Origin of the sequence: Providencia stuartii (assembly GCF_029277985.1) — a bacterium.
GTDB lineage: Bacteria > Pseudomonadota > Gammaproteobacteria > Enterobacterales > Enterobacteriaceae > Providencia > Providencia zhejiangensis.
Map to the genome: position 1 here is coordinate 288,357 of NZ_CP119546.1, position 230,686 is coordinate 519,042.

189 protein-coding genes, 2 tRNA genes, 3 rRNA genes, 1 pseudogene and 1 riboswitch (2 of these 196 only partly in view) are annotated in these 230,686 nt (G+C 41.8%); of the genes and pseudogenes, 120 read left to right on the forward strand and 75 right to left on the reverse strand.

Annotated elements, in window-relative coordinates; genetic code table 11:
- Window positions 1-665, forward strand: the 3' portion of a protein-coding gene (gltS, locus tag P2E05_RS01235) for a sodium/glutamate symporter (protein ID WP_154622474.1). Its footprint begins 550 nt before the window's first position; the window shows 665 of its 1,215 coding nt (coding positions 551-1,215); the start codon falls outside the window, past its left edge; it ends in the stop codon at window positions 663-665.
- A gap of 91 nt (window positions 666-756) precedes the next feature.
- On the opposite strand, the gene P2E05_RS01240 is transcribed toward gltS, so the two are convergent.
- From P2E05_RS01240 to gmk, 6 genes are all read right to left on the reverse strand, one after another.
- The gene (locus P2E05_RS01240; RefSeq protein ID WP_154622475.1) at window positions 757-1,305 is read right to left on the reverse strand and encodes an NADPH-dependent FMN reductase; all 549 of its coding nucleotides are present in this window, start codon (window positions 1,303-1,305) and stop codon (window positions 757-759) included.
- Between the two features lie 75 nt (window positions 1,306-1,380).
- Window positions 1,381-3,462 carry an ATP-dependent DNA helicase RecG gene (gene recG / locus P2E05_RS01245; protein ID WP_276122980.1) on the reverse strand — a complete coding sequence of 694 codons (2,082 nt, stop codon included), beginning with the start codon at window positions 3,460-3,462 and terminating at the stop codon, window positions 1,381-1,383.
- Between the two features lie 10 nt (window positions 3,463-3,472).
- Window positions 3,473-4,186 (reverse strand): tRNA (guanosine(18)-2'-O)-methyltransferase TrmH, encoded by a 714-nt coding sequence (gene trmH / locus P2E05_RS01250; protein ID WP_154622477.1) that lies wholly within the window; start codon window positions 4,184-4,186, stop codon window positions 3,473-3,475.
- A 2-nt stretch (window positions 4,187-4,188) separates the two neighbouring features.
- Complete coding sequence (gene spoT, locus P2E05_RS01255; RefSeq protein WP_154622478.1) at window positions 4,189-6,312, reverse strand: bifunctional GTP diphosphokinase/guanosine-3',5'-bis pyrophosphate 3'-pyrophosphohydrolase; 2,124 nt, start codon at window positions 6,310-6,312, stop codon at window positions 4,189-4,191.
- A gap of 19 nt (window positions 6,313-6,331) precedes the next feature.
- Entirely contained in the window at window positions 6,332-6,607 is a 276-nt protein-coding gene (rpoZ, locus tag P2E05_RS01260; RefSeq protein ID WP_004262665.1) for a DNA-directed RNA polymerase subunit omega, read from the reverse strand.
- Between the two features lie 57 nt (window positions 6,608-6,664).
- Complete coding sequence (gmk, locus tag P2E05_RS01265; RefSeq protein ID WP_154622479.1) at window positions 6,665-7,288, reverse strand: guanylate kinase; 624 nt, start codon at window positions 7,286-7,288, stop codon at window positions 6,665-6,667.
- A 407-nt stretch (window positions 7,289-7,695) separates the two neighbouring features.
- On the opposite strand from gmk, the gene P2E05_RS21575 reads away from it, so the two are divergent.
- On the forward strand, window positions 7,696-7,881 hold the full coding sequence (locus P2E05_RS21575) for a hypothetical protein (protein WP_247046730.1): 186 nt from the start codon (window positions 7,696-7,698) through the stop codon (window positions 7,879-7,881).
- A 75-nt stretch (window positions 7,882-7,956) separates the two neighbouring features.
- Here the strand turns inward: P2E05_RS21575 and P2E05_RS01275 are convergent, their stop codons facing one another.
- Complete coding sequence (locus P2E05_RS01275; protein ID WP_154622481.1) at window positions 7,957-8,571, reverse strand: trimeric intracellular cation channel family protein; 615 nt, start codon at window positions 8,569-8,571, stop codon at window positions 7,957-7,959.
- 126 nt (window positions 8,572-8,697) lie between these two features.
- Between P2E05_RS01275 and P2E05_RS01280 the strand changes: the two genes are divergently transcribed.
- Window positions 8,698-10,026, forward strand: a complete 1,329-nt coding sequence (locus P2E05_RS01280) for a DUF3748 domain-containing protein (RefSeq protein ID WP_208852755.1) — start codon at window positions 8,698-8,700, stop codon at window positions 10,024-10,026.
- Between the two features lie 238 nt (window positions 10,027-10,264).
- Here P2E05_RS01280 and P2E05_RS01285 read toward each other — a convergent pair whose 3' ends face one another.
- The gene (locus P2E05_RS01285) at window positions 10,265-10,543 is read right to left on the reverse strand and encodes a YceK/YidQ family lipoprotein (RefSeq protein WP_336433063.1); all 279 of its coding nucleotides are present in this window, start codon (window positions 10,541-10,543) and stop codon (window positions 10,265-10,267) included.
- A 428-nt stretch (window positions 10,544-10,971) separates the two neighbouring features.
- Here P2E05_RS01285 and P2E05_RS01290 point away from each other — a divergent pair, with 428 nt between their 5' ends.
- The gene (locus tag P2E05_RS01290) at window positions 10,972-12,630 is read left to right on the forward strand and encodes a putative transporter (RefSeq protein WP_163860540.1); all 1,659 of its coding nucleotides are present in this window, start codon (window positions 10,972-10,974) and stop codon (window positions 12,628-12,630) included.
- A gap of 224 nt (window positions 12,631-12,854) precedes the next feature.
- Here P2E05_RS01290 and P2E05_RS01295 read toward each other — a convergent pair whose 3' ends face one another.
- Together P2E05_RS01295 and P2E05_RS01300 are read right to left on the reverse strand one after the other, a co-directional pair.
- Window positions 12,855-14,111 carry a valine--pyruvate transaminase gene (locus P2E05_RS01295; protein WP_154622815.1) on the reverse strand — a complete coding sequence of 419 codons (1,257 nt, stop codon included), beginning with the start codon at window positions 14,109-14,111 and terminating at the stop codon, window positions 12,855-12,857.
- A 205-nt stretch (window positions 14,112-14,316) separates the two neighbouring features.
- Entirely contained in the window at window positions 14,317-14,880 is a 564-nt protein-coding gene (locus tag P2E05_RS01300) for a DNA-3-methyladenine glycosylase I (protein WP_154624360.1), read from the reverse strand.
- Between the two features lie 204 nt (window positions 14,881-15,084).
- Here P2E05_RS01300 and glyQ point away from each other — a divergent pair, with 204 nt between their 5' ends.
- The 11 genes from glyQ (at window position 15,085) to P2E05_RS01355 (ending at window position 29,294) form a co-directional block, all read left to right on the forward strand.
- Window positions 15,085-15,993 (forward strand): glycine--tRNA ligase subunit alpha, encoded by a 909-nt coding sequence (gene glyQ / locus P2E05_RS01305; RefSeq protein WP_154624361.1) that lies wholly within the window; start codon window positions 15,085-15,087, stop codon window positions 15,991-15,993.
- A 9-nt stretch (window positions 15,994-16,002) separates the two neighbouring features.
- The gene (glyS, locus tag P2E05_RS01310; protein ID WP_272657830.1) at window positions 16,003-18,072 is read left to right on the forward strand and encodes a glycine--tRNA ligase subunit beta; all 2,070 of its coding nucleotides are present in this window, start codon (window positions 16,003-16,005) and stop codon (window positions 18,070-18,072) included.
- A gap of 212 nt (window positions 18,073-18,284) precedes the next feature.
- Window positions 18,285-18,361, forward strand: a tRNA-Pro gene (locus P2E05_RS01315).
- A 293-nt stretch (window positions 18,362-18,654) separates the two neighbouring features.
- Entirely contained in the window at window positions 18,655-20,280 is a 1,626-nt protein-coding gene (locus tag P2E05_RS01320) for a ShlB/FhaC/HecB family hemolysin secretion/activation protein (protein WP_272657831.1), read from the forward strand.
- 534 nt (window positions 20,281-20,814) lie between these two features.
- Complete coding sequence (gene dppA / locus P2E05_RS01325) at window positions 20,815-22,425, forward strand: dipeptide ABC transporter periplasmic-binding protein DppA (RefSeq protein ID WP_154624364.1); 1,611 nt, start codon at window positions 20,815-20,817, stop codon at window positions 22,423-22,425.
- A gap of 177 nt (window positions 22,426-22,602) precedes the next feature.
- The gene (gene dppB, locus P2E05_RS01330; RefSeq protein WP_154624365.1) at window positions 22,603-23,622 is read left to right on the forward strand and encodes a dipeptide ABC transporter permease DppB; all 1,020 of its coding nucleotides are present in this window, start codon (window positions 22,603-22,605) and stop codon (window positions 23,620-23,622) included.
- 11 nt (window positions 23,623-23,633) lie between these two features.
- Entirely contained in the window at window positions 23,634-24,536 is a 903-nt protein-coding gene (gene dppC, locus P2E05_RS01335) for a dipeptide ABC transporter permease DppC (protein ID WP_154624366.1), read from the forward strand.
- Between the two features lie 12 nt (window positions 24,537-24,548).
- On the forward strand, window positions 24,549-25,529 hold the full coding sequence (dppD, locus tag P2E05_RS01340) for a dipeptide ABC transporter ATP-binding protein (RefSeq protein WP_154624367.1): 981 nt from the start codon (window positions 24,549-24,551) through the stop codon (window positions 25,527-25,529).
- A complete protein-coding gene (gene dppF, locus P2E05_RS01345; RefSeq protein WP_154624368.1) occupies window positions 25,526-26,530 on the forward strand; it encodes a dipeptide ABC transporter ATP-binding subunit DppF in 1,005 nt (334 codons plus the stop codon). The genes dppD and dppF overlap by 4 nt, the downstream gene beginning before the upstream one ends.
- 403 nt (window positions 26,531-26,933) lie before the next feature.
- On the forward strand, window positions 26,934-27,629 hold the full coding sequence (locus P2E05_RS01350) for a HAMP domain-containing protein (RefSeq protein ID WP_154624369.1): 696 nt from the start codon (window positions 26,934-26,936) through the stop codon (window positions 27,627-27,629).
- Window positions 27,630-27,797: 168 nt separating this feature from the next.
- Window positions 27,798-29,294, forward strand: a complete 1,497-nt coding sequence (locus P2E05_RS01355) for a M16 family metallopeptidase (RefSeq protein ID WP_154624370.1) — start codon at window positions 27,798-27,800, stop codon at window positions 29,292-29,294.
- A gap of 56 nt (window positions 29,295-29,350) precedes the next feature.
- On the opposite strand, the gene P2E05_RS01360 is transcribed toward P2E05_RS01355, so the two are convergent.
- Both P2E05_RS01360 and P2E05_RS01365 read right to left on the reverse strand, forming a co-directional pair.
- Window positions 29,351-30,355, reverse strand: a complete 1,005-nt coding sequence (locus P2E05_RS01360; protein ID WP_163860542.1) for a serine hydrolase domain-containing protein — start codon at window positions 30,353-30,355, stop codon at window positions 29,351-29,353.
- Window positions 30,356-30,463: 108 nt separating this feature from the next.
- Window positions 30,464-31,336, reverse strand: coding sequence for a LysR family transcriptional regulator (locus tag P2E05_RS01365; RefSeq protein WP_269723438.1), 873 nt, complete (start codon window positions 31,334-31,336; stop codon window positions 30,464-30,466).
- Window positions 31,337-31,421: 85 nt separating this feature from the next.
- On the opposite strand from P2E05_RS01365, the gene P2E05_RS01370 reads away from it, so the two are divergent.
- Entirely contained in the window at window positions 31,422-32,483 is a 1,062-nt protein-coding gene (locus tag P2E05_RS01370; protein ID WP_276122981.1) for an NAD(P)H-dependent flavin oxidoreductase, read from the forward strand.
- 60 nt (window positions 32,484-32,543) lie between these two features.
- Here the strand turns inward: P2E05_RS01370 and yhjD are convergent, their stop codons facing one another.
- A complete protein-coding gene (gene yhjD, locus P2E05_RS01375; RefSeq protein WP_154624374.1) occupies window positions 32,544-33,539 on the reverse strand; it encodes an inner membrane protein YhjD in 996 nt (331 codons plus the stop codon).
- Between the two features lie 177 nt (window positions 33,540-33,716).
- The gene (locus tag P2E05_RS01380) at window positions 33,717-34,118 is read right to left on the reverse strand and encodes a DUF1090 domain-containing protein (protein ID WP_196713878.1); all 402 of its coding nucleotides are present in this window, start codon (window positions 34,116-34,118) and stop codon (window positions 33,717-33,719) included.
- 234 nt (window positions 34,119-34,352) lie between these two features.
- Between P2E05_RS01380 and P2E05_RS01385 the strand changes: the two genes are divergently transcribed.
- Both P2E05_RS01385 and gorA read left to right on the forward strand, forming a co-directional pair.
- Window positions 34,353-35,195: a 23S rRNA (adenine(2030)-N(6))-methyltransferase RlmJ gene (locus tag P2E05_RS01385; RefSeq protein ID WP_154624376.1), complete on the forward strand. Its 843-nt coding sequence runs from the start codon at window positions 34,353-34,355 to the stop codon at window positions 35,193-35,195.
- 259 nt (window positions 35,196-35,454) lie between these two features.
- Window positions 35,455-36,807 carry a glutathione-disulfide reductase gene (gorA, locus tag P2E05_RS01390; protein ID WP_154624377.1) on the forward strand — a complete coding sequence of 451 codons (1,353 nt, stop codon included), beginning with the start codon at window positions 35,455-35,457 and terminating at the stop codon, window positions 36,805-36,807.
- 117 nt (window positions 36,808-36,924) lie between these two features.
- On the opposite strand, the gene mobB is transcribed toward gorA, so the two are convergent.
- Window positions 36,925-37,446 (reverse strand): molybdopterin-guanine dinucleotide biosynthesis protein MobB, encoded by a 522-nt coding sequence (mobB, locus tag P2E05_RS01395; RefSeq protein ID WP_163860543.1) that lies wholly within the window; start codon window positions 37,444-37,446, stop codon window positions 36,925-36,927.
- A complete protein-coding gene (gene mobA, locus P2E05_RS01400) occupies window positions 37,443-38,036 on the reverse strand; it encodes a molybdenum cofactor guanylyltransferase MobA (protein ID WP_163860544.1) in 594 nt (197 codons plus the stop codon). The genes mobB and mobA overlap by 4 nt, the downstream gene beginning before the upstream one ends.
- Before the next feature lie 215 nt (window positions 38,037-38,251).
- Between mobA and P2E05_RS01405 the strand changes: the two genes are divergently transcribed.
- From P2E05_RS01405 to polA, 4 genes are all read left to right on the forward strand, one after another.
- The gene (locus P2E05_RS01405) at window positions 38,252-38,521 is read left to right on the forward strand and encodes a YihD family protein (protein ID WP_154624380.1); all 270 of its coding nucleotides are present in this window, start codon (window positions 38,252-38,254) and stop codon (window positions 38,519-38,521) included.
- Between the two features lie 6 nt (window positions 38,522-38,527).
- Window positions 38,528-39,523 carry a serine/threonine protein kinase gene (locus tag P2E05_RS01410; protein ID WP_249999695.1) on the forward strand — a complete coding sequence of 332 codons (996 nt, stop codon included), beginning with the start codon at window positions 38,528-38,530 and terminating at the stop codon, window positions 39,521-39,523.
- Window positions 39,524-39,556: 33 nt separating this feature from the next.
- Entirely contained in the window at window positions 39,557-40,180 is a 624-nt protein-coding gene (gene dsbA, locus P2E05_RS01415; protein ID WP_154624382.1) for a thiol:disulfide interchange protein DsbA, read from the forward strand.
- Window positions 40,181-40,568: 388 nt separating this feature from the next.
- The gene (polA, locus tag P2E05_RS01420; protein ID WP_276122982.1) at window positions 40,569-43,358 is read left to right on the forward strand and encodes a DNA polymerase I; all 2,790 of its coding nucleotides are present in this window, start codon (window positions 40,569-40,571) and stop codon (window positions 43,356-43,358) included.
- Window positions 43,359-43,575: 217 nt separating this feature from the next.
- Here polA and P2E05_RS01425 read toward each other — a convergent pair whose 3' ends face one another.
- Complete coding sequence (locus P2E05_RS01425) at window positions 43,576-43,761, reverse strand: hypothetical protein (RefSeq protein WP_230085810.1); 186 nt, start codon at window positions 43,759-43,761, stop codon at window positions 43,576-43,578.
- Between the two features lie 99 nt (window positions 43,762-43,860).
- Complete coding sequence (gene tolC, locus P2E05_RS01430; protein ID WP_272657833.1) at window positions 43,861-45,213, reverse strand: outer membrane channel protein TolC; 1,353 nt, start codon at window positions 45,211-45,213, stop codon at window positions 43,861-43,863.
- Between the two features lie 320 nt (window positions 45,214-45,533).
- Between tolC and P2E05_RS01435 the strand changes: the two genes are divergently transcribed.
- Window positions 45,534-46,316, forward strand: coding sequence for an SDR family oxidoreductase (locus tag P2E05_RS01435; RefSeq protein WP_249999698.1), 783 nt, complete (start codon window positions 45,534-45,536; stop codon window positions 46,314-46,316).
- Window positions 46,317-46,848: 532 nt separating this feature from the next.
- On the opposite strand, the gene yihA is transcribed toward P2E05_RS01435, so the two are convergent.
- A complete protein-coding gene (gene yihA / locus P2E05_RS01440) occupies window positions 46,849-47,460 on the reverse strand; it encodes a ribosome biogenesis GTP-binding protein YihA/YsxC (RefSeq protein ID WP_154622086.1) in 612 nt (203 codons plus the stop codon).
- Window positions 47,461-47,838: 378 nt separating this feature from the next.
- On the opposite strand from yihA, the gene ppiA reads away from it, so the two are divergent.
- The 12 genes from ppiA (at window position 47,839) to P2E05_RS01500 (ending at window position 59,140) form a co-directional block, all read left to right on the forward strand.
- On the forward strand, window positions 47,839-48,411 hold the full coding sequence (gene ppiA, locus P2E05_RS01445; RefSeq protein ID WP_154622085.1) for a peptidylprolyl isomerase A: 573 nt from the start codon (window positions 47,839-47,841) through the stop codon (window positions 48,409-48,411).
- Between the two features lie 510 nt (window positions 48,412-48,921).
- A complete protein-coding gene (agaR, locus tag P2E05_RS01450) occupies window positions 48,922-49,695 on the forward strand; it encodes a transcriptional repressor AgaR (protein ID WP_154622084.1) in 774 nt (257 codons plus the stop codon).
- Between the two features lie 70 nt (window positions 49,696-49,765).
- Window positions 49,766-51,061 carry a D-tagatose-bisphosphate aldolase, class II, non-catalytic subunit gene (locus tag P2E05_RS01455; protein ID WP_154622083.1) on the forward strand — a complete coding sequence of 432 codons (1,296 nt, stop codon included), beginning with the start codon at window positions 49,766-49,768 and terminating at the stop codon, window positions 51,059-51,061.
- Window positions 51,058-52,212 (forward strand): SIS domain-containing protein, encoded by a 1,155-nt coding sequence (locus P2E05_RS01460; RefSeq protein ID WP_196713871.1) that lies wholly within the window; start codon window positions 51,058-51,060, stop codon window positions 52,210-52,212. Before P2E05_RS01455 ends, P2E05_RS01460 begins: the two co-directional genes overlap by 4 nt.
- A 14-nt stretch (window positions 52,213-52,226) precedes the next feature.
- Entirely contained in the window at window positions 52,227-52,709 is a 483-nt protein-coding gene (agaV, locus tag P2E05_RS01465; RefSeq protein ID WP_154622081.1) for a PTS N-acetylgalactosamine transporter subunit IIB, read from the forward strand.
- A 10-nt stretch (window positions 52,710-52,719) separates the two neighbouring features.
- Entirely contained in the window at window positions 52,720-53,502 is a 783-nt protein-coding gene (gene agaW, locus P2E05_RS01470) for a PTS N-acetylgalactosamine transporter subunit IIC (RefSeq protein WP_154622080.1), read from the forward strand.
- Entirely contained in the window at window positions 53,492-54,385 is an 894-nt protein-coding gene (locus tag P2E05_RS01475) for a PTS system mannose/fructose/sorbose family transporter subunit IID (RefSeq protein ID WP_154622088.1), read from the forward strand. The genes agaW and P2E05_RS01475 overlap by 11 nt, the downstream gene beginning before the upstream one ends.
- Window positions 54,386-54,396: 11 nt before the next feature.
- Window positions 54,397-54,831: a PTS galactosamine/N-acetylgalactosamine transporter subunit IIA gene (agaF, locus tag P2E05_RS01480; protein WP_154622079.1), complete on the forward strand. Its 435-nt coding sequence runs from the start codon at window positions 54,397-54,399 to the stop codon at window positions 54,829-54,831.
- Window positions 54,832-54,840: 9 nt separating this feature from the next.
- The gene (locus tag P2E05_RS01485) at window positions 54,841-55,695 is read left to right on the forward strand and encodes a tagatose bisphosphate family class II aldolase (protein ID WP_154622078.1); all 855 of its coding nucleotides are present in this window, start codon (window positions 54,841-54,843) and stop codon (window positions 55,693-55,695) included.
- Between the two features lie 44 nt (window positions 55,696-55,739).
- Window positions 55,740-56,888: an N-acetylglucosamine-6-phosphate deacetylase gene (nagA, locus tag P2E05_RS01490; protein ID WP_163860552.1), complete on the forward strand. Its 1,149-nt coding sequence runs from the start codon at window positions 55,740-55,742 to the stop codon at window positions 56,886-56,888.
- Window positions 56,889-57,213: 325 nt separating this feature from the next.
- Window positions 57,214-57,789 carry an aminodeoxychorismate synthase component II gene (locus tag P2E05_RS01495; RefSeq protein WP_154622466.1) on the forward strand — a complete coding sequence of 192 codons (576 nt, stop codon included), beginning with the start codon at window positions 57,214-57,216 and terminating at the stop codon, window positions 57,787-57,789.
- Between the two features lie 130 nt (window positions 57,790-57,919).
- Complete coding sequence (locus tag P2E05_RS01500) at window positions 57,920-59,140, forward strand: aspartate aminotransferase family protein (protein ID WP_154622467.1); 1,221 nt, start codon at window positions 57,920-57,922, stop codon at window positions 59,138-59,140.
- Window positions 59,141-59,206: 66 nt separating this feature from the next.
- Here P2E05_RS01500 and P2E05_RS01505 read toward each other — a convergent pair whose 3' ends face one another.
- Window positions 59,207-60,301: a hypothetical protein gene (locus P2E05_RS01505; RefSeq protein ID WP_272657834.1), complete on the reverse strand. Its 1,095-nt coding sequence runs from the start codon at window positions 60,299-60,301 to the stop codon at window positions 59,207-59,209.
- Between the two features lie 182 nt (window positions 60,302-60,483).
- Complete coding sequence (gene crp, locus P2E05_RS01510) at window positions 60,484-61,116, reverse strand: cAMP-activated global transcriptional regulator CRP (protein WP_004923862.1); 633 nt, start codon at window positions 61,114-61,116, stop codon at window positions 60,484-60,486.
- Window positions 61,117-61,422: 306 nt separating this feature from the next.
- On the opposite strand from crp, the gene P2E05_RS01515 reads away from it, so the two are divergent.
- Window positions 61,423-61,827, forward strand: a complete 405-nt coding sequence (locus P2E05_RS01515) for an OsmC family protein (RefSeq protein WP_154635684.1) — start codon at window positions 61,423-61,425, stop codon at window positions 61,825-61,827.
- A gap of 71 nt (window positions 61,828-61,898) precedes the next feature.
- Here the strand turns inward: P2E05_RS01515 and P2E05_RS01520 are convergent, their stop codons facing one another.
- Genes P2E05_RS01520 through P2E05_RS01530 form a run of 3 tightly spaced genes read right to left on the reverse strand, consistent with a single transcriptional unit; the run spans window position 61,899 to window position 64,023 of the window.
- Window positions 61,899-62,765 carry a phosphoribulokinase gene (locus P2E05_RS01520; RefSeq protein WP_269724005.1) on the reverse strand — a complete coding sequence of 289 codons (867 nt, stop codon included), beginning with the start codon at window positions 62,763-62,765 and terminating at the stop codon, window positions 61,899-61,901.
- A 59-nt stretch (window positions 62,766-62,824) separates the two neighbouring features.
- Window positions 62,825-63,043: a YheU family protein gene (locus tag P2E05_RS01525; RefSeq protein WP_154623249.1), complete on the reverse strand. Its 219-nt coding sequence runs from the start codon at window positions 63,041-63,043 to the stop codon at window positions 62,825-62,827.
- A gap of 5 nt (window positions 63,044-63,048) precedes the next feature.
- Complete coding sequence (locus P2E05_RS01530) at window positions 63,049-64,023, reverse strand: hydrolase (RefSeq protein ID WP_163860553.1); 975 nt, start codon at window positions 64,021-64,023, stop codon at window positions 63,049-63,051.
- Window positions 64,024-64,118: 95 nt separating this feature from the next.
- Between P2E05_RS01530 and P2E05_RS01535 the strand changes: the two genes are divergently transcribed.
- The gene (locus P2E05_RS01535) at window positions 64,119-64,724 is read left to right on the forward strand and encodes a LysE family translocator (protein WP_154623251.1); all 606 of its coding nucleotides are present in this window, start codon (window positions 64,119-64,121) and stop codon (window positions 64,722-64,724) included.
- 69 nt (window positions 64,725-64,793) lie between these two features.
- On the opposite strand, the gene murP is transcribed toward P2E05_RS01535, so the two are convergent.
- Window positions 64,794-66,266, reverse strand: coding sequence for a PTS N-acetylmuramic acid transporter subunit IIBC (murP, locus tag P2E05_RS01540; protein ID WP_163860554.1), 1,473 nt, complete (start codon window positions 66,264-66,266; stop codon window positions 64,794-64,796).
- 27 nt (window positions 66,267-66,293) lie between these two features.
- Window positions 66,294-67,205, reverse strand: a complete 912-nt coding sequence (gene murQ / locus P2E05_RS01545; protein ID WP_272657835.1) for an N-acetylmuramic acid 6-phosphate etherase — start codon at window positions 67,203-67,205, stop codon at window positions 66,294-66,296.
- 236 nt (window positions 67,206-67,441) lie between these two features.
- Between murQ and P2E05_RS01550 the strand changes: the two genes are divergently transcribed.
- Together P2E05_RS01550 and adiA are read left to right on the forward strand one after the other, a co-directional pair.
- Window positions 67,442-68,302, forward strand: coding sequence for a MurR/RpiR family transcriptional regulator (locus tag P2E05_RS01550; protein WP_154623254.1), 861 nt, complete (start codon window positions 67,442-67,444; stop codon window positions 68,300-68,302).
- Between the two features lie 118 nt (window positions 68,303-68,420).
- The gene (adiA, locus tag P2E05_RS01555) at window positions 68,421-70,697 is read left to right on the forward strand and encodes an arginine decarboxylase (RefSeq protein WP_163860555.1); all 2,277 of its coding nucleotides are present in this window, start codon (window positions 68,421-68,423) and stop codon (window positions 70,695-70,697) included.
- 128 nt (window positions 70,698-70,825) lie between these two features.
- Here adiA and P2E05_RS01560 read toward each other — a convergent pair whose 3' ends face one another.
- A complete protein-coding gene (locus P2E05_RS01560) occupies window positions 70,826-72,763 on the reverse strand; it encodes an ABC transporter ATP-binding protein (protein ID WP_163860556.1) in 1,938 nt (645 codons plus the stop codon).
- A 300-nt stretch (window positions 72,764-73,063) separates the two neighbouring features.
- On the opposite strand from P2E05_RS01560, the gene kefG reads away from it, so the two are divergent.
- From kefG to slyD, 4 genes are all read left to right on the forward strand, one after another.
- A complete protein-coding gene (kefG, locus tag P2E05_RS01565) occupies window positions 73,064-73,618 on the forward strand; it encodes a glutathione-regulated potassium-efflux system ancillary protein KefG (protein ID WP_154623257.1) in 555 nt (184 codons plus the stop codon).
- Window positions 73,618-75,423, forward strand: coding sequence for a glutathione-regulated potassium-efflux system protein KefB (kefB, locus tag P2E05_RS01570; protein ID WP_154623258.1), 1,806 nt, complete (start codon window positions 73,618-73,620; stop codon window positions 75,421-75,423). Before kefG ends, kefB begins: the two co-directional genes overlap by 1 nt.
- A gap of 11 nt (window positions 75,424-75,434) precedes the next feature.
- Window positions 75,435-75,638 (forward strand): YheV family putative zinc ribbon protein, encoded by a 204-nt coding sequence (locus P2E05_RS01575; protein WP_154623259.1) that lies wholly within the window; start codon window positions 75,435-75,437, stop codon window positions 75,636-75,638.
- 87 nt (window positions 75,639-75,725) lie between these two features.
- Complete coding sequence (slyD, locus tag P2E05_RS01580) at window positions 75,726-76,334, forward strand: peptidylprolyl isomerase (RefSeq protein ID WP_154623260.1); 609 nt, start codon at window positions 75,726-75,728, stop codon at window positions 76,332-76,334.
- A 65-nt stretch (window positions 76,335-76,399) separates the two neighbouring features.
- Here slyD and P2E05_RS01585 read toward each other — a convergent pair whose 3' ends face one another.
- Window positions 76,400-76,621 carry a SlyX family protein gene (locus P2E05_RS01585; protein ID WP_154623261.1) on the reverse strand — a complete coding sequence of 74 codons (222 nt, stop codon included), beginning with the start codon at window positions 76,619-76,621 and terminating at the stop codon, window positions 76,400-76,402.
- A gap of 209 nt (window positions 76,622-76,830) precedes the next feature.
- Between P2E05_RS01585 and fkpA the strand changes: the two genes are divergently transcribed.
- From fkpA to rpoC, 17 genes are all read left to right on the forward strand, one after another.
- On the forward strand, window positions 76,831-77,583 hold the full coding sequence (gene fkpA / locus P2E05_RS01590; RefSeq protein WP_154623262.1) for an FKBP-type peptidyl-prolyl cis-trans isomerase: 753 nt from the start codon (window positions 76,831-76,833) through the stop codon (window positions 77,581-77,583).
- Between the two features lie 533 nt (window positions 77,584-78,116).
- Window positions 78,117-78,821, forward strand: coding sequence for a helix-turn-helix transcriptional regulator (locus P2E05_RS01595; protein WP_154624187.1), 705 nt, complete (start codon window positions 78,117-78,119; stop codon window positions 78,819-78,821).
- Entirely contained in the window at window positions 78,818-79,219 is a 402-nt protein-coding gene (tusD, locus tag P2E05_RS01600; protein WP_154624188.1) for a sulfurtransferase complex subunit TusD, read from the forward strand. Before P2E05_RS01595 ends, tusD begins: the two co-directional genes overlap by 4 nt.
- Before the next feature lie 111 nt (window positions 79,220-79,330).
- Complete coding sequence (gene tusC, locus P2E05_RS01605; protein WP_154624189.1) at window positions 79,331-79,690, forward strand: sulfurtransferase complex subunit TusC; 360 nt, start codon at window positions 79,331-79,333, stop codon at window positions 79,688-79,690.
- 20 nt (window positions 79,691-79,710) lie between these two features.
- Window positions 79,711-79,998 carry a sulfurtransferase complex subunit TusB gene (tusB, locus tag P2E05_RS01610; protein ID WP_154624190.1) on the forward strand — a complete coding sequence of 96 codons (288 nt, stop codon included), beginning with the start codon at window positions 79,711-79,713 and terminating at the stop codon, window positions 79,996-79,998.
- 137 nt (window positions 79,999-80,135) lie between these two features.
- Window positions 80,136-80,510, forward strand: a complete 375-nt coding sequence (gene rpsL, locus P2E05_RS01615) for a 30S ribosomal protein S12 (RefSeq protein ID WP_163860560.1) — start codon at window positions 80,136-80,138, stop codon at window positions 80,508-80,510.
- A gap of 98 nt (window positions 80,511-80,608) precedes the next feature.
- Complete coding sequence (gene rpsG, locus P2E05_RS01620) at window positions 80,609-81,079, forward strand: 30S ribosomal protein S7 (RefSeq protein ID WP_004262486.1); 471 nt, start codon at window positions 80,609-80,611, stop codon at window positions 81,077-81,079.
- An 83-nt stretch (window positions 81,080-81,162) separates the two neighbouring features.
- Entirely contained in the window at window positions 81,163-83,289 is a 2,127-nt protein-coding gene (gene fusA, locus P2E05_RS01625) for an elongation factor G (protein WP_154624192.1), read from the forward strand.
- A 77-nt stretch (window positions 83,290-83,366) separates the two neighbouring features.
- Window positions 83,367-84,551 (forward strand): elongation factor Tu, encoded by a 1,185-nt coding sequence (gene tuf / locus P2E05_RS01630; protein WP_154624778.1) that lies wholly within the window; start codon window positions 83,367-83,369, stop codon window positions 84,549-84,551.
- Window positions 84,552-85,173: 622 nt separating this feature from the next.
- The gene (secE, locus tag P2E05_RS01635; protein WP_154624921.1) at window positions 85,174-85,560 is read left to right on the forward strand and encodes a preprotein translocase subunit SecE; all 387 of its coding nucleotides are present in this window, start codon (window positions 85,174-85,176) and stop codon (window positions 85,558-85,560) included.
- Window positions 85,561-86,106, forward strand: a complete 546-nt coding sequence (gene nusG, locus P2E05_RS01640; protein ID WP_154624920.1) for a transcription termination/antitermination protein NusG — start codon at window positions 85,561-85,563, stop codon at window positions 86,104-86,106.
- 161 nt (window positions 86,107-86,267) lie between these two features.
- Window positions 86,268-86,696, forward strand: a complete 429-nt coding sequence (rplK, locus tag P2E05_RS01645) for a 50S ribosomal protein L11 (RefSeq protein ID WP_154624919.1) — start codon at window positions 86,268-86,270, stop codon at window positions 86,694-86,696.
- Window positions 86,697-86,699: 3 nt separating this feature from the next.
- On the forward strand, window positions 86,700-87,401 hold the full coding sequence (gene rplA, locus P2E05_RS01650; RefSeq protein WP_154624918.1) for a 50S ribosomal protein L1: 702 nt from the start codon (window positions 86,700-86,702) through the stop codon (window positions 87,399-87,401).
- A 304-nt stretch (window positions 87,402-87,705) separates the two neighbouring features.
- Window positions 87,706-88,203 carry a 50S ribosomal protein L10 gene (rplJ, locus tag P2E05_RS01655; RefSeq protein WP_004924776.1) on the forward strand — a complete coding sequence of 166 codons (498 nt, stop codon included), beginning with the start codon at window positions 87,706-87,708 and terminating at the stop codon, window positions 88,201-88,203.
- A gap of 60 nt (window positions 88,204-88,263) precedes the next feature.
- Window positions 88,264-88,632 (forward strand): 50S ribosomal protein L7/L12, encoded by a 369-nt coding sequence (gene rplL / locus P2E05_RS01660; RefSeq protein ID WP_004924778.1) that lies wholly within the window; start codon window positions 88,264-88,266, stop codon window positions 88,630-88,632.
- Between the two features lie 348 nt (window positions 88,633-88,980).
- Complete coding sequence (gene rpoB, locus P2E05_RS01665; RefSeq protein WP_154624917.1) at window positions 88,981-93,009, forward strand: DNA-directed RNA polymerase subunit beta; 4,029 nt, start codon at window positions 88,981-88,983, stop codon at window positions 93,007-93,009.
- 114 nt (window positions 93,010-93,123) lie between these two features.
- The gene (rpoC, locus tag P2E05_RS01670) at window positions 93,124-97,344 is read left to right on the forward strand and encodes a DNA-directed RNA polymerase subunit beta' (RefSeq protein ID WP_163860562.1); all 4,221 of its coding nucleotides are present in this window, start codon (window positions 93,124-93,126) and stop codon (window positions 97,342-97,344) included.
- A 280-nt stretch (window positions 97,345-97,624) separates the two neighbouring features.
- Here rpoC and dcuC (P2E05_RS01675) read toward each other — a convergent pair whose 3' ends face one another.
- Together dcuC (P2E05_RS01675) and pepT are read right to left on the reverse strand one after the other, a co-directional pair.
- On the reverse strand, window positions 97,625-98,998 hold the full coding sequence (dcuC, locus tag P2E05_RS01675; RefSeq protein WP_154624916.1) for a C4-dicarboxylate transporter DcuC: 1,374 nt from the start codon (window positions 98,996-98,998) through the stop codon (window positions 97,625-97,627).
- Window positions 98,995-100,248, reverse strand: coding sequence for a peptidase T (pepT, locus tag P2E05_RS01680; protein ID WP_272658081.1), 1,254 nt, complete (start codon window positions 100,246-100,248; stop codon window positions 98,995-98,997). The genes dcuC (P2E05_RS01675) and pepT overlap by 4 nt, the downstream gene beginning before the upstream one ends.
- A 782-nt stretch (window positions 100,249-101,030) precedes the next feature.
- Here pepT and P2E05_RS01685 point away from each other — a divergent pair.
- A complete protein-coding gene (locus tag P2E05_RS01685; RefSeq protein WP_247047220.1) occupies window positions 101,031-102,344 on the forward strand; it encodes a uracil/xanthine transporter in 1,314 nt (437 codons plus the stop codon).
- Between the two features lie 53 nt (window positions 102,345-102,397).
- Here P2E05_RS01685 and P2E05_RS01690 read toward each other — a convergent pair whose 3' ends face one another.
- The 13 genes from P2E05_RS01690 to P2E05_RS01750 all read right to left on the reverse strand — a co-directional run bounded on the left by P2E05_RS01690 (window position 102,398) and on the right by P2E05_RS01750 (window position 114,485).
- On the reverse strand, window positions 102,398-103,048 hold the full coding sequence (locus P2E05_RS01690; protein ID WP_247047219.1) for a hypothetical protein: 651 nt from the start codon (window positions 103,046-103,048) through the stop codon (window positions 102,398-102,400).
- A 108-nt stretch (window positions 103,049-103,156) separates the two neighbouring features.
- Complete coding sequence (gene thiH, locus P2E05_RS01695; RefSeq protein ID WP_196714217.1) at window positions 103,157-104,278, reverse strand: 2-iminoacetate synthase ThiH; 1,122 nt, start codon at window positions 104,276-104,278, stop codon at window positions 103,157-103,159.
- Window positions 104,275-105,045, reverse strand: coding sequence for a thiazole synthase (locus tag P2E05_RS01700; protein ID WP_154624788.1), 771 nt, complete (start codon window positions 105,043-105,045; stop codon window positions 104,275-104,277). The genes thiH and P2E05_RS01700 overlap by 4 nt, the downstream gene beginning before the upstream one ends.
- A gap of 2 nt (window positions 105,046-105,047) precedes the next feature.
- On the reverse strand, window positions 105,048-105,248 hold the full coding sequence (thiS, locus tag P2E05_RS01705; RefSeq protein ID WP_196714216.1) for a sulfur carrier protein ThiS: 201 nt from the start codon (window positions 105,246-105,248) through the stop codon (window positions 105,048-105,050).
- Window positions 105,236-105,994: a HesA/MoeB/ThiF family protein gene (locus P2E05_RS01710; protein WP_163860564.1), complete on the reverse strand. Its 759-nt coding sequence runs from the start codon at window positions 105,992-105,994 to the stop codon at window positions 105,236-105,238. Before P2E05_RS01710 ends, thiS begins: the two co-directional genes overlap by 13 nt.
- A 62-nt stretch (window positions 105,995-106,056) precedes the next feature.
- Window positions 106,057-106,695, reverse strand: a complete 639-nt coding sequence (gene thiE, locus P2E05_RS01715) for a thiamine phosphate synthase (protein WP_276122983.1) — start codon at window positions 106,693-106,695, stop codon at window positions 106,057-106,059.
- Window positions 106,679-108,628, reverse strand: coding sequence for a phosphomethylpyrimidine synthase ThiC (gene thiC / locus P2E05_RS01720; RefSeq protein ID WP_247047217.1), 1,950 nt, complete (start codon window positions 108,626-108,628; stop codon window positions 106,679-106,681). The genes thiE and thiC overlap by 17 nt, the downstream gene beginning before the upstream one ends.
- Before the next feature lie 200 nt (window positions 108,629-108,828).
- Window positions 108,829-108,940: riboswitch (TPP riboswitch) on the reverse strand.
- Window positions 108,941-109,178: 238 nt separating this feature from the next.
- Window positions 109,179-109,841, reverse strand: a complete 663-nt coding sequence (locus P2E05_RS01725) for an HAD family hydrolase (RefSeq protein WP_154624793.1) — start codon at window positions 109,839-109,841, stop codon at window positions 109,179-109,181.
- Between the two features lie 21 nt (window positions 109,842-109,862).
- A complete protein-coding gene (locus P2E05_RS01730; protein WP_276122984.1) occupies window positions 109,863-110,879 on the reverse strand; it encodes an ABC transporter ATP-binding protein in 1,017 nt (338 codons plus the stop codon).
- Window positions 110,879-111,697: an ABC transporter permease gene (locus tag P2E05_RS01735; RefSeq protein WP_154624795.1), complete on the reverse strand. Its 819-nt coding sequence runs from the start codon at window positions 111,695-111,697 to the stop codon at window positions 110,879-110,881. The genes P2E05_RS01730 and P2E05_RS01735 overlap by 1 nt, the downstream gene beginning before the upstream one ends.
- A complete protein-coding gene (locus tag P2E05_RS01740) occupies window positions 111,684-112,589 on the reverse strand; it encodes an ABC transporter permease (protein WP_163860567.1) in 906 nt (301 codons plus the stop codon). The genes P2E05_RS01735 and P2E05_RS01740 overlap by 14 nt, the downstream gene beginning before the upstream one ends.
- Window positions 112,589-113,407, reverse strand: a complete 819-nt coding sequence (locus P2E05_RS01745) for an alkaline phosphatase family protein (RefSeq protein ID WP_272658086.1) — start codon at window positions 113,405-113,407, stop codon at window positions 112,589-112,591. The genes P2E05_RS01740 and P2E05_RS01745 overlap by 1 nt, the downstream gene beginning before the upstream one ends.
- A gap of 25 nt (window positions 113,408-113,432) precedes the next feature.
- Complete coding sequence (locus tag P2E05_RS01750; protein WP_154624798.1) at window positions 113,433-114,485, reverse strand: ABC transporter substrate-binding protein; 1,053 nt, start codon at window positions 114,483-114,485, stop codon at window positions 113,433-113,435.
- A 354-nt stretch (window positions 114,486-114,839) separates the two neighbouring features.
- Between P2E05_RS01750 and nudC the strand changes: the two genes are divergently transcribed.
- The 6 genes from nudC (at window position 114,840) to P2E05_RS01780 (ending at window position 119,521) form a co-directional block, all read left to right on the forward strand.
- Window positions 114,840-115,619: an NAD(+) diphosphatase gene (nudC, locus tag P2E05_RS01755; RefSeq protein ID WP_154624799.1), complete on the forward strand. Its 780-nt coding sequence runs from the start codon at window positions 114,840-114,842 to the stop codon at window positions 115,617-115,619.
- A gap of 222 nt (window positions 115,620-115,841) precedes the next feature.
- The gene (hemE, locus tag P2E05_RS01760; RefSeq protein WP_154624800.1) at window positions 115,842-116,906 is read left to right on the forward strand and encodes a uroporphyrinogen decarboxylase; all 1,065 of its coding nucleotides are present in this window, start codon (window positions 115,842-115,844) and stop codon (window positions 116,904-116,906) included.
- 95 nt (window positions 116,907-117,001) lie between these two features.
- The gene (gene nfi / locus P2E05_RS01765; protein ID WP_196714209.1) at window positions 117,002-117,673 is read left to right on the forward strand and encodes a deoxyribonuclease V; all 672 of its coding nucleotides are present in this window, start codon (window positions 117,002-117,004) and stop codon (window positions 117,671-117,673) included.
- Between the two features lie 74 nt (window positions 117,674-117,747).
- On the forward strand, window positions 117,748-118,335 hold the full coding sequence (locus tag P2E05_RS01770; protein ID WP_154624802.1) for a YjaG family protein: 588 nt from the start codon (window positions 117,748-117,750) through the stop codon (window positions 118,333-118,335).
- 200 nt (window positions 118,336-118,535) lie between these two features.
- A complete protein-coding gene (locus P2E05_RS01775) occupies window positions 118,536-118,808 on the forward strand; it encodes an HU family DNA-binding protein (protein WP_004924821.1) in 273 nt (90 codons plus the stop codon).
- 89 nt (window positions 118,809-118,897) lie between these two features.
- Window positions 118,898-119,521 (forward strand): DUF1481 domain-containing protein, encoded by a 624-nt coding sequence (locus P2E05_RS01780; protein WP_154624803.1) that lies wholly within the window; start codon window positions 118,898-118,900, stop codon window positions 119,519-119,521.
- A gap of 232 nt (window positions 119,522-119,753) precedes the next feature.
- On the opposite strand, the gene purD is transcribed toward P2E05_RS01780, so the two are convergent.
- Both purD and purH read right to left on the reverse strand, forming a co-directional pair.
- A complete protein-coding gene (gene purD, locus P2E05_RS01785) occupies window positions 119,754-121,037 on the reverse strand; it encodes a phosphoribosylamine--glycine ligase (RefSeq protein WP_163860569.1) in 1,284 nt (427 codons plus the stop codon).
- Window positions 121,038-121,056: 19 nt separating this feature from the next.
- On the reverse strand, window positions 121,057-122,646 hold the full coding sequence (gene purH / locus P2E05_RS01790) for a bifunctional phosphoribosylaminoimidazolecarboxamide formyltransferase/IMP cyclohydrolase (RefSeq protein ID WP_154624805.1): 1,590 nt from the start codon (window positions 122,644-122,646) through the stop codon (window positions 121,057-121,059).
- 809 nt (window positions 122,647-123,455) lie between these two features.
- Between purH and P2E05_RS01795 the strand changes: the two genes are divergently transcribed.
- The 8 genes from P2E05_RS01795 (at window position 123,456) to aceK (ending at window position 135,948) form a co-directional block, all read left to right on the forward strand.
- Window positions 123,456-124,995: ribosomal RNA gene (locus tag P2E05_RS01795) — 16S ribosomal RNA — on the forward strand.
- A gap of 134 nt (window positions 124,996-125,129) precedes the next feature.
- A tRNA-Glu gene (locus tag P2E05_RS01800) sits at window positions 125,130-125,205 on the forward strand.
- Window positions 125,206-125,556: 351 nt separating this feature from the next.
- Window positions 125,557-128,462: ribosomal RNA gene (locus P2E05_RS01805) — 23S ribosomal RNA — on the forward strand.
- A gap of 119 nt (window positions 128,463-128,581) precedes the next feature.
- Window positions 128,582-128,697 (forward strand): 5S ribosomal RNA (gene rrf / locus P2E05_RS01810).
- Together the 16S, 23S and 5S rRNA genes with 1 tRNA gene alongside form the textbook arrangement of a ribosomal RNA operon.
- A gap of 1,140 nt (window positions 128,698-129,837) precedes the next feature.
- Window positions 129,838-130,767 carry a homoserine O-acetyltransferase MetA gene (metA, locus tag P2E05_RS01815; protein ID WP_154623199.1) on the forward strand — a complete coding sequence of 310 codons (930 nt, stop codon included), beginning with the start codon at window positions 129,838-129,840 and terminating at the stop codon, window positions 130,765-130,767.
- A 365-nt stretch (window positions 130,768-131,132) separates the two neighbouring features.
- Complete coding sequence (aceB, locus tag P2E05_RS01820) at window positions 131,133-132,731, forward strand: malate synthase A (protein ID WP_154623067.1); 1,599 nt, start codon at window positions 131,133-131,135, stop codon at window positions 132,729-132,731.
- Window positions 132,732-132,784: 53 nt separating this feature from the next.
- On the forward strand, window positions 132,785-134,092 hold the full coding sequence (gene aceA, locus P2E05_RS01825) for an isocitrate lyase (protein WP_154623066.1): 1,308 nt from the start codon (window positions 132,785-132,787) through the stop codon (window positions 134,090-134,092).
- Between the two features lie 104 nt (window positions 134,093-134,196).
- Window positions 134,197-135,948 carry a bifunctional isocitrate dehydrogenase kinase/phosphatase gene (gene aceK, locus P2E05_RS01830; RefSeq protein WP_196713959.1) on the forward strand — a complete coding sequence of 584 codons (1,752 nt, stop codon included), beginning with the start codon at window positions 134,197-134,199 and terminating at the stop codon, window positions 135,946-135,948.
- A 50-nt stretch (window positions 135,949-135,998) separates the two neighbouring features.
- On the opposite strand, the gene P2E05_RS01835 is transcribed toward aceK, so the two are convergent.
- Together P2E05_RS01835 and edd are read right to left on the reverse strand one after the other, a co-directional pair.
- Complete coding sequence (locus P2E05_RS01835; RefSeq protein ID WP_154623064.1) at window positions 135,999-136,643, reverse strand: bifunctional 4-hydroxy-2-oxoglutarate aldolase/2-dehydro-3-deoxy-phosphogluconate aldolase; 645 nt, start codon at window positions 136,641-136,643, stop codon at window positions 135,999-136,001.
- Window positions 136,644-136,669: 26 nt separating this feature from the next.
- Window positions 136,670-138,511: a phosphogluconate dehydratase gene (gene edd, locus P2E05_RS01840; protein ID WP_163860571.1), complete on the reverse strand. Its 1,842-nt coding sequence runs from the start codon at window positions 138,509-138,511 to the stop codon at window positions 136,670-136,672.
- Between the two features lie 300 nt (window positions 138,512-138,811).
- On the opposite strand from edd, the gene P2E05_RS01845 reads away from it, so the two are divergent.
- The 3 genes from P2E05_RS01845 (at window position 138,812) to P2E05_RS01855 (ending at window position 142,038) form a co-directional block, all read left to right on the forward strand.
- A complete protein-coding gene (locus P2E05_RS01845) occupies window positions 138,812-139,549 on the forward strand; it encodes an N-acetylmuramoyl-L-alanine amidase-like domain-containing protein (RefSeq protein WP_276122985.1) in 738 nt (245 codons plus the stop codon).
- 527 nt (window positions 139,550-140,076) lie between these two features.
- Window positions 140,077-140,352, forward strand: a complete 276-nt coding sequence (locus P2E05_RS01850) for a helix-turn-helix domain-containing protein (protein ID WP_196713961.1) — start codon at window positions 140,077-140,079, stop codon at window positions 140,350-140,352.
- A gap of 801 nt (window positions 140,353-141,153) precedes the next feature.
- The gene (locus tag P2E05_RS01855; protein WP_247047175.1) at window positions 141,154-142,038 is read left to right on the forward strand and encodes an N-acetylmuramoyl-L-alanine amidase; all 885 of its coding nucleotides are present in this window, start codon (window positions 141,154-141,156) and stop codon (window positions 142,036-142,038) included.
- Here the strand turns inward: P2E05_RS01855 and iclR are convergent, their stop codons facing one another.
- Window positions 142,039-142,869 carry a glyoxylate bypass operon transcriptional repressor IclR gene (gene iclR, locus P2E05_RS01860; protein ID WP_004925895.1) on the reverse strand — a complete coding sequence of 277 codons (831 nt, stop codon included), beginning with the start codon at window positions 142,867-142,869 and terminating at the stop codon, window positions 142,039-142,041. It abuts the gene before it with no gap.
- Between the two features lie 275 nt (window positions 142,870-143,144).
- Between iclR and metH the strand changes: the two genes are divergently transcribed.
- The 3 genes from metH to P2E05_RS01875 all read left to right on the forward strand — a co-directional run bounded on the left by metH (window position 143,145) and on the right by P2E05_RS01875 (window position 149,014).
- Window positions 143,145-146,762 (forward strand): methionine synthase, encoded by a 3,618-nt coding sequence (gene metH, locus P2E05_RS01865; protein WP_231131852.1) that lies wholly within the window; start codon window positions 143,145-143,147, stop codon window positions 146,760-146,762.
- Between the two features lie 54 nt (window positions 146,763-146,816).
- Window positions 146,817-147,404, forward strand: coding sequence for a hypothetical protein (locus P2E05_RS01870; RefSeq protein WP_154623882.1), 588 nt, complete (start codon window positions 146,817-146,819; stop codon window positions 147,402-147,404).
- Between the two features lie 113 nt (window positions 147,405-147,517).
- Window positions 147,518-149,014, forward strand: coding sequence for an SEL1-like repeat protein (locus P2E05_RS01875; RefSeq protein ID WP_230085860.1), 1,497 nt, complete (start codon window positions 147,518-147,520; stop codon window positions 149,012-149,014).
- A gap of 58 nt (window positions 149,015-149,072) precedes the next feature.
- Here the strand turns inward: P2E05_RS01875 and lysC are convergent, their stop codons facing one another.
- Window positions 149,073-150,449, reverse strand: a complete 1,377-nt coding sequence (lysC, locus tag P2E05_RS01880) for a lysine-sensitive aspartokinase 3 (protein WP_154623879.1) — start codon at window positions 150,447-150,449, stop codon at window positions 149,073-149,075.
- A 265-nt stretch (window positions 150,450-150,714) separates the two neighbouring features.
- Between lysC and pgi the strand changes: the two genes are divergently transcribed.
- From pgi to ubiA, 3 genes are all read left to right on the forward strand, one after another.
- On the forward strand, window positions 150,715-152,361 hold the full coding sequence (pgi, locus tag P2E05_RS01885; RefSeq protein ID WP_154623878.1) for a glucose-6-phosphate isomerase: 1,647 nt from the start codon (window positions 150,715-150,717) through the stop codon (window positions 152,359-152,361).
- 258 nt (window positions 152,362-152,619) lie between these two features.
- Complete coding sequence (gene ubiC / locus P2E05_RS01890; RefSeq protein WP_154623877.1) at window positions 152,620-153,126, forward strand: chorismate lyase; 507 nt, start codon at window positions 152,620-152,622, stop codon at window positions 153,124-153,126.
- Between the two features lie 32 nt (window positions 153,127-153,158).
- Window positions 153,159-154,013 carry a 4-hydroxybenzoate octaprenyltransferase gene (ubiA, locus tag P2E05_RS01895; RefSeq protein WP_167520930.1) on the forward strand — a complete coding sequence of 285 codons (855 nt, stop codon included), beginning with the start codon at window positions 153,159-153,161 and terminating at the stop codon, window positions 154,011-154,013.
- A gap of 80 nt (window positions 154,014-154,093) precedes the next feature.
- Here the strand turns inward: ubiA and P2E05_RS01900 are convergent, their stop codons facing one another.
- The 4 genes from P2E05_RS01900 to plsB all read right to left on the reverse strand — a co-directional run bounded on the left by P2E05_RS01900 (window position 154,094) and on the right by plsB (window position 161,381).
- Window positions 154,094-155,173 carry a hypothetical protein gene (locus P2E05_RS01900; RefSeq protein ID WP_154623875.1) on the reverse strand — a complete coding sequence of 360 codons (1,080 nt, stop codon included), beginning with the start codon at window positions 155,171-155,173 and terminating at the stop codon, window positions 154,094-154,096.
- Window positions 155,174-155,253: 80 nt separating this feature from the next.
- A complete protein-coding gene (locus tag P2E05_RS01905; protein WP_154623874.1) occupies window positions 155,254-156,021 on the reverse strand; it encodes a ZirU family protein in 768 nt (255 codons plus the stop codon).
- 41 nt (window positions 156,022-156,062) lie between these two features.
- Window positions 156,063-158,159 (reverse strand): inverse autotransporter beta domain-containing protein, encoded by a 2,097-nt coding sequence (locus P2E05_RS01910; RefSeq protein ID WP_276122986.1) that lies wholly within the window; start codon window positions 158,157-158,159, stop codon window positions 156,063-156,065.
- 753 nt (window positions 158,160-158,912) lie between these two features.
- Entirely contained in the window at window positions 158,913-161,381 is a 2,469-nt protein-coding gene (gene plsB, locus P2E05_RS01915) for a glycerol-3-phosphate 1-O-acyltransferase PlsB (protein ID WP_154623872.1), read from the reverse strand.
- A gap of 114 nt (window positions 161,382-161,495) precedes the next feature.
- On the opposite strand from plsB, the gene P2E05_RS01920 reads away from it, so the two are divergent.
- Together P2E05_RS01920 and lexA are read left to right on the forward strand one after the other, a co-directional pair.
- The gene (locus P2E05_RS01920; RefSeq protein WP_154623871.1) at window positions 161,496-161,870 is read left to right on the forward strand and encodes a diacylglycerol kinase; all 375 of its coding nucleotides are present in this window, start codon (window positions 161,496-161,498) and stop codon (window positions 161,868-161,870) included.
- 136 nt (window positions 161,871-162,006) lie between these two features.
- Complete coding sequence (gene lexA, locus P2E05_RS01925; protein WP_154623870.1) at window positions 162,007-162,630, forward strand: transcriptional repressor LexA; 624 nt, start codon at window positions 162,007-162,009, stop codon at window positions 162,628-162,630.
- Window positions 162,631-162,820: 190 nt separating this feature from the next.
- Here lexA and zur read toward each other — a convergent pair whose 3' ends face one another.
- Window positions 162,821-163,336 (reverse strand): zinc uptake transcriptional repressor Zur, encoded by a 516-nt coding sequence (gene zur / locus P2E05_RS01930; RefSeq protein ID WP_154623869.1) that lies wholly within the window; start codon window positions 163,334-163,336, stop codon window positions 162,821-162,823.
- 1,081 nt (window positions 163,337-164,417) lie between these two features.
- Here zur and P2E05_RS01935 point away from each other — a divergent pair.
- From P2E05_RS01935 to P2E05_RS02010, 16 genes are all read left to right on the forward strand, one after another.
- A complete protein-coding gene (locus P2E05_RS01935; RefSeq protein ID WP_154623775.1) occupies window positions 164,418-164,999 on the forward strand; it encodes a fimbrial protein in 582 nt (193 codons plus the stop codon).
- An 83-nt stretch (window positions 165,000-165,082) separates the two neighbouring features.
- On the forward strand, window positions 165,083-167,575 hold the full coding sequence (locus tag P2E05_RS01940; protein WP_269723417.1) for a fimbria/pilus outer membrane usher protein: 2,493 nt from the start codon (window positions 165,083-165,085) through the stop codon (window positions 167,573-167,575).
- A 33-nt stretch (window positions 167,576-167,608) separates the two neighbouring features.
- Window positions 167,609-168,346 (forward strand): fimbria/pilus periplasmic chaperone, encoded by a 738-nt coding sequence (locus P2E05_RS01945; RefSeq protein ID WP_154623777.1) that lies wholly within the window; start codon window positions 167,609-167,611, stop codon window positions 168,344-168,346.
- Window positions 168,347-168,355: 9 nt separating this feature from the next.
- Window positions 168,356-168,850: a fimbrial protein gene (locus P2E05_RS01950; RefSeq protein WP_230085856.1), complete on the forward strand. Its 495-nt coding sequence runs from the start codon at window positions 168,356-168,358 to the stop codon at window positions 168,848-168,850.
- 11 nt (window positions 168,851-168,861) lie between these two features.
- Entirely contained in the window at window positions 168,862-169,356 is a 495-nt protein-coding gene (locus tag P2E05_RS01955) for a fimbrial protein (RefSeq protein ID WP_154623778.1), read from the forward strand.
- The gene (locus tag P2E05_RS01960) at window positions 169,356-169,889 is read left to right on the forward strand and encodes a fimbrial protein (RefSeq protein WP_163860580.1); all 534 of its coding nucleotides are present in this window, start codon (window positions 169,356-169,358) and stop codon (window positions 169,887-169,889) included. Before P2E05_RS01955 ends, P2E05_RS01960 begins: the two co-directional genes overlap by 1 nt.
- A 71-nt stretch (window positions 169,890-169,960) precedes the next feature.
- Entirely contained in the window at window positions 169,961-170,821 is an 861-nt protein-coding gene (locus P2E05_RS01965) for a hypothetical protein (protein ID WP_272687532.1), read from the forward strand.
- Between the two features lie 1,973 nt (window positions 170,822-172,794).
- Complete coding sequence (locus P2E05_RS01970; RefSeq protein ID WP_269723413.1) at window positions 172,795-173,352, forward strand: fimbrial protein; 558 nt, start codon at window positions 172,795-172,797, stop codon at window positions 173,350-173,352.
- Between the two features lie 82 nt (window positions 173,353-173,434).
- Window positions 173,435-174,199 carry a fimbrial biogenesis chaperone gene (locus P2E05_RS01975; protein WP_154623082.1) on the forward strand — a complete coding sequence of 255 codons (765 nt, stop codon included), beginning with the start codon at window positions 173,435-173,437 and terminating at the stop codon, window positions 174,197-174,199.
- Entirely contained in the window at window positions 174,183-174,758 is a 576-nt protein-coding gene (locus tag P2E05_RS01980) for a hypothetical protein (RefSeq protein ID WP_269723412.1), read from the forward strand. Before P2E05_RS01975 ends, P2E05_RS01980 begins: the two co-directional genes overlap by 17 nt.
- 15 nt (window positions 174,759-174,773) lie before the next feature.
- A complete protein-coding gene (locus P2E05_RS01985) occupies window positions 174,774-175,343 on the forward strand; it encodes a fimbrial protein (protein WP_276122987.1) in 570 nt (189 codons plus the stop codon).
- A gap of 11 nt (window positions 175,344-175,354) precedes the next feature.
- Window positions 175,355-176,038, forward strand: coding sequence for a fimbrial biogenesis chaperone (locus P2E05_RS01990; protein ID WP_272687537.1), 684 nt, complete (start codon window positions 175,355-175,357; stop codon window positions 176,036-176,038).
- 90 nt (window positions 176,039-176,128) lie between these two features.
- Window positions 176,129-178,675, forward strand: coding sequence for a fimbria/pilus outer membrane usher protein (locus P2E05_RS01995; protein WP_276122988.1), 2,547 nt, complete (start codon window positions 176,129-176,131; stop codon window positions 178,673-178,675).
- A gap of 81 nt (window positions 178,676-178,756) precedes the next feature.
- Window positions 178,757-180,076 (forward strand): hypothetical protein, encoded by a 1,320-nt coding sequence (locus P2E05_RS02000; RefSeq protein ID WP_276122989.1) that lies wholly within the window; start codon window positions 178,757-178,759, stop codon window positions 180,074-180,076.
- A gap of 53 nt (window positions 180,077-180,129) precedes the next feature.
- On the forward strand, window positions 180,130-180,882 hold the full coding sequence (locus P2E05_RS02005; RefSeq protein ID WP_276122990.1) for a fimbrial biogenesis chaperone: 753 nt from the start codon (window positions 180,130-180,132) through the stop codon (window positions 180,880-180,882).
- 139 nt (window positions 180,883-181,021) lie between these two features.
- Window positions 181,022-182,032 (forward strand): isoaspartyl peptidase/L-asparaginase family protein, encoded by a 1,011-nt coding sequence (locus P2E05_RS02010; RefSeq protein WP_269724003.1) that lies wholly within the window; start codon window positions 181,022-181,024, stop codon window positions 182,030-182,032.
- A gap of 83 nt (window positions 182,033-182,115) precedes the next feature.
- Here the strand turns inward: P2E05_RS02010 and P2E05_RS02015 are convergent, their stop codons facing one another.
- The 8 genes from P2E05_RS02015 to P2E05_RS02050 all read right to left on the reverse strand — a co-directional run bounded on the left by P2E05_RS02015 (window position 182,116) and on the right by P2E05_RS02050 (window position 190,659).
- Window positions 182,116-182,595 (reverse strand): FidL-like protein, encoded by a 480-nt coding sequence (locus P2E05_RS02015; protein ID WP_154635631.1) that lies wholly within the window; start codon window positions 182,593-182,595, stop codon window positions 182,116-182,118.
- Window positions 182,596-183,576: a winged helix-turn-helix domain-containing protein gene (locus P2E05_RS02020; RefSeq protein ID WP_154621983.1), complete on the reverse strand. Its 981-nt coding sequence runs from the start codon at window positions 183,574-183,576 to the stop codon at window positions 182,596-182,598.
- Between the two features lie 477 nt (window positions 183,577-184,053).
- Window positions 184,054-186,060 carry a TonB-dependent receptor plug domain-containing protein gene (locus P2E05_RS02025; protein WP_163860591.1) on the reverse strand — a complete coding sequence of 669 codons (2,007 nt, stop codon included), beginning with the start codon at window positions 186,058-186,060 and terminating at the stop codon, window positions 184,054-184,056.
- Window positions 186,061-186,185: 125 nt separating this feature from the next.
- The gene (modD, locus tag P2E05_RS02030) at window positions 186,186-187,031 is read right to left on the reverse strand and encodes a ModD protein (RefSeq protein WP_154621795.1); all 846 of its coding nucleotides are present in this window, start codon (window positions 187,029-187,031) and stop codon (window positions 186,186-186,188) included.
- Entirely contained in the window at window positions 187,028-187,846 is an 819-nt protein-coding gene (locus P2E05_RS02035) for a class I SAM-dependent methyltransferase (RefSeq protein ID WP_276122991.1), read from the reverse strand. Before P2E05_RS02035 ends, modD begins: the two co-directional genes overlap by 4 nt.
- A 10-nt stretch (window positions 187,847-187,856) precedes the next feature.
- Window positions 187,857-188,624: an ABC transporter ATP-binding protein gene (locus P2E05_RS02040; protein ID WP_251464950.1), complete on the reverse strand. Its 768-nt coding sequence runs from the start codon at window positions 188,622-188,624 to the stop codon at window positions 187,857-187,859.
- A complete protein-coding gene (locus P2E05_RS02045) occupies window positions 188,621-189,625 on the reverse strand; it encodes a FecCD family ABC transporter permease (protein WP_269723405.1) in 1,005 nt (334 codons plus the stop codon). The genes P2E05_RS02040 and P2E05_RS02045 overlap by 4 nt, the downstream gene beginning before the upstream one ends.
- Window positions 189,622-190,659 (reverse strand): ABC transporter substrate-binding protein, encoded by a 1,038-nt coding sequence (locus tag P2E05_RS02050; RefSeq protein ID WP_196713976.1) that lies wholly within the window; start codon window positions 190,657-190,659, stop codon window positions 189,622-189,624. Before P2E05_RS02050 ends, P2E05_RS02045 begins: the two co-directional genes overlap by 4 nt.
- A gap of 203 nt (window positions 190,660-190,862) precedes the next feature.
- Here P2E05_RS02050 and gntR point away from each other — a divergent pair, with 203 nt between their 5' ends.
- The 3 genes from gntR (at window position 190,863) to gntU (ending at window position 193,949) form a co-directional block, all read left to right on the forward strand.
- On the forward strand, window positions 190,863-191,858 hold the full coding sequence (gene gntR, locus P2E05_RS02055; protein WP_276122992.1) for a gluconate operon transcriptional repressor GntR: 996 nt from the start codon (window positions 190,863-190,865) through the stop codon (window positions 191,856-191,858).
- 193 nt (window positions 191,859-192,051) lie between these two features.
- Window positions 192,052-192,594, forward strand: coding sequence for a gluconokinase (gene gntK / locus P2E05_RS02060; protein ID WP_154621801.1), 543 nt, complete (start codon window positions 192,052-192,054; stop codon window positions 192,592-192,594).
- Window positions 192,591-193,949, forward strand: coding sequence for a gluconate transporter (gene gntU / locus P2E05_RS02065; protein WP_154621802.1), 1,359 nt, complete (start codon window positions 192,591-192,593; stop codon window positions 193,947-193,949). The genes gntK and gntU overlap by 4 nt, the downstream gene beginning before the upstream one ends.
- Before the next feature lie 399 nt (window positions 193,950-194,348).
- Here gntU and P2E05_RS02070 read toward each other — a convergent pair whose 3' ends face one another.
- The 8 genes and pseudogenes from P2E05_RS02070 to P2E05_RS02105 form a co-directional block, all read right to left on the reverse strand.
- A complete protein-coding gene (locus P2E05_RS02070; RefSeq protein ID WP_272677650.1) occupies window positions 194,349-195,581 on the reverse strand; it encodes an SGNH/GDSL hydrolase family protein in 1,233 nt (410 codons plus the stop codon).
- Window positions 195,532-196,719: a DUF459 domain-containing protein gene (locus P2E05_RS02075; RefSeq protein WP_163860597.1), complete on the reverse strand. Its 1,188-nt coding sequence runs from the start codon at window positions 196,717-196,719 to the stop codon at window positions 195,532-195,534. The genes P2E05_RS02070 and P2E05_RS02075 overlap by 50 nt, the downstream gene beginning before the upstream one ends.
- Window positions 196,706-198,124: an MBOAT family O-acyltransferase gene (locus tag P2E05_RS02080; protein ID WP_154621805.1), complete on the reverse strand. Its 1,419-nt coding sequence runs from the start codon at window positions 198,122-198,124 to the stop codon at window positions 196,706-196,708. Before P2E05_RS02080 ends, P2E05_RS02075 begins: the two co-directional genes overlap by 14 nt.
- Window positions 198,125-198,381: 257 nt before the next feature.
- Window positions 198,382-199,188: a protein bax gene (locus P2E05_RS02085; protein ID WP_154621806.1), complete on the reverse strand. Its 807-nt coding sequence runs from the start codon at window positions 199,186-199,188 to the stop codon at window positions 198,382-198,384.
- 473 nt (window positions 199,189-199,661) lie between these two features.
- Window positions 199,662-200,807: a DUF4056 domain-containing protein gene (locus tag P2E05_RS02090; RefSeq protein ID WP_163860598.1), complete on the reverse strand. Its 1,146-nt coding sequence runs from the start codon at window positions 200,805-200,807 to the stop codon at window positions 199,662-199,664.
- A complete protein-coding gene (locus P2E05_RS02095; protein WP_154621808.1) occupies window positions 200,807-201,952 on the reverse strand; it encodes a BamA/TamA family outer membrane protein in 1,146 nt (381 codons plus the stop codon). The genes P2E05_RS02090 and P2E05_RS02095 overlap by 1 nt, the downstream gene beginning before the upstream one ends.
- Window positions 201,952-202,952, reverse strand: a pseudogene (locus P2E05_RS02100) (hypothetical protein). Before P2E05_RS02100 ends, P2E05_RS02095 begins: the two are co-directional and overlap by 1 nt.
- A 201-nt stretch (window positions 202,953-203,153) precedes the next feature.
- Window positions 203,154-203,336: a hypothetical protein gene (locus P2E05_RS02105; protein WP_154621810.1), complete on the reverse strand. Its 183-nt coding sequence runs from the start codon at window positions 203,334-203,336 to the stop codon at window positions 203,154-203,156.
- A 236-nt stretch (window positions 203,337-203,572) separates the two neighbouring features.
- Here P2E05_RS02105 and P2E05_RS02110 point away from each other — a divergent pair, with 236 nt between their 5' ends.
- From P2E05_RS02110 to arnT, 7 genes are all read left to right on the forward strand, one after another.
- Window positions 203,573-205,033: a DUF4026 domain-containing protein gene (locus tag P2E05_RS02110; protein ID WP_154621811.1), complete on the forward strand. Its 1,461-nt coding sequence runs from the start codon at window positions 203,573-203,575 to the stop codon at window positions 205,031-205,033.
- An 83-nt stretch (window positions 205,034-205,116) separates the two neighbouring features.
- Window positions 205,117-205,572 (forward strand): regulatory protein RecX, encoded by a 456-nt coding sequence (locus P2E05_RS02115; RefSeq protein WP_154621812.1) that lies wholly within the window; start codon window positions 205,117-205,119, stop codon window positions 205,570-205,572.
- Between the two features lie 177 nt (window positions 205,573-205,749).
- On the forward strand, window positions 205,750-207,141 hold the full coding sequence (locus tag P2E05_RS02120) for a carbohydrate porin (protein WP_154621813.1): 1,392 nt from the start codon (window positions 205,750-205,752) through the stop codon (window positions 207,139-207,141).
- A 230-nt stretch (window positions 207,142-207,371) separates the two neighbouring features.
- A complete protein-coding gene (dcuC, locus tag P2E05_RS02125) occupies window positions 207,372-208,730 on the forward strand; it encodes an anaerobic C4-dicarboxylate transporter DcuC (RefSeq protein WP_154622210.1) in 1,359 nt (452 codons plus the stop codon).
- Window positions 208,731-209,028: 298 nt separating this feature from the next.
- Window positions 209,029-210,267 (forward strand): aromatic amino acid transport family protein, encoded by a 1,239-nt coding sequence (locus P2E05_RS02130; protein ID WP_154622211.1) that lies wholly within the window; start codon window positions 209,029-209,031, stop codon window positions 210,265-210,267.
- A gap of 281 nt (window positions 210,268-210,548) precedes the next feature.
- Window positions 210,549-211,823 carry a bifunctional O-acetylhomoserine aminocarboxypropyltransferase/cysteine synthase gene (locus P2E05_RS02135; protein WP_154622212.1) on the forward strand — a complete coding sequence of 425 codons (1,275 nt, stop codon included), beginning with the start codon at window positions 210,549-210,551 and terminating at the stop codon, window positions 211,821-211,823.
- Window positions 211,824-212,305: 482 nt separating this feature from the next.
- Window positions 212,306-213,967 carry a lipid IV(A) 4-amino-4-deoxy-L-arabinosyltransferase gene (gene arnT / locus P2E05_RS02140; protein WP_154622213.1) on the forward strand — a complete coding sequence of 554 codons (1,662 nt, stop codon included), beginning with the start codon at window positions 212,306-212,308 and terminating at the stop codon, window positions 213,965-213,967.
- Between the two features lie 45 nt (window positions 213,968-214,012).
- Here arnT and P2E05_RS21580 read toward each other — a convergent pair whose 3' ends face one another.
- From P2E05_RS21580 to P2E05_RS02160, 4 genes are read right to left on the reverse strand one after another with little or no spacing between them, the layout of a single operon-like run.
- Entirely contained in the window at window positions 214,013-214,189 is a 177-nt protein-coding gene (locus P2E05_RS21580) for a hypothetical protein (protein ID WP_167520908.1), read from the reverse strand.
- Window positions 214,186-217,290: a MexW/MexI family multidrug efflux RND transporter permease subunit gene (locus tag P2E05_RS02150; protein ID WP_276145367.1), complete on the reverse strand. Its 3,105-nt coding sequence runs from the start codon at window positions 217,288-217,290 to the stop codon at window positions 214,186-214,188. The genes P2E05_RS21580 and P2E05_RS02150 overlap by 4 nt, the downstream gene beginning before the upstream one ends.
- A gap of 10 nt (window positions 217,291-217,300) precedes the next feature.
- Window positions 217,301-218,410: an efflux RND transporter periplasmic adaptor subunit gene (locus P2E05_RS02155; protein WP_276122994.1), complete on the reverse strand. Its 1,110-nt coding sequence runs from the start codon at window positions 218,408-218,410 to the stop codon at window positions 217,301-217,303.
- A gap of 12 nt (window positions 218,411-218,422) precedes the next feature.
- Entirely contained in the window at window positions 218,423-218,851 is a 429-nt protein-coding gene (locus P2E05_RS02160) for a DoxX family protein (protein ID WP_154622216.1), read from the reverse strand.
- 159 nt (window positions 218,852-219,010) lie between these two features.
- On the opposite strand from P2E05_RS02160, the gene soxR reads away from it, so the two are divergent.
- The gene (gene soxR, locus P2E05_RS02165) at window positions 219,011-219,508 is read left to right on the forward strand and encodes a redox-sensitive transcriptional activator SoxR (RefSeq protein WP_154622217.1); all 498 of its coding nucleotides are present in this window, start codon (window positions 219,011-219,013) and stop codon (window positions 219,506-219,508) included.
- 286 nt (window positions 219,509-219,794) lie between these two features.
- Here soxR and P2E05_RS02170 read toward each other — a convergent pair whose 3' ends face one another.
- The gene (locus P2E05_RS02170; protein WP_154622218.1) at window positions 219,795-220,790 is read right to left on the reverse strand and encodes an Ig-like domain-containing protein; all 996 of its coding nucleotides are present in this window, start codon (window positions 220,788-220,790) and stop codon (window positions 219,795-219,797) included.
- Between the two features lie 1,230 nt (window positions 220,791-222,020).
- Between P2E05_RS02170 and P2E05_RS02175 the strand changes: the two genes are divergently transcribed.
- From P2E05_RS02175 to P2E05_RS02205, 7 genes are all read left to right on the forward strand, one after another.
- Entirely contained in the window at window positions 222,021-222,812 is a 792-nt protein-coding gene (locus tag P2E05_RS02175) for an inositol monophosphatase family protein (RefSeq protein ID WP_163860604.1), read from the forward strand.
- Window positions 222,813-222,855: 43 nt separating this feature from the next.
- A complete protein-coding gene (gene uhpC / locus P2E05_RS02180; RefSeq protein ID WP_154622336.1) occupies window positions 222,856-224,163 on the forward strand; it encodes an MFS transporter family glucose-6-phosphate receptor UhpC in 1,308 nt (435 codons plus the stop codon).
- A gap of 681 nt (window positions 224,164-224,844) precedes the next feature.
- Window positions 224,845-226,491: a Na+/H+ antiporter gene (locus P2E05_RS02185; RefSeq protein WP_272578430.1), complete on the forward strand. Its 1,647-nt coding sequence runs from the start codon at window positions 224,845-224,847 to the stop codon at window positions 226,489-226,491.
- Window positions 226,492-227,397: 906 nt separating this feature from the next.
- Window positions 227,398-227,667, forward strand: coding sequence for a helix-turn-helix domain-containing protein (locus P2E05_RS02190; RefSeq protein WP_154623372.1), 270 nt, complete (start codon window positions 227,398-227,400; stop codon window positions 227,665-227,667).
- 206 nt (window positions 227,668-227,873) lie between these two features.
- Entirely contained in the window at window positions 227,874-228,425 is a 552-nt protein-coding gene (locus P2E05_RS02195; protein WP_272687546.1) for a fimbrial protein, read from the forward strand.
- A 59-nt stretch (window positions 228,426-228,484) separates the two neighbouring features.
- The gene (locus P2E05_RS02200; RefSeq protein ID WP_247047624.1) at window positions 228,485-229,075 is read left to right on the forward strand and encodes a fimbrial protein; all 591 of its coding nucleotides are present in this window, start codon (window positions 228,485-228,487) and stop codon (window positions 229,073-229,075) included.
- A 59-nt stretch (window positions 229,076-229,134) separates the two neighbouring features.
- A protein-coding gene (locus P2E05_RS02205; RefSeq protein ID WP_276122995.1) for a fimbria/pilus outer membrane usher protein crosses the window boundary here: on the forward strand, window positions 229,135-230,686 show its 5' portion. The gene runs 995 nt beyond the window's last position; the window shows 1,552 of its 2,547 coding nt (coding positions 1-1,552); it begins with the start codon at window positions 229,135-229,137; its stop codon lies beyond the right edge, outside the window.

A 230,686-nucleotide genomic window follows, 5' to 3' on the forward strand; every position in this document is an offset into this window, starting at 1 on the left:
TCCGCAATATTCCTACGCCAGGTACTGGGGATGATGATAAAGATGTCCCTACTGCTTTTGAAAAACCGCAATCAGGCCGTATGATTACTTCGATGGTACTGATCGAAACGATTGCTATGATCGCGATCTGTTTAATGGCAGGTAGCTATATTGCAGAGTTATTAGCGGGCACAGCGTTTGCTCTACCTAAATTCGTTTGTGTGCTATTTGTGGGCGTTATTTTAAGCAACAGCTTATCTATTGCGGGTTTTTATCGTGTATTCGACCGTGCGGTTTCTGTTGTCGGTAACGTGAGCCTTTCCCTATTCCTTGCGATGGCACTGATGAGCCTGAAACTTTGGGAACTGGCATCTCTAGCAATCCCAATGTTAGTGATCTTGGCTGTTCAAGCTTGTGTGATGGCAGGCTATGCCATTTTCGTGACCTTCCGTGTGATGGGTAAGAACTATGACGCAGCGATATTGGCGGCAGGTCACTGTGGTTTTGGTCTAGGTGCAACACCGACAGCAATCGCTAACATGCAGGCAGTAACGGATAGATTTGGTCCATCTCATCTTGCATTCTTAGTTGTTCCAATGGTTGGTGCATTCTTTATTGATATCGTCAATGCGATTGTGATCAAACTGTATTTAATGTTACCGGTATTTCCTTCAATAACGGGATAACAGATAAAAATAGATAAAGGTAAATAGCAGGTATTGCCGTGAATTTATTCACGGCAATTTTCGTTTATAGGGCACATAATAAATAATGAAATTAGCGCGATGTGTGTAACAGGCTCATCTGATGTAGCGCTGAAACAAGCTCATTTTCATAATGGTCAAGTGTTTCAGGGTAAGAGGTATCACTGTTGGAAGGTGAGAAATTAACCTCAGATAGCTTAATTTCTAAATGAGATTCTGTGGTACGCATATGAATACCTTGCAAAACTTGTTGCAACTGCTCCGCAGCTCTTCCACCACCTCGATTGGCATAACTGACCATTAAGGCAGGTTTGTTGTTCCACTCTTTATACAAATGGTCTATCGCATTTTTTAGTGCGGCTGGATAGCCCCAGTTATATTGTGGAAAAACGAAAATATAAGCATCGGCTTCAGCGATTTTTTTGCTCCAAGCAATGGTATGTGCTTGGGTATATATTCCTTCGGCGGGGAGATAGGGCTCATCATCCATTGGTAAATGCCAATCTCTGAGATCAAGGATTTCAGTTGGATAATTTTTCGCAGCGACATCCTTGACCCAGTGCGCTATCTGAGGTCCTATTCGTGCTTGTCGAACACTACCAATTAAGATTTGTATCTTCATGTTCCACTATCCCTTGTTGTTATGGCTTTTAATTTTTACAAAACGTATTAAGGTCTTTATAGTGCTACGATTGCATTAAGCTTGGCTGTATTGCTCGCGTTCAGGTAGCCACCTTTCAATAATCAATTTGGCATTTTCAGGATAGTTCTGCTGAATATGGCGCGCGATACGTTGTACTTCAGGCAACATATGCTGATCTCGCAGTAAATCAGCGACCTTAAATTCAGCATTGCCGGTTTGGCGTGTTCCTAATAATTCCCCCGGCCCCCTGATTTCCAAATCTTTTTGAGCAATGACGAAACCATCGTTACTGTCGCGTAATACTTGTAAACGTTGTTTGGCGACATGGGTTAACGGTGTTTTATAAAGCAGTACACAGTGAGAGGCGATAGCACCTCGACCTACTCGGCCTCGTAATTGGTGCAATTGAGCTAGCCCTAGTCGTTCTGGATTATCAATAATCATTAAACTTGCATTAGGAACATCAACACCCACTTCGATAACGGTAGTTGCAACCAGTAGCTGAATCTCATTATTTTTAAATGCCGTCATCACACTCTGTTTTTCGGCGGGTTTCATTCTTCCATGCACGAGAGCTACTTTTAATTCGGGCAATGCTAATGATAACTCTTCGCTCGTCGCTTGTGCTGCTTGCGCTTCTAAAACATCAGAATCATCAATTAAAGTGCAGACCCAATAGGCTTGGCGGCCCTCATCAATACAGGCTTGCCTGACACGTTCAATAATATCTTTACGCCGAGTATCGGGAATGGCCACTGTCGTAACAGGTGTTCGCCCAGGAGGCAGCTCATCAATGATAGAGGTATCCATATCAGCATAAGCGGTCATTGCCAAAGTTCTGGGGATCGGTGTGGCAGTCATAATTAATTGGTGGGGGTGAAACCCTTGTTGTTCACCTTTTTCACGTAAAGCGAGGCGTTGATGCACACCAAACCGATGTTGCTCATCAATGATAACCAAACCAAGAGTTTTAAAGGAGACATGCTCTTGAAACAGGGCGTGAGTCCCAATGACCATGCTCACCTCACCATTTGCAATGGCATCTTGCTGCTGCTGGCGCGCTTTACCTTTTTGCTTGCCAGCAAGCCAACCCACATTGATCCCGAGAGGTTCAAACCATAATTTAAAATTATTAGCATGTTGCTCAGCCAAAATCTCGGTTGGTGCCATCAAAGCCACTTGTTGACCATTTTCAATCGCAGATAAAGCCGCTAATGCGGCAACGAGTGTTTTTCCTGAGCCAACATCCCCTTGAATTAAACGCATCATCGGTGCATCTTTGACAAGGTCTTGTTCTATTTCGGTAACCACGCGATTTTGAGCGTTGGTTGGGGAAAAAGGTAACTGGGCTAAAAATTGTTTTTTGAGTTTGCCGTCCAGTGTCATAGGCTGAGCATAAAGGCGTTGATTGCCTGCACGGATCGCCAACATACTTAAATGATGTGCTAAAAGCTCTTCGAGTATTAAACGTTTTTGAGCGGGATGCTGACCTTTTTCTAGCTCACTTAAGGCAACGTTAGGTGGTGGAGTATGTAATAAGCGAATTGCCTCAGGAAGGCTGATTAAACCACGGCTAAGTTCTTCAGGTAATAGTTCTTTGATCTGCCCGTTATCTAATAGCGCTAACGCTTGCTCAATTAATTTCCTCAGTGTTGCCTGCCTTACCCCTTCTGTTGTGGGATAAACGGGGGTGAGGTTCTCTTGGAGAGAAATATTGGTCGTATCTTGAGAGACTTTATATTCAGGGTGAATGATTTCTGGACCAGTATTGCCACGACGCACCTCGCCATAAGCAATAACATGGCGACCTTCTGCAAGGCTATTTTTCATTGCTGCCGAAAAATTGAAAAATCGTAGAGTTAAGTTGCCTGTTCCGTCGGTGATAAGACTAGTCATCATGCGCTTACGGCCAAAGACGACCTTAGTTTGTAATACTTCCCCTAAAATAGTTGCGGTTGTACCTGGCAATAGGTCACGAATTTGGTAAAGACGCGTGTGATCTTCATAACGAAGAGGGAGGTGTAATAATAAATCTTGAACAGTATTTAGCCCTATCTTACTTAGTTTTTCAGATTGGCTAGCCCCAACGCCATGTAGCGTGGTCAATGAAATCGTATCAAGTAGGCCACTGTTCATTGTTTCTCCCTTAACCTAGCTGCTGTTTTTTCATTTTTTCACTTAGCTGCATTTGTGCCCACCAAGACGCATCGGCTTCTATCTCTCCTCGTTCATTGATATAAGGCCGTGGTAAGCCTTTACGCTTGGCAACCTCTGCAAGAACGGGATAGCCGCCATCAAATAGCCACTCTTGCTGCTCTTGCTCTGAAAGTTGGCTTATTTCGCGGGAATACATACCAGCAAGTTGCCTTTGGCGCTGTGCTTCATAGAGAATCAGTGCCGAGGCGACAGAGACATTCAGGGATTGAACCATACCAACCATTGGAATAATAATGTGTTGATCGGCTAATTTCAGTGCTGTTGAAGAGATCCCTTTTTTTTCTTGCCCCATCATAATACAGGTCGGGCGAGTATAATCAATTTCACGGAAATCGACGGCTTGTTCAGATAAGTTCGTTACAAGAACTTGCATGTTCTGTGATTTTATCTGTGAAATAGCCTCTTCAGTGGATTGATGTGAAATGACTTTGACCCAGCTATTGCTTCCTGCGGCAGAAGAAACGGAAAGTTTAACTTTTTGGTCTGGCCAAATAGCATGAATTTGATGGATGCCAACGGCATCTGCGCTGCGTACGATGGCAGATACGTTATGGGGTTTATGAATTTCTTCGAGGCAAATGGTGAGGTCTGGCTGCCGCATCGCCATCATTTGGCAAATGCGGCGATAGCGGCGTTCATTCATAGTTAATTACGGTTCCGGCTAACTCGTAATACATCAGGCATGATCCGAATTTTGCGCATAACATTTGCTAACTGAACCCGGTTTTTGGTTGTTAGGCGGATAAAGGCACAATAAACACGGCCATCTTTTTCTTCGGTATTCATACTCTGAATGCTTGAGTTAGCATCATTGATAGCAGCTGTTAAATTAGCAAGCGCCCCTTGATGGTTAATCATATCGACTTTGATTTCGGCGATGAAATCAGTATCGGTATCATTATCCCATTCTACAGCCATAAATTTATCGGGCTCTTTCTGGTAGCCACGAATGTTTCGACAAGATTCGTGGTGTATCACGAGTCCTTTACCTGGACTGATATGAGCGATAATAGGGTCGCCAGGGATAGGGCGACAGCATTTCGCAAAGGTGATGAGAACACCATCTGCCCCTTTTATGGACAGCTTATTGCGTGTTGTGATGACGGGCTCATCCTCTTCCTCTGGGGAAACTTGTGGATTGCTTTGTAAATTACGCGCAACCACAACACTCATTGCATTTCCTAAACCTATTTCGGCCAGTAAGTCGTCGATAGAGTTGAGCTTCATGCGGGCTAATTCAAGATCAATATTGGCTTGGGGGACATCCGTTAATTTATGACCTGCGCCAAGAGCGTGGTTTAATAAGCGGCGACCTAAGTTGATTGAATCTTCACGCTTGAGATTTTTCAGTAACTGACGGATTTTAGCGCGTGCTTTTGAACTGACGACAAAATTGAGCCAAGCGGCATTTGGTCTAGCGCCTGGCGCGGTAATAATTTCGACAGTTTGCCCACTGGTGAGGGCTTGAGATAATGGATAAGGCTGACGATCAACCCTAGCTCCAACGCAAGCATGGCCAATATCCGTATGCACGGCATAGGCGAAATCGACAGGTGTCGCGCCCGTTGGCAGTTCAACAATGCGGCCTTCTGGTGTAAAGACATAAATCTCATCGGGGAATAGATCAGATTTAACGCTCTCGATAAATTCAAAAGAGCTACCTGCACTTTGCTGTAGCTCAAGTAAACTTTGCATCCAACGTTGAGCACGTACTTGAGCGGTTGTGCCTTGCTCGCCTTGTTCTTTATAAGCCCAATGTGCAGCAACCCCCATTTCAGCCATTTGATCCATATCTTCTGTACGGATTTGTACTTCGACAGGAACACCGTGTGGGCCAATTAATGAGGTGTGTAGCGATTGATAGCCGTTAGCTTTTGGGATAGCGATATAATCTTTGATACGGCCTGGGCGCGGCTTGTACAAATTATGCATTTGTCCCAATACGCGATAGCAGGTATCGACATCTTTGACTATCACCCTAAAAGCATAAATATCCATAATTGAATGGAAGCGCTGCTCTTTAAGGTGCATTTTGCGATAGATAGAATAAAGATGTTTTTCGCGGCCACTGACTCGGCAAGGTATATCCGCTTCGGTTAGGCGACCATCGATTTCAGAGAGGATTTTTTGGATCATCTCTTTACGGTTGCCGCGAGCTGCTTTAACGACTTCTTTGATAACGCGATAACGGTTTGGATATAAGGCTTCAAACCCAAGCTCTTCTAGCTCAGTTTTGATGTGATGAATACCTAATCTATGAGCAAGAGGGCTATAGATTTCCAATGTTTCTCTTGCAATACGTCGACGCTTATCAGGCCTTAATGAGCCTAGCGTGCGCATATTATGAGTGCGGTCTGCCAGTTTTATCAAAATGACGCGAATGTCTTTGACCATCGCCATGATCATTTTGCGAAAGTTTTCTGCTTGAGCTTCTTTTTTGTCTCGAAAGTTTAGTTTATCGAGTTTAGATACACCTTCAACGAGACCCGCAACAGTTGTGCCAAATAGCTCTTCTATATCCTGAAATGTCGCTGGAGTATCTTCAATGACATCATGAAGTAGCGCTGCCATCAATGTTTCATGATCCAAGCGCATTTGAGCCAGAATACAGGCCACAGCAACTGGGTGAGTTATATATGGCTCACCACTTGAGCGGGTTTGTCCTTCGTGGGCATCCCGGGCGACAACATAGGCTTTTTTCAGTAATTCAACCTGTTCCGGAGGAAGGTACTTCTGAATTACTTGATTTAGGCTCTCAAACAGATACAAGGCAGACCCACCTTAGTGATTAGCGACGACCTTCAGCTATAGCAGAAACTGCTTGCATTTCAGCCGCTTCTTGTTCCTGCTGCTCTTGACGCTCACGTACATCCAGTATGTGACCGTTGATTAAACCTTCTTCTACTTCACGGAGTGCGATAACAGTATATTTATCGTTTTCTTCAGGAACTAGAGGGTCTTTACCGCCAGTTTGTAACTGACGCGCTCTGCGAGCCGCGACCAGTACGAGGTCAAAGCGGTTACCAATTTTTTCTACTGCGTCTTGAACAGTTACGCGTGCCATAAATGTGCTACTCCAAAAGAAATAAAAAAATGACCTGATATGATACTGAAACTATTCTCAGTCTGCCAGTAATTTGCTGATTAAAGCACCATGTCGTTGAATTTGACGCTCTAATCTTAGACGTTCGCTACGAATAATAGATTGCAAATCACTTAATGCAGTATTGAAATCATCATTTACAATGAGATAGTCATACTCATTGTAATGTTCAATCTCACCAACCGCTTGTGACATACGTTTTTCAATGACCTCATCGCTATCTTGGCCTCGGCCACGTAAGCGGCGATAAAGTTCATCTTTTGATGGTGGTAGTATAAAAATACTACGGGCTTCAGGCATTGTAGCGCGAATTTGTTGAGCACCTTGCCAGTCAATATCGAGAAAAACGTCTACACCACTTTTGAGCACTTCTTCAATAACAGGTCGAGAAGTCCCATAGTAATTGCCAAATACACAAGCATGTTCTAAGAATTCATTATTTTCGACCATCGTCAAAAATTCAGTTTCAGAGACAAAGAAATAGTGCTCACCATGAACTTCACCAGGTCGTGCAGCTCGTGTTGTATGAGAGACAGAAACTTGCGTGTCATACAACGGTTGTGTTTTCAACAACGCCTGGATCAGGCTAGATTTACCCGCACCGCTTGGGGCAGAAACAATATATAACGTGCCTTGTATCATGATGGTTTCTTGAATAGTCGAGGGTTAAACATAAATGATGATAATAAACCCCACATAGTATACACGGACTTAAGCGAACATGCAGCGTTATCAATAAAGCATAAATTATCTCGTCATTTATCGCTGCGACATGGCTGTAGTGATTCATTATATCGATAGCCAACGAGCTATCCCTTTAGCGACGTATTCCTTTATTACCTTTCATATCATCTAGAGTATACAGCGCAATTTATTTAATAAATAGATGAATTGCGAAGCGATGCGATAAAATATTTCTCTATTTATACAAAGTGCATACTTTTTGCGAAATGTTTCGCAAAACCAATGAAAATGTACGGTAAATTAAAGAATATCGCTTCAAGATTATAGCGTTCTGAGATAACCAAATAAGATGATAAGAATGGTTTATGTCATTTAGGCAAAAGGCGAATGGGCTTAGACTGACGCTGAAGTTAACGCTTTTTATATCATTAATGGTGCTTTCAGTTGTCGCTATTTATTGTCTCAGCAAGAAAGCCATTCTGAATGATTTCAATGTGCAACACTCAGCAAACGCGCAAGGTAAAATGAAATCAATGGCTATTGATACCTGAAATACGGAATGTACTTAATATCGTTAGCGATATAAAAAACATGCCACCCTTTTAATTATGTGATGGCATGAATCATTAATCTTGGCTTTCATAGTTAAAGATCGGTAAGCCTAAACGATAACGGATGGCGATAAGTCGGGCGCTTAGGCCTGCAATTAAGGTAATAATCACAACAATATCTTGTGGGAGCGGGGTGTATAAAAGCCCGATATACAACCATGCGGCAGCAAATGAGACGCCCGCATAGACTTCTTTTTGGAATACGAGAGGAATGGTATTACATAACATGTCGCGAAGAACGCCACCAAATACCCCCGTAATCACAGCCGCAATTGCAGCTATGACTGGGCTATAATTCATATCAAGAGCAATTTGGGCGCCAAGAATTGAAAAGACAATTAAGCCGATTGCATCTAGGATAAGGAACAAACGTCGTAAATGCTTCATCATTGGCGCTATCCAAATGGTGACAACAGCAGCGCCAGCAACAGTAAGAATATACTCGGGGTTTTGTACCCAGCCTAATGGGTAGTGGCCAAGTAGGACGTCACGAACCGAGCCCCCGCCAATCGCAGTTGCTGATGCAATAATAATAACGCCGAAGACGTCCATTTTACGCCGTCCCGCTGCAAGAGCGCCAGTCATGGCTTCCGCGGTGATACCAATAATATAAAGAACACTTAATAACATGATGATTCTATTCGACACTAAAGTTATTGCTAAAGGGTAATATTACTTGTAGAAATTCTCGACTGAGTTTTTCTAGTGCCTTACAAAATAGATTAGTTAAAGTAATCCGATAGCCCATATTAAAAGATGTCACAGGATAACAGATTGAACAGTAAATTGCCTTATAAAGAAACTCAAATAACAGATGATAAACGAAGTCATCAACTTACAAATATTAATGTTTGGACAGCGGATAGCCAATGGCTAGTTTATGATGTTCGGCCGAGTGCGAGTTCGTTTACTGGATTAACGATAGAAAAAATTCATGTTAATACGCAAAAACAAATAGAAATTTATCGTGCTCATCATGGTGCTCACGTTGGAGTGGTGACCGTCAGTGCTGAAAATCCACCTCGTTATGCCTTTATACATGGGCCGGAATTCCCTAATGAGCAGTGGAAATATGATTTTCACCATCGCAGAGGCGTATATGTTAGGGATGATCATTTAGGAACGGCATATTCTATCGATGCGATGTGTATCACTCCGCCATACATCGCTGGGGCATTAAGAGGAGGGACACACGTTCATGTCTTTAGCCCTGACAGTAAATGGTTAAGTTTTACATACAATGATCATGTGATGCATGAAGTTGATGTTCGATTAGACCAACGAAATGTAGCTATAGCTGTGCCGATAAAAAAAGTACTCGTTGAACCTAAAGGCCATGAGCGTGAGTATAATGGCGAATACTTTTGTTGTGTTATCTCCCAGACGGTACCTACGCCTCGCCTTGGAAGTGACGATATTAGTCGAGCTTATGAAGAGGGGTGGGTAGGGCAGAAAGGCTACTTAATGGAAAACGGACAATGGCAAAATAAGGCGATTACCTTTATTGGTGATACTCATGCTGCTAATGGCGAGATTATCCCAGAAATTTTCCTCGTTAATTTGCCTGACGACGAAAATGCGTTCACTCAACAAGGTGAATTTCCATTACAAGGTACTGAGTCACGAATGCCCTTCCCACCGAAAAACATTCAGCAAAAAAGGCTGACATATACTCATGAGCGCCGATATCCTGGGTTAGCTAAACATCCTAGACACTGGTTACGCTCATCACCCGACGGCCGCTCAATTGCTTGCCTGATGAAAGATGATGATGGCATTGTTCAGCTGTGGTTAGTGAATACCTGTACAGGGGCGCTAACACAAATTACGCATAGTAGAATGCCAATTCAATCCGCCTTTAGCTGGGATAGCCAAGGGCAGCATATTGCTTTTATTTGTGATAACAGCGTGATGCGTTGCAATATGACTTCAGGGGAATTACACAGATTAACGGTTCGTAGTGACGTTTCCCCCGTTGCTGATGCGGTTGTATTCTCACCGGATGATCGTCTGATTGCTTTTATGCGTGATGAAGCCGATGGTTTTAGACAGATTTATACGGTAGAAACGGGCTTGGGTGGTTGATATTGGCAAAAAGATGACGGCAATCTGTTTTTGAGATGAAGAGGTGATTTTGCCTCTTCATCATGTATTCATCTTTAATAAAGCTATTTTTGTTATTCGATATATCGACAATCGGTGTCAATAAGAATGGCCGATTTATTAAATCATTATTAAATAGTATTAATTAGATGATTTATTTAACTAATTATATAAATAAAGAGGTCATCACCAAAACAATAATACTCGTTATTTGAATACATTATTCTAGATTATTCTCTGAATGAATTTGATTATGGTTCAATGTCGTATTAGTTTGTTTGTCTAATGCTTCAATACGCTTTTTAGGTGAACTCTCTTCAGGGTTACTGTCTGATTTTACGTAATCAAGAGGGATTAATAGGGTGTCCATAATGGCGGTAAAAGGTAGGTCAATCGCCAGTAATGGGCGCATTACCCAGCCCGTGTTTTCATCTTTAAGCATTTCTAAACTGTTTTTAGAACCGGGGTAATAACCATCCGAAGGACCAGCATGAGTCATAATACTGGAACAACCAGTTAAGAAAAGAAGAGGAGTACAGATCAATATTCTCGTTAGTAATAACCCAGCCATATAATTTATTTAACCTACCCTTTAAATTTATTATTGTTTCCTGAGTCAATAATAGCTAAAAATGCAAAATTAACAATCAGAGCATAATACAAATCGTTATTTTTGTATTATAAGTGTAGATAAAGATTTAAACCAATATCCTCATTTGTAAGAAAAGTTAACAAATATAAGTCACTATTTCCTAACTAAGTGAATTGCTGATCAAAGGTGTCCTGAACAAAATGTAATTCCTTTTGAACTGTGGGCTAATGCACATATTACTTTGTTTTTATTTGACATAATCGATTCAGTTGTATGTTTTACCACCTTTCAAGTTACGTTTTGTAAGTGACGGTTCGTCAAAAGGATAGCGGTCTATGAGTGAATTAGCTCTTACTGTGAGTTTGTTGGCGTTAGCGGCTGCATTAGGTTTATGGATAGGTAATTGGAAAATCCGTAATGTTGGGCTTGGTATAGGAGGGGTATTATTTGGCGGTATTATTGTGGGTCATTTTGCGCAAAGCTATGATTTACAACTAAATGCCCACATGCTGCATTTCATCCAAGAATTTGGATTGATTCTATTCGTTTACACAATTGGGATTCAGGTTGGGCCTGGATTCTTCTCATCACTACGCGTATCGGGATTAAAACTGAATGGTTTTGCCTTATTAATCGTTGTTCTGGGGGCTGTGGTGACGGCGATTATTTACCAATTAGCCGATATCCCTTTACCGATTATTTTAGGTATTTTTTCAGGTGCGGTAACGAACACGCCTTCATTAGGTGCGGGTCAGCAAATATTGACTGACTTAGGTTCAGATCCTGCTTTAGTCGGACAAATGGGAATGGGATATGCGATGGCATACCCTATGGGGATCTGCGGTATTTTACTTGTGATGTGGTTGATACGTATCATTTTTAGGATTGCTGTTGATAAAGAAGCGTCTGCGTTTAGCAATCAAAATATGCATCAACGAGAAACGTTACAAACAATGAATATCGCTGTTCGCAACACCAACCTTGATGGTCTCATGATGCAAGATATCCCGCTATTGGGAAGTGAAGAGATTGTTTGTTCAAGGCTGAAAAGAGGTGAAATGCTGATGGTGCCTCAACCCACAACAGAAATTCAGTTAGGCGATTTACTGCATGTTGTTGGGCAGAAAGAAGATCTGAATAAAGTACGTTTAATCTTAGGGGAAGAAGTTGATGCTTCCTTATCGACATCAAGTTCCGTCTTGCACTCAGTGCGGGTGGTTGTAACAAATGATGCAGTACTCAGCAAACGCCTACGCGACCTTAATTTAAAACAGAAATATGATGTCGTGGTAACACGATTGAACCGCGCTGGTGTTGAGCTTGTGGCTAATAACAATACGATTCTCCAGTTTGGTGACATCCTCAATATAGTCGGGCGTCCTGAATCTATCGAGGCGGTTAGTGCTCTACTCGGTAATGCAAAACATAAATTACAGCAAGTACAAATGCTGCCTGTATTCATCGGGATCGGCCTTGGTGTGGTCTTGGGGTCAATACCGCTCTTTATACCGGGGTTTCCCGCGGCATTAAAACTTGGTTTAGCAGGAGGCCCATTAGTTATCGCACTGATTTTAGGGCGTATTGGGACAATAGGGCGTTTATATTGGTTTATGCCTCCAAGTGCGAACCTTGCATTGCGTGAGCTTGGTATCGTGATGTTCCTTGCCGTTGTGGGGCTGAATTCCGGTGGTGGCTTTATTGACACTTTAGTTAAAGGTGACGGATTGACATGGATTGGCTATGGCTTGTTGATTACTTTTGTACCTTTATTTATTACCGGTCTTGTGGCTCGAATTTTTGGCAAAATGAACTATCTCAGTCTGTGTGGTGTGCTAGCGGGTTCAATGACGGATCCACCAGCGCTAGCATTTGCGAATAATATTCATCCAACAAGTGGAGCGCCCGCACTTTCTTATGCGACAGTTTATCCCTTAGCGATGTTTTTACGTATCATTTCCCCGCAATTACTGGCGATTTTATTTTGGGCGATGTGACATAACGAACTATTTAAAATCTTAAGTCTGATTGTGAAGAAATAGGGTATGAGAGTATATAGAGGTAAAAATGGTGCTTATTCAAGCAATGAACTTATTCAAAAGGTGCTTTAATATCGTTGAATGATATTCGTAATGTAATACTTGATTACGGAGTTCTCGCTAATTTTTTCAGCCCTTTTATCTTCAATAAAAGGGCTATTTTTTTATTTAACTTTTGCGTATTAGCACTCAACTGTTTGATAAGCTAGTTCTAATTCTTCAGCCAAAATAGCGATACCCTTCTCAATTTTCTCCGGCTCAGGTACATAGTTCATACGCATACATTGGTGAGCATGAGGCCAGTTTTCCTCAAGCCCAGGGAAGAAGTAATGGCCTGGAACCATCAAAACACCGCGTTTTTTCAGTCGCTGATAGAGCTCTAAACTTGTAATCGGTAGGTCTTTAAACCAAAGCCACAAGAAAATAGCGCCTTCAGGTTTATGAATCAAACACCTATCTTCAGGTATGTAACGACGAATGATTTGAATCACGTCTTTGACACGTTGTTGGTAAAAAGGACCAATAACATTTTTAGATAGAGAAATCAGCTCATCACGTTGCAGCATTTCTAACGCTAGCGCTGGTCCAACACCACCTGGTGCTAAACTAATAATGCCATTCATATTACTGACAGCGTTGATGATTTCTTCATTAGCGATAATGATCCCACAACGTGTTCCCGGTAAGCCAAGTTTTGATAGGCTCATACAGAGAATGACATTGTCATTCCAAAAAGGGGTTGCTTCACTGAAGATAATGCCAGGGAAAGGTACGCCGTATGCATTATCAATCAATAAGGGGATATTGTGTTGTTTGGCTAATTGATCAAGATGTTCAACTTCTTCGTCGGTGATCACGTTACCCGTTGGGTTTGTTGGACGAGAGACGCAAATGACACCAATATCATCCGTGATTTCCAATGTATTGAAATCAACGCGATACTTAAATTGACCATTGGGTAAATATTCAATCTGAGGCTTATTTGCGACAAACAAATCATCATCTAAACCAGAGTCAGCATAACCCACATACTCTGGTGCTAGCGGAAATAGGACCTTACGCGTGATACCATCTTCAAAACGACCAGCAAGCAAGTTAAATAGATAGAAAAACGCACTTTGGCTACCATTGGATAGCGCGATATTTTTTGCACTAATATTCCAGCCGAGTTTCGCTTTTAGAGTTGCTGCTAGCGCTTTCAACATGGCATCTTTACCTTGTGGACCATCATAATTGCACAAAGTTTCAGTTAATTTGCCGTTAGCACACATTTCTGACAATAAAGTTTGGAAATACTCATCCATTTCTGGAATATGCGCAGGATTACCGCCACCGAGCATAATTGCACCTGGGGTTCTCAGACCGTCGTTCAAGTCTTTCATTAAGGTTGAAATCCCTGAATTCTGAGCGAACTTATTACCGAATTTAGAAAATATCATCTCATTTATTCACATATGTTAAGTAGTTTGTTAATGGAATTTAAAACATACTCCGCTCGACAAGAGAGTTCAACAGCTGAAAGTGACCACTCTTCCAGATAAAGAACCAAGTATTTATTATTTATAAGTTTAATATATGTTAAAATTAGTTAAAGTATAGTGAATATTGCTTTTGATGAAGAAGCTAGCGCCGCTTAGTTCTAATTTATTTATATTGATGGCATCCCACTAAATGGTCATTAATCATGCCAGTCGCTTGCATAAAGGCATAGCAAGTAATCGCGCCAACAAACTTAAAGCCTCGTTTTTTAAGCGCCTTCGAGAGTGTTTTTGAAAGTTCTGTTTCGGCGGGAACTTGAGAATGGCACTGCCACTGGTTGACAATGGGGGTATTGTTGACGAATTGCCAGAGGAAAGTGGAAAAGTCTTCTCCATTTTCCATCATTTGTAAGTAGGCTTTAGCATTAGCAATGATCGCATTAATTTTGGCGCGGTTACGAATAATGCGAGTATCTTGCATTAAACGCTCAACATCTTCTTCATTCATGATGGCAATTCGGCTGGGATCAAATTGATAAAATAATTCTCGGTAACCTTGGCGTTTTTTTAATATAGTGTACCAAGACAGCCCTGCTTGCTGGCCTTCTAAGCAGATCATTTCAAATAACTGTAGATTATCTTTCGTTGGCTTTCCCCATTCATTATCGTGGTATGCAATATATTCAGGGTCTTGATTGACCCATCGGCAGCGAGTTAGTGATGAATCCATACGATCTCCTTTTGGGGATTGGCTAGCGGTTTAGGGCAGAATGTTGCTCATTTATACTGGATAAATATCCAGTTTTAAAGAGAGAAAGTAAAGTTTTTTTATTTATAGGCTAAATAGACGTAGATTCAGTGCTGTATATCTGGCGGTCAAAGGGTATACTGACATACTTTCATTTAAATCATATGTATCGCGTGCGGATCTAACATGCAAAAGTTTGATACCAAAACCTTCCAAGGTCTTATCCTGACACTACAGGATTACTGGGCGCGTCAAGGCTGTACCATTGTTCAACCATTGGACATGGAAGTCGGCGCCGGAACATCTCATCCAATGACGTGCTTACGCGCGTTAGGGCCTGAGCCAATTGCAGCGGCTTATGTTCAGCCTTCCCGTCGTCCAACCGATGGCCGTTATGGCGAAAACCCAAACCGTCTTCAGCATTACTATCAATTTCAGGTGATCATCAAACCGTCGCCTGACAATATTCAAGAGCTTTATCTCGGCTCTTTGAAAGAGTTAGGAATTGACCCAACAGTTCATGATATTCGGTTTGTTGAAGATAACTGGGAAAACCCAACATTAGGTGCATGGGGCCTTGGTTGGGAAGTGTGGCTAAACGGGATGGAAGTCACGCAATTTACTTACTTCCAACAAGTTGGCGGTCTCGAGTGTAAGCCTGTTACGGGCGAAATTACTTATGGTCTTGAACGCCTTGCCATGTACATTCAAGGGGTTGATAGTGTTTATGATCTCGTTTGGTGTGATGGCCCGCTAGGCAAAACAACCTATGGTGATATCTATCACCAGAATGAAGTTGAACAGTCAACTTATAACTTTGAATATGCCAACGTGGACTTTCTTTTCAAATGCTTTGAAGAGTATGAAAAAGAAGCTCAGCACCTTCTGTCATTGGAAACGCCACTACCGCTTCCTGCTTATGAGCGCATTCTAAAAGCGGCTCATACGTTCAACTTACTGGATGCACGTAAAGCAATCTCAGTGACAGAGCGTCAACGTTATATTTTACGTATCCGTACCCTGACAAAAGGGGTCGCCGAAGCTTATTATGCTTCTCGCGAGGCGCTCGGATTCCCTATGTGTCACAAGAATTAAGAGGCTGTCATGACTCAACAGACTTTCCTAGTGGAAATCGGCACAGAAGAGTTACCGCCGAAGGCTCTTCGTTCATTAGCTGAATCATTTGCGGCAAACTTTACGACAGAATTGGATAGTGCAGATATTGCACACGGTGAGATTAGCTGGTTTGCAGCTCCTCGCCGTTTAGCGTTAAAGGTTGCAGATCTGGCCAATGCTTCACCTGACCGTGAAGTTGAAAAGCGTGGTCCAGCGATTTCTGCGGCTTTCGATGCAGCAGGTCAGCCAACTAAAGCCGCTGAAGGTTGGGCGCGTGGTTGTGGTATTACCGTTGACCAAGCTGAGCGTTTAAAAACAGATAAAGGCGAGTGGCTCCTTTATCGTGCTCAAGTCAAAGGCGTTGCCGTGAGCGAATTATTAGTGGATATGGTGGCTCGCTCTTTGGCTAAATTACCTATTCCTAAACTGATGCGTTGGGGGGATAAAGAAACCCATTTTGTTCGCCCTGTTCATACCGTCACATTATTGCTAGGTAGCGATGTTGTTGAAGGGGAAGTGCTGGGGATCAAAAGTGGTCGTACAATCCGTGGTCACCGTTTTATGGGTGAAGCGGAGTTTACCATTGACAGTGCTGACCAATATCCTGAGATCTTGCGTGAGCGCGGTAAGGTTATTGCGGACTACGCGGAGCGTAAAGCGGTTATTAAAGCGGATGCTGAAAAAGCGGCACTTGCTTTAGGGGGTAAAGCGGATTTAACAGACAGTTTATTAGAAGAAGTTGCTTCATTGGTTGAATGGCCAGTTGTACTGACCGCAAAATTTGAAGAAAAATTCTTAGAAGTACCTGCTGAAGCATTGGTGTATACCATGAAAGGGGACCAAAAATATTTCCCTGTTTATGATAATGAAGGCAAATTAATGCCGAATTTCATTTTCGTGGCAAATATCGAGTCTTCAGATCCACAACAAATTATTTCAGGTAATGAGAAAGTTGTGCGTCCTCGTTTGGCAGATGCTGAGTTCTTCTTTAAAACCGACCGTAAACAACGTCTTGAAGATAACTTACCGCGTTTAGAGACCGTGCTGTTCCAACAACAGTTAGGGACATTACGTGATAAAACCGAGCGCTTAGAAGCATTATCCGGTTGGATTGCTGCTAAGATTGGCGCTGATGTCAATCATGCAACACGTGCTGGTTTATTGGCGAAATGTGACCTTATGACTAACATGGTGTTTGAGTTTACAGATACTCAAGGCGTAATGGGTATGCATTATGCACGTCACGATGGTGAGTCAGAAGATGTCGCATTAGCGCTGAAAGAACAATATCAACCACGCTTTGCCGGTGATGAACTCCCTTCTACCGATGTTTCTGCGGCACTCGCCTTAGCAGAGAAAATGGATACCTTAGCGGGTATTTTCGGCATTGGGCAGCATCCGAAAGGTGATAAAGATCCATTCGCATTACGTCGTGCCACACTCGGTGTTTTGCGTATTATCGTAGAAAAAGGCTATCAGCTTGATCTGGTTGAAATGACAGAAGAAGCAGTACGTCTTTACGGTGATAAGCTCACGAACAAGAATGTGGTTAATGACGTTGTTGAATTTATGCTTGGTCGCTTCCGTTCTTGGTATCAAGAGCTTGGCTACAGCATTGACACTATTCAAGCTGTGTTGGCACGTCGCCCAACCTCACCAGCAGATTTTGATGCGCGAGTAAAAGCGGTAACTCACTTCCGTACATTAGAAGATGCGGAAGCATTGGCCGCAGCGAATAAACGTGTGTCTAACATTTTGAGCAAGTCGAATGAAAAACTGGCTGATAAAGTGTTGGCATCTGTGCTCAAAGCACCACAGGAAGTGAAGTTGGCTACTCATCTTGTTGTATTACAAGAAAAACTAGAGCCAATGTTCGCTGAGCGTAACTATCAAGATGCATTGGTTGAGTTAGCATCACTACGTGAAGTTGTTGATGCATTCTTTGTCGATGTCATGGTGATGGACGAAGATGAGGCTGTACGTATTAACCGTCTGACTCTACTGAGCCAATTGCGTGAGCTGTTCCTGAAAGTAGCCGATATTTCTTTACTGCAATAAGTGGTTACGAGTTGGTGGTAGGCATGGTTCATATCACCACATCAATGCGGATAAGCGCTCATTAAGTTAGACTTGTGAGCGCTTATGACTCTCTAAATTGGTGGATTGATTAAAAAACCACATCAAGTTGATGGTTTTATCATCATGCAAACAAATTTAGTGAAAAATGGGTTGACGGCGAGAGCTCGCAACAGTATGATTCACACCGTTTTCGGCGAGTAGCGCAGCTTGGTAGCGCAACTGGTTTGGGACCAGTGGGTCGGAGGTTCGAATCCTCTCTCGCCGACCAGATTCCAAAACCCCACCTCAAATGAGGTGGGGTTTTTTGCTTTATAGACGCATATGCGTTTTTCGAACTGTCCTCTCGTGATAATACAAATTATCGCAATAACCTTGCTATTTTACATCGATGGGTTCACCGCAATCTTTCGGAGTAACTTTGTTGTCTTTCTTGCTCATAATCTGTTCTTATAGTGATGTACTCTGTCTGCTTAACCATTAGTTGGCGCAATCGTCATGCGCTATGCAGTAGCTAGTCGTAGATGACCTCTATACGGAATTTTTATGACAAGGATACTGTCAATGAAAGAGATACCTATACTGCTTATTGGGCTGTTTGTGTTGTTGAGGTGCACATCTTGTTATGCTGATAAGTATTCTATGTCAGCACAGCATTTGCTTAAACAGACTCCAACCGTTCGATCTGTTATGCAGCAACCTGTAATGGCCTGTGTGGCAATCCACCAAGTTCATTTCTCGGCATTATCGCCATTTCCATTAATTACACAGAAACGCTTGAGCCAATGGAAAAGAAGGGTAGAAGGGCAATGTGTGAATGATGAAGCGTTACTGTTATATGCCGATTTTTTGAATGCACAATTAACGGAACTGGGTTATATCACATCCTATATTCATTACCCAAAACAAGCGTTGTTATTGGGGGTATTACGCGTTGAATTGGTGCCGGGAAAACTCGGCAGTATCGTGCATCAAGAAACGGGTCATGAGAGCCATTCGTTATTTTCTGCATTCCCTTTGCAAAAAGGGGAAGTGATTCATCTTCACCCCATCAACCAAGGGCTTGCTAATCTTCATAATACCCAATTGATTCGACATCAAATTCATATTATTTCAGATAACCAAAACAATAATTTGAATCAATTAGTTATTCAACGTCAGGCGATAAGGGCTTTTAAAGGGAGATTATTATTAGAGTCGAAAGCATCGCAGCAGTTGCCAAAACATAGAATTAGCAACGTCGTTATGCTTGCCAATCCACTGTTACTCAATGATTTCTTTTTTGGCCGCGTAGACAGCGATATAGGAAGTCGCGCAGAGAAGACATTAAAGTCAGCGTCTATCTTATATTCTGTGCCCTACCACTATTGGTTATGGACCTTATATGTGGGTTATCAAGAAAACAGCATGAACCAATATCTACAATCTAACGAAGCAATGGAAATCCGTTATGATTCGAGAAGTCGTTTGCTGTCATTACAAGCAGAGTACCTTCTTCATCGAACACGGACGGGGTCCACCTCCGCGAGTATAGGCACTCAAATTCAAACACTTGATATTTTCTTAGAACAGTATCGTTTAGAAACTCAGCGACGTTTTAGCAGTTATCTCTTACTGGGTCTCAGCCATAAGCGTGATTTTGTACAAGGTAATGCGGTATTTTCATTTAGCGTTAAACAAGATGTTGATTGGTTTGGTTCCACACGAGCACAAATCACTGGTCTAGAACAGGCCCGAATCTACTTATTATCAATAGACTATCAGCGCATATTCAATTTAATGGGGCAATCCATGTATCACCGGCATGAACTTGAAGTTCAACTCAGCCATTCAAAACTTGATCCGTTACTTGAACTGAATAGCCTTTCAGGAAATTTGGGTATTCGAGGGTTTACAAATAGCTTAGGCATTGAAAATGGAGGGGATAATACATTCAAATTCAAAAATGAATGGGGGTGGTTTTCACCATGGTTTGGCGTTGAGTTGTATGGCGCGCTAGATTATGCAACGGGGTCAACAGATCGAGCCAATTTGTGGCAAGAAAACCATTTAATCGGTACAGAGATAGGGCTAAAAGGGCGGTTTGCAAGGATGGATTATAAGCTCTTTATTGAGGCTCCACTTTGGTATCCCGATGCGCTAAAGGTTAATGACGTGAACTTTGGGGTTAAAGTCAGTTTTGATTATTAGCTCATGACTTAAATAGATGAAAATAGGTAGGAAGAATAGAATCAAGAGGGGTATTCATTTTTTGAAGTTATTAACTGATGAATAAATTGTTAAATTATCATGGCGCGCTCATTTTTATGTGAATAAAAAATAAGCAAAACAATAATAAGCTAAGCAGATTATTAGCCGATAATGCTTCAGAACTTTATGCCGCACTCTCTAAGAAGTTACACTATTTTCGTTCAGTAATTCAGCACTTAATCACAAATATAAAAATAAATCACCACGTGATAAAAAGCTATTCTATACTGTTTTTGTGGTTATTACTTCTGCGTTATTGGTTAAGCATCTATACAATAGACTAATAACACGCCATATATGTTTCTAAAATGTTATAAGTTAGTAGAGAAGGGAGTGAGACATACTATTGACGAAGTGGGTGACAGTTGATTAATTGCACTATGAATAACTAAAAAATACAGATTCCTTATCTGTCATTCCTATGATGGGTAGGGCATTAAGCAAATAACACATGAACACCACAGGAGCATACAGATGGCGCTCTCAATCAAAAAGACAGGTTTATTGGCAGTAGGGCTTACACTTTCAGCACTTGCAGTTTCTGCCTCTGTGCAAGCAAAAACATTGGTCTATTGTTCAGAAGGATCCCCTGAAGGTTTTAATCCACAGCTATTCACTTCAGGTACAACATACGATGCTAGCTCAATTCCATTATATAATCGGCTTGTTGAGTTTAAACTGGGCACGACAGAGATTGAGCCTGGATTAGCAGAGAGCTGGGAAGTCAGTGAAGATGGTAAAGTTTATACTTTCCACTTACGTAAAGGCGTTAAATGGCATTCCAGTAAGGACTTTAAACCGAGTCGTGATTTCAATGCGGATGATGTGATTTATTCCTTTATGCGCCAAAAAGATCCAAATCATCCATACCATAAAATTTCTGGCGGTAGCTATGAATACTTTATGGGAATGGATATGGATAAGATCATCGATAAAGTTGAGAAAGTCGACGACAATACCGTTCGTATTACATTGACTCGTCCTGAATCGCCATTCCTTGCCGATATGGCAATGGATTTCGCATCGATTCTTTCTGCTGAATATGCAGATCAAATGCTGGCAGCAGGTACACCACAAAAAGTTGACTTGAACCCGATCGGTACAGGTCCATTCCAGTTACAACAGTATCAGAAAGACTCTCGTATCCTTTACAAAGCGAACAAAGAGTATTGGGGCAATAAACCGAAAATCGATCGTTTAGTCTTCTCCATTACACCTGACGCTTCTGTCCGTTACGCGAAGTTACAAAAAAATGAATGTCAAGTGATGCCGTATCCAAATCCGGCTGACCTAGAGCGCATGAAGCAAGACAAAAATATCACGCTAATGGAACAGCCAGGTTTGAACGTGGGTTATCTCTCTTTCAACGTTGAGAAGAAACCATTAGATAACCAAAAAGTTCGCCAAGCTTTGTCAATGGCGGTTAATAAAGATGCCATCATTGATGCGGTTTACCAAGGCGCTGGCCAAAAAGCGAAAAACTTAATTCCACCAACGATGTGGAGTTACAACGATGATGTGAAGGATTATGAATATAATCCTGAAAAAGCGAAAGCACTGTTAGCTGAAGCAGGTTTCCCTAATGGATTTGAGATTGATCTGTGGGCAATGCCTGTACAACGTCCATACAACCCAAATGCGCGCCGTATGGCTGAAATGATCCAAGCAGACTGGGCAAAAATTGGTGTTAAATCGAAAGTTGTGAGCTATGAGTGGGGCGAATACCTCAAACGCGCCAAAGATGGTGAGCCACAAACGGTGATGATGGGATGGACCGGTGATAATGGTGACCCAGATAACTTCTTTGCAACGCTGTTTAGCTGCGCGGCAAAAGAACAAGGTTCTAACTATTCGAAATGGTGTTATCAAGGTTTTGAAGACCTGATCCAACCTGCTCGTATGACTGCGGATCATAACAAACGTGTTGACCTCTACAAACAAGCACAGGTTGTTATGAATGAACAAGCTCCTGCCTTAATCATTGCGCATTCAACAGTATTTGAACCAGTACGTAAAGAAGTGAAGGGCTATGTTGTCGATCCACTCGGCAAACACCACTTTGAAAACGTCGATATTGAAAAATAATCGTTGTTAATTTGTCACAGCCCTTCGTCATCCTCTGATAACGAAGGGCGTTTTCGCCTCTGAATTTCAGGGAAACAGAAAACTTAGTTCTTTGTGAGCAGGCAGAAGAAATAGCACCCTTCTGATTAGCCAAACGGACTTAGAGCCGTCAAAGGCATTATTAAAGAGATTCGGGATATGTTGCAATTTATCCTCCGACGCTTGGGATTAGTTATCCCAACGTTTATCGGTATTACATTACTCACTTTCGCTTTTGTGCATATGATTCCAGGTGATCCTGTGATGATTATGGCAGGAGAAAGGGGCTTATCGCCTGAACGGCATGCTTACCTAATGGCTGAATTGGGCTTAGATCAGCCTCTTTGGAAACAGTATCTTCATTATATTAACGGCATATTTCATGGCGACTTGGGAATTTCATTGAAGAGCCGTATCGAGGTGTGGGATGAGTTCTTCCCTCGCTTTAAAGCCACAATGGAACTGGCTATTTGTGCGATGATTTTTGCTGTTTCTGTCGGGATCCCTGTTGGTGTATTAGCTGCGGTTAAACGTGGTTCTATTTTTGATCACACAGCGATTGGTCTATCACTGACGGGTTATTCCATGCCAATCTTTTGGTGGGGCATCATGCTAATCATGCTCGTGTCTGTGCACTGGGATTTGACCCCAGTATCTGGACGTGTGAGTGATAGTGTTTTCCTTGATGATTCATATCCACTTACTGGCTTTATGTTAATTGATACGTTTATTTGGGGAGAAGAAGGCAACTTTATTGATGCTGTTGAGCATTTAATACTGCCATCGATTGTCTTGGGGACGATACCGTTAGCGGTCATTGTACGTATGACTCGTTCCTCAATGTTAGAAGTACTTGGTGAAGACTATATTCGTACAGCTAGGGCAAAAGGCGTTAGCCGCGCACGCGTTATTCTGATCCATGCATTGCGTAATGCATTGTTGCCTGTTGTGACTGTGATTGGCCTCCAAGTTGGCGTAATGCTAGCAGGGGCAATCCTCACCGAGACGATTTTCTCATGGCCCGGCCTAGGTCGATGGTTGATTGAAGGGTTGCAACGCCGCGATTACCCCGTTGTGCAAGGTGGTGTTCTGTTAGTCGCGACACTGATTATTTTTGTTAACCTAGTGGTTGATGTGCTGTATGGCATTGTTAACCCACGTATTCGCCATAAAAAATAAGGAGCGCTAAAATGTCTCAATCTACTGAGCCAACGGTTGTCAGCGCCCCTAAGCCGATGACACCATTTCAAGAGTTTTGGCATTATTTCAAACGCAATAAAGGCGCTGTTATTGGGATGATATATATCATCTTAATGATCTTAATTGCTATTTTTGCTGGGGTACTGGCACCTCATGCACCCGATGAACAATTCCGTGACTTCTTATTGGTTCCACCTGTTTGGGAACATGGAGGAAGTTGGCAATTTATTTTAGGTACGGATGATGTCGGGCGTGACCTGTTATCACGTTTGATGTATGGCGCCCGTTTATCTCTGCTGGTCGGCTGCCTAGTCGTCGTCCTGTCGTTAATTTCTGGGGTGGCGCTTGGAGTGATTGCGGGTTATTTCGGTGGTGTGGTCGATGCCATTATTATGCGTGTCGTTGATATCATGTTAGCACTACCAAGCTTACTGCTGGCACTTGTGTTGGTCGCTATTTTTGGCCCGTCTATTGTGAATGCGTCGATTGCTTTAACCTTCGTAGCACTGCCACACTATATTCGATTGACCCGTGCTGCTGTACTAGTTGAAGTTAATCGCGATTATGTGACGGCTTCTCGTGTTGCGGGGGCAGGTGCTGTCCGCCAGATGTTTGTCAATATTTTACCTAACTGTTTGGCACCGTTAATTGTTCAAGCGTCGCTTGGTTTTTCTAATGCTATTTTAGATATGGCTGCTTTAGGGTTCCTTGGTATGGGGGCGCAACCACCAACACCAGAGTGGGGCACAATGTTATCGGATGTGCTGCAATTCGCTCAAAGTGCATGGTGGGTGGTCACCTTTCCAGGTTTAGCAATTTTGTTGACTGTATTAGCGTTTAACCTGATGGGTGATGGTTTACGTGATGCATTTGATCCAAAACTCAAGCAGTAATGAGGTAATCTAATGGCATTGTTAAATGTAGAACAACTTTCGGTACACTTCGGTGATGAAGCTACTCCGTTCCGCGCCGTTGACCGCATTAGCTATCGCGTTGAGAAAGGTCAGGTTGTCGGTATCGTTGGTGAATCCGGTTCAGGGAAATCGGTGAGTTCCTTGGCAATTATGGGGTTGATTGACTACCCCGGCAAAGTGATGGCAAATGCATTGCAATTTGATGGACGGGATTTACTGTCGATTCCAGAAAAAGAGCGTAGACAGATTGTTGGTGCAGATGTCGCAATGATATTTCAGGATCCTATGACGAGTCTTAACCCTTGCTTTACTGTGGGTTATCAGATTATGGAAGCCCTGAAAGTGCACCAAGGTGGTAGCAAGAGTACACGCAAGCAACGTGCGATTGACTTGCTGACGATGGTGGGGATCCCTGATCCGCAATCACGGCTTGACGTTTATCCTCACCAACTGTCCGGAGGGATGAGTCAGCGTGTGATGATCGCAATGGCTATTGCATGTCGACCAAAACTCTTGATCGCAGATGAACCCACGACTGCTCTTGACGTAACCATTCAAGCTCAAATTATTGAATTATTGCTTGAATTACAGCAGCAAGAAAATATGGCATTGGTCTTGATTACACATGACCTTGCCTTAGTCGCGGAAGCGGCACACCACATTATTGTGATGTATGCAGGTCAAGTTGTTGAATCTGCAAAAGCTTCCGATATCTTTAAATCTCCACGACATCCTTATACTCAAGCGTTATTACGTGCATTACCCGAGTTTTCAACGAATAAATCTCGGCTCGCTTCTTTACCTGGCGTTGTTCCTGGCAAATATGATCGGCCACAAGGTTGCTTGTTGAATCCTCGCTGTCCATATGCGACAGAACGTTGCCGTATAGAGGAGCCTGAGCTGCGCTCTATTGGGGATAGGCAGGTGAAATGTCACATGCCTTTGGATGATATGGGGAGGCCGACATTATGAGCGAAAAGCAAAATAAACCATTACTACAGGCCGTCAATTTAAAAAAATATTACTCCGCAAAAAGCGGTCTATTTTCGGCTGAAAAGCTAGTAAAAGCATTAGATGGCGTTTCATTTGAACTTGAAAAAGGTAAAACGCTTGCGGTGGTTGGGGAGTCTGGTTGTGGTAAATCGACACTAGGTCGTTTATTAACCATGATTGAGCAACCGACGGAAGGTGAGCTGTATTATCAAGATCAAAATTTATTGGTAAAAGATAAAACAGCAGAAAAATTACGCCGTCAAAAAATTCAAATTGTGTTCCAAAATCCTTATGGCTCGTTGAATCCACGTAAAAAAGTTGGGCAAATACTGGAAGAGCCGTTATTGATTAATACGCCATTGTCTAAAGAGCAACGTAGAGAAAAAGTCTTATCAATGATGGCAAAAGTCGGTTTAAAAACAGAGCATTATGAGCGTTACCCGCATATGTTTTCGGGCGGGCAGCGTCAGCGTATTGCGATTGCAAGAGGGTTAATGCTTGATCCTGATGTCGTCGTTGCAGATGAACCTGTTTCTGCGCTGGATGTTTCTGTCCGTGCTCAAGTACTTAACTTAATGATGGATTTACAGCAGGAGCTTGGGCTTTCTTATGTGTTTATTTCACATGATCTTTCAGTCGTTGAGCATATTGCTGATGAAGTCATGGTGATGTACTTAGGGCGCTGTGTAGAAAAGGGAACCAAAGAGCAAATTTTTAATAATCCTTTGCACCCTTATACGCAAGCCTTGCTATCCGCAACGCCACGCTTGAATCCAAGTTCACGCCGTGAGCGTATAAAGCTGACTGGAGAATTACCAAGTCCATTGAATCCACCGCCAGGATGTGCTTTTGCTGCTCGTTGCCGCAGAGCGTTTGGGCAATGCACGCAATTCCAGCCTTCACTTAAAGAGTATGATGGTCAGTTAGTGGCGTGTTTTGCAGTAGAAGAAGATGAAAAAAATACGTTAGTAGTGAGTTAAGGGGTTAAGACGGCAAAAAGTGTGCTCTTTTTGCCGTTATCCAGCGTTATGCCGTTATAGATACCGATGCCAACTGCCCCTTTGTCCTAATTACATAAACTTTCATTTTTAACTGCTCTTTTCCCGATAAAATCAAGTATACTGGGTTTTGGCTAGCGATATCCTATACTCCGTAAACTTATCTTCTGGTAACGGTACCTAAACTTTCATTATTTAGCTTAAATAACTATCTGTATTCAGTTGCTATAAGATAATATGGGTGAAGCGTGCCTGTATATAGGTTGCTATATACTGGGTCAAAAGGATAACGGTCAGAAGCCATTTGTCCTTGTTGAAAACATAGCCATTTAAGCAGCAAGAATATTAAATTGAAAAGAAGCTTGATAAATAAGGTTTCGGAAAAATGAAGGCCCGAGTTCAGCGTTCACTAACGTTAAAAAGCATGATCGTATTTTTTGTGATCACGTTAAGTTCACTCGCCCTTTTTTTGGGAATTCAATTTAGTTACTTACTTGATCAAAGAAAAAATGACTATCTTGACCAATTGAGCAATGCTGTAGTGCAGATCCAAAAACCATTAACGGATTCGTTGCTCAGTTCAGATCTGAACGAGGTTAAAAGGTTACTCGTAAGCCTGAAAACATCGGGTATTATGGGGAAAGCCATTGTGACGGTAGATGGTGCAACCGTTATGAATTTAGATTTTGCAACCGCTAGGCCAATTCCTGATTGGGCAATAAAATTTGCAGGCATTCCAGTAGAAATGACGGTACCTTTGTACGCATATGGGAATACCATTCTGACAGCAAAACCACAGGGGTATTTAACACTCCAAGTTGATTCTAATCGGGTCTATCGTTTCGCGGTTAATACATTAGCGCTGATGATTACAACCTATTTGCTATTGGTCTTAATTATCGCGATAGCAATGACATGGTGTGTCAGTAGAATGATCGTCAGGCCATTACGCAAAATTGCGCTAGAATTACAGGATGATGATAATCACGATATCGCAGTGCCAAATTATCATGAGGATGACGAGATTGGTCTTTTGGCGAAGAATTATAACCGCCAAAGAAAAAAGCAAAATTCAGACTAAGTCATGAACATGTGATGAGCTTTGTGGTCTAATATCGTAAATAGTTGGTGTCATTAATATTGTATGCGACCCAACCATATCATTTAACCCTATAATTAACGCTTTTCGTTAATTTGTCAGTCATTTTTTGCGGTTAAATACAAGGATAGAAAATACATAGGGGTCTACATGCAGGGTTCGAAAATTCGGTATATCTTCAGTGTGGTGCTATTGTCAGTCGCTGGCTTTGCGAGTGCTGAACCATTACAGCCTGATCCAGCATGGCAACAAGGAAAGCTTGAGAATGGCTTCAGTTGGCAACTGCTACAAACACCACAACGTCCAAATGACCGAATTCAGCTTAGGTTAGCCATCAAGGCTGGCTCACTATCAGAAAAAGCGAGTGAAAAGGGGTATAGCTATTTAATCCCGAAAATGGCATTACTACACCAAACTGAAGCATTTCCAGCGGCGACATTACAAAATTTTTGGCGTCAGGCGACTGATCCTGATGTACCCATTCCCCCAGCGGTTGTTTCGTATGACTACACAATTTACAGTTTAAGTTTACCGCATAATAAGCCTGAACTTCTTAAACAAGCGCTAAACTGGTTGGCAACTTCTGCTGCGGGTGCAACCTATACAGAAACATCATTGCATAATGGGTTAACAGTGACAAATGCACCTGTTGCCACATTACCTCTTGATGCTACAGACCCAGTCTGGCGTGCTCGTTTAAAAGGTTCTGCGATGATGGGGTATGATCCCGGCCAAAAGATTAGTGATAATGTGAATTTAGAAAGTGTGAACGCTTTTTATCAAAAATGGTACACACCGGATGTGATGACACTCTATGTTGCAGGCCATGTAGATGCTCGCATGCTGTCTGACTATATCACACAAACGTTTTCATCTTTAGAAGGCAAGCGCTCAGAGCCTGTCTCAGTAGCGGTTTTATCACAGGTTAAGCCTCAATCCATTGATATTTTGCAAGATAAACAATCGAAGGATAGTTTGTCATTGATTTGGGATATCGACTGGCAACCGATTAATGATTCTGCGGTGCTATTGCGTTACTGGGGTAGTGATTTGGCGCGTGAAGCACTGTATCGTTCCTTGCAAAAAACCTTTAATCAAAAGTTTAGTCAAGATGAGGTCTCCTCTAATTTAGATTGCCGAGTACAGTATCAAAAGGCAAGCTGTACACTTACCGTTAACGCGCCACCTGAAAAAATGATGGCAGTTGCTGATGTCGTGCTGAATGAGCTTTCAACGGTTGACCAAAATGGCATTTCACCTGAATTATTTAATGAAATGATCAATGAGAAGCAAGTTCAGTTATCACAACTCTTTGCCGCATATGCGCGTACCAGTACGGATGTATTAGCCGGCCAGCGTCTGATTTCTCAGCAAAATGGAGTGGTTGATATTGCACCTGAGCAGTATCAACGTTTACGCCAATCTTTCCTTGCTGGTCAAACGCTTGAGCAAGTAAATATGGAAGTGCGTCGTTTATTGTCTCAAGAAGCGGCGTTTGTTTTGACTCAACCAAAAGATAAACAGCTGATGGATGCAGAACAAATTCGTCAGAAATTTACCAAAGTGTTGTGGCCACAAGCAGAGCCGGCTTCGGCTGTTGAAACTGAGCCTACGGTAGCCACTGAACCCGCTAAAGCGACACAATAGTGAGTTTCCGGATAGCCCCTAATAAGGGGCTATTGACTTATCACATGGTATGTTTGTTAGCGTTGTGTCAGTAATGTTTCAATAACCTGAATTAACGTTTCACGAGACTCTCTGTCATCGACAAAACCTGCTGCACTTATTTTGCTTTCAGGGGCGTAATAGGCGGCAGACCCCCAAAAGCCAAGATGCGAATAAAGCGTTACGCCATTGACGACACTTGCCATTAGACCTAAACGATACGCTTGTGCACCTTCATGGGTCCCCACGCTCAGCATCGTATTGAGTGTCTCTGGGTTATCAAATATCTCACCATTAAATAGCGCTTCGAGAAAGCGAGCCATTTGTCGAGAAGAGGTAATGAGACCGCCACCGCCGTAGAGGTCCATAGACGCATGAATATGTGTTCCTTCAAAATCTTTCAAATATTGGCGAGCACGGGGCGCTTGCGTTGTCGGTTGCTCAAGGCATTCCCAATAAGCGCTATCTAGTCCGATTTTATGGAACTTTAATAGTGTTCTCACGGCATGACCGAGTGATTGACCCGTTATGCGTTCGATAATATCACCTAATAAAATATAACCGGTATCTGAATAGATGAATGTTTCTGAAGGAGCGACAAATGGAAACGATTTACGGGCGTATATTTGCATTTGCTCCAGTCGAGTCCATTGGTAGTCAGGTCTTGCGAGTACTCGTTTGAGATAATGTTCATCGGCATGATCACAAAGTCCACTACTATGATTGAGTAAGTGGCGAATGCTAATGTGGTCTGTCGCATAACGATGACAAAGTAATTGATTAAATTCGGTGGCGATATGTTGTGATATCGCATCATCTAGCGACAATTTTCCCATTTCGGCTAATCGAAGCACCGCAGCTGCTGTAAATGTTTTTGTATTACTGGCAATACGTAACGGTGTGTCAACGGTTAGGGGATTGCCTGCCAAATCACTACCTCTCGCACAAAAAGTGCCGGTAGTGGCTTTTGCTTGATTGTGATAGTACAGCACAACGCCGCAGGATAAATTTTCTAATTGCTGAATAGAGTCTGTTGTTATCATTTTTATGCCAATGCCTCTGATATTCCGAGATGACCTGAGTGTATTCGTCTAGTTATAACATACTGGAATAATCAGCTTAGCATGTGTTCAGAAAGGCTCTATTGTGTTTTATTTAGCTAACATTAATGCTTTAAAGGCAGCGAATGCAGGCACATGATAATCTGAGCGATAAATCAAATAAGTATGGCATAAGGCAACATCAAGCGTTGCAAGCGCGAGTTTCTCATGGGACATGGATTCGAGTAATTGTTCAGGTAGCAGGGCAACACTACTTCCTGCACTGACACAAGCGACCATGGCATGGTAGGAATTGAGTTGCTGAATATGCCAATTTAGTTGGTTTGGAATGTTTAACCATTGCTCAGCAAGATAGCGGTAGCTACAGCCATGAGCAAAAGTAGCCAGTGAGCGAGTTTGGATATCTTCAGCAGCCTTAGCGGTTTTATCTTGTTCAGGAAGTAAGAGAACAAGTCGTTCTTGCCATAATTTTTCTGTTTGTATCCCTATTTCATTGAATTGGGTGAGGTCATACAAATCAGGTGGTAAAGCGACAAAAGCACAATCCAATTTTTCAGTGCGTATTTGATCTATTAACGCTTGGGTAGTGCCTGTGGTTAAGCAAAGCTGTGTTTCAGGATATTGTTTATGGTAGGTCGCTAAAGGTTGTGGCAAACGACATGCCGCTGTACTTTCCATACTGCCTATTCTGAGTTGACCGCCTTCCTTACCTAAACTGGTGACATGACGTGCTTCTTGTTCTAAGGCAAGTAATCGGTATGCATATTGCAAAAAGCGTAAGCCTGCCTGCGACAATTGCATCTGTTTGCCTTGGCGAATAAACAGCTGTTCCCCCAAATCCGTTTCAAGCTGCTGGATTCGAGTGGTAATGTTCGATGGCACTCTGCCTAAGCGAGTCGCTGCCCGTGTAATGCTGAGTTCCTCAGCAACCATACAAAATATTTTTAGCGATTCAGAGTTCATTTTCTTTTTTTGTGAATATGGTGCTATATTTATTCTTAATAAAAGAATAATAAGTGTAACCCTACTTTGTGATAAAGGAAAGACAATGGTTCATTCAACATTATTTCTACAGCGTTTAGGCTTGCGATATCCGATAATTCAAGCACCTATGGCGGGTGTTTCAACACCCGCATTAGCAGCGGCAGTCTCTGAGGCAGGAGGTTTAGGGTCATTGGGACTTGGTGCAAGCTCGCTATCTCAAGCCCGTCAGCTAATTGCTCAAACTCAAGCCTTAACAACCAAGCCTTTCAATGTAAATGTATTTTGCCATGCAACGCCGGTACGCAACACTGAAATAGAGCAAGCCTGGATCCACTATTTTGCTGATCAATTCAGCAAATTCAATGCATTACCCCCCAAGCAATTAAACCAAGTGTATACCTCATTCTTGGATGATCCTGATATGTTGGCTTTGCTACTCGAAATGAAGCCCGCGGTGGTCAGTTTTCATTTCAACATTCCTGACAAACAGGCTATTAGTCAGCTCAAGTCTCAAGGGATTTACACGCTAGCGACAGCAACTAATTTAAGAGAAGCACAGTTGGTTGAACAAGCCGGTATTGATGCAATTGTAGCACAAGGTATTGAAGCGGGTGGGCACCGAGGTATGTTTGATGTTCAGGCTCAGGATGAAGGCATTACCACATTAGCTTTGGTTGAATTGTTGGCTCAACACACTCGGCTTCCTCTTATTGCGGCGGGGGGATTGATGAGTGGACAAGATATTATCGCTGTTTTGGAACGTGGAGCCGCAGCCGCTCAATTGGGAACTGCGTTTATATTATGTCCTGAATCAGCCGCGAATGAAGGTTATCGGCGGAATTTAAACAGTAAAAACGCGGAGAATACGGCCTTAACCGCGGCAATTTCAGGCCGACCAGCCAGAGGTATTGTTAATCAGTTCATACAAATGACACAGGTTGATGAGTGCCCACTCATACCTGATTATCCCATCGCCTATGATATCGGAAAACAGTTGCATGCAGCAGCCAGCAAAATAGGTAATGAGGGTTTTGCCGCACATTGGGCAGGGAAAAATGCAATGAAAGCACGAGAGATGCCCGCAAAAAGGTTGATAGAAACACTGGTGTCAGAGATGGAAAATTGAACGATATTTAAGGCAGCAGCGGGATGGCAATAATGGCTATTTTCGCCATCCCGCATGGTGTTAAGGGGTTACTGCTTCTTTATCTGTCGTGTCTTTTGGCTCATCTGTGGCTATCCATGCAGCACAGAATAGTGTGAGTCTGGCAAAGAAATAGAAAAATGCCATTAGGCCTAAAACAGAACCAAAAGCTGCTCCGGACGGTGATGAAGCCAAATTTGGTAAAATCCATGTCATCACTGATTTAATCACTTCAAAACCAATTGCCGCCAGTAAAGTGCCTTTCAATAATGATGAACGGCGATGCTGCATGCGTGGTAAAATCCAGAAGATCCATAAAAAGAGCAAGAAGTTAGCTGTAATTGAAATAGTAAGGCCGATCAATGTCCAAACAGGTCTTAACCATTCGATGCTGTCTAAACCTAGAGTTCTTACTATGGTGGCTTGCGCTGAACCCGCGACAGAGGTGAGTGTAATTGTCACGATTAAGGCGATCAGTAAACCAATTAATGCGAGAAAATCACGTAAGTAGCGGAAATAAATTTTTTCGTGTTCATCTTCATTACGCTCCCAGACTGGGCGGGATTGCGCTAAAATTGCCAAGCGTAAATTATTCACCCAATTGACTCCAGAATAGACGGCTAACGCTAAACCGGTTAAACCCACGGTGGTACGTTGGCGAATTGCGGTATCTATTGTTCTTTCTAAAGTATTTGCCAAGGTTGGGTCGCTGATATTGGCTGAGATACCACGCACTAAACGTTCAAGTAATTCAGGGTTACTGGCTAACACAAAACCGGCAGCGGCAAAGGTGAACATCAATACAGGAATTAAAGAGAGGAACGAAAAATAGGTAATAGCAGCACCGAACTGATTCCCCATGCGGTCAGTAAACCGTTGGGCGGTGCGAATAAGGTGTGCAATAAAAGGTATCGCACAAATAAAATTCACGACCTTCATCGAAAAGGTAAGCGCTTTTTTACTATTATCGATACTTTTATTTAGTGAAGATTTTAATTTACCAGCGTCTTTTTGCTCTTTATCCTGCATATTCGACATTCGTTCCTCTTTCTACATCTTGTCTAATTTCGCTTAATTTTCACCATACTATAGCTCAAACTGGTAAAATTTTTCACCTTAATGCCTATTTTTATCGATTAAGTAGGCATTAAGGGGAGTCATATTGTTGTAAAATAAGGCGCAATTAGACAAAGAATATGAGAGGATTACACAGTATTATAAACCTGTTTTATAGGTTTCTAATTCCGCTTGTGCTTCTTTCAGCTCTTCTTGAGCTTCTTTTAATTTACGCTCGCGTTTGGCAATTTTACCGCTATCGCCTTTTTGTTTTTCTTCGAGTAATTCAGCTTCCCTTTCTTGCACTTTTTCTTGTTTTTCCGCGACATTTTTTTGGCTATCACGGTAAAGTGATTCAGGAGTACAGTAGGTATTAACATTATCAAGCGCTCTTTGTAGCCCAGCTATACGATGTGTGTTACCGTGCTTTTTAGCATATTCGATTTGCGTTTCAATCTTCTGCTTTTTAATTTGGCAGCCATTATTTGGACTCGCGGCCATTGCGGATGTCCCTGCTAAAATTAATACCGTAGTCATTGTGGTCATGAGTGTTTTACGCATTTTCTGTCCTTAATTATATTGAAATTTTAGTTAGGATAGCTTTTTATTGTATTGACGTCATCACTATTTTGTCAAAATAGGAATGGTGCTAATTTGATAAAAAGTTGGCTATAATGGTGCAGAATCAGAACAAATCATTCGGTCTATTTTTATTCAACAGGCTGTCTTTAAAGAATCTATTTGATAGTAGCCATACGTGGCTAGTGTTGAATGTCCTCAGGAAATAAGAGTGTCATGCTAAGTTACCGCCATAGTTTTCACGCAGGCAATCATGCGGATGTGTTAAAGCACACTGTTCAAAGCCTCATTATTGAATCTCTTAAAGAGAAAGAAAAACCTTTCCTGTATGTGGATACTCATTCAGGGGCTGGCCGTTATCAATTGACGGGAGAACATGCAGAGAAAACAGGTGAGTATCTGCAAGGGATCGCACGTATTTGGGAACAACCAGACCTACCAGAGGAATTACTCCCTTATATGAATATCGTGCGTCGCATGAATGACAATGGGCGACTACGTTATTATCCCGGCTCACCGCTATTAGCGAAATACTTATTACGTGAGCAAGACAAACTCGTACTGACTGAATTACACCCTACAGATTATCCCTTATTGCGTGCAGAGTTTTCTCGTGACAATCGTGCCCAAGTCTCGAAAGAAGATGGTTATCAGCAATTAAAAGCAAAATTGCCACCTCCGAGCCGCCGTGGATTTATGTTGATGGATCCACCCTATGAGTTGAAATCAGATTATGAAGCGGTAGTGAAGGGCATTGTTGAGGGCTATAAACGTTTTGCGACGGGGACTTATGCGATATGGTATCCCGTTGTATTGCGTCAACAGATCAAAAGAATGATCAGCCAATTAGAGGCGACTGGGATCCGTAAAATTCTACAAATTGAATTAGCGGTGCGTCCTGATAGCGATCAACGAGGCATGACCGCGTCAGGTATGATTGTGATCAATCCGCCTTGGAAGCTAGAACAGCAGATGAAAAAAGTGCTGCCTTGGTTGCATCAAACTCTTGTTCCAGAGGGAACTGGGCATACATTGGTCGAATGGATCGTACCAGAATAGGTAAAAGCTATTACATTGAGAGGTAATACCTACCTATTGAAACTATTGTGCTTAGAGGGATAATTAGCATAATCGGACATGTTTTACGCTAAATAATTCGACGTGTAGCTAGGTGATCAGTGAACAAGTGGCTAAGCATAGGGTCAGTTGTGTGATGAGTGCCATTAGGCGTCAATAGCCGATCTTAGCGTGTAGCGCTGCTACTTGAAGAAGTCAACGAGTATAGCTTTTTAATTAATCAAAATGGGATAACCAAGTTATGAGCAAACATTACGACTATATTGCAATTGGTGGTGGTAGTGGCGGCATTGCTTCTATGAACCGTGCAGCGATGTATGGACAAAAGTGTGCCCTGATCGAAGCGAAAGAATTAGGTGGAACCTGTGTAAACGTAGGATGTGTTCCAAAAAAAGTGATGTGGCATGCCGCACAAATTTCTGAAGCTATCCGTGCTTACGGCCCTGACTATGGTTTTGACACCACAATTAATCGTTTTGATTGGAAAACATTAATTGCAAGTCGTACTGCTTATATTGATCGTATCCACCAGTCTTATGATCGTGTGTTAGGCAATAATAAGGTTGATGTGATCAAGGGATTTGCTCGTTTTGTTGACGCACATACCGTTGAAGTCGATGGTGAAATTTATACAGCAGACCATATTTTGATTGCAACAGGTGGTCGTCCAGTGATCCCTGCCATCCCTGGTGCTGAATATGGCATGACTTCAGATGGCTTCTTTGAGTTAGAAGCGTTGCCAAAACGTGTTGCTGTTGTTGGTGCGGGCTATATCGCGGTTGAGTTAGCTGGGGTATTAAATGGTCTTGGTAGCGAAGCACACTTGTTTGTGCGTAAACACGCTCCATTACGCTCATTCGACCCGCTGATCGTTGAAACTTTAGTTGAAGTCATGAATACCGAAGGCCCCACTTTGCATACAGAGTCAGTGCCAAAAGAAGTTGTGAAAAATGCAGATGGCTCACTGACGTTGAAACTCGAAAATGGCAAACAACACACTGTTGATGCCTTGATCTGGGCTATTGGGCGTGAACCAATGACAGATAACTTGAATATTGAAGCGACAGGTGTTGAGCTGAATGAAAAAGGCTACATCAAAGTCGATAAATATCAAAATACCAATGTTGCTGGCGTGTATGCCGTAGGTGATAACACGGGCGCGGTTGAATTAACGCCAGTCGCGGTTGCCGCGGGTCGTCGCCTTTCAGAACGTTTGTTTAATAACAAACCTGATGAGCATTTAGACTATAGTAATATTCCAACCGTTGTATTTAGCCATCCACCTATTGGAACCGTTGGTTTAACGGAGCCTGAAGCTATTGAGAAATACGGTGCTGATCAGGTTAAATGTTATAAGTCGTCCTTTACCGCTATGTATACAGCAGTGACTTCCCATCGTCAGCCATGCCGCATGAAATTAGTTTGTGCGGGGGCGGATGAAAAAATTGTTGGTATTCATGGTATTGGATTTGGTATGGATGAAATCTTGCAAGGATTCGCTGTTGCGCTGAAGATGGGGGCAACCAAGAAAGATTTCGATAATACTGTGGCTATCCACCCAACAGCGGCGGAAGAGTTCGTGACAATGCGTTAAAACACCCGTTTTAGGTCATTCAACGAGATAAGGCTGAACGTGTAGGTTCAGCCTTTGTTATTTAATGGTTCATGCTGATAAGACATTAAGCATATTATTTTAATAATACGCTTAAATTTATTGGCTTTTTTGCCACCAAGAAACAATGTAGTCAGCGATCTGTTCAGGATTGTTAATATCCAGTTGCGGTAAGACAGTATCAATAATTTGATTACTTGCTACAGCAATCACATGTTGATCAATTAAGCCATCGAGGGGTTTGCCCACCTCAGCTCTAAACAGAGCGATCTTATTGATCGCCTCATGCTTAAAACCTTCCACTAAAATGAGATCCAGTGAGTGTGGATCAAAACGGCTCGCGAGGTAATGTAGGTCTAATTCTTCTTCATTATCTGGCGTTTCCGTCATGAGCGCCCAACGTTTTTGGCTGGCGACGAGTGTTTGGTCGGCACCTGCTTTACGCAATTCATAACTGTCTTTACCCGGTTTATCAACATCCATATCGTGATGCGTGTGCTTGACTAAGCCGACACGGAGGTGACGTTGCCGTAGTAATGGGATCACTTTTTTTAATAGCGTTGTTTTGCCAGTACCACTGTAGGCCGTGATACCCAGTAGAGGTAGAGATTTTTGGTTCATGATTCTTTTTGTTGCTGTTCCCAGTTGCGGCTATCTTCTGGTGTGTTTAAATTAGCAAAAGAGCCAGATTGTGGAGGGAAAATTACACATTTTGCTGCAACTTCCCGCATAAATAACATTAATTTTCGTTCCCCTTTTGCGAGATATTCATCCAACGAAGGTGCTAAAGAACGATGGAGTAAGGCAAAAGTCGGATGATCACGTACTGTATCATTAGCATAACAAGCGAGGCTATCGCCTTTTGATTGAAACAGGGTTGAAGCTAGTGTGAGCGGAAAATCAGGAACATCACAAGGAACAAATAATAACCATTCTGTTGTCGCATGATGTAATCCAGCCTGCATGCCAGCTAATGGTCCGGCGAAATCCGCATTGAGATCAGAAATAACAGGAAAACCACTTTGTTGGTAGCATTCTTGGTTACGATTCGCATTGATCGCCAGTTTTCCGACCTGAGGCTGAAGGCGTTCAAGAATATGTTGATAAAGCGGTTTACCGCGAAGTGATATTAAACCTTTATCGACCCCCCCCATACGGCGGCCTAGCCCACCAGCGAGTATCACACCGGTTATTGATTGCTTATCTAACATATTCAATTTTCCTGACTATCTTCAATAAAAGGTTTCAACACAGATGAAAGTAAATTTCGTTATAGTATTCGCTAAAATTTATTCCATTTTCCTATAAAATCAACGAATGTACATGCGAATTAAAGTTAAACTTTACTTAGATTGACATCCATTCGCTTTTTCTCTTGTATGATAGCAAGTAATTTGGCCCCAATATTCGTGATGAAGGAATAAACATGAAATGCCATCGTTTAAATGAAGTTATTGAGCTTCTACATCCTGTATGGAAGGACAATTCAGATCTGAACTTAGTGGAATTACTGCAAAAACTTGCAGATGAGGCGGGTTTTAAAGGCCCTTTATCTGACCTCACGGATGATGTGCTGATATATCATCTGAAAATGCGTGATAAAAGCAGTGATGAAGCTATACCTGGTTTGAAAAAAGATTATGAAGAAGACTTCAAAACCGCGTTACTGCGGGCTCGTGGTATCATAAAAGATTAATTCGTCATGAATAATATTGAACATTCTCATTTTCATTTTAGTGGCATCTCTCCTGACCTGATCCTTGATGCACTCATGGAAGCGGGTATCTACCCTGAATCAGGCCTGACCGAGCTTAATAGCTATGAAAATCGGGTTTACCAGTTTCAGGACGAAAACCGTAAACGGTTTGTGGTGAAGTTTTATCGACCAGAACGTTGGAACCGCTCACAAATTCAAGAAGAGCATGATTTTACGCTTGAATTACAAGAGGCTGAATTAGCTGTTGCTGCTCCCATCGAATTTTCAGGGCAAACCGTATTGGAATTCGGTGGTTTCATGTTTGCTGTTTTTCCAAGTATTGGTGGGCGTCAATATGAAACTGATAACTTATTTCAGCTTGAAGATGTTGGACGCTTATTAGGCCGGATCCACCAAGTGGGCAAGAAAAACAACTTCACGTTTCGTCCTACATTAGGCATTGCCGAGTATCTCGAGCAACCTAGGCACATCATGGCTCAGAGTGAATTGATTTCACCAAGATGGAAACCGGCATTCATTGAATCACTCGACAGATTGATAGAGCAGACGAAACGGCTTTGGCCAACGGAATTGGCTGCAATACGCTTACAGGGGGATTGCCACCCCGGCAATATTTTGTGGCGTGATGAGGCTTGGCTGGTGGATTTTGATGATGCGCGTAATGGCCCTGCGGTGCAAGATTTATGGATGCTGTTAAATGGCTCTCGTCAGGAACAGTTAATTCAGTTGGACACGCTACTGGAAGCCTATAATGAATTTTGTGATTTTGATGTCAAAGAACTGAAATTGATCGAGCCACTCAGAGCGATGCGAATGGTGCATTATTTGGGATGGATCATTCGTCGCTGGCAAGATCCTGCTTTTCCAAAGGCGTTTTCATGGTTACAAGATGATGATTTCTGGCAAAAACAATCAATCGAATTTGCTTTGCAAGTTGAACGATTGCAAGAAGCCCCTTTGCAGTTGAACTCTCAATTTTAATTAAATAAATACTATTTTTGGAGAACGTAGTATATGAAAAGAATCATGTTGGCTTTAATTGGTATTGCCATGTCATTTGGGGCTGCTGCCGCAAATTACTCTGAAGGTAAAGAATATACGGAGATCAAACAACCCGTACAAAACCTGCCACAGGTATTAGAGTTTTTCTCTTTTTATTGCCCACATTGCTATCAGTTTGAAAATGTCTATAAAGTACCGCAGACAGTAGAAAAAAATCTGCCTGAAGGCGTGAAAATGGAACGCTATCATGTTGATTTCTTAGGCCCGTTAGGTCCAAATCTGACCCAAGCTTGGGCTGTGGCGATGGTATTAAAAGTTGAAGACAAAGTGACACCTATTCTGTTCGAAGGTATCCAAAAAACGCAATCTATTCATACACCAGAAGATATTCGTAACGCCTTCATTAAGGCTGGTGTGAGTGGTGAAGAATATGATGCTGCGTTGAACAGCTTTGTCGTCAAATCACTGGTGTCTAAACAGCAGAATGCTGCGCAAGATCTGAAGCTACGTGGAGTTCCAGCGATGTTTGTTGATGGCAAATATCAAATCCGTAATAACGGGATTGCGGTAGAGAATGCGGCTGATTATGGAAAAGAGTTCTCCAATGTTGTGAACTATTTGATCAACAAAAAATAGCCTATCCTTGTGGCGGCGGGACTTGCCGCCACATTTCACGATTCTTTACGCACCGTTATCAATATCCACAATGTCTCGCATACACTATTTTTGCGCTAGATCAATGGACTTTGCTCTAACTTATTGATTTCATTTTCTTGTTTAACTACTTGATCTTTTCTTAGTTATTGAATCTAAGGCATAACATTATTTTGCCCACAGAGTTATCCACAGGTTATTTTGTTAGGTTTCATCGTCGATAAAGGGAAAATAATCACTCAATTCCTGTCATCGTAATGGCAACATTGTCGCAAGTATCGTCGGTGAAATTGAAACTCAACGTGTATCTAAGCCCACATTGTGGCATCCTATTCATTATTCATTCCTGACAAAAAGATGATGACAGATTATGGCTCAGATAGCAGAAAATCCTCTTATATTGGTAGATGGCTCATCTTACCTATACCGCGCTTATCATGCATTTCCACCTCTGACTAACAGTGCAGGCGAACCGACAGGCGCCATGTATGGTGTGCTCAATATGTTGCGTAGCTTGATTATGCAATATCAGCCAAGCCATGTGGCTGTCGTCTTTGATGCCAAGGGAAAAACATTTCGTGATGAACTGTTTGAAAGTTATAAATCACACCGTCCTCCCATGCCGGATGATTTGCGTGAGCAAATAGCACCACTGCACGAAATGGTAGAAGCAATGGGGTTACCATTATTGGTGGTTTCTGGGGTAGAAGCTGATGACGTGATTGGTACTCTTGCAAGACAAGCGAGTCAAAAAGGGATCCCTGTCTTGATCAGTACTGGTGATAAAGATATGGCGCAGTTGGTTGAACCCAATATTACGCTGATCAATACCATGACCAATACGATATTAGGGCCACAGGAAGTGGTTGATAAATATGGTGTACCACCTGAATTGATTATCGACTTTTTGGCTTTAATGGGGGATTCTTCTGATAACATCCCAGGGGTTCCGGGGGTTGGCGAAAAAACAGCGCTTGCCTTATTACAGGGGATCGGCAGTTTAGAGAAGATTTATGATTCTTTAGATGAGATTGCGGCGCTTGGATTTAGAGGCTCAAAAACACTTGCCCCTAAAATGGAAGAAAATCGAGAAGTTGCATTCCTCTCTTATCAACTTGCAACCATTAAAACGGATGTTGAGTTAGACAAAAGCTGTGAAGAGCTTGCCATTACCAAACCAAATGCAGAAAAACTTCATCAATTGTTTAGCCGCTATGAATTTAAACGTTGGTTAGCCGATGTCGAAAATGGCACTTGGATGGAGGGGAAAAGCGCGAAGAGTAGTGCAGCAGCAAGTAAAACAGAAAAGAAAATTGAAGCTGTCATGTCTGCTCCGACACTGAGTGCGGAAAATTACCAAACGATCTTAGAAAAAGCAGATTTAGATAGTTGGGTAGAAAAATTAGCGTCAGCATCTCTATTTGCTTTTGATACTGAAACCGACAGTTTAGATACTCAAGAAGCTCACTTAGTCGGCATGTCCTTTGCGATTGAACCTGGTTATGCGGCTTATCTACCCTTAGGTCATGATTATCTCGATGCACCAGCTCAACTGCCATTAAATGATGTTTTGGCTGTATTAAAGCCGATACTGGAAAGTGAAAAAATCTTGAAAGTAGGGCAAAACTTAAAATATGACGCTGAGGTGTTACTCAATTACGATATTGAGCTTAAAGGTATTGAATTCGACACGATGTTGGAGTCGTATGTACTCAACAGCGTTGCGGGCATGGGGCGCCATGATATGGATAGCCTCGCAGAACGCCATCTTAACCATAAAACCGTCTCTTTCGAAGAAATCGCTGGAAAGGGCAAAAAGCAACTGACATTCAATCAAATTGCGTTGGAACAAGCGGCGAATTACGCAGCAGAAGATGCCGATGTGACTTTGCTACTCCATCAAGCTCTGTATCCACAGCTAGAAGCTGAGCCTAAGTTGAATAAAGTTTTCCGTGAAATCGAAATGCCTTTAGTGCCTGTTCTTGTCAGAATGGAGCGTAAAGGGGTATTAATCGATGCGGCGGTGCTAGCGGCTCAATCGAAAGAGATCACTGCACGTTTGGCGGAATTGGAGAAAGAGGCTTTTGAGCTTGCGGGTGAAGAGTTCAATCTTGCGTCACCAAAACAACTACAAGCGATTCTCTTTGAGAAACTGCAATTACCTGTTGTGAAGAAAACGCCAAGCGGCGCACCTTCCACCAATGAAGAAGTCCTTGAAGAGTTAGCACTGAATCACGCATTGCCTAAGTTATTACTTGAACATCGGAGTCTTGCAAAACTGAAGTCAACCTATACAGATAAGTTGCCGTTGATGATCAGCCCGCAAACTCAACGGGTACACACCTCGTATCACCAAGCAGTGACAGCGACAGGGCGTTTATCGTCTCGTGACCCTAACTTGCAAAATATCCCTGTTAGAACGGAAGAAGGCCGTCGTATTCGACAGGCTTTCATTGCACGTCAGGGCTATAAGGTTGTGGCGGCGGACTATTCGCAAATCGAATTACGGATTATGGCTCACTTATCACAAGATAAGGGGTTGTTAACTGCATTTGCGGAAGGTAAGGATATTCACCGTGCAACGGCATCTGAAGTATTTGGTGTGCCTTTGGATGAAGTGACGAGTGATCAGCGTCGTAGCGCAAAAGCAATTAACTTTGGTTTGATTTATGGCATGAGCGCATTTGGATTAGCGCGCCAATTGGGGATCCCTCGTGGTGAAGCGCAACGCTATATGGACCTCTATTTTGAGCGTTACCCAGGCGTGTTGCGTTATATGGAAAATACACGCCATCAAGCCTCTGAACAAGGCTATGTTGAAACTCTAGAAGGACGTCGTCTGTATCTGGCGGATATTAAATCAAGCAATGGTATGCGCCGAAAAGCGGCTGAACGTGAGGCGATCAACGCACCTATGCAAGGAACGGCAGCCGATATCATCAAGAAAGCGATGATCGCGGTGGATGCTTGGTTACAGACCGAAAAACCACATGCTGACATGCTCATGCAAGTACATGATGAATTGGTTTTTGAAGTCAAAGAGTCAGCGCTTGATAGTGTGACCGCCAAAATACGTGAGTTGATGGAACAAAGTATGCAACTTGATGTACCGTTGAAGGTTGATGTCGGTATTGGCGATAACTGGGATGAAGCCCACTAGTGAGAGTCTGAACTGAGTCGAATGCTTAATTCGACTCAGTTTTATTTAGTTATATTATCTATTGTGAAATTATATATTATTCTATTAATATTAATACATAACTCAGTACAGACGAATGTTTGGATGTTTTCTCATTAGCCATGATTTGCATTTGGGTATTAGGCTCAATCATTCCAGACCAAGATGATATACTGATGACAGTAACCCCATATTGATTCTAACGAGTATCAACTTCAGCAATTGCAACTTGCTTTCCATTAATATCTAGACGGTGATGAGCTTTTGTTTTTTGCCCTCGACTCGATGCCATTAATTTTGGAATGGTTATTTTCCGTTTTTGTGGTGAAGGCGAAATGATTAACGCTTCTCCATTTTTAATGCAATACATTTCATTTACTTTCACTGTTGATTTCCTTGAGCTCATTTTGACTTTAAAAGCAATAATGGCATAGAGCGTGATGAGTGATAAAAATGAAATTTATTAAGTTTTAATTAAAATAAATTATTGCCTTGTTGGTTCATCAATGGATATTTCATTGCCTAGCATTTTATTGATACGCTGAATGCTATTTTCGTTTAAGGAGCCTTGTAAATATTCCATTTTTAATTGGTTGGTTAAATAATCATATTGGGCATTCGATAAATTTTTTTTTGACTGATAGAGGGCGGAAGTGGCAGACAGCATATCGACAATAGTGCGCGTTCCTACTTGATAACCCGCTTCTGTGGCATCTAATGAGCTTTGTGTCGAAATGATTAGTTGCTTATAGGCTTTAATACTACTTATCGACGACAATATATTATTGTATGAAGAGCTAACTTGCTGGGTGACGTTGCGATAATCACTTTCAAGTTGCTCTGTTGCTGCCTGAAAACCATACTGAGCTTGCTTAACTTGGGAATTAACCGTATTTCCTTGATAGATTGGTAAATTTAACGAGAGGGCTGCATTATTTTTCCCTGAATGGTTATGTATTCGATGTTGGTTTTCGATATTATTCTTGTCTAGCCGAGTGTTATTGATGGCTGTAGAAGCTTCTAAAGTGACTATAGGTAAATGCCCGCTTTTGGCGAGGGATATCTTATCATTTGATATTTCTTGTATCAGGCGAGATTTTAATAAGCTAAGGTTTTTCATTCGAGCATTTTCAAGTAGAAAGGTGATATTATCGGGTTTGGCGAGTTGTAACTTATTAATATTGAGTTTTGCTAATTGAGTATATCGAACGCCACTAATTTTTCTTAATATTTCAACTGAATTCTTCAATTCGTTGTAACCTATAACCTCTTGAGCAATGATGCTGTCATAATTAGCTCTCGCATTTTGCACGTCAGTGATGGTCGTTAGCCCTACATTAAAGCGTTGTGTGGTTTGATCTAACTGATGATAAACCGCGAGTTTATGGGCTTTTATGTAAGTGAGGGCATCAATAGACTTTAAGATATTAAAGTAAGAGATAGCCGTTTCTAAAAGAAGATCTTGCTGGCTTATTTGATAGTTAATATCTGAAATAGCGGCCTGTTTTTCTTGAATAGATAGTGATTTCCACTGGGAACTATCGATTATAGCTTGTGTCATTTGTAGGGATAATGCGGAGTTTTTAATATTTTTATTATTATCTGTTTCATCCTTGTTTTTATAGCTTGAATTCGCGTTTAATTTTAATTGAGGTAGTAATGAGCTACGCTCTTCATCTATTTTTTTATAGGCTTGATAACGCTCACTTTCTGTTTTTTTTAATGTGGGGTTGTTATCTTTCGTTATTTTATAAATATCCAATAAATCCTCTGCGTTACAATTAAAACCTATAATTATTGAGCTTATTAAAATAAATAATTTAATTATTTTATTCATTGGTATTAATTCCTAATGCGTTTTTTACAGTTTCGTCTAAATGAGATGTCAGAAAGAAATTTTAATTAAATTATAGATCAGCTATTAAAATGTAAATATAAAAAATCACATTTAAAAATTTAATTTAATGTATCTGTTTTACTATGTGAGCCAACTTAATTAAGTTAGTGTACAAAATGAGATTATTTTACTATCAAATATAATGTGCATTTACTACCTAAGAACGATTGTCACAGTCCATTTTTTTCCCTCAATATAGCGTTTATGTAATCTAATATCTTTTATGGCGACAGGCTTATTTCAGAGCTAAAGGATGAATCATGGAACGCTTATTTTCTCCAACTGCATTTCAAGGGCAGGTCGTGCTAGTTACTGGTGGAGCTCAAGGTATTGGTTTAGCGATTGTTGAAGCCTTTGCTCAATTAGGGGCTTGCGTGATGATGGCTGATTTGCAGTTACAAAAGGCGCAAGCAGCCGCAGCTTCATTGGTCGCAAAAGGGTTTAACGTTCAAGCGGAAGGTTGTGACTGTGCACAGCGGCAACAAATCACCGCTTTGATAGCCAAAATAGAGTGCCAATATCATCGATTAGATGTTGTGGTACACAATGCCGCCTATTTTCCGCTAACAGAATTTATGCAAATAGATGAGGCGTTATTACAACAGACACTCAGTGTTAATTTAATGGCGCCTTTTTATTTGGCTCAAGCGGCTCAACCGATTATGCAAAGGCAGGGCGGTGGACGTATTTTAATCACCTCATCTGTCACTGGCCCTAGAGTTGCTTATCCAGGACTTACGCATTATGCGGCCTCTAAAGCGGGGGTTAATGGTTTTATTAAGTCAGCTGCATTGGAGTTAGCGCCTTTTGGGATCACGGTAAATGGCGTTGAACCGGGAATGATCCGTACACCTGCCATGGCCAATTTAGGGGATGACCAACTTAATCAAAATATAGCTAGGGCAGTGCCTCTCGGCCGTTTAGGTGAACCAGAGGATATTGCTGCTGCGATGGTATTTTTAGCCTCGCAAGCCGCAGGCTATATTACGGGACAGACGATTGTCGTTGATGGTGGGGCATTACTGCCTGAAACTGTTTTGTAGGTGAACCTGATCTCGCTCGATGCTCGACACCGATGATGTTTGCTCTGTTTTCTTTTGCGCAATTTGAAAGTGTCATGCCATAAAACATCCTTTATCTTTTTGGGTTTTTCCTGCTGTTTTTATTTGGCGGAGAACTCCCTTTTTTGTGTGTTATTTGTGCAAAACTACGTGTTTTAGCTGAGTGGAATAAAAATTTACATTACATATTAATGCGACCTATCTCTCATAAATATGTAATAAAAATACGTTTTTTAACGCATATTGCGGTTTTATATTCGCTGAATCGTAGTAAGCATTGAAAAAAAATTACATAAAAGCTTTTTTTTGCGCAAAAAATCAAGTAGAGTATACGGCGTAGGGTACAGAGGTAAGATGTTCTATCTTTCAGACCTTTTACTTCACGTAATCGGATTTAGCTGAATATTAGCTGCTCCAGTCAATATTTTGACTGGAGCATTTTTTTATTCAAAATTTGAGCTAATTGATGATATTTGCCGTTGTGCGCCGATTGACGCACAAGGATGGAAATGGATTAAACGGGTGTGCTGTACCAGCTATCGAGTTTGATACGTAATTTATCAATACCAATCTTTTTCAGTGCGGAAAAATATTCGACTTCCACATCACCCCCTAATGGTTGTAATGTTTGACGAACTTCCATTAATTGTTTTTTCCGTGCACCAGACGCGAGTTTATCAGCTTTCGTGAGGAGCACTAAAACAGGAATTTCCATCGCGATAGACCACTCAATCATTTGCATATCTAGGTCTTTCAGGGGGTGGCGAATGTCCATCAATACCACCAAGCCTTTAATGCATTCTCTTTTTTGCAGATATTCGCCGAGTGCTTTTTGCCACTTGCGCTTCATCTCTTCAGGCACTTCGGCATAACCGTAGCCCGGTAAGTCAACAAGACGAATGCCTTCTTCGACTTCAAATAGATTGATTAATTGAGTGCGTCCCGGTGTTTTACTGGTACGGGCTAAGCTTTTTTGCTGTGTCAGCGCGTTCAATGCGCTAGATTTTCCTGCATTGGAGCGGCCAGCAAAGGCAACTTCGATACCGGTATCTTTTGGTAGATGACGGATATCGGGCGCACTGATGACAAATTTTGTCATGTGATAGTTATGGTTTTTGATTGTCATAGGTGGTTCTCCCTGAGTTGACCTTTGAGGCTGAGGGATTATAGCTATTGAAGGCTGACAAACAAAGCCAAAATTAATCTATACAATTGATGATATGCGTTTAAATTTGCTATTTTTATCTCATATTTGTAGTAATTTAACCATTGTCGAGAGTTTGTAGATTATCTGACGTAAATAAAGGTAAATCTTTAGCAATATATTTAGCTTCGCTCTAGAATTGGTGAATTACACTCATCATAGTCCAAGTTTACAGCATTGCTGATGATGCTTTCAGGCTCACACTTATACGTCTAGCCATCAATTTTTTGGTGTATTAGCTGTACCTTGAATTATTTAGAGTATAATTAAGTCATTAAGCTATAGCGAAAGGGATCTTGAATGTTAAAACGAATTTTTGTGCCTTTACTCGCGGTCTGTGCTATCAGCGCGTCTTCTCTGGCATTAGCTGCGGGTGAAACCTATGTCAAATTAGTGACTTCCGCGGGAAACATTGAATTAGAACTGAATGATAAAAAAGCACCCGTAACCACTGAAAACTTCCTTCAATATGTGAATGAAGGTTATTACAACGGGACCACGTTCCACCGTGTTATTCCTGGTTTTATGATTCAAGGCGGCGGTTTTAACAAAGATCTTCAGCAAAAGCAGACACGTGGCCCCATTAAAAATGAAGCAGACAACGGTCTACGTAATTTGCGTGGAACGATTTCGATGGCTCGTACAGCGAATAAAGACAGTGCGACCAGCCAGTTTTTTATCAACGTTGCTGATAATGCCTTCTTAGACCATGGCCAGCGTGACTTTGGTTATGCCGTTTTTGGTAAGGTTGTTAAAGGAATGGATGTGGTTGATAAAATTTCTAAAGTGAAAACCGAAAACGTTGGCCCATACCAAAATGTGCCCGTTGAGCCAATCTCTATCATTTCTGCTGAAGTGATCAAAAAGCCATAATGGATAGGGTGGGTAGGTCGTGAGTATTTACCCACTTATATTCTTTCCAATATATCAAATGAGATTACGATGCGTGACATTGATTGAGTGATGTATTCACAGAGACATTGCCAATCCATGAGGATTGATTGTTTTTCTCCCTTTCCCTTCGCCATGTTTTTCTGCTTATCAGCCCGCCAGCTATTGCAACTAAATTCAATTTTGTGACCTTAATCACTGCGTGATTTGAAAACGGTTTGTTTGACGTTCTTTCGGGGCGTTTCGTTGTTAATACATTCACTAACCTAAATATTGGCCTCTATTAGGCATTTTCGTTGAAAAGTAAATTAATCAATTGAAAGGTCAGTCTTTCGATTTGAATGGAAACGAAAGGTTTTTAGTGGTTTTTTGTTCTAAAAATGAACTTTAACAAGGATCACATTTTCGATTAGCTCACTCTGCTGTAATTCATCTATGTTGTTAGCATGGTCAATCGTGATAACAAGGTACTGTTTTTTAGGAGTGATATGCATGAGTACAGATACCGTAAAAAGGCGTGAATGCATCATGGATATGTTGTGCCAAGAAGGGAGTGTACGTGTCGATGCGTTAAGCAAACAATTTAATGTTTCTAGCGTCACTATTCGTAATGATTTACGTTATCTGGAAAAAAAAGGGTGTGCCTTGCGCTCTTATGGTGGAGCAATGGTCAATCATAAATTTGCTTTCGATAGACCGTTACAGGTCAAGGGGCGCATGGACCGTGAAATTAAAACTCGTATCGCTAAAAAAGCGGCGGAGTTTGTTCATGATGGGGATTCTCTCATCATTGATTCAGGTTCAACCACAGCCGAAATTGTTCCTTTTCTAAAACAGCACCGTGATTTAGTCGTGATGACTAATGCTCTCAATATCGCATACGAACTGGCCGGTTTCGACAGCGTAGATGTTATGGTTCTTGGCGGACACGTGCGCAAAAATTCTTATTCTCTTTATGGGCCAGCTGCTGAACAGCAGTTATCGCAATATCGTTTTGATACTTTGTTTCTTGGCGTGGATGGCTTTGATCTTGAAGCAGGGATCACGACGCCGAATAGCGGAGAAGCACATCTAAACCGTGTGATGTGTGATGTTGCTCATCAAATTATTGCCGTGGCAGATGGAACTAAATTTGGACGTAAGAGTTTTTGTTTAATACGCGAAGCTAGACTGATCCATCGTCTTATTACTGATAGCCGCATTCCACTTCATTATCGCCAAGCTTTGACGGCATTTGGTGTAGAAGTCATTGTTGTTGATGAATAAGGCATATCTATTTTAATTCTTAATTAAAAACGCAACGTTTTTAATCATATCTGAGTTATTTGGAGAAATTATGCAGCCGCTATTACAGCTGATCCATCGCCATAAATCGGGCGAGGACGTTGGGGTTTACTCTGTCTGTTCCGCACATCCATGGGTATTAGAAAGTGCGATTCGTTTTGCTAAACAGCGAAATACTTCCGTGTTAATTGAAGCAACGTCTAATCAAGTTAACCAGTTTGGTGGCTATACTGGCATGTTGCCTAGCGATTTTCGTGAAATGGTTTGGCACATTGCGGATCAATTAGCGTTCCCGCGTGAGAGAGTATGGTTAGGTGGCGATCATTTAGGTCCAAATGCATGGCAAAATCGGTGTGCTGATGAGGCGATGCAACTTTCAGAAACGCTAATTTATGATTATGTTGCGGCAGGTTTTCGTAAAATTCACCTTGATTGCTCAATGTCTTGTGCGGATGATCCCATCCCTTTGAGTGATGAAGTGGTCGCTTCTCGTGCGGCAAGACTATGCCAAGTGGCGGAACGTAGCTGGCAAGATCATGGTGGTGAAGCGCCTGTTTATGTTATTGGCACAGAGGTTCCTGTACCGGGCGGTGCTAAAGAATCGATGGATGGCTTGCAGGTGACATCGCCTGAAGCGGCTAAAGCGACATTGTCTATCCATGAAAATAAGTGGCAAGAGCATGGGTTAGCTCATGTGTGGCCGCGAGTGATTGCATTGGTTGTACAACCTGGCGTCGAATTTGACCATCACAATGTTGAACATTATCACCCCGAAAAAGCGAAGGCACTTAGCCAATTTATCGAATCAGTTCCTCATATCGTTTATGAAGCCCACTCTACCGATTACCAAGCATTAAAGGCTTATCGTCAGTTAGTGCGTGATCACTTTGCAATCTTAAAAGTCGGACCGGCATTAACGTTTGCTCTGCGTGAAGGATTATTTGCACTCGATAAATTAGATCGTGAATGGAATGGTGAACGTGATGCCGCTCATTTACACGCCACTCTCGAACAAATTATGAATGAGCAGCCAGAGCGTTGGCGCCCTTATTACAAAGGTAGTGCTCACCAGCAGTACATCGACAGACAATATAGCCTAAGTGACCGTATTCGTTATTACTGGGCAGAACCTGAAGTGGAAACCGCGGTCGCTAAATTATTAGACAATTTAAGGCGCAATCCCGTTCCTATTTCAATGTTAAGCCAATACCTACCTGAACAGGCAGAAGCCGTTAAAGTCGGCGATTTAGAGAATGACCCAAAAGCTTGGGTTATGGATAAAGTTCGAGGGGTGCTCCTTCAATATGCACAGGCGTGTGAGTCTCAATCACAAGGAGTGATGGCATGAAAACCATATTGTCATATTCACCATCTTGGTTAGAACAGCATGGCGCTCTGTTTACCGCGCAAGAAATTACACACCAGCCTCGACTGTGGCGTGAACTGTATCGAGAGTTGGCAGCAAAATCAGCACAATGGCAGCCTTTTTTGGCCAAATTATTCGCCAAGCCAGACTTACAAATTGTGTTATGCGGTGCAGGATCATCGGCTTTTGCAGGGAAAGCAATGGCACCTTGGCTACGCGAATACTGTGGGTTAGACGTACATGCATATGCCTCTACCGATATCGTCCCAACCCCTTGGCACTACCTTGATAAACATAAGCCGACATTATTAGTTTCTTATGCGCGTTCGGGTAATAGCCCTGAAAGTGTGGGGGTCATCGAACTGGCCGATGAGCTACTCGACGATGTCTATCACTTGATGTTGACCTGTAATCCCGACGGCGCGCTAGCACGTTATGCGGAAGGGAAAAAGCATGTTTGTTCTTTAATCATGCCGGATGGCTCTCATGACAGCAGTTTTGCCATGACCTCAAGCTTTAGCTGTATGACATTAGCAACCTTATTACTCTTTGGTGTTCAAGACTTCACACAATCACTTAACCATGTTGAAGAGATTGCCACATTGGCAGAAACAGGCCTTTCACAATGGTTACCGATGATTCAAAGCATAACAGAGGATAGTTTTAGTCGCTTGGTTGTGCTTGGCTCAAGTTGCTTTACGGGCATAGCCGAAGAAGGGGCGTTGAAAATGTTAGAGCTAACGTCAGGGAAAGTGGCAACACGCTTTGACTCAACATTGGGGGTACGCCATGGTCCTAAATTTATGATTGATAAAGAAACATTGGTAATAGTGATGTTATCGGCTGAAGAGTATTGCCGCCGCTATGATATAGATTTGCTAAATGAGCTGAAACATGACCAACGAGCAAAGAATATTGTGGCACTGAGCAGCCAGCCTTTAGTACAGGCCGTCGAGCTTGATAGCCAACTGAATGATATTTGGTTGATATTTCCTTACCTTGTCTTTTTGCAACTTTTGGCATTTGAAGCCTCTCTTCATCATGGTTTATCACCGGATAACCCTTGCCCGACTGGTGAAGTGAATCGTGTTGTTAAAGGTGTTCAGCTATACCCATACAAATCAACAAAATAATAATAGGAGTGAGTATGTCTACCCCAAATATATTGATGACTCGTATCGATAATCGTTTGATTCATGGCCAAGTTGGTGTGACATGGACGAATTCGCTTGGCGCCAATTTGGTGGTTGTTGCAAATGATGAAGCCGCTGTCGATCCTGTCGCCCAATCTTTAATGGACATGGTGGTTTCTGATGGTGTGCAAACCCGTTATTTTACCCTGCAAAAAACCATAGATGTGATCCATAAGGCCGCGGATCGTCAAAAGATTTTCATCGTTTGTAAAACTCCTCAAGATGTACTCACCCTAGTTCAGGGCGGTGTTCCTATCAAATTTGTCAATGTTGGCAATATGCATTTCATTGAAGGTAAAAAACAAATTCATAAAACGGTCTCTGTGGATGATAGCGATATTCATGCCTTTCGCGAATTAGAAAAATTAGGGATCACTTGTGAAATTCGTCGTGTACCGGATGAGGCGGGTGAAGCCGTCTCTAAGCTAATTAGCTAAGGAGGTCAGTATGCTGGCTGACGCACTACTTATCGCTTTAATTGCGGGGATTGCTGGGGTCGATTTATTTAATGGCTTGACGCACTTTCATCGACCCGTGGTGATTGGCCCCATTGTTGGATTGATTTTAGGAGATGTTCAAACTGGATTATTAGTCGGCGGAACATTGGAATTGGTTTGGATGGGAATGGTGCCACTTGCTGGGGCTCAACCACCTAACGTCGTTATTGGCGGCATTATTGGAACAACATTTGCCATCATGACACAGGCTGATCCTAAAGTTGCTATCGGTATTGCGGTTCCATTTTCTATCGCCGTACAAGGTTGTATCACACTGTTGTTCACACTTTATTCGCCTATGATGCATAAATGCGACGAAATGGTGAAAAAGCTCAATTGGCGCGGTATTGAGATGGTGAACTATTTTGGGATCCTTATTCTATTTTCTTTCTACTTTATTGTTGCTTTCTTACCCATTTACTTTGGTGCTGATGCCGCAAGTGCCATGGTACAAAAAGCGCCGCAATGGCTTTTGGATGGGTTAGCCGTAGCCGGTGGAATGATGCCAGCGATTGGTTTCTCATTACTGATGAAAATCATGATGAAAAAGACCTATGTTGCCTATTTTATTCTTGGTTTTATTTCAGTGACATTCTTAAACATGCCTATTATCGCGGTCGCGCTGGGGGCATTCGCAATCGCACTGATTGATTTCTTCAACCGTACTCGCAATGACAACAATGATAACGGCAGCTCACCGAAAGTTGCTCAGGAGATGAATGATGGCATTTAATGACAATGATGAAGCTCTGGCAGCAAAAGCGGAGCAGCGAATGGCTCAAGCGATGGCAACGAGTCAGGTAGAGCGTGATGATTACCTTGATAGCGAACCTGCAACAGGGCTCACTAACCGTGATATTAACGTTATGGCGCTGCGCTCATTACTACTACAGGCTTCTTTTAACTATGAACGTATGCAAGCGGGCGGCTGGCTTTATACGCTGATCCCAGCACTACGTAAAATTCATAAAAAGCCGGAAGACTTATCGAATTCGATGAAAATGCACATGGAATTTATCAACGTGCACCCGTTTGATGTGACATTTTTATCGGGTTTAGTGCTGGCGATGGAGCGCAGTAAAGAGAAAATCTCGACGATTCGCGCTGTGAAAATAGCGTTAATGGGGCCGTTAGGTGGCATTGGGGATGCGCTGTTCTGGCTGACGTTATTGCCCATTTGTGCCGGTATTGGCGCCTCACTCGCTCTGCAAGGAAGTTTATTTGGTCCCATCATTTTCCTGCTGATGTTTAACATCGTGCATTTTGCGTTACGTTTTGGATTGGCTCATTACGGCTATCGAGCAGGAACAAAAGCGATAGCCATGCTAAAAGCACACACAAAGAATATTTCTCATGCAGCTTCCATTGTTGGGATGACGGTGATCGGTGCCCTCGTGGCTTCTTATGTGCATCTCTCTACACCGTTAGTCATGACGGCCGGCGAAGCTAAAGTGGCGCTACAAACAGACGTATTAGACAAACTGATGCCAAATTTATTGCCTCTCAGTTTTACATTGCTTGTCTACTGGCTAATGAAAAAGGGCTTTTCACCCGTGAAACTCATTGGTGTCACTGTGGTATTTGGCGTGCTTGGTAAATTAGTTGGATTCTTATAAGGGGTTGGCAAATGTTAGGTGTAGTGATTACAGGTCATGGGGGATTTGCGAGTGGCCTATTACAAGCAGTACAACAGGTGATAGGCCCGCAAGAACAATGTGTTGCTATCGATTTTCCTGAAGGTATGTGTACCGACACGCTCCAGCAGGCCTTAAAAAAGGCGAGCCAGCAATGTGACCGAGGGGAGGGGGTTGTTTTTCTCACTGACTTATTAGGGGGATCTCCATTTCGGCAGGCGTCATTGATGGCGCTAGAAAATGAAAATTATCAAGTTATCACCGGAACCAATATGCAAATGGCAGCAGAAATGATGCTAGAGCGCGACGGTATGTCAGTCTCCGAATTTCGAGATATGGCATTGGAATGTGGGCACCGCGGTTTAACCAGTTTGTGGCATGAGCAACAACGTGAAAAAGACGCTGTTGTGAATGATGATGGCATTTAAGGAGAGTATATGTATTTAATTTCTAACCGTGAAATGCTGAAAAAAGCACAATACCGTGGTTATGCGGTACCGGCTTTTAATGTCCATAACCTAGAAACGGTTCAAGTTGTTGTTGAAACGGCAGCAGCGATGTCATCCCCCGTTATTCTTGCCGGTACACCAAGCACTTTTACTTATGCGGGTTTGGAATACATGGTCTCAATTTGTCGTGAAGCGGCACGGGTGAACCGTCTACCTATTGCGTTGCATCTTGATCATCATGAAGAGTATGACGATATTTGCCATAAAGTCAGAGCAGGCATTCGTTCTGTGATGATTGATGGTTCTCACTTTGCTTTTGAGCAAAACATCGAAACGGTCAAGAAAGTGGTGAAGTATTGTCAAAACTATGATGTTAGCGTTGAAGCTGAGCTAGGACGATTAGGTGGGCAAGAAGATGATTTGGTCGTCGACAGTAAAGATAGCTTCTATACTGATCCGATGGCAGCAAAAGAGTATATCACGCGGACAGGCATTGATTCCTTAGCCGTCGCGATAGGGTCAGCGCATGGTTTGTACCATGGCGAACCTCACCTTGATTTTGAGCGCCTAGCAGCGATTAAGCAGCAGGTTGATATTCCTCTGGTATTACATGGGGCTTCAGGGATCCCTGAAAACATGATTAAACGGGCTATTTCGCTTGGTGTGTGTAAAGTCAACGTGGCAACAGATTTAAAAATTGCTTTTGCTGATGCTGTCAAAGCGCATTTTGCCGAGCATCCAGATGCTAACGACCCTCGCAAATATATCACACCGGGTAAAGAGGCCATGCGCAAAGTTGTTGAAAGTAAAATTACGATTTGTGGGAGTGCCGGTATGATGTAAGTGGCACTCACTTATACATACAAGAGGCATTGATAGGATGTAAGATGATTAAATCAAATAAGCAGATATATGTTCGTAGGGCATTATTGCCTTCGGGGTGGGCGGATAATGTTTTAGTCATATTGGATGATCATGGGGGTATCCAGCGTGTGATCCCGAATACGCAGTCTGCGGAACAGCCGTCGCCATTCACATTATTACCTGCACTTATTGATACCCATATTCACGGAAGCGCGGGTGCTGATGTGATGGATGCGACCCATGAATCACTCAATAATATCTCTCGTTTCTTAGCATCAAAAGGTGTTGGTGCGTTTTTGGCAACAACAGTCACTGCTCATCATAACGCTATTGAACGAGCATTGGTTCAAGTTAAAAACAGCCAAAAACAAGGTGTGGATGGTGCCGAAATTTTAGGGAGCTATCTTGAAGGGCCATTTTTTACGGCACAACATAAAGGGGCTCATCCACAACATTTATTACATCAACCGGAAAAAGCGTTATTACAGCGATGGATAGCGGTTGCAGAAGGTAGTTTAAAATGTGTGGCGCTAGCCCCTGAGCATCCAACGTCACTTGAGCTAATACCTTGGTTAAAGTCACAAGGAGTGCGTGTCATGATTGGTCATTCAAGTGCAGATTATGCATTAACGCAACAAGGGTTAAATCAAGGTGCGGATGGGGTTGTCCATTGCTACAACGGAATGAATGGTCTACACCACCGTGAGCCGGGTATGGTTGGTGCTGCATTAACTCACGACCAATGTCAGGTGGAATTAATCTGTGATGGTCACCATGTGCATCCAGCTGCAATCAACGTGGTTTACCGCTGTTGTGGAGAACGTTTGTTGTTGATTACAGATGCAATGCGTGCGGCCGGCATGCCAGATGGTGAATACTCTCTCGGTGAAATGACGGTTCAGATGAAAAATGGTGTCGTTCGAACAGAAAGCGGTAGTCTCGCGGGGAGTACCTTGACCTTAGAACGGGGAGTGAGCACGCTACAGCAAGCTTGCAATATATCTTTCGCACAAGCATGGCTACATGGCAGTTTATATCCGGCAAAAGCGTTAGGGATTGCTGACCGTTTGGGTTCCATCGCGCCTGGTAAGCAAGCGAATTTAACACTCTGTGATACCGCAGGAGAAATACAGGCTACTTTTGTGCAGGGTAAGTTGGTTTTTCAGCGATAAACTGATTTAGGGTATGTGATGTCATACCCTAAAGCTGAAATCGTTTAATCGAATGAATGCTTGTAGAGTTAAGAATTATTATTTTATTAATTAAGAATAATTTGTTATCAGTATGTAAATATAATCCCATGATTTTTATATGGAAAATGGTTTAGATAAATTGGATTACTTGATTTAAATAGGCTATTTTCCTGCCTCGGCTGTGTTATGATACCCGCCCCTTATTATTTTTCACTGCTTTTTAGCTCGTATTCTGATTGCTAATGGTAGTAAACTATGCTGGGGATATAATATATAATGATAAAAATCAGTCGGATAGGCTACTATGCTTTTACTTATTGATAATTACGATTCATTTACTTATAACTTATATCAATACTTTTGCGAATTAGGCGCAGAAGTACTCGTTAAACGTAATGATGAAATTTCTATCGAAGAGATAGAATTATTAGCGCCTACACACCTAGTGATCTCACCAGGACCTTGCACGCCTGATGAGGCAGGGATCTCTCTTGAAGCCATTAAATATTTTGCAGGTAAAATTCCAATTTTAGGGATTTGCCTTGGTCATCAAGCGATCGGTCAAGCCTTTGGAGCCACGGTTGTGAAAGCAAGAGAAGTGATGCACGGCAAGACTTCTGCTATTCATCATAATCATCAAGGGGTTTTTAAAGGGTTAAATAGGCCGCTTACAGTAACTCGTTATCATTCCCTCGTCATTGCCGCGGAAACATTGCCAGCATCTTTTGATGTGTCCGCATGGTCACTGAATAACGGTGATGTGGATGAAATTATGGGAATACGTCATAAAACCCTACCAATCGAAGGTGTTCAGTTTCACCCAGAAAGTATTTTGAGTGAGCAAGGTCATGATCTACTGAATAATTTTCTAAAATACTAGACGTTGCTTATTTCAACAAAAAAATAAAATTCACTTCATCACTCGCTTAGCTATTGCTCTTTTGTGATTTTTTATTCATATTTATTGCTTATATTTTCACTTAAGCACTAAGCAAAAGCAGGTGAGGGGTATGAAAGAACAACAAGCAGTAAATCGGCAGACCTATGATGAGGTGATGTTACCTATTTATTCTCCGGCAGAATTCATTCCTGTTCGTGGGGAAGGTAGCCGAGTTTGGGACCAGCAAGGTAAAGAGTATATCGACTTTGCTGGTGGGATTGCGGTGTTAGCACTCGGTCATTGCCATCCTGCTTTAGTTGATGCAGTTCGTGAACAGAGCGAAAAGCTGTGGCATGTGAGTAATATTTTTACCAATGAGCCTGCGCTAAGATTGGCTCAAAAGCTAATTGAAGCCACTTTTGCTGAACGTGTCTTTTTTGCAAATTCTGGTGCTGAAGCCAATGAAGCCGCATTTAAATTAGCGCGTCATTACGCTATCACTAAATACAATCCATATAAAACGAAGATCATCGCTTTTAAGCAAGCCTTTCATGGTCGTACCTTTTTTACCGTATCAGTTGGAGGGCAAGCCAAATATGCGGATGGCTTTGGACCAAAACCCGCTGATATTATTCATGTGCCATTTAATGACCTTGATGCGGTCAAAGCGGTCATTGATGAAAATACATGTGCGGTCGTATTGGAACCTGTACAAGGGGAAGGGGGCGTCACTGCTGCAACGCAAGCGTTTATACAAGGCGTACGTCAGTTATGCGATGATAATAAGGCTCTATTGGTCTTTGATGAAGTGCAAAGTGGTATGGGGCGTACTGGTAAGTTATTCTCTTATATGGATTATGGTGTGGCACCCGATATTCTGACCACTGCGAAAGCTCTTGGTGGCGGTTTTCCTATTAGTGCGATGCTGACCACCCATGAAATAGCGCAAGAAATGGGGCTTGGTACACACGGTACGACTTATGGTGGAAATCCGTTAGCTTGTGCTGTCGGTAATGCGGCGTTTGATATTATCAATACACCAAAAGTGTTGGATGGTGTCATCAAGCGACATGAGCTATTTGTTTCCCACTTGAATAAGCTCAATGAAAAATATGATATTTTTGCTGAGATCAGAGGGAAAGGGTTATTAATTGGTGCAGAATTGAAAAACCAACTCAATCATCGTTCGAAAGAGATTTTACAGGCGTGTGCCATTGAGGGATTAATGATGCTCAATGCTGGGCCAAATGTATTACGCTTTACTCCATCATTAATTATTTCTGAGGAAGAAATTAATAGTGGTATGAAAAAATTAGAAACAGTGATTGAAAACGTATTAAAAAATAAATAAATGTCTTTTACTCAAAGAGGTATTAACCTCTTTGAGTTTTTAACCATTGATGAGTAGATTAGATCATTATCTTTTTTTGTATAACCTTTCCACTGACGCCTGCTGATCCTCTAATGTCGCAAATGTTTTTCGAATAATAACAGGAGCATTTTGAGCATTATTTGGAGTAATCGTTTTTTTTATTTTACGAGAACTTTGCGTGCTTATATTTTTTGTGTGATTAATGCGGTTTCCCTTATTTTGTATTTGTTGGGGATCAGCCTTGTTGTGAGTCTCAGAAACGCAAAGGGATAATGCTATTTCAGTCAGACCTCTTTTAACTTGCCCATTTATAATGACGCGTCCAGTGCCTTGAGAATGAGAAGAGATGACATGAGCGGTCTGATGAATTGACTGTTCCTTTTTCGGTGGATTGAGTTCCTTAGTCGTGGTGGCTATTTTGAGGGGAATACGACTTCCTTTTTGATATGAAATTGGTTTCGGTTGAGTGAAGTGTTTAATAATGGTGTCTTTCTCGGATTGAGTTTGTTCTTTTTTATCCATATACCAAACTAAATCCAGTTCTGAATAGTTTGTACCAATAAGGCTTGCATTGAGTTCTGATTTTTTCAGGTAGAGCATTGAGCGATCTTTTAGAGATTCAGCAGAATAGCGATTAGCCTCTAATTTATCTAACACGTGATGACATTTAGATTTCAACTGCTCAAGTTTTTGTTGAAGATGACATTCAGACGTCGGTCTCTTCACATTTAATGGGGAGGTTGATTGGTTATCACAGATATGACGCTCATTTGTTTTAATCGTATTTTTTGACATGCTTGGTTTTAATGAATAGGAAAAGGGTAACGATAATGAGGGTAAAGAAGGGAGCTGGCTCTTATTGAGAATATTGGCGGTATTGATTGCCGCATCGATTTTAGTTTGCTGTATCTGACATGCGTTATCATCGTATTTTACGGGTGTCGATAAGGTGATTGAGGTTGGCTTAGTGCTATGTATTTCGTTAAGAAACTTATACTTTGCTTCTAGATTATTTCTTTTTATACGACATGATTCAGCGATTGTTTCAGTTGTCAGATTGCCACGTTTGAGCATCTCTGCATGAGCCGCTACTGTTTGGTTGATATATTTTACGGATGGGTGATGTTGACTTGTTTTCATTTTAATAAAACCTTTAAATAATAGTATATTAATTATTCTAGATTTTATTTTTTAGTGGATATGAATAATATAAAATAACGATACTTATGCTATTTGCTGGTTTTGTGGTGATATCGAAGGAAAATGGCTCTATATCAAAGATATAAAGCCATTATGCAATTGAGGTCAGACGAATTATAGGTTTATCGAGTACCGTACACCACGATAGTTTTACCATGCGCGGAGATAAGGTTTTGGTCTTCTAGCATTTTTAAGATGCGACCAACCGTTTCGCGGGAACAACCGACAATTTGGCCAATCTCTTGGCGTGTGATCTTAATTTGCATTCCATCTGGATGCGTCATCGCATCGGGTTGTTTCGCTAAATTAAGTAGCGTTTGAGCAATACGGCCTGTGACATCAAGGAAAGCCAGATTACCGACTTTTTCTGATGTGGTTTGTAGGCGGCTTGCCATTTGCGCGGAAAGGCGCATAAGGATATCAGGGTTAACCTGAATAAGCTGACGAAATTTTTTATAAGAAATTTCAGCGACTTCGCAGGCACTTTTTGCTCTGACCCAAGCTGAACGTTCTTGCCCTTCTTCAAATAACCCTAGTTCACCAATGAAGTCTCCCTGATTTAAATAGGAGAGGATCATTTCTTTGCCTTCTTCATCTTTGATTAAAACAGCCACTGAGCCTTTAACGATATAGTAAAGGGTTTCTGCTTTTTCACCCTGATGGATCAGAGTGCTCTTGGATGGATATTTATGAATATGGCAGTGTGACAAAAACCATTCAAGAGTAGGGTCTGTTTGTGGCTTGCCGAGAACCATTAGCGTTATCCTCTGTATGTTAATACAGCCATTCGGTTAATCGTCACCAGAATAGCTGGTTTTTTAAAGTCACTAGCTTAGCATATTAATTCGCATTATAGAGCAAGTTAATACCAACACTATAATATAATCAATTGAAACCTTGAGTTTTGATCTTAACCCTATCAGGTGGAACTTTGTTTGTAACATATTAAACTCAGAAAGTCTTGTTTTTATCGATTCAGCATCATAAAGCGCCTATTTGATTGAAAGGGTTTATGTAACAATGTAATCTTTTAGATAAACTTTTTCCTAGGGGAATAAAATATGGAAGCAAGAGTTAAATGGGTTGAAGGGCTCTCTTTTTTAGGCGAATCGGCTTCAGGTCATCAAGTTATGATGGACGGTAATTCCGGTGATAAAGCGCCTAGCCCAATGGAAATGGTCTTGATGGCTGCGGGCGGTTGTAGTGCTGTTGATGTTGTTTCTATTTTACAAAAAGGCCGTAATGACGTGAGGGGTTGTGAAGTTAAATTAACGTCACAGCGTAGGGATGAAGCACCTCGTTATTTTACCCATATTAATTTGCACTTTATTGTAACGGGAACGGATTTAACGGAAAAAACGGTTGAACGCGCTGTTCAGCTTTCTGCTGAAAAATATTGCTCGGTCTCATTAATGTTAGAAAAAGCCGTCACTGTTACCCACAGTTTTGAAATCAAAAACCAATAATTTATTTATTAATTATATAAATTTTTTAATTTATGATGCTTATTTTAAATAATAATAAGCATCATTTATTATTAATCATGTTTTCTTTTTATGAGTTTTTCGACCAACGGTGTCATGATTAACTCCATCGCTAATCCTAATTTTCCACCTGGTACAACGATAGTGTTCATTGCGGATATAAAAGAACCATTTAACATCGCCAATAAATAAGGGAAGTCGATCTGTTCTAGCCCCCTAAAACGAATGACAATGAAACTTTCATCTTGTGAAGGAATCGCTTTAGCGGAAAATGGATTGGATGTATCGACAGTCGGTACACGTTGGAAATTAATATGGGTACGTGAAAATTGAGGGGTAATATAATTAATATAGTCACCCATTGAACGTACGACGGAATCCATGACGGCTTCTCGTGAATGCCCCCGTTCTGTTGTATCGCGGATCAATTTTTGGATCCATTCAAGGTTAACGATTGGAACCACACCCACTAATAAATCGACGTACTGTGCGACATCGTTTTCAGGCGTGACGACACCGCCATGCAAGCCTTCATAGAATAAAACATCACTATTTGCAGGTAAGGGTTCCCACGGTGTGAATGTGCCAGGCTGAAGCCCATAGGGTACAGCTTCATCATAGGTATGAAGGTATTTACGTGATTGACCTCCACCCTGTAAGCTGTAATCTAATAAGGTCTGTTCTAACAATGAAAAATCATTCGCTTCGGGACCAAAATAGCTGATGTGGCGGCCTTGTTCTCTTGCTTTGCGAATCGCCATATCCATTTCTGGACGCGTATAACGGTGGAAACTATCCCCTTCTAATGTTGCCGCTTGGATATTTAACTGATGGAATATTTTACGAAATGCTAAGCTTGTGGAGGTGGTTCCGGCACCACTAGAACCAGTAATTGCAATAATTGGGTGCTTTTTTGACATCATGGACTCCCTGTGCTGCGTTTGCGTCCATGCTTATTAAAATCATGAGCGAAACGGGTTTACGGGCGAAACTGACTTTTTGGCATAAAATTAACAGATTCATGTAATTCTGACCAGACTAGCACAATTTCTCCTGAAACTAACAGCCGTTTTACGTCGTCTACCTTTTGTTGTAACGACTTTTCATGTTCACCATAATCTGTTCCTTCACGTAAGACATAAGCTTCGATCAGGTTTTCTAAAGTGTCAGGGTCTAAATCTTTCCAAGGAATAATCATGACGTTTATTTACTTAAATATGCTGTTAACCATTGAGGAATACGTTTTTCTAACCACATTTCTGGTTTCCTAAAGGAACCGCTAACAAAACCAACATGTCCACCATGTTCAGTCATTTGATATTCGATATTCGCGGGTAAATGTGCTAAATCAGGCACGACATCAGGTGCCATAAAAGGGTCATCTTTGGCATGAATGATTAATGTCGGTTTGGTAATACGGGGTAACCTTGGTAACGCACTGCATTTTTGATAATAATCTGTCGCATTTTCGAAACCATGGATCCTAGCCGTGATCACATCATCGAACTCACGAATACGTTTTAGTTGCTTCAGTTGCGCTAAATTTAGGGGTAATGAACCTGGGTAACGCACCAGTTTGCGTGTGGCATTACGTTTCAATCCATTCAGTAAATAACGTTGATAGAATTGGGAAAACCCCTTTTCCATGCGAATCGAACAAGGTTCTAGCATCAAAGGAGCAGATACGACAACCCCTGCATCAAGGTCTGCCTCATCACCACTTTCCGCTAAATAGCAAGCAAGCATATTACCACCAAGAGAATAGCCAACAGCAGCGGTTGGAACATTTCCCCAAGTCTGTTTTAGCCAATGCAAAAAATACCGCGCATCACTGGTTTCACCTGAGTGATAAATCCGCTTTTGACGATTCGGTTCACCACTACAACCTCGGAAATGCATGATCACCCCTAACCAACCGTGATTCTGGGCGCTTTCTAACATGCCATGAGCATAAGGGCTTTTAAAACTACCTTCTAAGCCATGAAATATCACTAAACGCGGTTTATCGCGTGCCAGCTCAGGGGCTTCACTCCAAGCAAGGTCGATAAAGTCACCGTCAGGTAACTCAAGTCGTTGCCAAATAGGCTTAATTTTCGGTGTACGTCGAAAGATCCTTGGCAATAATGTTTGAAGGTGTGGATTCTTAGCCCAGTTGATTGGTCGAAAGTTTTCTGACATAGCCTTATTTAATTTAGTAATACCCTTGTGGGGCACATAACATACTGTTATTTTTTTGTGATGCAAGTGCACTTAATCGTTAGGATTGATTATAAATGAGTCTAGGACTAGTTTTTTCACTTTTTACGTTTCTATTTATTGCAGCAATAACACCCGGTCCTAACAACATGTTGTTAACATCAAGCACTGCCAATTATGGTTTCCGTCGCAGTGTTCCCTTATTATTGGGGATCATGTTGGGTATGCAGTCTATACTTTACCTTTCCGCGTTTGGTGTTGCAGCGCTTTTATTGCTTTATCCCGCATTACATATCGGCATGAAAATCGTTGGTAGTATATATTTATTGTGGTTGGCATGGAAAACCGCAACCGCCAGCTATTCACCATTGAAAACAGAGAGTACCGTTGCCAAAAACATCAAATGGTATCAAGGTGGGTTGTTACAATTTTTAAATCCAAAAGCTTGGATGATGGGGCTCGGTGCTGTCGGTAGTTATAGTCTCCCCGGAGAACTGTTTACTCAATCGATTATTATAATGAGTATTGCCGTGGTCATGGTTAATTTAGTGGCAGGGGTAATTTGGATGGCTGGCGGAGTCTTCATTGGCCATTTTTTAAGAAGCCGTCGTGCGTGGTTTATTTTTAATATAGTGATGGGACTATTAACGGCAGCTTGCGTCCTCTTGATTTGGCTTGAATAAAAATGTGCGGTAAACGGCAAAAAACCTTTATGAAGGGGGGAGCCTAATCATTGTGGCTCCCCCTATCATTTAATCCAAATCGATATTTTTGCTACCAAAGAAGTAAGTGAAAATAAATCCGCACACATAAGCGACGGCAATGCCACCGACATAAACCGACATACCTGCAAACACACCTTGGGCAGAGGTCATGAGCGGAATGGCAACTAAACCTGATGGGCCAAACACCGTGTTCAGTCCGACAGGTAAGCCCATCCAAGCAATTAAACCAATAAAGAAACCACCCGCAGCCCCCCCTAAACAGGCCGTCACGAAAGGCTTCACGCGTGGTAAGGTGACGCCATAGATCAGGGGTTCTCCAATACCAAGGAAGCCCGGAATGATGGCACCGCGAATTTGATTACGTAAAACCGAATCTTTTTTCGCTTTTGCATAGAGTGCGAGAGCGGCACCCACTTGCCCAGCACCCGCCATGGCCAAAATTGGGAATAATGAGTTGAAGCCTTGGGCATCCACTAAGGCAAAATAGACGGGAACAAATCCTTGGTGTACCCCAAACATCACGGCGATCAAGAATAAACCTGCTAATACGGCGGTTCCAAATGGATTACCATTGAGGTGCATAAATAGCCATGACATACCACTGAATAACCAGCTACCTAATGGCATGATGACCACATAAGCCGCCGCACCAACAATCAGTAAGGTAATGGTGGAAGTTAAAATCATATCAAGGTTAGCAGGAATAATTTTACGTACCTGTTTTTCAACCCATGCACCAAAAATACAGGCGATTAACACACCGATAATGCTGCCTCTAGGGTCTATATCCCAACCAAAAAAGTTGGTCATTCCTGAAAACACCCCAGTGGTTGCATTGGGGTCATAACCCAATACAAAGAGTGCGGCAATAATCGCGCCATTGACTCCACTACCACCGAAGGCTTTTTGGGCATTATAGCCAATTAAAATACTTAAAAAACTAAATAACCCTTTGCTGAACACCGACATATAAAGAATTAAGTGCACGCCAAATGTCTGTTGTTCTGGGGTTTTAGGTAACCCTTCCGGATAGAAGGTTTGAGTCGCTAATGTTGCGAAACCGAGTAGTAGACCGGCAGCAATAAACCCAGGAATAAGGGGAGTAAAAATGGTGGCAAACTTAGATAAAAAACGATGCACTGCACTTGTTTGTTTCTGCTTCATCTGTTGCTTATTCGATGAGGCAAGTGCACTTAGGTTCGTTGCTAATGAAGGATCTGTTTTTTCGTCAACAACCTGCTCACCACTTTCGAGTATTTGATTCATTAGGTCAGCAGCAGTTTGTGCTTTACCTGGCCCTAGAACAATTTGTAATTGCTCATCACTTTCGATGACGCCAAGGACGCCAGCGATTTGTTTAATTGCTGTTTTATCGACAAGTTGGTCATTGTTGAGTGTTAAACGCAAGCGAGTCATACAGTTTCCCGCTTGCTTAATATTTGCACTGCCGCCGACCTTTTGCAGGATCTCCTGCATCATTTCTTTTGTGATTTTAGCCATGCCATTTACCCTATCAGTTTCCGTTTATTAAACGGACTTTGCGACGTTGAGCGCCGTACGAATAAACCCATTATTGTCTGATAGCAATTGACGTGCTTCATGTGCATTTAGCCCAGATAAGATCATCAAAATTGCTGTTTTGCAGTGTCTTTGACATTGTTGTAACGCGGATTCTGCGGTTTCCCTGTCACATTCAGTCGCTTCCATGACGATTCTGACTTGTCTCTCAACTAACTTGGCATTGGTTGCTTCAACATCGACCATTAAATTGCCGAAGACTTTACCAATACGGATCATTGCACCCGTCGTGATCATGTTGAGCACTAATTTCTGTGCTGTTCCTGCCTTCATGCGTGAAGAACCTGTCACGACTTCTGGTCCGACAATAGGTGTAATAGCGATATCGGCTGCATTTGCGACCGGACTATTTGGGTTACAGCTAATGGAAGCTGTCACAGCGCCGACTGTGCGTGCGTAGGCCAGCGCACCGAGTACATAAGGTGTACGGCCACTAGCGGCAATACCGACAAGTACATCTTTGTGATTAAATTGGATGTTAATCAGATCTTGCTCTCCCAGCTCTGGTTTATCTTCCGCATTTTCAACAGCACGGAAAATGGCTTGGTGACCGCCAGCGATTAAACCAATCACTTGTTCATGGGGAGTGCCATAGGTAGGAGGGCATTCACTCGCATCCAAAATACCGAGGCGACCTGATGTGCCTGCACCTGAATAAAACAATCTACCGCCATTGAGAAATGCTTGGGCGACTTTGTCGACAAGTTGTGCTATTTGTGGCAGTACTTTTTCGACAGCAAAGGGTACTTGCTTATCTTCATTATTGATGACTTGCAACATATCAAGAGTAGACAACTGATCGATATGGGTGCTCGCTGCGTTACGACTTTCCGTTACCATTTTGCTTAAGTCAATGGTCATAATAAATTACTCCTACTTCGGTTAATGGAAGGATATTAAGGAATTATTTATTCCAGTGATGTGATAATGATCACGGTGCTCTCTATTCTGAATTGTCAATATGAAAGAATATTTCTGTATGATTTAGATAGAGATGATTAGTTACTTATTGAATTTAAGGGATTAATACTAAGTAATGCTATTTTTCTACGAGGAATAATTTATTTTTAATCATAGGCAATGAATAAGGAATAAGGATGACTTTACTGGATACCATCACGTGTTTGCTACCAAGGCTTGCTGAAAATCAACGTAAGATCGCTCAGTACATCCTCGAAAAACCCGAGCGCGTACTTAGCTTATCTTCTCAGCAACTGGCGGAAACGTTGAATGTGAGTCAATCTGCTATTGTTAAATTTAGCCAAAAGGTCGGCGTGAAGGGATATCCGGCACTCAAATTAGCACTCAGTGAAATTATTGGTCGTCAACAACTTGATGAAGCGAACCCCCATGTGGCGTTGCATAATCGTATCACTCAGAGCGATAACCTAATGGTTGTTGCACAAAAGTTGGCTCTGGAAAAAAACTATTCCATCACCGAAACAACGCGTCATCTCGATTTTAAAATGTTTGAAAAAATTGTGGATAGCATTGATAAATCACAACGTGTACAGATTGTGGGGATTGGGGGATCAGGCTTAACGGCCAAAGACTTAAGTTACAAATTACAAAAGATTGGTATCACCACCTTGGTCGAATCGGATCACCATGTGCAAATTGCAGCCGCACTGACCTTGACCCCGCAGGATACTCAAATCGTGATTTCGTTTACAGGTAAGCGTAAAGATATGCTGACTGCTGCCAGCATTGCCCGTAAACAAGGCGCTAATGTGGTGGCAATTACGCGTAGTAGGCTTTCTCCTTTAGCACAATTGTCAGATTATGTACTGGAAAGTATTGCGGAAGAAAACGAATGGCGTAGCTCATCAATTTCATCGAGAACGGCTCAAAATACGCTGACAGACCTACTGTTTATGGCTTTGCTCCAAAAACGTGAAGCACGAGCGAAAATGTTGGTAATGAATGCGCGAGTCATGATCAATAAATTAGACGAGTAAAGGCAAAATTGTTTTTTATCAATAAGTCACTTGCTTGTTCTTTGCAAAATGCCCTTATTTGAGTTAAGACTAATATAATGAATAAATAATATGACGCAATATAATAAGGGCATTATTAATGAGGGCATTAATTGTTTATACGGAGCTAACGGATGACGACTCCGTCATTAGCCATGCAGTAGCAAGACTTGCCAGTGAACTCAATGATGAACATGTCGAAACAGTCATCATTCGCGACTTTGAAGACGGCCTCGCTTATATCCGCTCAAATACCAGTATTGATTGCTTATTGTACGGTCGAGATATGTCTGACCGTGATGAACAGGTTCAAGCGCATCGCTTAATTACCCAATTACATCGTAGGCAAGAAGATGTTCCCGTCTTCTTGCTCAGTGATCGTGAAGAAGCGCTGGTTGCTTTTGATCGTAATATGATGGAGCAAGTTGATGAATTTGCTTGGATTTTAGAAGATTCAGCCGACTTCATTGCAGGCCGAGTACTGGCGGCTATTCAACGCTATCGCTCTCAATTGCTCCCACCGTTAATGAAAAGCCTAATCAAGTACAGCGATGTGCATGAATACTCATGGGCAGCGCCGGGTCACCAAGGCGGTGTAGGGTTTACCAAAACGCCAGCAGGGCGTATTTATCATGATTTTTTTGGGGAAAATCTTTTCCGTACAGATATCGGAATAGAGCGCGTGGCTGTCGGATCGTTACTTGACCATACAGGGGCATTCGGCGAGTGTGAAAAGAATGCAGCTCGCGTGTTTGGTGCTGACCAGTCTTATTCTGTGGTTGTGGGCACCTCCGGCTCTAACCGAACAATTATGCAAGCCTGTATGACGGATGAAGATGTCGTGGTGATTGACCGTAATTGTCATAAATCTATTGAGCAAGGATTAATATTAACGGGGGCGAAACCCGTCTATATGATCCCGAGTCGCAATCGTTATGGCATTATTGGGCCAATTTATCCCAAAGAAATGACGCCAGATGCGATTAAATTTAAAATCGCGCATAACCCGCTTACGAAGGCGAAAGTTAAACAGAAACCGGCTTATAGTGTTGTGACCAATTGTACATATGATGGCGTTTGTTATAACGCACGTAAGGTACAAGACTTGCTGGACGGCTCTTTAGACCGTATTCATTTTGACGAAGCTTGGTATGGCTATGCGCGTTTTAACCCTATTTATCGTGACCATTTTGCAATGCGTGATGAAGAAAGAACAGAAAACCAGCCCACTATTTTTGCCACGCATTCTACGCATAAGTTACTGAATGCCTTATCACAAGCCTCTTTTATTCACGTACGTAATGGTCGTAACGCGATTGATTTTAATCGTTTCAATCAAGCCTATTTAATGCACTCAACCACCTCACCGCTATACGCGATTTGTGCATCCAATGATATCGCCGCGGATATGATGGATGGTAATAGCGGGCGGTCACTGACCGATGAGGTGATCCGTGAATCTATCGATTTTAGGCAGTCTTTGGCTTATTTGTATAAAGAATTTATCAATGATGGGGAATGGTTCTTTAAGCCTTGGAATCAGGAAATGGTGAAAGACCCTGCCACGGGTAAACGATATGCCTTTGAAGATGCCCCTGTTGAACTACTCATGAAAGAGCAAAGCTGTTGGGTCATGCATCCAGAGGATAAATGGCACGGCTTTAATGATATTCCTGATAATTGGGCCATGTTAGACCCTATTAAAGTGAGTATTCTCTCTCCTGGGATGGGGGATGATGGTAACTTATTGGATACAGGGGTGCCTGCTGCACTGGTGACCGCGTGGCTCAATCATTATGGCATTGTGCCGACACGCACTACTGACTTTCAAATCATGTTTCTCTTTTCGATGGGGATCACCAAAGGGAAGTGGGGAACATTAGTGAATACCCTGCTTTCCTTTAAGCGTCACTATGATAGTAATACCGCGTTGAAAAAGGTGCTCCCTGAGGTTGTGCAGTCTGCCCCTGAAATTTATGGTGAAATGGGGTTACGTGACCTAGGGGATAATATGTTTGCTTATTTACAGAAAAATAACCCAGGCGGATTACTCAATCAGGCGTATTCGCATTTACCTCAGGTGATGATGAGCCCGCGAGATGCTTATCAAGAAATTGTGGCGAATCGTGTTGAAGCGGTTCCGGTTGATCAATTAGTCGGTAGAGTGGCCGCTAACTCGATTATTCCTTATCCACCCGGTATCCCAATGCTTTTATCGGGGGAAAACTTTGGTGATGAAAATAGCCCCCATATTCGTTATTTACAAGGTTTACAGGCATGGGATAGTGCGTTCCCAGGTTTTGAGCATGAAACTGAAGGCACGGAAGTGATTGATGGCCGATATCATGTGATGTGTGTGACAGCACGAGAGCAATAAGTGAAATAGGGGAGCGCGAATATTAACGCGCTATCTTTAGAGAACCGAGGGAACAACGAGGTGAATGTCTGTTTATTCAACATCTATTTGTTCCCACTACGGTTCTTTGGAAGCGATAAATCAATCGGTTACGCGTTGGATTCGAATTCAGTGGTCATGGCTTCGAGCTGCTCTTGCAGTTCCATCCATGCCATTTCCACCTCTTCTAACGCATTTTTTTGCTCGGTTTGGCTTTTCAAACATTCTGATAGCTCATTCTTGCGAGCCTGCTCATAGATGGAGGCATCAGAAAGCATCGCTTCCAGTTCGGCTAAGGCGCTAGCGTGCTTCTCCATTTTCTTTTCCAACTCCACCAACTTTTTACGAATAGGTTGAGTCTGCTGGCGAAACTCGGCTTCGCGGCGTTTTTGATCTTTTCTATCTTGCGCAGTGACTGTAGTTGTGTTCGCTGGGCGTTCTTTTTCTTGTTGATCGCGAGCCTGCTGTAACTCCATTTTATTTTGTTCGGCTAGCCATTGTTGGTAATCCTCTAAATCACCATCAAAAGGTTCAACCAAACCATCATGCACTAAATATAAGTCATCGGTTGTGGAACGTAATAAGTGCCTATCATGAGATACCACAACCAAGGCCCCTTCGAAATCAATCAATGCTTCTGTCAGCGCTTGACGCATATCTAAATCTAGGTGGTTCGTGGGCTCATCAAGCAGTAACAAATTAGGTCGTTGCCAAACAATTAAGGCGAGTACCAAACGGGCTTTTTCGCCGCCAGAAAAACGGCCACTTGGGTCAGTCACTTGATCCCCTTTAAAACCAAACCCACCTAAATAATCACGTAATTGCTGCTCGGTTTCTTGTGGTGCCAGTCTTGCGAGATGTTGCAAAGGGGATTCGTCAGCATGCAAATACTCTAACTGATGCTGCGCGAAATAGCCTAATTTTATACCTTTAGCTAACGAAACAGTGCCTTGTAATGGCTGTAAGTCTCCAGCAAGTAGTTTAATCAGTGTCGATTTACCCGCACCGTTGCGGCCTAACAAACCAATACGCGAACCGGGAACCAGATTCAATTTAATCGATTTTAAGATGATGGTATCACCATAACCGGCACTGACTTTTTCCATTTTCAGTAATGGATTTGGCAAGCTTTCAGGCTTACGGAAGGAAAAATGAAAGGGATTGTCGACATGGGCCGGTGCCACCATTTCCATCCGCTCTAACATTTTAATACGGCTTTGAGCTTGTTTCGCTTTGGTTGCCTGTGCCCTAAAGCGATCGATATAGCTTTGTAGGTGGGCTGCTTTAGCTTGCTGACTCTCATATAAAGATTGTTGCTGAGCCAGTTTGGTGGCGCGTTGCCGTTCAAAGGAAGAATAGTTGCCGGTATATTCGAACATACTTTCTTGCTCAATATGCAATACTTTATCAATGATCGGATCGAGGAAATCTCGGTCATGAGAAATTAATATTAATGTGCCAGGATAGCTTTTCAGCCATTTCTCTAACCAGATGACGGCATCTAAATCAAGGTGGTTCGTTGGTTCATCCAGTAATAATAAATCAGAACGGCATAGCAATGCTTGCGCAAGGTTAAGGCGCATGCGCCAGCCACCTGAAAATGATTTTACTGGTTCTTGTAATTGGTGTTGATTGAAACCAAGGCCATGTAACAGACTTGCAGCGCGTGAACGGATACTCCAAGCATTAATTGCATCAAGTTGACCATGTAAGGCGGCTATTTTATGGCCATCATTCTTTTCATTGGCCAATTGCAGTTGTTGTTCGAGAGTACGAAATTCGCGATCACCATCTATCACATACTCAAGTGCAGGCTGATCGAGGGCGGGGGTTTCTTGGTTAACCCAAGCGAGCGCCCATGTATTTGGGAAGGTAGCCGAACCTGCTTCTGCTTGTAATTCGCCTTTTAGCAATGCAAGCAGGGTTGATTTTCCACAGCCGTTTTTACCCACTAACCCAACTTTTTGACCTGGGTTGATTGTCGCGGTGGCATTGTCCAGCAAAACGCGAACGCCACGGCGAATTTGTAATGAAGAGAAAACAATCATAGATGCCGTCAGTTGAAAATATGTTAAATTATACGCGTCATACTTCAAGTTGCAGCGCGTGTTGTCAAGGCATGCTAGCTAGTTTATCCACACTAGTTACCTAGCTCTCTAGGTGCCTAGCGATTCATTCACTTGCTGCCTCGCTGCAATTCGAATTATTAAGAGTATATACAGTGAATACCCTAGAATTTTCAGCTGGTATACGACCATACGAAAATGTGTAGGTGTAAAATAAAAGCGATATCCAAGCTGCATGGTAACGGAAAATTATCCGTCTGACACGCCTTTGAGGAGGGAAAGATGTCAAATAAGCTGAAAGTATTAGTGCTCTACGCACATCCTGACCCTGAAGAATCCGTCGCCAATAAAGCTTTGCTCGAAGCCGTCAAAGATTTAGACCATGTGACTGTACATGATCTGTATGCGACTTATCCGGACTATTTTATTGATGTGACCGCAGAGCAAAAACTGCTATGCCAATATGACGTCATTGTCTTTCAGCATCCCCTCTATACCTATAGTTGCCCAGCGTTATTAAAAGAGTGGTTTGATAGAGTATTAACGCGACGTTTTGCGACAGATATGGGGTATCAAAAATTAAAAGGGAAATATTGGCGCTCAGTCATTACCACGGGAGAGCCTCAGGAAGCCTATCAATATGGAGGCTATAATCGTTATCCCTTAAACGACATTTTACGTCCTTTCGAACTGACAGCGGCAATGTGTGACATGCAATGGTTAGAACCCAACATTATTTATGCTGCGCGTAGGCAAGATAAACACCATTTACAGCAGATCATCTCAGGGTACCGTGAGTGGTTACAACAACCATTACAAACAGGGGGCCTCTCTTAATGGGACAACTCGATATCTTTGAAGCTGTCATCGTGTTCCTGTGTGCTGGGGTCGTCATGGTGCCCATCGCCCAAAAAATTCGTTTAGGTGCGGTGCTGGGGTATCTATTAGCGGGTATCATGATTGGACCGTTTGTCTTTGGTTTCATTCATAACGTTGACGATATTCTCCATTTTTCGGAAATGGGCGTTGTATTTTTGATGTTTTTAATTGGCTTAGAACTGAAGCCATCGAAACTCTGGGAGTTACGTCGTTCCATTTTTGGCGTTGGGACAGCACAAGTTGTCGTCACGGCCGCAATCATGGCGGGATTACTTTTTTTAGCAAAATTCTCTTGGCAAGCTGCGGTTGTTGGCGGGCTAGGTATGGCAATGTCATCAACCGCAATGGCTTTGCAGCTCATGAATGAAAAGGGCATGTCCAATAAAGAGAGCGGGCAGTTAGGGTTCTCGGTATTGTTATTCCAAGATATGGCCGTGATCCCAATAATGGCATTAATCCCATTATTGGCTGGTGATACCGCGAGCAGTGATTGGTATCGTATTGGCTTGAAGGTTGCTGCATTTGCAGGCCTTTGGGTGGTGGGACGTTACTTATTACGCCCGATGTTCCGTCTGGCGGCAAAATCAGGTGTCCATGAGATTTTTACCGCGGCAGCACTGTTGGTTGTGCTTGGTTCTGCGCTTATTATGGAAAGCCTCGGCTTCTCCATGGCACTCGGAACTTTTATGGCAGGAGTGATGCTCGCTGAAACAGAATTTCGCCATGAGTTAGAAATTAATATTGAGCCATTTAAAGGTTTATTGCTGGGACTCTTTTTTATCTCAGTGGGCATGTCGCTAAATTTACAAATACTCTGGTCATATCTTCCACAAGTTTTATTCGGTGTTCTGGTCTTAGTCTCGGTGAAGGCTCTAGTGCTGTACACCCTCAGTTGGATAGCGCGATTACGCAATGGCGCTAGAGCGCAATTTTCTGGCGTATTAAGCCAAGGTGGTGAGTTTGCGTTTGTTATTTTTGCGACGGCATCGGGTGCCAGTGTGATTGATGAAAGGCAGATGGATTTACTGCTAGTGGTCGTCACGTTATCGATGATGACGACACCACTTGTGATGCAATTGATCGATGCCTATTTGAATTATCGTTATAATCGCCAGCCTGTTTCCCATGAAAAACCATTCGTTGAAGACAATGATCCCCATGTGATTTTAGTTGGCTTTGGGCGCATGGGCCAAGTTGTTGGTCGCTTACTAATGGCTAATAAAGTGAAAATTACGGTTCTTGAGCAGGATGTCACGGCAATTAGCACCATGCGTCGTTATGGTTATACCGTTTATTATGGTGATGCGCGTGAGCTACAACTATTGCGTTCAGCGGGAGCCGAGAAAGCGAAAGCGATTGTCATTACGAGTGACGTTCCTGAAGAGGTGATGGAAATCGTGCAATTATGTCAAGAAAACTTTCCAAACCTACATATTATTGCTCGAGCAAAAGGGCGCGTTGAGGCGCATGAATTATTGCAGCGTGGCGTCACCGATTTTAGTCGTGAAACCTTTTCCAGCGCATTAGAGTTGGGGAGTAAAGCACTCATTAGTACAGGCATGCACCCGCATAAAGCCTATCGCGCCAAACAGCATTTTCGACGATTGGATATGCGAGTATTACGGGAGATAATCCCAGAAAATGAAGGTGATAGCGGCCAAATTTCCCGTGTTAAAGAAGCGCGCCGAGAGTTAAATGAGTTGTTCGAAAAAGAGATGCTAAGAGAACATCGCCAGCCACATAGCTGGAATCATGATAAATAAAGGATAGATTAATGTCGTCAACACGTAAGCGGTTTATTGCAGGGGCAATCTGCCCTAAATGTCAATCACAAGACACCCTCATGATGTGGCGTGAAGATCAAATTGATGTTGTTGAGTGCGTTAATTGTGGGGATCAGCAGCGCCAAGTTGATGATAGTGCGACTCCTCATGTGAGAAAACAAGAGCAAGTGATCGGAATTTTTACGCCTGAATAAGAGAATTTTGTCAATTCTCAATACAGCTGTTTTGTTTTCCGGTACAATTAGCAAAATTTTTCCCCTCTATGGGTTGTAGGAGATGTCATGAAAGTAGCAAACGATTTGGTAGTCAGCTTGGCTTATCAAGTAAGAACAGAAGACGGTGTTTTAGTTGATGAGTCCCCGGCAAATGCGCCACTCGACTATCTACATGGCCGTGGTTCTTTAATTTCTGGTCTGGAAAAAGCGTTGGAAGGTCGTGCTGTAGGTGATCACTTTGATGTTGAAGTCGCCTCTGATGACGCATACGGTCAATACGACGAAAACTTAGTTCAACGTGTTCCAAAAGATGTGTTCATGGGCGTTGAAGAACTGCAAGTTGGTATGCGCTTCTTGGCAGATACAGATATGGGACCGGTGCCAGTTGAAATTACCGGTATTGAAGGTGATGAAGTCATCGTCGATGGTAACCACATGTTAGCGGGTCAAAACTTGAAATTTAATGTTGAGATCATCGCGATTCGTGAAGCCACCGAAGAAGAATTGGCTCATGGTCATGTTCACGGTGCAAATGGCCACGATCACGACCATGAAGGTGGTTGCTGTGGCGGCGGTCATGGTCACGACCATAGCCATGGTGATGCTGGCGGTTGTTGTGGTGGCGGTGAAGGTCACGGCCATGGCCACAAACACGGCGGTTGTGGTTGCCACTAAGTGGTTAAATAACAAAAAAAGGAAAGCGCTGGCTTTCCTTTTTTGCGTCTGAAGTTGATAACGAATTAGTAATGTGGAGGAGGTGTCTCTTCTTCTGGCCTTGCGAGGTGAGAGGATTGAGATGATTTTAATCGCTCTGCCACAATACGTATGTGCTCTTGTAACTTGGACAACTGCATTTGTTGGTCGGTAATCACTTGGTTAAGTTGTTCTATCGTAATTTCTTGAAAAGCCACTTTGCTTTCTAAAAGCTCAAGGCGTTGTTCAAAAGCGTCAAATGAATCCATTTTGGAGCCCCTTATGGCTTTTTATCATAAAAAAGCCATCATAATAACTGAACATTACAAATCAATAGATAAGTTTTAGTTAAAGAGATAGGCGATGAAACCTCTTTTTGTTAATGTTGTCTAAGTAGTCATTCTGTTGCTTACTATTCTACACTGAATTTTAATAAGTGAGTAACAACGCATACTTATAATAGATATCGGAGATTAGGATGAAATCACTGTTTAAGGCAAGTCTTCTGGCAACGACATTAGCATTGGCTTTTGGAGCCCCTCAAGTTATGGCGGCTGAGACCACTGCTAAAGCGCCAACAAGTAGCGCATTTAAATCAGCCGAAGAGCGTAATGCCTATGCATTAGGCGCGTCTTTGGGCCGCTATATGCAAAACTCATTGGAAGAGCAAAAAGCGATTGGTATCAATCTAGACAAAGCTCAGTTGCTTGCTGGTGTTCAAGATGCCTTCAACAACAAAAGTAAAATGACGGATGCAGAAGTTGAAGAGACGCTACGCCAGTTTGAAGGCCAAGTTAAACAAGCGGCTGAGAAAAAAATGAAAGATGAGTCAGCTGCGAATGAAAAAGCAGGTGCTGAGTATCGTGAAAAATACGCGAAAGAAAAAGGCGTAGTGAAAACTAAGTCAGGCCTACTGTACAAAATTGAAAAAGAAGGTACAGGTGCTAAACCTAAAGCAGATGATACCGTTGTCGTTCACTATAAAGGTATGCTGACGGATGGTACTGAATTTGATAGCTCATATTCACGTAATGAGCCTCTGACCATCCCACTGAATTCAGTGATTAAAGGTTGGACAGAAGGTCTGGTTAATGTGAAGAAAGGCGGCAAAATCCAGCTCGTGATCCCAGCGGAACTGGCATACGGTGAAAATGGTGTTCCAGGAATTCCTGCTAACTCCACACTGGTATTTGATGTTGAACTATTAGACATCAAGCCAGAAGCAAAATAATAATTGTTAAGTTGTCATAAAAAACCCAGCGATGTCTGGGTTTTTTACGTTAAGGCGTGATCAACTTATTTTCTTCAAAAAAAGAGTTAAGCAAAATATAATAATTAATTTATTGATAACTCTTATATATTTAAGAAAAGGGACCCATAAGCTTATTTGGCATTAGTTGATGGATTATGTGTTAAAAATAATGCTTATTTTGCTGAAAACTTGTGATAAGACAAACTCTCTTGCATGCAATTGCTTGACGGCGGCGCCTCGTAGTTTTAACTTCACTGTATTCGACCTAATTATTTATCGCCACATTTGCTGACCAAACATATGCAATGAAGCTATACACTAAATAATTCGAGGTGCAGCAGGGCGGCAAGTGAATGACTCGCTAGGCATATAGGAAACTATACAACTAGTGCGATTGAACGTCGCCAGCAATGTCGCAACTTGAAATATGACGAGTATAAAAGCCTCCAACAATTAACGCTTCATGAGTCAGTAAGGCGATTTTTCGTACACTTGAAGGATGGTGTTTAAAAATGTCTAACTCAGTACTTTCAAATGATCATAATGATATTAATTTATTAAATAATGAGCCTTTTACTCAGACTGATCATGAAATTCTAAAATCGTACGAAGCTGCCGTAGATGGCTTAGCTATGTTGATAGGTGCACATTGTGAAATCGTTCTTCACTCTCTGGAAGATTTAAAATGTTCAGCCGTCAGAATAGCCAACGGGCAACATACTGGACGTCAAATTGGTTCACCCATTACGGATCTTGCATTGCGTATGCTTCACGATATGGCGGATGAAGAATCAAATGTTTCAAAAGCCTATTTTACGAAAGCGAAAAGTGGTGACCTGATGAAATCGGTTACGATTGCCATTCGTAACCGCAATCAACGCGTGATAGGCCTTTTGTGCATTAATATGAATTTAGATGTGCCATTTTCAGAGATTATTAAAAGCTTTGTGCCTGAAGAAAAACAAGATGTGACTTCAGATGTTAACTTTGCCTCTTCCGTCGACGATTTGGTGGCTCAGACATTAGAATTTACGATTGAAGAGGTGGGGGCCGATCGTAATGTGTCGAACAATGCGAAAAATAAACAAGTTGTACTTAATCTGTATGAAAAAGGTATTTTTGATATTAAAGATGCCATTAACCAGGTGGCTGACCGCTTAAATATCTCTAAACATACCGTGTATCTCTATATTCGCCAGTTTAAGAGTGGGGAATGAGTAAACAATCTCTCACATACTGCTTGCTAGTTACTGGACCCGCTTATGGTACACAGCAAGCAGCCAGTGCTTACCAATTTGCGAATGCACTTCTTGAGGAAGGGCATTGCTTAAAAACGCTCTTTTTTTACAGTGAAGGTGTGACGAATGCGAATGCGCTAACGTCACCTGCCAATGATGAATTCAATTTAGTGAAAGCATGGCAGCAATTAGCGATAAAATCGGGTTGTGAAATGCATGTTTGTGTTTCTGCCGCGTTGCGCCGCGGGGTAGTGGATAAAGAACAGGCAGAGCTCTTATCACTTGCCGTTAGCAATTTAGGAGAGGGTTTTATGATGAGTGGGCTCGGAAGTTTAGCTGAGGCGATGATAACAGCGGATAGAACCATTCGTTTTTAAAACCAATTTATTATGCGATTCACCCCCCTTCATCATGGCGACCTGAGTAAACTCAAACTCAGCCGGTTGTGGGGGGCGGTTTAGCAACGCTTTGCATCATTTAGTGGATATATGAAAAAGTTTGCCTTTGTTTTTACCTCCATGCCTCACGGAAATGCAAGTGGTCGAGAAGGGCTAGATGCGCTACTTGCCACATCGGCACTCACTGAAGATATTGATGTTTTTTTCCTTTCAGATGGTGTCTGCCAGTTACTTGCTAATCAAAATCCAAAAGAAATTTTAGCGAGAGACTATATTTCCACGTTTAAAATTTTGCCACTTTACGATATCAATAATATTTTCGTGTGTGCGGATTCACTAAAAGAAAGAGGGATTTGCGAAAATAGTGAGTGGATCGTTGAGGTAAATGTCATCAATTCGACACAAATTCGCGATAAATTATCCGAATATGATGTTGTGCTTAAATTTTGATCTGTTGTAGGATCTTTTCTATGCTTTATACTATAGCAAAGTCACCTTTTCACTGTGATCTCACCGCGTTTCTACGACTGATCACGCCGGATGATGCGGTATTATTGTTACAAGATGGCGTTATTGCTGCCATTCATCAATCCACTCATCTTTGTGAACTGCAAAAAAAAGGTGCACAAATCTATGCGTTAGATGCAGATGTCAATGCTCGAGGTTTGCAGAATATGCTATCAGAACAGGTCTCTTTAGCTTCATATCGCGATTTTGTTCAGCTAACTGTGAGCCATAAACAACATTTTGCCCTATAAAAGCGTTAAAAGTTGTATATTTCTTGACACCTGAGCCAGTCAGCAATAAAATTTCGCGTCCTCGTGTATCGTCATGTTGGCGAACGAGGTCGAAATCCGTGTTTACGAAGCAAAAAAAACCAGGAGCTTTTTTAATAATGGCAACTATTAATCAGCTGGTACGCAAATCACGTAGCTCGAAAGTTGTTAAAAGCAACGTTCCAGCACTGGAAGCTTGCCCGCAAAAACGTGGCGTATGTACTCGTGTATATACTACCACTCCTAAAAAACCAAACTCAGCACTACGTAAAGTGTGCCGTGTTCGTTTAACTAACGGTTATGAAGTTTCTTCCTACATCGGTGGTGAAGGCCACAACTTGCAGGAACACTCCGTAATCCTGATCCGTGGCGGTCGTGTTAAAGACTTGCCAGGTGTGCGTTATCACACCGTTCGCGGTGCACTGGACTGTTCTGGTGTTAAAGACCGTAAACAAGGCCGTTCTAAATACGGTGCTAAGAAACCTAAGGCTTAATGGTTCTCCGTTAAGTAAGGCCAAACATTTTTAATCTTAATGTCAAAATACTCTAATAGAGTTTTGGGCAAACCTGAATTAACAACGGAGTAATATCCATGCCACGTCGTCGCGTAATTGGTCAACGTAAAATTCTTCCAGATCCTAAGTTCGGATCAGAATTACTGGCCAAATTTGTGAACATCCTGATGGTAGACGGGAAAAAATCTACTGCTGAAGCAATCGTATATAACGCGCTTGAGACCCTGGCTCAGCGTTCTGGTAAGACTGAACTTGATGCATTCGAACTCGCACTGGATAACGTGCGTCCGACTGTGGAAGTTAAATCCCGCCGTGTTGGTGGTTCTACTTACCAAGTTCCTGTAGAAGTTCGTCCGGTTCGTCGTAATGCTCTGGCAATGCGTTGGATCGTTGATGCTGCTCGTAAACGCGGTGATAAGTCAATGGCTCTGCGCCTGGCAAACGAATTATCGGATGCAGCTGAGAACAAAGGTTCTGCTGTTAAGAAACGTGAAGACGTTCACCGTATGGCAGAAGCTAACAAGGCGTTCGCTCACTACCGCTGGTAATTTCACCGCATTAGTGATGCTTCTTAGGGTAGCCTTCCGCTACCCTTTATATGATGAATTGAACGCCCACGAGAGAGGAAAAAATGGCCCGTCAAACGCCCATATCACGCTATCGTAACATCGGTATCAGTGCACACATCGACGCCGGTAAAACAACAACTTCTGAACGTATTCTGTTCTATACAGGTGTAAACCATAAAATTGGTGAAACCCACGAAGGTTCTGCAACAATGGACTGGATGGAACAGGAGCAAGAGCGTGGTATTACTATCACGTCTGCTGCGACTACAGCATTCTGGTCCGGTATGGCAAAACAGTTTGAGCCACACCGTATCAACATTATTGACACCCCAGGACACGTTGACTTCACTATCGAAGTAGAACGTTCTATGCGTGTTCTTGATGGTGCAGTTATGGTTTACTGTGCTGTTGGTGGTGTTCAGCCACAGTCTGAAACTGTATGGCGTCAAGCTAACAAATATAAAGTTCCACGTATCGCGTTCGTTAACAAAATGGACCGTATGGGTGCAAACTTCCTGCGTGTTGTTGAACAATTAAAAACACGTCTGGCTGCAAACCCAGTTCCACTTCAATTACCAGTTGGTGCAGAAGAAGGCTTCACTGGTGTTGTTGACTTGATCAAAATGAAAGCGATCAAGTGGAGCGATGAAGATCAAGGCGTTACCTTCGAATACGAAGATATCCCTGCGAATATGCAAGATCAAGCTGAAGAATGGCATAACTTCCTAGTTGAATCTGCTGCTGAAGCATCAGAAGAACTGATGGAAAAATATTTAGGCGGTGATGAACTGTCTGAAGAAGAAATCAAAGCTGCTCTTCGTCAACGCGTTCTTGCAAGCGAAATTATCCTGGTTACCTGTGGTTCTGCATTTAAGAACAAAGGTGTTCAGGCAATGCTGGATGCAGTTATCGAGTTCTTACCTTCACCAACAGATGTACCTGCAATCAATGGTATTCTGGACGATGGTAAAGATACGCCAGCTGAACGTCACGCAAGTGATGATGAGCCGTTCTCATCTTTAGCATTTAAAATTGCAACTGACCCGTTCGTTGGTAACCTGACGTTCTTCCGTGTTTACTCTGGTTTTGTTAACTCAGGTGACACGGTTCTGAACCCAGTTAAATCTAAGAAAGAACGTTTTGGTCGTATCGTTCAGATGCACGCTAACAAGCGTGAAGAGATTAAAGAAGTTCGCGCTGGTGACATCGCGGCAGCTATCGGTCTGAAAGACGTAACTACAGGTGATACTCTGTGTGCTGTTGAAGCGCCAATCATCCTAGAACGTATGGAATTCCCAGAGCCAGTAATCTCTGTTGCAATTGAACCAAAAACTAAAGCTGACCAAGAAAAAATGGGTATCGCATTGGGTCGTTTGGCTCAAGAAGATCCATCATTCCGCGTATCAAGTGATGAAGAAACGGGTCAAACCATCATCGCTGGTATGGGTGAATTGCACTTGGACGTTCTGGTTGACCGTATGCGTCGCGAATTTAAAGTTGAAGCGAACGTTGGTAAACCACAAGTTGCTTACCGTGAAGCTATCACTGCTAAAGTGACAGACATCGAAGGTAAACACGCGAAACAGTCTGGTGGTCGTGGTCAGTACGGTCATGTGGTTATCGATATGTACCCACTTGACAAAAATGATAAAGACGGCGTTCCTATGGACTACGAATTTGTCAACGAAATCAAAGGTGGTGTAATCCCTGGTGAATACATCCCTGCGGTTGACAAAGGTATCCAAGAGCAGTTGAAATCTGGCCCACTGGCTGGTTATCCTGTTGTTAACATGGGTATTCGTCTACATTTCGGTTCTTACCATGATGTTGACTCATCTGAACTGGCATTTAAACTGGCGGCATCAATCGCGTTTAAAGATGGCTTCAAAAAAGCTAAACCTGTTCTGCTTGAGCCAATCATGAAAGTTGAGGTGGAAACACCAGAAGACTACATGGGTGACGTTATTGGTGACTTGAACCGTCGCCGTGGTCTGATTGAAGGTATGGATGACATGGCAACTGGTAAAGTTGTTCGTGCACAAGTACCATTGTCAGAAATGTTCGGTTACGCTACAGACCTGCGTTCACAAACTCAAGGTCGTGCTTCATACTCAATGGAGTTCTTGAAGTACAATGAAGCACCTAACAACGTTGCACAAGCTGTTATCGAAGCTCGTAACGCTAAGTAATCGGTTTTAATCGATTTAACTACTTTAATTAAGTTCCCTCTTTATAGTGAAGAGGGAACTCCATAAGGAATAGAGTCGTGTCTAAAGAAAAATTTGAACGTTCCAAACCGCACGTTAACGTTGGTACAATCGGCCACGTTGACCACGGTAAAACTACCCTGACAGCAGCAATCACTACTGTTCTGGCAAAAACTTACGGCGGTAGCGCTCGTGCATTCGATCAAATCGATAACGCACCAGAAGAAAAAGCGCGTGGTATCACCATCTCTACTTCTCACGTAGAGTACGATACACCAACTCGCCACTACGCACACGTAGACTGCCCAGGACACGCCGACTATGTTAAAAACATGATCACCGGTGCTGCGCAGATGGATGGTGCAATCCTGGTTGTTGCTGCAACTGATGGCCCAATGCCACAAACTCGTGAGCACATCCTGTTAGGTCGTCAGGTTGGTGTTCCTTACATCATCGTTTTCCTGAACAAATGTGACATGGTAGACGACGAAGAGCTGTTAGAGCTAGTTGAAATGGAAGTTCGTGAGCTTCTGTCTCAGTACGATTTCCCAGGCGATGACACTCCAGTTATCCGTGGTTCAGCTCTGAAAGCGCTGGAAGGCAACCCAGAGTGGGAAGCGAAAATTGTTGAATTAGCAGAAGCACTGGACAGCTACATTCCAGAGCCAGAGCGTGCAATTGACAAGCCATTCCTGCTGCCAATCGAAGACGTATTCTCAATCTCTGGTCGTGGTACAGTAGTAACAGGCCGTGTTGAGCGTGGTATCATCAAAGTGGGTGAAGAAGTTGAAATCGTTGGTATCAAAGAGACCGCGAAAACCACTTGTACTGGTGTTGAAATGTTCCGTAAGCTTCTAGACGAAGGTCGTGCAGGTGAGAACGTTGGTGTTCTTCTGCGTGGTACTAAGCGTGAAGAAATCGAACGTGGTCAAGTTCTGGCGAAACCAGGTTCAATCAAGCCACACACTACTTTCGAATCAGAAGTTTATATCCTGAGCAAAGATGAAGGTGGTCGTCACACTCCATTCTTCAAAGGCTACCGTCCACAGTTCTACTTCCGTACAACTGACGTAACCGGTACTATCGAACTGCCAGAAGGCGTAGAGATGGTAATGCCAGGTGACAACATCAACATGAAAGTTACCCTGATCCACCCAATCGCGATGGATGATGGTTTGCGTTTCGCAATCCGTGAAGGTGGCCGTACTGTAGGTGCGGGTGTTGTTGCAAAAATCATTGCATAATAACAACCCACTTTAGTAAAAAGGGCATCTTTAAGATGCCCTTTTTATACTCAAAATAATTCAAGTAATATATTATTAATCAATTGGTTATCTTGAGTTATCTCAATGCCTCAATAGTGTAAAATGTCGCGACGCGATAGCGATTTGAGCCATCACCATGCAATATTTTAAACTATGAAGGGTATAACGTTGTAAAATTAAGAACCTATCTCATCAATGGTTGTGGAAATTATTGGTGAGATAGGCTCTGATGCAACGAATATAGCAACTGCATCATTAGCTTTATGCAGTTATATGAGATTTATTAAGGTTTTGCTCAGAAGATATGGTATATTTTACTGCTGCCGCATTTAGAAATTAATTTTCATAATAATCGCGGCAAAAAATTTGTTGAGCATGCCTTAAATTTACCTACGGAATAGCGAGTGAGCACATCATCGCCTTTTGCTAGTCGACTGCTCTTTGAGTTTCGTAGGCGTTGTCAACAATTCTCCTTGTTTGACTTAGCAAGCTCGGCTCGTAGTACATAAGGGATATGTTGGCATATTCTATTGGTTCGGTCTGTTTGCCTTCATTGGTAGGGCACAGGCTTTATACATACTTCATGGTAACAGGTTGAATTATGAGTGCGAATAGCGAAGCTCAAGGAAGTGGACGCAGTGTAGACATCTTTAAGTGGGTCGTTGTTGCTGTCCTGCTACTGATTGCTATAGTTGGCAACTATTACTTCCGTCAATATAATCTCGCGCTGCGTGCTTTTGCTGTTGTGGCTGTTGTCGCCATTGCAGGTGCTGTCGCTTTGTGGACTACAAAGGGCAAACAAACATTAGCGTTTGCGCGTGAAGCTCGCATTGAAATGCGAAAAGTGATTTGGCCAACTCGCCAAGAAGCATTACAAACGACTTTGATTGTTGCCGCAGTAACGGCTGTTATGTCATTAATACTGTGGGGATTAGATGGTATCCTAGTGCGTTTAGTTTCATTTATTACAAGCCTGAGGTTATTCTAAATGTCAGATTCACCTAAAAAGCGCTGGTATGTCATTCAGGCTTTCTCTGGTTTTGAAGGTCGCGTAGCGCAGTCTTTGCGTGAACATATCAAATTACACGGTATGGAAGACTCTTTCGGCGAAGTCATGGTACCAACAGAAGAAGTTGTTGAGATCCGTAGTGGTCAGCGCCGTAAAAGTGAACGTAAGTTTTTTCCAGGCTATGTATTAGTTCAAATGGTAATGAATGATGACTCATGGCACTTAGTACGTAGCGTACCACGTGTTATGGGGTTCATCGGCGGAACGTCGGATCGTCCAGCACCAATTAGTGATAAAGAAGTCGACGCGATTATGAATCGTCTGCAACAAGTTGGCGATAAACCACGTCCGAAAACATTGTTTGAGCCAGGTGAAATGGTTCGCGTTAGCGATGGTCCATTTGCTGACTTTAATGGTGTTGTCGAAGAAGTGGATTATGAAAAGAGCCGCTTGAAAGTCTCGGTTTCAATCTTTGGCCGTGCGACACCAGTCGAATTGGATTTCAGTCAGGTCGAAAAAGTATAACTTTAACGACAAAAACTGGCTTGCAAAAGGTGTGAAATTTGACTACAATTTCGCGCCTTTTGTTTTTTGCGCCTCGCACACGTGTTTAGTCAGTTGCGAGGGGCGTTAATTAACGGGGAGCCTAATCGCTAGGCGCTATCACCCATCTAGAGGAAATATTCATGGCTAAGAAAGTACAAGCCTACGTTAAGCTGCAAGTTGCAGCTGGTATGGCTAACCCAAGCCCACCGGTTGGTCCAGCACTGGGTCAACAAGGTGTGAACATCATGGAATTCTGTAAAGCGTTCAACGCAAAAACAGACAGCATGGAAAAAGGTTTACCAATTCCTGTTGTTATCACTGTTTATGCAGACCGTTCTTTCACTTTCGTTACGAAAACTCCACCTGCTGCTGTTCTGCTGAAAAAAGCGGCTGGCGTTAAGTCAGGTTCTGGTAAGCCGAACAAAGACAAAGTGGGTAAAGTGACCTCTGCTCAGATTCGCGAAATCGCTGAAACTAAAGCTGCGGACATGACTGGTGCTGACATTGACGCTATGATGCGTTCAATCGAAGGTACTGCTCGTTCCATGGGCCTGGTTGTGGAGGACTAATCAATGGCTAAACTGAATAAGCGCATGCGCAATATCCGTGAAAAAGTTGATGCAACTAAACAGTATGACATCAACGAAGCCGTTGCTCTGCTGAAAGAATTAGCGACTGCTAAATTCGTCGAAAGCGTTGACGTTGCTGTTAACCTTGGCATCGACGCTCGTAAATCTGACCAGAACGTACGTGGTGCAACTGTACTGCCACACGGTACTGGCCGTTCAGTTCGCGTTGCTGTCTTTACTCAAGGCGCAAACGCAGAAGCTGCTAAAGCAGCAGGTGCTGAGCTGGTTGGTATGGACGATCTGGCTGACAAAATCAAAGCTGGCGAAATGGATTTTGACGTTGTTATTGCTTCTCCAGATGCAATGCGCGTTGTTGGTCAATTAGGTCAAATCCTGGGTCCACGCGGCCTGATGCCAAACCCGAAAGTAGGTACTGTAACACCTAACGTTGCTGAAGCAGTTCAAAACGCTAAAGCGGGTCAGGTTCGTTACCGTAACGACAAGAACGGTATCATCCACACCACTATCGGTAAAGTTGACTTTGATGCTGACAAACTGAAAGAAAACCTAGAAGCACTGCTGATCGCGCTGAAAAAAGCAAAACCAGCTTCTGCTAAAGGTGTGTATATCAAGAAAGTTAGCCTGTCTACTACCATGGGTGCAGGTGTTGCTATTGACCAAGCTGGTCTATCAGCAGCAGTTTAATACTAATACTTTTAGTAATTAAACTTTACCTTTGCGTCAGATTTGTATAAAATCTGACGCCTTGAGTTTATTCGTACTGTTATTAGTATCAATAAACCACAAATTTCGGTATGGAGTCTGGCCTTTCCAGACCCCGTCCAAGACCGCAGGTGTAGCGATACTTAATCTACCTGCGTAGACGGTGACAGAGATACCAAGAATTTTATTCTGGCTTCTGCTCACCGTGTTTTAGCGCTCAACACATGTCGTGTTTGAGTGATGTGAGTCCCCGGGGTTTCCCGGTTAATCCAGGAGCAAGAAGCTAATGGCACTAAATCTTCAAGACAAACAAGCGATTGTTGCTGAAGTCAGCGAAGTAGCCAAAGGCGCGCTTTCTGCAGTTGTTGCTGATTCACGCGGCGTAACTGTAGCAAAAATGACTGAACTGCGTAAAGCAGGTCGCGAAGCTGGCGTTTACATCCGTGTTGTTCGTAACACGCTGATTCGCCGTGCTGTTGAAGGAACTTCTTATGAAGTCCTGAAAGACGCGTTTGTTGGTCCAACCTTGATTGCTTTCTCTAACGAACATCCGGGCGCTGCTGCTCGTCTGTTCAAAGAGTTCGCGAAAGCGAATCCAGCATTTGAGATTAAAGCTGCGGCCTTTGAAGGTGAGTTAATCCAGGCTAAAGATATCGATCGTCTGGCAACACTCCCAACTTACGAAGAAGCAATCGCACGCCTGATGGCAACCATGAAAGAAGCCGCTGCAGGCAAACTGGTTCGCACTCTGGCTGCTCTGCGCGATCAGAAAGAAGCTGCATAAGCCCTTTCCTTCGTTGCTTTTTAACGTATAAACTATTTCTGAATTTTAGGAACACTTGTTATGTCTATCACTAAAGACCAAATCCTTGACGCAGTTGCTGAAATGTCTGTAATGGACGTTGTTGAACTGATCACTATGATGGAAGAAAAATTCGGCGTTTCTGCTGCTGCGGCTGTTGCTGTTGCTCCAGGTGCTGCTGCTGAAGCTGCTGAAGAAAAAACTGAGTTCGACGTTGTTCTGGCTTCTGTTGGCGGTAACAAAGTTGCTGTTATCAAAGCAGTTCGCGGTGCGACCGGTCTGGGTCTGAAAGAAGCTAAAGATATGGTAGAATCTGCGCCAGCAACCATCAAAGAAGGTGCTAGCAAAGACGAAGCTGAAGCTCTGAAAAAATCTCTTGAAGAAGCAGGCGCTTCTGTTGAGCTTAAATAAGTTCAGCTTTCAGTTTGCAGCCTAACTTAAAGGCTGATGGCTGGTGATTTTTTAATCACCAGCCTTTTTGCGCTGTAAAGCGTGATTGGGTGTTAACAGCTTTTTCACGCAATTTTGATGTTAACAAACCCTCCAATACTTCTTTCTATTGACGACTTAATATACTGTGTTCTCAGCTACGACCCGCTCGGGTAGCTCGGTAGTCAGAGTGGCACAATGAAATGATTTAAGAGTAATAGCAATGAGTATTACGGAAAGTGTTCATTTTCCATTTCAAAAAATAGCGTTATCGATGCTGTCCTTATGGACGGACAGAGTGGGTCACTGATCAGCGAGCTGAGGAACCCTATGGTTTACTCCTATACCGAGAAAAAACGTATTCGTAAGGATTTTGGTAAACGTCCACAAGTTTTGGATGTACCTTATCTCCTTTCTATCCAACTTGACTCGTTCCAGAAGTTTATCGAGCAAGATCCTGATGGTCAGAACGGGCTGGAAGCAGCTTTCCGTTCTGTGTTTCCTATTCAGAGCTACAGCGGTAATGCTGAACTGCAATACGTCAGCTATCGTCTGGGTGAGCCTGTATTTGATGTTAAAGAATGTCAAATTCGTGGCGTCACATACTCTGCACCACTGCGTGTTAAGCTGCGCCTCATTGTTTATGAGCGTGAAGCACCAGAAGGCACCGTAAAAGACATCAAAGAGCAAGAAGTCTACATGGGTGAAATTCCACTCATGACTGAAAACGGAACCTTTGTTATCAACGGTACTGAGCGTGTTATCGTTTCTCAGTTACACCGTAGTCCTGGTGTCTTCTTCGACAGCGATAAAGGGAAAACACACTCTTCAGGTAAAGTCCTGTATAACGCGCGTATTATCCCTTACCGTGGTTCATGGCTTGATTTCGAATTCGATCCGAAAGATAACCTGTTTGTACGTATCGACCGTCGCCGTAAATTACCTGCGACCATTATTCTACGTGCAATGGATTACAGCACTGAAGACATCTTGAATTTGTTCTTCGAGAAAACTGTTTTCCAAATCCGCGATAACAAACTGATGATGACGCTAGTTCCTGAGCGTCTGCGTGGTGAGACCGCTTCTTTTGATATTGAAGCAAACGGCAAAGTGTATGTTGAAAAAGGCCGTCGTATCACTGCTCGTCATATCCGCTTACTAGAGAAAGAAGAAGTCAACAGCATCGAAGTGCCTGTTGAGTACATCGCTGGTAAAGTGGTCGCAAGAGATTACATTGATGAAAGTACAGGTGAGCTGATTTGCGCAGCTAACATGGAACTTTCATTGGATATGTTGGCACGTCTGAGCCAAGCGGGTCATAAAACAATTGAAACATTGTTTACCAACGACTTAGACCACGGTGCTTACATTTCTGAAACGCTGCGTGTCGATCCAACGAATGACCGCCTGAGCGCGTTGGTAGAAATCTACCGTATGATGCGTCCTGGTGAGCCACCAACACGTGAAGCTGCTGAGAACTTGTTCGATAACCTGTTCTTCTCAGAAGATCGTTATGATCTATCAGCTGTTGGTCGCATGAAGTTTAACCGTTCACTGGGCCGCGATGAAATCGAAGGTTCTGGTATCCTGAGTGAAGAAGACATCATTGATGTTATGCGTAAACTCATCGATATCCGTAACGGTAAAGGCGAAGTCGATGATATTGACCACTTAGGTAACCGTCGTATTCGTTCTGTTGGTGAGATGGCAGAAAACCAATTCCGTGTTGGTCTGGTCCGTGTTGAGCGTGCAGTGAAAGAGCGTCTTTCTCTGGGTGACCTTGATGCATTAGTACCACAAGATATGATCAACGCGAAGCCAATTTCTGCGGCAGTGAAAGAGTTCTTTGGTTCCAGCCAGCTTTCTCAGTTTATGGACCAAAACAACCCACTGTCTGAAATTACGCACAAACGTCGTATCTCAGCGTTGGGCCCAGGTGGTCTGACTCGTGAACGTGCGGGCTTTGAGGTACGTGACGTACACCCAACTCACTATGGTCGTGTTTGTCCAATCGAAACCCCTGAAGGTCCGAACATCGGTCTGATCAACTCCTTGTCTGTGTATGCTCAGACAAACGAGTACGGTTTCCTTGAAACACCTTATCGCTTAGTGCGTGATGGCCTTGTTACTGACGAAATTCATTACTTGTCTGCCATTGAAGAAGGTAACTTCATCATCGCTCAGGCAAACACCGTATTAGCGGAAGATGGTAGCTTTGTTGAAGAGCTGATCACTTGCCGTAACCATGGTGAATCAAGCTTGTTCAGCCGTGATCAAGTTGAATATATGGACGTTTCGACTCAGCAGGTCGTTTCTGTTGGTGCGTCACTGATTCCATTCCTTGAACACGATGATGCTAACCGTGCATTGATGGGTGCAAACATGCAACGTCAGGCGGTTCCAACTTTACGTGCTGATAAACCCTTAGTCGGTACAGGTATGGAACGTGCAGTAGCGGTTGACTCAGGGGTAACGGCTGTTGCGAAACGTGGCGGTACTGTTCAGTACGTTGATGCTTCTCGTATCGTTATTAAAGTTAATGAAGATGAGATGTATCCAGGTGAAGCTGGTATCGATATCTATAACCTGACTAAATATACCCGTTCTAACCAGAACACCTGTATTAGCCAGATGCCTTGTGTATCTTTAGGTGAGCCAGTTGAACGAGGTGACGTGTTAGCTGATGGTCCTTCAACTGACCTCGGTGAATTGGCTCTTGGCCAAAACATGCGCGTGGCATTTATGCCATGGAATGGTTATAACTTCGAAGACTCCATCCTTGTTTCTGAGCGTGTTGTTCAAGAAGACCGTTTCACAACGATTCATATTCAGGAACTCTCTTGTGTGTCTCGTGACACAAAACTGGGGCCTGAAGAAATTACGGCTGATATTCCTAACGTTGGTGAAGCTGCACTTTCTAAACTCGATGAGTCTGGGATTGTGTATATCGGCGCTGAAGTTAAAGGTGGCGATATCCTAGTTGGTAAAGTGACACCGAAAGGTGAAACCCAACTGACACCAGAAGAGAAACTGCTGCGCGCTATCTTTGGTGAGAAAGCATCTGACGTTAAAGACTCTTCTCTGCGTGTACCTAACGGTGTTTCCGGTACCGTCATTGACGTACAAGTCTTCACCCGTGATGGTGTAGAAAAAGACAAACGTGCGCTAGAGATTGAAGAAACTCAGTTACGTGAAGCGAAGAAAGACTTAACGGAAGAGTTACGTATTTTCGAAGCAGGTTTGTTTGCGCGTATCCGCTCTGTGCTGGTTAACGGCGGTATTGAAGCTGAGAAACTGGACAAATTGCCTCGCGATCGTTGGTTAGAGCTTTCTCTGGCTGATGAAGAGAAGCAAAATCAGTTAGAACAATTAGCTGAGCAGTACGATGAACTGAAATCTGAGTTCGAGAAGAAACTGGATGCTAAACGCCGTAAGATCACTCAAGGTGATGACTTGGCACCAGGCGTACTGAAAATTGTTAAGGTTTATCTGGCCGTTAAACGTCAGATCCAACCGGGTGATAAAATGGCGGGTCGCCATGGTAACAAAGGTGTTATCTCAAAAATCAACCCAGTTGAAGATATGCCTTACGATGAAAACGGTAACCCTGTAGACATCGTTCTGAACCCGCTGGGCGTACCATCGCGTATGAACATCGGTCAGATTCTGGAAACCCACTTGGGTATGGCTGCGAAAGGTATTGGTGATAAAATTAATGCTATGCTTAAACAGCAGCAAGATGTCGCCAAACTGCGTGAGTTCATCCAGAAAGCCTACGATCTTGGTGATGACCCTCGCCAGAAAGTAGATTTGAATACTTTCTCTGACGAAGAAGTTATGCGTCTGGCTGAAAACCTGAAAAAAGGTATGCCAATCGCAACACCAGTGTTCGATGGTGCAAAAGAGATTGAAATTAAAGAACTATTGAAATTGGGTGGTCTGCCAACTTCAGGTCAGATTACATTGTTCGACGGCCGTACAGGTGAGAAGTTTGAGCGTCAGGTAACGGTTGGTTACATGTATATGCTGAAACTGAACCACTTGGTTGACGATAAAATGCACGCCCGTTCTACTGGTTCTTACAGCTTGGTTACTCAGCAACCGTTGGGTGGTAAAGCTCAGTTCGGTGGTCAGCGTTTCGGGGAGATGGAAGTGTGGGCACTGGAAGCATATGGTGCAGCCTATACACTCCAAGAGATGCTAACGGTTAAGTCGGATGACGTTAACGGCCGTACGAAGATGTATAAAAACATCGTCGATGGCAACCATCAGATGGAACCTGGCATGCCGGAGTCCTTCAACGTATTGTTGAAAGAAATCCGCTCACTGGGTATCAACATCGAACTGGAAGACGAGTAATTCGTTTGTACCGGAAGGCTAGGTTTAGCCTTCCGGCCAGTATAAGTACTGGGATTAGGGGAGAGAGGCAGGGGCCTCTCACCTGACAGGTCTAACTCCGACAGGAGCCATTTTGTGAAAGACTTAATTAAGTTTCTGAAAGCGCAAACCAAGACCGAAGAGTTTGATGCGATCAAAATTGCTCTGGCATCGCCTGATATGATCCGTTCATGGTCATTCGGTGAAGTGAAAAAGCCAGAAACCATTAACTACCGTACGTTCAAGCCTGAGCGTGACGGCCTTTTCTGTGCGCGTATTTTCGGGCCAGTAAAAGACTACGAATGTCTGTGCGGTAAGTACAAACGTTTAAAACACCGTGGTGTGATTTGTGAGAAATGTGGCGTTGAAGTCACCCAGACTAAAGTTCGTCGTGAGCGCATGGGTCATATTGAACTTGCTTCTCCGACAGCTCATATCTGGTTCTTAAAATCATTGCCATCCCGTATCGGTTTGCTACTTGATATGCCTTTGCGTGATATCGAGCGTGTTCTGTACTTTGAATCCTACGTGGTTGTTGAAGGTGGTATGACTAGCCTTGAACGCTCACAGATTCTGACAGAAGAGCAATACTTAGATGCGTTGGAAGAGTTCGGTGACGAATTTGACGCGAAAATGGGTGCGGAAGCAATCCAAGGTCTGCTGAAAAACCTCGATCTTGAGAACGAGTGTGAAACGTTACGTGAAGAGTTGAACGAAACGAACTCTGAAACTAAACGTAAGAAGCTGACTAAGCGTATTAAACTGTTAGAAGCATTTATTCAGTCTGGTAACAAACCAGAATGGATGATCTTGAATGTTCTGCCAGTTCTACCACCTGATCTGCGTCCATTAGTTCCACTCGACGGTGGCCGTTTTGCAACATCAGATCTGAACGATCTTTACCGTCGTGTGATCAACCGTAACAACCGTCTGAAACGTCTTCTGGATCTGGCTGCGCCAGACATCATCGTACGTAACGAAAAACGTATGTTACAAGAAGCGGTCGATGCTCTGTTAGATAACGGTCGTCGCGGTCGTGCAATTACCGGTTCTAATAAACGTCCTCTGAAATCTTTGGCTGATATGATCAAAGGTAAACAAGGTCGTTTCCGTCAGAACTTGCTTGGTAAGCGTGTTGACTACTCAGGTCGTTCGGTTATCACTGTCGGTCCATACCTGCGTCTGCATCAGTGTGGTCTGCCTAAGAAAATGGCTCTTGAGTTATTCAAACCATTCATCTATGGCAAATTAGAACTCCGTGGTCTGGCAACAACCATCAAAGCTGCGAAGAAAATGGTTGAGCGTGAAGAAGCGGTAGTATGGGATATCTTGGATGAAGTTATCCGTGAACACCCAGTTATGCTGAACCGTGCGCCAACACTTCACCGTTTGGGTATCCAAGCCTTTGAACCTATTTTGATCGAAGGTAAAGCGATCCAGTTGCACCCTCTGGTGTGTGCGGCATATAACGCCGACTTCGATGGTGACCAAATGGCAGTACACGTTCCTCTAACTCTGGAAGCTCAGTTAGAAGCGCGTGCGTTGATGATGTCAACCAACAACATCCTGTCACCAGCGAGTGGTGAGCCTATCATCGTTCCTTCACAGGACGTTGTATTGGGTCTCTATTACATGACTCGTGACTGTGTAAACGCGAAAGGCGAAGGGATGGTTCTGGCCGGCCCTAAAGAAGCTGAGCGTGTTTACCGTTCTGGCCATGCTTCACTGCATGCCCGTGTTAAAGTCCGTATCACTGAAGAAGTGAAAGACGGTGAAGGTAACATTACGATTAACACCAGTATGGTTGATACTACTGTTGGTCGTGCAATTCTGTGGATGATCGTGCCGAAAGGTCTGCCTTACTCGCTGGTTAACCAAGCGTTAGGTAAAAAAGCGATCTCTAAAATGCTGAACACTTGTTACCGTGTTCTGGGTCTGAAACCTACGGTTATTTTTGCTGACCAAATCATGTATACCGGTTTTGCCTATGCGGCACGTTCTGGTGCATCGGTTGGTATCGACGATATGGTTATTCCTGAGAAAAAAGCAGGGATCATCGCCGAAGCCGAAGCAGAAGTTGCAGAAATTCAGGAACAGTTCCAGTCTGGTCTGGTGACAGCAGGCGAACGTTACAACAAAGTTATCGATATCTGGGCTGCGGCTAACGAACGTGTTGCTAAAGCGATGATGGAAAACCTGTCTACTGAAACGGTGATTAACCGCGACGGTGAAGAAGAACAGCAGGTTTCTTTCAACAGTATCTTTATGATGGCCGACTCCGGTGCTCGTGGTTCTGCTGCTCAGATTCGTCAGCTAGCCGGTATGCGTGGTCTGATGGCTAAGCCAGATGGCTCAATCATCGAAACACCAATCACGGCAAACTTCCGTGAAGGTCTGAACGTTCTCCAGTACTTTATTTCTACGCACGGTGCTCGTAAAGGTCTTGCGGATACGGCATTGAAAACAGCGAACTCCGGTTATCTGACTCGTCGTCTCGTTGACGTTGCTCAGGACTTGGTGGTGACTGAAGACGACTGTGGTACACACGAAGGTATCTTGATGACTCCGGTTATCGAGGGTGGTGATGTTAAAGAACCACTGCGTGAGCGTGTATTGGGTCGTGTGACGGCAGAAGATATTCTGATCCCAGGTACTGCGGACATTCTGGTTCCACGTAATACGTTGCTACACGAAAAATGGTGTGACCTGTTAGAAGAAAACTCTGTCGACAGCGTTAAAGTCCGTTCAGTCGTTAGCTGTGAAACTGACTTCGGTGTATGTGCTCACTGTTATGGTCGTGACCTTGCTCGTGGTCATATCATCAACAAAGGTGAAGCTATCGGGGTTATCGCGGCACAGTCAATCGGTGAACCAGGTACACAGTTGACGATGCGTACGTTCCACATCGGTGGTGCGGCATCTCGTGCGGCAGCAGAATCTAGCATCCAAGTTCGTAACCCAGGTACACTAAAACTGGTTAACGCGAAATTTGTGACTAACTCAGAAGGCAAACTGGTTATTACTTCACGTAATACCGAATTGCGCCTGATTGATGAGTTCGGTCGTACTAAAGAGAGCTATAAAGTACCTTACGGTGCGCACCTGACTAAAGGCGATGGCGCGGCAGTTACTGGCGGTGAAACTGTTGCTAACTGGGATCCACATACCATGCCAGTTGTCAGTGAAGTATCCGGTATTATTCGCTTCTCAGACATGCTTGATGGCCAAACAATGACGCGTCAGACGGATGAATTAACCGGTCTGTCTTCAATCGTTGTTCTGGATACAGCAGAGCGTACGAGTGGTGGTAAAGATTTACGTCCAGCACTTCGTGTTGTTGATGCGAATGGTAACGATGTTCTGATCCCTAACACCGACATGCCTGCTCAGTATTTCTTACCAGGTAAGGCAATTGTTCAGTTAGATGATGGCATCGCTATCAACGTCGGTGATACCTTAGCACGTATTCCACAAGAATCTGTGGGAACTAAAGATATCACGGGTGGCCTACCTCGCGTTGCTGACCTGTTTGAAGCGCGTCGTCCGAAAGAGCCAGCTATTTTGGCTGAGATCAGCGGTATTGTTTCCTTCGGTAAAGAGACCAAAGGTAAACGTCGTCTGGTGATTACACCGATGGATGGTTCTGATCCGTATGAAGAGATGATCCCTAAATGGCGTCAGCTCAACGTATTTGAAGGTGAGATCGTTGAACGCGGTGATGTAATTTCTGATGGCCCTGAGTCGCCACATGATATCTTGCGTCTGCGTGGTGTACATGCAGTGACACGTTATATCACTAACGAAGTTCAGGAAGTTTACCGTTTACAAGGCGTTAAGATTAACGATAAACACATTGAAGTTATCGTTCGTCAGATGCTGCGTAAGGTGACTATTGCTGATGCGGGAAGCTCTGAGTTCCTTGAAGGCGAGCAGGTCGAGTACTCACGTGTTAAAGTTTCTAACCGTAAACTTGAGCTGGATGGTAAAATCCCAGCTAAGTTCGATCGCGACCTATTGGGTATCACGAAGGCATCTCTGGCAACAGAATCCTTCATCTCAGCAGCATCGTTCCAAGAAACAACACGCGTACTGACAGAAGCAGCCGTTGCAGGTAAACGCGACGAACTGCGTGGTCTGAAAGAAAACGTTATTGTGGGTCGTTTGATCCCAGCAGGTACTGGTTTTGCGTATCACCAAGACCGTATCCGTCGTCGTCATCTGAACGATGTTGTGGAAGCTCCACAAGTTAGTGCGGATGAAGCAACGGCTAACTTGGCTGAACTGTTAAATGCAGGATTCAGCAGCGATAACAATTAAGACGTATTCGTCAGATTGGAACACAATGATAAAACCGGCGCTGTAATAGCGCCGGTTTTTTTTATTTAAACGTGTGTTCAAGCAAAAGCCATTCAGCCTGAACTTTGCTTTACAGTGATAACAAATGGTATGTGAGTATGCGTGACTTCACACAGGTATTCAGTGGATCATGAAATTAGCCTGTTGCTTTTATTATTTTAAAAAGTCGCTGAGTTCAGTATGAGAAAAATGGGGAATTTATTTCCCCATTTGAGTGATATCACCGGGATGTAAAAATGGGCTAATAGAATACGCCAATGATCGTGCAATGAATCACAAAACCGACCATGAGTGGGATGGCGGTACGCTTAACCACATCAAAAGGTTGTAATTTAGCGCCACTGGAAACGGCAATGATCACGCCAGCAACAGGTGACATACCACGCCCCATATGAGAAGCCTGCTGCATAGGTAAGATCATGGCGATCGGGTTAGCCCCCATACTGTGTGCGATCTGTGGGATCAATTCGACAAAAGCTAAGAATGGCGCATTACCTGAACCCATGATCACAGCAGCAGCTAGAGTGACCAATGCAAATACGAGTGCCATTGCAAAGGGGGGTAAACCAACGGATTCCGCCATTAAGATCAACTGGTCAATGGCACCGCTGACTTTAATCCCATGTGCGAAAACGCCCGCTGCAACGAGTAGCCCAACAACGTGACTAAAAGCCTGCCCCATTCCATTCAAGAAGTGCTGGAAGCCATTACATACCGTTTTGAAATTACGAATACGTAATGTTTCGATAAGCATACAGATAGCCATTGCAATCAATACGATGGTGACAACATCAAGGTGTATGCCTTCAAAAAAGAGGTTCGAAGAACCTACCGCCATGATAATGGGCAACATAGGAAGAATGGCATAGTAGCCAGGAATATTTTTGCTTGTCGGTTCTTTTTCATGAGATTGAACGGCTTTACCAATCTCAGGGATAAAGCCTGCTTTGCGATCGCAGTGACGTTGCCAGAAGATATGTGTAATACCAACCGCTAAGACGGTAACTAATGCAGCAGGTCCTTGATAATACAATACATATTCAACAACTGACATATCAACCGCTTTGGCGCCACGGATAGCATCGATAGCGGTTGGGGTATAAGCAACGCCTAATGAGGTGGCAATGACCCCCGCAGCTGATGCTGGCGATAAGCCCAATCCAATCATGATAGGAAACATGGTTCCCATCAATAACACGGCTAAACCTGTTGCTGACGGGATCGCGAGTTGCAAAATACTGGCCAGTAAAAATGAAAAAAACAGCAGAACATAGGGAGAACGCATATTTTTTAATGGCTTAGTTGCAACACGCACGACGGCTTCGTTAGCACCAATATGATCCATGTAATGAGCGAAACCCATTAGAGCCATGATCATTAAACCGAGATCGGCAGCACGACTACTGAAGAGATCACGCATAACCTCAAAGGGATCGAGCCATGTTAAACCAGTAGACGCGACATTTTTGGGCAAGATAGGACCCCAACCTAAGGCGAGGGTCATAATCATTAACGCTAAACCGGCAATAAATAATACAGGTTCAGCCTTATAACCTTTCAGAATGAAACGTGCTACCAAAATAACGATAATAAGAACCGTTAGAATTGGGATCATGCTTTTGCTCCTGATTTGAAGCGTTCAGCAGTGATTTGAACGACTTGTTTTAGCACATCACTTGCAGCGTATAATGATTTAATTGGAAGATATTCATAAATAGAATGGAAATTATGAGCACCAGTAAAAATATTTGGGCAAGGTAAGCCATTTTGCGATAGTGCTGCACCATCGTAGCCACCACGCATTGGGATCACTTTTGGGGTAATACCACAAGCGTGATAAGCCTCTACAGCGATGTCGATAGGGTAACGATTTTCACCTTGTAAGCTGTTATAAACGTTAGAATAACGGTCTGCTAGGGTACAAGTGACGCTCTCTTTGCCCCATAAGTCTTCACAGTGTGTGGCTAATTTTTTCAAAAATGCCATGCGCGTGCGATAACCATCTTCTGTGAAATCACGTACATCCATTTTGAGTACGGTACGAGCGCTATTACCTGATAACTGTTTTACCCAATAGTAACCTTCACGATCCGCAGTGTATTCAGGAGCTTCACCGCCCGGTAGCATGGCGATAAATTTATGGGCCATTAATAATGAGTTAATGAGTTTGCCTTTGGCGGACATTGGGTGGGCGGATTTACCTGTAAAGACGATTTCAACGTCACCCGCATTCCAGTTTTCATACACTAATTCACCAATACCACAGCAATCAAGGGTATAGGCAAAGTCTGCCCCAAATTCTTGTACATCAAAGGCTTTTGCGCCACGCAAACCTTGCTCTTCATCGGGAACAAAGCCGACTTTAATGGTGCCATGTTTAATTTGAGGGTTCTGTTTGAAGTATTGCAGCATATCCATAATAGAGGCTATGGCTGCTTTGTCATCGGCACCCAATAGACTCGTGCCGTCCGTGACAATAATATCATCACCTAGATAGTTAGCGAGTTCAGGGAACTCACTTTGACGAAGATAGATATTTAGCTGTTTATTTAAGCACAGGTCTTCACCGTTATAGTGCAGGATTTGTGCTTTAGTATCATTAGTTTGTTCAGCACTCGTATCAAGATGACCAAAGAAAGCAACGGTAGGGACGTCATAATCTAAATTTGAGGGCAAGGTTGCAGTGACAATGGCGGTATCACGTAGTTTAATCTCTTCAAGACCTAATGCTTCCAGCTCTTGAACGAGTTTTTTGGCTAAAACGCGCTGACCTTCAGAAGAGGGCATAATACCCGCAGCGCCATTTTCCCTATTGGTGGTGGTATTAATTTGGGTATAAGAAATAAACCGATCAACAATATTCATTATATTCATTCTCCAACATCACTATGATGAATGTTTTCTTTTATGATTGTGGTTATAAATGTCGTTTTCATATTTATCACAATCTTTTTTATCATGAATAATGAAAGAACCAATATCTGACCAGTGAATTTTTTTTCAAAATGCCACCGAGTGTAGAAAAATGATAATTAGTAGAGGACATTATTCGATTAATAGATTAAGATGCTGGGCTTTAAGTTTATTAGTGATTTTAATCTAATATTTTTGTTGAGAAATAGATAGCCTTTCATTTGTATTGTCTTTTTGTCTATTGGTAGTTAATGATATCAAAATAAACCCATAATTTAGGTTAAATTTTTAAATAAATTTAATGGGTTAATTTTATTTAATTCTAAAACAGAGAGTTAACTTGATGCAGTGCTAGTTTTAACTAAAACTCAGGCGTTTAATTTCTATTAACATATTGATTTGAAATGTCTTTTGTTTTTGCTGAGGCGTGTTTTATTCAATTATTTTTGATTGTTTTTGCTTTTGTTAAATTAATTGAGAGGGACGTCTATAGACAATGTTATTATTTAAATAGCCAAGGCTAATCGAAATAGAATAAAGTTTTAGTAAAATAGGATTAGGTGTGGTTATTTTCTATTTATAACCGAAATCTAAGTATGATTAAAATTTAAAATATACTTATAGTCTTATATGGCGTTATATACGCTATAAAAACCAAAACGATAAGTTAAAAATAATCATTAGAAATTTGATTTAAATGCTACTAGACTGTTAACAATCAATGATAATAAGTCATGAGGTTTTCAGTGCAAAAAAGTATAATAACAAAGAGTAGTTTTATTTCAGGTTTCCAGTGGTTCTTCTTTATTTTTTGTAACACAGTCGTGATTCCACCTACCTTACAATCGGCTTTTCATTTAACAGCTGAAACCACATTTGTTATCACACAATACGCTTTCTTACTGATCGCTGTGGCTTGTTTAATTCAAGCTTTTTTAGGTCATAAGCGCTCATTGATGGAGGGGTCGACAGGGCTATGGTGGGCCACAATATTGACCGTCACCCTCTCGGAATCAATGCAAGGAACCGCTTTAGCAACCATTGGGTGGAGTCTAACCGTCGGTATTTTTTTGTCGGGGATTGTTACCCTTTTAATCGGTATCACAGGTATTGGCAATGGGTTATCCAGTTTGTTCAAACCCGGTGTTTTAGTGGTATTTATGTTTCTCCTTGGAGCCCAATTAGTTTCGATTTTTCTAAAAGGTATGCTTGGGCTTCCATTTGGCGTCATAGATACCAATGTCGAGGTTAATTATCCGGTATTCTTTTTAGCATTCGCGGTGCTAATTTTGGTGATTGCGATGATTGTGTTTTTACCCGCAAGCGTGAGTCAATACGCCTTATTATGTGGAACCATTATTGGATGGATAGCGTATAGTCTGTTATTTGATGGCAAAATTTCAGCTATTTCGGAAGTTAAGTGGGAGTTGTTTCCCTTTGGACGTGCAGATGAAGTCCAACCCAGCATCGTGATCACGGCGATATTGGCCGGTATTTTGAACACGTCAAATACTTTTGGGGCAATACGTGGAAGTGATGTTTTTTATCAGCAAAAGGGATTAACAAAGTCTATTTACCGTCGGAGTTTTGTGGCGTCGGGTGTTTTGACTTTATTTTCGGCTCCGTTAGGTGTGGTGCCATTTTCGCCTTTTGTATCATCTATTGGCTTGATTACACAAACGAAAGACACTTCACGAGTCTCTTTTACTATCGGTAGCGTGTTGTTGTTATTGGTTGGGGCTATCGCCGCATTAACCCAATTTTTTCGCTCATTGCCTCTCGCGATTGGCAGTGCTGTCATGTTAGCAACCTATTTACCCCTGTTATTCTCTTCTTTTTCATTTTTAGCCGAAATTAAACTGAACGCGCGTAATATTTATCGTTTGGCACTTCCCCTGTTTATTGGGATTTTTTTGATGTCAGCACCTGATGCGGTAATGAGTTCGCTACCGATGATGTTCAGTTCACTGCTAGGAAACGGTTTGTTAATGGGGATTATTCTGTCATTGATCCTCGAAAACAGCATTAAGTGGGATCATATTCATTAGAAGTGGTAAAAACCTCATTATGTTATTTTTATCATGAGGCTAAAGCCTATTCGCTACAGGGGAGCATAGAGCTCATAACGACCGGTTTGGTAATGAGTAGGAATATAAAAGCGGCCATCAAAGCTATTTTTGTAAGATTTATAACGACCAAACATGCCGGCGGATACTGATGTTGAACGGTACTTAAATGGGTATTGAGTACCATCTAAATAGACGACGGTGATGTGATAATCAGTGATTGGTTGGGTCTGGAGAACTAAGCTATCTTTACTGTTTGCATCCCTTACCATATGAGGAAGGCTATAGTTTACGGCGACCATTTGCCCACGGTAGGAATAGTAGTACCCTTGGATGTTGTGCTTATTCGGAATAGAAAAACGTGCAAAATCCGCATCGGTTATCAAGCCAATAGAATCGAAATACTCACTATAACCTTCGATGGTTATTTCATGATTTTGACTAATAGTAATGGCCTGAAAAGGGCGAGTTCCCTTAATCTCTTTTTGTGCCCGTAAGCGAGAGAAGGTCTCTTCTACGGTATATTCCTCGCCATCTATATTTCTGGCCCCTTGAATTTCCGCCATCATTAATTGGACGATTTCTGTTGAAGGTGTTGGATGCTGCCAACGCACATTCGCACAGGCACTCAATAAGCATACTGATAATGCGGCAAAGAGCCACAAAGGCCATTTTTTAGCAGTCATAGTGGATTTGATAATAGTGGAAAGAGAATGCAGTATAGACTGACAAGCCTAGTTAAAAAGTAGCTAAAAAAGGGATAAACCTCATCCATGAAGTTTATCTCTGATAATTTAACGGCCTAGGTAGCCATCCCAATCTTTCCAAACAGGTTGTAATCCTGAACGGATCAGTGATTCGGCAACTTGGGCAGCGCTACGATTATCGTGTGGGGAAAATTGTTCTAATTCCGCATGGTCATCGGCATAGCCGCCCGGTTGTGTTTTGGAGCCCGCACTCACATTATTAATGGCTAGAGGGACAACATGATCGCGGAAATAAGGGGATTCACGAGTGGAAAGTGATAACTCAATATCTGGGGCTAATAAACGAAAGGCACAAATTAGTTGCACGAGTTCAGCTTCATTCATTAAAGAAGCCGGCTCGATGCCACCAGCACAAGGACGTAATCGCGGAAATGAAATTGAATAGCGGCTTTGCCAATAGTGTTTTTGGAGGTAAATCAGATGTTCTGCCACCATATAGCAGTCAGTTCGCCAGCTATTAGACAAACCAATTAATGCTCCGAGTCCTATCTTATCGATTCCGGCCCGTCCTAAACGGTCTGGAGTTTCTAATCGCCAGTGAAAATCCTGCTTTTTACCTTTTAGGTGGTGCAACTGGTAAGCCGGTTCATGGTAGGTTTCTTGATATACCATGACGCCATCTAGCCCTAAAGCTTTAAGTTCGGCATACTCTTCAGTTGCGAGTGGCTGAACTTCCATCATCAAGGAGCTAAAGTAGCTGCGTATAGTAGGCAAGTGTTCACGAAAATAATCCATCCCAACTTTAGATTGATGTTCACCCGTCACCAGTAACAGGCTATCAAAACCGATTTTACGGATCGTTTCGCATTCATTAATGATTTCATGTTTATCTAAGGTTTTTCGTTTAATACGATTACTCATCGAAAAACCACAATAAGTGCAATCATTCGCGCATAAATTTGATAGATATAGCGGGACATAAAATCCGACCGTGTTGCCAAAACGTTGTCGTGTCAACTTTTGAGCTTTCTGCGCCAGCTGTTCAAGAAAAGGACGAGCGGCAGGCGAAAGTAACGCCATAAAATCATTGAGTGTTAGGGTGTCGTTAGCAAGTGCCTGTTGTACATCTTGAGCTGTTTTGGCATAGATTTGTAATGTAAGGTCATCCCAATTGAGCTGTTGCCAGCGTTGACGAAAGCTTGTACTCATTGCAGTGCTCCCAAAAATTCGGTTAAGGGGCTGGATGCTTCAGCATGTTGTTTAGGTCTAGCAAGACCGGCTTGCCGAGCGAGTTCTGCTGCTTCTAGGGAAACTCTAAATGCGTTTGCCATCAGTACCGGATCATTAGCAACGGCAATGGCCGTGTTGACTAATACCGCATCGGCGCCCATTTCAATGGCTTCAAGGGCATGGCTAGGAGCACCAATCCCCGCATCAATGACGACAGGAACGGCGGCTTGCTCGATAATGATCCGTAGCATCTCCTTGGTTACTAACCCTTTATTGGTTCCAATCGGCGCACCTAAAGGCATTACGGCCGCACAACCCACCTCTTCGAGCCGTCGACAGAGAACCGGATCTGCACTGCAATAGGGAAGTACCACAAAGCCTTCTTTGACCAACTGCTCTGCTGCAAGAAGGGTTTCAACGGGATCGGGCAGTAGGTATTTGACATCTGGGTGGATTTCTAACTTTACCCAATTCGTACCTAAAGCTTCCCGAGCAAGACGTGCCGCGAAAATGGCTTCTTGAGCATTTTTGGCCCCCGACGTGTTGGGGAGTAGTTTTACGCCAAGTTCTTGTAAAGGTTTTAAAATTCCATCGTCATTGCCACGTAAGTCAACACGTTTCATCGCCATAGTAACGAGCTGGCTACCTGATGCCGTTATTGCCGCTTGCATTAAGGTTGGGTTGGCAAATTTCCCTGTTCCGGTAAATAGACGTGATTGAAAAGTGACATCGGCAATTTTTAACATGATTAGCCTCCAGCGATAGCTTGAAACAATAAAATATTGTCTTGATCATTTAGATGGTGTGAATCCCACTGATGACGAGGAATGATAACTTGGTTAATGGCCAAAGCCGTACCAACGGTACTACGTTCTATCGCGGTAAGTAATTGAGACACCGTTAATGGCGCCTCGAACTCCATTGGTTGGTCGTTAATTATAAGGCGCATGTTTCTTCTCGACAGATAGGACATTGAATAGAAGGGGTTAGCTGCAATGTATTCCATTGTTGCTGTTTGCCATCAAATAAACGCAATTTTCCACTTAAAGAGGAAGGTAACCCAACTAATAGCTTAATCGCCTCTAAGGCTTGTAAGGTGCCAATGACACCAACGACAGGCCCAAGAACACCAGCGGTACGACAGTTACGTTGAGGCTCCGTTTGGTCGGGATATAAACAGGCATAACAACCATGATTAAAAGGAGGCTCGAGCACCATTAACTGTCCACCAAACCCAACAGCACTCCCGCTAACGAGTGTTTTATTGGCTATCACACAGGCTTCATTCACAGCATGACGCGTCGCCATGTTATCGCAACAATCGAGGACTAGATCGACTTGCTCGACAAGTGGCAATAAGCTTTGACTATCTAATTTCTTTTGTAAAACATGGGTTGTCACTAATGGATTAAGGTGTTGCAGTCGTTCTGAGGCCAGCTTAGCTTTTGATTGTGGGATGTCTTCGGTACCGTATAAAACTTGCCTTTGTAAATTAGAGAGATGCAATTCATCGTGGTCAGCAAGCCACAATTCACCCACACCAGCAGCTGTCAAATAAAGGGATGCTGGGGCACCTAAACCACCGAGACCAACAATGAGCACTTTACTGTTTTTCAGCTTGGTTTGACCTTCTGGCCCAATATCTTCAAGCAATAGCTGGCGGCTGTAACGCATAAATTCGTGATCATTTAACATGATAAACTCCTCGAATTCACCTACAGCTACAAGAAAGTATGCTGTAGGTTTGATTCAGGTAATCAATGATTTTCTACGAGGCGCAAAAGTGTTTTTGTTGCCTCTAGCCAATCGTCCGCTTTGGTAATTGCACTTACTAAGGCAACACTACCCACCCCAGTTGCGAGTACGGCGGGCACTTTATCGATAGAAATGCCACCGATAGCAACGGTTGGATAGTCTGGAGTCGCCTGCACCATGGCTTTTAGTGTGTTTAATCCTTGAGGAGATGACGGCATTTCTTTAGTTTGTGTCGGGAAAATATGCCCCATTGCAATATAAGAAGGACGCACTGATTTTGCGATGGCGAGTTCATGCTCATCATGGGTTGAGATACCTAAACGTAGCCCTGCTTGATGAATAGCAAGTAGATCGGCGGTTTCTAGGTCTTCTTGACCGAGGTGCACACCATAGGCAGCAAACTCAATGGCTAAACGCCAATAGTCATTGATAAATAAACGTGCATGATGTTTTTTGCCTAAAGCTATCGCTTGTTGGATATCATCACGAACTTCATCTTCACGCTTATCTTTTATACGGAGCTGTATGGTTGTGACGCCTGCATTGAGTAGACGATCAATCCATTCGACAGAGTCGACCACGGGATACAGGCCGAGTCGATGTTCTGTAGGGGCAAAAGGTGTATTAGGCAATTTTGTCATCGGATACGACCTCAGCGCTATGATATAACTCACTACCATGGGCTCGGAAAGCTTCGGACATTTGTTCCATTCCCGCTTCTTTTTGTGCCGCATAGTCACGTACTTCCTGCGAAATTTTCATTGAGCAGAATTTAGGGCCGCACATAGAGCAGAAATGAGCAACTTTCCCAGAAGCTTGCGGTAAGGTTTCGTCGTGATAAGCACGGGCAGTATCAGGATCGAGTGCGAGGTTGAATTGGTCTTCCCAGCGGAACTCAAAACGTGCTTTGGACATGGCATTATCACGAATTTGTGCACCGGGATGGCCTTTGGCAAGATCAGCGGCATGCGCTGCGATTTTATAGGTAATCAACCCTTGCTTAACGTCTTCTTTATTGGGTAAACCCAGATGCTCTTTAGGCGTGACATAACACAGCATTGCGCAACCAAACCAACCAATCATGGCGGCTCCAATGCCTGATGTGAAATGGTCATAGCCCGGTGCAATATCGGTAGTCAAAGGGCCTAATGTATAAAATGGTGCTTCATGGCAGTGCTCAAGCTCTTCAGTCATGTTACGACGGATCATCTGCATTGGCACATGCCCCGGCCCTTCAATCATCACCTGTACATCATATTCCCATGCAATTTTTGTCAATTCACCAAGCGTGTGTAACTCGGCAAATTGTGCAGCATCGTTTGCATCTTGAATGGAGCCAGGGCGTAAACCATCCCCTAATGATAAAGAAACATCATAAGCCGCACAGATTTCGCAAATTTCACGGAAATTTTCATACAAGAAATTTTCTTGATGATGAGAGAGGCACCATTTCGCCATAATCGAGCCACCGCGAGAGACAATGCCTGTCAAACGCTTCGCGGTCATTGGAACATAACGCAATAATACGCCTGCATGGATGGTGAAGTAATCGACGCCTTGTTCTGCCTGTTCAAATAACGTATCACGGAACATTTCCCATGTTAGGTTTTCGGCGACACCATTGACTTTCTCTAGCGCTTGATAAATAGGAACAGTACCGATAGGCACAGGGCTATTCCGTAGAATCCATTCGCGAGTTTCATGAATATAGCGTCCAGTAGACAGATCCATCACAGTATCTGCCCCCCAGCGAGTAGACCAAATCAGTTTCTCGACTTCTTCTTCAATGGATGAAGTGACCGATGAGTTACCGATATTGGCATTCACCTTCACTAAGAAGTTACGGCCGATAATCATGGGCTCTGATTCAGGGTGATTGATATTGGCGGGTATGATGGCACGACCCGCTGCGACTTCTTGACGAACGAATTCAGGCGTGATGTTTTCCGGTAGATTCGCCCCAAAACTTTGTCCTGGATGCTGCTGCCTTAATACCTCACCACGAATACGTTCACGGCCCATATTTTCACGAATGGCGATAAATTCCATTTCCGGGGTAATAATACCTTGGCGAGCATAGTGTAACTGAGTGACACGCTTGCCAGAGATCGCTTTTAATGGGCGAGGGCGATGATTAAACCTTAAATGGTCTAGCCCCGCATCAGCGAGTCGCTGTTGTGTAAAATCAGAGCTGAGGTTATCAACCTGAACAGTATCATTACGTTCGCGGATCCAACCTTCACGGATCTTTTTTAATCCTTTATGGACATTCAGTTCCGAGTCTGGGTCACCATAAGGACCCGACGTATCATAAACGGGCACCGCTTCATTATCTTCAAATTGTGGATTATCTTTATCACCACCAATCAGTGTTGGCGAGAGTTGAATTTCTCGCATAGGTACCTGAATATCCTCTCTCGATCCCGTTAAATAGATACGTTTGGAATTAGGGAATGAGACGCCAGAAACCGTGTTAATGAAGTTTTCAGCAGCATCACGTTGCGCTTTTCGCGTTCGTGCAGGTGCAGCTTTAGGTGAAAGGTCAGTTGTAGGGATAATATTATTTTGGGACATAGCAATTTCCTGACATTGTCACGAACGATTATGCGGTATGCATAGCGTTCTGGTTTATCGTAAGAAAGTTGCTTGTCTGGAGTTCGGATGGAGTAATAGTAAGATGTTGCGCTTTCATTTTGCTGTGCTGTTAGTTTCGCCATATTGTGAGTTTTTTCATCAATATCAATATGAGCTGCGAAATAAACAAAATTGGGCGCTAAATGATTACTCTTGTTCCCTTCGCGGGTATTAACCCGATCAGGTTCCGCGGATCCCGAATTAACGGTCTCAGCTCGTGGTATACACCACTGAGCACTCCGACAAGAGACTCCAGTATAGTGTTCTCTGGGTTATTCTCAAGCATTTTCCTTGTCATCCTTCACACGATAAGTGTGTTGGCTGCGCTCAGCGACCCAAGTCACATACGTGTGTATGCTCCTTGGGATATCTTTGCTTTCCTATATGCGCTTTAGAGGAAGTGACATATGCATGGTTTCGAGGAATGGCATATACATGGCTTAAAGGAAAAGAATATTTTAATAATGGCGTATTCAAACTAAAAATAAGGTTAAAGTTGCCACGTATATTGTCGCCAGTTATTTTCTTCCGCTGCCCGTTGTAGTTTTTGATCGCCATTAACAATAAACACTTCATCCGCAAATTGACACATAGGAAGGTCGTTAGCGGAATCAGTATAAAAATAGATATAGGCATCGGTAATTGGCTGGTGGCGGATCCACTGGAGGAGCCGTTTGACTTTACCTTCTTTAAATGTCGCAATACCTTCGACTTCATCGGTATAGCAGCCATTTTGCTGCTTTATATCGATCCCCATTACAACGTCAGCGCCTAAACGTTCGGCGATTTTTTTCACAATAAATGAGACTGTTGCGGAGATCACTATGATCGGAATGCCGTGTTGTCGATAATTTTCGATAGTACGGATCCCTTCAGGGTAGATGCGCGGTACCACCATAGTGTCAACAAAATCGGCTAACCAGAGATCAATTTGTGAGGTACTGATCCCAGCTAAAGCCTGTAGGCTAAAACGCAGGTAAGTTGCCATATCCAGCGTACCCGCATTGTATTGTGCCATCATCTGTTTATCCGCTTCGACAAAGCGAGGATCTGTGATAATTTGCTGATCCCACAGGTATTGTGTCCACAACACGCTACTATCACCTTGAATTAAGGTCTCATCTAAATCAAAAACGGCTAATTTATTTTGCATTATGCCTCTTTTTACGATTCGCTAACTAAATGCACGAATTTCATTCTTGTTAAACATTAACTCTAGGCGAGTACCGGGTTCAAAGAGTCGTTCAGACGAACGATTAAGCAAATCAACCGTCATGTTACCCGCAGCCGTATTGACTGAGTAACGAATAATGTTTCCTAGTAGTTGATGATCAAGAATGATTGCATCAACAGGGTGTGAAATATGATCGCCGTAGTGGCGTCCTGTCTCCTTAACATAGATGGATTCAGGGCGAATAGCGAGTGTGCCTTGTAAATTTAGCCCCAATAAGGCATTCGCTTTATCTGCATCGACAAGGTTATAGTGACCCATAAAACGTGCCACAAACTCATTCGCTGGCTGGGTATAAATATTTTCAGCGGTATCACTCTGGATAATAGCGCCTTTATTCATTAAAAAGATGCGATCAGACATGATCATCGCTTCGTCTTGATCATGAGTCACAAAAATCGTCGTGAGTTTTAATTCACGTTGAATATGGCGAATCTGTTGTCGCAGATGTTTACGAATACGTGCATCAAGTGCTGATAATGGCTCATCTAAGAGTAAAATCTGTGGTTTCATCACCAGTGCTCGTGCAAGGGCTACCCGCTGACGTTGTCCCCCTGAAAGCTGATGAGGAAACTGATGTTCTTTACCTTGTAATTCAACCATTTCAATAACTTCTGCTACTGCTTTTCTTCGTTCCTGACACTCTACTTTGCGCATTTTTAAGCCGAAAGCGATGTTATCTTCAATAGTCATATTCGGAAATAAGGCATAGCTTTGAAAAACCATACCGATCCCACGTTGCTGAGCAGCTTGGTGGGTTATATTTTGACGATTAATATACAGCTCACCATGATCCGGTTGTTCGAGTCCTGCAATACAGCGTAATAATGTCGATTTCCCGCAGCCACTGGGCCCGAGTAAGGTGATGAATTCACCTTTTTCAATTGTGAATTGGATATTTGAGAAGACGTGATTTTGGCTGAATGATTTACTCAAATTTTCAGCAATGACATAACTCATTATTTATCTCCAGAGCGACTCATTCGAGTTGCTAACCATGTGAGAAGCAATGTAAATAGGAAATAAGACATCACTAACGCAGAGGTAAAATGCCCACTGGTTTGACGCATATTAAATAGATAGATTTGCAGGGTTTCATAACGTGTACCGACCAAAATGTTGGCAAAGACGAATTCACCCATTAAAAATGAAAATGAAATTAATAGAGATACCAATAGGCCTTTACGAATATTCGGTAACACAATCAATAAAAAAGCCTTGAAAGTACTTGCACCTAACAAATGTGCCGCATCCATCAAATCATGCAGGTTGATCCCTTGAAAACTGTTTGCTAACGCACGGTACATAAAAGGTAGGGTAATAGTGAAATAAGTACCGATGAGTATCCACGGAGTGCCGACCAACATAAAAGGTTCATCGGCAAAAATTTGTAATAATCCGACGGATGAAACCACCGGTGGAATTGCAAAAGGAAGAATAATCAGGAGATCCATCAATCCTTTTAGTTTCGGGAAACGATAAAACACGGCAAATGTCATCGGTAAAATAACTAGCGTACTCACCAACAGCGTGCCGAAACAGATAATCAGAGAGCGTCCGAAGGCCAACAAAAATCGAGGGTCTTGCCAGAGTTGTAAATACCATTTTAGCGAGAGGGCATCGGGTAACACCGTTGCTCCCCATTGTGTCGCGATAGAATAAATAAATGTCGCCACGATAGGCAGGGCAAGCAGGCTCGCGACGCTAATCAGGATTAATTTATGTAACCAAAGGCCAGACGTTTGGTGTGATTTGGTCGTAAGGCTATAACTTGGCATGATAGCTCCGTTTTAACAGCCAATGATGGATGGCGGTGATAAAACCAAGGATCGCAATCAGCAATACCGATAATGCAGCCGCCATATTAGGCTCTAAGTAGAGGTCACCTGATACAAGGCTAGCGATACGAATCGTAATTAGGTTGTAGTTTCCACTCGTCAGTGCGTAAGTACTGGCATAGGCTCCAACCGCATTAGCGACTAAAATAATAAATGTACCGAGTAATGCAGGCGCGAGGACAGGGATTGCGACTTTGCACCAGTAGGCCAATTTACTGGCTCCCATTGTTTTGGCGGCATCTTCCCATTCCGGTTTTAGCGCATCAAAAGCAGGGTAGAGTAATAGGATCCCAAGTGGAATTTGAAAATAAATATACAGTACCATTAACCCACTAGCGCTATAGATATTGAACTCTTCAATGATCCCCCACGCCTTGAGTTGTAAAGTAATCGCACCGTTAAAACCGAGAATAATGATAAAGGCAAACGCGAGGGGGACACCGCTGAAATTACTGGCCATGGTAGTAAAAGAGATCATCATGCTGCGAATTCGCCCCTGCATTTTATAAATAGAAAAGGCAGTGATAGCGGAAACGAGCAACCCAACGATACTACAAATGACTGATAGCCATAATGTATTTTCAAAGGCCTGCAAATAAAAATCGTTGCTAACAATCTCAGCATAATTCGCAAAAGACCAACTTTCTTCATAGATAAAACTATTAACCAATACCCAAATCATTGGTGCGATTTGAAATAGACAAAATAAAATGAAAAAAGGTACGGTTAAAAGTGCCGCTTGCCAGCGCAAACGCGAGAAACATTTTTTGCCCATCAGTATTCTCCCCAGCGGGGAGCTGGCTTGCTCACAAGGGGGGCTAACATCCGCCATTAGTTACCTCCTACCAATAATTCGTTACAGACTTGTTTATCTGCATGATCAATATTGAGTAGAGTACAAATGGTTCCACAGAGCGCGGTTTGTTCAATATGGCATTGCGCATGATGTGAAAACTTACCCCCAATAACAAACAATGGAACATGTCGTTCTTCTGGGAGTATGCCACCATGGCTATGATCCTTATTCATACCATGATCGCTGGTAATGATGATTTGATAGCCTTGCTCAATCCATGTTGGGAGATAATTCGCGAGGATAATATCCGCCTTCCGTGCACTATTACGATATTGTGAGGAGTCCAGTCCGAATTTATGGCCTGTATCATCAATATTCATTGGATGGATCAATAAGAAATCAGGATGATATTGGGTACGTAGATATTCAGCATCGACGAACAGATGATCATCGGGGTAATGATCCGCTTGATAAAAGCAGCCATATTGAATTGCGAGTTGTGTATCGCAAGTAAAGCGGTCTCGAGTGGCGACAAAAGGCGCTCTATTGTACAGTTCACTAACCCAATAATAGGCCGCAGCGGCAGTGGTTTTTTCTGCTTTTCGTGCAAGTGAAAAAATACTTTCAAAGTGGGATAAACGTACGATGTCATTATTGACAATGCCGCTATTTGCAGGAGAAATCCCCGTCAAAATGCATTCATATAGAGGCCGAGACATCGAGGGCAACTCACTCTCCATTTTATAAAGCGTGGCTTGGTCAGCTTCAATCAATGCATTGAGATAGCCCATGCAATCATGGGCTACTGAATAGGTTAGGCCGTCAAGGACAACAAGTATAACTTTATCAGACATGAGAAATTTTATTCCTAAAGGCACATTATTGCTGGTGAATTAAGACTTGTTGTTGCCACATTTTGGGTAATGTGCGAGAAGATTTTTCCCACCCTTCGGCATCTTTAATGGGGTGCACATTCTTATATTGTTCATCCGGTAACAATTTAGCTTTAATATCATCGGGTAATGTTAGATATTCGGCACGAATAGGACGCGCATAACCTTCCGCTAAATTGATTTGTCCCTTGTCACTAAAGATAAATTCACGCGCTAATTTTGCTGCATTAGGGTTTTTTGCATATTTATTAATGATGGTGGTGTAGCCAGAAATAACAGAGCCATCAGAGGGAATGACAACCGTAAAACGATCACGATTGATTTGGTCACGATAATTTAGCGCATTGAAATCCCAGAGGATACCAACTTCAACTTCGCCTTTTTCGATATTGGCGACCGTAGGGTCATTAACGGATAGACGTTTTTGTTTGGCTAATTCACCAAAAAACTCGATAGCAGGCTGTAAATTGTTTTCATCACCACCACGAGCAAAAGCAGCGGCTAAGACAGCATTATTCGCTTGGGCGGCAATACCCACATCACCCACAGTCACTCTATATTTGCCTTTCAATAGGTCATCCCAACTTTTTGGGGCATCTTTGACGAGATCGTTGTTAATCATAAAGGCGATCGTTCCAGTATAAGCGAGGGCCCAGTGACCCTCTTTATCTTTTGCCCAATCAGGAATTTGTGACCATGTGGTAGGTTTGTAAGGCTGAGTAACCCCTTTTAGTACGGCAACAGGGCCAAATGATGCACCCACATCACCAATATCGGCAGTGGCGTTGTTTTTCTCTGCGGCAAACTTTGCAATTTCTTGTGCAGAGCTCATGTCCGTATCTTGATGTTTCAATCCGTAGGTTTTTTCGAGATCTTGCCAAGTTCCTTTCCAGTTAGCCCAAGTGTCTGGCATACCAACACTGTAAACTTGTCCTTCTTGTTTGGCTGCATTAATTAATGGGGTTAAATCAGCATCATTCGCTAAAGCAAGGCTTGATGTTGTTAGAGAAATCAAAACAGCAGGTACGATCGCTTTCATTTTCTTCTCACTATAGTGGAGGCGTATTGGTTAATTAGCATGCTAATTTTCTAACGTGACAGTGAGTTGACGGTTTTGTGACACTTTTTCGATATTTTGTGGAAGAAATTGTCTAAAAAGTGTCAAAAATAACCACTAAAAATGACGCATTACATCGTATTAGGCCACGCGTTTTTACATCCATTCATGACGTTAACTACCGACAGCGTATAGATCATGGATTGACGGCGTGCACGCTCCCTTTTTCACTAGCAGCGATAGTGTGATGCTTCATTTACAGGTTGCCTAGTTGCTCCTCCAGATATTTAATAGAGAAAGAGTAAAAATTGTTTATATCAATAAAAGATGTGAAAAATGAAAAAAGTAACATTAGTTGGAACAGAGCAAGGCTGGTGGTTTGTTTGTTTTGCTGGACGTTTATGGTTACCACAAGGCGATGTGCCGCATGGAACGGCAAGTGACTGGTTATTATCCGGAAAAATTGCAACGCCGATTGGTGAGTGGCAAGGTGAAACCGTTTGGCTGATTGCTGAAAAAATGCCCGCAGATATGGCATCGCCTCGTTTGGTCGCTTCACAAGATGAAGGGTTGTTTCGTTTAGCGGGAAGAGGGGTACAACTCGCGGAATTTTACCGTTCACATCGCTATTGTGGATACTGTGGAACGGCGATGCGCCATAGTACAACCGAATGGGCATGTCTTTGTGACCATTGTCATGAGCGCTATTATCCACAAATTGCTCCTTGCATTATTGTCGCTATTCGTCGTGATGACCACATATTACTGGCTCAGCATCGTCGCCATACTCAAAACCCTCTCTTTACTGTGCTTGCGGGGTTTGTTGAAGTCGGTGAAACATTAGAAGAGGCTGTTGCGCGCGAAGTCATGGAAGAAAGTGGTATCAAAGTTCGCCATATTCGCTATGTGTCTTCTCAGCCTTGGCCATTTCCACACTCTTTGATGATGGGGTTTCTTGCCGATTATGAAAGCGGTGAAATCAACGTTGATCCGAAGGAATTAGTCAGTGCTGGGTGGTATCACTACAACAATTTACCGAAAATCCCTCCGAGTGACACTATTGCGAGACGTTTAATTGAGGATACCGTGGCACTCTGTCGCCAAGAGGACTATTGAGCGCCTAAATTGCCTAGGCGCTGATATTGTTATCTTTAACATGATATACTGAGCTTGCTTCAAGTTGTCGTGTTGTTGACTATGTTCATGTGTTTGCGTTGTATAACTATCAATGATCGAGTGACTCACCCTCTTGTTGCTTAGCAGCATCTCAAATTTTTGGAGTATACGAGTGTCACCCTTAGCCATTTGCGGCGGCCACTGATTATAATGGAGTAAATAATGACTGAGTTGAAAAATGACCGCTATCTACGTGCCTTGCTACGTCAGCCTGTAGATACCACCCCTGTATGGATGATGCGTCAAGCAGGGCGTTACCTACCGGAGTACAAAGCAACTCGCGCACAGGCTGGTGATTTTATTTCTCTGTGCAAAAACACTGAACTGGCCTGTGAAGTGACACTTCAGCCATTACGCCGTTTTCCATTAGATGCTGCAATTCTCTTTTCTGATATTCTGACTATTCCCGATGCAATGGGGCTTGGTCTCTATTTTGAGACAGGGGAAGGTCCTCGTTTCAAAAAGCCCATTACGAGCCTGAGTGATATTAAAAAGATTCCTGTACCTGACCCTGAAATGGAACTGGGTTATGTGATGGATGCGGTTAGAGCGATCCGTAAAGCGCTGAATGGCGATGTACCTCTTATTGGTTTTTCGGGAAGTCCTTGGACCCTTGCCACTTACATGATTGAAGGTGGAAGCAGTAAAGCATTCACTAAAATCAAAAAAATGATGTATGAAGAGCCAAATGCCCTTCACTTATTGCTCGATAAGCTAGCGGATAGCGTTATTTTATATTTAAATGCGCAAATTCGTGCGGGTGCTCAATCGGTGATGATCTTTGACACATGGGGTGGTGTACTGACAAAGCGTGATTACCAACAATTCTCGCTCCACTATATGCATAAGATCATTGATGGCCTACAGCGTGAAAACGAAGGTCGCCGTGTGCCTGTGACGTTATTTACAAAGGGGGGCGGGCAATGGCTAGAAGAGATGGCGGCAACGGGGTGTGATGCTTTAGGATTGGATTGGACAACGGAAATTGCCGATGCGCGCCGTCGTGTTGGTGATAAAGTTGCATTGCAGGGCAATATGGATCCATCAATGTTATATGCGCCAGTACCGCGTATCGAAGAAGAAGTTAAAAATATACTTGCAGGCTTTGGTCAAGGTAATGGGCATGTCTTTAACTTAGGCCATGGTATTCATCAAGATGTTCCGCCTGAGCATGCGGGAGCATTCGTAGAAGCCGTTCATCGTTTTTCACGTCAATACCATCAATAGTTGATCGGTTTTTAAACAGCGTACTGATATATTCTTGTAAGTACGCTGTTATCTTCTATCATTAATCGTTAATCATATTTAGTATTGAGTTCACCATGACAATAGATACCCACTTGTTGCGACAACAGCAAATAGAAAACGCACAACGGGTTGTATTACGTGATGAGGATTTACAACCGACTTTGATTGGTGGAGCCGATGTTGGTTTTGAACAACAAGGCGCTATCACACGTGCGGTGATAGCGGTTTTATCTTGGCCCGACTTACAATTGGTTGAATATCAGATTGCACGAATACCGACTCAGTTACCTTATATCCCTGGATTACTCTCTTTTCGTGAAGTGCCCGGGTTGGTAGCGGCTTGGGAACAACTCAATCATAAACCTGAATTAGTGTTAGTTGATGGGCAAGGAATCGCTCATCCTCGACGTTTTGGTGTTGCATGCCATTTTGGCTTACAGGTTGATATTCCCACAATCGGGGTTGCTAAAAGTCGATTGTATGGCGACTATAAATTGGTCGATGAGGAAAAAGACAGTGTCCAACCACTGACCCATGGAGAAGAACCACTTGGATGGGTGCTGAGAAGCAAAAAGCGTTGTAACCCACTGTTTATTTCGCCAGGTCACAAAGTGAGTGTTGACTCTTCCTTAAAATGGGTCGAAGGTTGTTTGAAGGGCTACAGACTCCCAGAGCCAACACGTTTTGCGGATGGAATTGCCTCGAATCGAGCGTTTTTTGAGCGAATGAAAGGGAAATCTAGCTAATTATCAGCAAAATATGTGGCATTGTCCGATTTTCAGGTAAACTGCGAAGCATTAAGATTGATGAGTCAGAAATTATGTTAAGAAATCCCATTCATTTGAGGTTGGAAAAACTAGAAAGCTGGCAACATGTTACTTTTATGGCATGCTTGTGCGAAAGAATGTACCCCAACTTTCAAATGTTTTGCCAACAAAGTTCGTTTGCTGATGCAAAAGTTTACCGCGCCATACTTGATTTGGTTTGGGAAACACTGGTCGTAAAAGATAGCAAAATTAATTTCGACAATCAGTTAGAAAAATTAGAGGAAATCATCCCATCGGCTGATGATTTTGACATGTATGGCGTTTATCCAGCGATTGATGCTTGTATTGCCTTAGGCGAAGTCATTCACTCTAAATTAAGCGGTGAGACCCTGAGTCATGCTATTGCGGTTAGTGAAGTGTCGATTCGTACCGTTGCTATGCTCGAAATGACGCAAGCCGGAAAGGAAATGTCAGAGCAGGAACTAAAAGAATTATCCTCTGTTGAGGAGGAATGGGATATCCAGTGGGAAATTTTCCGTTTACTGGCTGCCTGTGAAGAGCGAGACTTAGAGTTAATTAATGGATTAAAAGCTGACCTCCGCGAGGCGGGAGTCAGTAATATTGGCATTGCAATCAGCTAATTTTCGCGTTTTCATTGATAAAACGTGACTTAGAGCAGTAATGCTGATGACTAAGACTTCACATTTGCCCCTAGACTGGTCTACATTTAGGGGCAAGAAGAGAAGTGGCTATCGGGGGCGTGTATCAGGGGCTGTCAATTTGGCATATCCGACGCACTCGATGCTTTGCAAACGATAAACACACTGTGTAAGGATAATTTATGAACAAGACTGAATTAGTTGATGCTATCGCAGAATCAGCAGATCTGACTAAAGTACAGGCAAAAGCAGCATTAGAATCAACACTGAATGCTATCTCAGAAACGCTGAAAAAAGGCGAGCAAGTACAACTGGTCGGTTTCGGTACTTTCAAAGTCAGCCACCGTGCAGAGCGTACCGGTCGTAACCCGCAAACTCGCGAAGAAATCACTATCCCAGCAACTAACGTTCCTGCTTTCTCTGCCGGTAAAGCACTGAAAGAAGCGGTAAAATAAGAAAGTTGCAAACAAGAATTATCAGGAGGGGGAGACTACGACCCCTTTTGTTCATTCGGAAAGGGTTGCTGGTATTGGGAGCACTCTCAATGCTCAGCGCCTGTTCTTCTCGCTCTAACTTCCCTGAATTTAGTGCAAGTGGATTTATCGCTGATAATGGCGTAATCCGTATGTGGCGTCTGAACGATGCTAAACATGATCCTCAAGTGCTAATGGTGGTTTACAGCCCCTATAAAGGCACCGATACCTCAGTTAATTTCTTTGAATACCGTTCAGGTCAGCTTTGGCAAATCCGTAGCCAGATCTTAAATGCAGGCGAACAAGAAATCATGGAACAGCTTCGCTTTGATAAAAACGATGATGTCGTTTTTATGCAACGCGTAGAAAAAGATCGCAAAACAGCCCTGTCGTCTGATGATATTATCCGCTGGCGTTTTGAAGCGAAACGTATTCTCGATATTAATACAGCCCTAGTTGTTGGTGATGTTAAGTTGTATCAAGGTCACTGGTCACAAGACAAAGTGGTTACTTGTGAAGGCGATACCAAAAAAGTCATCTTTGAGCCTTATGCTCAGAATTGGTTAGAAAATCGGGCAAAGGTGTGGCATAAGCAATTAAATATTGCTTGGTTGGAATCGCCCGAAGGAAATCAGCTTTTGATGGTAGCAGATACGGATTTTTGTCGCTGGCAACCTAGTAAAGATTCATTGTAATCTCACCGCTTGTCGTCTTTCGCATTCTCACGTTGTTGGCTTCAGCAACTCACCCCCAGTCACATACCTGTGTATACTCCTGAAGATAAGTTACTGTGCCGCCTAGTTAGGCAACGAAATACTTAGAGCTTTTGTCTGTTAGAAACAAAAACAGAAATACAATAAAAAAGCTGATAAAGCGGTTTTGTTGAAACCTGTTTATCAGCTTAATGGACTGAGTTTTTTGTGGTCGTTACTTCAAACGTGCAATGGCACGATAGCCAATATCTTTACGGTAAAAACTGCCATCCCAATGGATATTTGCCGCGGCTTGATAGGCTTTTTGCTGTGCTTGAGCAATATCATTACCGAGGGCTGTGACACACAGTACGCGCCCGCCAGCCGTTACGACATCGCCATCTTTCAGTTTTGTTCCCGCATGGAACACTTTGCTATCTGTCGCTTCTTCGGTTGGTAAGCCGAGGATCACATCACCGTTACGATAGTCGCCAGGGTAACCACCCGCAGCAATAACAATGCCTAATGCAGGGCGCTCATCCCATGATGAACCCTTACCTGCTAACTCACCTTTTGCGCCAGCAAGACATAATTCAACGAGATCAGATTGTAGACGCATCATAATTGGCTGAGTTTCAGGATCACCAAAACGGCAGTTAAACTCGATAACTTTTGGATTGCCTGCTTTGTCAATCATGAGTCCTGCATAGAGGAAACCTTGATAGCGATGACCTTCTGCATCCATCCCTTGCACTGTTGGATAGATAACTTGTTCCATAACGCGTTGGTGGATCTCATCTGTCACAACAGGAGCGGGGGAATATGCCCCCATACCGCCAGTATTCAATCCGGTATCACCATCACCAACACGTTTGTGATCTTGACTGGTTGCCATAGGAATAACATTTTCACCATCCACCATGACGATAAAACTGGCTTCTTCGCCATCAAGGAATTCCTCAATAACGATACGATGACCTGCATCACCAAATGCATTACCCGCAAGCATATCCTGTACGGCATCTTTAGCTTCTTCGAGCGTCATCGCGACGATCACACCTTTACCCGCAGCAAGTCCATCGGCTTTAATTACGATGGGGGCACCGACTCTATCTAAGTAGGCTAATGCTGGTTCTACCTCGGTAAAATTTTGATAGGCAGCGGTTGGGATATTATGGCGAGCTAAGAAGTCCTTAGTAAAAGCCTTAGAGCCTTCTAGCTGAGCCGCTCCTTGAGTCGGCCCAAAAATGGTTAGGCCTGCTTTTTGAAATGCGTCAACCACCCCAAGTACTAAAGGCGCCTCAGGCCCAACAATGGTTAAGCCAATTTGCTTTTCTTTTGCAAACGTTAATAAACCATCAATATCAGTTGCAGAAATAGCAACATTTTCCAGTGATGGTTCTAATGCAGTACCTGCATTACCTGGAGCGACATAAACTTTATCTGCAAGCGGAGATTGTGCCGCTTTCCACGCTAAAGCATGTTCGCGGCCGCCACCACCAATAATTAAAATATTCATACTGTTACCCCACGTTAAATTAATGGCGGAAATGACGCATATTCGTGAAAATCATGGCAATACCATGTTCGTTAGCGGCATCAATGACTTCGTTATCGCGAATAGAGCCTCCAGGCTGGATCACGCAAGTGACACCAACTGCTGCTGCTGCATCAATACCATCTCGGAATGGGAAAAAGGCATCGGATGCCATTGCACAACCTGCGACTTCTAAGCCTTCATCGGCGGCTTTGATACCCGCTATTTTGGCTGAGTAGACTCGACTCATTTGGCCTGCACCAATTCCAATTGTCATATCGTTTTTGGCATACACAATCGCATTGGACTTCACAAATTTAGCCACCTTCCAGCAGAACATAGCATCTTTTAATTCACGTTCAGTCGGTTGACGTTTTGTGACTACACGTAGCTCATCGGCCTGAACCATGCCTAAATCACGATCTTGTACTAGCAAACCGCCATTAACACGTTTGAAATCTAGCCCCGCAATAGGTTTATTCCACTCTCCACAGGTCAGAACTCGAACATTTTGCTTTGTTGCTAATATAGAAAGCGCATCGTCTGCAACGGTTGGCGCGATAATGACTTCAACGAATTGACGTTCAATAATGGCTTCGGCGGTCGTTTTATCTAGCATACGGTTAAATGCGATAATGCCACCAAAAGCCGAAGTTGGATCGGTTTTAAATGCACGTTCATACGCCGCGTGGATGTTGTTACCGATTGCAACACCACAAGGGTTAGCGTGTTTGACTATCACACACGCAGGCTCTTCAAAAGATTTTACGCATTCCAAAGCGGCATCTGTGTCCGCTATATTATTATAAGACAATGCCTTGCCTTGGATCTGTGTCGCTGTTGCGATAGACGCTTCTTGAGGATTTTCTTCTATATAGAAAGCGGCATCTTGATGGCTGTTTTCGCCATAGCGCATATCTTGTTTTTTAATGAAATTTAAATTCAAGGTACGAGGAAAGCGTCCGGAAGGCTGTGTTGTATCACCATAATAAGGAGCGACTAGCTCACCAAAATAGTTAGCAATCATGCTGTCATACGCAGCGGTATGTTCGAATGCTTTAATTGCAAGGTCAAAACGTGTGGACCAATTTAATGAATTATCGTGATTATCGAGTTCTTCTATGATTTTTTCGTAATCAAGGCAGTTAACAACAATCGCGACATCTTTATGGTTTTTAGCCGCAGAGCGAACCATTGTTGGCCCACCAATATCGATGTTCTCAACAGCATCTTCTAAAGTGCAATTAGGTTTGGCAACTGTTTGTGCGAATGGATATAAATTTACAACGACCATATCTATCGGCTCGATAGCATGCTGTTGCATGATAGCATCATCTATACCTCGGCGGCCTAAAATACCACCATGCACTTTAGGGTGTAGTGTTTTTACTCGCCCATCCATCATTTCAGGGAACCCCGTATAGTCTGAAACTTCGGTAACGTTTAACCCTGACTCTGCAAGCAGTTTTGCGGTTCCACCGGTAGAGAGCAGTTCAACACCTCGCTGAGAAAGCGCCTTAGCGAATTCAACAACACCTGTTTTATCAGAAACACTGAGAAGGGCACGACGAATAGGACGAAGCTGTTGCATGAGATAGATCCCTTGGATAAGAAAGCAATAAAACCGTAAGAGTTAGTGGAAAGAGTAAAATGACTCTTCTTATATATATCTATTGTGTGTTGCCATCGCTTAAATGCATCAACATCGTAATAGATAGAGATAACCTACTAACAATTTCAGAACATAAAAACAAAATCAACGATGAATTTTCAGGCTAATTGTAACGCAAACGTTTGCGTAATGCGCGTTATATTTTAATTATTTTTATGATTGTGGATAACATTGTGAATAAGACTGTATAAGGGGGTGTTTTGCTGTGGAATGCATCAATCAAACAAAAAAGTGAAAAAAAGAGTTGCCAGAATTTCCTGACTCCCTATAATGCGCATCCGTTGTCACGACAAACCGCTTCGGTGGTCAGGTTGAAAAAGAAACCCTCGTGATGACTGAGGTGAAAAAGAGAGAAAAAGTTGAAAATAATCACTTGACTTTCTGACAGAAAAACGTAGTATACGACACCTCGCGACAACAACCTAAACGGTTAATATCGAAAGATAAAGTCGCAACGCTCTTTAACAATTTATCAGACAATCTGTGTGGGCACTCACAGGACACTATCAAAAAAATATTTGATTTTAAGTCTTGAAGAGTGACTAACACGTTAATTCATATATGAACTAACAATGTGCAATTCGATTGTGGAAGGATAACGCGAAGGCGAGTGAGCATTTCCGAGACAGTACTGAGGTACGGCGAGGAAAGCGGAGCGAAGCCGACAAAGTTAGCCGAACAGAAGCGAATTGATAAACAGTTTAATTCTTTGAGCATCAGACTACTTTTAATTGAAGAGTTTGATCATGGCTCAGATTGAACGCTGGCGGCAGGCCTAACACATGCAAGTCGAGCGGTAACAGGGGAAGCTTGCTTCTCGCTGACGAGCGGCGGACGGGTGAGTAATGTATGGGGATCTGCCCGATAGAGGGGGATAACTACTGGAAACGGTGGCTAATACCGCATAATCTCTAAGGAGCAAAGCAGGGGACCTTCGGGCCTTGCGCTATCGGATGAACCCATATGGGATTAGCTAGTAGGTGGGGTAATGGCTCACCTAGGCGACGATCCCTAGCTGGTCTGAGAGGATGATCAGCCACACTGGGACTGAGACACGGCCCAGACTCCTACGGGAGGCAGCAGTGGGGAATATTGCACAATGGGCGCAAGCCTGATGCAGCCATGCCGCGTGTATGAAGAAGGCCCTAGGGTTGTAAAGTACTTTCAGTCGGGAGGAAGGCGTTGATGCTAATATCATCAACGATTGACGTTACCGACAGAAGAAGCACCGGCTAACTCCGTGCCAGCAGCCGCGGTAATACGGAGGGTGCAAGCGTTAATCGGAATTACTGGGCGTAAAGCGCACGCAGGCGGTTGATTAAGTTAGATGTGAAATCCCCGGGCTTAACCTGGGAATGGCATCTAAGACTGGTCAGCTAGAGTCTTGTAGAGGGGGGTAGAATTCCATGTGTAGCGGTGAAATGCGTAGAGATGTGGAGGAATACCGGTGGCGAAGGCGGCCCCCTGGACAAAGACTGACGCTCAGGTGCGAAAGCGTGGGGAGCAAACAGGATTAGATACCCTGGTAGTCCACGCTGTAAACGATGTCGATTTGGAGGTTGTGCCCTTGAGGTGTGGCTTCCGGAGCTAACGCGTTAAATCGACCGCCTGGGGAGTACGGCCGCAAGGTTAAAACTCAAATGAATTGACGGGGGCCCGCACAAGCGGTGGAGCATGTGGTTTAATTCGATGCAACGCGAAGAACCTTACCTACTCTTGACATCCAGAGAACTTAGCAGAGATGCTTTGGTGCCTTCGGGAACTCTGAGACAGGTGCTGCATGGCTGTCGTCAGCTCGTGTTGTGAAATGTTGGGTTAAGTCCCGCAACGAGCGCAACCCTTATCCTTTGTTGCCAGCGATTCGGTCGGGAACTCAAAGGAGACTGCCGGTGATAAACCGGAGGAAGGTGGGGATGACGTCAAGTCATCATGGCCCTTACGAGTAGGGCTACACACGTGCTACAATGGCGTATACAAAGAGAAGCGACCTCGCGAGAGCAAGCGGAACTCATAAAGTACGTCGTAGTCCGGATTGGAGTCTGCAACTCGACTCCATGAAGTCGGAATCGCTAGTAATCGTAGATCAGAATGCTACGGTGAATACGTTCCCGGGCCTTGTACACACCGCCCGTCACACCATGGGAGTGGGTTGCAAAAGAAGTAGGTAGCTTAACCTTCGGGAGGGCGCTTACCACTTTGTGATCCATGACTGGGGTGAAGTCGTAACAAGGTAACCGTAGGGGAACCTGCGGTTGGATCACCTCCTTACCATTGAAGTGTTCCTGTGAAGTGTTCACACAGATTGTCTGATGAAAAGTAGAGCAATAGGCTATACGTGGGAGACTTACCACAGGGTAAGACTTGCATGAAATAGGCCACAACATGGTTGTGCAATATTTCGTGTCCCCTTCGTCTAGAGGCCTAGGACACCGCCCTTTCACGGCGGTAACAGGGGTTCGAATCCCCTAGGGGACGCCAATTGCGCCGATATCGAGTGAAAGACGATGTCCTCAATAATGATTAAACTAATTCACTGAGTTAGTTTAACAATTATGCTCTTTAACAATCTGGAACAAGCTGAAAATTGAAACAACGCACATTGTTTATCGCTTAAACAATGTGAGAGTCTCTCAAAAATCTCAACGCGAATGCTGTTTTGTCATGATGGCAACTGTAATGAGCGAGCAGTGTGAAATTCAAGGCGGACAGCGCACAGCAAGCGCAGCGTACATTGGTACGTGAGCATTGCGAGCACTGCCCAACGCAGAAGTTCACCACGCGCAGCCATTACCGGTCAGAACGACACGAAAAGACACCTTCGGGTTGTGAGGTTAAGCGACTAAGCGTACACGGTGGATGCCTAGGCAATCAGAGGCGATGAAGGACGTGCTAATCTGCGAAAAGCGTCGGTAAGGTGATATGAACCGCTATAGCCGACGATGTCCGAATGGGGAAACCCAGTGCAATTCGTTGCACTATCGTTTGATGAATCCATAGTCAAACGAGGCGAACCGAGGGAACTGAAACATCTCAGTACCTCGAGGAAAAGAAATCAACCGAGATTCCCCTAGTAGCGGCGAGCGAACGGGGAGCAGCCCAGAGTCTTAATCAGCATCAGCATCAGGAGAACGGTCTGGAAAGTCCGGCAGTAAAGGGTGATAGCCCCGTATCCGAAGGTGTTGGTGTTGTGAACTCGACGAGTAGGGCGGGACACGTGTTATCCTGTCTGAATATGGGGGGACCATCCTCCAAGGCTAAATACTCCTGATTGACCGATAGTGAACCAGTACCGTGAGGGAAAGGCGAAAAGAACCCCGGCGAGGGGAGTGAAATAGAACCTGAAACCGTGTACGTACAAGCAGTGGGAGCACCTTTTAGGTGTGACTGCGTACCTTTTGTATAATGGGTCAGCGACTTATATTCTGTAGCAAGGTTAACCGTATAGGGGAGCCGTAGGGAAACCGAGTCTTAACTGGGCGAATAAGTTGCAGGGTATAGACCCGAAACCCGGTGATCTAGCCATGGGCAGGTTGAAGGTTGGGTAACACTAACTGGAGGACCGAACCGACTAATGTTGAAAAATTAGCGGATGACTTGTGGCTGGGGGTGAAAGGCCAATCAAACCGGGAGATAGCTGGTTCTCCCCGAAAGCTATTTAGGTAGCGCCTCGTGAACTCATCTTCGGGGGTAGAGCACTGTTTCGGCTAGGGGGTCATCCCGACTTACCAACCCGATGCAAACTACGAATACCGAAGAATGTTATCACGGGAGACACACGGCGGGTGCTAACGTTCGTCGTGAAGAGGGAAACAACCCAGACCGCCAGCTAAGGTCCCAAAGTCATGGTTAAGTGGGAAACGAAGTGGGAAGGCTCAGACAGCCAGGATGTTGGCTTAGAAGCAGCCATCATTTAAAGAAAGCGTAATAGCTCACTGGTCGAGTCGGCCTGCGCGGAAGATGTAACGGGGCTAAACCATGCACCGAAGCTGCGGCAGCGACATGTAAATGTTGTTGGGTAGGGGAGCGTTCTGTAAGCCTGTGAAGGTGTGCTGTGAGGCATGCTGGAGGTATCAGAAGTGCGAATGCTGACATAAGTAACGATAATGCGGGTGAAAAACCCGCACGCCGGAAGACCAAGGGTTCCTGTCCAACGTTAATCGGGGCAGGGTGAGTCGACCCCTAAGGCGAGGCAGAAATGCGTAGTCGATGGGAAACAGGTTAATATTCCTGTACTGGTGATAATTGCGATGGGGGGACGGAGAAGGCTAGGCTGGCCGGGCGACGGTTGTCCCGGTTTAAGGATGTAGGCAGGTGAATTAGGCAAATCCGGTTCACTACATGCTGAGGTCTGATGACGAGTCACTACGGTGGCGAAGTAGCTCATGCCCCGCTTCCAGGAAAAGCCTCTAAGCTCTAGATTATCATTAATCGTACCCCAAACCGACACAGGTGGTCAGGTAGAGAATACTCAGGCGCTTGAGAGAACTCGGGTGAAGGAACTAGGCAAAATGGTGCCGTAACTTCGGGAGAAGGCACGCTGGCGCTAGGTGAAGTCCCTCGCGGATGGAGCTGAAGCCAGTCGCAGATACCAGCTGGCTGCAACTGTTTATTAAAAACACAGCACTGTGCAAACACGAAAGTGGACGTATACGGTGTGACGCCTGCCCGGTGCTGGAAGGTTAATTGATGGGGTTATCCGTAAGGAGAAGCTCTTGATCGAAGCCCCAGTAAACGGCGGCCGTAACTATAACGGTCCTAAGGTAGCGAAATTCCTTGTCGGGTAAGTTCCGACCTGCACGAATGGCGTAATGATGGCCAGGCTGTCTCCACCCGAGACTCAGTGAAATTGAACTCGCTGTGAAGATGCAGTGTACCCGCGGCAAGACGGAAAGACCCCGTGAACCTTTACTATAGCTTGACACTGAACATTGAGCCTTGATGTGTAGGATAGGTGGGAGGCTTTGAAGTGTGGACGCCAGTCTGCATGGAGCCAACCTTGAAATACCACCCTTTAATGTTTGATGTTCTAACGTGGCCCCATAATCTGGGGTGCGGACAGTGTCTGGTGGGTAGTTTGACTGGGGCGGTCTCCTCCCAAAGAGTAACGGAGGAGCACGAAGGTTGGCTAAGCATGGTCGGACATCATGCGGTTAGTGCAAAGGCATAAGCCAGCTTGACTGCGAGAGTGACGGCTCGAGCAGGTACGAAAGTAGGTCTTAGTGATCCGGTGGTTCTGAATGGAAGGGCCATCGCTCAACGGATAAAAGGTACTCCGGGGATAACAGGCTGATACCGCCCAAGAGTTCATATCGACGGCGGTGTTTGGCACCTCGATGTCGGCTCATCACATCCTGGGGCTGAAGTAGGTCCCAAGGGTATGGCTGTTCGCCATTTAAAGTGGTACGCGAGCTGGGTTTAGAACGTCGTGAGACAGTTCGGTCCCTATCTGCCGTGGGCGTTGGAAGATTGAAAGGGGCTGCTCCTAGTACGAGAGGACCGGAGTGGACGCACCACTGGTGTTCGGGTTGTCATGCCAATGGCACTGCCCGGTAGCTAAGTGCGGAAGAGATAACCGCTGAAAGCATCTAAGCGGGAAACTTGCCTTGAGATGAGTCTTCCCTGACTCTTTAAGGGTCCTAAAGGAACGTTTAAGACTAAGACGTTGATAGGCTGGGTGTGTAAGCGTAGCGATACGTTGAGCTAACCAGTACTAATGAACCGTGAGGCTTAACCTGACAACACCGAAGGTGTTTTAGAGAGAACGTTGTGAAGCGCACGCAGAGTGTGAGAAATTAGCTTGTTCAAGATTGCTGTTCTGGTTGGTGGAAGCCGACGGGAACAAAAACCGAATTTGTCTGGCGGCAATAGCGCGGTGGTCCCACCTGACCCCATGCCGAACTCAGCAGTGAAACGCCGTAGCGCCGATGGTAGTGTGGGGTCTCCCCATGTGAGAGTAGGGAACTGCCAGACATTAAATTAGTGAGAAAGCCACCCGATGGGTGGCTTTTTTGCGTTTGGGGGATGTGATACCGTTTTATCATCCTTCTGCCTTACTGTCACCACCAACCCCATCCACGGCGCTTCCTCACCAATCCTGCACCAGCGAACCGCATATTGATAGCCAATACATTAAGTAGAGATAAAGGAATGGCTCACTATTCGACTTATTTTCATGGTTGAGACTATTTTATAGGATGACTGGTGTTTATTTTTATGAATCGCAATCGGTATCTAAATAACATCATGGTTTAGATCGCTTTATCATACTGAGTACTCGATATCCATCTCATCAACTTATCGGTAAATAACTCGCTAGCTTATAAGCTCTGGCCTCAGAGGCTGTTAGGGGAGAGTCAAATAGCGGTAGAGGTCATTGACGACCTTTAGCTCATTCTTGTTAAGGATGGTTTTTTATTATTCTGACCATAATAGAAGGAGACGAATATTTATTGAGTATCGATAATAATTTAGCGATCTATAAGTAAGTTTTAACACTTTAACAATTAAATTTTTGAAAATTAATTAATTTAAAGAATGAATTAGTCGTTTAAAGCGTTTTTTTCTGCATTTTTTATTAAAATACGACAACTAATAATATCAATAAAATCAACTCATAAAGTAAAAGTCATCCAGTTTATTGATCTTATGCCATTTCTGCTTGCTATATCGGTTAGTGATAAACGAGTCACGCATCCTTTATGAGGGCTAGTTCGAATACGAGATATAGGTGTAGAGTTGCATGAGTGATGATTGGCCGCTTACATTTTACTGCTATTAATTGCTATTTATCATTCGCTACAGCATCGAGTCTCACTCCTTCCTGCCATCTTTCTATCCAATCAGCTACTTCTTCCAGATTCGATAAATTACATATTATATAAATACAAATTCTAATAAATTTTGAGTTATATAACCTGATGGTTTTTATAATAATATCTTTATAATCAATTAATTATAAGTCTTATATATTTATAAGGAGAAGTGAATTTAATCTAATATCTTGAAATTATTTCAATTGGTCGTGAAAGTCTCGACATTGGGGGCAATTTTAGTTAAATTGTTTGGCATTCTAGAAGTCTAAACGTATAAATGTATAAAAGGGGATAAAGGATGCCAATTCGTTTACCAGATGAGTTGCCCGCGGTAAATTTCTTGCGAGAAGAAAATGTTTTTGTCATGACAACGACAAGAGCAAGCCTTCAGGAGATCCGTCCCTTGAAAGTATTACTGCTTAACTTAATGCCTAAAAAGATTGAAACTGAAAACCAATTTTTACGTTTACTATCGAATACTCCGCTTCAAGTCGATATTCAATTATTACGTATTGACCAGCGAGAATCTAAAAATACTCCAGCAGAACATTTGGATACGTTTTATTGTGACTTTGACGATATTAAAGACCAAAACTTTGATGGATTAATCGTCACGGGTGCACCCCTTGGCCTAGTGGAGTTTTGTGATGTGGCGTATTGGGAACAAATAGAAAAAGTTCTTCACTGGGCGAAGGATCATGTGACATCGACCCTATTTGTTTGCTGGGCTGTGCAAGCGGCGCTTAAAGTACTTTATGACCTCCCTAAATGGACTCGAGAAGAAAAGCTATCTGGTATCTATCAGCATGATACCCTTGAACCTTTCGCCTTGTTAACAAGGGGATTTGATGGCTCTTTTTATGCACCACATTCACGTTATGCTGATTTTCCTGAAAAACTTATTCGCGAGTATACCGATTTAGAAATATTGGCGAGTTCACAAGAAGCGGGCGCATATTTATTCGCATCGAAAGATAAACGACTGGTTTTTGTTACAGGTCATCCGGAATATGATGCCGAAACCCTTGCTCAGGAATATTGGCGTGATATGGATGCAGGCCTCTCACCTAAAATACCGTGTAATTATTTTAAAGAAAATGATCCGGAAAAGGATCCCATTGTTAGCTGGCGTAGTCATGGTCACTTACTTTTCTCTAATTGGCTGAATTATTATGTGTATCAGATCACACCTTTTGATCTTAGCCATATGGAACCTACTTTAGACTAAAAAACAGTCAATATTCTAGTAAAATAGCGATTTAAAAGAGTATTAAATGTGAGTTGTAAGTATTTTTAGTTAGTTAAACTAAGTTATGTGTTTTTGGAAGAATCAAAGCAGCCATTTATTGGCTGCTTTTTTGTTTTTTACGATAAATTGATAATGAGTTGTTATTTTCATAACACATTGATTTAACTTATATTTAACATCTTATCATCTTAAAAGGGAACGTATAATCATAATTAAATTTATTTAAATTATGTTTATTATCAAGTGATTATGTTGATTTTAAAATAAAATGGAAACCGTTTTTGATTTATTTTTATTTTAGGTTAATCTTAATTCTATCGGCGGACATGAATGAGGATTGACTAATGGACCAGCAGTTATCAGCATCAACATTAACGTTTACAAACAGTTTTAATCAGCAAGATAGCGAGGTGCTAACGGCTGATGCTATCGCTTTTCTGTCGGATCTTGCAGAAAAATTTTCAGCTAAAAGAGAATCTTTATTAAAAGAACGGCAGGTTAAACAGCAGCAAATTGACTCAGGCGTGTTACCTGATTTTATTTCAGAAAGTGATTCCATTAAAAATTCCGACTGGAAAATTCAAAATATCCCTGAGGATTTGCGTGATCGCCGAGTCGAGATCACTGGCCCTGTTGAACGCAAAATGGTGATTAATGCACTGAATGCCAATGTAAAAGTTTTTATGGCTGACTTTGAAGATTCCCTTTCTCCGTCATGGGATAAATTGATTGATGGTCAAATAAATTTAAGAGATGCAATTCGTGGGGATATCTCCTATACCAATGAAAATGGAAAGGTCTACCAATTAAAATCTAATCCAGCAGTCCTGATTGCCCGTGTGCGTGGCCTGCATTTAGATGAAAAACATGTATTGCTCGAGGGAAAACCAATTCCTGGTGGCCTGTTTGATTTCGCTCTCTACTTTTTCCATAACTATGCAGCGTTACTGGCAAAAGGAAGTGGCCCTTATTTTTACATACCGAAACTTGAGTCTTGGCAAGAGGCTAAGTGGTGGAGTGATGTGTTTAGCGCGGCTGAAGATACCGTTGGTTTACCAAGAGGAACGATTAAAGCGACCGTTCTTATTGAAACACTGCCTGCTGTTTTTCAAATGGATGAAATTTTATATCACATGCGTCATCACATTGTTGGGCTTAACTGTGGCCGTTGGGATTACATTTTTAGTTATATCAAAACATTAAAAGAGCATTCAGATAGAGTCTTGCCTGATCGTCAGGTAGTGACGATGACACAACCTTTTTTAAGTGCTTATTCGCGTTTATTAATTAAAACCTGCCATCGTAGAGGCGCTTTTGCGATGGGAGGCATGTCGGCCTTTATTCCAAGTAAAGACGCGGAAGAAAACAAGGCTATCTTAGCGAAAGTTAAAGCGGATAAAGAGCTGGAAGCACGCAATGGGCATGATGGTTCTTGGGTTGCACATCCAGGATTGGCTGACACTGTCATGGACGTTTTTAATCACGTTTTAGGTGAACGCAAAAATCAATTAGATGTGTCTCGTGAATCCGATGAAGAGATTAGTGCTCAACAGCTATTACAGCCCTGTGAAGGTGAGAGAACTGAAGCCGGTATGAGAGCCAATATCCGTGTTGCGGTGCAATATATCGAAGCTTGGATCTCTGGGAATGGGTGTGTACCTATTTATGGTTTGATGGAAGATGCCGCGACGGCTGAAATATCTCGTACCTCTATTTGGCAATGGATACGTCATGGAAAGTCACTTTCAAATGGTGAAAAAGTCACGAAAGCACTGTTTGAAGAGATGCTAGATGAAGAGTTGCAAGTCATTCAACAAGAGCTTGGCGATCAAAAATTCCAACATGGTCGTTTCCGTGAAGCAGCAGATTTAATGCGCAGGATAACAACACAGGACGAATTAATAGAATTTTTAACTGTGCCGGGCTACCAACTTATTCAGTAATCAATATAGAACAAAACATCATAGACCCTACATAAATTATAAGGAATACGAACATGACGATATCACGCGCAGAGCAGATTACCCAATTAGAGAACGAATGGAAAAAAGCACGTTGGAAAGGCATTACTCGCCCTTATAGTGCTGAAGAAGTGGTGAAGCTGCGTGGTTCAGTTAACCCAGAACATACGCTTGCGACCAAGGGAGCACAAAGATTATGGGAGCAGCTTCACGGCCAGTCTAAAAAAGGTTATGTGAATGCGTTGGGCGCATTAACCGGCGGTCAAGCATTACAACAAGCGAAAGCAGGCATTGAAGCTATCTATCTTTCTGGTTGGCAAGTCGCTGCGGATGCCAATACGGCTTCAAGTATGTATCCTGACCAATCGTTATATCCCGTGGATTCGGTGCCTTCAGTCGTTAAAAAGATAAATAATACGTTCCGTCGAGCGGATCAAATTCAGTGGGCTAATGGTATTGGACCTGAAAATAAAGAATATATCGATTTCTTTTTACCGATTGTCGCTGATGCAGAAGCTGGTTTTGGTGGCGTTCTTAATGCCTTTGAATTAATGAAAGGCATGATTGAAGCTGGGGCTGCGGCGGTACACTTTGAAGATCAACTAGCGGCGGTTAAAAAGTGTGGCCATATGGGAGGAAAAGTATTAGTTCCAACTCAAGAGGCGGTACAAAAACTAGTTGCCGCTCGACTGGCAGCAGATGTCTCAGGGGTGGCAACTATTCTGATCGCTAGAACTGATGCGGATGCGGCTGATCTTTTAACATCGGACTGTGATCCTTATGATGCTGAATTTATTACAGGGGAAAGAACCAATGAAGGCTTTTTCCGTACGAAAGCAGGGATCGAACAAGCGATTAGCCGTGGATTAGCTTATGCACCATATGCCGATTTAGTTTGGTGTGAAACGTCAAAGCCAGATTTGGAAGCTGCTCGCCAATTTGCTGAGGCGATTCATGCAAAATACCCAGGTAAATTATTGGCTTATAACTGTTCACCTTCATTTAATTGGAAGAAGAATCTAGATGATGCAACGATTGCACGCTTCCAAGATGAACTTTCAGCGATGGGGTACCGTTTCCAATTTATCACCTTAGCGGGGATTCATAGCATGTGGTTTAACATGTTTGACTTAGCTCATGCATATGCGCAAGGAGAGGGAATGAAGCATTATGTTGAGAAGGTACAAGAACGTGAATTTGCGGCTATTAATAAAGGATATACTTTCTCTTCGCATCAACAAGAGGTGGGCACGGGTTACTTTGATAAGGTCACAACCGTCATTCAAGGTGGCACATCGTCAGTCACTGCCTTGACGGGGTCGACAGAAGAAGAACAGTTCTAAAAGGCAAATTTTTGCCTAAGTGACACATCGATTCCTTTTGTTCACGTGTATCTGTTTTTTATTTTTTCGGCACTTTCGAGTGCCGTTTTTTGTCGGGAGCTACTATGACACTATCGACTGAACAGATAATTGCTCAGACAATCTTGCAGGGTTTTGATGCTCAGTATGGTCGTTTTTTAGAAATAACCTCGGGTGCACAAGAACGATTTGAGCGGGCTGATTGGCATGCAATCCAAGATGCGATGAAGCAAAGAATACAACTTTATGACCATCATGTTGGATTGGTGGTGGCTCAGTTGCAATTTATGGGATTAGTTCAGTCATTAACACCGGAAATGTTATCCAGCATCAAACGTGTTTATACCACTCTGTTACCTAATTACCCTCGTTTTGAAATAGCGGAAAGTTTTTTTAATTCAGTATATTGTCGTCTGTTTAAGCATCGCGAGCTGACACAAGAAAATTTGTTTATATTCACATCTCAACCTGCACGGCGTTTTAGTGATCTTCCCCGGCCACTCGATCGGCAATATTTGGTCAATGGCAGTTTATTTACTGTGTTACAAGAGATACTCAGTGCGCTGCCATTACGATTACGGTGGCGTTCTTTAAATTGGGATGTGCAATGTATTGTTGATAGCTTAATTTCCCGCTTCCCGAACATTCAAGATGAAAGCGTTTCTTTTCATATAGTTAATGAATTATTTTATCGAAATAAAGCGGCTTGGCTAGTGGGTAAACTCGTTATTAATGATGAGGTTCATCCATTTTTATTACCTATCCACCATGACGCTGATAATAGCCTTTATGTGGACACCTGTTTAACGGGATTTGACGAAGCAAGTATTGTTTTTGGGTTTGCTCGCTCTTATTTTATGGTATATGCCCCTTTTCCTGCGGCATTAGTTTTTTGGTTAAGAGAAATTTTACCCAGTAAATCCATTGCTGAGTTGTATATGGCAATTGGCTGCCAAAAGCATGGTAAAACAGAATATTACCGTGAATACTTGGCTTTTATTAATTTTTCTCGAGAACAATTTACGATAGCGCCGGGGGTTAAAGGAATGGTGATGTTGGTGTTCACTTCACCGTCATTTGATCGGGTATTTAAGTTGATTAAAGACGAGTTTGCCCCCCAAAAAGAGGTCACAAGAGCGCGCGTACAGGAGTGCTATCGGTTGGTGAAGGAGCATGACAGAGTTGGTCGCATGGCCGATACCCAAGAATTTGAAAATTTTATCATAGATAAACGCTATATCAGTGATGAGTTAATGGAGGAGTTGCGAAAGGAAACTCCGTCATTAATTGAAGATTTAGGAGACAAAATATTGATCCGTCATTTGTATATGGAAAGAAAGATGACGCCTCTCAATATTTATATGGATGATGCCAATGAAGCGGAATTACGCCATGTTATTGATGAATACGGTCAAGCAATCAAGCAGCTTGCCGCAGCGAATATTTTTCCTGGTGATATGTTGTTTAAAAACTTTGGCGTGACACGGCATGGGCGTGTTGTTTTTTATGACTATGATGAAATTTGTTATATGACCGAGGTGAATTTCCGACGTATCCCTGAGCCAATGTATCCAGAGCAGGAGCTGTCGGGAGAGCCTTGGTATAGCGTAGGAGAGCATGATGTTTTTCCTGAGGAATTCGCGCTGTTTTTATGCCAAGACCCCAAAATACGAGGCTATCTGCAAGAACGGCACGGAAATCTATTTACGGCAGAGTATTGGCAAAGTTTACAAAATAGGATTCGTAGTGGGCATATAGAGGACGTTTATGCGTATCAAGAGGAACTGCGCTTTTGCCGATGTGTTACGCATGAAAAAGTGTGTATAAATAGTGACTGAGCTTAAGATACCGAGCCACTGTCGTCATCAACTCTGGCTCGGTATAGATTTTATGCTAGCTTAGCGCCCTTAATGGCTTCTTCAGCTAATTGAGTGATGCGCGGATAGTCACCGGCTTTCAAGGCATCCTCTGGTACTAGCCATGAGCCGCCAATGCATAGTACGCTTTTTAATGCGAGGTAATCGCGATAATTGGCAGGAGATATCCCTCCCGTCGGGCAGAATTTTACTTGCGGGAACGGGCCAGCGATGGCTTGCAGAGCTTTAATTCCGCCATTAGCTTCAGCAGGAAAGAACTTAAACGCCTTCAAACCATGATTCATTCCAAGCATTAATTCAGAAACGGTGGATATACCTGGAATTAAAGGAATACAGCCCTGAGTTGCCGCACAGAGTAACTCTTCCGTTAGCCCTGGGCTAATAGCAAATTGCGCTCCAGCTTCGGTGACTGCTTCAAGTTGTTGAACGTTAATTACAGTGCCTGCACCAATAATGGCTTCCGGAACTTCTTTTGCGATAAGCCGAATCGCGTCAATGGCACATTCTGTTCGTAGCGTCACTTCGAGTACTTTAATCCCCCCTTTGACGAGTGCTTTTGCAAGAGGGATTGCGTGCTCAAGTTGATTAATGACGATAACGGGAACGACAGGACCTGTATTTAGTACATCCTCAGCCGACAATTTCCAATTTTGCATAATCTTTTCCTAATCCACTGAAACAGTTAAAAATTGAGACTACAAGCGCCTTCTTCCGCACCCGAACAATGCTGGCGCAGTGCACCAAATAGTTCTCTGCCACAACCTGAATATTGGGTACTTAAATCAGGTTGATACGCTTGACGTTTCGCAAGTTCATGTTCATCGACTAATAGCGTTAGCTCACCCGTTAGACCATTAACACGTATCATATCTCCATCTTGTACTTTGGCGAGCAAGCCCCCTTTGTTGGCTTCAGGAGTGACATGAATGGCTGATGGAACTTTGCCTGATGCGCCAGATAAACGACCATCTGTAACCAAGGCGACTTGATAGCCTCGGTCCATTAAAACACCTAATGGTGGCATTAATTTATGGAGTTCAGGCATACCATTTGCAGATGGGCCTTGGAAACGAACGATAATGACACAATCGCGATTCAATGCTCCGGATTCAAAAACGGGGAGGATAGCGTGTTGATCATTAAATACGACGGCAGGCGCTTCAATTATTTGGTTTTCTTCAGGTATAGCGGACGTTTTCATTACCGCACGTCCTAAGTTACCAGAGAGTACCTTTGTGCCGCCATGCTGAGAAAAGGGGTGATGAATATCTGCGATGACTTGTAAGTCAAAAGAGGTTTTGGCACCATCACGCCACTCTAACTGCCCATTATTTAGCCATGGTTCCAAGGTGTAGTGTGAAAGGCCATAACCAGCAACGGTATTAACATCATGATGAAGTAGGCCTTTTGATAGCAGCTGATGAACAAGCAGGGCAACTCCGCCTGCCGCTTGAAATTGGTTGATATCCGCTTGTCCGTTCGGATAGATACGACAGATTAAGGGAATAATGGCGGATAATTCAGAGAAATCATCCCAATTAATCATAATACCTGCGGCCTTAGCGATAGCAATCAGGTGCATCGTTAAATTGGTTGAGCCTCCTGTTGCGAGTAAGGCTATGATGCCATTCACAATCACTTTTTCATCAACTAGCTGGCCGATAGGCAGGTAGTTGCCTGACTGTTTGGTTAGGCGAGTAATTTGGCGAGCCGCGGCATCTGTTAAAGCATGGCGTAATGGTGTGTCAGGCTGCACAAATGATGAACCGGGTAAATGAAGCCCCATCACCTCCATGACCATTTGATTAGAGTTAGCCGTGCCGTAGAAGGTACAGGTGCCTATACTGTGATAAGAGGCCGCTTCTGCTTCGAGTAAAGCACTGCGATCGACTTTCCCTTCAACATATTGCTGGCGGATCCTCACTTTTTCTTTATTTGGTAGCCCTGTGGTCATAGGTCCTGCTGGAACAAAAATGGCCGGTAGGTGCCCGAAAGATAAGGCGCCTATCATGAGGCCCGGAACAATTTTATCGCAAATACCAAGATATAAAGCGCCATCGAACATGTTGTGTGAAAGCCCTATTGCGGTGGACATTGCAATGACATCACGGCTGAGTAAAGAGAGTTCCATACCATCCTGACCTTGGGTCACACCATCACACATTGCAGGTACACCCGCAGCGACTTGGCCAATAGCACCCGATTCACGTAATGCGGCTTTCAAGCGCTCTGGATAGGTATCGTAAGGGCGATGGGCGGATAGCATGTCATTGTAGGCGTTAATAATCGCGATATCGGAGTGTGTCAGGCTCTTGAGGATGTTTTTATCTTCAGGTTGGCAGGCAGCAAAACCATGGGCGAGATTACCACAAGCGAGCTCAGCACGATGCACTGTTGTACGCTGAGCTTGTTCAATTTTGTGTAGATACTGTTCCCTTGTGTTTTTTGAACGTTCGATAATACGCTTGGTTATTCGCATTATTTCTGGATGAACGCTACTCGCTATCTTTTTGGAATTGCTCATAATTACAGACCTCACAATAGAGATTTTACTATCAGCCAACACTGTTTTTATCGACTCAGTGTGTTGATGATATTCTTTTCACATCAAATGTTACCGGTAACATTGTTTATTGAAATCGTAAGAGTTGCAATGGATGATATGCAAATTTCGAGCTATCTGTGATCTGAATCAAGATTATTGAGGTCTCAGGAAAAGGTGAAACGGTGTTGTTTTATTGCTGTGCGGCTGAATTTACGCTGATATTTGTTGTCTAGTGATAGATATCGTTCTATTCATAAAAACACCAATAATAGGAATACAATGCTTAAACGATTTATTGCGGTGGCTTTAGTGTTAATGTGCTCGATAACGAAGGCTGAAACGGTCTTAGAATCAGGGTCGTTATCAATATTGAAGGATATCCAACATAATATCAAAGGGCTCGACTCTGAGCAGCGCGTGAAATTAATAACAGCCATGTTCCTAGGCACACCGTATAATGACCGTACGTTGAATTCGCATGATTCAGAGAAGGAAAGCTTGGTTGTCAATTTAAAATCAATGGATTGTATGACATTCATTGAGTATACCGAAGCATTAAAGCAGTCAGATAATTATGATGATTTTATTTCTAATTTAAAAAAGACTCGATACCGCGAAGAAAATATCGCCTATATCACTCGGCGACATTTTTTTACTGATTGGCTGTTGGCCGCTGATGAAGCGATGTCTGATATGACTCAGGAGATTAGCCCTCATACGATACAAGTACATAAGCATTTGAATCAAAAAGGCAATGGCCAATTGCTGATTCAAGGCCTCCCTGTTACATCACGAACGATCAGTTATATTCCAACTCAGTATATTGATGAGGCTGTTCTGAAAAAACTCCAAACAGGTGACTATATTGGTATTTACTCGAATAAACCGGAATTGGATGTGAGTCATGTCGGTATTGCGATTCGTGAAGGCAATAAAATCTATTTTAGAAATGCATCCTCGTTGAAATTAAATTTAAAAGTTGTGGATGTAGAGTTAAACCGCTACTTACAAGATTAAGTGGGGATCATCGTTATAAGGTCTAAAGGCGTCAATTTTGGTTAAGAGGGTATTTTAAAAACATAACATTGGTTTGTGTGTGATCGTTTGATTTTAAGTTAGGGGAAGCATTTATTTCTATTGGCGTTAAGTTTTTTACTCCTGAGGCTTTTATTACTATTGAATTTAAAATCATGATCTATGTCATATTATAAATATGTTATTAGCTATTTTTTGTTTTTAGAAATATTGTTTTAAGTGTCTAACTATTTCTAGACTTATTTAAAGTGTAAACAGTTATGAATAAGTTAAGTATAAATAATTAACTATAAAAATATTTCAAAAGATTATGAAAATAAAAAATGATTAAAAAGCAATGAATTGCTTTTTAAAAAATAGAGATGAGAGTTTAAAAACGTTAAATGATAATTATCATCTATCAATTTATTAAAGTTTGATTGTTGATAACTATTTTTAATAAAAAATGGAGATCCTATAATAGAAAATATAAAAAAATAATTATTTATTTCTTTTTCTAGGAGAGGGGTATGGCTATAAGAGAAAGAGAAGATGTGTATACCTTATTAGGTCATCATTTGCGGCAAGCAAGAATGAAAAGAGGGCTATCGGGTAACGAATTAGCCGATATTATTAATTTAAGTCAGCAACAAGTTTCGCGTTATGAGCGTGGAGTGAATAAGCTAAGTTTAGATAAACTTATTGAAATTGTTGTTTTTTTAGATATCGATATAAAAGATATCATGAGTATCATCACGAACGAAATTGAGCACGAAAAACGGACGATTTATTCAACAATAAGATAGGATATTGTATTCATTATATTACTATTCCTATCTAATATTTATTAATATAATTAATTAGTGTGAAATTGAATAAGCTTCTTAAGCGTGAGGCAAGATCCCTCTTTGTACCTAAGATAGTCAATATGCTCGGTCATCGATGCTTAACAGGCGTTTGATCTTATCGATGAGTAACTGGTGTTAAATAATCAGTTACTCATGTAAATAATATCAACCCATTAATTTAATAGAGTGGTTATTATTCAATAAATATATTTTTAATCTCAGTACTACTTTAGTATGAATGATACGCTTAAATCTTACACTAACAGTGTTATTCTTAAGCGTTAAAAGGACAGATAAGTTAATTGACATTCGGTTTCTACTTAATTAATGACCCTGTATTGCTATTATATTTTAATAAATAATCATTGTTTGAAAATAGTTGTTCCACATCCTCGCGATTTATCTTGTCATTGCTTTGCCGTTTTCTGTTTGTATATTCTCGCACTTCTACTTAATGATTGACTGCTAATTCTTAATCCTTATCTCCGTATTTAGTCGATGTGACTCATTGCATAAAAGTGAAATTGAGCATCAAAATGGCAAATATTGATAGCGAGTCTATGTATTAATACTCTTCAATGAGTTCAAGAAAACATCATATTAAAATTTGGACATCAAAATTCTCAAGGTGGTGTAGCCGCATTTTGAGGCCATTTGCAGCGAACCTCGCGTTCTATTGATGCTTTGTATATTTTTTGTGATCTGATAAAAAGGTAGAATAGGCATCGGTGTGATGGCGCGCCATAAAGGGCTGAACAAATGACTCGTAATTTATTAATTTTATTTGTGTTTATTATTTCAGGCTGTTCGACACTCTCTTCACGGCAGGGGTATTATGTTGATACGAGTTATCCATCACGTAACACCAGTGAGAGAGTTCAATATGTGGTTTTGCATTACACTGTCTCTAATGATGATTATTCCATTTATTTGCTCACTAAAGGGCAAGTGAGTTCCCATTATCTGATCCCTAGTCAGCCTACACAGAAAGATAACCAACCCGTCGTATTACAATTAGTTCCAGAAGAACTGAAAGCATGGCATGCGGGTGATAGCCACTGGCGGTATCATAGTGGCTTGAATGATATTTCCATTGGTATTGAAATTGTGAATGCGGGTTTTAGTGTTGACAAAAAAGGTAATAAGACATGGGCACCTTTTAATCAGTCTCAAATTTCAGCGTTGATCCCATTAGTTAAAGATATTATGCAGCGATACAATATTCCGGCTCAGAATATTGTTGGTCATAGTGATATTGCGCCATTGCGTAAAGAAGATCCTGGTAGAGCTTTTCCTTGGGAAACATTAGCGAAACAGGGCATTGGTGCTTGGCCTGATGCAGCAACGGTCACAAATTATTTATCGGGTCGAAGTGCCTATGAACCCGGTAATGTGTTGTTGCTACAGAAAGCATTGAGATTTTATGGTTATGCCGAGGTACCGTTATCCGGTCAGCTTGATGCGCAGACACAAAAGATTATTCGTGCTTTTCAAATGCACTTCCGTCCACGCAATATTGAGGGGAAAGCCGATGCTGAAACTGAGGCTATTGCGTTAGCATTAATTGAAAAGTACCGTGATATGTCACGTTTTCTCTCTTCTAACCAATTTGAGCGGCCACAGGTTCAGCATGTGGGTGATTAGTTAACGGATTGCGCCATATTCACGGCTGATCTCTTTCGCAGCTTTGATCACCATCGCACCCAGCTCAGTCACGCGATCATCGGTGATACGTGACAGTGGCCCTGAGATTGAAATCGCAGCAAAGGCTTCTTTGTGCTCATCATAAATACACGCGCCGATACATCTTAACCCTAACGCATGCTCTTCATCATCGTAGGAAAACCCTTGTTTTTTCGCCTGTTGCAGGTTTTCTTTTAAGGCCGAAGGGGTGGTTAATGTATAGGGTGTATAGGCGTGGAGGCCTTTTTTACTCAGCAAAGGAATCAGCTGTTCTTCTGGAAGATTGGCAATAAACGCTTTACCCGCACCTGAGGCATGTAGCGGTAGTTTACCCCCAATCGGCGCTGACATGCGCATTAATGCATTGCATTGTACTTGATCGACGATGACAGCATCGAATTCACTGTGATCTAAAATGGCAAGATTGACGGTTTCACCCGACTCTTCCATTAAACGACGCAATATAGGGTGAACTAAAGCAAGTAAATTACGGCTCTCAAGGAAGCTACTACCAATAATAAAGGCATTAGAAGCAATAACCCATAATCCAAGATCCCCTGTTTGGCGTACAAAGCCATGCTGTTCGAGCGTCATGAGCAAACGGTGCGTGGTGGAATTGGGTAAACCTGCTTGTAGGGCTAAATCCGTTAAAGCAATTCCCCCTGTTGATTCAGAAATATATTCCAAAAGTGTTAGTCCACGACTTAATGACTGGACTTGACCTGCCGCAGGTGCGCCACTTGCTGGCCCTTTTGCCTTTTTTATTTTTTTACTGATTGATGCAGTCGCCATTAAGTCTCTCCTGACTGGAATGAATTTTTGTTTCTATTATGAATGATCTCACCCCAAAATACTCATCGGATCAGTGAAAAATTAGATCTGATGCAACCTGAGAAACTCTCATCATGGCATGGGCTTCTCGACCTAAAAACTATGGTAGGATTATCATAGCGCTAATTTAACTTATGACTAAGGTTGTTGTTTTTTAGGAGGCAGGGAAAGTGAGTTATAAAATCAGTAGGTTAGAACAAGAATTACAAAAGAGAATCCTAGTACTGGACGGGGCGATGGGGACAATGATCCAACGCCATAAACTCACTGAAGAACAATTTCGTGGTGAACGATTTGCGGATTGGCCTAGCGATCTAAAAGGAAACAATGATCTACTTGTTTTAACTCAGCCAGAAATCATTCGTGAGATCCACAACCAATATTTTGAAGCAGGCGCTGATATTGTTGAGACTAATACTTTCAACTCAACAACGATCGCAATGGCGGACTATAAAATGGAATCCTTGTCTGCTGAAATTAATGAAGTCGCCGCGCGTATCGCTCGTGAATGTGCTGATGAGTGGACTCGTAAAACCCCCGAACAACCGCGTTATGTTGCGGGAGTACTGGGGCCGACCAATCGAACAGCGTCTATTTCTCCGGATGTTAACGATCCCGCATTTCGAAACATTAGTTTTGATCAACTGGTTGAAGCATACCGCGAATCAACGCGATCACTGATCAAAGGGGGTGTTGATTTGATCATGATCGAAACCATTTTTGATACGTTAAATGCCAAAGCGGCTATTTTCGCGATTGAAACCGAATTTGAAGCTTTAGGGATCACGTTGCCGGTCATGATTTCAGGCACGATCACGGATGCCTCTGGACGGACGTTATCGGGACAAACGACCGAAGCTTTCTATAACTCATTACGTCATGCTAAACCTATTTCATTTGGTTTGAACTGTGCCTTGGGGCCGGATGAATTACGCCAATATGTTTCTGAATTATCGCGTATTGCTGAGTGCTATGTGAGTGCACACCCTAACGCGGGGTTGCCAAATGCGTTTGGTGAATATGACCTTGATGCACAAAACATGGCGGCTCAAATTCATGAATGGGCGCAGGCGGGTTTTCTCAATATTGTTGGTGGTTGTTGTGGAACAACACCTTTACATATCAAAAAGATGGCTGAAGCAGTTAAAGGAATTCCCCCTAGAGTATTGCCAGAACTTGCTGTTGAATGTCGTTTATCAGGCTTAGAACCCCTGAATATTGGTAAAGGATCATTATTTGTTAATGTGGGTGAACGGACCAATGTGACGGGTTCAGCAAAATTTAAACGCCTCATTAAAGAGGGTAATTACCAAGAAGCTTTAGATATCGCTCGTCAACAAGTGGAAAATGGTGCTCAAATCATTGATATCAACATGGATGAAGGTATGTTGGATTCAGAAGCGGCCATGGTCCGTTTTTTGAATCTGATTGCTGGTGAGCCAGATATTGCACGTGTGCCAATCATGATCGACTCGTCTAAGTGGGATGTGATTGAAAAGGGCCTTAAATGTATTCAAGGCAAAGGCATTGTTAACTCAATTTCGATGAAGGAAGGGGAAGCCGCCTTTATTGAACATGCCAAATTAGTGCGTAAATACGGTGCTGCCGTTATTGTGATGGCCTTTGATGAGGTGGGCCAAGCAGATACCCGCGAACGAAAAATTGAAATTTGCCGCCGTGCGTATCAAGTGTTGACCGAACAGATTGGTTTTCCGCCTGAAGATATTATTTTTGACCCCAATATTTTTGCGGTAGCAACCGGTATCGAAGAGCATAATAACTATGCGGTCGATTTTATTGAGGTTTGTCAGGATATCAAACAGCAATTACCGCATGCCATGATCTCTGGTGGAGTGTCTAACGTTTCGTTTTCCTTTAGAGGAAATGATCCTGTGCGAGAGGCTATTCATGCCGTATTCCTCTATTACGCGATCCGTAATGGTATGGATATGGGAATTGTCAATGCGGGACAATTGGCTATCTATGATGATCTTCCCGCAGAGTTAAAAGAGGCGGTGGAAGATGTCATTTTAAACCGCCGTGATGACAGTACGGAACGTCTACTCGAACTCGCTGAAAAATACCGCAAAACCAACAGTGATGAACAACAGATTCAACAGGCGGAATGGCGCTCATGGGATGTTGAAAAGCGCTTAGAATATGCCTTAGTTAAAGGCATTACTGAATTTATTACACAAGATACCGAAGAAGCACGTCAGCGTGCGGCAAGCCCGATTGAAGTGATTGAAGGGCCACTCATGAATGGCATGAATGTGGTGGGAGACTTATTTGGTGAAGGGAAAATGTTTCTTCCGCAAGTGGTAAAATCTGCTCGGGTGATGAAACAAGCCGTTGCTTATTTAGAACCTTATATTCAAGAGCTTAAGCAAGCGGGAAGTAGCGCGGGTAAAATTTTACTCGCAACGGTAAAAGGTGATGTTCATGACATTGGAAAAAACATTGTTGGTGTCGTCTTACAGTGTAATAACTATGAAATTATAGACTTAGGCGTCATGGTGCCTTGTGAAACAATCTTAAGAACGGCTCGAGAGCAGAATGTCGATATTATCGGGCTTTCAGGATTAATCACTCCCTCATTAGATGAAATGGTGCATGTTGCTAAAGAGATGGAGCGCCAAGGCTTTACTCTACCGTTGATGATTGGTGGAGCCACGACATCGAAAGCCCATACCGCTGTCAAAATAGAGCCAAACTACAGCCATTCCGTCACGTATGTACAAAATGCATCACGCACTGTTGGGGTGGTTTCTGCTTTACTATCAGACACTCAAAAAGACGAATTTGTGGCACGAACCCGTCGTGAATATGAAGTGGTGCGTGAACAGCATGGCCGTAAAAAAACCAAAACACCGCCGGTTTCTCTTGATGTCGCCCGTGCTAATCCTGTGAAAATTAACTGGCAAGATTATCAACCGCCAGTACCGCGTTTTTTAGGCGTAAAAGAAGTTAAGGCATCCATTGAGACATTACGTCACTATATTGACTGGACACCTTTCTTTATGACGTGGTCTCTTGCTGGTAAGTACCCACGTATTTTAGAAGATGAGGTGGTAGGGGAAGAAGCGCGCAAACTGCTAAGTGACGCTAATAATATGTTAGATAAATTAGCTAAAGAGAAATCATTGACCCCTAAAGGCATTTTAGGGTTATTCCCTGCCAATCGTGTGGGGGATGATATTGAAATATATCACTCTACTGCCCGTGATAGCGTGCAGTCAGTTGCACTCAATTTACGTCAGCAGACAGAGAAAAAAGAGTTTCCGAACTATTGTTTATCTGATTTCGTGGCACCAAAAAGCAGTGGTAAAGCCGATTATATCGGTGCTTTTGCCGTTACTGGTGGTTTAGAAGAGGATGTGCTGGCGGAACAGTATGAGCAGCAACATGATGACTATAATAAGATCATGTTAAAAGCCTTGGCGGATAGGCTAGCCGAAGCATTTGCTGAGTATTTACATCAGCAGGTGAGAAAAGAGTATTGGGGTTATGCGCCAGAAGAAAATTTAGCGAATGAAGAGCTTATTCGTGAGAAATATCAAGGTATTCGTCCAGCGCCAGGCTATCCTGCTTGTCCTGAACACACGGAAAAAGAAAAAATTTGGCGGCTGTTAGATGTCGAAAATCAAATAGGGATGAAATTGACAAGCTCTTACGCGATGTGGCCTGGAGCCTCAGTGTCAGGTTGGTACTTTAGCCACCCAGATAGCAAGTACTTTGCAGTCGCTCAACTGCAACGTGACCAAATAGAGGATTACGCGAAACGTAAGGGGATGTCGGTGAGTGAGCTGGAACGATGGCTTGCCCCTAACTTAGGTTATGACCCAGAGGATTGATTTTTAGTGAGTTCGACACCATCTTATCAGTAAGACACTTAAAGAGGCTGAATGATGAGCTACGAATTTATGATTGAAGATAGGCTGCCGGATACGGCGGTCTATCCTTATAAAATCCAAAACAGTGCGGCACCTGAGACGTTTTTCATGAGCGAAGATTTCGTGAGCGCGATGATGAGCATTCTGCAAATCATGGATAAGCTGGATACTGACGAGATGCTCAGTGATCACTGTTTTAATCAAGTTTGGCTAAAGAGTGAATTGACACCGGCTCGAGCAGAGGAAATCTATCTTTATTTAGAAGATGCGAAAGTGGTTGAGCCTATTCCTTCACAAGAAGAAATTGAAGCATTTCATCAAGCGCAGCGCGAGGAAGATGCATTATTGTCCAAGGAAAGCCCAAAAGAAGGGATGATCCCAGTTCATAAGTTTGCGACGAATGATGGTTGGTTGGTGACGGTCAAAGAGTGCGGCTGGATTGCTGAAGTTTTCTCGGCTGAGTTAGTCGGGGAAAACCAATTTGTGGTGTCACAAATTGCCAACTTATGCAAAGTAAACCATGAAACATTGGAGTCAATGCTTGTTGAATGGGGTAAGTTTAATTTATTTGCCAGTAAACATGGCGGATATCGAGTGAATTAATGGAACAAAGGTGGTGAATGTTATCTCACCACCTTTATTCGCGAATAGACGCTATTCTTTATCGATTTTAGATTCGGCACACTTATTCTTTTCCATTAGGAGTGTTATGTTATATGCATAACGCTGGTGAATGGATAGAGCTAATGAATTTACGATCTTTAATAGTATTGCTTTGCTTGAGCAATGTGACTTTTGTGCAAGCTGAGACAACAGAACCGTTGTCAGTCAAAGAAAAACAATCATTACCAGCATCTCAAGTTTCACCTTCAAATAACCTGCCTGAAGATTTTACTCATCGATTGAAAGAAGCTGAGTCCGGCGATATTGACGCTATTTTGGATATTGGCCTCGTTTATATGGACGGTACGGACTATTTACCTGCGGACAGTCAGCAGGCGGCTATTTGGTTTAAAAAAGCCGCCAAACTGGGTAATACCGATGGCGATTATTATTTGGGGCTATTAGCACAAAATCAGGAAAAATATGCAGAGGCTGCTCGTTGGTATCGTAAAGGGGCTGAAAAAGGCGATGCCTATTGCCAGTATGGCCTAGGATTTTTATATGAGCGTGGCTATGGCGTAAAACAAGATTACCAGCAAGCGAAAGCATGGTATTCAGAAGCCGCGGAGCAGGGGCAAGCCTATGGGCAATTTGCGCTAGGCATGTTCTACCATGATGGATTAGGCGGAGATGTTGATTATCAAAAAGCCCGAGAATGGTATGAGGAGAGTGCGCAGCAAGGCGTAGCTTCCGCAGTGAATAATCTGGCTGTGTTATATGAAAACGGTGAAGGCGTTGAAAAGGATGAAGAACGGGCCATCAACTTGTATCGCCAAGCGGCAAATATGGGCTCAGCAACAGCACAAACCAATATGGGCGACTTTTACTACGAAGGTCATCGCTTAATTGAGAAAAACCATTATCAAGCTATCTATTGGTACAAACGTGCCGCATTACAGGGAAATGCTGACGCACAATTTGCCATGGGGCGAGGTTATGAATCAGGGGATGGAATAGGTAAAGATCTGCCGAGTGCGTTCGATTGGTATCAGCAAGGTGCTGAAAATGGTTCTGTTGCGGCTGCAATGAAAGTGGCTGAATTTTATGAGCAAGGCTTAGGTGGTGTAACAGCCGATCATGGAAAGGCCATTGAATGGTATATGAGTATGGCCGATGATGATATTCCCGAGGCTCAAGTTAAATTAGCGGAATGGTATCTGGAAGGACAGTTACCTAAAGTTGACAGTCAAAAGATCGTGAGTTGGTTATTGGCCTCCGAACAGAATAATATTCAATCAAAAAACCAGTTAGCGCTTTTTTATTTAACGGGCACAGGCGTACAACAAAACGTCCAAAAGGCACGAGAGCTTTTGCAGCAATCCGCATTTAAAGATATCAGTGAGGCTCAAAATAACCTTGCAGTAATGTATGCGCGAGGGCTAGGCGGCGAGAAAAATATTTTCCGTGCGATGAGGTGGTTTGAACGCGCGGCACAATCAGGTAATGCCGTTGCGATCAAAAACTTACAGCTATTACAGGAAAATAAAGAAGCGAAAGCATCAATGCTAAAATACAGTGATAACGTTCAATTAATAATGAATAAGCGGTGATGGATATAACAAAAGGGTCATTGGGTGATGGCCCTCTTGTTAAAAATAAAATAATGGCTTATTCGAACAGATTTGAGTGTAAAGTCCGCACGATTTCTTCCGCATCGTTACCCGGTACAAGTAAGCAAATATTGTGGCTGCTAGCCCCGTAGCTGATCATGCGAATATTAAATGATTCTAAAGCCCCAAAAATTTGTTTACCCAGTCCATTCACTTGAGATAACTCATTACCAATAATCGCAACTAATGCGAGATTTTCTTCCACTTCAACGCGACACAAGGTCGAAAGTTCGGTCATCAGTGCGTTCGTGAGTAAGCTCCCATTAGTGCCTGTTGAGCCTGTCGTATCGAGTGTTAACGCGACGCTCACTTCTGACGTGGTGATCAAATCAACAGAAATATTGTGACGCAATAAAATCGTGAATATCTCAGCTAAGAAGCCGCGTGCGTGGAGCATTTTCAAACTATGCAATGTCAGTAATGTTTGTTTGCGGCGTAAAGCTAATGCTCTAAATTGTGGAGCATTCGCTGTTTTATCGCAGACTAATGTCCCCCCTGCATCCGGGTCTTTGCTCGAGCCAACGAACACAGGGATGCCTGCACGTACTGCTGGCAATAAGGTCGCGGGGTGTAGAATTTTTGCACCAAAAGTGGCCATTTCAGCCGCTTCATCAAAAGCGATTTCATCAATACGTTGAGCAGCCGGTACGACACGGGGATCGGTCGTGTAGATACCCGGTACATCGGTCCAAATATCAACGCGAGATAGGTCGAGAACCTCAGCGAGTAAAGCCGCAGTATAATCACTTCCACCACGGCCAAGGGTAGTGGTACGGCCTTTGCTGTCTTGACCAATAAAACCTTGGGTGATGAATACTGTATTTTGTAAACGCGGCAGCAATTGTTGACGCGCAGCCTCTTTTAACTGCTGTAAATCAGGTTCTGCACGGCCAAAGTTTGCATTGGTTTTCATGACTTTGCGGACATCGAACCATTGTGAATCGGTACCACGCTGACGGATCACTTCAACAAACAGTAGTGTTGACATTAATTCACCATGACTGACCATTTCATCCGTTAAGGCGTCTGATGTTGCAAGTGAAGCGGAATCCGCTAAATGGGCGATATTATCCAGTAAACGATTAATTTCTTCGCGAATAACGTCAGCATGCTGTAACTTATCAATAATTGCGTATTGAATGTCTTTGACCTTTTGCAGTAGCTCATTACGTTTATCAGTGTCGCAACCTTCGGCAAGTTCAATCAATAAATTCGTGATCCCTGCTGAGGCAGAAAGAACCACAACACGGACATGATTATTTGAAAGAACAATATCAGCACTTTTGTTCATCGCTTCAAAATTGGCGACACTCGTTCCACCAAATTTAGCGATAACGAACGGGGTACTTTCTGATAAAGACGCTACTGCATTCATGGTATCAATCCCTTTTGGCAATCTATTTTTTATATAGAAATATCGGGTTAGCTCGATGGCGTCAATGAAGAATCGATACAAATCAGTAATTCTAATGATGGCTAATTGATTATCGCTTTTCTCGATGGCTGTAATAAGCTCTGGAAAAATTGTAAAAAATTGACCAATATCATTAGGATGATTAGATCACAGGAAACTGATAGGTCGAGATGTCTCGGCGAGTTACAATTGACTTTTATTTCAAATCTTTTGGAGAGTGTTATCCATGAAGAGTATTAATCCAAGCCAGACGGCAGCATGGCGGGCGCTAGAGCAACATTTTTCGCAAATGAAAGAGACTCATATGCGTGACCTGTTCAAACAAGATAATGATCGCTTTCATAAATTTTCCGCGACATTCGGCGACCAAATTTTGGTGGACTACTCCAAAAACCGAATTACTGAAGAGACCCTGGACAAATTATTAGCGCTGGCGGAAGAGACAGCGCTGAAAAGTGCGATTGAAAGTATGTTCAGCGGCGAAAAAATTAACCGTACGGAAGACCGTGCCGTTTTACATATTGCGTTACGCAACCGCGACAACACGCCTATCTATGTTGATGGCAAAGATGTGATGCCGGATGTCAATGCAGTATTAGAAAAGATGCATCAATTCAGTGAGCGTATCATTAAGGGTGACTGGAAAGGGTATACAGGGAAAGCAATTACGGATGTCGTGAATATTGGTATTGGTGGTTCTGATCTTGGCCCATTTATGGTGACAGAGGCACTACGACCTTATAAAAACCATCTCAATATGCACTTCGTTTCCAATGTTGATGGGACTCAGATAGCTGAAACGTTGAAAACATTGAATCCAGAGACAACACTCTTTCTTATCGCGTCGAAAACATTTACGACTCAAGAAACCATGACCAATGCGCATTCCGCGCGTGACTGGCTACTTGCACAAGCAAAAGATGAACAGCATGTGGCTAAGCACTTTGTTGCTCTATCAACGAATGGTGAACAAGTTGCTAAGTTTGGTATTGATACAGCCAATATGTTTGAGTTCTGGGATTGGGTTGGTGGTCGTTATTCTCTATGGTCTGCAATTGGGTTATCCATCATTTTATCCGTAGGTTATGACAATTTTGTGCAACTCCTTGAAGGTGCGCATGCGATGGATAAACATTTCACTCAAACCGCCTTTGAAAATAACATTCCTGTGCTACTTGGGCTTATTGGCATTTGGTATAACAACTTTTTTGAGTCGGAAACTGAAGCGATTCTGCCATATGATCAATATATGCATCGTTTTGCCGCTTACTTCCAGCAAGGCAATATGGAATCGAATGGTAAGTATATTGACCGCAATGGCAATAAAGTCTCTTATCAGACTGGCCCGATTATTTGGGGTGAACCGGGGACTAATGGGCAACATGCATTTTATCAATTAATTCACCAAGGAACGAAAATGATCCCTTGTGACTTTATCGCCCCGGCGGTAACGCACAATCCATTAGGTGATCATCACGATAAACTGCTGTCTAACTTCTTCGCTCAAACCGAGGCCCTAGCATTTGGTAAGACTCGTGAAGTGGTTGATGCGGAATTCGCAGCACAAGGTAAAAACCCAGCAGATATGGAATATGTTGCGCCTTATAAAGTGTTTGAAGGCAACCGTCCAACTAACTCGATTTTACTCAAAGAGATAACGCCTTATTCATTGGGTGCATTAATTGCAATGTATGAACATAAGATCTTTACTCAAGGGGCGATCCTCAATATCTTCACGTTCGACCAATGGGGTGTCGAGCTGGGTAAACAACTGGCAAGCCGTATTTTGCCAGAGCTAGAAAGTACCGATGATGTCAGTAGCCACGATAGTTCAACAAATGGATTAATTAATCGTTATAAAGCATGGCGTTAATTAACCTATCAGTGATAGCCTGCTAAGTTAGCAGGCTATTGCGGTTTAGTCATTTCAATATTAATAATTCTTTTATTGTTGATAACTCATTAGTTATTAAAAATTATTTCAAAAAATTTTCACAATTCATGTTTAATTTGTGAGTTTTTAACTAATTTGTTAGCTAACTTTAACCTTACAGCAAAACAACGTGATATCCTTCATAGTATGAACCAATATGATGCACAACCACATATTTTAGTGGTGGAATTATGAGTAATGGATGAAACGCTTTTTACCTCTCACCCGATAACTTGGCTGTCAGAAACGGATAACCTTGTTCCTGAAAATATTTTAGACTGGTTATATGAACTCGGGTCAATGACAAAGCGCTTAGAGCAGCACTGCCAACGTGTCACCGTCGTGCCTTATACACAACGTTATGTGACCAAAGAAGCTTTAAGTGAAGAAGAAGTCCAGTGTTTGCCTCCCAGTGAATATTATTGGTTACGAGAGGTCATTATGTATGGGGATAATATCCCGTGGTTGCTTGGGCGAACCCTGATTCCTCAAGAAACATTGACCGGAGAAGATCGTCAATTGATTGACATTGGTGCCGTTCCATTAGGGCGTTATCTTTTCAGTCATGATAATCTTACTCGTGATTATATCCATATAGGGCAGCAAAATTTACGATGGATCCGGCGCTCCCTATTAAGATTATCAGAAAAACCGTTATTATTAACCGAACTATTTTTACCTGAATCACCTGCATATAAAAGATAAAAAATAAAGGAGCACGACAAATGGAGGGAAGTATGGCGCTAAGTAAATGGCATGCCTACAGCCGTTTGATGCGTATTGATAGGCCCATTGGTTCATTACTGTTGTTATGGCCAACCTATTGGGCACTATGGATTGCAGCTCAAAGTATACCCAGTTTACATATTCTAATTGTGTTCACCGCTGGCGTGTTTTTGATGCGGGCAGCAGGGTGTGTGATTAATGACTTTGCTGATCGCCATTTTGACGGACATGTTGAACGCACGAAACATCGCCCATTACCTAGTGGTGATGTGACCGAAAAAGAAGCCAAAATGTTGTTTGCTGGCCTTGTCGGGTTATCGTTCTTGCTCGTTCTGACATTGAATGCTATGACTATTTGGCTTTCTATTGCTGGATTAGCGTTGGCATGGGTTTACCCTTTTGTAAAACGTGTTAGCCATTTACCTCAAGTCGTTTTAGGGGCCGCATTTGGTTGGTCTATTCCGATGGGATTCTCTGCGGTGAGTGAATCATTACCACTGGTTTGCTGGCTGCTGTTTCTTGTCAATATTTTATGGTCGGTGATTTATGACACCCAGTATGCGATGGTGGATCGCAATGACGACTTAAAAATTGGTGTGAAATCGACGGCTATTTTATTTGGTCAGTATGACAAATTGATCATCGGTATCTTACAAGTGGTTATGATTGGCTTGCTGGTGGCGATTGGGCTACTCGCCAATTTAGGCGTCACTTATTATATTTCGTTATTACTGGCTGCGTTATTGTTTGTTTATCAGCAAAAACTGATGGTCAATAGAGAGCGCGCTCCCTGTTTTAAAGCCTTTATGAATAATAATTATGTGGGTTTTATCTTATTTGTCGGGATTTTAGTCAGTTACTGGTAAACCAGTTTTTGATTAGTCAAAGGGGTAATGCGACTTACATTACCCCTCAGATTGCTAATTAAATTAACGATGCTGCTTGGCTACTCCAGTGTTATATAACCCGAACTGCCTTGTAATCTTTTTCCATTTTGAAAATGAAGGGTGGCATAAACAGAAATTATAGCCCCTGTACTACTTCGTGCATTTTTTCCAAACTTTATAGCGCTTCCAGAATCAGTAACAAGTGAATGACTGTTAGTGAGTTCGCCAACTTTAACCTCATCTAAAGGATAATTTTTCTCTGGACCTCCTTTATGCTCTTGAAATACTATTGATTTAAGAGCCCCATAACCAGGGTTCACATAATTTATTTCTATATTGTATCCAGGGCCGGAACGATCCCCTATCTGGTTGCCGTTAAATAGCCGAATTTCCGGTGGTGGTACTGCTTTAATCACATTGAGCGCCTTTGACTGAGCTTGCGCACCGGTATTCGGTATCCCACTGATTGAACGAGGGGTGACGTTAAAAGAAATTTCACACCCGACATCTGCATCTTGTAGGGTATAAGTCTTAGCTGTTGCTAGTGTTTTTTTACTACTGCTACGGGAACAAATCCACTCGAATTGGGTACCGCTGCTTGAGGTATCTTCAAGGTCTTTTGGGGTATCACTATCATGGTAGAGATAAGATCCAGTCAGCAATTGTCCTACTTCTGGTTTGCCATAAATTTTCACTGCGACGGCCTCAGGTGCCAGCCCTTGGGTGATGATAGGGGATGAAGTGAATGCTATGCCAGTTGCTGGTTCCGTGATTGCAGGATCGGTTTGCGGTGTGACCATGATGGTCAGTTTTTTCCCGTTGCCATCTCCGGGCACCAGTCGATAGCTATTTTCTGTGGCCTTTGGAATATCTTTACCATCCAGTTGCCACTGATAAAGTGATGTCACTGGCGTGTCATGATCCTCATCTGTTATCGTTGGAGTGGCCGTGACGGTATCATGGACGGCTGGTGTCATCTGATCAAATGTCACATCACTCACGACGGGTGCGTGCCCTATAACGGGAGCTGTTCTTGTATTAACCTCGCTCACAGAAGCGGACACACTTCCTCCGATGATCAGTCCTATTGCTAGTGTTACCAGACAAATAAGATGGTTGATTTTTGTCCTCTTAGCCATTTCATGAATATCCTCTTCTAGTGTCGTCGTTTGTGATAAAAATGACCGCAACGGGAGCAACCCGCCGCGGCTCATACTGATTATTTGTTAGAGACGATAACTTGAATTTTTCGTTTCTGGTCAGTACCCTTAACGGTGTACTCTTTCGTGGTTGCGCTCGGAATATTACTGTATAAGCCTGAACCCGCCGCATTCTCAATCTGCCACTGGTAAGTCAATTTGCTACTGTCACAAGTGCCATGACAGGTAACATCTGCTGTCAGCTTTTTACCAACCTCTGGTTTTCCTGAAGTGAGACCGGAGATGGTCACGGCTTTCACGACACTACCATTCACTGTTGTAATTCCGCTACCGTCCGGTAGCTTGGTTCCTTTAATATCTAGGTAGGTTTTCGCTCCCACGGGTTTGCTCTCTGCGGGATCGGTAGCATTTGGATCAGTGTGCGCAATTGCTTTGACTGTGATAGTTTTCCCCAGCAACTTATTTGTCAGTATTAGCTTGTCACTGGTCTCGCTTGGAATCGTTGTTCCGTCTGCAAGCCACTCATAGCTAATGGTGACTTTATCGCCATCTGCATCGTCGAACGCAAAGCCTGAAGCCTCCAAAGTGTCATTTTCTCCTAAAACATTGTCACCGTTTTTGTCATTGGCTTTGATTTGCCCATCTGTTTTCAGAACTGGCGCATGACCGATAACCGATTTTGTCGCGGGGGAGGTCACCGAGACAGGAGTAGTCGTGGAGGCTGCGAGTACAGGCGTACTGACAGCCATGCTCAGAACTGCACCCGTTATCAGGAGAGCGAGTTTGCCTTTGCCTGCTATTAGGTTTGGTTGCTGATTTTTGTTCATCTGATTGTTACCTCATATTTTTAAATGCCCGATGGGCGTATTTATTGTGCCGTTACTCGCAGTCTGCGCTTTTGCATCTCTGTCGTAACGGTATACGTAATGGCTGTCGCGCCACTTATAGGCTGATACTGTCCTGACCCTTGAGTTGTCTCTACTTCCCACTGCCACGCGGTTGGCAAAATACAGTTATCTTGGCAGTCTGGGGTGGCAGTCAGGACATCACCAACCACAGGATGCCCTGTCATGGCGGTACCGTTTCGAAATATCTGTATCCCCACGGGGGCTGCCATCACTTCTACTGTCGTCGACGCGATACTGATACCATCTACCTGTGGGGTCAGGGTAAGAGTACCGGGAAGCTTTCCAGCTGTTATGGTGGTGGTGTAAACACCGGGAGCCGTTTCTTTCAATGCCGCCAACTTAATGCCACTTTGCGAAGGCGACAGGGATGGCCCATCTTTCTTTGTTTTGAAGGTAAATGGCAACTGAATAGAGGAAGCCAGCCCCGTTACCGGTGCGTTTTGTTCATCTCGCATCGTCAGAGTCAATATTTCGGATTGAGCGATATTCAGTGAATCTGACCCCACTGTTAGACGTGAGTAGCGGTTAGAAAGCCCAGCGTCCACGATGATCGTGACATAGACCGGTTTTGACGCATTTCCCTTTCCATCCCATGCGCTGGCACTCAGGGTATAGGTATTCGTTGACCCCGCTTGCCAAGCTGGTAGGCGTATCTGCCAAGCAGTCAGACTTTTGCCAGCAGACTGCACTTTCCCGCCTTTGGATGAGAATGCGCTAAGCATTCCCCATTCCACGCGTTCAGCGCCGTATTTTGCGTTCAGAATGGCGTTGACTAACTGCTGGCTAGCGCCACGGCCGCGGATGACCTGTGGCAGTATCAGACTGATAAGTTCCTGTTTACGGTATTCGAGCACGATGTTGTTATTACGCTCTACCAGTGCCATACGGTTGCCTGAGAGCGTGCGTAGATTCGCTACTGCGGCAGATGACACTTGATCTTTCCAAGGCACGCCTAATGAATAGGTCAGTTTTGCTTGCAGCTGAAGTTCATCGCTTCCGTTTCCTTTACGCCAGTCAGCGCCGAGGGTGACCAATGGGAAAGGGGTATAGTTCACTCCCACCGTGATCGCTTTTGGAGCCTGACTACGCGTATCCTTATCTTTTAGCGCCACTTCATCCCCGAAATATTGTTCATATTTCAGTTTGCCGCCAAGCTGTGGATAAGACGGTAACCAGCCACTGGCGGTCATATCAAACCCATTGGCTGGTCGTTCATCATAGTCGTCAAAATCCCGTGACTGATGCCAGTTGCTGAGTCGTAGATAACCATTAGCAGAGAAACGTAGGTAATCGGACGACAACTCTCCCCCGATACCGGCTCGACGGTTATTACCAGTAATATCGATGTCATAAAAGGTGTTTACACCATACATCCATTGGTCATTGAATCGACGAACTCCACCCCCTAAGTTTAGCGTGGTGCGCTCATCAAGGTTTCGCCCACCGAACTGGGTGAAGACGAGCCAATCCGGGTTTTGATACAGGGGGAGCAGCATGTCAGCAGATAGGGTACTCTGTGACAGTTTGTCTCCCGGCTGCACACCAATCTGTGCAGTGCCATACTGATTCAGCCAGTTTTCTACGGTTGATGAGGCTTTGGTAACGGCCATATTTTTGGCTTGTCTGGAAAGATACTCGTTAGGACTTTGTGTGTTCATAGACTCAAAAAAGTCGGGAGCAGTACGAGACAACCAGTTCTGTATTTCATGATCTTGTTGGTCAGCCTGCTCTTTTGTTGTCGCTTTTTTGTTAGCTGCCTTTATTGCGTGTGTGCTTGGAACATCAATTTCATCTCCTGCCGATAGCTGTTCAAAAGCGCGGGGAAACTGACGCATTTGATTCAGGGTTTTCAGTTCCTCCACGGTCAGATCATACTGATGAGCCACGCTGTAAACGGTCTCTCCTGCTCGCAAATAGTAAGGTTTCACTTCCACCTCACCCACAAAGTCCGTCGCAAATACTGTCGCTGCGGGCATGATGGAGACGGACAGTAAAACGGGAAGTAATAAGTGCCTCTGAGATGATTTGATACTGTGATGGTTAATACCAAAAATCATTGATCTATTCCTTTTATTCCTTCCTTTAGGAAGGTATTTCCATTGCGGATAGCTGGGTAATAAATGCTAATTACCTTACTTAGAGAGATCAGTTATTAGGTTATTTAAACAATAACGATAGCTGAACGCTCCAGAGTGCTAAACACCAATAATAAAGTGCGATAGGCAGATATTGAGTTGTGTATCTATAATTGATTGCTATATAAGTCTGTGCTTTATTTGGTTTGTGGATATTAAAACCTGACTCAATATTGCTGTCTCGTTTTGACGTGTAATGTATATATTCAGGCTAATAATGAGAACGTACTTGTTTGGATTAAATAGGAAGTCAGAAACGGTGGGATGAATTAAGGAAGGGGAATGTATTATCAATTAAGATCACTTTTTTATACTCGTCATATTCCAAGCCGCGTATTATTGGCTATGTTCATTTGCACTAATCAATTCACAACCTCTTAGCCAATGTGTCTTTAGGTGATTGACGTTTTCTTCTATTAATTCAAAATCACGTCGCGATATGTTGAATTCGTTTTCTGTCAGGAATATTGATCCTTAAAATAATAGGTTTTCATTCAGAAACGGTAAGAACGCTTATCGTCAGCACCTTCAACAAGTGACATATTCCTATTTAAGTGGGTCTTGATGAAGCGGTATGTGATTTTGGGCTAAGTCGGTATAGCTGACGGGATGGATACAAATAAGGGGGAATGTTAGACACATTCCCCCTTATTTTAGGGTTGCAGAGTAAACTAACTAATCTTCTTTTGCGGGTTCTTTCTCAGCAGAACGCTCTTCTGGCTGGCTGACGCTTTCGATAGTTAAACGTATTTCTGGCGACATTAAACGTGAAATAACAGAATACAGTTTTTTCGCGTTGGCCGTAAAAATGTCGTTTTCATCGTTATCGATATAGCCTTCTTCTCGGAGTGTTTCCACTAAAGTTGAAAAGACAGCTTTGTCAAAGAACTCCGGTGCATTAATGCCATGCAGCACAGAAAGTCGCTGAGCAAGCATGCGGCTTTCTTTCTCTAAGGTATTACGGCTAATTTCAGGGCTCGCATTGAGTAGAGAAAGCGTAATCGCATAGCGTTGTAATGTCTCACGGACACCTGCGGCGAGTAGCTGCAACGGTCGAATACGACGAGGATTGAGTACCACGACGCCGTCTTCTTTCACGCATACCAACTGTTGATGGTTGAGTTCATCAATTAAAGTATCAACGACCTCTATCAAAGATTCGTTATCAAAGCGCATAAATAGTTCCGCTTTGAGGAACGGGTAAATTTGCCCAACCTGATAGTGGATATCTTGGCGACTGATGCGCTCATGGTGTAGCACAATACTTGATATCAGTGATGGTAAGACCAAAAGGTGATGGATATTATTGCGATAATAGGTCATTAAAACAGCATTTTCACGAGGCAGAATAATAATATCCCCCATGCTATCTTTTTCGACTTCAAATTTATCCATCTGCAAAGCATGTTCTAACAATTGCTCGGCGGTTTTATTGGGTGTCGTTGTATCCGCAGTATAAGGAACATTACGTAATAATTGCAGGTAACATTCGACTTGCTCAATCAGTTGTTCACGCGTTAGAGAGCGTTGACGTGAAGCCAGTAGTGCCGTTGAACAAAGGTTAATCGCATTGGCAGCCGCTGCGTTATTGATATTCACCATAATATTATCGGCCAAACCACTCACAACAGGGTTTAACCAACTTGGTCTTTGAGGCTCAATAGGATCGATAGAATCACGCCAATGAGGCACATGTTTCGTTAAATACTGTGTTAACGAAATCGGCTGGCCAAAATTAACGTAGCCTTGACCTAAATTACGTAATTTACGCAGGCCTCGTACCATCGAAAAGAAGCCTTCCTTCTCCTTTTCAGCACCTCGTAGCTCTTTTGCATAGGTCCCCACCTCCATGACATGTTCATAACCAATATAAATCGGTACGATAGTAATAGGGCGAGAGTCACCACGTAGCATGGCCTGTAGTGTCATCGACAGTGTGCCTGTTTTGGGTTGCAACAAGCGACCTGTGCGAGAGCGTCCACCTTCAACAAAGTATTCAATGGAATAACCCCGTGCAAACAGCTCACTGAGATATTCACGAAATACGGTCGAATAAAGTTTGTTTCCTTTAAACGTACGGCGTATAAAGAAAGCGCCTAAATGGCGGAAAATTGGACCTGCTGGCCAAAAGTTTAAGTTGATACCTGCCGCGATATGAGGGGGGACCAACCCTTGATGATACAGAACATAAGAAAGCAATAAGTAATCCATATGACTACGATGTGATGGCACATACACAATTTCATGGCCATCTTGCGCTAACTGACGAACGCGTTCCGCATGCTGAACATTGATCCCTTGATATAAACGGTTCCAAGTCCAGCCTAATACTCTATCCGTCAAGCGTATTGCTTCATAAGAGAAGTTAGCCGCAATTTCTTCCATCATATTGACGGCATTTTGCTGTGCTTTCTTCAGTGGAATTTTTTTACTACGTGCTTCATCTTCAACCGCTTTTTCAATCGCTTTTGAGGTTAATAGCTTATTGAAAAGATCTTGGCGGGCAGGCAGTTTCGGACCAACCGCCGCGAGGCGTTGACGTGAATAATGGATACGGGCAACACGTGCTAGTTTATTCGCAATAATCGTATCGGTACCATGCTCTTGCGCCATCACTCCCATGGATACGGTTGGCGAAAAACGGACAAAACTATCTCGCCCAAGCCAAATCACGGCAAAGAATTTTTGGATACCGTTGAGTAAGCGTAAGGGGGGAGCCGGTGTATGGCCTTCTCGTCCAGGTGCACGACCAAACATCACGGATGCAGGTAGCATTTGAATATCGAGATTCGGATTACTACGATGCAAGTCTAGGTATGCATGGAATATTCTTACTGACTCTTTACGTGGGTTTGGTGAGTAGTAGCGAAAGACTCTCGGACCATCATCAATGAAGACATAGGCCGGTAATTTAGTGCCATTAATGTCATTATCGACCAACGGGTCAGGTAGACCGATCGATAAGCATTGGTGACGTAATGTTAAAAGGTCAGACTTGGAATGATAAGGCAACACGTATAACGTGGGCCGGCTGGTGTCCAATTCCAGTTCTGATATCGGGTCTGTTGGAACGAGTTTACTCTTTACCAGTAATTTAAGTGGTAAATTCAACGTGTTGTAATATATTTTACGCCATAGTGACATAAATGATTATAGCCTCTTGTTAACAATGCTTCGCAAGCATACCAGAAATCAACTGGCAAATGATTAACTTTGACCGCAAAAAATGATTATTGTTTGTAATTTTGAGGAATAAATATGGCGAACCAAACTAAGGGATTGACTCGTGTAATAAAGGCTGCGGGGTATTCCCTTAAAGGATTAAAGGCGGCTTGGATTAATGAAGCGGCCTTTCGGCAGGAATCTGTTGCGGCATTGATTGCCGTCATTATCGCGCTGTGGTTGGATGTGAGTTATATCGATCGATTATTGTTGATCAGTTCTGTTGTGCTGGTGGCGATTGTTGAATTACTGAATAGTGCAATTGAAGCGGTGGTTGATCGCGTGGGCAGTGAATATCATGAATTGTCTGGTCGAGCTAAAGATATCGGTTCTGCCGCGGTGTTTGTGACCATTGGACTCGCGTTGGTTATTTGGGCAACCGTTTTATGGCAACACTATTTTGCTGGCTAATGTAGAAATTGTCGCAAATCGATAAATCCTTGATGAGCTTTCAACAAATATGGCACTTCAGTGATTTAAGTGTTTCAAAACTTCATTTACCTGTATATACTCACAGTCTGACTGTATAAACAAACAGGGGAACGAGATGAAAGCACTGACGGCTAGACAACAGCAGGTTTATGATCTGGTGCGCGATCACATTTCTCAGACGGGTATGCCACCTACACGCGCTGAAATAGCAGCAAGCCTTGGTTTTCGTTCGCCTAATGCGGCAGAAGAGCACCTTAAAGCCTTGGCACGTAAAGGGGTCATTGAGATTGTTTCAGGGGCTTCTCGTGGTATCCGTTTACTACTTGAAGAAGAAAATGATGCTGAAGTTCAGGGGCTTCCTTTGATTGGACGTGTTGCTGCTGGCGAACCTCTATTGGCTCAAGAGCACATTGAAAGTCATTATCAAGTGGATCCTGCTCTATTTAAGCCCCATGCTGATTTTTTATTACGTGTTAATGGTATGTCAATGAAGGACATTGGGATTATGGATGGCGACCTTTTAGCTGTGCATAAAACACAAGATGTCCGTAATGGGCAAGTGGTTGTTGCACGTATTGAAGATGAAGTGACTGTGAAACGCTTTAAGCAGCAAGGTAACCGTGTTGAGTTAATCGCTGAAAATGCAGAATTTGCTCCGATTATTGTTGATCTGCGTCAGCAGAATTTTACAATTGAAGGGCTAGCGGTTGGCGTGATCCGTAATGGTGACTGGTGCTAATGTTAGCGCCATAAAATACCCTCAAAAATATTGCTGGCAGATTTACTATGTATCTATTTTAGGAGTCTGCCTGCGATACCTTTCTTTTACTCATTAGTGAGTTTATCTGTGCACCCGACTTATTAAGAGACATAAAATAAAATATTACGCTCTACTATAGTGTGTTTTGTCTATTTTATTGTCTTAGTGATTACTTTTTCTTTGTCTTAATAGGTTGTTCATGGTCATGATGACAATGCTCATGGTCTTTACAGCTAGCTAACTCACTGCATACTCGGCATAAACCATGGTTCTCAACGACGGTATGACGGAGTTGAAATTGATTTTGATTAGCTAAATCTAAAATAGCAGCTTCTATGGTTCCGCAATCACTTTCTGCTACGCCACCGCAATGATCACAAATCAACATGACTGAGATATGGCTAGGATTGTCAAAGTGATGGCAGATAACATAGCTATTTGTCGATTCGATTTTATGAATAAAGCTCTGTTCCATTAAAAATTCAAGCGCACGATAGACTGTTGGTGGCTTGGCTTGAGGCTCGACTTCACGCAGCAAATCGAGCAGGTCATAAGCACTTATTGCACCGTGTTGTTGCGCTATTAGCCGTAGAACGGTTTCCCGCTGAGGCGTTAGCCTAACACCTCTTGATTGGCAAATTCTTTCGGCCATCACTAGCAGCTTATCCTCACTCATTATTTTCATGGTCGTTGACCCCACAGCAAAAATCCCAATGATAGTGAAGACAAGTTTACCATAACTTTATGATACATAGAGACTGAAATGAGAATGAATAAAAAGTGAGGCTTAGAAAAAAGCGTATTAGGAAAAAATCACAACCATTTAATATTCAAATAAATAAATCACATCTCACAATATACGTTAATATTGTATTTTAAGCATGTTACTAAAAGTGAGTGAAATAGGGTTATAAATGGCACCATTATACTCTGGTGCAATAAGTAATTTATTATCACGATAAAAACAAAACCAATACAAAATAATAACAAGTGAAGTGTAACTTTAAATTTAAAAAGTAATCTTCAGTAACACATTTCAATTGGGAGTTTTCTTATCTGCATTATTTAATATAGGTTTTTATTTTAATTTTCATTGGTTTTTTATTTTTTAATTCTAATTTATTAGGTTTTCATACTGATTTTTGTTGTTTTTTTCTAGTGATACGTATTTCTTTATAATAAGGCGGCTTTCTTTTTAGAAAAAATTATTAAATTTTTATAAATATAAACTTACATTTTTATATATATTTTTCTAATTATTACTACTTTTAGGAGTTGGCGCTGCCTTTTTTAAGGGGTTGGAACTGAAAATAAGAAAATAACAGCATAATTTACTGGTTGCTCATCTTATTTTGTTTAGTTTTGACAAAAAATATCGTTTGTGTAGGATTGTCTATAGAAAATATGGGTGACCAAAATACGAGTAATCCAGTTTTGAGTTCTGTTTTGTTCTGTTTGAGTTTTGTGGAATATATATTGATTACTTACTTCAACGTTGAAAAAGGTTGGAGAAAAAAGGATTTTACCTCATTAAATATTCCATATTTAAAGTGATGAATTGAATATTTCAATTTTTTTCTTTTTATAAAAATAAATTAAATGGATTAATTTATTTATTTTAAAAAAATCTCTTCCTAAAAGGTACTAGTGGAATAAGGAAAATCTGACTAATGCTAATTCTAATCGAAAATGCGCTTATGGGTTCATTTTTTTGGAATTAATTAGGATAGAGAGTGCTACTTCCTACATATCTAAAGGAAATCTTTATGAAATTTAATAAATTAGCGGTAAGTTTGGCATTAGGTTTAACTATGGGTGTTTCTATGACTGCGATGGCAGATGATCCTGCTCCAGTTGAAAGCTCACAAGGTAAAATTCAATTCACTGGTTTCATCAATGATGTACCTTGTTCAATTGATGATGATAACCTGAATCAAACTGTTCGTTTTGGTGAAATCGCATTACACGAATTAACATCTGGTAAGTTCCGTTCAGATAGCCGTCCATTTGATATCGTGCTGAAAAATTGCTCAACTGAAACGTACAAAAACGCAAAAATCACCTTTACGGGTGGAACAATTTCTGGTTTCACAGGCTTTACCGGTGAATTACTTGGTTTAGGTAAAGTACAGAACGCGGGTATTGTTATCACTGATGGTGGAAGCAAAATCGTTGAATTCGGTAAACCATTCCCAGGTACTGGTAATGGCTATGACCTAAATAACGGTGATGGTTCAGAAACAACTCTGCATTTCGAAGCTTATGTGAAAGGTAACGAAGATCCTAATAACAAAGCAACAACAGGTCGTTTTGATACTGTTGCTAACTTCAAAATTATTTATCAATAAAATTTAATGTGTCCAACATATGGCGTATTTGCGCCATATGTTGATGACCTTATTTTATTTATTTTTATTAGTGGGTTAGTTAAATGAAAAGCATGAGATTAAATGTAATAACTAAAATAATGCTTTTGATGCTAATTCCAACGATAGTTTGGTCTGAAGAGGCTATCGACTTTAATACGGATTTTCTAGATGGTGAGGGAACTGAAAATATAGATTTCAGTAAGTTTTCTCATGCCAATTATGTTCCCCCTGGTGATTATTCTTTAGATTTTGAAGTTAATAACACAAAAATAATTGCTGAACAGCCAGTCATTTTTTTTAATCCTAATTATGATAAGAAAGTCTCTTTGGCTTGTATTACGCCAGAAATATATCCACTGCTAGGGTTGAAAGAGGAGTGGGAAAATAAAATTCAATGGCTGAAAGATGGGCAATGTTTAGATATTCGTAGCATCCCTGAAATGAGTTTTCAGGGGGATTTAGCTAAAAACACGTTAAAAATTAAAATACCGCAAGCATATATGGAGTACCAAGATGCAAGCTGGGATCCCCCTACTCGCTGGGATGATGGTATTTTAGGCGCTTTTCTTGACTATAACGCAACGGGTCGTTTGGTCAAAGAGCAAAAAGGCAATGGGAAGGGAACGCAAACAGGTATCACTGCAACAGGGACTATGGGCGCCAATATCGGACCATGGCGTTTCAGAGCAGATTGGCAATCACAAAACGGAGAGCTCAATAAACGTAGCCAATCATGGGCTTGGAACCAACTCTATGCTTACCGTGCAATTCGTTCACTCAGTGCTCGTTTAACTCTCGGTGAACAATATCTATCCTCAACCTTGTTTGATAGTTTTCGCTATCTCGGGGTGAGTTTAGAAACGGATGAATCAATGTTCCCGCCTCGCTTACAGGGTTATGCACCTGAAATAGCAGGGGTAGCAAAAACTAACGCCACCGTTATCGTTAAACAAGATGGCCGTATTATTTATCAAACAGAAGTGAGTCCTGGGCCATTCCGTATCCAAGACGTTAACTCGTTTGGTGGCGGTACCATGGATGTGACTATTCAAGAGCAGGATGGAAGTGTCACGAGCTATAAAGTGGAAACATCAAAACTGGGGACTTTGACTCGCCCAGGACAACTTATTTATCAATTCGTCTTGGGAAAACCGACCAAAGACGAACATAATACGCAAGGCCCTGAGTTTAGTTTAGGCTCGTTATCTTGGGGGGCGACAAATAATACAACAATTTATGGTGGCTTATTAGCTTCTTCAGAATATCAAAACGTAGCGATTGGTTTTGGTCGTGACTTTGCGCCGTTTGGTGTGTTATCGGGTAACATCAATATCTCTCGGGCGCAAATGGGCAATATTGATAATAATCGTACGTTAAGTGGTAACTCTTATAACATTACCTATTCCAAACAGTTCGATGAAATTAATAGCCAAATTACGTTTGCTGGTTACCGCTTTTCTGAAAGAAACTATATGAGCATGCCTCAGTTTATTGATCGTCGTTATAACGGCGATACGATAGATAGCGGTAAAGAGCTGTATACCATTATTTTTGGTACAGCGCTTCCTGACTACAACACGAACCTGTATTTAAACTATTCACACCAAACTTATTGGAACCGTCCTTCATCGAATCAATATAACATGACGGTATCTAATTATTTCGATATTGGTAAGATGAAAAACGTCAGTTTAAGTTTGACTGCTTATCGAACTAAAAGTCGTGAAACGACTGATGATGGTGTGTACGTTAACTTAAATATTCCATTAGAAAATAACGATTCGAGTATCAGTTATTCTGGCTCTTATTCCAGAGGTACGCACAGTAATAATGTTAACTACTTTAGTCGAATTGATAACAGGCAAAGTTATAACATTTCCGCGGGAACATGGGATAAAGATAAGCTCACCACTTCAGGTATGTATACTTACGAGGGGGATGCGGCGCAATTAAATGCGAGTGGTACTTATATTCAAGATGAACAAAGTGCACTATCTATGCAAATTAAGGGAGGGATGACAATCACTCCTGAAGGTGGAGCATTGCATAGAAACAACTCAGTAAGTGGTGGTTCACGTATTTTAATTGATACCAATGGGATTGAAGGTGTTCCAATACATAATTCTGTTACGCCGGTAAGAACAAATAAATACGGTAAAGCCGTTATTACCAGTGTGATGGATTATAACCGTAACAACCTAAAAATTGATTTAGATAAATTGCCTGATAATGCAGAAGCGGTGCAGTCAACTCAGTATGCAACATTAACGGAAGGCGCAATTGGTTACCGAAAATTTAATGTGATAGAAGGTCAAAAAATATTAGCGACCATTACATTAGCTGATAATAGTTACCCTCCTTTTGGGGCATCGGTAACCAACAAATCCAATAAGGAAGTTGGGATTGTATCTGATAAAGGGTTTGTATACTTAGCAGGTATTAATCCTCTTGAGTCACTTGACGTTCTTTGGGGAGACGATACTCGCTGCCATATTCAATTACCCGAAAAAATAGATGGAACCATGGCAAATGTTATGTTGTTGCCATGTAAATAATGAAAAATAGATTTTACGGTCAATGGTGAAAATATGTATTTATCAAAAATTATACCGATATTAACTGCAATAAGTGCGTCATTATTTGTACAATCTGCTTATTCAGCAATTGCATTGGATAGAACTCGTGTTATCTATAATGAGGGAGAAAAATCTGTCAGCATTGTTTTAACAAATGAAAATAAAAATAACCCTTATTTAGCACAAGCATGGATTGAGAATGAAAAAGACGAGAAGGTGAATTCTCCTTTCATTGTGACACCTCCTGTACATCGTATTGAAGCCGATGCGAAAAGTCAGATTAAAGTACAATCGGTACCCGCTATTTCACAGTTGCCCCAAGACCGTGAAAGTGTCTATTACTTGAACGTTAGAGAAATACCTCCTCGTAGCGATAAACCTAATGTTTTGCAAATTGCCTTACAAACAAAAATTAAACTTTTTTATCGTCCGAAAGACATTGTTAAAAAAGAAAGAATGGAAATTATTCCTCAAGAGAATGAGATAAAAATTGTTAAGCAAGGCCAAAACTATGTAGTGAAAAACCCTTCTCCATTCTTTATGTCTATTACCCGATTGAAAAAAGGAAATAGCGATGTTGATAAATTTGAACCGATTATGGTTCCCCCTAAGGGAGAAATGGCATTAGGCAGTAGCGCTGGCGATATTGGGATGTCCCCGACCCTGGTTTATCTTAATGACTTTGGTGGCACCGTTGATTTGAAATTTACTTGTAATGCTAGTCAATGCTCTGTGGTACCTAGAAAATAAGGTTATAACATGATGATGTCTATTAAATATTTTACACGGTTATTACTGCTAGGGCTTATTTTCCATACGCCTTATACCTTAGGTTTTTCAGGGTATTTATTTGTGGAAGTGAGAGGTGAAGTTTTAGCAAAACCCTGTTCAATTAATAATGGACGCGCCATTGAGGTTGACTTTGGTGATGTTATGACGACACGTATCGAAGGCGACCTCTATAAGCAACCTTTAGAGTATGAAGTGAGTTGTGTTGGTGGTGGAAAGCCGAATTTAACGTTGTTTGTTGATGGTACCCCTTCCACTTTTGACCAACGTTCTTTAAAGACAGATGTTGATGGTTTAGCGGTGCTGTTTAAAGCGGGTACGGAAGACTTACCTATTAAGAAAAAACGCCCTTTTAATTTAGATACTCCGCCTAAATTATTTGCTGTTTTGGTAAAACAAAGTGGTGTCAATTTGCCTGCACGTAAATTTACAGCCAATGCAACGCTTAAAGTTGAATACCAATAAGGGCGAAATATATGCAAAAGGTAAAAGAATTAGTGTATGCCGTACTCTGCCTATTCATTGTGTCTCACCATGCGACCGCAAAAGATGGCGAAGCAGATATACGCATTAAAGGTAATTTGATCACACCTCCACCCTGCAAGATTGATAACGGTAAAGAAATCGAAGTTGATTTTGGTAATGTGCCCGTTAAGTCGATTCAAGGAAAAGAGCAAAAACGACAGGTTAATTACCAAATTGAGTGTGGTGAAAACAAAAATAACTGGGCAATGTACTTAACGCTTAATGGCGTGAAAAGTAAGTTCGATATTAATGGATTAAATACTGGTATTGATAATTTAGCAGTGAAATTTCAATTAGCAGATCAAGAATTGGAACTCGGTAAAAAATATTTAATTAATCCTAGCTCACCAGGGGTATTGTGGGCGGTGTTAATTCGTAATGGAAACAATGAACTTGCTACAGGTAACTTTATTGCTAATGGTTCATTAGTTGTGGAGTATCAGTAATGTTGAAAAAATGGCTAGCTTATACCTGTATTATCTTCATGAGTAGTTGGTCCGCATTTTCTCTGGCGAATGATCTTAAAGTAAAAGGCACTTTAGTGAATGCTCCTTGTACTATCGCCCCTGAAGATAAGAATGTTGAAATTAATTTTGGTGATATCAGGCTATTAGATATCTATGAGCGTGGTTTTGAGTTCTCCAAGAAAGAGTTAATACTGGTTATTTCTGAATGTGATTTAAGTATTGCGCAAAAATTAAAAGTTAAATTTATTGGTACTCCACATCACCAGTTAGCAGGTTTTTTATCACTTGATGGTAGTGATACAAATCCTGGCTTAGGCATTGGCTTTGAGACGGTTGATGGGAAACCTGTATTGCTTAATGAAAATACTGATTTAATACTAATTGAAAAAAATGGCCGCAATGAGTTGAAATTCAATACCTTTTTAAAGGCAAGCCAAGACGCCATCAACAATAAATCAATTAAACCTGGTCGTTTTTCGGCCGCTGCAACATTTTTAATACAATACGAATAGGCAGATAAACCATTTTACATCCTAAGTCATGCCTTATTTTTATCACTAACTTGTTTTATGGGAAGAGAGTTATGTTCAAGATAATTGCTAATTTTGGAGTCGGGCTATTACTAGCACTTTCTTCTTCAGCAATGGTTTATGCATCAACTTATTTTTCGTATGTAGAAGAGGTTGAAAGTCATAGTAAAACCGAAAATACCTACCATTATGTGATTGAAAATTGGAAGGTAAGTTCTCCTTATGAGCCTAATCCGTGCAAAACGATATTAGGTAGCAATGCGAGAGGGTGTTATTTCTCGATTAACCACTTACATGCAGCCCCTTCAAAAGGGGGAACGGCGAGTCGTATTGACTGGTCTTGCTCAATAAATTTTATTAATTATACCTCGATGGCCGAAATTATTAGGGATGCCCAATCTCAATGTGGTTTAGCATTTCCAAAAAGCGGTAAAACTCGCCATAGTGGGCCCATAACAACAGAAGAGTGTGTCGGTATATTTGTTGCGACAACAGACAAAAAAGGGGGAGCAACGATGCTACCTGGTGGTGTCTGTGGGATTGTACCGCCACCAGCAGGAAAATGCGCATTTAAATATATCAATAATCAACAGTTAGTCTTAGATCACGGGGCATTAAATCCGGATGAGTTGAATGGTAATCAAAAAAATAGTTGGTTTTCGGTAATGTGCAACAAAGATATGGCCATTAAAATTATGTCTAACATGGACGGCGACTACGTTAATTTACGTCCCGATGGTTCATTAAAATCGCATATTACCTTAAATGGCTCACCAGCATCAGCTGGAGTGGTTTATAACATGCAGGCCAATATGGAAACGCCTGTCTTTACTGAGTCAACATTAATCACTCATGGCGAAGTCAAACCGGGCAAATTCAGCGGGCGCATTACATTAGTTATGGTTGTACCATAATCATTTGTGGCTATTGTCTATTTCCCTATTATTGAAATGCTTCAATTCAGTGTTCTCTAAGCGTTCACGAAACATTCTCTGAGGGAAATGAGTGAAATGTTAGCGTGTTTGGTTTTGGTTATCATCTTGTAGCCAAAACCAAGCTGCTTTTCTTATTTAGCTTAATGAGTTTGAACAATCGGTATTTAAAATTGACAGCGAAATATGCGATTAACTCGTTCCATAAAGTTATTTTATGGTGATGTATTGGGTTTGACATCATTCTTTGATTATTTTACAACAACCGAGTAAAGCAATAACGACCCATGCATTACCCTTACCTACATGAGTTTGTTTCAGTCATCTTTAGCTTATTTTTATGATTGCGCATACGACTTTTTCTCATCTTGCTATTTTCCTCTGAGACTCTTCTCATCTTTTACATCATTTATTTCTGTACCATCACCATACATTATTCTTCAATCCCCTCCACTGTTGTCATCCTTTTAACAATTATATCTTCGAGTGCGTACCTGAACCCGTTAGTTTTAAAATAGTAACGGGTATGAGCTTCCGTAAAACCACATTTTTATCACCCATTCTGTCATTTGAGAGGGTGAAAATCTCATTATCGCTGTTTCATTTTAGCTCGTGCTCTAATACGAGAAAAAACACTTGTATTCGCTTAAGTGCAAAGTATTCATTGGGTATTAGGCTTTATACATGGCCATTTATATCGCGATAGCAAGTTAATAACATGGAATATAATAAAATATGAATATTTGGTGATTAAGCGTTATTCCTTACCACGTGTTGTTTTTCTGACGCGTATATTGAGAATTTGAAAATCGAAAGAGTGTGAATAAAATAAGTTTTGTGGTGTGAATGCTAATTAACTTATTGATTTCTTATTAAGAAAGTTAAATCCCCCTCTGTCATGCCTAATCTGATATGCCACAACTTATGCTATAAAAAATAAACAAATGTTATGTTTTAGGTTAAATGTTAATTAAGAGTTTTCTGACCTAAATTTTTCCGTATAGTTTTATATTCTAAAATTCAAGTATTTCTGTCGTCTTAAATTCTTTTATTAGCCTGCATTTTGGATTTTTTTAATGGGAATGTCGTTGTATATAGTTTTATTTATAATGAAATAACTTTAAATAAATTGACATAGATCAAAATATTTATAAATTTTTTTATTCTATAAATGTAAATTACTCTAATTATTTTTTCGGCAAAAAATATTTTTTCACTTTTGTTGGTTTATAATCTTGCTTTGTTTTTATGTTTTGGATTTAAATTTTGTTTGTAATCCTTTTTATGTGTTTTTTTGACAAAGAATATTGATTGGGTAATATTGAAATCAGTCGGGAGGATATTCGAAATATCTCCCTCATATATAAAATGGTTATTATATTGCTGCGCTGGTCTATAAAACTAGGAAAGAAGATTCTAGGAAGGAAGATGAATACTTACTATAGATTCTAGTGTATTTACATATAAAAGATATTCCTAATATAAGAGATCTTTCCATTATTGGGATTTATCTGTACAAAAAAAATGGTTAATGAATTAACTAATTATGTTAGCTAGAAGGTCAATATACTATTCATGTATAGAAATAGTACTTTTAGCTATCTCAATTTTAGATAAACCTTATCGGTTTATTGATATTGATATAACCCTTTAAAAGGTAAAGTGTATATAAATATCATCATCACGTAATACGTATATTTACAAGTGCATAAAGGGAAATGTTAGTGTCTTTTTTTATAATCAGATTGTTTTAGTATTAGTAATTTGATTTTCAAAAAAGGGATTAAAAGGAATTTTTACCCTAAAACGTTAGCTTTTAGGCTAACGAACGTTTATTCAAATTTATATTCAACATTATTAGGAAAGGATCTACAAGGATGTAATGAATTTAAATTTGAACATTGACAACAATGTGTCTTTCACTACTACATGATATAAATACAGAGGTATTTAAAATGTTATTCAACAAAAAATTAGCAGTTCTAGCGGTATTAGCAAGCTCAATGGTAGCTGGTTCTGCACTTGCAGCAGATGAAGTTGGTAAAAAAGGTACAACTGTAAACTTCAAAGCACAACTACGTGCAGCATCTTGTGATGTAGCTTCAACGACTGAAGGTTCAGTTATTGATTGGGGTGTTTTTACTGTTGACCAAACTTCAGGTAAACAAGTTAAAGATCAATTAGGTGCAACTAAAAACTTTGACCTAGTATTGACTAACTGTTCTAAAGCAGCTCAGACTGATGCTGATGTATTCGTACGTGCAGAAGGTAAAACTTCACTTCTATACCCAGAATATTTTGCTGATTTAGGCGCTAAATCATTAGCTGTTTCTTTAGAATCAGCTAATACTCCAATTGTTCCTAATGCTGATACAGCGCTGAAATTCTCTGGTGATGTAGCTGCTAATGGTTCTACTACTATTCCTGTTGCTGCAAAATTAATCCTGACTCAACTTAATGTTGCTCCAGATACATTGAACGTACCAGTAACTTTCACTGTTTCTTATAACTAATAAATAGTTAGCAATTAATTTGATAAGAGGCTTAGTCTTAAGCCTCTTCTTTACTAAAACTGGATATGAGTGTGATTCGATAATGCAAACATTAAAACTAACAAGTAATCGATTGAATTCTATTATGGCCTCAAAATTACATTTAATTTTACTTTTAATGTTTGTTTTAACGACTGTTGCAACACAAGTAGCGGCAGCGACTAATGGAACTGGTGGAGTAGGCTTAAACTCAACAAGATTAATCTATAATCAAGGTGAGCAGAGTATTTCAGTTAGTGCTAGGAATAATTCTAGTATTAATTATTTAGCTAAGTTTAATGTTATTAAATCAGCCAATATTAGCGATAAAAGTGCAACACCATTTAGCTTATCGCCTCCATTGGTGAAAATTGATAAGGGAACAAGCCAGGATATTAGAATTTATATGCAGCCGCATAGCTTACCTCAAGATAGAGAAACTGTGTTTTACTTTACGGCTACAATGATCCCATCAACAAACGGGCCAATCGAAGGGGCTGGTATTAATATTGGTTACAACACAATTATTAAATTATTTTACCGACCTAAAAATTTGACAATATCTCCTGAAGATGCACGCAAGGGATTAATTGTAAAGTCGACGCCTTCAGGCGTAGTGGTAGAAAATAATTCACCTTACTATATCTCACTTAGTAAGTTGAATGTAGGTAAAACTAAGATTGAATTAAGCTTACAAAAAAATAATACAATGATAGCTCCGTTTAGTTCATTTAATTATTTAGTACCTGGAGCTAAAAGCGGTATTGCTACATGGGTTGCTATTAACGATTTAGGTGGCGAGGATAAATACAGTGGCAATATACGTTAAAAATTCAAAACTACGTCATTCGATTTTATTGGTTGCTGCATTTTTTTCTACAGTATCAGTGATACATGCAGAGACAAAATTTGAAGTTAAGGGAAATATTATAAAAGGGTCATGCGCTGTTTCTGCATCGTCAATGACAGTAGAATTTCCAATGGCTATTCAAACGAATTCAGTAAAATCTGAGTTAGATGATAAAACACATGTTCAACCATTTGAGTTAAAATACACGTGTGATAGTTTTGATTTGTCAGGAAATGCTGGCGCGCCATACAATATGGTGATTAGTTTGGGAACAGGGACATCTGTTACTCAGAATAATAAAATTTACCCAACTAATAATGTCACTAATGGTGCCTTTGTTTTATATCACTGTGATGAGAGTAAACAAAACTGTCAGATAGTTGATATTAACAGCGGTGGACTTGTTCCGTTTACTGTAAAGGCAAATGGCGAAAGCTTACGTAATTTTGAAGTTGCAGTTGTTAAATTAGATGCTGCTAATTCATTAGTGCCGGGTCCTTTACTTTCAGCGGTTGATATTGTGCTAGAACAACCATAATAAAGGAAATTTAAGATGAATTTATTTAAATATAGTGGTTTTCTAACGTTAATAGCAAGTACGCTTTTTATTAATTATAGCGTAGCAGCCCCCACCAAAGGGTCTCAAACTTTTGAATTTAACTTAACGGTGCCTAAAAATACCTGCAATATTCAAGTCGTAGGTACATCTAATAACATCGTCGATTTTGGTAATGTTGCTTTAGCTAAATTGAAATCTGATTCTGCAAGTGGAAAACTAAAATTACCTTTTTCTATTAATTTATCTGATTGTAGAAGTACAAATTTCGATAAAAACTATATAACGATTGACGGGAATTTTGTGGCTGAGAATAACGGCTATCTAGACGATGCTGGAAGAAAAACTTTTGCTATCAGAATTTCTGAGAAAGAGAATGCAATGCAATCTGATGATGTTTTTTTCAATACAACAAAAAAAACAATTTGGGATAATATTTCAGAAAATAAAATGAGTAAGCAATATTATGCCTATTTAATGTGTAAGGACGGAATGAGTGATTGTTCGAATGACGCCAATATTGGTGCATTTAAAGCAACATTTACTTTAACCTATGTGTCAGATTAAGTGAGTATAGGATGTTACAGAAAATTATAGTAATAATCAGCATATTTTTTGTATCTCCATTATTTGCTGATGGTATTTCTTTAAATCAAAGCCGAGTTATTTTTTCTGCTCAAGATAATAGTCAGATCGTGCAACTGAAGAATGATACTGATGGTGCGTTGTTGGTACAGGCGACAGTATTAGATGCGGTAGATGGTAAGCAGATAGATAATTTTATCGTTGTTCCTCCATTATTTCGCTCTGAACCGAGAAGCGAATATTCAATGAGAGTCAGAAAAAATAATGTCTTACAATTACCTAAAGATAAAGAATCCATATTCTTTTTAAAGATGAGAGCGATCCCCCCCGTCGATAAAAAAAATGAAAATGAATCTAATATGAGTGTCGTTTTCGTTACTGCAATAGTGATTAAAGTTTATTATCGACCTGAAGGGATTTCTGCTCCCAAAATATCTGATTATAGAAAAGTGGTCATCGAAAAAGCAAATAATAAATGGCAGTTAAATAACCCGACACCCTATTATATGACGATTGTTGATTTTTCTTTAAATGGGAAAAAGATACAGGAAAAAATAATGATACCACCTTTTAACACATATGGTTTAGATAGGTTTGTTGCTAATACTAATAGTGTTAAAGGTAGTTGGCGTTTTGTAACGGATTACGGCTCAATTACGGATAAATTTAATTTTTAATTGAATTCATGTTCACTATTTCGATTATTAAATTTATACGATTTCAAGCGATTACTAATGATATTGTAGAGATAAATTAAGGTTAGTGGAATGGAAAACAAAATATTTAAAATTAGCGTATTGTCTTCACTGATTATTTTCTCTCTATATTCATATGGTGATGACTACTTCGACCCTAATATGTTAGAGAGCCAGTTAGGGGTTGATGCATCTCAGGTAGACCTCTCTCAATTTACTGCCACGAATAGTGTTCCTCCGGGTGAATACCATATCAACGTGCAGGTGAATAGAAATAGGCTAGGTGATAAAAAGGTCAATTTTAAAGCTAACCATAAGGGCGTCATTGTTCCTGAATTAACCCCTGCAATATTGGAAGATTGGGGGGTTAATGTTAAAGCTATATCTTCAATGAGTTCATTAGCGCCAGACACACCAATCTTGGATCTTAAAGCTTATATCCCAGAGGCAAGTGTTGTTGCTAATATCCCTAACTTAGAGTTATTAGTGTCAATTCCTCAGATAGCAATGACGAATAAAGTCGAAGGATATATTGATCCAAGTTTATTGGATAATGGTATCCCCGCGCTATTTATGAACTATTTTGCGAGTGGTAGTACTACTCGTAGTTCATCAGGACACAGTGGAACGAAAAAAAATGAAAGTTATTTTCTAAGTTCACAGTTAAGATTAAATGCAGGGCCTTGGCGTCTACGTTCAAGTGTGAACCATTCTAAATCTTCAGGAAATAGCGGACAAACTCATTTTTCTAATACTTATTTGATGCGGGCAGTACATGCCATTCGTTCAACGATTTCTATTGGTGAGCTTTCATCGGGCTCTGACGTATTTGACTCTGTTCCACTCAAAGGGATGACAATTGCTTCTGATGAACAGATGCTGCCAAGCAGTATGCGGGGGTTTGCCCCAGAAGTGCGAGGGATCGCACAATCGAATGCTCAGGTAACCATTCGTCAGAATGGTCATATTGTATATCAAACGTATGTATCACCGGGTGCTTTCGTTATTAAAGATTTGTATGCAACGGGTAATGCAGGAGACTTGGATGTTACAGTCACTGAAGAAAATGGCACAGAGAAAGTCTTTACTGTGGCGTTCTCTTCACTTCCTGTGATGTTGCGACCTGGTGGTTATAAATACGAAACCACGGTTGGTCGATATGACGGTGGCTATACTAAGCACTCAAGGCAATCTGATTTCTTTTTAGGTTCGTTTATCTATGGCTTGTCAAATAATAATACCCTTTATGGCGGGTTATTAATGGCAAAAAGTTATTTTTCTGCTGCTGCAGGGATGGGGATATCTCTGGGTTCATTCGGTGCTTTATCTGCGGATATTACGCATGCAACAGCAGGAATGGAAGGCGATTTAGGGACTCGCTCAGGTCAATCCTTCCGTATTCGTTACTCTAAAAGTATGACGAGCACCGGAACCTCGGTAGACTTGACAGCATTACGTTATTCGACCCGTTCTTACTTTAGTTTTGCGGATTTTAACAGCTATAACTATCAACTTAAAGACAATGTGGCACCTTGGCTAAACCAGCGCCAGCGCAGTAGCTTTACGACCGCACTACGTCAATCTTTAGCTGAATACGGCAGTATTTATCTATCCGGCAGTATCTATGATTACTGGGAAACGAATCGTCAAGTTAAGCAGCTTGCTGTTGGTTACAACGGTTCATTTAAGAAAATTAACTACTCAGTTAACTACACGATTGACCGTGTAAAAGATTCCCAAACATGGCCGGAAAATAGACAGATAACCATTAATGTTGATATTCCATTTAGTATTTTCTCGAATAGTGAAGTGGCTGAAAATATATACAGCACCTATTCATATCGGCAGGATAATAACGGTCGTATCAGCCAGCAAGTCGGGGTGAGTGGTGCTTTATTGGATGGTGAATTATCTTATGGGATTTCTCAAGGATATGGGAATAAAGGCGAAGGAAATACGGGCTCTATTTATACGGGTTATTCGGGATCGTTGGCATCATTCTCAGGTGGATACAGTTATTCACCGGGCAGTAAAACAATCAATGGGAGTATTAACGGAGGCGCTTTAATCCATAGCGGCGGTATCCTTTTAGGTCGTAGTATGGGTGACAGCGTGGCGATTATTGAAGCGCCTGGTGCAACAGGCGCTAAAACAAGTAACCAAAACTCAAAAATTAATGGTCAAGGCTATGCATTGTACCCATATGTATCACCCTATAATGCAAATATCATCACTATGGACGTGAACTCTTTACCTGACGATGTGATGCTAAAAGAAACGACCAAAACAGTTTATCCGGCTGCCGGTGCGGTTGTAAAAGTGAAATTTGATACGCGACTAGGTTATCAAGCCCTCTTAAATTTAAGACTGGCGAATGGAAATGGCGTACCGTTTGGTGCAATCGCAACATTAGTTGAAGAAAATGCGACCGAAGATAATACCGGTATCGTTGGTGATAATAACCAGTTGTTTATGAGCGGATTACCGGATTCTGGGAAATTGAATATTAGTTGGGGAAGTAACCAAGACCAACGTTGTGTGGCTACATTCTCTGGGCTAGATAAGATTCCAGCGACGGCTTCTCAACCAATACGTACGATTATCGCTGACTGTCGTTAAATTTATATTTATTTAGATAAATAGCTTGAAAGAGTATTGATATTCTTTATTTCAAGCTGTTTAATCCAAGGAGCAATCTGTATGGTTAACAAATTTATTTGTCACTTATCATCAACGATGTTGATTTCAGTATTATCGACGAGTGTTTTATATTCTTCTTCAGCTAGTGCATTTAATGAATTAAATGCTGGTACAGCGACACTTGAGCTAATGGGTATTATTGATCTGGATGATTCACTACCAGTGGGAACACCTTATTATCTCGATGCGCGGTTATTAGGCCCCTCCAATTTAACATTTACCCCCCCTAAGCGAGCGATTTACTCTACAACACATAGTATTGGCGTACCAACAAATCAGCATAACTATGCCTTGTGGAGTACTGACAAATTCATACTCGCCCTAACAACATTTCAGAGTGATTGTCGGGTTGGTAATTTGGCTAATGACTTTGTTAAGAATAATACAGTCTTAGGGCAGGGCAAGAAATTTGCTTTACGTTTAACGCATGTTGAAGATAGTTCATTAGTTGCTTATGTCGTACCGGCACTCAAATATGATATACAATTAGATTTACCTAAAAACCCCACACCTTCAAACATTAAATCGAGCTATTCTGGCTATCTTACTGAAACTCCACCCAGTGGGCTCATATCAGAATCTCCTTTGGAGTTAAGCTATAAAACTCATTACAACATTTGTTTCAGGCTACCTCAAACGGTTGTTATGGGGAAAGGTGGGAGTAAATCTCTTACATTCTCTGTGGGTAAACCGTTAGAAGTCTACTTAAATAAGCCCCCTAGACCAGGTAATTTTGTTATGGTTCCAACCCGATTTTTTCTGTCAACCCAAGGAGCTGACGGTAGTAGCCCACAGTTTCCAGATGTAGGTAGTGTATCAACTGGAAGTATAGGGTTAAATATTAGGACATCAGTCAAAATAGTCCGCGCATGTAACATTAAAAATGCAACAAATACTGTGATTAATAAAGTGATGGGGCGAGAAAATGCCGTCTACGAGGACTCAAAAATAACGTTTTCTTGTACGCAAGGCGGGAATCCATTATTTGTGTCTGCAATCCCAAGAGAGGGGGAGGTTGACGCTTCAAATAACACCAAATTGATGTTAACGAAAACCGATGCTGGTGAAGTAAAAGATCGTCCTTGGTTAATGGCTAAACCTTATTTAGATGGTTCGGCAACACCGACAATTGATTGTAATGCACCAGCGGCAAGTGGTCTTTTGCCTTTTGATAACTCGGATTTACCATTAAATCAAATATCAGCAGATAGTCAGGTTCCTATGAATTTAAATATCCGATGGGCTATGTGTTCAAAGGACACTGTTGCTCCCGGTAAATATAAAGGGCGTGTTGAAGTATTGGTATTCTCTAAAATTTAGTCATATTATCATATTGTGAATATTTACAAGGTTGGGAATATAAAAGGAGTACCATGAAATTTTTGTTAAAATATTTATGTTTTTTACCGATATTACCTGTGTTTTCTGCTTTTGGTAATATTCAAGATGATATTACTTTTAGGATGCTACGAAATACTTATACAGAAAAAGAAAAAAGTACTTCGGTTAAACTTAGTAATAAAGGGGAGAGATCCTACTTAGTTCAAGGTTCAATGGAGCTGCTAGATGAAAAAATTGGGAATGAGCTAATTACGGGAAAAAAGGAGGAAATTCCTTTTATTATTACGCCACCTTTATTTAAATTAGAGCCTAAGCAAAGCTACAGTTGGCGTGTGATGTTTTCAGGCGATCCGGCTAAACTACCTGCGGATAGGGAGAGTCTCTATATTGCTAAATTTAGACTGATACCTGCCACTACAAAGCCAACTATCGCTGATGGTGTTAACTCTGAATTATCAGTTATCAATGTTGTGGCAACAAAAATTTACTATCGACCAATAGCGTTTGAGAAGTTAGAGATAAAAAATGAAATCAGTAACCTTAAATTTAAAATTGATGGTGATGAGCTTGTTGTGACAAATAATTCACCTATTTATATGGCATTTGATGAGGTTTCAGTAAATTCGGTGCCTGTGGATAGTAAAGAATTATACAAGCCATTGATTCCGAAATCAGAACAAAGGTTTAAGTTACCCAAAAAAGTGTCGCCAAGTGGTAATAAAATTGAATGGGCTGTTTTAGATGAATTTGCAATGCCAACACCGAAAAGTACAACTAAAATTTAATTTAGTGTCATAATATTTTCAATATAGGTTGGCTTTTATATTCAGTCATATTTGTATTGACACGATATCGATTAGTTTGAACGGAAATGATGAATATTATTTGTAGAGACAGCTAAATGAAATACCTATTTAATTTTATATCAATGTTGTTTTTTTTTTCTCAACGTCTTCATTTCCATCAGTAAATAACTTTCGTCTAGTGATCCACGGTGGGGCTGGTGATATTACAGAGCAACATATTACTATTGAGCAGAAAAAAGCGCACGAAGAAAAACTGACAGAAGCTTTGCAAGCGGGATACGGTATCCTTGCTCAAGGCGGCGACAGTGTTGATGCCGTACAGGCAGCGGTGATCGTCATGGAAGACTCACCACTTTATAATGCAGGTAAAGGAGCCTCTTTAACGACAGATAATAAAGTGGAATTAGATGCTTCTATTATGGATGGGCGAACTCGGAAAGCAGGTGCTGTCGCGGGGGTGTCGAATGTTAAAAACCCCATCATGGCAGCTTACAAGGTCATGACTAAAACGCCTTATGTGATGATGGGCGGGGTTGGCGCTGAACAATTTGCTAAGTCTGAAGGGCTTGATATTGTAGATCCCACTTATTTTATGACTGAACAACGCGTTGAACAGTTAAATAAAGTCAAAGAAATTAGCCGTAAAATCGATCATGAGAAAGGCGCGAATGCCGCTTTATTTGTTGATCCGCTGATGTACGATTACAAATATGGAACGGTAGGCGCTGTGGCTATTGATACTCGAGGGAACTTAGCTTCCGCCACATCGACTGGCGGTAGTACCAATAAACATTATGGCCGTATTGGCGATTCACCCATTATTGGTGCAGGCACGTATGCGGATAATAAGACAATAGCGATCTCTACAACGGGGCTAGGTGAAGTTTTTATGCGTTCTGTGGCTGCTTATGATGTCGCCGCACAAATTCAATACCAAGGCATCCCATTATCTGAAGCGGGTATGAATACCTTAAATACGGTGCGCAACCTAGGTGGAACGGGGGGCCTTATCGCAATAGATAAAAATGGCAACTTTATTATGCAATTTAATACCAAAGGCATGTTTAGAGGAACAATTGCAGAAGATGGAATTCCTCAAGTGGCTATTTTTAATTCTAATAGCCATTGATTAGCCACCGCACAACCAGTTTTGAATAGTTTTCCATGTTGGCGATTTGCCTACTTAAAACAGCAATGTTAGTAGGCTTTTTTTTATTTATCTGCATAACAGGTGAACGATGAATAAGCTTCATCTTTAATAATATAAATATTATCATTCATTTTTGTCACATTAATGTAATAATTTATTTTCTCTTCTTCTAATTGAATGAAGTTAGCGAAGAGGGCTTGAGGGACGTTATCTGAGCTGGTAATAGATAATGTTTTAAAACGAATAGAGTAATTGTTTTTTTTATCAATCGATTGGTAATTAAAATAGAGCGCTCTATCAAGGCGATAGAAAACATTATTCTCTTTGACATAACCATACATATTCATTCTTCCCATATTATCACTGGTAACCAGAATACTTGTTTTTGATTTTAGCATTAGCCCGTCATCAGTACCGTTATCTTTTATCCAGAGAATATCAGAGTGACAAAGATTTACGTCATCACTCTCAGTGTGCAGGGCAAATGATGTTATTAACACTAAAGTGAAAGAAAATAAAAGCAATAAAATGTATTTTTTCATTTAAATTCTCTGATCATTAATTGATACGCAGTCGTATTGAGTATTTTTTTCCTTACAGATACTAATGGATATGTTTTTATCAACAGGTTGGATGGTGTTTAGTTCTGAAAGTAAGATAACGCGTTTAGGTTCTTGGCAGTTAACATTGTATTTATCGAGTTTCTTGTTGACATAATCGATACTATCTTTTGTTGAACTTTCCACTAAATGAACAGGAACTTGTATTAAACATTTATCTCTCTCACTGACCGTAATATAGTCATTCTCTTTCATGCTCGCGTTAGAGCTTGTTATAAAATGAAAGGCAAAAGTTAATGAAACTGAGAAGAGAGCAATAAAAGCAACTACCATATAACTACTTTTTAACTTACTTTGTTTTCTTATTTTTTTTGTATCTTTTTGTTCTGTTAATGTTAATTCTAATGGTTCATGATGCTGTGTGTTCCTTGGGGGATATTCAGTCACAGGTGGCTGACTATCAATGGGATTAGTGAGCAATTCTTCGCGACTATGCTCAATATTTTGCTGAGGGGAAGGGTCTGACAATATATAATTATTTTTACTTAAAATAATGTTGTTGTCATTGTGAACCACCATTTCTTCCTGTAAAAGGTCAGAATTGTTTTCATTAGTGATTATTTCTAATGACTCACAATCAAAGCGAAAACCTTTTTTAGGAACAGTGATGATAGATTTAGGATCTAAGCCGATGAGTTCGAATTTTTTTCTTATCTCGCTAACATAAGTATTGAGATTATTGTTTGACCCTACAAGGCCATACTCCTCCCAAACATTAGTCAGTAATTCTTCTCTTGTGGCGATTTTTGCACGTTGATTAAGAGTGATGATTTCACTCAATAAGCGTGATGCAGGCTTTGATAACTCTACAAATTTATCGCTTTCATCTTTTAAGAAAACAATACTTTTGCTTGTCTCAAAGATAAATGTATCGTTAATCAGATAATCTTTGTTATTTGTCATAAACACGGTTTGCTCTCTCTAATTCTAACTCTAGAACAGCGAAATTATTATAATCAACTGAATCAGTTTATAATTTTTAGAAAAATTTAATTAATTTATATTTTTATAAATATTTTTAATGCATATAGTCTAAATACGGATTGAATTAACTTCAAGTATATAGAAGTGAGCTTTTTTGTATCTTGCTATCAAATATATTGATCTAAGTGATGTAATGGAGTTATGGTTTGTTTTTTTATTATTTTTTAGTTTTATATTTTGTTGAGGTGCATTTTTTGTGTGTAAAAAACAATATATTTCTAAAATGTGGCTTTTGGTTAGTTAGCGGTCTTAAAAAAGGAGATTAATTGAGAGAAATCCTAAGTGATACTGCTTAATTATTAAATTGTTTTTGAAAATGTCAATTTAATAAAAATGATAAGTGCTTTTTTTTATTATTAGGCGAGAGGGAGAATATCTCGCCTAATTTAATTTTATTTAATAGTTGTATTCAATACCTAACCAGTAGTTACGCCCTTCTTCAATATACCCTTTTGTGTATTGGTATGATTTATCAAACAAATTGTTAATTGATAAATTTATAGATAAACCATGATTTAGATCATAATCCATGCGAATATCTGTTTTTGCAAAACCGTGAATTTTGTCATCTTTATCAATATAATTAAAAGCCCAGCTTCTTGCTTCTTCTGTTGCCGTGATACTGAGAGATTCATATGGGGTAAATTGCACCCAAGCAAAAGCTTTATGTGTTGGCAATTCCGCAACATGTTTCACACTTTTATGTTTGGGATCTGCATGAATATAGCTGTAATTTATGCCTACACTCATCCAATCGGTGATTTCTCCATGAGTGCCTAGATCAATACCAGCATAGTTAATTTTACCGCTATTACGATTTTGATATACGTCAGAACCTGCCACGCTATCATAATACATATGGTGTGCCATAATGGCGTCAGAGACATGATTATAATAGGCGCTAGCATTATAAAACCAAGTTGGTGTGATATGGCCTTTATAAGTGGCATCAAAGGTCAGCGCGCGTTCTGCATCAAGATGAGGGTTAATGATGAAGCTGTCATTATTTTTCATCTTGTTTTTAGTATAACGCTCTTTTTGTGTTGGGAAACGGCTCCGATCTGAAACCGAGAGCTGGACGGTGTCGCTATTTTCTAAGTGGTAACGAGCCATGAATTCCCAGTTAAAAGCCTGCTGGTGGTTATCTTCATAATTCTCAATGCCAGTCACTACATTCTTGTTATTGTATAAATAACGTTTTCCTTCATCACTGCGACGCCAGTCATAACTTATCCCACCAATAATATCGAGCTTATCCGTTGCGACCCATTGATATTCGGTGGCGATTGACCATGTTTGATCTTGATAGCGGTCATAAGGAACGACTTTATTGCTACGTGCGCGATGGGTATCTTCTTTCCAATGCGCCGCAAAAGATAACATGTCTAATTCACGTAACGTAAAGTCCACTCGCATATCAATACCATTACTGTAATCATCATAATGGCTGTAGTTGTACTTGCCGTCTTTATAGTCTTGAACGGATTTATATTGGTGCAGCGTATTTTTGAACTTATCGTGATAGAGTCGACTTTGTAAGGCAATATCACTGGTGAGTTGTGTGGTGCCATTAAAGTAAAGACTCTCTTTATTATATTCTGGCCATTGCCAAATTTGTTGTTTCTTATTATCTGCACTTGGCGCACTATTTTTATCACCATCTTGTTTTAAATAAGTCAGCACATATTCGTCAGTTTCACGTGGTGTCCAACCCATCTTTAGCGTTAGGCGTTTATCATCAGTTGCAGAGTTAGTGCGTCTCCCATGGCTCCCCGCCAACGGATTATTATCAGCGGAATGAGGTAATCCCATAAACCGTTGCTGATATTGACTACCGCTGACTTGAATAAAGCCAAGGTCGTTACGTCCACCCAAGCGGGCACTCATATTATGTGCATTATCTGCACCCCGAGCAAAACCTTGATTCAGGTTAATATTCACTTCAAGAGGTTTTTTCGGTGTTGCCGTTGTTAAGTTTATCGCGCCCCCCATCAAGTTTGGGCCTTGCAACAGAGATGTATACCCCGTGGATAACTCGACGCTTGCGAGTTCACTGGTCATAAAACGCCCGAGGTCTAATGTGCCATCATAGGGGACGTAGGTTGGGATGCCATCGAAAAAAACAGGTATTTGGCGACTGTCGAAGCCACGCACATTCACCTGAGTTTCATTACGATTACCTGATTTTTGAATCACAACGCCTGGCATGGTATTCAGGGCTTGTGCAACATTCGTTCGATTTAATTGTTGCATTTGCGATTGTGTAATGACATTCGCATCAGCAGCAAGAGGCGTACTCCAAACCGTCATGACATCACGGCTTGTTTGGTCTTCTGTGGCGGCGAAACTCGATGCTGTGAATAATGCCATCCCAATCAAATAGCTAATCTTTTTTATTTTCATAGTTAAATTCCAGTTGATTAAATGCAATGTATAACTTTTTATATAACGATATTGGTGTTTATTGATAAGCGAGATCATCCATCAAATTAGGTGGATGATGCTCTGGGTTTGTATGATTGCTAGGTTCACGCTACGGAAATTTTTACCTTAATGTCTCTCGGTGGGGCGTAGTAGGGAGCCGATGTGACAAATAAAGAAATGCCTGTTTGCGCATATTCTTCTATGGTTTGTAAATTGATGCCACCGGCCGCGGATAAACGGCACAAGCTGTTTTGTTTATAAATATCTTGCTGTAACTGGCGGATTTGTTGTGGCGTAAATTTATCTAATTGCACAATATCAGCCCCTGCTTGAATGGCTAGATTCGCTTGTTCGATATCATCCGCTTCAACAATAATCTGCTGTTCGGGCGCGGCAATTTTTAATGTATTAATATGTGCATGCCAGTCATTAGGTGCTGCGAGACAATTGCGATGATTGGTAAATAATAAAATACTTTCAGCACAGCCTGCTCGATGAATCATTGCGCCGCCTGCCAGTATTGCGGTGAGGGCAAATAATTTTGTTCCTGGTACGGTTTTTCTTGTGCAGGCTAATTGTGCATTGGGCTGGTGGTGCTTAAGTATAGAAACCATTTGGTGGGTGTAGTGGCTGACTCCGCAACACCATTCAAGTATATTTTGTACCGCTTTCCATCCTTGATGAAGAGCTTCTACAGCGCCTGTGGCCTTAATTAGGCCGCTATTCTCTGCAACGATTTCACCATCGCGAAAATAGCCTTGGCAATCAAGACCTAATTTCTTGAGCATTCGTAAGGCGATTTCAATACCACTAATACAACCACCTTGTGTAGAGGTAAACGTCATAGTACCTCGTTGGTTGTGTAGACCTAAAGAGCGTGTGGTTAAATCACCATACAGAATATCATCAAGGAGCAACTGATCGATTATGCTATCAGAGAGATATATCATAGTGTAAGACTCGCTTCATCGACCACGTCCCACGAGACCATCGCCCAATTACGTGAAGGATAAGGGATGCGTTTTCCTGAGCTGATGTGCTGTGCATAGTATTGATGTAATTTGGTTATCTCGTCAGTGGTTAAGTTTTTTAGTGACCAATTGACGCTATCGACAAAAGCATCGACACTCGCGAAGCCGCTATTATCGGAGCTATTGATAAAATCAACGCGAGCATTGATCCCCATCTGATGCAAGATATTAACTGCATAGATATAAGTTGGCAGGCGCACCACTTCACGACCAATAGAGTGAATGATATTCTCATCAATAAAGGTTGGGTTCACGGTATGGGTTGTGTAAACGCGTAAGTTGGCTTGGCGGTTAAGCTTCAGTAAAGCAGCTTTAAGGTCATCGACTAACGTTGAGCGTGATGCAATCGCGATATCGACTTTTGGTAAGTGAGTCCAATCGTCTTCCCATGCTAATTGTTCGAATTGCGCATTATTAATATTCAGCGCGCTAGCGCGTTCTCTGGCCGCGTCTAACATGCCTTGGCTGTAATCAATACCGATGACCGATGTCAATTGGTTTGCAAGGTTTAAACACACAGAACCGGGGCCACATCCAACATCGAGTAGTGTTTTTGCATCTGTAAAATCCATTAACTCACGAAAATGTATTAAATAAGGGTCGTGTGGATTTGCACAAGTTTGTGCCATTTTTTGGGCTTTTTTATCCCAATGCTCGGGTTCTTTACGTGAACGTTGTGCCTTTTGCATATGATCTTGATACATTTTGGCAAAATCTAATTGGTCAATAAGCATAACTGTGGCCTTAGCAAGTAAAATGAGTAGGAAACTGAAAATGAGTAGCAATACTCTTTTCGTCAGTAGAATAGAGTTTTGCTAAGTTAGTGAGTGTTAACATACTCTGAGCTGAACCTTGTCTTGCTCCATACGCTTTATCAAGCAAAATGACGTTATCGGCGATAGCGGCAGCATGTTGTGGATGATGAGTTGACATGAAAATGGTCATTCCATGCGCTTTTAATTGTTCAACTTGTGTTAACAAACGAATTTGGTTGCCAAAGTCTAAACTCGCGGCGGGTTCATCCATAATCAGCATAATTGGGTTTTGGATTAAGGCGCGGGCTATCAATACTAACTGTTTCTCACCACCACTGAGTGTGCAGTATAAACGTGATTCAAGGTGAGCAATGCCCAACTTGTTGAGTTGCTGTAATCCCAGTGTGCGTTCTTTGGCTCTAGGCGCTGAAAATAATGAAATATGAGGGCTGAGTCCCATCATCACCATATCAATAACAGTAAAGGTGAAAGGCGTATCATGCGCTTGAGGTACGTAAGCGATCACTTTGGCGATATCGCTTGATTTATAAGTGCTGAGCGGTTTTTCTTTTAATAAAATACGCCCTTCAATAGCAGGTATAAGTCCTAACAACGTTTTCATTAAGGTTGTTTTACCACAACCATTGGCCCCGAGAAGACATGTTATTGCGCCCGTTTCTAGTGCTAAGCAAAGTTGCGTTAAAATCGCTTGACGATGATAGCCAATAGCCACGTTTTCTAAGGTTATCAGGTTCATTTGACTCTCCGAGTTTGCAACAGGATAGCCAAAAAGAAAGGCGCACCGACAGCCGAGGTTAATATACCAAGGGGCAGTTCAATGGCGGCGATGCTACGTGCTAATGTATCGGTGATAAGTAGCATAATCGCCCCTATAGCCATAGAGGCTGGTAACTGATAGCGAAAGTTAGCGCCTACTATCATTCTAGTGATATGGGGAACGATTAATCCAATCCAACCAATAATTCCCGCAATTGACACTGCACTCGCAGTAATTAAGGTGGCGGAAATAATGAAGACCGCCCTCAGCAAACTGACATTAATACCTAAGCTTTTTGCTTCTTCATCGGAGAGGCTGAGTAAATTCATTCTCCAGCGCAGCAGGAGTAGTGGGATAATGCCCAGCAGCATGATTGGGAAGGCGGAAAGCAGGTCATGTTGTGTGATCGATGAAAGTCCACCTAATAACCAAAAAGTAATCGAAGGCAGTTGTGTATAAGGGTCAGCTAAAATTTTCATAAGAGAGATGGCAGAACCACATAGCGCGCTGATCGCCACCCCCACTAAGACGAGGGATAAGATAGGATCATGTTGGCGTGCCATTCGAGCGATCAAGCAGACTAAGGTCACGGCGAGTAAACCGCCGATAAAGGCAGCTAACTGGATATAGACCAATGATTGCCCTAAAAAAATGGCAATGACGGCACCCACCCCAGCGCCAGCAGATACCCCTAATATATCAGGCGAAACCAACGGGTTACGAAACATACCTTGATAAGCAGCGCCTGCAATGGCTAGCCCGCCACCGATGATGATGGCAGCTAATGTTCGAGGAAAACGAATTTGCCAAAATACAGTAGCAGTACGTGGGTCATCAATCGTTGTGGAAGTACTCAGTTCAGCCATCAATAAATTGAGGAACTGGTTAAATGTTAGTGAATACTTACCACTGTTTAATGCTATGACAAAACAGATAATAAAAACCACTAAGAGTAGACCCGATATCATTACGCGACTCATGACATTTCCAGCAATTTATCAATTTGGGCGTCAGTCAGAGGTGAGTGATAAAACAGATGGAAAAATTGTTTTATGTCATCACCAATGATTGATTCTACGTGTTGATCAAAATGACTTTGTAAACGGCGCATGCCTAACAAGCGGTTAATGCCAGGAGGGCCATCAATCCAACCAAATGGCAGACCACCAAAAGTCAGCAAATGCTCAGAGGAGACTGCATGCAAGCCTTTCCATAATGTTGAATGCCTAATAAACTCAGCGGCTTCCGGATATTGCGTAATGATAATGTCAGGGTTCCAATCATACAGCTGCTCCATAGAAACTTCAGTTAAACCTTTAAAGTTAGGGATGTCGACAACATTGCGTAAACCCAATATTTCTATAGCTTCAGTATGAATCGAGCCTTTAGTACCTGTTTGTAGCCCTTTGGCCCCTCTGGCTAGATAGAAACTAGGCGCATTAGCATGGTGTTTTTCAGCAAAGGTTTTGGCGTCTTGGAGATAATGTTGGGCAACCTCACTTAGTTGTTTGGCAGGTTGCTGAACCTCTAATAATTCACCTAATTGGCGTAACTGCTGTGGTGAATCATGCAGCCCTCCTGCAATCAGCAAATAAGGAATTCCTGTTTGTTTCGCGATTTTTTCGGCTTGAGAACGATAGGTATCGTCAATATTACCAGTGTCTATAATCAATTCGGGGTTATAATCAATCAGCTTTTCTAGCGATAATGTGCTACCACGACCCGCTAAGCGTCCGTATATAGGTAAATTTCGCCATTGCTTAGCGAATAAATGAGAATGGCCTTTTTGTAAATTAATTGAAGAAAATCCCACCATTTTTTCAGGTGCTAAAGCGAACAACAGCAGATCAGAAGGCGGACCGGCACTAATGACGCGCTGGATTTTACTTGGCTGGGGGATGACACCAAATAGTGCTTGTTCGACGTGATTATTTCTCTTCCCATAGGCAGGAAAATAATAAAGTGCCATGAACGCTGCACAGGATTTGATAAACTGTCTGCGGTTAATTCCCATAGTATTAAAAATAAGGTTCGTTATATTTATTGGTATATAGCGCGGAAAGTTAGCGAAGTCATACCTTAGAGTCAACCACAAAAGAGACATTAATAGGAAAACTCGACTATTCTGTGATGTAAATCAGTAACAAACATTGCTATCCATAAAAAGATCGCTGAACATAGTCTTAGACATTGCATGTGCTAGAAATATTGGAATATATGAAGAAAAAAAGACCCTCACTACAGGATGTTGCCGACAAAGTCGGTGTCACGAAGATGACCGTTAGCCGCTTTCTACGAAACCCTGAGCAGGTTTCTGAAGTGTTACGTGGTAAAATAGAGCAAGCGGTTGATGAATTAGGCTATATTCCAAATAAGGCACCGGATCTGCTCTCCAATGCAACGAGTCACGCTATTGGTGTGCTATTACCCTCGTTAACTAACCAAGTTTTTGCGGAAGTCATTCGTGGCATTGAAGCTGTGACAGATCGTCATGGGTACCAAACAATGCTAGCGCATTATGGCTATCTCCCCGAAAAAGAAGAAGAGCGCCTCACTTTTTTACTCTCTTATAATATCGATGGGGTCATTTTAGCGGAACGTACCCATACAGAGCGAACGCTCAGGATGTTAAAGACAGCAGGGATCCCTGTCGTTGAAATCATGGATAGCGTTTCTCCATGTCTCGATGTTGCGGTTGGTATTGATAACTTTGAAGCCTCACGACAAATGACGGCGGCAATGTTAACTCGTGGATGCCAACATGTTGTCTATCTCGGAGCCCGTCATGATGAGCGAACTGTGATTCGTTTACAAGGTTATGAGCAAGCTATGCGTGATGCTGGTCTCGAGCCGCGTAATGTGATGACACAGGTGAGCTCTTCTTATTCATTAGGTGCTAAGCTACTTCATGATTGCATACAAAAATACCCTGAAACAGATGGTTTATTTTGTACCAATGATGACTTGGCGATCGGGGCGATCTTTGAATGCCAACGCCTTGGTATTAAAGTGCCGAATGACTTAGCCATCTCAGGCTTCCATGGCCATGATGTTGGCCAAGTGATGACACCGAAATTAGCCAGTATTCTCACCCCTAGAGATAGTATTGGACGTAAAGCGGCCGAAGTCTTACTGGCGCGTATTAATGGTAAAAAGTTACCACAGACGTTATTTGATGTTGGTTTTGAGTTACTACCAGGTGAAAGTATTTAGAATTCAAAAATGATGCATCACATTAGTGAGAGAAGCATCACAGATCTCTTTATTTTCCCATAAAGATAATTGCTAAAAATAACAGCGCTGCCGATAATGTTACTGGTAACTGTTACCGGTAACAATCGAATGTCTACTATCGGTAAACAAAAAAATAAGTACCTTTTATTATTTAACACCTGAGGAGTTTCCAATGAGTGATACCCAAACACAAAATTATACATTTGTTTTCATGGGGGTATCGGGTAGCGGTAAATCGGCAGTCGCGAACGGTGTCGCTCAAAAAACCAATGCGGTTTTTTTAGATGGCGACTTTTTACATCCGAGAGCGAATATTCAGAAAATGTCTTCTGGTCATGCATTAAATGATGAAGACCGTCAGCCTTGGCTTGCCGCATTAAATGACGCTATTTTTGCTATGCAGCGGACTAACCCTATTTCTCTCGTTGTGTGTTCAGCACTGAAGAAGAGTTATCGCGATAGATTAAGAGAGGGAAATAAAAATCTCTATTTTATCTACCTGAAAGGGGATGCAGAGCTCATTGCGGAACGTCTCAAAGTACGTAAAGGTCACTTTTTTAAACCTGAAATGCTAATTTCACAATTTCAGGCATTACAAGAACCTACATTAGAAGAACAGGATGTTCATGTTATTGATATTCGCCCATCTCTCGATGAAGTAATTGAGAATACTTGTACAGCTATTCACCAAATCGTATCTGGAGGCAATCCATGAACCCCCCTGTTGAAGCATTAAGCACGCTCACTTTAGTTCTGACGGCCGTCGGCTCGGTTGTCTTATTATTGTTCCTTGTCATGTATGCACGTTTGCATGCCTTTGTTGCACTGATGATTGTATCGATTGGTGCAGGGCTATTTTCAGGTATGCCAATTCAAGATATTACGGCAACGATGCAAAAAGGTATGGCAGGAACGTTAGGCTTCTTGGCGATTGTTGTCGCATTGGGCGCCATGTTCGGTAAAATTTTACATGAAACCGGTGCACTCGATCAGGTTGCAACGAAGCTACTGAATTTGTTCGGTGAAAAGCGAGCTCACTACGCAGTTGGTATCGCTGGGTTAATTTGTGCATTACCACTCTTTTTTGACGTTGCCATTGTTCTCTTGATTGGGGTGGTATTTGCGGTGGCAAACCGTACGGGCCATAACGTTGTTCGTATGGCAATTCCTTTATTTGCTGGGGTCGCAGCCGCCGCGGCTTTCTTGTTGCCAGGCCCAACCCCCATGTTGGTGGCTTCGCAAATGGGAGCAGACTATGGTTGGATGATCCTGATTGGCTTGTGTGCGGCAATCCCCGGAATGCTACTTGCGGGCCCTTTATTCGGTAGCTTTATCAGTAAACACGTAACCATCGATATTCCCGCTGATTATCAAGCGCCAAACATGGAACATGGCAAAATGCCTAGTTTTGGCTTTAGCCTGAGTTTAGTCTTGTTTCCGCTGGTTTTGGTGGGTTTAAAGACCATTGGTACCCATTTTGTTGAAAAGGGTTCGAATCTTGAGCATTGGCTAGAGTTTATCGGACATCCATTTACTGCTTTGCTGCTTGCGTGTTTGCTGGCTATCTATGGTTTAGGTTTCCGCTATGGCATGAATAAAGAAAAAGTGATGGAAGTGTGTTCAGCCGCGATTCAACCCGCAGGTATCATCTTATTAGTCACCGGTGCGGGTGGTGTGTTTAAGCAAATACTCGTTGATTCAGGGGTGGGTCCTGCTCTAGGGGATTCATTAATCGGTGCAGGTTTACCGATCGCAGTCGCGTGTTTTGTGCTGGCAGGTGCTGTTCGTGTCATTCAAGGTTCGGCAACCGTGGCGTGTTTAACGACCGTGGGTCTAGTCCTGCCTGTGATTGGTGAATTAGGGTATTCAGGTGCACAGTTAGCCGCGCTTGCGACCTGTATTTCTGGTGGTTCTTTAATCCTCAGCCATGTGAATGACTCTGGTTTCTGGTTATTTGGTAAATTCACCGGCGCAACTGAAGCTCAAACATTGAAGACTTGGACCGTCATGGAAACCATTCTGGGTACGACAGGTGCCATCGTGGGGATGATTTTCTTTGCCTTCTTATAATTTAGATTTCTAAGTAACAGTAACCCGTTCAATTTACTCTGATAGTCAGAGGGGATTGAGCGGGTTTTTGATCGTTAATACTGTCTATTAAAACGGTAAGCTTGAGCCAGTGCAGTACCGAACTCTGTATTTTGCAGCTCTTCTAACTGACTTTGTAATAGTTCATCCCAATCTTCATTAGGATTGACTATGACGAATAAAGGACGTTAATTTTCTAGTATTCCTCTAATAATCCGCAATTGTTGAGGGCAGGCATCGCGACAGGATAATTATTAGTAAGCCTTGATGACTCTTTGCTGAGTTTGAGAGTCTATAGCGACTCTTGAAGGGGGGAACGTGCGATATCTTAAAGGTTGCAATCAAAGATGGCGAGAAAGTTTCTCGCCACCTTTGATTTGATTAGTTTAACATTTGGCTAAGTTGACGATAGAGGCCTTGGGCGCTCTTCTTATAGCCATCGGCAGATAAATGCACGTTATCGGGTCGTGCAAGGTCTTGTGCTGCCCATGAGCGTATTGAACAAGGCCCACCCATAAAGGCTTGCCAATCCCAAAACAGAGCGTTTTCTTGGGCTGCGACAGTTTTTTGGATTTTGATCACATTGGTTAGGTGAACAGGCATTTTCGCTTCGCAGCTCGGCGCATTGCTAAATTTGATGGAATCATTAGGTCCAATCAGCAGAATTACGGCTTCAGGCATACGCTGGCGTATGAGATGAATTTTTTCACGGAGACTTTGCTGATAGGCCACTAAATCCAGATTGTCGTTAAATGCTTCATTGGTCCCATAGGCTAAGACCACCATATCCGGTGACATCTGTGCTAACGTATCCACCCATTGTGGTTGCCATTTATCGAACATATTGATGGTCGCCCCATTAATTCCTATCGCTGATAACATCACGCCAGGATGATTGGCACGTAGCAACCAACCCCCTAATTTAAGATTGTTATCCTTGCTCACCGTCACGTCAGACGGTAGCTGAGTGCTAACAGGGGAAGAAAAACGCCAAGAGTTCCCTGTTGCTGGTAATGCGATAGGAGACGATGAAGCTGGAGAGATACTCATCTGGCTACCCGAGGTGTTTTGGTACAGAGCCTGTAACTGATACGTCCCATTAGCCACCTGTAATGGCATTAATTGTACAGAGCTCTGTGAAGCCATGGGTAGAGCGATTAAGCCTCCAAGAGGGTAGTCAAATCGTTCATCTTTACGGCTACTGAACAGTTCCCATTGATGCTTATCACTTTTACGATTGATAGTCGCGGTACGCTGTCCGGGTATTGAGATGGCAGGAACAAATCCTGGGCCAGCATCACCATAATGTTGCTGGAACATCGTTCTTAACTCACCACTAAAAAAGTCAGCGGCAGTATGAGAATCGCCAATTTGGACAATATGAACCTGCTGATTACCTTGCTTGAGCTTATTGGCAAACTGCTGGAGATTCGGCTCCCCATTATTGATAAGCTGCCCTTGAACATCCACATTGATGGATGTTCTATGGCCTGCCGAGCCGTGACGTGTCTGCTCTGTATCCTGCTGACAAGATAATAAGCTGAGTGATAACAATGCGATGGCACTAGCTGCCGCTAATTTGGACTTGGCCTGACGCAGTTTGTTTTGCTTCATGAAGAACCTTTTCTTCCTCTTCAAAATGAATTAATGAAAACACTTTTTCCGCAATCGCTTGTTGTCCTTTGGGACTGAAATGGATCCCATCACCACTTCTAAGCTTAATTTTGCTGCTTTCATCGCCGAAATAATCAGAGTAAGTCAGGTCCTTGTATTTAAAGACATCATTGACAGAAAAATAAATTTCGCCATTATTTTTGACTTCGGACTGGTAGAGATCTCTTAGGAACTGCATACCTTCTGATAGGCTCGTTTTACGCATGTTGGGAGGGCCAACCCAAATAACATCAACATGATGTTGGCGCGCTGTCATTAATATATCATTAATGCGTGAACGGTACACCTGCTCCCACATTTCACTTTTAAATTTCACATACTTATAACCCGTATCGGGTGGCATATCCCATGGGTCATTAGGACCGAGAAATACAACTAATACTTTGATTTTAGGGTTTTTATTCAATGTGTCCGCAATCGTTTGTGGCCAATTAAAAAAGCGCGGATAAGCAAGGCCAGTACTTTGCTTACTAAGATTAATGCTATCTATATTATATTTTTTCAATAGCATGTTCTTCACATGTGGTGCGACCCCTTGCATCATTGAGTCGCCCGCAAACAGAACTTGGTCACCTTTTTCTAATTTCGCGATACTTTTGGGGACAATAGGATCGTTTTGCAATACGGTTATTGGACTGACCCCTTCCGTTTGCAACGATGCTCTTTGCTGTTGGCGTTTCAATAGCTCAGGAAAGGTCACTGACAATGATTTTGCAGGATAAATATAACCATTTAGAAAATGTAATCCAACTTGATAACCTTCAGGAAAAACAGCTTTACTGCGAGCAGAAGCATTAGCAAGCGCCTCAGCTTCTTCGACGTCTTTGGCATGCTGCCCCGAAGCGTGGTAGGCAAAGGTACTTCCCGCAGCCAGCGTACCATCATACAAATAAGCACCATAATCCCAAACAGGATGACCTGACATGCCAGCCCAAGGTGGATCTCGATGATATTTTTGTTGCCAGAAGCGTTCTAATGAGGCTTGATTCAGCCAAATTAATAATATTCCTGCTACCAAAACAATAAAAAAGACTTGTCCGGTTTTTATTAGATTTTTTTTAAACTCAGAAGTTAGCATAAATAAATCCCGGCATCCCAGAAGGTGAAAGCATAAACATAATCGTTAGTACAATAGCCAGTGGTATAGGGTAATAATACCAAGCAATATTTTGGTATTTCCTTGCAACATAATGATACGACTGGACGAAATAGGGATAAAGCAACAGTAAAGCCCAAAATGCGACCAATAAACCAATACTTGCCCTAATGGAGGCAATAAGGTCAGGAGAGGCGAACTGTGACACCATCATTAATGCATCATCAAAAGTTTGGCTACGGAAAAATATCCAAGCAAAACAGACAAAATGGAATGTGATGATCCGCGATAATAGCGTTGTGACGGTTTTATTAGGAAAGCTTTTTGTCCACCCTAACTTTTCCATACATAAATTCTTAAGGTTAAGCAGTACGATCCCTAAGCCGTGTATTGCTCCCCAAATGACAAAGGTCATCGCTGCACCATGCCATAGTCCTGAAATTACCATGGCTAAAAAGACATTGGTGTTCATACGGCTGAAGCCTTTTCGATTGCCACCTAATGGAATGTAGATATAGTCGCGAATGAAGGTTGATAGGCTAATGTGCCAGCGAGCCCAAAACTCTTTTAAGTTTGCGGCCATATAAGGGGCATTAAAGTTCACAGGAACGCGGAAACCTAATAGTAAGGCGATACCTGTGACTAAGTTAGTATACCCCGAAAAATTAAAATAGATGTTCCATGCATAAGCATAGGTAGCAACTAAGATTTCGCCTGCCTTGAAACCTGCCGGGGCATCGAACACGGGGTTCACAAAGTTTTCAGATAAATAAGCACTAAAGAGAAACAATTTAACCAGCGCTAATGAAATCAGCAAAATTGCTTTTCTAGCATCGAGTATCTCACGACTCTCTGTTTGGATCTGGGGAATAAAATTTTTAGCGCGGTTGATGGGGCCTGCAACAATACTAGGAAAAAAGCTCAGGTATAGCACGACATCAAAAAAGTCCGCTTTAGGAATTTCTTTACGACATACGGAAACGGTATAGCTTACAGAATGGAATGCATAAAAAGACAGTCCAAGTGGAGCTAATAATTCGATAATAGGCAGCCCGACATTAAGGCCTAATTTATCGAAAGTTTGTTGGAGTGTTTCTTGAAAGAATGAATAGTATTTAAACGCAGTAAAACAACCGATGATGCCAAGCGCGAGGAGTGTAAATACCCATTTGTTGGAAAGCCAATTCGAAACCCAATTAGTGAGAAAATAAATAAAGAGGGTATAGCCGAATAATATATAGGCGAAATCAGGATTAAATGAATAAACAAAAAAATAACTCGCGGTAATTAATAGCCCATTTTGAAGCTTTGCACTAGGCTGGCAACTCCAATAAATGAGGAAAAACACCAAAAAAGAGCCAAGAAACTCGAATGAGAAAAAATTCATATAAGACTCAGGTTGTTAATTATTGTTGTATACTCGTTAAGGCCGAACTGTAGCGTGACTGATAGAGGAGACTCTCGAATCGTCGACATCCACATGTTTTCTCGATCCTTTACCTCGATTGTTTAGCTGCATCTCGAATCATTTGAAGTATAAATGAATATTTACATCATATTAATAATCAGCATTGTTGCAATAAGAAAAAATCCACTTTATAAAAAAGTGGATTTTTAGTAGGAACGTGTACCTGGTGATACAAATTAAATACGATTTGATGCCGTTTTTTGAGCCTGTGTAATCAGTTCTTCATTGCTCACGTACATCTCTTGTAGATAGCGGTTATAAGATGAACCTAACTGTGAATACCCTTTCATATCATTGATAAGTTTTGTTGTATCCAACTCATCTTTTGATAGACGCTGTTTCGCTCTAGACGAACGTAGCGACTCATAAGCATTGTGAGTATTCATGTTCTTCATGTAGGCTGAAACTGTTTCTTCAACAGAATCATATGCGGAATAGCCTTTAATCTTTCCTTGTTTTAGTTGGCAACCGCTGCCACATCTCATACCAAATAGGTTACCATTTTGCTGTGCTAGCTGTGATGTTCCCCAACCTGACTCCGTCGCTGCTTGAGTTGCAACCAAATGGGTAGGCATGATATCAACACGGCTCAATAGCTTATCCCAATTCATTTTATTTGGGGTGGTACAGGTCATACCGTAGCTTTTACAAATTTGAGCAAGACGGCGTAGCTCCTGAGCGCTCCATTTTTTATTCGAGCGAACAGAAAGTAACCATTTACGTTCCGCCATTATTTCTTGATTGACCTTTTCAATCACTGGGACAATCGTTTTTAAAAACGCTTTCTTACGTGGTGTACCGGACGGGTATTTTCGCAAATCAGGCAGAGAGGTTTGAGCCTGATTTGAGCTCTGCACGGCCTTGTGAGAATACTCTTTCTTGAGTGTGGTACTGGTACTTGTTGAGCCGAAACTCAAACCCGAAAATAACAATAACAGTAAGAAAGCGAAGACGGCGTTTGTCCTCATCGTTCGAGAGGGCATTTGCTTCTCCTAATTTCTCTGAACAAAAATCGAGCGAATAGTAGCAGAATAATTTTGGGGGAGCTACTTTTATCCGGCTGACTTTAGCTAAATTACTGTATTGTTTTGTCTTTAAAGTGTATCTTTTGTATTTAATTGATTTAAAATCAGTTTTAATTCCTTTTTTTTGTGTTTGATTTGAAATTAATAAATAATTCTAACGTTTATGCGAGTGAAAACATGTTACTTATCCTAAATGTGGTCAAAATACATGCAGTTACATGAGTTATTATGGGGTTAATTTGGTTATTTATTAAGCGGTTGGTGGCCTATTTTTTAGGCAAAATAAGAAATTTAACCGTTTGTCAGAAGATGAAGATACAAAAATGTCTCTTTGTGTTGATTCGATATTAAACGAAAAAGTGTGTCGTGTTGAGGAAAGGGTAGGCTAAAAAGTGTTCAATCGTACAATTTCTACCTACCTTTAAAAACGGTCAAAATGATAATATCTGTTGCTGCTGATCTTGTTGTTTTGCTGCTTCAGAGAGCGTTGAAAAATCAGCCACTGTCCAGTATGTCTGCGGAGTCGGTAAGTGTGCCATTTTTGATGTAGGTAATAACCTAAATTGAGCAAGCTCTTGCAAAGAATATCCTTGATATTCATTAGGTAAGCTTAAACGTAAGCTTTCTGTTGGCACCATTTGCAAAGGCATTAAAGGATAGCGGTTATCGCTAGTATCATAATCGCGAGTTAATACGAGGAATTTTTCAGGAACGCGCTGGTAGCTATTCCACCACAATCCATCGACTCTATCGAACATAGCGCGGGTCTGTAGCTTAGTATTGGCACCAAGTTGTTCCAATGCCGTAGGGAGTATATCTTCCATAGATTGGGAAAATAAAGGCAGTGACTGGGCTCTACCTTGTAAGATCAGTGTCATGGATAGGCGAGCGCCGAGTAGATTGGAATATAAATCCTCCGGAGAAAAAGCAGAAATCCCTTCTGAAAAACCGGGCACAGATTGATAGCCATACCATTGGGCTATTTCATGCCAAGCGGCAAGTTGGAATGCGAGCTTTGCAGCTAAGTAAGCACTGAGAGTATATCGCTGTTCGGTGGAAACCGGTGGTGTAAACGGCTTAAAAACAATTTGCCTGCTAGCGAGTTCGTCACTTAATTTGAGCGTCCAGCTTTCACCGAGCCTTGGATAAATTTGGCTAAACAAAAAGATGGTATAGTCAGCAGTGTCTCTAACATGGGAAATATCAATGAATCCCCCTTTATCCGTGTATAAAAGGCCCACTTTTTCATCACTGACGCCCATTAGTGCGGCGGTAGCACCTAAGAAGCTATCATTGTAATGATGTTCACCTAATTTATCGGCTTCAACAATATTATCGATAGTGTAGAAAGGAACTGGGATCCCCCAAAGTTGTGCTTGCAGGTCATAGCCAAAAGCACAACAGGCGCGTAAACCTTGAGGTGGTTCTAAAGGCTCAAGGACAGGCCATGACTGTGACGCAAATTCATGAGTATCACTATTAAGTTCAGGTGATACAGCCGCAAGTTTAGAAGGTGCACTATTTTGACAGGCTGTGAGCAACAGAATACCAATAGTGACTATTAATGGTTTCAGCATTAAAACGCTTCCCCTACTTGGAAATAGAAACCTGTGCTATTACGGCCGACACCAAAGTCGAGGCGTACATTCATTCTAGGTTTGAATTCAAATCGATAGCCGACACCGACAGTCGGCAGCCAATGGCCTTCACCTAATTCAGATGGACTGTCACTCATCGTTCCAGTACCGAGCCAACCAACGACACCATGACGCCAATCAAGTTTATGCCGTAGTTCTAATTGGGTCGTAAAAATGTTGTTATCTCGATAGCGCCCTTCGTAATAGCCTCGCATACGATTCGTGTTACCTAATAAAGAGAGTTGATTCCACGGTACTTCACCAGTGGTAAATCGTGCGTAGTTATCAAGTGCAATGACGGTTTTTTCTGTTATCTCATGATAATAAGCATACTGTAGTTGTGTACTCTGAAAACGCGTATCGCTGCCTAGGCTAGGGGAAAAATAGGTATAGATGGCTTCAAAAGTCTGCCCGTGGTGAGCGTTAGGTAAGAAATCGCGTGTATCATAGCTAAAATAAGCACTGATACCTGAGTTGATCACTGAACGACCCCCAATAGCTTGCTGAAAATAGCGTTTAGCACCTTCATCAGGATCACTCGCATTAATAGAGGAGAACTGCCAACCTAATCCCACATAGGTAGCATCTGCCAGACGATATAGCGCTCGGGGCGTTATTTGGAATTCTTGGGAATGATACTTTTCTTTATTATGGTCATTTTTTCCCGCGGCATACCCCTTCCCCCAATAATAAGTAGGGATGTTATTTAAAGTACCTGAAATAAATAATCGCCACTGGTCGTGGTCGATAAAATTATAATTGGTGAAATTAACGCCAAATGCGCCAGTAGAGGAAGCAAATCCACTTAAACCAACAGAGGAGGGCTGAGTCGTTTTATCGTCTTTATCGATGCGATATAAACCAACGAGTGCAGTACCAATTCCTACGCCCATTTCTGGCGTATAAAATGGACCGGGTAATATGCCCCAGTCGATGGTTTTGCTTTCATCAAAACTATTTGAGCCACCGAGTTGGTTTAACCAAACATCGATTTTTTGCCGATCAGGCAATAACTCCGCTTGAATGGGTAGGGTAATAAAAAGGCTGAGCAGTGTCAGCCTTTGCAAATATTGTTGCTGGAGCATTAAAAACGGAACTCACCTGAAATATAGAAGCTATTACGGTTATTGAAACCAATTTCAGTTAACACATTAAAGTGACGTGTTAGTTCGACACGCGCCCCTACCGTGTTATTCCATTTATGGGCAAGGTGCTGTTTGACATCGAATTTCATGTCATTAGGCGCTAATGCCATAAATTTACTTAACTCGGGAGGGAGATTAAGTTTGCTGACATCCCCTTTAAAACGTTGGGTAATATCTTGGTACATAGCACCCGTCCAAACTTGAATTTTTGTATTTCCTTGACCACTGATCAGAGGATCAAAAATAAACTCATAACCAATACGTGGGGTAATGACTAGGGCTGAAATATTACCATCTAAAATATCTAGGTTTGTTCTAGTATAGTTAGCATCTAGAGTTGTAAAGAATTGGTTATAGCCCCCAGCAAAGGTCACGCCACCACCATAGGTTTCCCTTCATAATCTAATTCGAATGGTAAATCTTTACCAATAGGGATAATCCAATCTTTACCCCAAGGCAATTTCATGCGCGCTTCTACGTTATTTAGATTGGTTTTTGATGTTCCCTTTGTTTTTCCATAAAGACCGTATACATTCATAAAAGGGAATACCCATGCATCAAGCTTTAATACATGAGATTCATTTTTACTACGGGTATGTCCGGTTTCGATATGAAGCATTTTTTCTAAATCCATATTGGAATTAGAAATAAAACCGATTTTATCCACCACAACATCTTGGCGCAGGTTCATATAGCCGTAGCTCACACCAAAAGGCTCTGGGATATCATAACCGCGAGCGCGTGCTTCATCTCCCCAAATAGGCAATACACGAGATTCGCTAGAAGATGAGCGAGTAATACCGCCTTCGCTGTTATTTTGTGGAACGCCAGACTCACTCATGGTGACGGAAAAAAGTGGACGGTCACTATCTGCAAAGCTGACTGGAATAGAAAAGCAGCAAGAGAGTAGCAACGCTTTGCTAAGTTGAATGCGTGTCATAAATGGACTCTACATTGAAATAAACAAGAGAAAACACATCAATAAAAGATGAGTTCAAGTTTAGCATAATAAGTTAATTAATAGATGGCGTTAAATGCTGTGTTTTATGGAAATAAGGGTTTAATTCGATATTTTTTGATTAAAGTTAAGAAGTAATAAAAGAAGTATTTAAGATCACTTCTTTTATTACCCATTTTGTTGTTATTTTTGCTTACTTTGATGGAAATGGACACGTTCATGGAAATAGGCTTTTAAGTGATCTTCCATTTGATGCACTTTCTGCTCAAGCGCATTGATGAGCACGTCATCATTATTCATGTCATAAACACGTTCCATCGCCAATTGGTCAACGTATTTTTTCTGCTCTTTAGTGAGTTCTGCCATATTTAATATCCATTATTCAGCCCAATTAAAGCGGAGCTACGGTTAGAGAATTACGTTAAGGCTATTGTGCCTGAGTGATCTTTGATTGCAAAGTACAATAACACTTTGTTCGATAGTGACTATTTTAAAATGTACAGGCAAATATTTTAATATGAATTCGTTAAGATTATTCACAATATAAATGGCTAGACTAAGCTGCTATCCTTGGGCGAGTAAACAAATTATAGGCTTATATAATGAATAATAAACAACAATACCTCGATATCGCTGCCGGTAACGGTGAAAAAGAAGCTTCTTCAATGGTGGCAATTCCTGCTTCAGAATTAACACTCGCGCGTCTAGAACAACGTTTAGAAGAGCAAAACTATTTTACTGATGGAGAGATTGACTACATACCTGAAAGTGAAGGGGAATTTTTCTTTACCTGTAAGCAAGGCGAGGAAGAGCTACGTTTTTATATTTCTCTGGTGGATAGTGACCCTGAATATGTCATTAATCCTTATTTCTCTACAGATCCAATCAGCCCGGAGTTATATGCTGAGGCGAGTGCCGCGCCACAAGCCGTTATCGTTGAATGCCTATTTCAAGATCAGCCTTTAGTGAGTTACTTACAACAGCTAAGAATTATACAGATATTAGTTCCCGACTTATTGTTAGGACTTGATTTGTCCGCGGCGGGTAAGGTCTTTACCCGCGAGTGGCTGAATTTCCAATTGCTTGATGATTTGATGCCAAGCATTGATTCTTTATATGTCGTTCATGCCATCTATGATACTGATGAAATTGAAGAACAATCGGCTGAAGAACGTGGGCCAACAATGTATTGGTTCCACACTCATGGTCTTGCGCGCTGTGGGTTATCGGAAGCGGAAATTATTATCCCACATCCTATCGCGTCTTATTACGGTATTCCTGAGCTGTTCTGGAGTTTTGTTAACAATAGTATTACGCATGGCAAAATTGTGTTTAATGAGCCAATTTTTATTGGTCAAACACAAAGTGGTTACGAATATTTAGTGGCACTACCGTTTGAAGAAGGTTTACAACATGTAGGGCAATCAACGCCAATTGATAATTTGAAACCGCTTGAAGAGATGAATTATGACTTTGGTGACGCGGCGTCAAAACGGTTTATGGGCGATTGGAATGATCGCGATGAATCCCATCAACACCCATCTGTTATGTTATTTAGAGTCACACAAGAAGAGCCAGTTCTAGAAAGCTTCTTTAAAGGTTTTGAAGATCAAAATGCGATGATGTTTATGCGTACTGATGAAGAAACCGCGGATATGTCTCGTAAAGCAAAATTACGTTGGGAATATTTTACCCATATGCTCGATAATTATGGGCCAAAACCGGTTGTACAAAAGAAAGGTTTTCTATCTAAACTGCTTGGAAAATCAGAAGAGCAAGACGAGAGCGAATGGCGTTTCTTAGTGAAGTGTGGAATTGGCTATCGTGATGAAGAAGAAGACTATGAAGGTCATGAGCATATGTGGTTTGAGCCCGTGTCTTGGAATGGTGATCACTTTGAAGGTCGTTTGATCAATCATCCTTTCTATGTGCAGACGATGCAAGAAGGAGAGGTTTATCCGCTTACGCGTGATGATATCACTGATTGGACTATCTACTATCAAGATGGTAACTACACACCTGATACGATTTATAAATTACTTTCGGGTGCTCAAGTTCACTAAGACGCCACTTAACTGCATTTCGAATGCATTAGCATATAGAATGGGTACATTAGGTGCCCATTTTTTATTGTTGAGTATTATCTATGACTGAATCTGAATTATATCAATATGCACTATTTATGCTTTCTCGTCGCGATTATGGAACAGAGGAGCTAAATGCGCGTATGAAACGTCGTATGTATGAAAAGAATGAAGGGATTGTTGATGAAACGCTGATTGAACGAGTGATTGCGCGTCTGAGTGAACAACATTTTCTTGATGATACTCGAGTGCTGGAACTGCATTTTCAAAGTTATATCCGTAAAGGTTATGGACCGCTGCGTATTAAACAAGAGTTACGACAAAAAGGGTTTGCTGCTACTTTGATTGACCAACAATTTGAGAATACGGATGTTGATTGGTTTGAACTTGCGGCGACAGTACGTCGTAAAAAATTTAGTGATGATATTCCGAGTGATTTTAAAGAAAAAAGTAAACAGATTCGTTATTTACAATATCGTGGCTTTTCGGGTGACATGATTTTTGAGCAGTTTCGCTAAAAATTTTATCTGATTTATTAATCATTATTCTGCTGTAGGCATCGTTAAAATTGTGATGATACACCGTTTTTTTGGTCATTTAATATGCAGTATTCTTATAATAAAAAATAAAACTTACGGTTAATTTCAGCAATCTTGGTTGGGCGATAAAAACCCTTTCTCCAACTAAGGAATGCTATGAAGATCAATTGGTTAATTAAAATAACATGCATGTTTTGGGGGGCGTTACCTGTAACCGTTCTGGCCGATATAACGCTAGCGGATATGGCGTCGCGCATTAAAGCGCTTGAGATTTTGACAGCCGAAGCTATTCAGCGAGCGGAGAGTGCTGAAAATCGAGCCAATAAATTAGCACAGATGATGACATTACAGGCAACGACACCATCATCCCAACCTAAAGAAGCGCTAAAGACAGACACAACAAAACCCACTATTAAATTTAATCAGCAGAATGGTGAGTTAAAGATCTACGGAAATATTGAGCTGAATATCGATGGTTCCAGTCGTAAAGGGCAAATGACATCGATACGTGAAGCGGTGAGTAAAAGTGCCAATAGTGGTAAAAATGATAATTGGGATATAAATGGGCGCATTTTGCTGGGTTTCCAAGGTAAACACCAACTCGCCAATGGTAATGAAACTGGCTTTCAAGTTGAACCTCTTGCTAAGGCAGATGGGGATATCGGGTTAGATGATGCTTTCTTTTATTTTGGAAAACATCATGACTGGACAATTAAAGTCGGGCGGTATGAAGGTTATAGTATGTTCCCCCTTGACCAAGATATTTTCATTTCTCACTCAGGTAACACCTCAAATAGCTTATATACCGATGGATATGGTTATGTTTATATGATGAAAGAAGGTCGGGGTCGCTCAAATGATGGTGGAAGTATCCAGCTCTCGAAAAGGTTGGACAATTGGTATTTTGAAGTGAATACCTTAGTTGAAGATGGAACCGCATTATTTGGTGATGAGCGCTATCATGGCTACGACCTTGATAACAGAAAAAGTGCAGTTTATCTTCGGCCTGTCGCTGTTTGGAAACCAAAACCATTGAAAATTGCATTGGCGATGGAGAGCCAAGTTATGCATAACGCTTATGGTGCGACAATTGATGGCAAGTGGCAAGATTTTTCAAGACGTAATGGCTATGGTTTAAATATCACTTGGGATACCACATCAAAAGATAAAATGAGTGGCATTAAAGCCGCTTTTAATACTGCTTATATGGAGGCTAATGCGGAAACGGACTTTTCAGCTGGCGGATATGCAAAATGGCGTCGTTTCGTTTTAGGTTATATATACGCTCACAATAATATTAAAGATTTTAATCCGAATAAATATCAATATGTACTGGATGATGAGTCGGTCCTCAATGGCGTTCCAGGAAAATATGATTTACATACTCTGTATGTTTCTTACGAAATCCCCAATATCTTACACATTGAAAACTATAATATTTATTTGGGTGCTTACTACTCAACGATAGCAACAGCGAAAAGCGAACTCATTGATAAGTCCGATGATGAACGATATGGGTTTCGTATTCGTTTCAAATATCTATTTTAGCCTTTAAATTACTAGAGGGCTTTTTCTTTAAAAAATATTAAAAATATAGAGAAATCGCCCTGAGTATTTCTGCCTTCAAAAATTCTTGTCCATTCTATAAAGCAAAGCGAATAGTTATTTTTTTATGATAATTATCTGTTCATGACATGATCCGCGTCAGTAAATTTCGCTTATATATTGGGCAGAGTACAGTTAACTAAAATTAAAATTATTTCAGGCAGGAGAAATATATGGTTGAACTGTTAATTGGCGTCATCGTCGCAATCGGCGTTGGGCGCTACATTATTAAAGGCTACTCGGCAACGGGCGTGCTGATGACAGGGGGTATTTTACTACTGATCATTACCGCAATTATGGGGAAAAGTATTTTACCTGAATCCGTGAAGGCGACGGGTTGGCGTGTTACAGATATTTTAGAATATATCAAATTCTTATTGATGAGTCGCGGTGGCGACTTAGGCATGATGATCATGGTGCTGTGTGGATTTGCGTCTTATATGACCCACATTGGTGCAAATGATGTGGTGGTGAAAATTGCCTCTAAACCATTAAAAATGATCAACTCACCTTATATATTAATGGTTGCAGCCTATATTGTTGCCTGTTTGATGTCATTAGCCGTTTCTTCAGCCACGGGGCTAGGTGTATTGTTAATGGCAACCTTATTCCCCGTTATGGTGAATGTCGGTATTAGCCGTGGTGCCGCCGCAGCGATTTGTGCTTCACCCGCGGCAATCATATTGGCGCCGACATCTGGCGATGTGATTTTAGCGGCAAAAGCCGCAGAGATGCCATTGATTGATTTTGCCTTTAAAACAACGCTGCCAATCTCCATTGCGGCGATCATCGCGATGTCGGTAGCGCACTTTTTCTGGCAGCGCTTTCTTGATAGAAAAGAGCACGTTAACGTTGAAATGTTAGACGTGAATGAAATTAAAACGCATGCACCTAGTTTTTATGCCATTTTGCCATTTACGCCAATTATTGGCGTACTGATTTTTGATGGTAAATGGGCGCCTGAACTGCATATCGTAACTATCATTGTTGGCTGCATTATTTTAGCCGCAATTATTGAATTTTTACGTAGCTTCAGTGCTAAGCACGTTTATGCTGGGCTGGATACTTGTTATAAAGGCATGGCGGATGCATTTGCGAGTGTCGTTATGTTATTAGTGGCCGCCGGTATATTTGCACAAGGTTTAAGTACCATTGGCTTTATCAAGGGATTGATCGACCTTGCACAATCTTTCGGTTCCGGCGCGATAGTGATGATGATTGCATTGGTGATTATTACTATGCTTGCTGCGATGACGACAGGTTCAGGTAATGCGCCTTTTTATGCGTTTGTCGAGTTGATCCCACATCTAGCGAAACAAATGGGCGTTAACCCTGCTTATTTAGTCATTCCTATGTTACAGGCTTCCAATTTAGGGCGTACCTTATCACCTGTTTCTGGGGTGGTGGTTGCGGTCTCCGGTATGGCGAAAATTTCACCATTTGAGGTCGTGAAAAGAACTTCAGTTCCCGTGTTAGTTGGATTGGTTGTTGTGATTATTGCAACCGAAATTTTAGTTCCGGTTTATCTCTAATTATTCATCAATTTAGTATCAAAATGGCTAGAAATAGTCTGTTTCTAGCCAAATTTAATTTATATGTTGATAGTTAATCAGGCTATTAATCGAAAATTTGTTAATTTTACGTGTGTTTTTTTTAAATGAAATGAGGTGGTTTATTTTTCATTTCTGTCTACTTTTCCTTATAAAGACCTTTTTTTGAGATCTACACCAAAAAGCCAAACAAAAGCCAAAAAATAAGCTAGGTACTGAATGGCAATTGATGCAAAATCCGCACATCTTTTTTTGTGTTAAATAAATAATGAAAAATGCTATGAAGACGACAGACAAACCAGTTAATAAATGGACCTATAAAGATTTTACGTGGGTTTTATCCTTATTCGGTACAGCGGTTGGTGCAGGGGTGTTATTTTTACCTATTAAAGCCGGTGCTGGGGGTTTTTGGCCATTAGTGATTCTTGCATTAATTGCGACCCCAATGATTTGGTTGGCCCACAAAGGATTAGCCCGTTTTGTTTTATCGGCAAAAAATCCAGATGCTGATATTACGGATACCGTGGAAGAGCATTTCGGTAAAGTAGGGGCAAACGTCATCACATTTGCTTACTTCTTCGCTATTTATCCTATCGTATTGATTTATGGCGTTGGGATTACTAATACCGTTGATTCATTCTTAGTAAACCAAATTGGCATGGAGCCTATTCCTCGTTGGCTACTGTCTGGCGTATTGATTGGTGCAATGACTGCCGGTGTGTTATTTGGTCGTGATTTAATGCTACGCGTGACTTCCATGATGGTTTATCCGCTGGTTTTCATTCTATTAGCGCTTTCTTTGTATTTAATTCCAGAATGGAACACTTCAATGCTTGAAGTGGCACCTGATTGGAGTGCAATGCCAGCAGTGGTATGGATGGCGATTCCTCTGATTGTATTCTCGTTTAACCATAGCCCAATCATCAGCCAGTTCACCAAAGATCAACGTCAACAATTTGGTGACCAAGCCGTTATTAAAACGGATATGATTACAGGTGGCGCTGCGATGATGTTAACTGGATTCGTGATGTTCTTTGTCTTTTCGGTGGTGTTATCGTTAAATCCTGCGGAGCTAGAAATCGCGAAAAAAGAGAACATTAGCGTGTTGTCGCATATTGCTAACATTAACCCATCACCAATCCTATCTTACTTAGGCCCAATTGTTGCTTTTGCGGCTATTGTATCCAGTTATTTTGGACACTTCTTAGGGGCTCATGAAGGTTTAGTTGGATTGATTAAATCTCGTTCATCTTTCTCTGTGAGAAAAATTGAAACGGCTTCTATGTTGTTCATTGTCTTAACAACATGGATCGTCACAATTAGAAACCCAAGCATTTTAGGTATGATTGAAACGATGGGGGCCCCAATGATTGCGGCTATCCTGTTTATTCTACCTGTGGTTGCGATGCGTATTGTGCCAGCGATGAAAAAATTCAGCACATCAGCTCTTGCACAAGCGTTCACTTTAATTTGTGGTTTAGCTTCAATCACATCAGTTATCTATGGTGCGTTTCAATAATTGATGCCCCAGAATAAAAAAAGCCCACAGCAAGTGATTGTTGTGGGCTTTTTTATATCTTAAATTTATAACAAATAACCTAGTAAATAACGAATTACGGTGAGTTAATACTGTAGAGTCATTAATACTTAAGATATTTGTCTGTGTGAAATAATTTCAAGTTGAGACGGGTTGTCTGCTAGAGACTGTTAGGTAATATCTATTTATATAACAGGTACGTAGTAAATACAGAAGTCATAGAACTGACGGTACCCTTTACTACGGCATAATAAGGATAACAAATGAAATTAGAAACATTGTCGATTCACGCAGGCTACTCTCCTGATCCCACCACAAAAGCGGTTGCTGTTCCGATTTATCAAACGACCTCTTACGCTTTTGATGATACTCAGCATGGTGCAGATTTATTTGACTTAAAAGTCGCTGGCAATATTTACACTCGTATTATGAACCCGACGAATGATGTACTAGAACAGCGGGTGGCGGCATTAGAAGGTGGGATTGCTGGGCTTGCTGTTGCATCAGGAATGGCGGCTATCACTTATGCAATTCAAACTATCGCACAAGCGGGAGATAATATTGTTTCTGTTGCCAAACTTTATGGTGGCACATATAACTTAATGGCGCATGCGTTGCCACGTTTCGGGATTGAAACACGTTTTGCTGAGCATGATGATTTAGCCGCATTAGAAGCGCTGATAGATGATAAAACTAAGGCAGTATTTTGTGAATCCATCACGAATCCAGCGGGATTTGTGGTCGATATTGCAGCATTAGCTGAAGTGGCTCATCGCCACGGCGTACCGTTAATCGTTGATAATACGGTGGCCACACCTTATTTATGCCGTCCCATTGAGCACGGTGCTGATATCGTCGTGCACTCATTGACCAAATATATTGGAGGGCATGGAACCTCTATCGGCGGCATGGTTGTTGATTCGGGTAAATTTCCTTGGTTAGAACATGCGCAGCGTTTCTCGCTATTGGTGGAGCCTGATATTGCATACCATGGCGTCAGCTATACGGAACACTTTGGTGCAGCTGCTTTTATTGCTCGTTGTCGTGTCGCGCCTTTACGCGGAACGGGGGCGGCACTTTCTCCATTTAATGCATTTTTGATTCTACAAGGCTTGGAAACGCTGGCTTTAAGAATGGAACGCCACACAGAGAATGCACTAAAAGTGGCTCAATATTTAGAAAACCACCCTCAAGTGGCTTGGGTCAAATATGCGGGATTAGCAAGTCATCCTGAGCATGCATTAGCGAAAAAATACATGCAAGGTAAACCCGCGGGTATCATGTCATTTGGCATTAAAGGTGGGCAAGACGCTGGGGCTCGCTTTATTGATGCATTAAAATTAATTGTGAGACTCGTGAATATTGGTGATGCTAAGTCATTAGCTTGCCACCCCGCTTCAACAACCCATCGCCAGCTTAACGATGCGGAATTAGCCAAAGCAGGGGTTTCGCGCGATATGATCCGCCTCTCTATTGGTATTGAACATATTGATGATATCTTGGCAGATCTTGAGCAAGCATTGAAAGCAGCTCAATAACGTTATCTGAACAGAGGTAGCGAATATTAGCGGTTATCGATAAAGTGAGCTTTATTGATAATCGCTTTTTTAATCTCACTATATTTAACGCAATCCTTGTTACTCTTTTTGTGATTATTATTCAATGGTTCGTTGTTAATGATAAGTTTAACCAAAGAATCCCTGATTTCTTATTACGAGAAATGATAAAGATATTTTATTGTTGACGGTGAACTCTTTGATGAGGAGCGAGTCTTAGCTATCGAGTACTTATTTGATATTTAATAACTCTTTATTTTATATCCATTTATTAATTGTTTAAGGATAATAAATTAATTTTTTACTCGTTTATATCAGGTTTATTTATGTTGGTGATAATGATGGGATGAATGAGCACTAAGCTAAATAATTATAATTGCGTTATGTCGTATTCATGTCGTCAATAACACTCAGATGTATATCTAATAATTATTAAGTTTTTATTAAAAGAATGGTTGAGAAAAATGATGATGGCAAATAATAAGATTGCCTACCTTAAATGGTGCCTGCTATTTGGGTTTGTATTACTGACGTACTTTATTCCGCTTAATGGTCGGCTTCTTTGGCAACCCGATGAGTTACGTTATGCTGAAATTAGCCGTGAATTGATTCTTAGTTATAACTGGAGTGTGCCTGAGCTTCTTGATATTCGTTATTTTGAAAAGCCAATTTTTGGTTACTGGGTGAATGCATTTTTTCAAATGCTGTTTGGCGAAAATAATGTTTCCGTTCGCCTCGGTGTGGTGTTTAGCACCTTAACCAGTGCCCTGTTTGTCTACCTCAGTGCAAAGATGGCATGGAAAAAAAATGACCTTGCGTTTAATGCCACTTTGATTTATCTCTCCATGTTAATGGTGCTCGCCATTGGAACCTATAATGTCCTCGACCCTATTTTGACGGCATTTATCACGATGGCTATCTTCTTTTATCAATGGGGCCTAACAACTAAAAGCTTCTCGCATAAGTTGATCGCATTTATTTTACTCGGTGTGGCGGGTGGCCTTGGATTGATGACAAAAGGCTTTTTGGTTTTGGTTATACCGGGGTTAGTGATTGTTTTAAGTTCGCTTTACTATCAGCAATTTAAAGAAGTTTTTTGTTTTGCTTTTGTCTCTTTGTGTAGCTTGTTCCTGGTTTGTCTGCCTTGGGCGATTGTGATTGCGGGTCGTGAGCCAGATTATTGGCATTATTTCTTTTGGGTTGAGCATGTACAGCGTTTTATGTCGGAAGATGCGCAAAACCGTTCACCTTTCTGGTTCTATATACCTATCTTGATAGCAGCGGTATTGCCTTGGCTCGGTTATTTTTTAGCCGCGTTAGTGAATGGTTTTCGTCAAAAGGGCCTACACATTTATTTCCTGATGTGGTTCTTGGTACCTTTCCTATTTTTTAGTATTACTAAAGGTAAGTTATTGACCTATATACTTCCTTGTTTGGCTCCCGTTGCCGTCTTAATGGCCGCTTATATCGATAGAATTAGACAACAAAATCGCGTTGGGACGATTCGCCTTAATGCCGTGATTAATATCAGTATTGGCCTGATTCTTGCGGTTGCCTTGTTTGTATTACCTTATTTCCCACAAGTGAGTCCCTATTCACTCGATGAGGATAACAAAAGGTTACTGGCTGCTGGTGCATTCCTCTTTTGGGGGCTTGCTGGTGTTATCTCATATCATCGTCGATATTGGGCTTGGGCGGCCGCTTGTACTCTTGCGTTGAGTTTGAGTGTAGGCCATGTGATCCCTGATAAGGTTGCCAGTAACAATACCCCTCAAAAATTGATCGAAAAATACCGTCCACAGTTAGCCAATAAAACGTATTTGCTGACAAATAATGTAGGGTTAGGAACTGCATTGGCTTGGGTATTAAAGCGTAGTGATATTACGATGTTACACCAAAATGGTGAGCTGAATTATGGATTAAAATATCCGGATGCAGCGAATCGATTCTATCGCTTAGATCAACTGCCGACGTTATTAGAACAACATAATTATCAAGATATTGCTGTACTCGTCGAGGCTTCGCAAGATGATATATTAGCCGCTTTGCCGGGGAAACCAATAATTGTCTATGAAGGCAATCTCGTCTTTGTTTTTTATAATGGACGCAACGGATTGATAGAATAGTAAAAAGCCGCATATCTTAGGTATGCGGCTTACTGAATATAGAGTCTATTTTGTCATTTTATCCAGAGTGGGCTCCCCTTTTTCATTGGGGGACTTTGTAGCATGACCCGTCAGCCCGTGGTAAATCATTAGCATGGCAAAGCTATTGCTCATGGTACTAATGTCATTGTTACTCATGGCTCGACTGTTTTTTGAATGACGATTCGTGATGCTATGGTTCATTGCGCTTTCTCCTCATCTTCTTTCAGTAGGCGATTCGCTTCGGCTAGCTCGTAACGTCTTGGGGTTAATGCAGTTGAACTGTGGTTACGTGCAAGTAGCGAGTAAATGGTGGGAAGAACAAACAATGTGAATAGAGTACCGACTAACATACCCGTTACGATCACAAGGCCTAATCCAAAACGGCTGTTCGCACCGGCTCCTGTTGCAAAGAGCAAAGGAACTAAACCAATGACCATTGCCGCGGTGGTCATTAAAATAGGACGTAAACGAATTTGTGCAGCTTTTAAAATTGCTTGGCGTTTATCCAATCCTTCGTGCGCCTGCAATTCATTCGCAAACTCGACCATCAAGATCCCGTGTTTACTGATAAGCCCGATTAATGTCACCAATCCGATTTGCGTATAGATATTGAGGGTCGCGTATCCGAATGCGAGAGGAATGAGTGCCCCACAAATGGAGAGTGGTACCGTGATCAAAATAATCAATGGGTCGACTAAACTTTCGTACTGTGCCGCAAGAACAAGGTAAATGATGATGAGCGCCGCCATAAATGCAAAGGCGAGGGTGTTACCTTCTTGTTTATATTGGCGCGAATCAGATTGCCAGTCATGGCTAAAACCAGCAGGCAGCTCATTGGCAATGTTTTCTAAATAAGAAACAGCCTGTCCTAATGTGACACCAGGAGCGGGAATCGCTTGGAATATTGCCGCATTTTGCTGATTAAACTGCGTTAACTTATTTGGCTCAATTTGTGTATTGATGTCGACCACGGTTGACAGTGGGATCATGGTGCCATCTTGTGCTTTGACATAGTGACGAGCAAGCGCATCTGGTGTTAAGCGTTGGCTACGAACACTTTGTGGAATAACATCGTAAGAACGTCCATCCATACCGAAGCGGTTTATGTAGTTCTCACCGACTAAGAGTGTGAGTGATTCTCCGATATCCTGCATACTGATGCCAAGGCTATTGGCTTTTGAGCGGTTAATTTTGACTTCAACCACTGGGTTGTTGTAATCAAGGTCACTATCTACCACCATAAATAGCCCACTTTCACGAGCCTGTTGCTTGATCTCCTCCATCGTTTTATATAAGACAGGGTAGCCTTGAGGGCTTCTGAGAACCATTTGTATTGGTAGGCCGCCAGTAGAGCCGGGGAGGGCAGGTAATTGGAATACAAAGATGCTATTACCTTCAACATCACCAACCATGCCTTGTAAATCGGCCTGAATGGCGGATGCTGGGCGCTCACGCTCTTCCCATGAACTTAGATTGGTACCACCGAAGCTGGAAGATATACCGTCAGTACCATTAATGATCCATGTACTTTCGGTTTCAGGTAATTCCATCATCACATCATGAAGTTTGCGAGAAAAACGCTCAACATATTCTAAGTTAGCATGTTGTGGTGATTTAATTGCTGTTAACACGGCCGATTGGTCTTCAACAGGCGCTAGCTCGCGGGGTGCGGATTGGTATAACAGTGGTAAGCTAATAAATACGAACACTGCGATAATACCGGTGATCCAGCGGTGTTTTAACGAGAAGTTAAGGCCTTTCGTGTAGTAATTTGCTAAGAAGGTAAAAAACTTTTCCGCAGCATGAGCCATACGGCCTTCATTTTGTTTTGAGTTCAACATAAATGAACTCATTACAGGGGATAATGTTAATGCCACGATACCTGAAACAATGACAGAGCCTGCGAGAGTTAACGCAAATTCTTTGAATAACGCGCCAGTCAAACCTGACATTAAACCAATTGGGGCATAAACTGCTGCCAAAGTAATGGTCATCGCAATGACAGGACCTGCGACTTCACGAGCGCCAATTAATGCTGCCAGTACCGGTGATTTACCTTCCTCAATATGACGGTGAACGTTTTCGACAACAACAATGGCATCATCAACAACTAACCCGATGGCCAAGACCATTGCAAGTAGTGTTAATAAGTTGATACTAAAGCCAAAAGCCATCATAAGTGCAGCCGCACCTAACATTGACAGTGGAATGGCTAATATAGGAATAATAACGCTACGGATGGAACCTAAACATAAATAAATAACAGCAATAACAATCAATAACGCTTCGACGAGTGTATTGAATACCTGATCAATTGAGGCTTTGATAAAGCGGGATGTTTCAAAGGCCATCTCCACTTTCACGTTAGGCGGCAATGTTTTTATGATATCAGGCATTAACTTGTTCATGCCATCAACAATCACCAGAGGGTTTCCGGTCGGCGTTGCAAATAAACCTAAATAAATTGCAGGCTCACCATTCATTAAACCGCTAGTTTCAGTGGCGGATGCACCCAGTTCTATCGTGCCAACATCACGTAAACGTACCAGTCCATTGCCGTCATTGCGAATAACTAAGTCTTGGAACTCAGAGACATTGGTGAGATCAGTATTAACATAGACGTTTGAAATGACATATTCGCCTTTCACTTTACCGGGAGCAGCTTGATAGTTATTTTGTCTGACAGCTTGAGCGACATATGCGGCAGACAGTCCTCGGCCAGCCAGTTTGTCGGCATCTAACCATAAGCGCATAGCTAATTGTTGCCCACCGAATACTTGAACTTTGGCAACCCCTTCAATAGAAGAGTACATAGGCTCAACAACTCGTGACAAATAATCCGTCAGAGCAGGAATGGAAAGGGTGGTACTGGAAAATCCGATATAAGCAACCGCGGTAGACTCACCGGAAGAAAGCTCAATCACTGGGTCATAAGCTTCTTTGGGCAGCTTGTAACGCACTTGATTCACCTTGGCCATCACTTGCGCGAGTGCTTGAGTTGAATCTCGATTAAGTTCCATTCTCACCGTGACTAAGCTACTCCCTTGCACAGAAGAAGAAGATAAATAATCGACACCTTCAACTGAAGAAACAGCTTGGGCAATAGGTTGAGTCACAAAGCCCTGCATCAAGTTAGCGGATGCACCTGGATATTGTGTGGTGATAGTGATAGTGGAACTTTTTAATTGAGGGTATTGGCGAATAGGGAGTTTGCTTAATGCAAATAACCCTATTAAGACAATTAAAGCACTCACCACCAGCGCCAAAACAGGTCGGCGCACAAAAACATCAGTAAATTTCATAGCGCCGTCCTTATGAATCTTGAGCTGTCTTAACGGGTGATTCTGTTAGTGTGTCTTGTGCTACAGGGGTAATGGCAGAACCATTATTGAGGCGAAGTTGCCCTGAAGTGATCACCTTGTCGCCCGCTTTTAAACCTTGCTCAATTTCAATTTTGCCATCCCAACGTTGGCCTATTTTCACCGAGACTTGTTTTGCCGTCATATTTTCACCACTACCTTCAGCAATGAAAACGGTGTCACCGTACGCGGTATAAGTGACTGCGGTTTCAGGAATAGTCAGTACAGCAGACTCTGCTTGACGTATCACATTGACGTTAGCGTACATACCGGCCTTTAACTCACCAGCACTATTTTCTAGCGTGGCTTGGAGTTGGATGGTGCGTGACTTACCGACTAACGGATCAATAGCGCTGATACGAGCAGGGAAGGTTTTGCCGGGATAAGCATCAACATTGATATCGACAATTTGGCCGACATGCAATTCAGGCGCAGCTTGTTCATCAAGAGAAAAGTTGAGTTTCAATGTTTGAGTATCAACCAGGCTAGCTATCGCTTCACCCGGACTCAGGTATTGTCCTTCATGTACCTGACGAATACCGATAGTGCCATCAAATGGAGCACGAATAGCCTTTTGCGCGATTAAAGCTTGTGTTTGGCGGATTAGCCCTTGCGCTATATCGCGCTCTGCTCGTGTACTGTCCACTTGCGCTTCTGCCACTAAATGTTTGGCTGCCAGTGTACGAGTTCTATCATACAGCCTTGACGCATTACGCAACTGAGCTTGATAGCGAGCCAAGTCGGCTTGCTCGACGGCATCATTCAGCTGTACTAGGAGCTGGGCTTTTTTAACCTGCTGGCCTGATTCAAAATTAATTTTTGTGATGCGGCCACTGGTTTCAGCGGCAACAAACACTTGGCTACCGGCCTCTAACTCACCAACACCATAAAAAGTACGTGGAGCATTATCTTGAGTCACTGGTGCTAAAGCGACCTTCACAGGTGGATATTGATAAGCCGCTTGTTCGTCTTTTTCATCTTGAGCATAAGACGTGTAAATCGCGGCTCCACCGCCAGCTGCAATAAGTAAAGAACACAGTGTAACAATTGTTTTTTTATTCATTATCAATACCTACTATTTCTGTGCCTTAACAGCGAAATAAAGCTCACGGAAATGACCCGCGATAGCGACTGCCATTAATCCTCCGATAACCGAAGTGTGCTCAATAGCCCAAAACATGGCGATTTTCGCTTCTTCACCGGTATAACTCCAAAAGGTATGAACAACGACAATAGTCAAGAATAAAAATACGGCTAAAGCACCGGTGCCCAGCCATAGTAGTCGGTTAAAGAGTAATAATAGTGAGCCGACTAGCATGACCGCAGCAGAGGCGATATTGAAAAACCAATCTGGATGTAACCCTGCTGCGCGCATTTCTGCTAGGCTATTTTCATAGTCAAAAACCTTTGCTAGGCCAGATGAAATGAACAGAACTGACATCAGCAAACGAGCGATAATCCATAATGTGTTGCTTTCTAAAATTTTGGCAATTACCGATGGCATAGCCTATCCCCTTTAAAAACAAGTTAACCTGCATGTCATACAATGAGTGCTGTCACCACCTCATGCAGAAAATAGAATGGAATAATCTGAATTGACAAATTCAGTGGCTGGCACTATAAAACCTTAAGTTAAGTTGAGGTCAAGAGAAGGGGGGTAAAAATGACGGAGAAAGACACGAAAACGACAAAAAGGCGTGCTAAGGGTGAACATAAGATCGATTTTACAAGGGCATTAACGGTTGGAGAGGTGGCAAAACGTTCTGGTGTACCTGTATCGACTGTCCACTTTTATGAGTCAAAAGGGTTGATTCAAAGTACGAGAACACAAGGCAATCAGCGACGCTTTCCTTCTGTGGTATTACGCTATATCGCAATTATTAAAGTGGCTCAGAGCACTGGTATTCCATTAAAAGAGATTCAAGACGCATTGGGAAAATTTCCAGCGAATAGCAAACTCACTTCAGAGCAGTGGAAGGAGATGTCAACTGAATGGAAAACGTCGTTAGATAGGAGGATCCGACAGCTCACGCGTTTACGTAATGAACTAGACCACTGCATTGGTTGCGGCTGTTTATCGCTGAGTGAATGTCCACTGCGCAACCCTGATGATGTGTTAGGGCGTAAAGGACCAGGTGCTCGAATTCTAGAACGACCGTAAACGATTGTGATTATTAACTGGTTAAGTGATGAACCTTTCACTTGGCTGGTAAATACTGGTTGGTAATAAGCTAATCTCATTTGAATACAATGAATAATCGAACATTGAGCCTGCTGGAACAGAGTATGACTCGATAACAATCTATAATATAAGGCGGTTTTACTCTGAGTTAGCCAGCAATAATTACTGTATGTGCTGTATGATTAAGCTGCTGACCATGTTTATCAAGCGGTGTTGCCAAATGCACTGTCACCTCACTGATATTCAGCGAGGTGACAGTGATTTTTTACGAAAGAGAAGTGCCTAAATCTTTAAAGATAAAGTGGTGGGTTTCTCTTATGTTAGTAGTAGAGTAGAAATATTCTTTCATTATTGAACCCCCTCTCGAGCAATAGAAAGGTCTACCTTCAATATTAAAATCATCTAATAGCACGGGGTCATCGTTAAGTAAGGCACATCTATTATTCAGCCCATTAAATAAAGTTCCATTAGGGCAGCTAGCTACCCTGATATCGGCTCTATTACTCAGATGAAAAGAGTAATAGCGACCAGGCTCAAAAACAAAATCTTCACCTAAAAGGCCAAAGTGACCGAGAAGACTTCTAGGACCTGTAATGGTAATATCACCTTCAATCGTACTGGCAGGCACTTCTGGAATAAAGCTAATAAATTGCGGTTCTGCATAGATATTTTCTGTAACCGCATGAGCGGTAATAAACACACTTTCTGCTTTGGTATCCGTAATAGTAATGAGCAATTGTCCATAAGAATCCGTTACGCCGAAAGCAGGCGCAATGTTAGCTGAACTGGTTGCTGGTAATTTATCAAATGTAATATATTCATTTTCTTTTGGCTGACCATTAACAAGTAACTTATAGACGATATAGTTAGTATCTTTTCCGTCAGCTTGGGCATTATTTTTCAGAACGTAAGAGAACAATTCATTATCAGTATTATTATGATCAGAAAATACACTCGTTGTCGACGTTGAGTAATTTTGATTATTATAATTAACTAGGGCAAATACTAATACAGACTCTTCTGTACTCGCTAATAAAACACGACATTTTCCTTCTGAATCTGTGTGTGCCGTTATACTACGTTGGTCATTTGAAAACTTGGCATTTTGATGACTGGTATGAAAACTCACTTGAGCGCCATTAATTGGCATATCACCAAAAGAGAAGACACAGATAATCTCATTATAACTGACACCATCCGCTGATGCGGTATTAGAGCTAGTGATTAAAAATATAACGTTAGAATTTGATTTTTCATTCATAATAGGTCACCTTATCGAGGTTTTTGTTAAAATTAAAATAAACTTACGGGTAAAAAAGAACGACTTTCTTTAATCATTAAAATAAAATAATCAAAAATGCGGAAGCATCTATAAACATGAAGCAAACATATCCTTATGAAATTATTATTTGGATTATCAAATTTTAAATATGGTTTAATATAATGTATTAAAATGTCAGCTATTATTTTATTAAGAACTAATGCTTAATATTCAGTTGGTTATCCAGTCATCAAGTTAACTTTTGATAAATAATGAGTCTAAATTTAGATTATGATCCAGTATGTCTGGTGTATTCATTACTGTGCTGTTGTTATTGTAAGTATCTTTATTTCATTATGTGTTTTTTCTCATATTGATAATCATCTGACTCAGTGGGAATTTAGTGAGTGATTATAAGTATCATCTGTTTTCTTTAATTTACAAATAAAATAGATAAATAATATATTAATTTTAATTTGGTCTTTTATTTCTTATATAAGATGATTTTTTCGATCTTAATGGGATGCGATTAAGGGAATTAATCTATTTAATAATGTTCATCACGGGAGGAATGTGCAATATATTCAGTCGACGAATTTCAGAATGAGAAGGGTTAATTGATTTCGATTTTTATTTGAATGTTGAAATAGTATTGATAATAGCGAACACGGTTATCTGTTTAGAATCATTCAATAACATTATTTATTAAAAACTATAGATTAAAGAAAATGCGACTTTAGATAATATGAATTATCTAAAACAGCTCAATAAATAAAGCATACTATATTCTGACTATTATCAAACAGCGACCTTTCAGTATAAGCTCTGTTCAAAGCACACACTCTGACGAATTCATTTCTCTCATTGGTTTTTATTCGTCGAACTTAGGTCTGTATTTTATCAGTGCTAAGCCTCAGTCAATCTCTGGTCACTCTACGTATTATTCCTTGGCTTGACAGCCGTTATGCCGAATTACGCACTATTTCCGTGGAAACTTATCAAGATCATCGAGACAAAATCCCTCAGTCTATAAATTGAAACATTATTGAAACAATAAATTCACAAAACCATCAAGTTGGTTATTGTGTCTCAAGAGTCAAATTTCGCTATGGGTAGAGTGAAAACTCAATTCATATATCAACTATTTAAATAAAAAAAAACAAATGGTTAAGTTTTTTAGGTCGCGAAGATGATCGTTAAAAACAGGCAAGCAGAACAAGAGAGGTCACCATGGATTATCGTATTTTTTTACAAGCAGCACATGTTGCCGCAGACAGGGCTCGTTATATTTTAACGGAACATCGTAAAAATAAACTTTATGAGCACATCTATTTTGATACTAAAGATGATGAAAGTCCTGTTACTGAAATTGACCAGTATGTAGAACGAGAAATTAGACAAATTATCCAAACATTTCATCCCGAACATAACATTTTGGGTGAAGAATATGGCTTTCAATTAGGAGAATCAGAGTTTACTTGGGTTATTGACCCTATTGACGGTACTCGGCAATTTATTGCAGGGATTCCGATTTACGGCACACTCATTTCGCTTTGTCACCACGGAGTACCTGTTTTAGGTATTATCGAACACCCTGCCGTCTCAGAACGTTGGGTTGGCGTAAAAGGCCACCCATCAACATTAAATGGCTTGCCCATTCAAACCCGTAATTGCACTCAGTTAGAGTTAGCGCTCATGTCTTCCAGTAATACCGAACCTGTCTTACCTGAACATCGCGCAGGCTACGAACACATTATACCTAAAACGAAATGGCGAGTTTATGGGGCAGCTTGTTACTCCTATGCCTGTCTTGCTACAGGGCGTATTGATTTAAGTATTGATAGTGGTGGCATGCGGGAGGTTGATTACTGTGCGTTAGTCCCCGTTATCGAGGGCGCTGGAGGAAAAATTACAGATTGGGATGGAAAACCGTTAACGATGCATTCAGGAAAAACCGTCGTTGCGGCGGGAACAGCAGAGCTCCATCGACAAGCATTGGAAATATTACAGCAGTTTTTATAAATAACGACAAAAAATAAAAATAATGGTTATTGAGGAGAATGTTATGTTCCGATGGATAAAAACGTTACCCGACCAACCCCCTATAACAGATAAAAAAGAAATAGATAAACTTTATCGTTATTGGCGAATTCATATTATGATTGCGTTATATGCTGGGTACGCAACGTATTATTTCACCCGCAAGAGCTTTAATTATGTGATGCCTGAAATGATTAAAGATCTGGGAATTAGTATTTCTGATGTTGGTATATTAACGACGGCATTTTATTTAGTATATGGCATCTCTCGTTTTGCTTCCGGTATTATGAGTGATGCCTCTAATCCCCGCTTTTTCATGGGAGTGGGATTAATCATTACTGGGTTTATCAACATTTTTTTTGGGATGAGCTCAAGTTTATGGTTATTTACTTTCTTTTGGGTGTTAAATGCGTTTTTCCAAGGCTGGGGATGGCCGCCATGCTCTAAGTCCTTAACCTCATGGTATTCTCGTAATGAGCGAGGGCTATGGTGGTCTATTTGTAATACCTCCCATAATGTTGGTGGTGCTATTATTCCTCTATTAGCTGGGGGGCTAGCAGTACATTATGGTTGGCGTTACGGTATGTATATACCCGGTATCATTGCAATTGTTGTTGGGTTATTTGTCTGTTTACGTTTGCGAGATAAACCTTCAACAATGGGGCTGCCAACCGTAGGACATTGGCGTAATGATGAACTTGAATTACAACAAGAAGCCTCTAGTCGAAAATTAAAACTTTGGCCCATTTTAGTTCAATATATATTTACCAATAAATATGTTTGGTTATTAGCCATATCCTATATTCTTGTTTATATCGTACGTATTGGATTGAATGACTGGACTAATTTATATTTAGTCGAAGAATATGGTTATGATTTAATTAAAGCTAACTCAGCCCTGTCATTCCTAGAAATTGGGGGATTTATTGGCACATTAGTCGCTGGTTGGGGATCTGACTTTTTCTTTAAAGGGAATAGAACACCGATGAATATTATCTTTATGATAGGTATTGGTGTTGTGGCTGCTTTTTTATGGCTATTCCCTGAAATGGGGTATTTATTAATCTCAGTCTGCTTCTTTTTTGTTGGTTTCTTTATTTTTGGGCCACAAATGTTGATTGGTATGGCGGCCGCAGAAGCTTCTCATAAAGATTCAGCTGGTGCTGCAACTGGGTTTGTTGGTTTATTTGGTTATTTAGGCGCGGCTTTGTCGGGATACCCACTGGCTAAGATCATTGAAACCGCAGGGTGGAATGGTTTCTTTATGACAATGATAATCGCCACACTTTTATCAGCAGTATTGTTATTACCTTTATTAATAAAAAAGAAATAACACGTTCTTAAACGTATAAAGAGCGTTAGTGGTAACGACACTAATGCTCTTTTTCTGTATCCCTATCATCTATTTAACGCCGATATATGCACTCACCTATGCATTGTTTCAATTACATTGCTCATGCATTGAGATTCATCACCAAGAAAGCGGTCTTTGCCATAAGTTCGAATGTTAAATATTGATGCCAGTGATAGCGGGAGTGAATAGTGTCATACGTATCACTGGCATATTTAATCGTTCGTCTGAGTCTGTTAGTGACCATTGAAGATAGGCAACAGTGTTAGCGTGATAGGAAAGGAGATCAGCAGATTTAAGCAACCAACAATATACTGACTCATCTGTTTTCGAGCCTTCAGGCAAACAGAAAGGGCATGACAACAGAAACAACTGGGTGCCTAGATGTTGAAGAGAAAAAAACGCCAGAAAAGCAAAATTAAAGAGGGGAATGTAATTTATCTGTGCTAATTATAATAAATATTTAATTATCATTAAGATAGATTTTCATTCATCACTATTTGATGATAACGGTAATATTTTGTAACAGAATGATTGTGTTATAAGTTTTATGATAATTCTGTTTTTTTATTTTCTGACTAAATAGGTACTTTACATCGATTCAATTTATCTATTTACTTTCCTACTGATAACGTCTATTTAGTTTAAAATTGGAGCAAATCCATGTCAGTTGTGACCCTTGTTTTGGTATTTTTACTCGCCGTGATTGTGAGTGTTTTTATCTCACGGTTACTTAAGGATATTATTCCTTTACCTATTATTCAGATAGCGCTCGGTGCTGGGCTATCCGTTTTTGGTTTTACGGTTGAATTTGAACCGCATCTATTTCTATTCCTGTTTATTCCTCCATTACTGTTTTTAGATGGATGGCGTATCCCTAAAGAAGCGTTATTCCAAGAAATAAAACCTATCATGTCGCTGGCAATTGGCCTTGTTGTGGTCACGGTGATTGGGATGGGGTTCTTTATTCACTGGTTGATTCCTGCTATCTCACTCGCCGTTGCTTTCGCGTTGGCGGCCATTTTATCCCCGACTGATCCGGTATCGGTCTCTGCAATGACAGTTAACTCACCTTTACCTTCGCGTATGGCGCATATTCTTGAAGGTGAATCACTGCTCAATGATGCAACAGGTCTGGTTTGCTTTAGTTTTGCTGTCACCGCAGCGCTAACCGGCACCTTCTCATTAGCATCGGCGGCTGGACAATTTGTACTCGTTGCTTTCGGCGGTATTTTAATTGGTTTGTTAGTGGCTTGGGTCATCGGTTGGTTAAACCAATTTTTAGTCAAGCGTACGGGGGAAGAGCCTGCTATCCAAATTATGATCAGCCTATTAATGCCATTCAGTGCATACCTATTGGCTGAACATCTGCATGTCTCTGGTATTTTAGCCGCGGTGGTTGCGGGTATCGCAATGCACTATGAAAAAATTGCAGGACGCATGCAAGCCGCAACGCGTATGCAGAGTAAGGCAGTATGGGATACCGTACAAACAGCCCTGAATGGTATGATTTTCATCCTGTTAGGTGAGCAATTACCAAGTATGTGGAATAACATGCCAGAGGTAGCCAAAGCGGCTGGTGCTAGCCATCCATGGATGCTATTTGTATACGTGATTGTTATTACAGTGGCATTGGCTATTTTACGTTTCGGTTGGGTATGGATATCCATGACATTAACGGTATTCCATAATCGCCGTCGTGGTAAAGAGGCTGATGTATTACATATACGCATGATGGCAGTCATGGCGACAGCGGGGGTACGAGGCGCCATTACTTTAGCGGGTATCTTAACTCTCCCATTATTGATGCCAGACAACTCCTTGTTTCCAAATCGTGATGTTGCAATCTTTTTAGCGATGGGGGTGATTCTCTGCTCTTTGTTGATTGCCAGTGTCGCATTACCTATTCTGACCAAAGGGTTAGTCCAAGATTTACCGTATGATAATGATGAAATTCGTGCACGTATGGCATTGAATGAAGCCGCAATGGCTCATTTACGCGAGCTAATGAATCATCCTTCAGAGGATATGGATGAAATCGCAATGCGTACAGAAGTCGGGGCCCAATTATTGGAAATCTATGGCAGACGTTTAGATAACACCGATGAAACCGAATCCGATGTTTATGATTTACATAAAATGATTGATATGGAACGTGAAATGTCTCGTTCTGCCTTACAAGCGAAGCGCGATGCGCTATATCTCATGCGTAAAGGTAAAAATATCAACGAACGTGTATACCATCGCTTACGTGATGAATTAGACCTCAAAGAAGAGACGCTAAATCATCATAAAAACAAAAAGCATTAATGAAAGCGTGGCCAGACTATATGTTCTGGCCCTTTTTTTATCTTTTAAGCATAAAGGCCACTTCCCAGCTCAATAGCTTGATATGCTATGGAAAAACCTTGTTTATCTCCAGCATCTCGTTGTCATCGCAGGAACCTTTTTAGTCATTGATTAAACTATCGTGCTAAGCAATCATGTGTAAAATAAAAAAGTGACAATAGAATAAGTAATGAGATAATAATTAACTAAACCAATTAATAGCAAAGAGATTATATGATCATATTGCTCAATGGGTTATTTTAATCACAAGGGAGATAATAATGTGAATTAGATAATAACAAGTTGGTATTATTTTAATTATTTTTTGTTCTTGGTGTTTACTTTTATATTTTTCAATTGTTTTAATGTTGCATGACTTTCCTTTTAACTCATTTTTTGGGTAATTGTGGTTTTTATGTTTGATGTAATGATTTTTATTGATATTAATGTTGTTTTTTTATTTGTTGATGGTTTTATGCTGTTTTTTTAATGTCGAGTTAAATTGTTTTGTTACAAATAGCATTAATGATTAATTTTATATTTTTTTTCATTTTTATATTGAATAATTAATTGTCTTTTATATTATTTAATTCGAATGTGTTTTGTTTATCTTGTTGGTTTTAAAGGGTTAAATCAAATTTGCAATCGTATATAACGATCGATTTAATTGCCTTTGATAGCATTTATCTATGAATTATTAATGATTCGATCGATATAAACGTATTTACAGTCTCTAATGATAACTCTATATTTCATTAAAATTATGTTTTTTTATTTATTATGTTGCGAACCAATTTATGAATTTTATTTTATTCATGATGGTGAGGTTTTTAAATTAAAGATTGGCTTGTTTTTTAAATGTTAACTATATTTTCGTTGGTTTTTAATATGATTAAAAATAGGATTCTACTACGGCAAGATATTGGTGATTTTTTAAGATCAGCAAGAAGACGTAAATCGTTAACTGGGCTTCAAGTTGGAAAGATGCTGCACGTCAGTCAGCAACAAATATCCCGCTATGAACGAGGTGAAACGAGTATCAGTATTGAAACATTAGATGTGTTATTGAAAGCACTCGATATGGATTGGTCTGACTTTTTTTTCAACGTAATGGCTAACTACTCAGCGGAAATAGCAGAAATAAAGCTATATCGATAATATCTAATAATGAAATTATCAGTAAATAATATTATTTATACGCGACGCTCCAATATTGCGTATGAAGGAGGAGAAAGACGGTTTGATCAAGGATGATTTTTTTATTTAGCGATTGAAATTTCAATGAAATATTAAATTTACGTCATTAAAGAATTTTTAATGATGGGGTTGCTTCAATTTAAATTTTATATTGAAAGGAAAAACACATGAGATTAATTAAATTCACGCAGGTGGTTGTTATTGCTACCTCTATGGCCTCTTTCAACACCCTTGCAGATAACACAGGAACATTAGATTTTATCGGTACCGTCGTCAGTACTCCCTGTAATATTGCACAATCCTCATTAAAGCAAACTATTGATTTTGGACAACTATCTCGCCGTGCTTTAGAGAACGGTAGAGTCGCTGAGGTTGACTTTAATATTGAGTTCACGGGATGTGATTTTACTGATTTTGATAAAGATGCGGGTGGTAAACCAATAGCCGTTAAAGCGATGGAACTTGTTTTTACGGGGCAAAGTTATGCCGATGCGGCTAATACTTTACTGGCGACGTCAGCGGGGAACACAAACAATGTCGGAGTGGGGATTGATGGGTTCGAATTTGGTAAAGCTAAAGATATCTTATCGATGATAGTGAATAAAAAAGGAAATAATACTTTAAAATTCAAAGCGCTGGCTAAAGCTGTTGATACCACTAAAGAGGTTGCCGAAGGGCAATTTAGCGCAACGTCCAATTTCCGTATTACTTACCAATAAGCAGGATGGCTGCCCGCCAGTAAATTGCTGGCGGCATTATTGATATGTGGAGGGATACAGTGAGCGCATACAAACAGCTTATTCGTTTTCATTGCCAAGTAATGTGCTTAATCATGTTATTCACGCTTGAAATCGCTGTTGCATACGCGTCTGTGGATGCTGATGAACGCGCTTTTAATGGGATGACAAGAATGATTGGCAACGTGGTGGCAACTCCTTGTTCCATTGTCATGCCAAATCGCCACCAAACGATTAATTTTTCTCCTTTAACGTTGACGATGCTTTCTACGATGAGTCGTCGGGAACGTTATAACCAGCCATTTATTATTGAGTTACGTGATTGTGGCAGTGTGTATTCCTCTATTGATAGTAAAACATGGTCAATTCGCTTTGATGGTCAAAAGGCACAGCAAATTGAGGCTTTTGTATTGCGTGGCCCCTCTCAAGGCTTGGGGGTCTCAGTATTGAATGATCAATCACAGGTCCTCATTCCTGGGCAAAATTATCCCTTATCTCATCATGTGCTACGACAAAACAAATCTGGGCAAACCCTTTTTCTACGTTATTTTTTACGGCTAGAACTGACAGGGCAACCGATTCAGGCAGGTAACTATCAAGGTTTGATTCGTTTTTTCATCGATTATCAATAAGAACAAAATGAGGAGCCTCATAAGGTCTACGTCGAGGGAACTCTTTTGCAGTATTTGGGATGGAACAGAGCATGATGTTCAAACATTGCAAAGTAAGGCAGGTCGTTTTATTTACGTTTGGCTTTATGGCATGGACAGCTGGCGCTTCCGAATTCAATACCGATGTACTGGATGCCCAAGATATCCAACATATTGATATAAGCCAATTTTCTGTCGCAGGGTATGTACCGCCTGGTGACTATGTATTGACAGTATTCGTTAATGGTTTGCGCTTGGGGGCACCCCGAGACATTACGGTGTATGACGAAAACACACAGGCTGAGGTACCGTCACAAAGGATTTGTATTCCTGCTGATATGTTGGAATTGATTGGTTTGAAAAGTTCGGCAGAAAAAAAGGTCACACTCTCAGATAATGGCCAGTGCCTCGATTTTTCATCTCTATCAGGGATACAAACAAAAGTTGAATTATCAACATTGTCACTGCATATCACGATCCCTCAAATGTGGATGGAATATCGGGATCCGTATTGGACACCACCGGCATTATGGGAAGAGGGCATCAATGGCGGTTTTATTGATTTCAACGCTAATATGTCAGCGACTAAGGAAAAAGGGGGAACCCGAAGAGTTTATTTATCAGCAAATGGCACGACGGGGATCAATATTGGTGCTTGGCGATTACGCGGAGACTATCATGCTAATTATCAAAACCAGCGTGGCTCACACTATCCACAGGAAACCCATCAGTTTGATTTTAGCCGCTTATATGCTTTTACCTCATTAAAAGAATCCGCCGCTATTTTGACGTTGGGGGAAAATGATTTCTATTCGGATATCTTTGACGCATGGCAATACAGTGGTATTTCGCTAGAAAGCGATGACCGAATGTTACCGCCAAAGCTTGTTGGCTATGCACCAGAAATTATTGGCGTCGCCAATACTAATGCAACGGTGATTATTCGTAGTCAAGAGCGGGTAATTGCCGAAACGGCCGTACCACCCGGTCCGTTTCGTATTCAAACATTGGATAGCGGAATACGAGGGGTAGTAGATGTCACTGTACGCGAAGAAAATGGCGAGGAGAAAAAATTTAGTATCAGTACTGCCTCGTTACCTTATTTAACCCGTCCGGGCAGGTTGATTTATAAATTAGTTGGCGGAAAAACACGTTATGACGGCCGTCACCTGACTGGTCAGCCTATTATTGGCGGTGAGTTCTCTTATGGGGTGTCCAATACTTGGTCAGTTTATGGTGGAACACAGGCAAACGGTTATTATCAAACATTAGCGCTTGGTTTAGGGCGTGATCTTTTTGCTATCGGTGCGATTTCAGCTGATATTACCCAATCGTTTTCAGATCTTCCAGACGAAAGATTACAGGGGCGCTCTTATCGGTTTAACTACGCGAAATCATTTGATGATTTACGCACGGATATCACGTTTGCGGGGTATCGTTTTGCTGATAAAGAATACCGAACGTTAACACAGTTTATGGATGAAGAGCGCATTGGCGTAACGCCTCGCGCTCAAAAAGAAAATTATCAAGTTTATCTGAATAAGTATTTTGAGAACTTTAATATCTCTTTGAATTATCAATATAGTACTTATT

Coding starts and splice junctions, on each gene's coding strand:
- P2E05_RS01700 (WP_154624788.1), bottom strand. CDS start 105,045: ATGTTAAAAATTGCCGATGTCACTTTTCAATCACGTCTATTTACCGGA.
- lexA (WP_154623870.1), top strand. CDS start 162,007: ATGAAAGCACTGACGGCTAGACAACAGCAGGTTTATGATCTGGTGCGC.
- tusD (WP_154624188.1), top strand. CDS start 78,818: ATGAGTAAACAATCTCTCACATACTGCTTGCTAGTTACTGGACCCGCT.
- rplK (WP_154624919.1), top strand. CDS start 86,268: ATGGCTAAGAAAGTACAAGCCTACGTTAAGCTGCAAGTTGCAGCTGGT.
- P2E05_RS02095 (WP_154621808.1), bottom strand. CDS start 201,952: ATGCTCCAGCAACAATATTTGCAAAGGCTGACACTGCTCAGCCTTTTT.
- P2E05_RS01955 (WP_154623778.1), top strand. CDS start 168,862: ATGCAAAAGGTAAAAGAATTAGTGTATGCCGTACTCTGCCTATTCATT.
- P2E05_RS01750 (WP_154624798.1), bottom strand. CDS start 114,485: ATGAAAGCGATCGTACCTGCTGTTTTGATTTCTCTAACAACATCAAGC.
- dppB (WP_154624365.1), top strand. CDS start 22,603: ATGTTGCAATTTATCCTCCGACGCTTGGGATTAGTTATCCCAACGTTT.
- metA (WP_154623199.1), top strand. CDS start 129,838: ATGCCAATTCGTTTACCAGATGAGTTGCCCGCGGTAAATTTCTTGCGA.
- crp (WP_004923862.1), bottom strand. CDS start 61,116: ATGGTTCTCGGCAAGCCACAAACAGACCCTACTCTTGAATGGTTTTTG.
- metH (WP_231131852.1), top strand. CDS start 143,145: ATGGGGACAATGATCCAACGCCATAAACTCACTGAAGAACAATTTCGT.
- P2E05_RS01940 (WP_269723417.1), top strand. CDS start 165,083: ATGAAAAGCATGAGATTAAATGTAATAACTAAAATAATGCTTTTGATG.
- P2E05_RS01730 (WP_276122984.1), bottom strand. CDS start 110,879: ATGAGTTATGTCATTGCTGAAAATTTGAGTAAATCATTCAGCCAAAAT.
- thiE (WP_276122983.1), bottom strand. CDS start 106,695: ATGACAAAATTGCCTAATACACCTTTTGCCCCTACAGAACATCGACTC.
- nfi (WP_196714209.1), top strand. CDS start 117,002: ATGACAATAGATACCCACTTGTTGCGACAACAGCAAATAGAAAACGCA.
- P2E05_RS01870 (WP_154623882.1), top strand. CDS start 146,817: ATGAGCTACGAATTTATGATTGAAGATAGGCTGCCGGATACGGCGGTC.
- kefG (WP_154623257.1), top strand. CDS start 73,064: ATGTCAAATAAGCTGAAAGTATTAGTGCTCTACGCACATCCTGACCCT.
- gntR (WP_276122992.1), top strand. CDS start 190,863: ATGAAGAAAAAAAGACCCTCACTACAGGATGTTGCCGACAAAGTCGGT.
- P2E05_RS01405 (WP_154624380.1), top strand. CDS start 38,252: ATGAAATGCCATCGTTTAAATGAAGTTATTGAGCTTCTACATCCTGTA.
- gntU (WP_154621802.1), top strand. CDS start 192,591: ATGAACCCCCCTGTTGAAGCATTAAGCACGCTCACTTTAGTTCTGACG.
- rpoB (WP_154624917.1), top strand. CDS start 88,981: ATGGTTTACTCCTATACCGAGAAAAAACGTATTCGTAAGGATTTTGGT.
- P2E05_RS02000 (WP_276122989.1), top strand. CDS start 178,757: ATGGTTAACAAATTTATTTGTCACTTATCATCAACGATGTTGATTTCA.
- glyQ (WP_154624361.1), top strand. CDS start 15,085: ATGCAAAAGTTTGATACCAAAACCTTCCAAGGTCTTATCCTGACACTA.
- P2E05_RS01725 (WP_154624793.1), bottom strand. CDS start 109,841: ATGCAAAATAAATTAGCCGTTTTTGATTTAGATGAGACCTTAATTCAA.
- P2E05_RS02105 (WP_154621810.1), bottom strand. CDS start 203,336: ATGGCAGAACTCACTAAAGAGCAGAAAAAATACGTTGACCAATTGGCG.
- P2E05_RS02115 (WP_154621812.1), top strand. CDS start 205,117: ATGACTGAATCTGAATTATATCAATATGCACTATTTATGCTTTCTCGT.
- dcuC (WP_154624916.1), bottom strand. CDS start 98,998: ATGATCCCAATTCTAACGGTTCTTATTATCGTTATTTTGGTAGCACGT.
- nagA (WP_163860552.1), top strand. CDS start 55,740: ATGATTAAATCAAATAAGCAGATATATGTTCGTAGGGCATTATTGCCT.
- P2E05_RS01970 (WP_269723413.1), top strand. CDS start 172,795: ATGTTATTCAACAAAAAATTAGCAGTTCTAGCGGTATTAGCAAGCTCA.
- P2E05_RS01855 (WP_247047175.1), top strand. CDS start 141,154: ATGACTCGTAATTTATTAATTTTATTTGTGTTTATTATTTCAGGCTGT.
- P2E05_RS01520 (WP_269724005.1), bottom strand. CDS start 62,765: ATGTCAAAAAAGCACCCAATTATTGCAATTACTGGTTCTAGTGGTGCC.
- P2E05_RS01920 (WP_154623871.1), top strand. CDS start 161,496: ATGGCGAACCAAACTAAGGGATTGACTCGTGTAATAAAGGCTGCGGGG.
- pgi (WP_154623878.1), top strand. CDS start 150,715: ATGAAGAGTATTAATCCAAGCCAGACGGCAGCATGGCGGGCGCTAGAG.
- fkpA (WP_154623262.1), top strand. CDS start 76,831: ATGAAATCACTGTTTAAGGCAAGTCTTCTGGCAACGACATTAGCATTG.
- P2E05_RS01500 (WP_154622467.1), top strand. CDS start 57,920: ATGAAAGAACAACAAGCAGTAAATCGGCAGACCTATGATGAGGTGATG.
- P2E05_RS02135 (WP_154622212.1), top strand. CDS start 210,549: ATGAAATTAGAAACATTGTCGATTCACGCAGGCTACTCTCCTGATCCC.
- lysC (WP_154623879.1), bottom strand. CDS start 150,449: ATGAATGCAGTAGCGTCTTTATCAGAAAGTACCCCGTTCGTTATCGCT.
- nusG (WP_154624920.1), top strand. CDS start 85,561: ATGTCAGATTCACCTAAAAAGCGCTGGTATGTCATTCAGGCTTTCTCT.
- ubiC (WP_154623877.1), top strand. CDS start 152,620: ATGGATGAAACGCTTTTTACCTCTCACCCGATAACTTGGCTGTCAGAA.
- glyS (WP_272657830.1), top strand. CDS start 16,003: ATGACTCAACAGACTTTCCTAGTGGAAATCGGCACAGAAGAGTTACCG.
- rpoZ (WP_004262665.1), bottom strand. CDS start 6,607: ATGGCACGCGTAACTGTTCAAGACGCAGTAGAAAAAATTGGTAACCGC.
- P2E05_RS01285 (WP_336433063.1), bottom strand. CDS start 10,543: ATGACTCATGCTGGTCCTTCGGATGGTTATTACCCCGGTTCTAAAAAC.
- aceK (WP_196713959.1), top strand. CDS start 134,197: ATGACACTATCGACTGAACAGATAATTGCTCAGACAATCTTGCAGGGT.
- P2E05_RS01280 (WP_208852755.1), top strand. CDS start 8,698: ATGTCACAGGATAACAGATTGAACAGTAAATTGCCTTATAAAGAAACT.
- P2E05_RS01945 (WP_154623777.1), top strand. CDS start 167,609: ATGTATTTATCAAAAATTATACCGATATTAACTGCAATAAGTGCGTCA.
- dcuC (WP_154622210.1), top strand. CDS start 207,372: ATGGTTGAACTGTTAATTGGCGTCATCGTCGCAATCGGCGTTGGGCGC.
- yhjD (WP_154624374.1), bottom strand. CDS start 33,539: ATGTCGAATATGCAGGATAAAGAGCAAAAAGACGCTGGTAAATTAAAA.
- P2E05_RS01710 (WP_163860564.1), bottom strand. CDS start 105,994: ATGTTAAATGATCACGAATTTATGCGTTACAGCCGCCAGCTATTGCTT.
- P2E05_RS01905 (WP_154623874.1), bottom strand. CDS start 156,021: ATGAACAAAAATCAGCAACCAAACCTAATAGCAGGCAAAGGCAAACTC.
- P2E05_RS01275 (WP_154622481.1), bottom strand. CDS start 8,571: ATGTTATTAAGTGTTCTTTATATTATTGGTATCACCGCGGAAGCCATG.
- pepT (WP_272658081.1), bottom strand. CDS start 100,248: ATGAATATTGTTGATCGGTTTATTTCTTATACCCAAATTAATACCACC.
- P2E05_RS01935 (WP_154623775.1), top strand. CDS start 164,418: ATGAAATTTAATAAATTAGCGGTAAGTTTGGCATTAGGTTTAACTATG.
- P2E05_RS02005 (WP_276122990.1), top strand. CDS start 180,130: ATGAAATTTTTGTTAAAATATTTATGTTTTTTACCGATATTACCTGTG.
- thiS (WP_196714216.1), bottom strand. CDS start 105,248: ATGCGCCTTATAATTAACGACCAACCAATGGAGTTCGAGGCGCCATTA.
- dsbA (WP_154624382.1), top strand. CDS start 39,557: ATGAAAAGAATCATGTTGGCTTTAATTGGTATTGCCATGTCATTTGGG.
- kefB (WP_154623258.1), top strand. CDS start 73,618: ATGGGACAACTCGATATCTTTGAAGCTGTCATCGTGTTCCTGTGTGCT.
- gmk (WP_154622479.1), bottom strand. CDS start 7,288: ATGATACAAGGCACGTTATATATTGTTTCTGCCCCAAGCGGTGCGGGT.
- nudC (WP_154624799.1), top strand. CDS start 114,840: ATGAAAAAAGTAACATTAGTTGGAACAGAGCAAGGCTGGTGGTTTGTT.
- yihA (WP_154622086.1), bottom strand. CDS start 47,460: ATGACAATCAAAAACCATAACTATCACATGACAAAATTTGTCATCAGT.
- P2E05_RS01525 (WP_154623249.1), bottom strand. CDS start 63,043: ATGATTATTCCTTGGAAAGATTTAGACCCTGACACTTTAGAAAACCTG.
- P2E05_RS01455 (WP_154622083.1), top strand. CDS start 49,766: ATGCAGCCGCTATTACAGCTGATCCATCGCCATAAATCGGGCGAGGAC.
- P2E05_RS02070 (WP_272677650.1), bottom strand. CDS start 195,581: ATGAAGCAAAACAAACTGCGTCAGGCCAAGTCCAAATTAGCGGCAGCT.
- aceA (WP_154623066.1), top strand. CDS start 132,785: ATGACGATATCACGCGCAGAGCAGATTACCCAATTAGAGAACGAATGG.
- modD (WP_154621795.1), bottom strand. CDS start 187,031: ATGATATATCTCTCTGATAGCATAATCGATCAGTTGCTCCTTGATGAT.
- recG (WP_276122980.1), bottom strand. CDS start 3,462: ATGAACAGTGGCCTACTTGATACGATTTCATTGACCACGCTACATGGC.
- tolC (WP_272657833.1), bottom strand. CDS start 45,213: ATGAATAAAATAATTAAATTATTTATTTTAATAAGCTCAATAATTATA.
- agaW (WP_154622080.1), top strand. CDS start 52,720: ATGCTGGCTGACGCACTACTTATCGCTTTAATTGCGGGGATTGCTGGG.
- P2E05_RS01460 (WP_196713871.1), top strand. CDS start 51,058: ATGAAAACCATATTGTCATATTCACCATCTTGGTTAGAACAGCATGGC.
- P2E05_RS02195 (WP_272687546.1), top strand. CDS start 227,874: ATGAGATTAATTAAATTCACGCAGGTGGTTGTTATTGCTACCTCTATG.
- P2E05_RS21575 (WP_247046730.1), top strand. CDS start 7,696: ATGTCATTTAGGCAAAAGGCGAATGGGCTTAGACTGACGCTGAAGTTA.
- arnT (WP_154622213.1), top strand. CDS start 212,306: ATGATGATGGCAAATAATAAGATTGCCTACCTTAAATGGTGCCTGCTA.
- gntK (WP_154621801.1), top strand. CDS start 192,052: ATGAGTGATACCCAAACACAAAATTATACATTTGTTTTCATGGGGGTA.
- P2E05_RS01835 (WP_154623064.1), bottom strand. CDS start 136,643: ATGCAAAATTGGAAATTGTCGGCTGAGGATGTACTAAATACAGGTCCT.
- P2E05_RS01850 (WP_196713961.1), top strand. CDS start 140,077: ATGGCTATAAGAGAAAGAGAAGATGTGTATACCTTATTAGGTCATCAT.
- purH (WP_154624805.1), bottom strand. CDS start 122,646: ATGCAACAGCTTCGTCCTATTCGTCGTGCCCTTCTCAGTGTTTCTGAT.
- P2E05_RS01995 (WP_276122988.1), top strand. CDS start 176,129: ATGGAAAACAAAATATTTAAAATTAGCGTATTGTCTTCACTGATTATT.
- rpsG (WP_004262486.1), top strand. CDS start 80,609: ATGCCACGTCGTCGCGTAATTGGTCAACGTAAAATTCTTCCAGATCCT.
- P2E05_RS01575 (WP_154623259.1), top strand. CDS start 75,435: ATGTCGTCAACACGTAAGCGGTTTATTGCAGGGGCAATCTGCCCTAAA.
- zur (WP_154623869.1), bottom strand. CDS start 163,336: ATGAAAATAATGAGTGAGGATAAGCTGCTAGTGATGGCCGAAAGAATT.
- P2E05_RS01595 (WP_154624187.1), top strand. CDS start 78,117: ATGTCTAACTCAGTACTTTCAAATGATCATAATGATATTAATTTATTA.
- thiH (WP_196714217.1), bottom strand. CDS start 104,278: ATGAGTACAAGCTTTCGTCAACGCTGGCAACAGCTCAATTGGGATGAC.
- trmH (WP_154622477.1), bottom strand. CDS start 4,186: ATGAATGAACGCCGCTATCGCCGCATTTGCCAAATGATGGCGATGCGG.
- P2E05_RS02170 (WP_154622218.1), bottom strand. CDS start 220,790: ATGAATGAAAAATCAAATTCTAACGTTATATTTTTAATCACTAGCTCT.
- uhpC (WP_154622336.1), top strand. CDS start 222,856: ATGTTCCGATGGATAAAAACGTTACCCGACCAACCCCCTATAACAGAT.
- ubiA (WP_167520930.1), top strand. CDS start 153,159: ATGGCGCTAAGTAAATGGCATGCCTACAGCCGTTTGATGCGTATTGAT.
- P2E05_RS01360 (WP_163860542.1), bottom strand. CDS start 30,355: ATGATAACAACAGACTCTATTCAGCAATTAGAAAATTTATCCTGCGGC.
- ppiA (WP_154622085.1), top strand. CDS start 47,839: ATGTTAAAACGAATTTTTGTGCCTTTACTCGCGGTCTGTGCTATCAGC.
- P2E05_RS01535 (WP_154623251.1), top strand. CDS start 64,119: ATGAGTCTAGGACTAGTTTTTTCACTTTTTACGTTTCTATTTATTGCA.
- P2E05_RS01770 (WP_154624802.1), top strand. CDS start 117,748: ATGTTAAGAAATCCCATTCATTTGAGGTTGGAAAAACTAGAAAGCTGG.
- P2E05_RS01350 (WP_154624369.1), top strand. CDS start 26,934: ATGAAGGCCCGAGTTCAGCGTTCACTAACGTTAAAAAGCATGATCGTA.
- P2E05_RS02130 (WP_154622211.1), top strand. CDS start 209,029: ATGAAGACGACAGACAAACCAGTTAATAAATGGACCTATAAAGATTTT.
- P2E05_RS01295 (WP_154622815.1), bottom strand. CDS start 14,111: ATGATATTTTCTAAATTCGGTAATAAGTTCGCTCAGAATTCAGGGATT.
- plsB (WP_154623872.1), bottom strand. CDS start 161,381: ATGTCACTATGGCGTAAAATATATTACAACACGTTGAATTTACCACTT.
- P2E05_RS01965 (WP_272687532.1), top strand. CDS start 169,961: ATGTTCAAGATAATTGCTAATTTTGGAGTCGGGCTATTACTAGCACTT.
- P2E05_RS01495 (WP_154622466.1), top strand. CDS start 57,214: ATGCTTTTACTTATTGATAATTACGATTCATTTACTTATAACTTATAT.
- P2E05_RS02190 (WP_154623372.1), top strand. CDS start 227,398: ATGATTAAAAATAGGATTCTACTACGGCAAGATATTGGTGATTTTTTA.
- murQ (WP_272657835.1), bottom strand. CDS start 67,205: ATGACCATTGACTTAAGCAAAATGGTAACGGAAAGTCGTAACGCAGCG.
- P2E05_RS01910 (WP_276122986.1), bottom strand. CDS start 158,159: ATGATTTTTGGTATTAACCATCACAGTATCAAATCATCTCAGAGGCAC.
- iclR (WP_004925895.1), bottom strand. CDS start 142,869: ATGGCGACTGCATCAATCAGTAAAAAAATAAAAAAGGCAAAAGGGCCA.
- P2E05_RS02075 (WP_163860597.1), bottom strand. CDS start 196,719: ATGCTAACTTCTGAGTTTAAAAAAAATCTAATAAAAACCGGACAAGTC.
- tusC (WP_154624189.1), top strand. CDS start 79,331: ATGAAAAAGTTTGCCTTTGTTTTTACCTCCATGCCTCACGGAAATGCA.
- P2E05_RS01900 (WP_154623875.1), bottom strand. CDS start 155,173: ATGGCTAAGAGGACAAAAATCAACCATCTTATTTGTCTGGTAACACTA.
- P2E05_RS01380 (WP_196713878.1), bottom strand. CDS start 34,118: ATGCGTAAAACACTCATGACCACAATGACTACGGTATTAATTTTAGCA.
- P2E05_RS02085 (WP_154621806.1), bottom strand. CDS start 199,188: ATGCCCTCTCGAACGATGAGGACAAACGCCGTCTTCGCTTTCTTACTG.
- P2E05_RS01550 (WP_154623254.1), top strand. CDS start 67,442: ATGACTTTACTGGATACCATCACGTGTTTGCTACCAAGGCTTGCTGAA.
- thiC (WP_247047217.1), bottom strand. CDS start 108,628: ATGTCCCAAAATAATATTATCCCTACAACTGACCTTTCACCTAAAGCT.
- P2E05_RS01300 (WP_154624360.1), bottom strand. CDS start 14,880: ATGGATTCATCACTAACTCGCTGCCGATGGGTCAATCAAGACCCTGAA.
- purD (WP_163860569.1), bottom strand. CDS start 121,037: ATGAATATTTTAATTATTGGTGGTGGCGGCCGCGAACATGCTTTAGCG.
- P2E05_RS02155 (WP_276122994.1), bottom strand. CDS start 218,410: ATGAATAAAAAAACAATTGTTACACTGTGTTCTTTACTTATTGCAGCT.
- edd (WP_163860571.1), bottom strand. CDS start 138,511: ATGAGCAATTCCAAAAAGATAGCGAGTAGCGTTCATCCAGAAATAATG.
- P2E05_RS02110 (WP_154621811.1), top strand. CDS start 203,573: ATGAATAATAAACAACAATACCTCGATATCGCTGCCGGTAACGGTGAA.
- dppF (WP_154624368.1), top strand. CDS start 25,526: ATGAGCGAAAAGCAAAATAAACCATTACTACAGGCCGTCAATTTAAAA.
- P2E05_RS01780 (WP_154624803.1), top strand. CDS start 118,898: ATGCTCAGCGCCTGTTCTTCTCGCTCTAACTTCCCTGAATTTAGTGCA.
- P2E05_RS01355 (WP_154624370.1), top strand. CDS start 27,798: ATGCAGGGTTCGAAAATTCGGTATATCTTCAGTGTGGTGCTATTGTCA.
- P2E05_RS01975 (WP_154623082.1), top strand. CDS start 173,435: ATGCAAACATTAAAACTAACAAGTAATCGATTGAATTCTATTATGGCC.
- P2E05_RS01990 (WP_272687537.1), top strand. CDS start 175,355: ATGTTACAGAAAATTATAGTAATAATCAGCATATTTTTTGTATCTCCA.
- P2E05_RS01740 (WP_163860567.1), bottom strand. CDS start 112,589: ATGGCGGATGTTAGCCCCCCTTGTGAGCAAGCCAGCTCCCCGCTGGGG.
- aceB (WP_154623067.1), top strand. CDS start 131,133: ATGGACCAGCAGTTATCAGCATCAACATTAACGTTTACAAACAGTTTT.
- gorA (WP_154624377.1), top strand. CDS start 35,455: ATGAGCAAACATTACGACTATATTGCAATTGGTGGTGGTAGTGGCGGC.
- P2E05_RS01320 (WP_272657831.1), top strand. CDS start 18,655: ATGAAAGAGATACCTATACTGCTTATTGGGCTGTTTGTGTTGTTGAGG.
- P2E05_RS01435 (WP_249999698.1), top strand. CDS start 45,534: ATGGAACGCTTATTTTCTCCAACTGCATTTCAAGGGCAGGTCGTGCTA.
- P2E05_RS01410 (WP_249999695.1), top strand. CDS start 38,528: ATGAATAATATTGAACATTCTCATTTTCATTTTAGTGGCATCTCTCCT.
- P2E05_RS01290 (WP_163860540.1), top strand. CDS start 10,972: ATGAGTGAATTAGCTCTTACTGTGAGTTTGTTGGCGTTAGCGGCTGCA.
- P2E05_RS01985 (WP_276122987.1), top strand. CDS start 174,774: ATGAATTTATTTAAATATAGTGGTTTTCTAACGTTAATAGCAAGTACG.
- P2E05_RS02080 (WP_154621805.1), bottom strand. CDS start 198,124: ATGAATTTTTTCTCATTCGAGTTTCTTGGCTCTTTTTTGGTGTTTTTC.
- agaR (WP_154622084.1), top strand. CDS start 48,922: ATGAGTACAGATACCGTAAAAAGGCGTGAATGCATCATGGATATGTTG.
- P2E05_RS01560 (WP_163860556.1), bottom strand. CDS start 72,763: ATGATTGTTTTCTCTTCATTACAAATTCGCCGTGGCGTTCGCGTTTTG.
- P2E05_RS02045 (WP_269723405.1), bottom strand. CDS start 189,625: ATGAGTCGCGTAATGATATCGGGTCTACTCTTAGTGGTTTTTATTATC.
- P2E05_RS02020 (WP_154621983.1), bottom strand. CDS start 183,576: ATGACAAATAACAAAGATTATCTGATTAACGATACATTTATCTTTGAG.
- secE (WP_154624921.1), top strand. CDS start 85,174: ATGAGTGCGAATAGCGAAGCTCAAGGAAGTGGACGCAGTGTAGACATC.
- P2E05_RS01585 (WP_154623261.1), bottom strand. CDS start 76,621: ATGGATTCATTTGACGCTTTTGAACAACGCCTTGAGCTTTTAGAAAGC.
- polA (WP_276122982.1), top strand. CDS start 40,569: ATGGCTCAGATAGCAGAAAATCCTCTTATATTGGTAGATGGCTCATCT.
- P2E05_RS01240 (WP_154622475.1), bottom strand. CDS start 1,305: ATGAAGATACAAATCTTAATTGGTAGTGTTCGACAAGCACGAATAGGA.
- rplJ (WP_004924776.1), top strand. CDS start 87,706: ATGGCACTAAATCTTCAAGACAAACAAGCGATTGTTGCTGAAGTCAGC.
- rpsL (WP_163860560.1), top strand. CDS start 80,136: ATGGCAACTATTAATCAGCTGGTACGCAAATCACGTAGCTCGAAAGTT.
- P2E05_RS01515 (WP_154635684.1), top strand. CDS start 61,423: ATGGAAGCAAGAGTTAAATGGGTTGAAGGGCTCTCTTTTTTAGGCGAA.
- tusB (WP_154624190.1), top strand. CDS start 79,711: ATGCTTTATACTATAGCAAAGTCACCTTTTCACTGTGATCTCACCGCG.
- P2E05_RS02185 (WP_272578430.1), top strand. CDS start 224,845: ATGTCAGTTGTGACCCTTGTTTTGGTATTTTTACTCGCCGTGATTGTG.
- P2E05_RS01685 (WP_247047220.1), top strand. CDS start 101,031: ATGAGGTTTTCAGTGCAAAAAAGTATAATAACAAAGAGTAGTTTTATT.
- adiA (WP_163860555.1), top strand. CDS start 68,421: ATGAGGGCATTAATTGTTTATACGGAGCTAACGGATGACGACTCCGTC.
- P2E05_RS01745 (WP_272658086.1), bottom strand. CDS start 113,407: ATGTCTGATAAAGTTATACTTGTTGTCCTTGACGGCCTAACCTATTCA.
- P2E05_RS21580 (WP_167520908.1), bottom strand. CDS start 214,189: ATGAACCATAGCATCACGAATCGTCATTCAAAAAACAGTCGAGCCATG.
- P2E05_RS01845 (WP_276122985.1), top strand. CDS start 138,812: ATGCTTAAACGATTTATTGCGGTGGCTTTAGTGTTAATGTGCTCGATA.
- murP (WP_163860554.1), bottom strand. CDS start 66,266: ATGGCTAAAATCACAAAAGAAATGATGCAGGAGATCCTGCAAAAGGTC.
- mobA (WP_163860544.1), bottom strand. CDS start 38,036: ATGTTAGATAAGCAATCAATAACCGGTGTGATACTCGCTGGTGGGCTA.
- slyD (WP_154623260.1), top strand. CDS start 75,726: ATGAAAGTAGCAAACGATTTGGTAGTCAGCTTGGCTTATCAAGTAAGA.
- P2E05_RS01505 (WP_272657834.1), bottom strand. CDS start 60,301: ATGAAAACAAGTCAACATCACCCATCCGTAAAATATATCAACCAAACA.
- agaF (WP_154622079.1), top strand. CDS start 54,397: ATGTTAGGTGTAGTGATTACAGGTCATGGGGGATTTGCGAGTGGCCTA.
- soxR (WP_154622217.1), top strand. CDS start 219,011: ATGACGGAGAAAGACACGAAAACGACAAAAAGGCGTGCTAAGGGTGAA.
- P2E05_RS01485 (WP_154622078.1), top strand. CDS start 54,841: ATGTATTTAATTTCTAACCGTGAAATGCTGAAAAAAGCACAATACCGT.
- P2E05_RS02120 (WP_154621813.1), top strand. CDS start 205,750: ATGAAGATCAATTGGTTAATTAAAATAACATGCATGTTTTGGGGGGCG.
- dppC (WP_154624366.1), top strand. CDS start 23,634: ATGTCTCAATCTACTGAGCCAACGGTTGTCAGCGCCCCTAAGCCGATG.
- agaV (WP_154622081.1), top strand. CDS start 52,227: ATGTCTACCCCAAATATATTGATGACTCGTATCGATAATCGTTTGATT.
- P2E05_RS02090 (WP_163860598.1), bottom strand. CDS start 200,807: ATGCTGAAACCATTAATAGTCACTATTGGTATTCTGTTGCTCACAGCC.
- P2E05_RS02040 (WP_251464950.1), bottom strand. CDS start 188,624: ATGAACCTGATAACCTTAGAAAACGTGGCTATTGGCTATCATCGTCAA.
- P2E05_RS02035 (WP_276122991.1), bottom strand. CDS start 187,846: ATGCTTATTGACCAATTAGATTTTGCCAAAATGTATCAAGATCATATG.
- P2E05_RS01960 (WP_163860580.1), top strand. CDS start 169,356: ATGTTGAAAAAATGGCTAGCTTATACCTGTATTATCTTCATGAGTAGT.
- P2E05_RS02150 (WP_276145367.1), bottom strand. CDS start 217,290: ATGAAATTTACTGATGTTTTTGTGCGCCGACCTGTTTTGGCGCTGGTG.
- P2E05_RS01875 (WP_230085860.1), top strand. CDS start 147,518: ATGCATAACGCTGGTGAATGGATAGAGCTAATGAATTTACGATCTTTA.
- P2E05_RS01775 (WP_004924821.1), top strand. CDS start 118,536: ATGAACAAGACTGAATTAGTTGATGCTATCGCAGAATCAGCAGATCTG.
- rplA (WP_154624918.1), top strand. CDS start 86,700: ATGGCTAAACTGAATAAGCGCATGCGCAATATCCGTGAAAAAGTTGAT.
- P2E05_RS02160 (WP_154622216.1), bottom strand. CDS start 218,851: ATGCCATCGGTAATTGCCAAAATTTTAGAAAGCAACACATTATGGATT.
- P2E05_RS01385 (WP_154624376.1), top strand. CDS start 34,353: ATGCTAAGTTACCGCCATAGTTTTCACGCAGGCAATCATGCGGATGTG.
- hemE (WP_154624800.1), top strand. CDS start 115,842: ATGACTGAGTTGAAAAATGACCGCTATCTACGTGCCTTGCTACGTCAG.
- fusA (WP_154624192.1), top strand. CDS start 81,163: ATGGCCCGTCAAACGCCCATATCACGCTATCGTAACATCGGTATCAGT.
- mobB (WP_163860543.1), bottom strand. CDS start 37,446: ATGAACCAAAAATCTCTACCTCTACTGGGTATCACGGCCTACAGTGGT.
- P2E05_RS01950 (WP_230085856.1), top strand. CDS start 168,356: ATGATGATGTCTATTAAATATTTTACACGGTTATTACTGCTAGGGCTT.
- P2E05_RS01370 (WP_276122981.1), top strand. CDS start 31,422: ATGGTTCATTCAACATTATTTCTACAGCGTTTAGGCTTGCGATATCCG.
- dppD (WP_154624367.1), top strand. CDS start 24,549: ATGGCATTGTTAAATGTAGAACAACTTTCGGTACACTTCGGTGATGAA.
- P2E05_RS02015 (WP_154635631.1), bottom strand. CDS start 182,595: ATGAAAAAATACATTTTATTGCTTTTATTTTCTTTCACTTTAGTGTTA.
- P2E05_RS01365 (WP_269723438.1), bottom strand. CDS start 31,336: ATGAACTCTGAATCGCTAAAAATATTTTGTATGGTTGCTGAGGAACTC.
- rplL (WP_004924778.1), top strand. CDS start 88,264: ATGTCTATCACTAAAGACCAAATCCTTGACGCAGTTGCTGAAATGTCT.
- P2E05_RS01735 (WP_154624795.1), bottom strand. CDS start 111,697: ATGCCAAGTTATAGCCTTACGACCAAATCACACCAAACGTCTGGCCTT.
- P2E05_RS02175 (WP_163860604.1), top strand. CDS start 222,021: ATGGATTATCGTATTTTTTTACAAGCAGCACATGTTGCCGCAGACAGG.
- P2E05_RS01475 (WP_154622088.1), top strand. CDS start 53,492: ATGGCATTTAATGACAATGATGAAGCTCTGGCAGCAAAAGCGGAGCAG.
- P2E05_RS01530 (WP_163860553.1), bottom strand. CDS start 64,023: ATGTCAGAAAACTTTCGACCAATCAACTGGGCTAAGAATCCACACCTT.
- P2E05_RS02050 (WP_196713976.1), bottom strand. CDS start 190,659: ATGGGAATTAACCGCAGACAGTTTATCAAATCCTGTGCAGCGTTCATG.
- P2E05_RS01690 (WP_247047219.1), bottom strand. CDS start 103,048: ATGACTGCTAAAAAATGGCCTTTGTGGCTCTTTGCCGCATTATCAGTA.
- dppA (WP_154624364.1), top strand. CDS start 20,815: ATGGCGCTCTCAATCAAAAAGACAGGTTTATTGGCAGTAGGGCTTACA.
- P2E05_RS02025 (WP_163860591.1), bottom strand. CDS start 186,060: ATGAAAATAAAAAAGATTAGCTATTTGATTGGGATGGCATTATTCACA.